Below are 230,686 nucleotides of genomic sequence, written 5' to 3' on the forward strand. Positions count from 1 at the left end.
GGCGCTATCGCGAGGGCATGATCTATCTGTCGCCGGCGCCGCTGTATCACTCCGCGCCGCAGGCCGCCGTGAACCTCACGATCCGCAACGGCGGCACCGCCGTGATCATGGAGACGTTCGAACCCGAACGCTATCTCCAGCTCGTCGAGCAGTGGGGCATCACGCATACGCAGCTGGTGCCGACGATGTTCTCGCGCATGCTGAAGCTGCCCGAGGATGTGCGCAGCCGCTACGACCTGTCCTCGCTGGAGATCGCAATCCACGCTGCTGCGCCCTGCCCCGCCCCGCCCAGGTCAAGGAGGACATGATCAGATGGTGGGGCCCGATCATCCACGAATATTACGGCGCCACCGAGGGCCTCGGCTTCACGGCCTGCGACAGCGAACAATGGCTGGCGCATCGCGGCAGCGTCGGCAAGGTGCTGTTCGGCGACCTGCATATTCTCGACGAGACCATGCAGCCCTGCCCGACCGGCACCGCCGGCACGGTGTGGTTCAAGACGGGATCGCCGTTCGAGTACTTCAACGACCCCGAGCGCACCAGGGAGGCGCGCTCGGCCGACGGCACGATGAGCACGGTCGGCGACGTCGGCTATGTCGATGCCGACGGCTATCTGTATCTCACCGATCGCGCCACCTTCATGATCATCTCCGGCGGCGTGAACATCTATCCGCAGGAATGCGAGAACCTCCTCATCACGCACCCGAAGGTCGCCGATGCCGCCGTGTTCGGCGTGCCCAATCCCGATCTCGGCGAGGAGGTGAAGGCGGTGATCCAGCCGATGTCCGGCGTCATGCCGGGGCCCGAGCTGGAGGAAGAGCTGATCGCATTCTGCCGTCAGTCGCTGTCGCGGCAGAAGGTGCCGCGCTCGATCGATTTCGAGAAGGAGCTGCCGCGGCTGCCAACAGGCAAGCTCTACAAACGCCTTCTGCGCGACCGCTATTGGGGCAACAAGACATCGCGGATCGTGTAGGGCGGCGCGGCTGGCGTTGATCCTGGTCAAGCGCGCACAGCGTGGCGTCGCTATGCTCCATCGATTGCGACCGCAGCGATTTCGCGAGACACGATATGCGCGCTCATCAAATCATGACCCGATCCGTGATCACGGTGACGCCCGGAACTCCGGTGGCCGAGGCAGCCCGGATCATGCTGCGCAACCATATCGGCGGGCTGCCCGTGGTCGACGCCTCCGGCCGGCTCGTCGGCATGGTGACCGACGGCGATTTCCTGCGGCGGGCCGAGCTCGGCACCGAGCGCAAGCAGGGGCGCTGGCTCGACCTGCTGGTCGGGCGCGGCCGCATCGCCGCCGACTTCGTTCATTCCCATGGCCGCACCGTCGGCGACATCATGAGCCGGCCTGCGGTGACCGTCAGCACGGATGCCAGCCTGGCAGAACTCGCCGAGATCATGGAAAAGCGCAGCATCAAGCGGCTTCCGGTCGTGAATGGTGACCAACTGGCCGGCATGGTGACGCACACTGATTTCGTCCAGACCCTGGCCGATCTCGCCAACACCGTGCCGGCGCCCAGCCGCGACGACGACGAGATCCGCAGCGCCATCCTCGATGCGCTCGACCACGCCGCCTGCAAGCACTGCCGCTTCAACGTCGTCGTCCGCAACGGCGTCGCGCATCTCACCGGCGCGGTGCATGATGACAAGGAACGCGCCACGGCGATCGTGGCGGCCAAGAGCGTGCAGGGCGTCCGGGACGTCCGCGACCACATGTGGGTCTACCCGCCCCCCGAAGAGGAACTGGGCGGCGGCGACATCGTTTCGCTGCAGGAGCAGCCCTCGACAGACGACGACCAGCCGCTGTGAGGAGTGCTCGCCGTGCGCCCGTTTCTGGCACCATCGCTGTTGCTGCTGCTCCTGACACCCGCGGCAGCTGAGAATCTCGACCATGGACACCGGCTTGCGGAACGCTGGTGCGCCGAATGCCATGTGGTCGGCACTGAGACGCCCCGGTTCCGTCGCGCACGGCCCTTCATTGCCATCGCCGCCAAGGAGGGCCTGACCAGGGACATGCTGGTGAAGTTCCTGCTGCTTCCGCACGCCACCATGGCCAACAGCCCGCTGAGCGCCGCCGACGCCAACGATCTGGCCGGCTACATCCTCAGCCTGGGGAGGTAATCAGTCACGTCAGGCGGGTGCTGATCGACGGGACTGTGCGCCGCACCCCGGTACGGGATGCGCCGCGGAGGGCCTTCGCTGTTTTCCGCCAGATCCTTTGGAACAAAACTGTCAAGTCGACGTTTCGTGTACTCGCCGCCGTGAGCTGGAGCACGTCGCACGACCCCTCGCGGTCTGCCGACGGCGGTGCTCCTTGTCCTCGTTGCCGGAAAAAAGCCAACAACAAGCAGCGAACGAGATAGAACTTGCATTCGTACACAAACGAGTTGGTAATCGGGTGCGCGGCATCTTCTCTGCCGAACTGCTAGCAAGGAGCGTGCGACGTGCACGGAATGCCCGGCGCCCCCCGCGTGACCGATGACGATGCGGCCTACCTCGCCGCGATCGTGAACGCGTCTGCCGACGCGATCTTCGGCACGACCACGGACGGAATCGTTCGCAGCTGGAATGCGGCGTGCGAACGGATGTTGGGCTATAGCGCCGCCGAGATGATCGGACAGTCGATTCTGGACATCGTGCCTCCTGAGCTGAAGCGTGAGGCACTGGCGATCCGCGATCGCGTCAGCAGCGGAGATCCGATCGAGAGTTTCGAAACCGTGCGGCTGGCGAAGGACGGCCGTCCGATCGAAGTCGCCATCACCTACTCGCCGATCCATGACGGACAAGGTCAGGTCATTGGCGTTTCCGGGATCCTGCGCGACGTCACCACGATCAAGACGGCGCAGCGCAGCGCGGCGATGCTTGCCGCGATCGTCGCCTCGTCCTCGGACGGCGTCGTCAGCAAGACGCTGGACGGCACCGTCACCAGCTGGAACAAGAGCGCCGAGCGCATCTTCGGCTTCTCGGAAGGCGAGATGATCAACCGATCGATCCGCACGATCATTCCCGGCGAGCGCCAGGCCGAGGAGGACCGCATCCTCGCTACCGTCGTGTCGGGCCAGATCATCGACAATTTCGAGACGGTCCGCCTGCGCAAGGACGGCGCGCTGATCGATGTATCGGTGACGGTCTCGCCGGTGCGTGATTCCACCGGCCGCATCATCGGCGCCTCCAAGATCGTGCGCGACATCACCGACAAGCGTCAGACGAGGGAGCAACTGCGCACGCTGCTCGCCGAGGTGAACCATCGCAGCAAGAACATGCTGTCGCTGGTGCAGGCGATCGCGCGGCAGATGACGCGGCATGGAAGGCAGCTCGATCTGAACCGCTTTCTCGAGCGGCTGCAGGCGATCGCAGGCAACCAGGATCTGCTGATCCAGAACGACTGGCGCTTCATTCCAATCGCCGACCTCGTGCGCTCGCAGCTCGGCGCCTTCCGCGACCTGATCGGCAACCGCATCACCATCGCCGGACCGCAGATCGAGCTGACGCCGGAGGCCGCTCAGGCGATCGGCATGGCTGTGCATGAGCTCGCCACCAACGCCGCAAAATACGGCGCGCTGTCGGGCGACGAAGGGCGGATCGCCCTCAACTGGTCTTGCGACGGCGACGATTTCGACATGAGCTGGCACGAGAGTGACGGACCACCGGTCACTGTCCCCGAGCAGAGGGGCTTTGGCAGCCGCGTGATCTCGGACATGGTGCGCGCCGGGCTCGACGCAGCGGTGGAGGTCGACTTCGCACCAACTGGACTACGCTGGCACTTGAGGTGCCCCCTGCAACGCCTCAGCCGCAGCAACAACCATGCCCGTCGCTGACAAGATCAACGTCCTGATCGTCGAGGACGATCCGATGATCGGCTTCGATCTGTCGATCGAGCTGGAGGAAGCAGGCTTTGCCATCGTCGGTGTGGCGCCCACGGTGAGCAAGGCCCTGCACTTGTTGCAACGGCACCGCTGCGATCTCGCCGTCCTCGACGTCAATCTCGGCCATGAGACCTCGGCCCCGATCGCCCGCGCGCTCATGGCTGAAGGCGTCCCGTTCGTCGCCGTCACCGGCTATTCCGTCGACCAGTGCCCGGAAGAATTCGCCACCGCCCCACTGCTGTCGAAGCCGTTTCAGACATCGCGGCTGGTCGCGACGTTAAGGCGGCAGCTGCCGCGCTGAGACGCAGCTATCCTACTGAGACTTGACGACAGCTGCGTGCGGCGCATACGTGTGGCGCCGACATGCGACTCCGATAGACCTCCCGCAGACTACGTCAGTGCCATGCCCCTCACCCGGATTGCTGCGCAATCCGACCTCTCCCCGCAAAGAGCGAGGAGAGGTTGAACCGCCGATGCCGAGAGCGATTGCCTCAATGATTTAGGTTCGGATCGTCAACGTGGCACGAGCCATTCGCCACAAGGTCGGTGCGCTCCCTCGCCCCGTTCTTACGGGGGGAGGGTTGGGGTGAGGGGCAGCGGCACGGGAGGTCTACATCCAAGGACCTGATGACCACGCGCGCCCCGGCCAGCTACTCACCTGCGATCTCCACCACGATTCGTCCCGTCGTCACCTGATCGCCTTCGGCAACCTCGATCGCGCTCACAGTGCCGGCGAGACCGGCCGTGTGGACGTGCTCCATCTTCATCGCTTCCAGCGTCACGACCGGTTGGCCCAGTGCGACGCGATCCCCGGGCTTGACCAGCACTGCGACCACGCGCCCATTCAACGCCGCGCGAACCTTGCCGTCGCCGCCAGCCGCCGCAGTGGACTGCGGCGCCGCCAGCGTCAGATCGCGCAGCGTCAGCGTCTGACCGCGATGTTGCACGAACAGCCGATCGCCGTCGCGCACGAAGCGCGCGCCTTCGGTGACGTCGGCGTGACGGACACGGATCATGTCGCCGGTGAGCGAGACGATCTCACAGCGATGCTCGGAGCCGTCAGACGCCACGCAATAGCTGCCGTCGCGCTCGCGCAACAGCTCGCATTCCATGACCTCGCCACCAATCTCGAACCGTAACGGCGTCGCAAAGCTCGCAGCCAAGGAGCGTCCCCCCCGGATGGGATGCGTCAGCGGATGACTGACCGAGAGCAGCAAGGCCGCAAGCGCCGTGTCGGCCGAGCCGGCAGCCGGCGCATGCAGCTCGTCACGATGGGCGGGAATGAATGCCGTGGTTGCCTTGCCCGCGCCAAACGCCGGATGCCGCAGGCACGACAACAAGAACGATTGGTTCGTCGTCACGCCGAGCGCGACAGCCTGCTCCAATCCGGTGATGAGCCGTGCGCGCGCTTCCTCGCGGGTCGCGCCATGGCTGATCAGCTTTGCGATCATCGAGTCGTAATAAGGCGGGATCTCCGCGCCGGATTCGAGCGCATGCTCGACGCGGATCTGTTCCGGCATCTGCCACAAGGCCATGCGCCCGGATTGCGGCATGAAGTCGTGAGCGGCATCCTCCGAGCACAGCCGGACCTCGATGGCATGGCCTTCGAATCTGATCTGCTCCTGGCGCAACGGCAGCGGTTCGCCCGCGGCGACGCGGAGCTGCCACTCGACGAGATCCAGCCCGGTCAGCGCCTCCGTCACGGGATGCTCGACCTGGAGCCGCGTGTTCATCTCCATGAAGTAGAACTGGCCGTCAGCATCGAGCAAGAATTCCAAGGTGCCGGCGCCCTCGTAGCCTAGCGCCTTCACGGCCTGCACAGCCACCGCTCCCATGCGCGCGCGCAGTTCCGCATTGACGGCCGGCGACGGCGCCTCCTCGATCAGCTTCTGGTGCCGCCGCTGCACCGAGCAGTCGCGCTCGCCGAGATGCACGGCATTGCCTTGGCTGTCGCCGAACACCTGGATCTCGATGTGCCGCGGATTCTGAATCGCCTTTTCCAGGATGACGGTGCCGTCACCGAACGCCGCCGCGGCCTCCGAGCGCGCGCTGCGCAGCAGATCCGGGAACGCTTCTGCATCACTAACGAGACGCATGCCGCGTCCACCGCCGCCGGCGACCGCCTTGATCATCACGGGGAAGCCGATGCGCCGCGCCTCGCGCAGCATCGCCTCGTCGCCTTGGTCCTCGCCCTGATAGCCTGGCACGCAGGGCACACCGGCGCGCTGCATGATGTCCTTGGCGCCCGCCTTGTTGCCCATCGCCTGAATCGCCTCCGGCGATGGTCCGATGAAGACGAGGCCTGCGTCCCTGCACGCTTGTGCGAAATCCTCGTTCTCGGCGAGGAAGCCGTAGCCGGGATGCACGGCATCTGCCCCGGTCGCCTTGGCAGCGGCGATGATCGCCGGGATGTTCAGATAGGACTGCGCCGGCGGCGGCGCGCCGATGCGGACGGCCTGATCGGCGAGCCGCACATGCGGCGAGTCAGCGTCGGCGTCGGAATAGACCGCGACCACTCCATGACCAAGCAGGCGCGCCGTGCGCATGACGCGCAGCGCGATCTCGCCGCGGTTGGCGATCAGCACCTTGTGGAACGGCCGGCGCGACATCGTCTGCTCTCCGCTCATGGCCGCGCCACCGAAAACTGCATGCGCTGCGGTTCGCGCGCCTCGGCCTCGCGGCAGATCGACAGCACCTCCGACAGCACCGCGCGGGTGTCGCGCGGATCGATCACGCCGTCGTCGAGCACGCGCGCCGATGTCGCGAACACATCCATCTGGCTGTCGAACACGCCGATGATCTGGGCCTTCATGGCATCCAGCTTCTCGCGCTCCACCGGCTTGCCGCGGCGCGCCGCTGCGGCCTCGGTGACGATCGCCATCGTCTCGGCGGCCTGCTCGCCGCCCATCACGGCGGTCTTGGCGTTCGGCCAGGAGAAGCAGAAGCGCGGATGGAAGCCGCGGCCGCACATGCCGTAATTGCCGGCGCCGAACGAGGCGCCGCAATAGATCGTGATCTGCGGCACCGTGGCCGAGGTCACCGCCTGGATCATCTTGGAGCCGTGCTTGATCATGCCGGCCTCCTCATAGGCCCGGCCGACCATGTAGCCGGTGGTGTTGTTGAGATAGAGAATCGGCGTGCGGCTCTGGCAGCAGGCCTGGATGAAGTGCGTCGCTTTGTTGGCGCCGGCCGGATCGAGCGGGCCGTTGTTGGTGACGATGCCGATCGCCTGGCCCTCGATGCGGGCGTGGCCGCAGACCGTGGCCGGGCCGTAGTTCGGCGACATCTCGACGAAGTCGCTGTCGTCGACGATCCGCGCGATCACCTGGCGCATGTCGACGGGACGCTTGTGGTCGAGCGGCATGATGCCGAGCAGCTCCTCCTGATCGTAGCGCGGCGGCTTCGCCGCCGGCGCATCGTGCGACGGCCGGTCCCAGTTCAGCTTGCCCATGATCTCCCTGGCGATGCGCAGGCCATCGCGATCGTCCTCGGCCAGATAGTCACCGAGGCCGGAAATCGACGTGTGCATCTCGGCGCCGCCGAGCTCCTCCTCGCTCGCTATCTCGCCGGTCGCCGCCTTCAACAGCGGCGGACCGGCCAGGAACGCGCGGGTCCGGCCGCGCACCATGACGATGTAGTCCGACAGGCCGGTCTGATAGGCGCCGCCCGCCGTCGAGGAGCCGTGCGTCACGGTGACCACCGGCAGGCCCGCCGCCGACAGCCGCGCCAGATTGCGAAAGATGTTGCCGCCACGAACGAAGTCCTCGACGCGGTAGCGCAGGAGGTTAGCGCCGGCGCTCTCGACCAGTTGCACGTAAGGCAGCTTGTTCTCCAGCGCGAGCTCCTGCACGCGCAGGGTCTTGTCGAGGCCGTAAGGCTGCAGCGCGCCGGCATCGATGGCCGCATCGTTTGCCGAGACCATGCAGCGCACGCCCGCGACGAAGCCGATGCCGGCGATGACGCCGCCGCCCGGGACGCTCTTGGCAGGATCGGGCGTATCGAACATGTAGCCGGCGAGCGTCGACAGCTCCAGAAACGGCGCGCCGGGATCGAGCACCAGTGCCACGCGCTCGCGCGGCAGAAGCTGGCCGCGCTGATGGAAGCGGTCCTTGGCCGCCGCCGAGGCATTGCGCGTCCGCGCTTCGAGATCGCGCATTTTTGCGATGAGGCCCAACATGCCGTCGCGGTTCGCCTGGAAGGCGGCGCCGGTGGGAGAGATGGTGTTGTCGATGATGGCCATAAGCAACGGTCTCGCTATTGACCGTCATCCCGGGGCGCGCGGAAGCGCGAGCCCGGAATCCATAACCTCGATCGGGAGTATGGATTCCGGGCCTGGCCCTGCGGGCCATTCCGGAATGACGATGGAGTTTGTGGCACGCCTCACGCGCTCTTCGCCGCAAAATGCTCGCCATAAGCCTGGCGCAGCTCGACCTTGCGCAGCTTGCCGGTGGCGGTCATCGGCATCTCCTCGAGCACACGCACCAGCTTCGGCACCTGGAAGCCGCCGAGCGACTTGCGGCAGTGCTCGAGCAGCTCGGTTTCGCTCGCGACGGCTCCGGGCTTGAGCTTGACGAAGGCCGAGACCGCCTCGCCCCATTGCGGATGCGGCAGGCCGACGACGGCGGCATTCTGCACCGCCGGATGCGCCAGCAATGTTTCTTCGATCTTGACCGAGGCGACGTTCTCGCCGCCGGACTTGATCATGTCCTTCTTGCGGTCGAGGCACAGCACCTCGCCCTGGTCAATCACGGCGAGATCGCCGGTGTGGTGCCAGCCGAACCTGCGGGCCTCCTCGGTCGATGTCGGGTCCTTGTAGTATCCCATCATCACGTTGGGGCCGCGATGCACGAGCTCGCCGATCTCGCCCGGCGGCAGCAGATTTCCGGCATCGTCCATGATCGCTGTCTCGTTCACGAACAGCGACTCGCCCCAGTAATTACCGAACCGATTGAGCTGCACCTCCGGCCGCGACATCGTCGTCGCCGGATACATTTCGGTCTGGCCGCTGGTCAGCACGAAGTTCGGGCACAGCTCCTGGATGGCGCGCTCCAGCAGCGGCCGGCTCATCGGCGCCATCGTGTAGAGGCAGGTGCGCAGGTGCGAGAGATCGAACTCCCTGCGGCGGGGATGATCGAGGATCGCCTGGTACATCAGCGGCAGGCCGACGAACACGGTGAGACGATCGCGCACGATCGCCTCCATGCAGGCGACCGGATCGAAGCCGCGCATCAGCGCCATGCGGCCGCCGACCGAGAGATAGCTCAACAGCAGCACGTGACCGGCGCAATGGAACAGCGGGAACTGCCCGGTGATCCCGTCGTCGCGCGACAGCTGCATCTCGATGCAGTTGCTCATCACGGCCATGACCACGGCGAGATGACAATGCATCGCGCCCTTCGGCCGCGACGTCGTGCCGGAGGTGTAGATGATCATCGCGAGATCGCGATCGTTGATCTCGATTTCAGGCTCGACGTCGGACTGGCCCTGGATCAGATCGTTGAAGCTGGCCAGCCCGGCCGCTTTCGCCGTTCCGGCGAGGTCGACGGCGACCAGCTCGACGCCGCGCTTCTCCAACACCGCGCGGCGCTCGGGCTGCGCATGGAGATTGTCATCGATCACAGCGAAGCGCACCTCGGCATGGCCGAGGATGTAGTCCATGTCGGCCGGCCCGAGCATGGTGTTGATCGGCACCCAGACGAGACCGGCGCGATGGATGCCGAACAGCGCTTTGACGAGGTCGATCGAGTTGTTGCAAACCGTGGAGATTGTCTCGCCCGGCTTCAGCCCCTTGGCGACGAGATGGTTCGCGAACCGGTTGGAATCGCGCTCCAGCTCGGTGAAGGTCGCTTGGCGGCCGCCGTCCGTGATGGCGACGCGATCCGGAAAGCGACGCGCCGCGCGCTTCAGCAGATCGCCGATCGCGACCCGGCCGATACGGCCAGGACCGGGCACACCACCTGTGACGTCGAGGTTGGTCATGGTTTTGGTCCCTCTCCATCCGCGTCATTGCGAGGAGCCGAAGGCGACGAAGCAATCCAGGGGCGTCATGCGTAGCTCTGGATTACGTCGCTGCGCTCGCAATGACGGAGGCATGTTGCGTCAGTTCACCGTTCCGAACATCTGCCGCGCCTCGGCTGGGCTCGCGATCTCGCGGCCCGCGCGGCGCGCACAACCGGCGATCGCCTCGATCAGCTGCCCATTTGACGTCACCTTGGTTCCGTCAGCGAGATAGAACGTGTCCTCCAGCCCGGTCCGCAGATGACCGCCAAGCTCCGCGCAGCGCTGGTGCAGCGGCCAGATCTCGGCACGGCCGATCGCAGTGACCTGCCAATGCGCCTCCGGCAGTTTCAGCTTGAGCAGGATCGGCAGCAACTCCGGATCCGCGGGCATGCCCGAGGCGACACCCATGACGAAATTGTACTCGAGCGGCCCGCTATACATTCCCGTCTGCCGGTACATGCCGACGCAGCGCACGATACCGACGTCGAAGCACTCGAACTCCGGGATCGTGTTCACGTCCTTCATGACGGCGAGATAGTCGCCGATCTTCTCGACCGAGTTGTCGAACATCATCGGCGGCCAGGCCCAGCTGTTGTCCGCCTTGACCTTCAGATAGTTCAGCGAGCCGGCATTGCAGGCGGCGATCTCCGGCCGGGTCTCACGGATGCAGTCGAGCGCGCCATGATAGTTCGGGCCCGAAACGCCGGAGGTGTGGTTGATGATCACGCCGGGGCAGGCCTCGCGGATCGCCTGCTGGATCTCGCGCGAGACGTTCACCTCCCACGACGGCAGATGGCCCTTTCCCGGCGCCTGCTGGCGCAGATGGATATGCATGATCGCAGCGCCCGCGTCATAGGCGCGGCGCGCCTCGCGCGCCATCTCCTCCGGCGTGACCGGGACGTGATGCTGCCGGGGATCGGTGAGCACGCCGTTCAGCGCGCAGGTGATGACGGCTTTGTTGCTCATGGCAGTGCTGGCACTCATTCGATGAAAGCTTGCGCGCAAGCAGCGCTGTGCAGATGTTGGCCCATATGATGACGTCGCGGCGCGATCTGCTTGCGTTGACTCGCTGGTTGAAACGGCGCTTTCTCGTTATTGCTTTGCATCAAGCCTGCGACCTGCCATCGACGCTAAGCGGTTCCTGTTCGTCCTCCCCACCGAGCGTGCAATGTCAAGCGACACACAACCGGCGCCGACCTTTCCGAATGGGCTGAGCGCCGCCGAGGCGGCGCGCCGGCTGCAGGAAGAGGGCTTCAACGAGCTGCCGCAGGCGGGCGCGCGGTCGATCATCCGGCTGATCGCGGACGTGCTGAAGGAACCGATGCTGCTCCTGCTGCTTGCGGGCGCCGGCATCTACCTCGCATTGGGCGATATGGCCGAAGCCGTGCTGCTCGGCGTATTCGCCTCGGCATCGGTGTTCATCACCATCGTGCAGGAGGCGCGCACCGAGCGCGTGTTGGAATCGCTGCGCGACCTCTCCAGCCCGCGCGCGCTGGTGATCCGCGACGGTGAGCGCATCCGCATTGCCGGCCGCGAGGTGGCGCGCGGCGATCTCATCGTGCTGGCGGAAGGCGATCGTGTCGCTGCGGATGCGGTGCTGCGCGAATGCGACGATCTGCTCATCGATGAATCGCTGCTCTCAGGCGAATCCGTGCCCGTGCGCAAGCGGCCGGCGGCGGATGCGGACGGCGCCTCGCCCGCCGCCGCCGGCGGCGACGATCAGCCCTTCGTGTTCTCCGGCAGCCTCGTCGTGCGCGGCGGCGGCATCGCCGAGGTGATGGCGACCGGGCCGCGGACCGCGATCGGCAGGATCGGACAGTCGGTCAGCACGCTGGAGACCGAGACGCCGCGGCTGCGTCAGCAGACACGGCGTCTGGTGATGGCGTTCGCGATCGGTGGCGGCATCGTGGTGGCGATCACGGTCGTGCTCTACGCACTGTATCGCGGCGGCTGGCTGGAAGGATTGCTGGCCGGCATCGCGCTGGGCATGTCGATGCTGCCCGAGGAATTTCCGGTGGTGCTCACCGTGTTTCTCGCCATGGGCGCCTGGCGCATCTCGCAGGCCCGCGTGCTGACGCGGCGCGCTGCCGCGATCGAGTCGCTCGGCGCGGCCACCGTGCTGTGCACTGACAAGACCGGCACCCTAACGCAGAACCGCATGATGGTGGCGCGGCTGGTGCAAGCGGATGGCACCGTACTGCAATTGGTGACGGCATCGCCCGATGCCGTCACGGCCGAGTTCCGCGACCTCGTCGCGACCGCCGTGCGCGCCTGCGACCCACAGTCGCACGACCCGATGGAGAAAGCGCTGCAGGCGATCGGCACAGAGGCGAGCGCCGAGGCCAGCTTGCAGCGGCGCTATGGCCTCCGGCCGGATCTGCTCGCCATGACCAACGTGTGGTCGCGACAGGGCGGCAGTGTCGTCGCGGCGAAGGGCGCGCCGGAGGCGATTGCAAAGCTGTGCGGTCTCACCGGTGCTGAGTTCGCCACGCTCCAGGCGCGCATCGAGACACTCGCCGCCGAAGGCCTGCGCGTGCTCGGCGTCGCCGAGGCGCGATGGAGCGGCGGCCCGCTCCCGGAGACGCAGCAGGGCTTCGCGTTCAGCTTCTGCGGCCTCGTCGGCTTCGCCGATCCGCTGCGCGCGGAGGTGCCCCAAGCCGTCGCCGAGTGCCGCTCCGCCGGCATCCGTATCCTCATGATCACCGGCGACTATCCGGCCACGGCGGCGGCGATCGCGCGGCAGGCCGGGCTCGATCCCGAACGCGTCATCACCGGCACGGAACTTTCAACGCTCGACGACGACGTCCTGGCGCAAGCGGCACGCACGCCGACTGCGTTCGCCCGCATCATGCCGGAGCAGAAGCTGCGCATCGTCTCGGCGCTGAAGGCCGATGGCGAGATCGTCGCCATGACCGGCGACGGCGTCAACGACGCGCCATCGCTGAAGGCGGCGCATATCGGCATCGCGATGGGCGGCCGCGGCACCGACGTCGCGCGCGAGGCTGCGGCGATCGTGCTGCTCGACGATGATTTCGGCTCGATCGTCAAAGCGATCCGGCTGGGCCGGCGGATCTACGACAATCTACGCAAGGCGATGAGCTTCATTCTCGCGGTGCATTTCCCGATCGCGGGGCTGGCGCTGCTGCCGCTTTTGACGGGGCTTCCCTTGCTGCTCGGCCCAATTCACATCGCCTTCCTGGAGATGATCATCGATCCCGTCTGCTCGCTGGTGTTCGAGGCCGAGACCGAGGAGGACGACATCATGCGGCGGCGGCCGCGCGATCCCTTGGAAGCGCTACTGCCGCGCCCGCTGGTGCTATGGGGCGCGCTGCAGGGCGTTCTCGCGATCATCACCACCGGCGGCGTGCTGCTGCTCGCGCACCGCAACGGCATGCCCGATGACGAGCTCCGCGCGCTGGTGTTCTTCACCCTGGTGCCGGTGATCGTCAGCCTGATCTTCGTCAACCGCTCGTTCTCGAGCTCGCTGCGCGAGGCGCTGCTCCGGCCGAACCGCGTGCTGCTATCGGTGATCGCGATCGTCATCGCGGTGCTCGCGACCAGTCTGACCGTCCCGCCGGTCGCCGCGCTGTTCAGGTTCGGGCCGCTGCACGCCGACGATCTCGCGCTGACCGCGGCGGCCGCGATCAGCACGCTGATCGTGCTTGAGCTGTCGAAATTCCGCTGCGCGCCGCGCTGACGAGGCGCGCCAGGGCCGATCAGGTCAACGCGGCCTCGCCGGCGCGATAGATCGCAAGATCGCGCGAGCCGGAGAAGATCGCGCGCGGTTTCAGGCCGTAGAAGCGGCGGATCGAGTGGCTGAAATGCGTCGAGTCGGGATAGCCGATGTCCTGCGCGAGATGCGCCAGGTTGAGATCCTGGTTGGCGTAGTTCAGGAGATGCCGCGCGCGCTTCCAGGCGCGGAACGAGCGGAAGGAGATGTCCGTCTCCTCCTTGAACAGATGCAGGAAGCGGGAGGTCGACAGGCCCACCGCGGCGGCGCAGCTCTCGGCGGTCGCCGGCTCGCCGGAGAAGCGGCTGATCAGGCCGATCGCTTTGACGACGCGCGGATCGAGCGTCCGCTGCGGCAGCACCTCGCCGAAGCAGAGCCGGTCGAACACCGCGCTGGTGACGTCGCCGGAGAGCGGCCGCTGCACCAGCTCCTCATAGGCCGCACGGATACGGCAGGCGAAGGCGTCGGCCTCGCGCGTGACCTTGGCTGCGAAGCGATCCAGCGTGCCGATCGGCACACTCTCCGGCTCCATCGTCACGACGATGACGGTGCGGTAGTCGCTCTCGATCGTGTGCTGCTTGTTCGGCGGCACCACCAGCAGCTCGCCGCACCGCGGCTCGCCGCCTTCGGGCAGCAGGCGCAGGCTGCCGGTGAGCGCGACATAGATATGCAGCGCGCCCGAGCAGCGCTGGCGCGGTCGACCGAGCAGCCCGGCGTAGAAGACGCGCTCGGGCGTGATCAGCATGAGATGGCCGGAGTCCCGGCGGGCAACATCCATGGTCTTCCTCCTGAGACGCGGCTCTGCCGGCCGCTTCTTTGGAGGAGAACCATAGCGCAATTCGCGCCGCTGTCATCGGCGACGACTGCCGATTTTTGTCGCGGTTAACTCCACGCTCCGCGATGCATCGCCCGGGAATCTTCAGCGAAATGACGTGCGCAACTCACGGCCTGACGCGCGGCTTGATGCCCTGCTCCACACCGGCGCGCTGTTCGGCCGCGTGCGCCCGCTGATAGCCATCGCGCAGCTGCAGGCGCGCCCAATAGGCCGCCACATTCGGCCCGAATTCCTTGGAAAGCTTGAGCGTGTCGGCGAGCCGCAGCGCATAGCCGATCACGATATCCGCCGCCGTAAAGCGGCCGCACAGAAACTCGGCATTTCCAGTCGCTGCCTCCACCGCGCGCAACCGGCCCAGAAACCATTTGGCATAGTCGGTCGCGACCTGCGGCGAGCGGCGCTCCTCAGGCTCGAGCTGCGTGTATCGCAATACCAGCGTCTGCGGGAACGTCAGCGTGGCATCGGAGAAGTACATCCAGTTCAGGAACGCGCCATAGCCCGCCTCCTCAGGCCCGACCATCAGCGGCGTCGGCCCGTGCTTGACGCCGAGATAGTGGCAGATGCCGGAGGACTCCGTCATCTTCGTCTCGCCATCGATCAGATAAGGGATCGTCCCGAGCGGGTTGATCGCGAGATACTCCTTCGCCAGCACCCGCGGCGGGAACGGCAGCATCTTCAATTCGTAGTCGAGCCCTAGCTCCTCCAGCATCCACAGCGGGCGGAACGAGCGGGCGCCGTCGCAATGATACAGCGTGATCATCAGGCGTTCCCTGCTTTGCCCATGCCCGGCAAGGTGCCCATCATCTTGCACAGGATCGTGAGCATCACCTCATCCGCGCCGCCGCCGATCGAGCTCAGCCGCGAATCGCGATAGGCGCGGCTGACCGGCGTCTCGTTCATGAAGCCCATGCCGCCCCAATATTGCAGGCAGGCATCGGTGAGTTCGCGCCCGAGCCGTCCGGTCTTCAATTTCACCATGGTCGCGAGCCGCGTCACGTCCTCGCCGGCCACCAGCGCTTCCGCCGCCTGATAGGTCAGCGCGCGCAGCAGCTCGACCTCGGTCTGCAGCTCGGCGAGGCGGAAATGGACGACCTGGTTGTCGAGGATCGAGCGGCCGAACGCCTTGCGGTTGCGCGTGTACTCGATGGTCGCATTGATGATCGCCTCATGCGCCTTGAGGCAGGCGGCGCCGGCCCACAGCCGCTCCTCCTGGAACTGCATCATCTGGTAGGTGAAGCCCATGCCCTCCTCGCCGACCCGGTTGCGCTTGGGCACCCGGACATTGTCGAAGAAGATCTGCGCCGTATCGGACGAGCGCATGCCCATCTTGTCGAGCTTGCGCGCGACCTGCACGCCCTTGCTCTTCATCGGCACGCAGATCAGCGACTTGTTGCGATGGACCGGGCCGTCACTGGTGTTGGCGAGCAGGCAGATGAAATCCGCCTGGGTGCCGTTGGTGATCCACATCTTGCCGCCATTGATGACGTAGTCGTCACCGTCGGCGCGCGCCTGGGTCTTGATCGATGCGACGTCGGAGCCGGCGCCCGGCTCGGACACGCCGATGCAGGCGACGTAGTCGCCGGAGATCGCCGGCGCCAGGAATTCCTTGCGCACCTCGTCGGAGCCGAACCGTGCCAGAGCCGGCGTCGCCATGTCGGTCTGCACACCGATCGCCATCGGAATGGCGCCGCAATTGATGGCGCCGAGTTCTTCCGCCATCATCAGCGCATAGGAATAGTCCAGCCCCTGGCCGCCGAACTCGACCGGCTTGTTGAGGCCGAGGAAGCCGAGATCGCCGAGCTTCTTGAACAGCTCATGCGCCGGGAAGATGCCGGCCTCCTCCCATTCGTCGACATGGGGATTGATCTCGGCAGCAATGAACTTCTGCAGGATGCGGCGCGGTTCGTCGTGATCGGCGGTGAAGAGCATTCCATTTCCTCTCGTCAATTCGGGCGAGGTCAGTACACCCGGAAGCCATCCGGGCCTCATGGTTCGAGACGCGCCAAGGGGCGCTCCTCACCATGAGGGTCTGCTGCTCGCCAAGTAAAAGCCCTCGTCCTGAGGAGCCCGCCTCTTGGCGGGCGTCTCGAAGGACCGCCGCATCGGGATCGTCTGCCCGAGCAACTCCATGGATCGTGGCGCGTGACCTGTCACAATCCCATCTGCCGGCTGGCCAGGTCCTTCATGATCTCCTCGGTGCCACCGCCGATCGCATTCACCTTGACCTCGCGATAGATCCTCTCGACGCGAATACCCCGCATGAACCCCGCGCCGCCAAAGATCTGCACTGCCTCGGAGGCGCAAAAGGCCATCGTCTGCGTCGCCTGGTTCTTCATCATGCAGATCTCGGCGACCGGATTATCGCCCTGTTCGAGCCGCCACGCCAGCATCTCCAGCATCGCCTGCGAGGCCGCGACGCGCTGCGCCATGTCGACCAGCTTGTGCCGGATCACCTGATGCTGCGCCAAGGGTTTGCCGAAGGTCTGGCGCTCCCGGGCATAGGCGATCGCGTCGTCGAGGCAGACCCGCGCGAACGCCGTGCAGCTCGCGGCCATGCCCATCCGCTCGCTGTTGAAATTATGCATGATCAGCTTGAAGCCCTGCCCCTCCTCGCCGATCAGGTTCTCGACCGGCACGCGGCAATTGTCGAAGTGCAAGGTCGCGGTATCCGACGCCCACCAGCCCATCTTGTTGAGCCTGGTGCGGGTCAGCCCCGGCGTGTCGCCGGCGACGAGCAGCAGGCTGACACCTGCCGGTCCAGGTCCACCGGTGCGCACCGCGACGGTGATGTAGTCGGCGCGCATGCCCGAGGTGATGAAGGTCTTCTCGCCGCTGACCACGTAGTGATCGCCGTCGCGCACCGCCTTGGTGCGCAGATTGGCGACATCCGACCCGCCGCTCGGCTCAGTGATCGCGAGCGCCGAGATCTTTCGCCCCGACAGGATCTCCGGCAGCACCTTCGCCCGGACCTCGGGCCGTGCCGCGCGCGCGATCGGCGGCGCGCCGATCGAGTGGCTCATCAGGCTGGCGCTGACGCCGCCGATGCCCGCCCGCGCCAGCTCCTGCGACGACACGATCCGCATGAACTGATCCGCCGCCACGCCGCCGAACTCTTCCGGAAAGCCCAGGCCCAGCAGGCCGATCTCGGCCGCCTTGGCATAGAGCCCGCGTGGGAATTCGCCGGCCTCGTCCCAGGCGTTGGCGAACGGCGCGATCTCCTTGTCGACGAAACGCCTGACGACGTCGCGGAAGGCCTCGTGCTCGGCCGTGTAGAACGGGCTTTTCGTCATGGCGTGCCGCGAGGTCCTGCTTCTTGCGCCGACGAAGATGCGCCCGAAGCGATGGTATCAACTTGCGTCGAGTGGCTGACCGGCAAAATCACGTGCGGGCTCGGCAGGTGGCGCCCGTTGCTTCCCGGGCCAGCGCCTGGACGCAAGACAGTGCATTGCACACATCTGCCCACTCGCTCCTCATGCGCGGCAACCAACGCCGCCGCTGTCAGAGGCCGAGCAAACGGCCGAGAACAGTCGAAGAAGAAACGGCAATCACAAGAATCAAACAAGAGGAAGCCCAGGGAATGTTGCCGATGACGACCAGGACTCTGCTGTCTTTTGCGGCCGCCGCCGCGTTCTCCGTCTTGGCGAGCCACAGCGCACTCGCCCAGAAGAAATACGACACCGGCGTCACCGACACCGAGATCAAGATCGGCAATGTCGAGGCCTATAGCGGCCCGGCCTCGGCCTACGGCATCATCGGCAAGACCGAGGAAGCCTATTTCAAGATGATCAACGACCAGGGCGGCGTGAACGGCCGCAAGATCAACTTCATCTCCTATGACGACGCCTACAGCCCGCCGAAGACGGTCGAGCAGGTCCGCAAGCTGATCGAAAGCGACGAGGTGTTTCTGGTGTTCAACGCGCTGGGCACGCCGACCCAGACCGCCGTGCAGAAATATCATAACGCCAAGAAGGTACCGCAGCTGTTCCTCGCCACCGGTGCCAGCAAGTGGAACGAGCCGAAGGAATTTCCGTGGACCATGGGCTTCCAGCCCAGCTACCGCGTCGAGGCGCGGATCTTCGCCAAGTACATTCTCAAGGAGAAGCCGAACGCGAAGATCGCGATCTTCTATGCCAACGACGATTTCGGCAAGGACTACCTGCTCGGCATCAAGGAGGTGCTCGGCGACAAGGCCAAGACGATGATCGTCGCCGAGGAGAGCTACGAGACCTCGGAGCCGTCGATCGACGCTCACATCGTCAAGGTCAAGGGTACCGGTGCCGACGTGTTCGTCAACATCGCCACGCCGAAATTTGCAGCGCAAGCGATCAAGAAGATCGCCGAACTCGACTGGAAGCCGATGCATGTCATGACCGACGTGTCGATCTCGATCGGCGCCGTGATGAAGCCGGCCGGCCTCGAGGCCTCCGAAGGCGTGCTGTCCGCCGGCTACCTCAAGGACCCCTCCGATCCGCAGTGGAAGGACGACGAGGGCATGAAGAAGTTCATGGCCTTCATCGACAAATACATGCCCGGCGCCAACATCTCCGACGCCAACCTCGCCTACGGCTACGCCGCGGCCCAGACCATGGTGCAGACCCTGAAACAGTGCGGCGACAATCTCACCCGCGAGAACGTCATGAAGCAGGCCGCCAGCCTGAAGGATTTTGCCCCGGACACCCTGATCCCCGGCATCAAGGTCAACACCGGCCCGAACGACTTCGCCCCGATCGAGCAGCTCAAGATGATGCAGTTCAAGGGCGGCAAATGGGACCTGTTCGGGGATATCATCAGCGCGGATGTCGGGGGGTAGGTCGAGCGGCGGCGTGGCGCGCCAGGCAGGGCAGCGATGCGGGCGCGCCGCATCGCAACACTCAACCGCCGATGATTGGCCCATCGCTGACGCTCATGACTTGAGCCACGCTCTCACGCCAACGGCGGTTGGCTCCCCTCCCCCTTGCGGGGAGGGGTTGGGGGGTGGGGGTCTCCGCACTCCGAACGTCGTGAAGGGCACGGCGCATTTCGCCACCACAGGTGCGCCAGAAGCATTCCGCCCAATCACTTCTGACGGAATGCGTGGACCCCCACCCCCGACCCCTCCCCGCAAGGGGGAGGGGAGCTCACCGCCGTCGCGGCACGACTTCCGAATATAAAAACCAGATTGACATTTTTCCGAATTCATGATCAACTCCCTCATCCCGCCTCACCGCAGAGGGGCGTTGCGCGCGATCGTCACGACACGCGAGGTGGGAGGCGATGGCCGTGGGGGTGCCGCAGCGTGTCTTCGGATGCGCCGACGAACGGCAGCTCACGGACGTGAAGTCGCAGCGTCCTGACACCCCGAAGCTGGTGTCACCCGCGCAATGCGCGAGCGTTGTCGCGGCATGGTGGCCAACAAGCCCGGCGCACCAGGGAGACTGCGTATAAGCGTTCCACCCATCGCGCAGGGAATGCCGGAATGTCGGCTGCACCTGTGGTACCTGCCGCCTGCATTTTTTTAAGCAGGCGGGCCATGGGTGAGGCTGTCACCCGGCATTCCCTGCGCCCTCTGCATGTTTGCGAGGGACGGACTAATGGCAGACCTCGGGCATGATGTGCCGCGGGAATGCGATGACATGTCGGTCGTCCACCGTCTGCGGTTCAACTCGCTCGGTTGCTTATGACGTTCTGCTGATCAGACGCTCTGCTGCTTGAGCGTTTCGCTGTTTGAGCCCGTGAATCCGTCCCACACATCGCCGTCGTCCCGGACAAGCCGTGACGCGCAACGCGCGGCACGGCGCCGATCCGGGACCCATACTCCGCGGCGGTGATGTGGCGCGAAAAGCCAATCACCAGCGTGCCTCAAACTGCTCCCTGGGGGTATGGGTCCCGGCGTTCGCCGGGACGACAGCGGGGCTGTTGAAGGAGCCTGCCCATCACAAGCTCCGTCATTGCGAGCGCAGCGAAGCAATCCAGGGCCGCGCGGGGACTCTGGATTGCTTCGCTACGCTCGCAATGACGGCGGTTGATAGTGTGCCCATCAATTCGAACTGCCGTAGGGTGGGCAAAGCAGACGCCCGCAGGGCGGTTGCGTGCCCACCATCTGTCGGCGCATTCGGAGTGAATGGTGGGCACGGCGCGCGATGCAGCGGAGCTCGTCACACGAGCAGTGCGGGCGCGCCTTTGCCCACCCTACAGTCCGTTAGTTGACGATAGAACTGATCACCTCACGGCACGCCCTGTACGAACAGCGCGAACGGTTCCTCGACCGTCTTGCGCAGGTGCTCGCGATAGAGCTGATAGTTCGGATCATCCGTCCCAAGCCGGCCGAAGCTCGGCTCCACCACGTTGCGCAGCGGCAGCAGCGCGATCGGCGCGGCGATCGGGGTCAGCAGCGAACCGCGCCCCGCCAGCAGGGTCGTGATGATGCCGTACATCTCGCCGGTGATGGTCGGCCTCGACACCGTGATCAGGCGGTGCTGGCCGTGGCGGTTGGTGACGAGATAGACGAAGCCGGACTGGTTGGGCACGGCGACCTCGCCGAACTGCGAGAAGGCCGCGTCGAGCCGCGCGCCCTCGCGGAACACCAGCGACGAGGCGGCATCATCCCAGACGATGTCGGTGCGGTAGGCATAGATCGCGTCCTTGTCGCCGAACGACGGTCGTAGGGTCACATAGGTGCCCTCGATCCATTCCACCGCGCGACGCGAATAGGAGCCGAGACTGTCCGGCGCGATGCCGCCACTCGGTGATGCGGGAGCCGTGGCAGGCGCACTCGGCGCCTTGCGCAGGGAGATGCCGAGCGCCTGCTCAAGCCGGACGATGGTCGCGAGCGTGAACGGGCGCCGGCCGCCGAGCGCCTTCTCCAGGGTCGACAGGCTCAGCTTGGCCTGCTCGGCCAGCGTCTGCCGCGACATCCGCCGCCGCGCGATCTCCTCGCGGACCGCCTCGGCAACCTGCCGGCTCTGCTCGTCCGAGAGTTCGTTGTCCGGTATCGACATCCTGTCCCCTGCCGCGTGGCGCAGACCTCTTCTAGCAGACGGACAAAACAGCACAAACCCGGACAGATCAGCCGCCTCCTCGCGCACCACCGGACAGAGCGGGGCGTGCGGCGGCCGAACAAGACCGACCATTCCGCTCGCGACGACAGCGCACCGCGCTCAGTCTCAGCCTGCCCCATTCTGTTCGTTGCGGAGACTCTGATGAGCGACACCATCGACTGCGATATCCGCAGCAGCCGTCATCCGGTCCGGTCCTGGATCGTGACCATGCTGCTGTTCCTGCTGCTGCAAGCCGCCGCCGTGGCGCTGGTCGGCTTCACGGCGCTGTTTCTCAGCATCACACCTGGCTGGTCGGCCGAGGGCCCGCTGGCGCCGCTGACCAAGCCGGCCGACGCGCGCTCCGGCGCGCTGCTGTTCAAGAGCGATGCGGGCTACACCGAGGCGCCGCGGCTCGGCATCGATGTCGACATCGTGGTCTCCGGCCCGACGGCGCGGGCGCGCGTGACGCAACTGTTTCGGAACACCAGTTCGCAATGGCTGGAGGCCGTCTACGTCTATCCGCTGCCACCGGACAGCGCGGTCGACAGCTTGAAGATGATCGTCGGCGACCGCGTGGTGGTCGGCGACATCAAGCCGCGGCAGGAGGCGAAGGTGATCTACGAGCAGGCCAAGCGCGACGGCAAGACCGCGGCGCTGACCGAGCAGGAGCGGCCGAACATCTTCACCAACTCGCTCGCCAATATCGGCCCTGGCGAAACCGTGCTGGTGCAGATCGAGTATCAGCAGCCGGTGGCGCAGGTCGCCGGCGAATTCTCGCTGCGGGTGCCGCTGGTGGTCGCGCCGCGCTACAATCCCAGGCCGATCGTGCAGAGCGTCGATCTCCGCCCGGACAGCAATGGCTGGGGTGCCGCGAGCAACGACACGGTACCGGACCGCGACCGCATCTCGCCGGAGGTGCTCGACCCCGCGAAGAACGATCCGGTCAATCCGACCCGCATTACCGTGCGGCTGCAGGCGGGCTTCGCGCTCGGCGAGGTCAAGAGCCACCATCACCAGGTGACGGTCGACAGCCCCGATGCGAAGACCCGGGTCGTGACGTTAGCCGAAGGCGTGGTGCCCGCCGATCGCGATTTCGAGCTGACCTGGAAGCCGGCCTCGGACAAGCTGCCGTCGGTCGGCCTGTTTCACGAGCAGGTTGGCGATGCCGACTACCTGCTCGCCTTCGTCACGCCGCCCGCGGTGGCCGCGACCACGCAGCGCCCGCAGCCGCGCGACGTCATCTTCGTGATCGACAATTCCGGCTCGATGGGCGGCACCTCGATCCGCCAGGCCAAGGCCAGCCTGCTCTATGCACTGGGACGGCTGCAGCCCGGCGACCGCTTCAACGTGATCCGCTTCGACGACACCATGACGGTGCTGTTTCCGTCGTCGGTGCCGGCCGATGCCGAGCATGTCGGCAACGCCACCAGGTTCGTCGGTGCGCTCGAGGCACGCGGCGGCACCGAGATGGTGCCGGCGATGCGCGCGGCGCTGACCGACGACGGCAGCGACAGCGATCGTGTCCGCCAGGTGGTGTTCCTGACCGACGGCGCCATCGGCAACGAGCAGCAGCTGTTCGAGACCATCACCGCGATGCGCGGCCGCTCGCGCATCTTCATGGTCGGCATCGGCTCGGCGCCGAACACCTATCTGATGAGCCGCGCCGCCGAGCTCGGCCGCGGCGCCTTCACCCATATCGGCTCGGTCGAGCAGGTCGAGGAGCGCATGCGGGATCTCTTCGCCAAGCTGGAGAACCCGGTCGTGACGGGGCTCAGCGCCAGCTTCTCGGAGGCCTCAGCCGACCTCACGCCGGCCGTGCTGCCCGACGTCTATCGCAACGAGCCGCTGGTGCTGGCCGCCAAGATCGACCGCCTTGCCGGATCGCTGCAGCTCAAGGGCCGCATCGGCGATCAGCCGTGGACCATCACGCTGCCGCTGTCCGGCGCGGCTGAAGGCAAGGGCCTCTCCAAGCTGTGGGCGCGGCGCAAGATCGGCGACGCCGAGGTGGCGAAGACGATGCGGCAGATGACGCCGGAAGAAGCCGACGGCGCGATCCTGAAGCTGGCGCTGGAGCACCAGCTGGTGACCCGCCTGACCAGCCTCGTCGCCGTCGACAAGACGCCTCGCCGTCCCGACGGCGAGCCGCTGCGGCTGGCCGAGCTGCCGATCAACCTGCCGGCGGGCTGGGACTTCGAGAAGGTGTTCGGTGAGCGCGGCCGGATGCCGGCAATGCAGAAGGACCGCCGCGCCGACGGAGATGGCGACGTGCAGCTCGCCGCGCTGAAGCGGCCGGTGGTGCCGACTGGGCCGGCGACAGTCACGCTGCCGAAGACGGCGACCGATGCAGAGCTCAGCATGCTGCTCGGACTGGGTGTGCTGATGCTGGAATTCATCTGGCTCGTCGCGATCAGGCGGCGAGCTGCCAACTAATGAAAGTCGTCATGCGAATACGAGAAGTCGACGAACCGTTGTTTGCTAGTCCTTCCGAGCTTGCTCGGTGCTCACCTCTCCCCGCGTGCGGGGAGAGGTCGGATTGCATCGAAGATGCAATCCGGGTGAGGGGGGCTTTCCGCACGGTCGGTGGGTGTGGCTGCCCCTCACCCCAACCCTCTCCCCGTGAAGAACGGGGAGAGGGAGCGCACCGCCATCTCGGCAAGGACTTCGTTTCTTAAAAGCACGGGAGGAGAGAGAATGCCTCGCTTCGTCATCCCGCTCGCGGTCGCACTTGTCGGCGTTGCCCTGTTCGGCCACGGCGCCCTCATCCATGCCAAGGCGGTCGTCGCGCAGGTGCTGCTCGACCGCGCCTTCAACCAGACCATCGCGACCGGGCAACCCGTCAAGCCCTGGTCGTGGGCCGACACCGTCCCGGTGGCGCGCATCGAAGTGAAGCGGCTCGGCGTCTCGACCATCGCGCTGGCCGGCTCGAGCGGCCAGGCGCTGGCCTTCGGCGCCGGCCATGTCGAGGGCACCGCGGAGCCGGGCGAGCCGGGCGTCGCCGTGTATTCCGCGCATCGCGACACGCATTTCCGCTTCCTGAAGGACGTCAGGATCGGCGACGAGATCGACGTCGTCAGGGGCGACGGCAAGAGCTTCCGCTACCGGGCCGACGCAACGCGCGTGGTCCGCTTCGACAATTCCGGCATCGATCCGGTGACCGACGCGGCCGAGCTGGTGCTCTCGACATGCTGGCCGTTCGACGCGCTGACGCAGGGGCCCGAGCGCTACCTGCTGCACGCCACGTTGATCGCCGATCGATGAGTGGAACGAGCATGGCCGACCTTGGGAACCAAGCCCCGAATGCCCATTTGTCACAGGGCCGTCCTGATGGAATGATCCCGCCTGGACGACACGGCTCAACTTCGCAGCGCTTCCGACATGCATTCCCAAGTACATTATCTACCGATCACGCCCGCTTTCTTCGCCATCCTGGTGCTGGCGTTCGGCGTCGTACTCATCCTGGTTCAGCTCGGCATCCTTCGCTATGCCTACATGAAGCTCGGCGTCAGCTCGGGCACGGCGATGCTGCTGCTGTTCGGCTCGCTGGTCGGCAGCTATTTCAACATCCCGATCACGATGCTGCCCGGACAAGTCGCGCGTTCCGGCGAGATCATCGACTTCTTCGGCATGCAATATGTCGTGCCGCTTGTGCATCAGTGGCCGGGGACGCTGCTGGCGGTGAATGTCGGGGGCGCCGTGATCCCGACCTTGATGTCGACCTATCTCGTGCTGCGCTACCAGCTGTGGCTGCGCGCCACGATCGCGGTGCTGGTGATCGCGGTGATCATCCACGCCATGGCGACGCCGGTGCAGGGCGTCGGGATCGCCGTGCCGGTGTTCGCGCCGGTCGTCGTCACCGCGATCCTCGCCTTCCTGCTGTCGCGCGAATACGCCGCGCCGCTGGCCTATATCGGCGGCTCGATGGGCACGCTGGTCGGCGCCGATTTGATGAACCTCGGCAAGATCGGCAGCCTCGGCGCGCCGGTGGCCTCGATCGGCGGCGCCGGCACGTTCGACGGCGTCTTCCTGACGGGCATCCTCGCGGTCCTGCTGGCCGGCCTCGCCGCGCCGTCCCGTCCTGGCCTCGCGCGCTGAGCTTCCCACTCGGCGGGTTCGCGGCTAAAATCAGCCGCAGCCAACAGTGGACCCGGAATGCGCGCGATCAATCTCATTGTCGGAACCCTGACGATCGCGGCCGTGGCGGCCGGGATCAGCGGCGTCCTGATCAAGCAGAAGCGCCGCATCGCCGAGCAGCGCAGCACCATGCGCGTGGTGTTCGACGGCGGCTCGGCGGCGGGCCTGCGCAAGGGCGGCCCGGTGAATTTCGACGGCGTGCAGGCCGGGCAGATCCTGTCGATCAACCTGGAGAGCCCGCGCAAGATCGTCGCCATGATCACGCTCGACAACTCCGCGCCGATCCGCAAGGACACCACGGCCGGCATCGAGTTCCAGGGCCTGACCGGGATCGCCGCGATTTCGCTGGTCGGCGGTGCGCCGACGGCCCCGCCGGTGCCGCTGGATCACGACGGCGTGCCGGTATTGACGGCCGATCTCAAGGACCAGGAGACGATGGTCGAGACGGTGCACAACATCGACAAATACGTGGTCAGCAATGCGCCCGCGATCAAGGAGGCGCTGCAGAGCTTCGAGACCGAGACCGCCTCACTGCAGGCCAAGACCGCGGCCTTCGACTCCGCGATCGACAAGGCCGAGGACATCTTCAAGGGCTTCGATACGCTGGTCACCAAGATCGACGGCGCCATCCCCGGCTTCGCCGACGGCAATCCCGGCCAGCTGTTCGATCAGATCAAATCGATGCGCGAACTCGTCGACAGCTTCAGGCGCAAATCTGCCAAGGTGATCGACGAAAGCCGCAAGACGCTGGTCGACATCAGCGACGGCGCCAACGCGATGAGCGCGAAGTTCGGCGGCCAGCCGGTTGCGCCGGGACCGCGACGGGTGCCGGCGTCACGCTGAAGGGCGGACGCGCCGCCCCTCGCGCGTCAGTGGCTGATCATCCAGGGCCGCGCCGTCGGAAAGCCCTTGGCGCCGCTCTTGGACTTGGTCATCAGCCGCGGCGACTTCTTCGGCGAACAGCAGCCGCAGCCCGGCCCATGCTTCGCCTTGTATTCCGCGAGCGTCTGCGGCGCGTGGCGGCTGCGCTCGTTGGTGGCATGCGCCGTGCGCCGCTCCGCTGGCATGCAGGCAAAGGCGGGCGCGGTGAGGATCACGCGCGGCGCCATGTCCCGGCATTGCGGGCAGACCTGCGGCTCATCACATTCCGCCATCGGGCGCATGTCCGTGAACGGGCCGCATTCATCACAGAGATATTCATAGACCGGCATTGTCTCGTCTCCTGCGCAACATCGTCTCTCCCCTCCGCGCGGCGGATGCGGGGCGGCCAGATACGCAGCCGTCCCGCATCCCGTCGCACAGGGAGACCGTTATTTGTCCGGCGAGATCGGCATCTGGATGTCGCCCGTGATGTGCTTGATCGGCCCCGCCGCCGACGGCATCACGTCGAAGTCGAAGATCTCGGTCGGCAGCCACAGAGTGGCGCAGGCATTGGGTACGTCGACGACGCCGGAGATATGGCCCTGCACCGGCGCGGTGCCGAGGATCGAATAGGCCTGGGCGCCGGAGTAGCCGAACTTCTTCAGGTACTCGATCGCGTTGAGGCAGGCCTGGCGATAGGCGATGTGGACGTCGAGATAGTGCTGCTTGCCGGCCTCGTCGACCGAGATGCCCTCGAAGATCAGGTAGTCGCGGTAGTTCGGCGTGATCGGCGACGGCTTGAAGATCGGGTTCTTGATGCCGTACTTCGCCACGCCGTCCTTGATGACGTCGACCTTGATGTGCAGCCAGCCGGCCATCTCGATCGCGCCGCAGAAGGTGATCTCGCCGTCGCCCTGGCTGAAATGCAGGTCGCCCATCGAGAGGCCGCCGCCGGGCACGTAGACCGGGAAGTAGATCTTCGAGCCGCGCGACAGATCCTTGATGTCGCAATTGCCGCCATGCTCGCGCGGCGGCACGGTGCGGGCGCCCTCGGCGCCGATCTTGGCCTTGACGTCACCCTTGGCCTGGCCGGCATGGGCAGTCGGCGCGAACGGCGGATTGGCGAGGCCGGGCACGCGGGTCGGGTTGGTCGCGATCAGCGCCGTCTCACGCTCGTTCCAGGTCGCGAGCAACTTCGGGTCGGGCAGACAGCCGATCAGACCGGGATGGATCAGGCCGGCGAAGTTCACGCCGGGGACATGGCGCGACGAGGTGTAGAGGCCCTTGATGTCCCAGATCGACTTCTGCGCCAGCGGGAAGTGGTCGGTCAAGAAGCCGCCGCCATTCTGCTTGGAAAAGAAGCCGTTGAAGCCCCACAGGCTCTCCTTCAGCGGACCGACGTCGAGCAGGTCGACGACCAGCAGGTCGCCGGGCTCGGCGCCCTTGACGCCGATCGGGCCCGACAGGAAGTGCACGATCGAGAGGTCGATGTCGCGCACGTCGTCGGCCGAGTCGTTGTTCTTGATGAAGCCGCCGGTCCAGTCATAGGTCTCGATGATGAAGTCGTCACCGGGATTGACCCACTCCACCATCGGAATGTCCGGGTGCCAGCGATTGTGCACCTTGTCGTTCTCGTAGGCCGACTTGGTCAGATCGACCTTGATCAGTGTGTCAGGCATCAAGAGCTCCCCTTTACCTTTGCTTGCACGGAGTGGTTAGACGGACAGATATTTCGACACCTGCGCGGCATCGACGGACTCGCGCGGATCGTCGCGGACGATCTCGCCGTTCTCGATCACCAGCACGCGGTCGGCGATATCGAGCGCGAAGCTCAGCACCTGCTCGGAGACGACGATCGACAATCCCTTCTCGTCGCGAATACGCTTCAGGGTGCGCGCCATTTCCTTGATGATCGACGGCTGGATGCCCTCGGTCGGCTCGTCGAGCAGCAGCACCTTCGGCTTGGTGGCGAGTGCACGCGCGATCGCGAGCTGCTGCTGCTGGCCGCCGGAGAGATTGCCGCCGCGCCGGCCCTTCATCTCCAAGAGCACCGGGAACAGCTCGTAGATGTCGCCGGGCACCTCGGACTCGCCGGAGACGACGAGGCCGGTCTCGATGTTCTCCTTGACCGTCATGGTCGAGAAGATCATGCGGCCCTGCGGCACATAGGCGAGGCCCTTTGCGACGCGCTCGTAGCTCTTCATGCCGGAGAGCTCGGAGCCGTCCATCGCGATCGAGCCGCTCTTGGCAGGCAGGATGCCCATCAGCGACTTCATCAGCGTGGTCTTACCCATGCCGTTGCGCCCCATGATCGCAACGATCTCGTTGGGCGCGACCTTGACGTTCAGGCCATGCAGCACCTCGCTCTGGCCATAGGCGACATGGAGATCGGAGATTGCGAGCATCGGATGTCTTCCTATGCAAGAGGGAGTGAGACGGCCGATCGAGCGGCATTGGCACTGGGCTCCCCTCCCCCTTGCGGGGAGGGGTTGGGGGTGGGGGTCTCAGCAAAGACTGCCCGTGTGGACCCCCACCCCCGACCCCTCCCCGCAAGGGGGAGGGGGGCGCAGCGAGATCGCGGATGGAGTGACGTTCTCAGCATCGGATCAGTGCCCAAGATAGACTTCGACGACCTTGGGGTCGTTCTTGACCCGCTCCATCGTGCCTTCGGACAGGATCTGTCCCTGGTGCAGCACGGTGACCTTGTGGGCGATGTCCTCGACGAACTTCATGTCGTGCTCGATGACCAGCACCGAGCGGTCCTTGATGATGCGGTTGAGCAGCTCCGCCGTCTTGGCGCGCTCGCTGACGCTCATGCCGGCAACGGGCTCGTCGAGCATCAGAAGGTCCGGGTTCTGGATCAGCAGCATGCCGATCTCGAGCCATTGCTTCTGGCCATGGCTGAGCTCGGCCGCCGAGGTCTTGAGGCGATCCTTGAGGAAGATCATCTCGGCGACCTCCTCGACGCGATCCTTCACCACGGCGTCGCGCTTGAACGCGAGCGAGCCGAACACGGTGCGGCCGCGCGGAAACGAGATCTCGAGATTCTCGAACACGCTGAGATCCTCGAACACCGACGGCGTCTGGAATTTGCGGCCGACACCGGCCTTCACGATCTCGTTCTCGCGCAGCTTGGTCAGCTCCTTGCCGCGGAACTGGATCGAGCCGGAGGTCGCTTTGGTCTTGCCGCAGATCAGGTCGAGCACCGTGGTCTTGCCGGCGCCGTTCGGACCGATGATGACGCGGATCTCGTTCTCCTCGACATAGAAGGAGAGGTCGTTGACCGCCTTGAAGCCGTCGAACGAGACGGTGAGCGCTTCGACCGCGAGCAGGAATTCCTTGGGCTGATGACCGATGAGCATCGCTGTCTCCTCACTCTGCGGGGGCGCCGTCGGCGACCAGGCCGCCGTTGGTTTTCTTGCTGCGCGAGGCCAGCAGCCGGTCGATGCGCGGCTGCACGTAGTCGCCCCAGATGCCGGCCAATCCGTTCGGGAAGGCGAGCACGACGGCGATGAACAGCGCGCCCAGGCCGAACAGCCAGAGCTGCGGGAACGTCTCCGACAGGCTGGTCTTGGCGAAGTTGACGAGGAGCGAGCCATAGACCGCGCCGAAGATCGACAACCGGCCGCCGACCGCGGTGTAGATCACCATCTCGATCGACGGCACGATGCCGACGAAGGACGGCGACATGAACCCGACCTCGAGCGTGAACAGCGCGCCGCCGACCGCCGCGAACACCGCCGCCGCGCAGAAGGCGAAGATCTTGAAGTTGGCGACGCTGTAGCCGGAAAAGCGAACCCGATCCTCCTGCTCACGCATCGCCACCAGGATGCGGCCGAGCTTGGTCAGGCGGATGAACTGCGCCACCAGAATCGCGGCGAACAGGAAGAACACTTCGACGAAGTAGAGGATGTACTTGGCGTGGTCAGTGCGGATGTCCCAGCCGTGCAGGGTGCGCAGGTCGGTGATGCCGTTGATGCCACCGGTGTAGCCCTGCTGTCCAACGATCAGGATGGTCATGATCGCGGCGATCGCCTGGGTGATGATCGCGAAGTAGACGCCGCCGACCCGGCGCTTGAACATGGCGGCGCCGATGATGAAGGCGAAGATCGCGGGCACCAGGATGATCGCGGCGAGCGCGAATGGGAAGCTCTGAAACGGCTTCCAGAAGAACGGCAGCGCGGTCAGCTGATTCCAGTCCATGAAGTCTGGAATGCCCGGGGTCGACTGGATCTTGGTGTTGGCGACGCTGGAGGCTTCCAACTTCAGGAACATCGCCATGCAGTAGCCGCCGAGGCCGAAGAACACGCCCTGCCCCAGGCTGAGAATGCCGCCATACCCCCAGCACAGCACCAGGCCGATGGCGACGAAGGCGTACGTCAGATATTTTGCGACCAGGTTCAGGCGGAAGATGTCCAGCGCCAGCGGCAGGATGATGACCAGCAGCAGCAGCAGAGAGACGAAGCCGATGAGCTCCGAGCGATTGAAAAAGCGCGAGTTGATCATGGCCGTGCTTTCTTGTTGGACTGACGAAGCTGGCTCATTTGCGGACCTTGAGGGCGAACAGGCCCTGCGGCCGCAGCATCAGGATGGCGACGATCGCGAGCAAGGTGAGCACCTTGGCCATCGAGCCGGACATGAAGAATTCCATGGTCGACTGCGCCTGGGAGATGGTGAAGGCCGACGCGATGGTGCCGATCAGGCTGGCGGCGCCGCCGAACACGACAACCAGGAAGGTGTCGACGATGTAGAGCTGGCCGGCGGTCGGACCGGTCGAGCCGATCATGGTGAAGGCAGAGCCGGCGACGCCCGCAATGCCGCAACCGAGGCCGAACGTGTAGCGGTCGACCTTCTCGGTGTTGATGCCGACGGCGCCGGCCATCACACGGTTCTGCACGACGGCGCGGACCTGCTTGCCCCAGCGCGACAGGAACAGCACGTAGGCGACGACGATGGTGATTAGGATGGTCAGGCACATCACGAACATGCCGTTGATCGGAATCTGGATGGCGTCGGTCGCCTGCCAGGAGCCCATCATCCATTCGGGAAGCTCGACGCCGACCTCGCGTGCGCCGAATATCGAACGATAGGCCTGCTGCAGGATCAGGCTGAGGCCCCAGGTGGCGAGCAGCGTATCGAGCGGACGCTTGTAGAGCCGGCTGATCATGGCCCATTCGACCAGCATGCCTAGCGAGCCGGACGCGACGAAAGCGAGCGCCATGGCGACGAAGAAGTAGCCGGGAAAGAGTGCCGGCAGGAAACTCTGAAAGGCGTTCGACGTCATCCAGGTGACGTAGGCGCCGAGGATCATGAACTCGCCATGCGCCATGTTGATGACGCCCATCTGGCCGAAGATGATGGCAAGCCCCAGTGCCATCAGCACGTAGACCGAAAACAGGATCAGGCCCGCAAAGCCTTGCATCGCGAAGATCGCGCCGAGGTCGCCGATGGAATAGTCGCCGAACATGATCCGTCCTCTTGTGATGCCCTGCTGGAAAATGGATCGTCTCGCGGGCAACGGGCGCCCGCGGCCAAGATCGTCCGCCCAGTTCGGCGGTAGCGGTCGTGAGGACTCAACCCTGCTGGAGTATGCGGACCCCCACCCCCAACCCCTCCCCGCAAGGGGGAGGGGAGTCGCACCGTAATCTCGGCGACAGCGTCGCTCTGACGATGCCGCCAGACTGCTTACTGGTAGCCCTTCGGGAACGGATCGGGCTCGACGAGGTCGGCGGTCTCGTAGATCAGCTCGTACTGGCCGTCCGCCTTGGCGCGGCCGACGCGGGTCTTGGACCAGAGATGGTGGTTCTCGTGGATCCGGACGTAGCCTTCCGGCGCGCCCTTGAACTCGATGCCGGGCGAGGCTGCCGCGACCTTGTCGATGTCGAAGCTGCCGGCCTTCTCCACCGTCAACTTCCACAACCACGGGCCGAGATAGGCAGCCTGGGTGACGTCGCCGATCACGGTCTTCTCGCCCCACATCTTCTTGAAGGCGGAGACGAAGGCCTTGTTGTTCGGGTTGTCGAGCGATTGGAAGTACTTCATGCAGGCATAGGCGCCCGCGATGTTCTCGCCGCCGATGCCGTCGATCTCGTCCTCGGTCACGGAGATGGTCAGCAGCGTCTGCTTCGACATGTCGATGCCGGCCGCCTTGAGCTGCTTGTAGAAGGCGACGTTGGAGCCGCCGACGATGATCGCGTAGATCACGTCCGGCTTGGTCAGCTTGATCTTGTTGATGACCGAGTTGAACTGGGTGTGGCCGAGCGGGAAGTATTCTTCGCCGACGACCTTGGCGCCCTGCAGATGGCCCTCGATGTGCTTGCGGGCGATCTTGTTCGAGGTGCGCGGCCAGATGTAGTCGGAGCCGAGCAAATAGAAGGTCTTCGCGCCCTTGGTCTTGTTGACCCAGTCGAGGCCGGCGATGATCTGTTGCGTGGCTTCCTGACCGGTGTAGATGACGTTCTTGGACTGCTCCAGGCCTTCATAGAAGGTCGGGTAATAGAGCATGCCGTTGTACTGCTCGAACACCGGCAGCACCGCCTTGCGCGAGGCCGACGTCCAGCAGCCCATGACGGCCGCGCACTTGTCGTTGACCAGCAGCTTCTTGGCCTTCTCGGCGAAGGTCGGCCAGTCCGAGGCGCCGTCCTCCTGGATGAACTTGATCTTGCGGCCGAGCACGCCGCCCGAGGCGTTGATCTGCTCGATCGCGAGCTTCTCGGCCTGCACCGAGCCGGTCTCCGAGATCGCCATGGTGCCGGTGACCGAATGCAGGATGCCGACGGTGACTTCGCTATCGGTGACTGCAAGGCCGGTGGTGTTGACAGCAGAGGTTGCGGGACCAGCGCCGAACGAGGGGCGCGGCAGCATGGCGAGCGCCGGGATGGCGGCCATTCCCATCATCAATTGGCGCCGAAGTGGCGACTTCAGGCCTTTTTTGGTTTCGTCTGACATGAGCACCCCATTCATTGGTTCGAGGACACGCGTTAGGTCGAACCAAGGATGGCGCGCTTCGTGCACTGCACGGATACGCAAGATTGCGTATACTGCACCGCAAAAGCGCGACGTAGGCTCTACGCAGATCTCGCGAGGGGCAGGACGAAGCGCGCAGGCGCTTCGCGTGGGGAGTTTTGAGAGTGGCAGGGCGGCAGCGGATCGACCGCGTCAGGCGCCAATACAATCAGTGGGTCGCCAACCAGACGTTGGAGGACTACGCACTCCGTTTCACCGCCAAAAGCGCCCGGCGCTGGTCAGCCGCCCGCGTTGCCAACACCGCACTCGGCGCGATTTCGTTCCTGGCCCTGGAGGCGATCGGCGGCACCATCACGCTGAACTATGGCGTCACCAACGCCACCGCGGCGATCCTGGTCGCCAGCGTCATCATCTTCTGCTGTGGCCTGCCGATCGCCTATTATGCGGCCAAATGCGGCATCGACATCGATCTGCTGACCCGAGGCGCCGGCTTCGGCTATATCGGCTCGACCATTACCTCGCTGATCTACGCCTCTTTCACCTTCATCTTCTTCGCCATCGAAGCCGTCATCCTGGCCTCCGCACTGGAGATGTGCTTCGGCATCCCCCGCCCGATCGGCTATCTGATCAGCGCCGTCGTCATCATCCCGCTGGTGACCTACGGCATCACCCTGATCAGCCGCTTCCAGCTCTGGACGCAGCCGCTCTGGGTCGTGCTGCACATCCTGCCCTTCGCCGCGATCGCCTATGCCAGCCCGCATTCCTTCGCCGACTGGCAGCAATTTCCCGGCGAGCATGGCGATCCCATGGGTCACCTCGACCTAGCACTGTTCGGCACGGCCGCGGCCGTCGTCTTTTCGCTCGTCGCTCAGATCGGCGAGCAGGTCGACTTCCTGCGCTTTCTGCCGCGCGACCGCCGGACATCGAAGGTCTCCTGGTGGATCGCGCTGTTGTCCGCAGGGCCAGGCTGGATCGTGCTCGGCGCGCTCAAGCTCTTGGCGGGATCGTTCCTCGCCTTCTTCGCCCTTAGCCACGGCGTCTCGGCCGATCATGCCGCCGAGCCGGCCCACATGTATCTCGAGGCGTTCCGCTACGTGCTGGCCCGGCCGGATCTGGCGCTGGCCCTGACCGGCACCTTCGTGATCCTGTCCCAGATCAAGATCAACGTCACCAATGCCTATGCCGGCTCGATCGCGTGGTCGAACTTCTTCTCGCGGCTGACGCACAGCCATCCCGGCCGCGTCGTCTGGCTGGTGTTCAACGTCGTGGTCGCGTTGCTGTTGATGGAGATCGGCGTCTACAAGGCGCTGGAGCAGACGCTGGCGCTGTACTCCAACATCGCGATCTCCTGGGTCGGCGCGCTGGTCGCCGACCTCGTCATCAACAAGCCGCTCGGCCTGCGCCCGCCGCAGATGGAGTTCAAGCGCGCGCATCTCTACGACATCAATCCGGTCGGCGTCGGCGCCATGACCATCGCCACGATCGTCTCGATCAGCGCCTTCTACGGCCTGTTCGGACCGACCGGAAAGGCGCTATCGACCTTCGTCGCGCTTGGCGTCGCCCTCGTCACGGCACCGGCGATCGCCTACCTAACCGATGGCAAATACTACCTCGCCCGCAAGCCGAAGCGGAGCTGGCAGAACATCGAGCAGATCAAATGCTGCATCTGTGAACATCATTTCGAGCCGGAGGACACCGCCTCCTGCCCTGCTTATGCCGGCCCGATCTGCTCGCTATGCTGCTCGCTCGATGCGCGCTGCCACGACCTCTGCAAGCCGCACGCCCGGGCGCAGGCCCAGGTGTCTGCCGCGCTCAGTGGCATGTTGCCCGAAGCAGTACTGGCCAAGATCGACTCGCAGTTCGGGCACTATGTCGGCGTGTTTCTCACCTCGGCCGGGCTCGTCGGGCTCACGCTCGGCATGATCTATCTCGAAACATCGGCGGCGCTGCCGGGCTATCGGGGCATCATCTCCGATGTGCTGTGGAAGGTGTTCTTCGCGCTCTCCATCATCATCGGCGTCGTGACTTGGTTGTTCGTGCTGGCGCAGCAGAGCCGCCGCGCCGCAGAGGCCGAGACGCGGCGGCAGACCCACCTGCTGATCCAGGAAATCGAGGCGCACAAGCGTACGGACGCCGAGTTACAGCGCGCCAAGGAGGTCGCGGAGTCTGCCAACCTTGCCAAGAGCCGCTACGTCGTCGGCCTGAGCCACGAGCTGCGCTCGCCGTTGAATGCGATCTCCGGCTATGCGCAGTTGCTCGAGCAGGATGCTAGTCTCGCGCCGAAGCCGAAGGATCAAGTGCGGGTGGTTCGCCGAAGCGCCGACCATTTGTCAGGGCTGATCGACGGCATCCTTGATATCTCCAAGATAGAAGCGGGACGGCTGTATCTGTCGCGCGACGAAGTCCGCTTGAGCGAATTCCTCGACCAGCTCGTGGGCATGTTCCGGCTGCAGGCAGCCGCAAAGGGCGTCGACTTCGTGTTCAAGCGTCCGGCCGTGCTGCCGCTGGTCGTCTACGCCGACGAGAAGCGGCTGCGGCAGATCCTGATCAACCTGCTCTCGAACGCGATCAAGTTCACCCAGGAGGGCAGCGTCCAGTTCGTCGTGCATTATCGCAGCCCCGTCGCCGAATTCGAGGTGATCGATACCGGCCCCGGCATCCAGCCCGACGATCTCGAACGCATCTTCGCTCCGTTCGAGCGTGGCGCGCTCGGTGCAGCGCAGCCGCAGACCGGCACAGGGCTCGGGCTTACGATTAGCCGACTGCTTGCGGGTGTGATGGGCGGCGACATCAAGGTCGAGAGCAAGGTCGGCAATGGCAGCACCTTCAAGGTGAAGATCCTGCTGTCGGAGGTGACCAACCCGACGCGGCATGCGCCGGTGAAGGCGCCGGTGGCCGGCTATCTCGGCCCGCGCAAGACCATCCTCGTCACCGATGATGATCCCGTGCATCGCGATCTCCTGCGGGAGGTGCTGACGCCGCTCGGCTTCATCCTGCTCAGCGCGCCGGATGGCGCCGCGTGTCTCGCGCTGGCGCAGCATTGTCAGCCGGATCTGTTCATCCTCGACATCTCGATGCCCGGCATGGACGGCTGGACCGTGGCAGAAACCTTGCGCAGCAGCGGCCATCACCATGCGCGCATTCTGATGACCTCGGCGAGCGCGCTTGAAGCGCATGGGCGCCCGCTGGCGCAGCCGTTTCATGACAGCTATCTGATGAAGCCGATCGACATTCCCAGGCTGCTGGAAGCCATCCGCCAATTGCTCAAGCTCGAATGGAGCTATCAGACCAACCAACCGGTGACCCAGCCGCACTGGCGGCCCGACACCGGCTCGCGCCCGCCGCTGAAATATGTGGAGGAGCTGATGGGGCTCGGGCAAATTGGCTATATCCGTGCCATTCAGCTCAAGCTCGACGAGATCGGCGGCGCGCATCCCGAGCATGCCGCATTCGTGGACCAGATGCGTATGTTGATCGATCGCTTCGATCTCGATCAGTACATGGCCACTCTGAAGACCTTGCACGCCTATGAGCACTGACAGCAAAAAGCGCGATGTGGCGCTGGTCGTCGACGACTCGCCGGAGACGCTCCGGCTGCTGACCGACGCGCTCGATGGCGCCGGCATGACCGTGATGGTCGCGCTCGACGGCGCCGCCGCAATGCGCATCGTCGACCAGATCACGCCCGATATCATCCTGCTCGATGCCGTCATGCCCGGCATGGACGGCTTCGAGACCTGCCGCAAGCTCAAGCGCGAGGCCGGCCTGTCCAACGTGCCCGTCATCTTCATGACCGGCCTCGCCGACACCGAGCACATCGTGCAGGGGTTGGAGGCCGGCGGCGTCGACTACGTCACCAAGCCGATCGCGGTCTCGGAGATGCTGGCGCGCATCCGCGTGCACCTCGCCAATGCGCGGATGACGCAGAGCGCGCGCGCCGCGCTCGACGTCTCCGGCCGCTTCCTGCTCGCGGTCAACCGCGAGGGACGGCTGATGTGGGCGACGCCGCAGGCGCAGAAGCTGCTGTCCGACAGTTTTGGCGCGACCGAGGAGCTGGTGCTGCCGGACGTCCTGCGGCAATGGCTGGACCAGGCACAGAACGGCAAGGCTGGTACGAAGGCCGCGGCGTCGATTCCCGATCATCCCGAGTTGCGCCTATACTACATGGGCGGCGCCGGTCCGAACGAGTTCCTGCTGCGGCTCGCCAAGGAGGCGACGGGCGAACTGCCCAAGCAGTTTTCCAGCGAGTTCGGCCTCACCACCCGCGAAGGCGAGGTGCTGTCCTGGCTGTCCAAAGGCAAGACCAACCGCGACATCGCGCAGATCCTCGGGCTGAGCCCGCGCACGGTCGACAAGCACCTGGAACAGATCTACGCCAAGCTCGGCGTCGAGAACCGTACGGCTGCAGCCGCGATTGCGACCGGGGTGACACGACGGGAAAGCTGAGGCGGGCGGCGCACTCGGGAGTGCAGAGTGAAACTCGCTGTCGTCCCGGGCAAGCCCGTCGACGCGTAGCGTTGGCGGGCGCCGACCCGGGACCCATACCGCGTGATCTGTCTTGGGGCAGGATGTGAGCTGGCGTCGTGCCCAACACACCCGCCTGTGGTTATGGATCCCCGCTTTCGCGGGGATGACACCGTTGTTGGGGTTGGCCAGCGCCGCCCGCAACGATTGAAATCTAGCCATACACGAACGCGGGATCATCCAGGTCGATCGCCGGGATCTGGTCCTTCTCGCTCCAGTAATCCTGGCTGTGCTGCCATTCCGGCTTGTCGCCACGTTTGGGCAGCAGATGCATGTTGCGCATCATGTAGCCGGGATTGAAGTTCTCCGGATCGATCCAGGGCAAGAGCGGCATGTTGTGGTCCTCCGGACGCAGCGCCGGCGTCACCTTCTGCACGCCCTTCGCCTTCATATGCGCGAGCAGCCGGCACACGAACTCCGCGACCAGATCCGTGCGCAGCGTCCAGCTGGCGCGGAAATATCCGAACACCCAGGCGAGATTGGGCACGCCCGTGAACATCATGCCGCGATAGGTCACGGTATCGCCGAAATCGAGCGGCTTGCCGTCGACGGTGAACGCGATGTCGCCGAGCACGCAGAGATCGAAGCCGGTCGCAGTGATGATGACATCCGCCTTGAGCTCATCGCCGGATTTCAGCTTGATGCCGCTCTCGGTGAAGCGCTCGATCTCGTCGGTGACGACCGACGCCTTGCCGCTCTTGATGCCCTCGAACAGATCGGCGTCGGGCACGAAGGCGATACGCTGACGCCACGGCCGATAGCTCGGCGTGAAGTGCTTGGCGGCGTAGTCAGGTCCGATGATGGCGCTGATCTGCCCGATCAGCTCCTTCTTCACCTGCTCGGGCTCGCTCAGGCAGCGCTTGGTGAACCAATCCTGCTCGAACAGGATCTTGCGCCGGACGATCTCGTGGATCCATTCCTCCTTGACCTGCAGCCGGCGCAGCTCCTCGGCCAGCTCGATCGCGTTGCGGCCGATGCGGAAATAGGTCGGCGAGCGCTGCAGCATCGTGACATGCGCGCATTTGCCGGCGATCGATGGCAGGATCGTTGCAGCCGTCGCGCCGGAGCCGATCACGACGACCTGTTTCCCCGTGAGATCGAGATCGTCCGGCCACACCTGCGGATGCACGATGCGGCCCTTGAACGTCGACATCTCGGGCCACTCGGGCGTGTAGCCCTTCGAGTGTCGATAATAGCCCTGGCACATCCACAGGAAGTTCGCCGTGATGGTGACGGGCTCCTGATGCTCGCCTTTCACAGCGTGGACGGTCCAGAGGTTGGTCGCGCTCGACCAGCTTGCGGAGACGATACGATGTCCGTAGCGGATGTGGCGGCCGAGATCGTTTTCGTCGATCACGTCCCCCATGTATTTGAGGATCTCATCCGCGGTCGCGATCGGCGGCCCGACCCACGGCTTGAAGCTGTAGCCGAAGGTATGCAGGTCGCTGTCGGATCGGATGCCGGGATAACGGTGCGTCCGCCAGGTGCCGCCAAAGCTGTCCTGGCTCTCCAGGATCACGAAGCGCGTGTCGGGCATCTGCTTGGCCAGCTGATAGGCGCTGCCGATGCCTGAGATGCCGGCGCCGACGATGAGCACGTCGAAATGTTCGGTCGCGTGAGAGGACGCGGCCTCCCGGATGGGCGCGATGACGTTCATAGGAGTCCTTGGGCGTTGGTCTTGTTGTTTCCTCGCCTGACAGGCTGAACCTGATCACGACGATGGTCAACCCGCGAGCGCGAGCCGCGACCGAGCCCTGAACGATCTTAATTTCCGCCGAGCGGCATGCCCCATTGTCGCGCCGTCTGCACGACCCAGTCGCGATACAGGGTGAGCGGCGTAACGCCGGTCATGCCGCCGCAGCCGTCACCAAGATTGGGCCCCGTCGACCATGAGATGACGCCAATCAGCACCTCGCCTTGCGCCTGCCTCTCGAACGCAGGGCCACCGGAATCACCGGTGCAGCCGCCGAGCCCGGCCCGCGCGCCCTGCGTCGCGGGATCGACGAGTCGGATCTGCAACGTTCCGGGCTTGCCGGTGGCGACCAGCGACGCTGCGCGCACCACACCACCGCTCTTGCCATCGCCGGGGACCGCGACGCCGATGCCTGCGACCGTGAAGGGATTGCCGGCCGCCAGCGGCGACTGTGGCACGCCGAGCGTGGCGGGCGCACGTTCCTTCGCCGGCACCTCCAACTCCAAGAGCGCAACATCGGCAGTGGCGCGATGAACCAGAATGGACTGCAAGCTGAAGCTCGGATGGACCGCCACACGCCGGACCGTCTTGAGCTGCGGCCTGCGGTCGCGATCGTATTCCACGATGCGGTAATCGACGCCCGGCTGCACGCAGTGACCGGCGGTCAGGACCAGCTTTGGAGCGATCAAGGCACCGCTGCAGAAATTGCCGCGCGAGCCGACGATCGTGACCACGGATCGCCCGATCCCGTCGTCCAACGCGGGCGCGTTGCCGACGATGGCGAGCGCCGGCGAAGCAGCGAGCAGAGTGGCGGATGTGATCGAGAGAAGCAGCTTCATCGTGGCAGCAATAGCGGCTGCCGCGGATATCGCCAAGTGAATCGCTAAGCGAAGCGCCAAGTGAATCGCCAAGCACGGTGTCCCGTGTTAGCTGTCACTGAGGGGAAGCGAACGAAGGACAGAATAAGTGATGGTCGAGGCGGTGATCTTTGATTTCGGCGGCGTGATGACGACCTCGCCCTTCGAAGCCTTCGCGCGGTTCGAGAAGGAGCGCGGCTACCCCATCGACATCATCCGCAACACCAACGCCGCGAACCATCTCGAAAACGCCTGGGCGAAGTTCGAACGCGCCGAGATCGACCTCGACACGTTCGACCGGCTGTTCGCCGAGGAATCCCTGGCGCTTGGCGGCGCCGCGATCCATGGCCGCGAGGTCCTGCCGCTGCTGGCGGGCGACCTCCGCCCCGACATGGTCGAGGCGCTCCGCCGCATCAAGTCGGAGTGCAAGACCGGCTGCATCACCAACAACCTGCCGGCCAATGCGATCGGCAGCCAGGGCGGCCGCTCGTTCTACGTCGCCGAGGTGATGGCATTGTTCGATCATGTGATCGAGTCGGCCAAGATCGGCCGGCGCAAGCCGGACCCGCGGATCTATCAGATGATGACCGAGGCTCTCGGCGTCAGCCCGTCGGATTGCGTCTATCTCGACGATCTCGGCGTCAACCTGAAGCCCGCGCGCGAGATGGGCATGACGACGATCAAGGTGGTGAGCGCTGAGCAGGCAATCACCGAGTTGGAGGCCGCAACGGGGCTCTCGTTGCGCTGATCGTCGCTGCGACGAGCTTCGCGACAGCGCTTCTAGCTAATAGTTCGTCGGCTTCGCCCGCTCTGGAAACGCCGCGGCCAGCGCTGCGCCATCGGCCTGCAGCACGCCACGCTCAGTGATCAGCCCGCTCACGAGCCGCGCCGGGGTCACGTCGAACCCGTAATTCGCCACCGGTGATCCCGGCGGCACGATGCGCACCGTTTCGATCCGGCCATCGGCGGTGCGGCCCGTCATCTCCGTCACCTCGTGCGCACTGCGCTGCTCGATCGGAATCTGCCGTCCCTCGGCGACGGCGAAGTCGATCGTCGGCGACGGCAAGGCAACATAGAACGGCACGCCGTTGTCGTGAGCCGCGAGCGCCTTCAGATAGGTGCCGATCTTGTTGCAGACGTCGCCATTGGCGGCCACGCGATCGGTGCCGACAATGGCAAGATCGACCATGCCATGCTGCATCAGGTGACCGCCGGTGTTGTCGGGAATCACCGTGTGTGCGACGCCATGATGGCCGAGCTCCCAGGCCGTGAGCGAGGCACCCTGGTTGCGCGGCCGGGTCTCGTCGACCCAGACGTGGATCGGAATGCCGCGATCATGCGCAAGATAGATCGGCGCCGTCGCCGTGCCCCAATCGACCGTCGCCAGCCAGCCCGCGTTACAATGGGTCAGCACGTTGACGACGTCACCAGCCTTCTTGCGCGCGGCTGCGGCCTCGATCAGCGCGAGGCCATGCGCCGCAATGCCCTGGTTCATCGTGACGTCCTCGCCGGCGATGTCGACCGCCCGCGCATAGGCCGCATCACGTCGCTCCGACGGCGCCAGCCGGCGCAGCATCGTGCTCATCGTGTCGAGCGCCCATTTCAGGTTGATAGCGGTCGGCCGCGTCGCGATCAGCATGTCATAGGCGCGGTCGATGCCGGGATCGGAACGGTCGTCGCGCATCGCCAGCGCCATGCCGAAGGCGGCCGTGGCACCGATCAGCGGCGCGCCGCGCACCAGCATGTGGCGGATCGCGTCCGCCGCCTCCTCGCAGGTGGTGATCTTCGCCACCACGAACTCGTGCGGCAGCCGCCGCTGATCGATCGCGCAGACCGACCAGCCGTCCGCATCGAGCCAGATGCTGCGATAATGCTTGCCGTCGACCTTCATCGCCCGCCCTCGACTCAGTTGCGCAGAATGCGGCCGGCGACCGCATCCAGTTTCTTCAGCAGTTCGGGATCGCGCGCCTCCGGCGCAGTGATCAGAGCGGTGTCGAGCGCCCGGTCGGAGCCGATCGGGCACGGCTCATGTTCGTGCGGAAGCTCACGCGCCAGCCGCGCGACCAGCGACTTGGCTTTGTCGGCATTGGTGGTCAGCACGCGGATGATATCCTGCACCGTGACCGCGTCATGGTCCGGATGCCAGCAATCGAAGTCGGTCACCATGGCGACCGTCGCGTAGCAGATCTCGGCCTCGCGGGCGAGCTTGGCCTCGGGCATATTGGTCATGCCGATCACGGAGTATCCCGCCGCCTTGTAGGTCATGCTCTCCGCATAGGTGGAGAATTGCGGCCCCTCCATGCAGACATAGGTGCCGCCGCGCGCGATCGTGATGCCCTCGGCTTCCGCTGCAGCAGCCAAGTGAATGCGCAGCCGTGGCGATACCGGATGCGCCATCGACACATGCGCGACGCAGCCCTTGCCGAAGAACGAGCTCTCGCGCTTGTAGGTCCGATCGACGAACTGATCGACCAGTACGAATGTGCCCGGCGGCAGCTCTTCTTTGAAGGACCCGCAGGCCGAGAGCGACACCAGGTCGGTCACGCCGGCGCGCTTCAGCACGTCGATATTGGCGCGATAGTTGATGTCGGACGGCGACAGCCGGTGTCCCTTGTCGTGACGCGGCAGGAACACGATTGGCAGGCCCGCAATGGTTCCGCGGCGCAACGGCGCGGACGGCTCGCCCCAGGGGCTCGCGATCACCTCCTCGCGCGCATCTTCCAAGCCCGGCAGATCATAGATGCCCGATCCGCCGATAATGCCAAGCACAGCCTTCGTCATGACGTCCCCATCTCCAGCCGAGATGAGAATGCCAGTTTTGGACCGGGTTGGAAACCGTGACGCCGACTGAATCCGCGACCGGATCAGGCCGCCTTTGCTGCCGCCAATTGACCTGCGACGAGACGCTCAAGCGTCGCCACCGACTGGAAGTTCTCCGGCGTGATGAGCTCCTGCGGAATCGTGAAATCGAACTCCGCCTCGATCGCCAGCATCAAGTTGACCATGTCCATCGAGGTCAGGCCGACATCGACGAGCTTCGCGTCGCTCGCCACGTCGGCGGGAATCGAATTCTGCACGAGAATGTCACGGACCAGCGCGACAACCCGCTTGCTGATATCGGCTTCGAAACTCGACATACGAAACTCTCTTGCTCACAGCGAAAGATGATCCACCGACGCATCGGTCGATCGACCGGCGACACCTAACGCATTCCGCTGCCGAAAAGGTTACGCGACGCGCTCGTTCCATTGGTGAATTCGCTTTAACGCTAACGCGATCGAGAGAATCGTTCGGATCAAAACAACTCGGAATTAACCCCCGCCCCGGGATTCCACGGCGTTTACCCTGAATTTCGTCGACGCATTTGAATCAAATCCATACCCTGCGTTGTAGTGCAGGGCATCGATGCACGTGCTGACAGGCACGTCCCGATCTCTCAACAAGGCAAAATCCGGAGCACAGATCGGTCATGACACTCCAGGGAACCGCACTTCGTAATCCCGTCTCCGAGGATGGTGAGAGCCTGCTGCTCGATCGCAGCTCCCTGTTTGTCCAGCGTAGCAATGCCGTTGCCGCTCAGGCCGCCGCAGAGGCCGAAGAGGTCGATCGTGACGGGCGTTTTCCCAAGGCCGCGATTGACGCCGCCCGCGAGCACAGGCTGCTCGGCATGCAGATTCCGGTCGAATTCGGCGGCTTCGGCGCATCGGTCCACGACGTGGCCGACGTCTGCTACGCGCTGGGACGCGCCTGCGCCTCCAGCGCCATGATCTTTGCCATGCATCAGACCAAGATCGCCTGCCTCGTGCGTCACGGCCGCGGCAACGCCTACATGGAATCGCTGATGCGCCGCATCGCATCCGAGCAGCTGTTGATGGCCTCGTCCACCACCGAAGGACAGAATGGCGGCAACATCCGCGCCAGCGCCGCCGCCGTCGGACATGACGGCGACCGCATCACCCTGCTGCGCGACGCCACCGTGATTTCCTACGGCGCCGAGGCCGACGGCCTCGTTACGATCGCGCGCCGCGCCGACGGCGCTGCCGCGTCCGATCAGGTGCTGCTGGCGCTCACGAAGGACGACTACACGATCGCGCGGACGCAGGGCTGGGAGACGCTCGGCATGCGCGGCACCTGTTCGACCGGCTTCGAGCTCAAGGTGGACTGTCCGTCCGACCGGGTATTTCCCGAGGCCTATGACCGCATTCACGCCCAGACCATGACCCCGTTCGCGCATCTCTGCTGGTCGTCCGCCTGGGCGGGTATCGCCGCCGCAGCCGTGCAGCGGTCGCAGAAGTTTCTCCGCAAGGCCGCACGCGGCGCCGGCGGACAGATGCCGCCGGCTGCCGCGCATTACACGGCGGCGAAGATGGCACTGGCGCGGCTTCGCGCGATGATCGTCACCACCATGGATGCGTTCGCGGCCCACGAATATGACGAGCGGGCGCTCAGTTCGCTCGATTTCCAGTCGACCATCACTCTTCTCAAGGTTCAGGCGTCCGAGCTTGCGGTCGAGACCGTGATGCATGCGATGCGCGCCTGCGGGCTATCCGGCTATCGTAACGATGGCGAGTTCTCGATCGGCCGACATCTGCGCGACGTGCTGTCCGCGCCGATCATGATCAACAATGACCGCATCCTCACCAACATCGCGACCGCCAACCTGATGAGCGCCGTGCCGAACTCGCTCTACGAATGATCTCATCGCTCGCTCGCCTGTTTTCCATTTAGGGATTTGAGACATGACCATTCCCGTTCTGCCGCAGTCGCCCGAGATTGCCCCTCAGCCGGTCGACGCGCTGGACCATCTCACCGACGCTCTGTTCCACCGCATGGGCGCGGACGGCGTCTATGCCCGCACCGCTCTGTATGAAGGCGTGGTCGAGCAGCTCGCCGCGCTGATCACGCGCCATCGCGAACCCGGCACCGAGGTGATGCGCTTCCCGCCGGTGATGAGCCGGGCGCAGCTGGAGAAATCCGGCTACCTGAAGAGCTTCCCCAATCTGCTCGGCTGCGTCTGCGGCCTGCACGGCACCGAGCGCGACATTCACGAGGCGGTGGCACGTTTCGACAAGGGCGGCGACTGGACGACGTCGCTGTCGCCGGCGGATCTCGTGCTGTCGCCAGCCGCCTGCTATCCGGTCTATCCGATCGCGGCCAGCCGCGGCGCGCTGCCGGTCGGCGGCCTGCGCTTCGACGTTGCCGCGGACTGCTTCCGCCGCGAGCCGTCGCGGCATCTCGATCGGCTGCAATCGTTCCGCATGCGCGAATATGTCTGCATCGGCACGCCGGACGACGTCTCCGCCTTCCGCGACCGCTGGATGACGAAGGCGCAGGCGATCGCAAGGGATCTCGGCCTGTCGTTCCGCGTCGATCACGCCAGCGACCCGTTCTTCGGCCGCGTCGGCCAGATGAAGGCGGTCAGCCAGAAGCAGCAGTCGCTGAAGTTCGAGTTGCTGGTGCCGTTGCGCTCCGAGGAGCAGCCGACGGCGTGCATGAGCTTCAACTATCACCGCGAGCATTTCGGCACGACCTGGGGCATCGCCGACGCCGATGGTGCACCCGCCCACACCGGCTGCGTCGCCTTCGGCATGGATCGCCTCGCCGTCGCGCTATTCCACACCCACGGCATCGATCTCGCAAGCTGGCCGTCGCGCGTGCGCGAGGCGCTGCGATTGGAGCGCCAGCCGGACGTCGTCGGCTGACCGACCGGGAGCTCCGCAGGACAGCTCATGACCGCGCTCAAGCCGCTGATCCGGTGCCGCGAGATCGGAGACTCCGATCTGGACGCGGTCGCCGATCTGCTGGCGCGCGGCTTTCCCCAGCGAACGCGGCGTTACTGGTCCGATGGCCTGCGCCGGCAGGCGACACGCGCGGCGCCCGACGGCTATCCTCGCTACGGCTATCTGCTCGAGCATGACGGCCGTGCCGTCGGCGTGCTGCTGCTGATCTATCGCGATCGCGGCACCGCGTCGAAGCCGCAGATCTGGTGCAATCTTTCGAGCTGGTATGTCGAGCCGGGGTTCCGCAACTACGCGACCATGCTCACCCGAATCGCGCAGCGTCTGCCCGAGGTGACCTACGTCAACATCAGCGCCGCGCGCCAGACCTGGCCGATCATCGAAGCGCAGGGCTTTCGCGCCTATTGCAAGGGCCTGTTCTTCTCCATGCCGGCGTTTTCGTTCGCGGGCATAGGCGCTCGCATCGAGCCGATGACAGAGGGTGCACCGCCTCCGTATGGAATTCCGTCCGACGAGGCCGACCTCCTGATCCGCCACGCGCAGTACGGCTGCCTGAGCGTCGTGGTCAGGTCCAAATCCGCTGCAATTCCGCTCGTCTTCCAGCAGGTCCGCATCCGGCAGGGGCGTTTTGCATTGCCTGCGATGCAGCTGGTCTATTGTCGCAACATATCGGATTACATCGCCTACGCCGGCGCGGTCGGCCGCTATCTGCTGCCTCGCGGCTATGTATCGGTCATGATCGATGCCAACGGACCGGTGGCCGGTCTCATCGGCGTCTATACCGAGCGCCGCGGACGCAAGTACATCAAGGGGCCGCAACCGCCGCGGCTCGGCGATCTCAGTGACACCGAGCTTCCGCTCTATGGCGCCTGACCTAGGCGGCGGCTCTGACGGAATGCGCATGGTCCCAATACAATCTCCGCGCCCGGTTGAACACCGGGCCGATCGGCAGCGTCCTGTCGTCGATGCGGATGACAGGGGCGACCTTGGCGAAATTGCCGGATGAGAAGATCTCGTCGGCCTTCAGAAAGTCCTCGTAGCGCAGCGTCGTCTCGACCACGCTGACACCGTCACCGCGCAGCAGCTCGATCACACGCTGGCGGGTGATGCCGTTGAGGAAGGTGCCGTTCGGCACCGACGTGAAGACGACGCCGTCCTTGACCATGAACACGTTAGCGTTGCCAAACTCCGCGACATTGCCGAGCATGTCGAGCATCAGGCAGTTGTTGAAGCCGCGCGAGGCTGCCTCGATCAGCGCCCGCGAATTGTTCGGATAGAGGCAGGCGGCCTTGGCGTCGACCGGCGCGCATTCGGCGGTCGGCCGCCGGAACGGGGACAGCGTGATCGCATTGCCGGTCGGCTGCGGCATCGGTGCTTCGTAGATGCACAGGCACCAGTTGGTGGTCTCGGGGTCGAACAGCACGCCACCGCCGGCGCCATGCTGCGCCCAATACATCGGGCGGATGTAGAGCTCCGCATTGGCACCGAAGCGCGCGATGCCTTCGCGCGCCAGTCCCATCCAGGTCTCCACATCGACGACCGGCTTGAGCCGGAAATTGACGGCCGACTGATTGACCCGCGCGCAGTGGCGATCGAGGTCCGGCGTGACGCCCTCGAAGGCCCGCGCGCCATCGAACACGGTCGATGCCAGCCAGGTCGCATGGGTTCGCACGCCCATGATCGGCGCATTGCCCTCGCGCCAGTCGCCATCGAAGAACGTCCAGGTCTGCGAGTAGCTGACAGGCTTGACGATATGGGTCATGACGGCGCTCCCGTTCAACAGAGATCGATCCTGCCGTTCTGGCGTGGAGATTTTAAGGATCTGCTTGCCGCCCCGCCGCTCATGATCGATTCACGCTTCGCTGGCATACTGCCCGCCACCTTGGTTAACCTGGAACCCGCATGCCGCTCGACCCTCGCGCCCAGCGCCTGCTTTCGATGCTGGCCGCTGCTGCGCCGGCAGAGCGCGAGCGTCCGAGTCCCGAACAGCGCCGGCAGTCGCTCGCGAAACTCATGCAGTTCTCGCGCAACGATGTCGGTCCGGTTACGACGACAGATGGGCGCTGCTATGGTCCGGCAGGGGCCCTGCACTACCGGATGTATACGCCTGCGCCGGCCGGCGAACTCGCCCAGTACGATGACGGTGCACTGCTTCCAGGCTTCGTGTATTTTCATGGCGGTGGACTCGTAGCGGGCAGTATCGAGACTCATGACAAAGTCGCCGCGGCCCTTGCTGTGGCCTCGGGATGCCGACTGCTCTCCTTCGACTATCGTCTCGCGCCGGAGCATAAGTTCCCCGCAGCGGTCGATGATGCGCTTGCCGCGGTGGAGTTCGTCGTCCGTCACGGCGCTCTGCTCGGCGTCGACAGCAACAGAGTCGTGATCGGAGGCGATTCCGCAGGCGCCACGCTCGCGGCCTTTCTCTGCCAGTACGCGGCCAGCGTCGGCGGCCCCAGGATTGCCGCGCAATGCCTGATCTGCCCGGTGCTGGATTCCTCGGAACCTTGGCCATCGCGCGGATTGTTCGGGACCGGCTACCTGCTCGACAAGGCCACATGGGAGGCTGACCTCGCCGACTACCTGGCGCCGGATATCCCTCTCGATGAGCCGGTCGTTTCGCCGTTGAGTAATCCCGTCCTCATCGGATTGCCCCCCGCCGTCATCCATACCGCCGAATTCGATCCGATGCGCGACGAGGGCAACGCCTACGCCGTGAGGCTCGCGGACGCCGGCGTCAGCGTCGCGCATGTCTGCCACGAGGGCATGATTCACAATTTCCACGCGCTCGGCGCGCTGCTGCCGCAGGCGAGGCCGGCGCTCGAGCTGATCGGGCATCAACTCCGGTCTTTGCTGCACGCTCCGGCTCCCAGTTAACTCGAAGTTTCTCGATGAGACATCGTTAGGGTTATTTCGTCGTTCTTGTCGCGAATTATGGACCGCTTTACGCCTGCGCTCCTACAACGTCGGTACTCGCGGATGACGTGCAGCTCGCTTCGTTGATCGAAGCGGCATGGAGATCGCCGATGCGCAACGAGACGATTGCAACCCACGCCGGCTACGAGCCCGAGGGCACGACCAAAGCGGTTGCGGTTCCGATCTATCAGACAGCCGCCTACGCCTTCGACAGCGCCGATCACGGCGCCGCCCTGTTCAACCTTGAAGTCGAGGGCTACCGCTACAGCCGAATCTCCAACCCGACGACAGCCGTGCTGGAGAAGCGCGTCGCCGAGCTCGAAGGCGGCGTCGGCGCGCTCGCGGTCGGCACCGGCCAGGCCGCGCTGCATTTCGCCTTCGTCAATCTCGCCGATGGCGGCGGCAACATCGTCTCGGTGCCGCAGCTCTACGGCACGACGCACACGCTGCTCGGCCACATCCTGCCGCGGCAGGGCATCACCGGACGCTTTGCCGAAAGCGATCAGCCCGACGCGATCGAGCGTCTCATCGACGAGAACACCAAGGCGGTGTTCGCCGAGACGATCGGCAACCCCGCCGGCAATGTCTGCGACATCGAGGCGCTGGCCAAGGTCGCGCACCGCAACGGCGTGCCGCTGATCGTCGACAACACGGTCGCGACGCCCATCCTGCTGCGGCCGTTCGACTACGGCGCCGACATCGCGGTGCATTCGCTGACCAAATTCCTCGGCGGCCACGGCACGACGCTGGGCGGCATGCTGGTCGATAGCGGCAACTTCCCCTGGAAGGACCACGCCGACCGCTTCCCGGCCTTCAGCCAGCCGGACACGTCCTATCACGGCATGGTCTACACCGACCATTTCGGCCGCAGCGCCTACATCCAGCGCGCGCGCAGCGTCTATCAACGCACGATGGGCGCGGTGCTGTCGCCGTTCAACGCCTTCCTGCTGTTGCAGGGTATCGAGACCGTGGCGCTGCGCATGGAGCGTCACGTCGAGAATGCGCGCAAGGTCGCGGACTTCCTGCGCAACGATCCGCGCGTCGCCTGGGTCAACTACGCCGGCTTCCCGGAAAGCCCGTACTACCCGCTGGTGCAGAAATATCTCGACGGCCGCGCCTCCTCGCTGTTCACCTTCGGCATCAAGGGCGGCATGGAGGCCGGCAAGGCGTTCTACGACGCGCTCAAGCTGATCACGCGGCTGGTCAATATCGGCGATGCGAAGTCTCTGGCCTGCCATCCGGCTTCGACCACGCACCGGCAGATGCCGCCCGATGATCAGCGCAAGGCCGGCGTGCTGCCCGAGGCGATCCGGCTGTCGATCGGCATCGAGCACATCGCCGACATCATCGAGGATCTCGACCAGGCGCTGGCGCAGGCCTGTCCGCGTCAGCTGGATGCCGCGGAATAGAGCGCCCAGCCGATGACCCTGCTGTTCGACAGAGATCGCAGGATCACGAGCCCTGCCCTCGCGCCCACCGGCGGCGAGCGTCGCGTGCGTGATCCGATCGAGCTCACGATCGGCCTCGTCAATAACATGCCGGACAGCGCCCTGAAGGCAACCGACGTCCAGATCGCGCGGCTGCTGCAGCAATCGGCGCCGTGGCACGTCCGCATCCGCCTGCACTGCTTCTCGCTGCCGTCGATCGCACGCTCGCCTGTGGCCAGCAGCCACGTCGCCCAGACCTACACCGACATCGACCGGCTCGATGGCCTCGATATCGACGGACTGATCGTCACTGGAGCCGAGCCGATCGCAGCGCGGCTGCGCGACGAGCCTTACTGGCCGGACCTCACCGCCATCATCGACTGGGCCAAGACGAACACGAAGACGACGATCTGGTCCTGTCTCGCCGCGCATGCCGCGGTGCTGCATCTCGACAACGTCGAGCGGCAGCGGCTGGCTCACAAATGCTCCGGCGTTTTCGACTGTGTGAAGGTGCGGGACGACTGGCTGACCCGCGGCATCGACACCCCGCTGCAGGTGCCGCACTCGCGCCTCAACGCCGTCAACGAGCCGCTGCTGGCGGAGCGCGGCTACGACATCCTGACCCGGTCGGCCGAGATCGGCGTCGACATCTTTGCGCGGGAGATGCCGAGCCGCTTCGTGTTCTTCCAGGGCCATCCCGAATATGACGCGCTGTCGCTGCAGCGTGAATACATGCGCGACATCGCGCGGTATCTCGCCGGGCAGCGCGACGACTATCCGCGGCTGCCGAAATCCTATTTCAGCGCCGAGACCGAGGCGGTGCTGAACGCGTTCGAGCTGCGCGCCAAGGCGCGGCGCGATCCGACCTTGGCGGCCGAGCTGCCCGGCCTCACGCTGCGCCAGGATCTCGCGGCCGGCCACGCGGCCAAGCTCCTGTTCAGGAACTGGATCGGCTATCTCGCCGACGGCTAATGCCATAGCGGATCATCCTTTCTCGCCCAGCGAGGCCAGCGCGGCATTGCCGCCCGCAGCTGCGGTGTTGATCGTCAGCGTCTGCTCGGTCGCGAAGCGTGCGAGATAATGCGGCCCGCCGGCCTTTGGCCCCGTGCCTGACAGCCCGCAGCCGCCGAACGGCTGCACGCCGACGACGGCGCCGATCATGTTGCGGTTGACGTAGATGTTGCCGATCGGCAGCTGACCAACGCGATCGGCGAGCTGGCTGATGCGCGAATGCAGGCCGAAGGTCAGGCCATACCCGGAGGCGGCGATCGCCCGCAGCGTGCGCTCGAGATCCTCGCCGCGATAGCGCACCACATGCAGGACGGGGCCAAACACCTCCTGCTCCAACTCCTCAGGCCGCAGCAGCTCGAACACATGCGGCGCCACGAAGCAGCCGGTGTCCGGCGAAGATCCTGCGTAGTGCACGCGAGCGCTCATCTTCATGCGCGCGATGTGCTGATCGAGCCGCGCCTTGGCCTCCGCGTCGATCACCGGGCCGATATGGGTCGACACATCGCGGGGATCGCCGATCCGCAGCTCACGCGCCGCGCCCGCAATCATCGCAATGATGTCGTCGGCGACATCATCCTGCACGCACAACAGACGCAGCGCCGAGCAGCGCTGGCCGGCCGAGCGGAACGCCGAGGTCACGACGTCGTCGGTGACCTGCTCAGCCAGCGCCGTCGAATCGACCAGCATCGCATTGATGCCGCCGGTCTCGGCGATCAGCGGCAGGATCGGCCCCTTCCGGTTCGCGAGCGCGATGTTGATCGCACGCGCGGTGTCATAGGAGCCGGTGAAGACGACACCAGCGATCGCCGGGTGATCGACTAAGCGAGCGCCGATGGCGCCATCGCCTGGAACGAGCTGCAGCGCCGAGGCTGCGATGCCTGCCTCATGCAGCAGCCGCACCGTTTCGGCTGCAATTAGCGGCGTCTGCTCAGCAGGCTTGGCGACGACGGCATTGCCGGCCATCAACGCCGCCGCGATCTGCCCGATGAAGATGGCAAACGGGAAATTCCAAGGTGAGATCGCGACGAAGACGCCTCGCGGCCGCAGCCGCAAGGCATTCGACTCGCCAGTCGGCCCGGGCAGGCCGAGCTCGACACCGAACAGGGCTTCGCCTTCGGCGGCGTAGTAGCGGCAGAAGTCCACGGCCTCGCGGATCTCGGCGATGGCATCGTCGAGGGTCTTGCCGGCCTCGATGGCCAGAAGATGAATGAGACGCGCTCGGCGCTGCTCGATCATGTCAGCCGCGCGCCGCAACGCCTTGGCGCGTTGTGCGGCGGTGGTCATGCCCCAGGACGTCAAGCCTCCGACCGCCGCCGCAACCGCGCGTTCGACCACCGCCGCATCGGCTTCGATCACTGTGCCGGCGATCACGCCCGGATTGAACGGGCTCGTGAGCTGGCGCGACGTGCCGTCTCGGGCGACGCCGTCAATGATGGGCGAGGCCGCGGCCGGAGCGGCGCCAGCTCCCGCGATCTCGGCGCGCAAGGCATTCAGCGAGGCGTGATGCCCGAGCTCGATGCCCTGCGAGTTGCGACGCGTCGGGCCGTAGAGATCGCGCGGCCGCACGATGTGCGGATGACGCGCGGCTTCCGGCTTGCCGACGATCTCGGCCTCGCTCGTCACCAATTGCTCGACCGGGATATTGGGATCAGCCGCGACCGACACGAACGACGAGTTCGCGCCGTTCTCGAGCAGGCGGCGGACGAGATAGGCCAGGAGATCACGATGCTGCCCGACCGGCGCATAGGTCCGGCAGGCGATGTCGGGATGCAGCTCGCGCAAGCTCGCATACAGCGGGTCGCCCATGCCGTGCAGACGCTGGAACTCGTAGCCGCCGCTGCCGCGGGCCTCATGCACGATGTGGGCGACCGTCAGCGCGTTGTGGGTCGCGAATTGCGGGAAGATGCGGCTGCGCTGCGCCAGTAGCTGGCGCGCGCAGGCGAGGTAGTTCAGGTCGGTCATCGCCTTGCGCGTGAACACCGGATAGTCGTCGAGCCCGCGCTCCTGCGCGCGCTTGATCTCGGTGTCCCAATAGGCGCCCTTGACCAGCCGGACCATGAAGCGGCGATCATGCTTTGCTGCAAGATCCGCGATGAAGGCGATGACCTTCTCCGCGCGCTTCTGATAGGCCTGGATCGCAAGACCGAAGCCCTCCCAACCTGCGAGAGCAGGATCAGCCACGACGCGCGCGATCACGGCCATTGATAGATCGAGCCGATCGGCCTCCTCGGCATCGACGGTGAAGTTCAGGTCGTACGACTTGGCCTGCCTCGCGAGATCGATGACCACCGGCACCAGCTCGCGCAGCACGCGGTCGCGGCTGATCTCCTCGTAGCGCGGATGCAACGCCGACAGCTTGACCGAGATGCCCGGACGCTCCAGCAACGCCGCGTTGCCGGCGGCACGCCCGATCGCAGCGATCGCCGCCGCATAGGACTGCCGGTAGCGCGCGGCATCATTGGCGGTGCGGGCGCCTTCGCCCAGCATGTCGAAGGAGTAGCGGAACAGCCGGCCGGTGCCGGAATTGGCGCGGTCGAGCGCCTGGGCGATGGTCTCGCCGAGCACGAAATGGCTGCCGAGCAGCTTCATCGCCTGCCGCGCGGCGGTGCGCACCGTCGGCAATCCCAGGCGGCGCGCGAGGCCGGCGACCACGCTCTCCGGCGTCTCGCCCGGTGCGATCACGCGCGCGGCGAGGCCGAGCGCCCAGGCGGAGGCGGTGACCAGAGGCGTGTGCGACTTGACCTCGTGATGCAGGAAGTCGCTGCGGCCGAGCTTGTCCTCGATCAGCCGATCGGCGGTGTCGTCGCCGGGCACCCGCAGCAGCGCCTCGGCGAGGACCATCAGGGCGAGGCCCTCATTGGTGGACAGCGAATATTCCTGCAGGAAGTCGTCGATGCCGCCGAAGCGCGAGGCCTTGGCGCGGAGGCCCTCGATCAGCCGCCGCGCGGTGGCCTTGACGGCAGGTAGGTCGGCGCCGTCCTGGGCGCGCAGCAGGCGGTCGGCGATTGCGACATCGTCCTCGGCATAAGCAGGTGAGAAGACCGTTTCGGCAGGCTGCGCGTTGGTCATCCGGTGTCGTGCTCCGCGGCAATGCGCCTGCGGTCAAACTTTGTGATCCACCGCTGCACGCCGTCTGATACATTGGCGCGGCAGTTCCCCAGCGCAAGGATTCCATGGCCCGTCGCACCGGCAGCGCCGATCTCCCGCTCCATTCCGGGCGCGTACCGGCCTGGCTGGGCCTGCGCATGTCCGCGCTCGGCGCGATCATCACGCAGGCGATCGTGCATCATTACGGCCGCGACGAATTCCTGGCGCGGCTGTCGCATCCGTTCTGGTTCCAGTCGTTCGGCGCCGTGATGGGGATGGACTGGCATTCCTCGGGCATCACCACCAGCGTGATCGGCGCCCTGAAGCGCGGACTGAAGCCGCTCTCGGCTGAGCTCGGCATCTATGTCTGTGGCGGCCGCGGCGAGCATTCGCGCAAGACGCCCGACGAGCTGCGTCTGCTCAGCGACCGGCTCGGTCTCGACGGCGAGGGATTGGTGCGCACCAGCAAGCTGGTCGCCAAGGTCGACAGCGCCGCCGTGCAGGACGGCTTCGACCTCTATCTGCATGGCTTCTTCGTCACCGCCGACGGCAAATGGACCGTCGTGCAGCAGGGCATGAATGGCGAGGCGCGCCAGGCCCGCCGCTACCACTGGCACTCGCCCGACATTGCCGACTTCGTCGACGCGCCGCATAGCGCGATCGATGGCCCGGCGCAGGGCGAGATCGTCAATCTCACCGACAAGCGCGCGGCGCCGTCGCGCAACGCGCAGCTCGAGCTCCTCACCGAACTCGGCCCCGACCGTGTCGTCACCGAGTTCGAGCGGCTGAGCACGCCTGCGCCGATGCACGCGCAAGCGATGCTGCCGCATCTCGTCATGCCGGACCATCACGACGTCAGGCCGAAGGACGTGTTCGCCCGGCGGCTGCACGGCACGCTGGCGGCCGCCGCCGAGCGCGGGCCGGTCGATTTCCCCGAATTGCTGCTCACGCCGGGCGTCGGCGCCCGCACGGTGCGCTCGCTCGCGATGGTCGCCGAGGTCGTGCATGGCGCGCCGTATCGCTTCACCGATCCCGCGCGGTTCTCGCTGGCGCATGGCGGCAAGGATCGGCATCCCTATCCCGTGCCGATCAAGGTCTATGACGACACCATCCGCGTGCTGAAGTCGGCGGTCGGCAACGCCAAGCTCGGCCGCGACGAGGCGATGGCGGCGCTGAAGCGGCTCGACGATCAGGCGCGGCGGTTGGAGCGCTCCGCCACCGGTCCCTCGCTCGATGCCTTCATCGCCACCGAGCGCGCCGCCTCGCCCGAGCTCGACGGCCGCTCGGTGTTCGGCTGGGAGCGCGACCTCATCCAGCGCACCGGCGAGGCGTGAGAGCATGCCAGCGCGCAGCGCGGGCGTGCTCGCCTTCCGCCGTCGTGGCGGCACGCTCGAGGTGCTGCTGGTGCATCCGGGCGGACCATTCTGGCGCAACAAGGATGCCGGCGCGTGGTCGATCCCGAAGGGCGAGTTCGGCACTGGTGAGAGCGCCGAGGCGGTCGCGCGGCGCGAATTCGCCGAGGAGCTCGGGACCGTACTGATCGCGCCGCTGATCCCGCTCGGCGAGATCAAGCAGCGCGGCGGCAAGGTGGTCGAGGCCTTTGCCGCCGAGACCGATCTCGATGCCGACGCCATCGTCAGCAACACCTTCGAGCTCGAATGGCCGCCGCGCAGCGGCCGCATCCAGCGCTTTCCCGAGGTCGACCGCGCTGCGTGGTTCGATCTGACCGAGGCGCGTGCCCGCATCAATTCGGCGCAGGCGGCGCTACTCGATCGGCTCGTGGAGATGAGCGGAGGGTGAGCCTTCACCATCCGCTGTCTCATCAGGCCGCGCGGACGTTGCCGAGGAAGCGTCCGGTCTGGCTCTTCAGCTGATCCGACTGGCTGCCGAGCTGGGCCGCCGCACTCAAGACCTGCGCCGCCGCCGCGCCGACCTGCCCCGAGGCCTCGCGCACGCCGACGATGTGCTGCATGACGCCCTGCGTGCCCTGCGCCGCCTGCTGCACGCTGCGGGCGATCTCCTTGGTGGCCACGCCCTGCTCCTCGACCGCCGCGGCGATGGTCTCGGTGATCTCGTTCATCTGGCCGATCGTGGTGCCGATCTCGCGGATCGCGGTGACGGTCGAGGTGGTCGCGTCGCGGATCGCCTCGATCTGGCTGGTGATCTCCTCGGTCGCCTTGGCGGTCTGCGCCGACAGCGCCTTGACCTCATTGGCGACGACCGCGAAGCCCTTGCCCGCTTCGCCCGCTCGCGCCGATTCGATGGTGGCGTTCAGCGCCAGCAGATTGGTCTGGCCGGCGATGGTCTGGATCAGCGCCATCACCTCGCCGATCTTCTGCGAGGCGTGCACCAGCCGCGTGACCATGGATTCGGTCCGGGTCGCCTGCTCCACCGCGTTCTGCGCGATCGACGACGACTGCGTGACCTGCTTGGCGATCTCCTGGATCGACGACGACAGTTGCTCGGCCGAGGCCGACACGGTCTGCACGTTCTTGGCGGTCTGCTCGGCGGCCGCGGCGACCTTCGCGCTCTGGTCTGACGTGCCGGAGACGATGCTCGACATCGATTGCGCCGAGGTCTGCAGCTCGCCGGCGGCGCTCGCCGTGGTCTGGATCACGCCGCCGATCGAGCGTTCGAACTCGTCGGCGATCCGCACCAGCACCGCCCGCCGCTCCTCGGCGGACTGCTGCTTGGCCTGCTCCTGCTCGGCCCTGATGCGCTCGCTCTCGGCGAGATGGTCCTTGAGGATCTGCAGGCTGCGCGCCATGCGGCCGATCTCGTTGCGCCGATCGGTGAACGGCACCTCGAAGCCGAGATGGCCCTTGGTCAGCTCGTCCATCACGGCGCAGGTCTGATCGAGCGGAACGACGACGCTGCGTCCGAGCCAGAAGGCCGTGATCGCGGCGATCAGCAGCCCGGCAAGGGCGCCGAGGCCGGCCCACAGCGCGCGTTGATAGACGACTGCATCGATGTCGTCGACATAGGCGCCGGCCTGGATCGCCAGCATCTTGTCGCCGCTGCCATAGGCGCCGACATAGGACATCTTGGGCAGCTCTTCCTTTCCGCCGGCCCGCGGCACCTGATACTCGACGAAGCCGCCGCCGGCACGCGCCGCGCGCACGATGTCCTGGATCAGATATTTCTTGGTCGAATCCTGGTAGTCCCAGCGATTGACGTTGATGTATTTCGGGTTGGCATGGACATAGGTGACGCCCGCGTCGGACGAACCGGTGCCATAGATGCCGAGATAGTCGTTATAGGCCCCCCAGCGCATCGCGCCGATCGCGGCGAAGGCCTGCTGACGCGCCTGATCCGCCGGGACTTTTCCAGCGGCGGCCGCGGCGTCATAATAGCTCAGAATCTTGACGGCGGAGTCCACGAGGTTGCGGACCATGGTCTGCCGCTCCTCGATGACGGTTCCACGCAGCATCAGGATCTGCATGGCGGAGACGGCGAACAGAGCGATCGACATCACGGCAATGATCGCCGCGAGACGCTGATAGACGGTCAGGTGTCGCATTTTCCGGTTCTCGTTGCATGGGCTGTATGCACGATACCAAGCTCACATTAATGGTTTGCTATCCGTGCGCCTGCGCGCCGATGAACTAATTAGTCTTTAGCAGCAGAGACTAATCCCATTGCGCGAACCGAATCACGAACGCAACCACCTGATGCTCTCTCGTTCGTCTCGGAAGCTAACCTGCAAGACCCTCGCGGCGGCAGGCCCCGTCCGACGCTTGTCCCACGGATCCAGGATCTTGCGACGCGCAGAGCGCCCAAGCTTTGTGCAACGAAGCCCTCATCTCATCGAGGGCGCAGGGAAGACCAGGCCTCGGCTGATTCCTGCGGCCCCCGTGCGAAAAGGAATGCACGGGGCAGGAACCACAGGTTCAGCCAGCGCGACCCGGCCTTCCCTGCGCGATGGTGTTACGGCTGCTTCGCACTCTCCCCGGGGACCGGCGTTCTTGCCCCCGTTTGCAGCACCGCGCGGAACGCACGTTGCGCAGACATCAGCTTCGGGATGCCAGGACCATGCGACTTGACCGTCCGTGCCGGCGCCGCTCGTCAGTCGGCGCCTGCCCGTCCATCGCATCCTGCCTCAACGCTCCTGACGATGCGCAGCGCCCCTCGTCGATGAAGCCGGACCGGGACAATCAACCACAAATTCCGATAAAACGAAAGCGGAAAGTTTGCGCTGCCCCGTGCGGATGTGCCGATGCCCTTGACGCCGCTTGCAAACTTCGTTGTCCGGCGCAGGGCGACGGCGCGCATCAGCGCTCGCCGGTCGTATGCGCGCCCTGCGCGGCGGGCGACTCAGCGGCGTTAAGATGACGCCGTCACCTGCGCAGGCCGGCGCTGCCGCAACAGCAGCAGCATCGCCACCGCGGCGCAGGAGCACACCAGGCTCAGCGCCAGCGGCGCATTGCTGCCGTAGCGGGTCAGGAGCTCGACCAGGATCGGCGCCGACACCGCCGACAGCACGTTCATCGGCAGGCCGATCTGCGCCGAGGCCTTGGCGAACGCCGCCTTGTCATAGAACACCAGCGGCATGGTCGCGCGCGCCACCGCGAGCGCGCCGGTACCGAGGCCGTAGACCAGCATGAACATCGCGATGGCGACATGCGAGCCGTGGCTCAGCATCAACAGCAGCATAGCGGCCGGCAGCGCCAGCCCGGCGACAATCGCGGTGGTGATGCCGTCCCAACGGCCGCCGCCGAGGAAGTCGATCGCGCGGGCGCTGATCTGGATCACGCCCAGCATCGAGCCGAAGGCGATCGCCTCCGCCGGCGAAAGGCCCTCGGCCTTCAGGAGCTCGATCAGCACGGCGCCCATGCCGAAGGCGACGAAGGCGTTGAGGCCGGAGGCGCCGACCAGCAGATAGAAGGTGCTGCGCGCCGGCGTGACGGCAGGCGCGCGCGCGGCCGCGCCCGAGTCAGCCGGCAGATGATCGTGGACCCGGCGCGGCAGCAGGAACACGAACAGCGGCAGCGACACCAGGATCAAGAGGCCGGCATAGACGAGGCAGGTGCTGCGCCAGCCGATATGCGCCGACAGCGCCGACGTCACCGGCCAGAAGATGCTGCTCGACAATCCCGTCACCAGCATCAGCGCGCCGATCGCCCGGCCCGCGCGCCGCCCGGCGATCTCGTTGAGCACGATGTAGGAGGCGGTCGAGAGCGTGGCGCTGCCGGCGATGCCGAGCAGCAGCCAGGCCGCGTAATAGGTCAGCGGCCCCTGCGCGACCGACAGCAGCACGTAGCCGGGCGCCGCCAGCACCGTCCCCGCGATCATGACGCGGCGGCCGCCCTGCTTGATGAACGGCCGCGCCAAGAGCGGCGAGCACAGCCCCATCGACATGTACAGCACGGTCGTGCTGGCGAAGATCGCCGTGAGGTCCATCTCCAGGTCCGCCGCCATCGCCCGGCCGATCACCGCCGGCAGGCTGAGCGTGCCCCAGGCGATCAGCTGGGTGACGGCCAGCACGATCAGAACGCGCAGGATGGAGGGATCGGCGATGACGGGGGGCATGCGGCGGATATGGGTATTGCAGGGAGGGAGCGCCGGGCACGAGGCAGAGCGCGACGATGCTTTTAATGCATTCGCGCCGCCCCAGCCCCGCTGTTTCGGAATTGCCCCCTGCCGGGGATGGGGTGCTGGAGCCTATGCGGCCGCCATCGCATGCACCGGCCGCCGCCGGCGCAAGAGCAGCAGCATGAGGAACGCCGCCGACGAGAACACTAGGATGAGGGCCAGCAGGGCGTTGCTGCCGTAGCTGGTGAGAAGCGCGGCCAAAATCGGCGCCGACACGGCGGACAACAGGTTGAGCGGCAGCGCGATCTGCGCCGAGGCCTTGGCGAAAGCCGCCCTGTCGTAGAAAACCAGCGGCATGGTCGCGCGGGCCACCGCCAACGCGCCGCTGCCCAATCCGTAGACCAGGATGAAGACCGCCACCACGGCATGGGAGCCGCCGGCCAGCATCAGAAGCAGCATCGACAGCGGCAGCGCGAGACCCGCCGTGAGGGCGGTGGTGAGGCCGTCCCAGCGGCCCCCGCCGAGAAAATCGAGCGCGCGGGCGCTGATCTGGACCACGCCGAGCATCGAGCCGAAGCCGATCGCCTCCGTAGGCGAAAGGCCCTCGGCCTTCAGCAACTCGATCAGCACGGCGCTCAGCCCCATCGAGACGAAGGCATTGAGGCCGATCGCCGCCACCAGCAGATAGAACGTGCTGCGTGCCGGCGCCGGATGAGCGATCGCGGCGGTGTCGGATGCGGACGTTTGCCGATCGGCCGGGCGCGCCGGCAGGGCGAGGACGAGAAGCGGCAGCGAGACCAGCAGCAGCAGACCGGCATAGGCGAGACAGGTGCCGCGCCAGCCGACATAGGCAGCGATGGCCGAGCTGACCGGCCAAAAGATGCTGCTCGACAGGCCGGTCACCAGCATCAGGCCGCCGATCGCCTGGCGGGCACGCGGGCCGGCGATTTCGTTCAGCACCACATAAGCGGCGGTCGAGAGCGTTGCGCTGCCGGCGACACCGAGGAGAAGCCATGCGGCGTAATAGGAGACCGGCCCCTGCGCGGCCGACAGCAGCACCAAGCCGGGCGCACTCAGCAGCGTGCCGGCGACCATCACCCGTCGGCCGCCATAGCGGACGAACGGCTGCGCCAGCAGCGGCGAGCATACGCCCATCGCGACATAGAGCACGGAAGAGCCGGCGAAGATCGCCGCCAGCGTCATGTCCAAATCCGCAGCCATGGCACGGCTGAGTACGGCCGGCAGGCCCAGCATGCCCCAGCCGATTAGCTGGGTGATCGCCAGCACCATGAGAGCCGTCCGGACATTCCGCTCCGCGATCACCTGAGCCAACTCCGCTCCAAATCAGGACCGCATTCTAGACAGGCTGCGTGACATCGGAGCTGGCCTGGTGCCAGCTTCTTCTTAGAAGACCTCAAGTGTGACACCAGCCGCTCCGAGCCGCCCGTCGTGCTCAGCTCGAGGTCTTTCCAACCTTTAATTGCCGTTGCCGCTAATTAAAGGCCCGGGCCGTTTGCTTTAATTACTCGACTCTCGGGGGAACTCTGGCGCGCAGCAGGAACAGCTTTTGTCGCCCCATGTTGGTGGCTACCGTCCCCTGGGAGCCACGCCATGCCTGCCTACAACATCTTTCGCCGCGGCCTCCTGAAGGGCACCGCCGCCGCCACGGCCTTCGCAATGCTCAACCAAGCCTCGGCGCAAAGCGGCCCTGGGGGACATCAAGGCGGCCGCTCCGACACCGGGTCGCGCGAGTTGCACGGCCAGCCGGTGCCGGAGCCGCCGCCGGAGAAGAGCGCAGGACCGATCCGTCCCGGACGCGGCTCGTCCCTCGCCGGCAAGGTCGCAATCGTCACCGGCGCAGCGCGTGGCATCGGGCGGTCGATCGCGGTGGAGATGGCGGCCAACGGCGCCGACGTCGTCGCGCTGGATATCGCGGGACCGGTCTCGACCGCATCGAACGCGGCCCCCGCGACGCCTGAGGATCTCGCCGAGACGGTGCGCCAGATCATGTCCTATGGCCGGCGTGGCGAGAGCATCCGCGCCGATATCCGCGATATCGCCGCGCTGCGCGCCGCCGCCGAGCATGTCGAACAGACCTATGGCAAGATCGACATCGTCGTCGCCGATGCCGCGATCCAGCGCTGGAAGCCGCTGCTCGAGATGGACGACGCCGACTGGCGCGACGTGATCGACAACAATCTCAACGGCACCGCCAACACCATCCGCGCCTTCGCGCCGAAGATGGTGGCGCGCAAGAGCGGCCGCATCATCGTGCTGTCCTCGATGCAGGGCAAGCACGGCACCAGGGACGCAGCGAGCTACTCGGCATCGAAGTGGGGCATTCTCGGACTGATGAAGTCGGCCGCGCTCGAGCTCGGACAGCACAACATCACGGTCAATGCGCTGATCCCCGGCCTCGTCGACACGGCGCTGACCCGCTACGATACCAGGCTGAGCGAGGCGATCCGCGAGACCGGCCGCGAGGCGCCGGCGACCCCGACGCCGCAGCAGGCCTGGGACGCCCGCGCACCGACCGTCGCGCTCAAGGTCGGCTGGCTGCAGCCCGACGATATCTCGCCGGCCGCAGTATTCCTCGCCTCCGACGCGGCGGCGATGGTGACGGGTGCGGAGTATGAGGTGACGGCGGGCGACAGCGCGAAGGATGTCTGAGGAGATCAGCCGACCGCCAGATCGCGCGCGGGCTCGGCGAGCCAGGCCACCTCGGGCAGCGCCATGAGCGCGGGCTTGGCGAAGTAATAGCCCTGGAACAGGTTGATGCCGGCCGAGCGCAGCACCGCGAACTCGGCCGCGCTCTCGACGCCCTCGGCCAGCACGGCGATATCGAGCTGGCGCGCCATCGCCGTGACGCCGGACACGATCACCTGCCTGGCGTGATCGCGATCAATGTCGCGCAACAGCTCCATGTCGATCTTGATCAGGTTCGGCTGCAGCCGCGCCAGCAGATTGAGGCCGGCATAGCCGGCGCCGAAATCGTCGAGCGCGGTCCAGAAGCCGAGCTCCTTGTAGCTCTTGACGATGCGCTCGACATGATCGGGGCTCGTCATGCGCTCGTTCTCGGTGAACTCGAACATCAGGTTCTCAGACGGGAAGCTGGCGCGCTTCGCCGCCGCCAGCGATTTCTGGATGCAGGCGCGCGGCTCATAGACCGCGTTGGGCATGAAGTTGATCGACAGCCGTGCGGCGTGGTCGGTGAACAGGCGGCCTGCGGTCTCGATCGCCAGCACGCGCGCCGACTGGTCGAAACGATAAAGCTGCCCCTCGGTCAGCTGCGACAGCACGCTGTGCGCCCCCTCGCCATTCGGCCCGCGCACCAGCGCCTCATAGCCCCAGATCCGCTGCGCGTTGACATCGACGATCGGCTGAAACGCCATCTTGAACGCAAACGGCAGCTCGATTCCGTCAGCGCATCCCGCGCATGTCCCAGCCATGACCATCTCCCCGGTTGTCTCCGGAAAGGTACGGATGCGGCCTTAACAAATACGGAAGGATTGTGACGTGCCGGCCAGGACAGGTATGTGTGTGGGGGGGTGGGAGCGGCCTGGCGGAGAGAGTGTCCGCGCCTGTAAAGCCAATTCTCATTGTTTTTCAATGGTTTCCGTGCACGTGCGTGGCAGCTACCCATTGTGCCACCCGCAGCAAGCCGCCGGATTGTAGCGGAAAACGGCGAACTATTGCGGCCAAAAGTGGAAGGCCTGATCAGTGAGGCGAGTGTCGCCGGAGCATCGACATGCCCTCGCACCGATCACAGAAACAATCGCTGGCCGCATTACCTTGCGGGCAGCTTATCCCGGCTCAGATCGTGTCCCATAGAGTGGTGTAGCTGGCATGGTGGATCACCGGGCGATTCCGGTGCGGGCCGAGCTCGTCAGCCTGCCACGGCGGGCAGGCCGGCAATGGGATCATCGCTCAAAGGCGCGATGGTTTCCAGCGTCATGTAGCGGGCGCGCTGGACGGCCCACTCGTCGTTCTGCTCGAGCAGGATCGCACCGACGAGACGGACGATTGCTTCCTCGTTTGGGAAGATGCCGACGACCTCGGTGCGGCGCTTGATCTCGCCATTGACCCTCTCGATTGGATTGGTCGAGTGCAGCTTGGCGCGGTGCTGTGCCGGGAAGCTCATATAGGCGAGCACGTCAGGCTCGGCCTCATCCATGAGGGCGGCGAGCTTGGGCACGTTGGGACGGATCTGGTCGGCGACCTTGCGCCATTGCGCCTTGGCTGCCTCGGCGTCGTCCTGGGCAAAGGCCGTGGCGATGAAGGCGGAGACCACGCGGCGCCCGCTCTTACCGGCATGAGCGAGAGCGTTGCGCATGAAGTGAACGCGACAACGCTGCCAGGTGGCATTGAGCACCTTGGCGACGGTGGCCTTGATGCCCTCGTGAGCATCCGAGATCACGAGCTTCACGCCACGCAGTCCACGGCGTGTGAGCTTGCGCAGGAACGCGGTCCAGAACGTCTCGGCCTCGGACGGGCCGACGTCCATGCCCAGCACCTCGCGCCTTCCGTCGCTGTTGACGCCGATCGCGACGATCACCGCGACCGAGACGATGCGCCCATTCTGGCGCACCTTCACGTAGGTGGCGTCGATCCACAGATACGGCCAGTCGCCTTCGATCGGACGGGCGAGAAAGGCCTTTACCTTGTCGTCGATCTCGCCACAGAGCCGGCTCACCTGGCTCTTGGAGATGCCGCTCATCCCCATCGCCTGCACGAGGTCGTCGACCGAACGGGTCGAGACGCCCTGCACGTAGGCTTCCTGGATCACGGCGGTCAGCGCCTTCTCGGCCATCCGGCGCGGCTCCAGGAAGCCCGGGAAGTAGCTTCCCTTGCGCAGCTTGGGAATGCGCAACTCGACCGCGCCGGCACGCGTTTCCCAGATCCGGTCACGGTAGCCGTTGCGCTGCGCCAGACGCTCGGAGCTCTTCTCGCCATAGGCCGCTCCGGTCAGCCCGGCGACTTCCATCTCCATCAACCGCTGGGCTGCAAAGCCGATCATCTCGCGCAGAAGATCCGCGTCCGGGGCCTTCTCCACGAGCGCGCGAAGGTTCATCATCTCGTCGGTCATCGGTGGTTCCTCGAATCAGGTTGGTGTCAGCAACCCGACCCTACCGGGCAATCGCCGGTGACCACCGCAAAGCCGTCCACCCACTACAGCGCTATGGGGGAGCGCGCGGGCGGACGGCTTTGCTCTACCGAGCTACACCACGCCCGGGGACACGACCCCGGCTCAAGCTTGAATTCATCAGAAGTCCCTGGGAGCCAGATGGCACGCGGCCAATCGAGACCACTGCCGATCGCGTCATAGTAGCATACCCATATTCGAGCCGGATGGCGGCCTACGACGGTTCCCACACCTGGTTCAGGATTCGAGCCGCGAGGGCAGCTTTATCCTGCGGTAAGAAGCGACCATAGTGGTGCGCCACCATTTCGGGTGTGTCCTGAATAGCGTAGCTCGCCTGTTCGTATGAGCCTGTCTGTTTCAGAATATGCGTTGCTAGTACATCGCGAACGTTATGCGGCCCATGGGGTAGAAGACCAGCAATTGCACCGCGACCCGTGTAGGGATTGTAAATTCCGTATCGCTGGATTGTTAGGCGCCAAACCTCATAGAACGTGTTCTGATCGTACGACGCGTCTCTGCTAGTTGTTTTCACCGTCTTGACAAAGAACGTACCGGGATCTTCTGCTCCTCGGAGCAATACCCCTCGATGCCGATCGATATACCCCTCGATATGTTCGTAGAGGCAGCCGAGATTAGGCAGGACCAACCGAAAGGGCTTGTTCCCGAAGAACGATGAGTTGGCGTTCTTGAATGCGACGGCTGGAATTAACACCTCCCAGCCGTTATCGCGCTCACTCCAACGCAGCTCTCCTCGCCTCATATCCGCAAGTTGGCGTTCAGATCGAGGCGACTGACCCCGCCTGCAAACCATAAGTTGACGAAGATTCTTCTGGCGCAAGCCAAGATGAAGTCCGAAACGCAAAAGCAAGAATGACCTTACGGCTTCCGCCTTTGCTCGGCGATAGAGACGCTCATCGGGCATCAACCGGAGAATTTCTTCGGTGATCTTACGATACTGCCCGACAGGGCTGTCCGCTTCAAGCACTGGCATGATCGGCTCGAAGGGATCGCGATGGATTCGCGCAACACGTTGAATTTCTTTCGCGCGAGATGAGGCGTGCTTGAAATAGACATCGCAAGCGTCGTTCCAATCGCCTTGAGCGCGCTCGATATCGTTCTTCGTAACAAGCCCTTCGATTGGATGCACACGAGACGCAAGATGAGGATTTTGTCGTAGCCAACCTGTTTCATTGCGCGTCAGAGCGAGCGATATGCGCAGCATATCCACTTCCCACGCGGTGTAAAAACCCCGTCGACGCTCTCGCCATTGAACATACCAGTCCCAAATCGACGGGAAGACGAGCAGACCAAACGTCAAATGTCGAGATGGTACACCGCGACCACGCACTGGCCCTTGAGGATGCGCCGCCAGGGCCCCGAACATTAACCCGAGATGCTCCAGCTTTTGCGACGCTGTCTCTTCACCCCAAACGCCGTTGCGTTGTAGGCCGAAAGCGGTAAGCGTCGACGTCTTGAAGCGAATGAGTTCGGCCATTTCCACCGCAAGGACGGGCGGAGCATCAGTGACGCCGGACATGAGATCTGGGTCGACGAACGCTGCACTATCGTCATCGGATTGTTCTAGCCGCGTCCTAACCCTCTCGTTGCCAGCATCGGGCTGTCCGTAGGCAATTGCAGGAAAGCGGATTGCGTAGCGTTGTTTCATAGCTGCCGCTTGGAAACGCCTGTAGTCTGTTGAGCCGGTGATGATCACGCGCCGCACCCATTCCAGAATCTCTTCCTGAGCTTCGCGTGAGCGCGTGTTGAAGTCGTCCGGCAGATGCCATGCGAGCCGACGTCGCTCCGCCGCACCGACACTGTCAAGGATGTGCCCGGTGGTGGAGCGCGTCTGATGCGGTAACTTGGCTTTGAGATAGCCTGCTGGCAAACGATAGCGGCGCTCGATACGAGCCAGCACCTCCATACTCGCAGCGCTACGTGGCGCCTTCGATCCACGCATCCAATGACGAATTGTCGAGGAGTCTAGATTTTCATCGTCCCGGATCACCGCACGATGAAGATGCCAATAACTATCACCATGGCGACGCATGTGAAGTTCCAATGCGTCCGAAAACGAAGACGGTTCGACCCATTGCTGAAATAGAGGTTTGGGGAGCTCGTCGACAATGCGGGGCTCTGCGCCACGCTTCTTCTGGTCCATCTCCGCTTCATGTTTTGACGGAGGCCGTATGCGGCTGCCCTGCACGGTCTCCCTTTCTGACCGCTTCTCCGGGTAACGACGAGTCTGCGAAGGCGCCGCCTCCTTGCGTGACGAAACATCATTTCCGGACCGCACAGCGAGCGCGTTGACATGGCGGCTAATCGCATCGAGTGCCGGCTCGATCGCCGTTCTCGCATTGAACACCGCATCTTCATTGAGACCGCATCGAATCGCGATCTTGTCCCAGTCGTAACTTCGCATTTTGCGCGGCGGTGTCACCGATCTCGCGATCAGATCGAGAAGAAACGCCTTGATTGCGGCGCTCTCCAGCGGCGGAAACATCTTGTCGATGCGAACACGGCAGAAACTCGAGATTTTCCGAGCGAAGCGTTTGGTGTGCGAGGCGTCAATCATGTGTCGAGGAGTCGAAGGCAGCTTGCGGTATTGGCGTAGTGCTCCATAGCCGATTCCGGCTGCCACGCCAGTAGTTTTTCAGGCACTTGATTACGGACATGCTCATCTCGAACCGATCGAAGATGCACTCCCGGCAGTCTCCATTCCGGTCCGGCGCCAAGTTGGGGACTCTGGCCAAAGGTGCCGCGCGGCGAAAGGTCTGAATGCCCCACTTCGAGTGCTGTGCCCTCCTTCGGCGCTCGCAGCAGCAGCATCACGACCGGGATGATCGCAATCAGACAGATTCCGAACAGCCAGAAGCAATCATCTCAGGTCATCACCTACGCTTGCTTCTCCGGCCGCAACGTTCTCATTACGGTCTCGGAGGAAGAAAGCCGGATGACGGCGATGGCCATCAACGGCCAATTGCTCACATTCCATTTCTCACGCGACCACCTCGACTTCGACCTGGGCTAGGAGATCACGAGTGACCGGACCGCTATGCTCAAACGAATCGCCGACAGACCGGTATTCAACTCATTCGCGGCCTTCACCAGGCGAAGGGATTCGGACAGTCGCGTGCCGGTTTGGCAGCGAACACATGCGGACGCAGGGACGACGGCGAGAGTGTTCGCGAATCGGCCCAAGATATCCTTCTATCCTCAGGCGGTTGGGCGATTTGCGGGTCAGAGGTTCCACAGAGTCAATCCCCTGCCACTTGACGGATTGGAACGAAAAACACGGACAAGCGCGGCCAAGTCTCACGAACCGCGAAGTCTTACCAGATCTTTTTCATACCTCCAGGCTCCGAGGGGCTCACATCGAGCAGTGCTTGGAGCGAGCTCACGAGCACTAACCGCCGACGTCCTACCGTTGTCGTAATGAGATGCCCTGTCCCAATTAACTCGTAAAGCTTCGTGCGTCCCAAACCGGTGACCTCGCTTGCTTCGTTAATCGTGCAGGTAAGTCGTTGAACGAACGGAATCGACTTTGGTTCTTCAGATGACGGATCGGACGGGGCAATCGGAAACCCTTCGCTTCGCCCTCTTCGACCGTATCGCATGGCCCCTCCTACTTCACAGAGCTCTGTGGAACGAGAGTTTGCTCTGCGGCGATCAACGTCAATGCGGACGCCCGAGGGCTCCCGCGTACACTGGAGCACAGCGGCGGCTGTTCGAGCGCATTTGGATATAGACTGCGGCATCGATTTTTTTCGCGATTGAGGATGACTGGCGGGCGCTGCAGCGACATATTTTTCAGAGGCCTCCGTCAGCTTCAGCTTGGACGGTTTCAGCGGTTGAATACTGTCAACGCGCATTAGGACGGAGGTGTTGCTGCCTGCATCAATGCGCTAAATCGCTTCACACCTGTTAGTTGTGGCTCTAGCCTCGGCTTTTTTTGATTGAGGGGCAAATGTCAAAGCCAAGGTGGGCGCCACCCATGCGAAGTGGGGGCCTGTTAAACCAAGCTTCTGGCCAATCTGGCACGCGAACAAGGATTCACTGAGGGACAAGGGATACTCCGTCCGCAAGAACGAAGACGGTCAATGGCAGGTTCGTTTCGTTCCGGGCACTCAGCTGGCGCGTGAAATGAATCACGCGAAAATCCCCTTCGACACAGCGTGATGTAAGTGCTGAAGCTGCCGGCTGGCCAATCTTGCGTTAAAGCGGCATGGCCCTTCGCCCACCAAAATGCGTGCGGGACCACACCATCATCACGGGTTGTATCGCCGATCTGAGGGACAATAGGTCCCGCAAACCGCACGCTCATGGTCGAGGCTTACCTAAGCTGTAAGAACTGCCGGACATCCTGGAAAACGGAGGTCGCGACCATGAACAAGAAATATCTTGTTGGTGACCGGCGGGGCCTCTGGCGCGTTTGGTTAGGCGTCTGCGGGGATCATGAGTTCGATGTCCTCCTGAACGAATGACACGCCGAAAGCGCTATGCTCAACATCATTGATGTATCGACGCGCTTTCGCCCGAATAAGCTTGGCGTACGCATGCTCACAGATCCTCATCTGAGCGGCATAAGCCGAGTTGTCCAGGTACGGCTTCAACCGAGCGACCGCTGAAGCAGCACTGATCCATTCAACGTTGCCAGCCGATCTAATGGAATCCTGCGCCTCCTTGAGCGCCCGCCCTCGCAATGTCAACGTGCCGATTGCCGACAGCCATGATTCATGGATGCTCCTGGTTTCATACTTGCAAGGCCCATTAGGCAGGCCGATCAGTTTTGTCTGCGTCGATAAGTACAAGGGAGTAGCTGGTGCTGCGACCGCCCGCCGCGTCCTTCTGCAGGATGCCGCGCTTGATCAGGTCATTGATGTCACGCGTTGCGGTCGGCTGCGAGACCTTGGCGATTTTTTCCCATTTCGACGAAGTGAGCTTTCCCTCGAAGCCCTCAAGCAAGCGATTCAGCATCATCTTCTGGCGCTCGTTGAGACCGCTCGCGCCGTACTTTTCCCAGAATGCCGCCTTCAGCAGGACATTACCGATGATCGCGTCAGCTCCGTCGAAGGCGCGGCCGAGACAGCCGAGAAACCAGTCGAGCCAATTGGTGATGTCGAGCGTGCCGCGCTGGGTTCGCTCAAGGATGTCGTAATAGGCTTTCCGCTCCTTCCGGATTTGCGCGGACATGCTGTAGAAGCGCTGCGTGCTGTGTGCGGACCGTGCGAGCGCCAGGTCGGCGATTGCCCGTGCGATACGACCGTTGCCGTCCTCGAAAGGATGGATGGTCACAAACCACAGGTGCGCGAGCGCGGCTTTGATGACAGGGTCCTGCTCCTGCTCGGCGTTGAACCAGTCCAAAAACGTTTTCATCTCGACCGGGAGCCGCTTGGCGGCCGGCGCCTCAAAGTGAACGCGTTCGCGGCCGAGGGGCCCCGACACCACCTGCATGGGGCCTGCCTGTTCGGTGCGCCATCCGCCGACCGTGATCTTCAGCATGCCGCTTCGTCCGGTTGGGAACAGAGAGGCATGCCAGCCGAATAACCGCTCGGCGGTCAGGGCGTGATCGTACTTCTGTGTGGCATCGAGCATCAGCTCGACCACGCCCTCGACATGCCTTTCCGCAGGAGTGAGAGCACCGATATCCATCCCGAGCCGTCGGGCGATCGACGAGCGGACCTGGTCGCGATCGAGGATCTCGCCCTCGATTTCGCTCGACTTGACCACCTCCTCGGTTAGCGTCTGTAGAGAGGCCTCTGCCTTCAGTTGGAACCCAAGCCGTTCCATCCGGCCCAAGAGCCGACCTTGCTGGTGGCGGACCCGGGCGAGGCTTTCGGACAGCTTCTCAGCGCTCCACTCGAAGTCGGGCCACTCCGGTCTTTCATGAATATAAACCATAGTCTCTGCACCCCTTGACCGGAGTATGGGGCTAATCTCTTCATCTTCAAAGCATTCCGATCATTTCATGATTGGAATGAGGGCGCTTATCTCTTCATGGTCAACGGCTTGCGCATTGGAATAGGATGTCATATAAATAATATGACATGAAGAAGCCGAGTTCCACCCCGCCGCGCGACCTCACCCCGGCCCAAGCCCGTGCCGCCCGGGCGCTTCTGGCGTGGTCCCAGCAGGATCTCGCCACCAAGGCCAACATTGCCACGTCGACCGTCGCCGATTTTGAGCGGGGACGGCGAACACCGGTGCCCCAGAACGCGGAGGCCATGCGGGGCGCGTTCGAGCGCGCCGGAATTTCGTTCCCGGAGGGTGGCGTCGTCAGAGGGCCGGCGCTGCCGAAGCTCGCCGACCTCACAAAGACGGGCGCGCCGATCCGATATGTGAACGGCACCGACTTGGCTCAATGGGCGGAGCGCCGGGATGGTCAGGCTTCCATGCCGACCCTCATCGCCAAATTGGTCCGGGCCAGCAGTGACGCTTCCCTGCACTTCCCTTCAGATGAAGCCATCCAGTTCGCAGGCTGGGACGGCACGACGCAGGCAACGACCGGGTCCGAATACGTTCCGGCCGGATCAACGGGCTGGGAGATCGGGACTCAGCGCGAAAAAATCGCCGGCAAGGCAGACGGTGATTACACGAAGCGGAGCAAAGATTCGCTGGGCCTTCCTCAGAGCGAGACCAGCTTCGTGTTCGTCACGCCACGCCCTTGGCCCCAAAAGGACGAGTGGGCTCAGCAAAAGCGCGCTGAAGGCGTCTGGAAGGACGTCAAGGCCTACGACGGTACCGACCTAGTCCACTGGATCGAGCAATATCCAGCAGTGGGCCAATGGTTGGCGACGGCGCTAGGAAAGCGCCCGCCTGGTGTACGTCGGCTCGATGAGTTGTGGGATGAATGGTCGCGCGCCACGCAGTGGCCGCTTCCTCCTGATCTGGTCCTCAGTGATCGCAGTGAAGACAGTGCAGCTTTGCTCCGCTGGCTGCGGGGCGAGAACTCGGCGATTGCGTTCCAGGGCGAAAGTTCAGAGGAAGTTGCCGCGTTCGCCTACGCAACCATCAATCAACTCCCCGCCGACATCGCGGAGCACTATTTTGCACGCTGCGTCGTCGCCTCGAATTCCGATGCCGCCCGACAGCTTGCCAGCAGCCGCACACGGCTGATTATTGTGATCCTTGAACCCGAGACAGGTGTTGCGGAGGCGATCGCGGCCAAAGGTCATCACGTCCTGGCGGCGTTTGGGGAGAACCCGGGGGCGCAAGGTAGCATCAGGAAGCTGTCGCGGCCTTCACGTGATGGTATCGAAGCGGCTCTGATCGACAGCGGCGTTCCGGAAGACAAAGCGAAGACCTTTGCACGCGATTCCGCACGAAGCTTGGCGATCCTGCGCCGCTTGATGCCGGGCGTCGCGAGCCGGCTGCCGCAGTGGGCTCAGGGCGCGATCTCGCGGTCGTTACTTGCCGCGTTGCTGGCTGGCATGTGGGACGAAGGCCGGGAAGCCGACAAGGCCATCATGTCGCGTCTGTCGGAAATGTCCTATGAGGCCTTCATTACCAGCATCGCGCCGTACGCCGGTGAGTTTGACAGCCCACTCCGCAAGGTCGGCCCAGTCTGGAAGGTCGCATCGCCCCGTGATGCTTGGCTGCTATTGGCTGCCCATTTCACGGCCGCCGATATCGATCGGTACCGCGCCGCCATCATCGAAGTCTTGAGCGCGGCCGATCCGCGATACACTTTGAGCCCGGAAGACCGGTGGTATGCATCGATGCGGGGCATCGAGCCGGAATATTCCGCCTATCTGCGACATGGCTTAGGCGAAACGCTGATTCTGCTGGCGCTGTTCGGCGATCGAGCGGCGATGGTGCCGCACGCCTCGCAATATCCTGACATGGTGGTCCGAAAGGTGCTCCGCGGTGCGGACGGACAACGGTGGTGGTCTCTGTCCCGGGATTTTCAGCTGCTTGCCGAGGCTTCGCCTGAGGAATTCCTCTCGGCCGTGGACGACAGCCTCGACAACGACAAACCGCCAATCGCGGCGCTCTTCGGTTCTGATGAGAGCCCGATCTTCGGCAGCGCCGAGCATGTTTCCGACCTGCTGTGGGCGCTGGAGTCGCTCGCGTGGGCTCCGCAACTCCTGCTCCACGTTTCACTGGTGTTGGCGCGGCTCGATCAACTCGACCCTGGCGGTCGGTATCTTAACCGGCCGGCGGCGAGCCTTCGCACGGCGTTCCTGCTTTGGAGCCCGCAGACAAATGCAACCTTCAGCCAACGATTAAAGGTGCTGGACCGGATCAGAAAACGTTACCCAAATCCGTCATGGAAGCTGATGCTGGGCATTCTGCCAAGCGGCCACGATTCCTTCTCGCCAACAGCAACCACGCGATGGCGCGATTTCTCTACCGATAAGAAAGAAGTCGTCACCTATCAGCTGATCGGAAAAGGCGCCGAAGCTGTCCTGGACCGCCTCCTCGAAGACGTCGGCTCGAATGGGGCCCGCTGGGCCACGTTACTTGGACGGTGGAGCGATCTTGGCGACAGACGGCAAAAGGCGGCCGAGCAGCTGAAGCGGGTCGCCCAGGGCAATCTCACCAAAGAGGATCGGGAGCTGCTGCGCGCCAAGCTTCGAGGCGTATTGCACCATCAGCGCAGTTTCAAGGACGCTGACTGGGCATTGCCGGAAGAGGACGTCGCCGAACTCCAGGGGATCTATGATGCCCTCGCGCCGCTCGATCCTATCGAGGGCATTGCTTGGCTGTTCGAGACCTCGGTGTCATTGCCCAATCCGACCGGCGACTGGCAGAAGGACCAGCAATTACTTCAGTCCGAGCGGGCTGCTGCCGCAGAAACCTTCCTGCGCGACAACGGGACCGAGCGACTGTTGGACCTGATCGATGCCGTTCGTGAACCCGGCTACCTTGGGCAGTCGATTGCGGAAACCAGCGTTCCTGAGAACACTCGCAGGGAACTCCTCGTGCGCGCGCTCCGCAGCGAGCGGGAGAAGGATCAAGCCTTCGCGCGGGGCCTTGTCTGGAGCTGGTATTTCGCTGCCGGCCGCGGATGGGCCGAAAGCTTGTTTGATGAGGCACTGCAGGGTGCCTGGGGCGACAAGGGACTCCTGACGATCCTTCTGGCTTTGCCGTCAACGGGCTGGGTTTGGAGCCTCGCGAAGCGAGCGGGCGAGGCCATCGAGACATCGTATTGGAAACGGCTCAATATCCTGTGGAGCAAGGAAGATGATGCCGACCCCGCCTATGCGGTTGAGAAGCTGATCGAAGCCGGCCGGGCACGCGCCAGCATCCACTTCATTGGCTACCACCTGCATGACGGTAAGAAGTTCCCCTCTGATTTGCTACTGAGGGCGTTGCTTGAAGCCGTGCGGCAGCCGGTCGAGAGTGAGCTGGATATGAACGACCGAACGATGTTCCAGCACTACGCCCAGGAGATCTTCAACCAGCTTGACCAGGCCGACGACGTGTCCACCGACACTCTCGCGAAACTCGAGTGGCAATACTTGCCGATGTTCGAGCATTCAGAGCGCAAGGCCAAGGCCATCATGGCTGAGCTCGCCTCAAAGCCCGATCTCTTCGTTGAGATGCTTGCCGCGGTCTATAAGCCGACTGAGGATAGCGGCGTAGTCGATCCGCCGGTCGAGAATGAAGAGCACGCCCGCAAAATCGCAAACCAGGCTTACAGGTTGTTGCGGATTTGGGACGTCATACCGGGCACCGAAGCCGACGGATCGATCGATGGTGCAAAGCTTGAGGCCTGGATTAAGGAGGCACGCAAGCTCGCCCATGCCAAGGGTCGGGGTCCGGTTGCAGACGAGAAGATCGGAGAGCTGCTTTCGGCCTCCAAGGTCGACGCAGATGGCATCTGGCCCGTCGTTCCGATCCGCGAAGTTATCGAGGCGATCCGTAGCCGGGATCTGGAAACCGGGATGATGATCGGAAAGTCCAATCGCCGAGGCGTGACAACGCGGGCAATGGGCGAAGGCGGCGATCAGGAAAGGAGGTTGGCGAAGCAATATCGAGATTGGTCCGAGGCCACCGCCTTTGACTGGCCGCGCACGTCGGGAATCCTCGAAAATCTTGCCAAAAGCTATGATCGTGAGGCAAAGGCTCACGATGAGGATGCCGAACGCCTGGATTGGCGATGAACGCATTTGCCGGCGTGACCGACAGGATGAGGGCAGAGTGCAAAGCGATCTAAGCGAATCTGATAAAGAGAGTGAATACTATTCACTCCCAGAAGAGGCGATTCAATATCTTCCTGAAGAGTGGCGGAACCACTTCCAAGCGATGACGGACAATGGGCGCGCCATCCTGGAATCCGTCGACACGGAGCTGTCGCAGCTTATCAGGATATCGAAGTCCTTCACCTCGCTGGTGGCCCTGAAGCATGTCGCAAAACGGCTGGAAAATTACAAATTCGCCGCCGAGATGGACGCCATACTCGAACTTGACATGCTCACGACGGCATTTGTCGTGACGTACGTACGCCTGCATCACGGTGGAAGCGGCAGCGGCTTCTCACGTGACAGCCTTCCCGAGAAGCTCCGCGGAATCCATGACCAGATCCTCGAAATGAGGAACAAGAGATTTGCCCACATTGACGATCATCACTCGGTCTCGAACGCAATGGAGATCGGGTTTGAGGGCAACCATTTTCTCGTCAATTTCAATCTTACGCTGGAATATCAAATTGGCGGCGCCCCACAGTGGCAGGAATTGGTCAAATTCCTCGACACGATGACCGTCGAAAAGATGGAGAAGCTGTTGGCTAGGCTCAAGGCAAAAACCGGTCACGATTGGACCTGGCCGAAAGGTCCCGCGCCGGACTAGCCGGCTGCCGCAGCGTGGCCGTGCCACCGAGGGAATCGTGTAATCGCAAATGCGATTGCACGACAACTATAGCGCTAACCCATTGACAGCCCATTGCGGCGCAGGAACTCTGCCAGACGTGCACCGACTTCGGGAAACAAGAACGATAGCGCGGGCATCCATTCCTGCGGCGGCGCGTATTTTGGATCCCCCTTGCGCAATTCGGTACGCATCATCTCGCTCCGTGAAGCCCATTTCCCCGTTGAGTCCTGGCTCTTCAGCAACTCCTTGTGACCCGCCACTTCGACGGCAAAGCCAAACGCAAGCAGGCTTTCCGGATGCTTTTGGGCCGTCTGGTGCGCGCACTGTATCAACGTGTCAAACTGGCATCCCACACCGTAGCCCTTGAGGGCACTCAACACGGCATTCATCATCCCTCTAAAGCTGTTTTCCCATGCTGGCCGGTCTGGTACGGCAACGTTGCGCTTTGCAAGTTTCTCCTTGATCGCGAGCCAGCGATCCTGGTGTTCCGGCCTCCCCTCCATCTGCCGGGTCATGTTTATCGTCCAGTAGGCAATAACTTCATCACGCAATTGCTGGTCAGAGCACTTCGCCACTTCAGTCTCATAATCGAAATAGTAGGCCCGATCGAAATAGTAGGCCCGTTGCTGCTCGATCTCCTTCTTAACCGCACTAAAGGGAACGATAGTTTCCTGCCATTTGTCGCTGATCTCCCCAGCATTGTAGAACGGAACGCGATAGTGGCACCGCAGGTGAAACTATTTGGATACTTCCGATAGGCGAGCCGTTTCCTCGTCGACGACAAACACGTTCGAATTGTTGGAGAACAACAGGTCGTCCGTGGTCATGCGCCTATAGTCTTCCGAGAAAGTTGCCAAAACCCAGATCACGTGGGCTCCAACATCGCGATAAAACATCCTACGGCTCACCACGACATCCAGAAAGGTCGTCCATAGCTGCGCCTCAAAGGCAAACCACCCTTCCGACGAACTCGCCTGCACGTCGGGTTTGCGCCACATTTGAGGATCGTCTGTCGCGTTCCAACGCTTCTCTTGAAGGATTGTCTCTGTGTCGAATGCCGGGTCCGCCCGCAAGCTGCGTTCGATAAGCTGCTTGATCCGCTTGTGGGCTTCGCTCTCGCGCAAACCGTGATATTTTCGCGCACGGATCTCCTCTTCGCTTAACGCGCTCCGCGTTACCGCGGGGCATGAGCCATCTTCCGTCTTGTGGCGAAAGAAGAAACGTTTGCGCATGTTGGCGACCAGGTGAACCGGCGTGCCGCAAATCGCGCATATGTGCCGTGGCTGCCCCTTCTTTATCGCCTCCCGCATCGCGACGCGCGCCTCAACCAATTCCCCATACTGGTGCGACGCTATGAGTGTCGTAGCCCGCTGTACCTCGCCGGAAATGAGGTCGATAACCTCCTCGATTTCGGGGTCATTCACTGGCGTCGCGAAGGCACGCGCCTCGATGGTAACATTGCGGCTGGTAACGGTCATTGGAGAGAATGCCCAAGCGTGGAGCCGAACGGGCGACCATTTTGGCCGATTCGCCTGCAAAATGGTTCAGATAATGTCGTTCTTGGCGTTGCCGTCACCTTGGCCACGGCAATGCCTTCACGCTTGCGTTCAAGGATGAGCGCTCGCTCGAATTCCGCGAAAGAGCCCATGACGTTCAGCAAGAGCTGGGACATGGGCGACGCCTCGGCCGTGAACGCAAGGCTTTCATTGACGAACTGCGCGCGGCCCCTTTCCGGTCAGCGTTCTCACCAAAGCCTGAAGGTCTTCGATACTACGCGCTAGGCGATCCATGGAATGGACCCCCGTATCGCCCTCGCGCATGTAAGAGATCAGCTGCGCGAGTTGGGGCGATCGGTATCTTTACCGGAGGCGCGGTCGGTGAAGGTGCGATGTACGTCAACGCCAAGAAGCTGCCGGTCGGTCTTCTGTCGACTGTGCTCACCCGTACATAACCGACGACCTGTCCCGTCACCTTCCCACGCCTTCATTTTGTGGCACAAATTCTGAGAGGTGATGACTCACGTGTCAACAAGAGCCGTCATTGATTTATCTGACACACTTCTTTGGGCGGGACCCACTGTGACAAATGAGTGCACCCCAAAGACACATAGTTTGGACTACACCAGGACATGCGAGAGGCCCCGACGTCCAACGAGGCCCTTCGCCGATCGAGCATTCCCGTACCGAAGCCAAACGCGAGCCGTTCAACGCTTAAAAGGTAAAACTTGTCTCTGCTAAGGACCTATGAGACCACCGGCATCACGGAAAAAGCTCGTGAAGTGCTCACGCCGGCCGGCACCCGATGTTAGCATAATGCCGGGTTGTGACAGCATGTATGGAGGCCGGGCACAACCCGGTACGCGACCCTATGCCGCGAGTGCGCGCCGATGCCGCGTTCGCTGCAGGATCACAAATCCAGCTCGCGCACGCCGATCTCGGCCAAGCTAGAATTGGTGAGGCCTCCAATGACATCGCGCGACCGGGTACCGCTTAGGGCATGCGATAGCCGTGCATCAACGATGAACTGCTGGAAGAACTCGATCTGTCCCCTTGTCTGTCGCTGGATTCCGCCTCAAACGCTTGCTCTCCTTTTGCCGCCCAAAGCGCCCGCGCTTGTTCCCCCCGATCGCTTTGGAGCCGATCGGCTATCCAGAGCAGCGCGCCGTAAATCACGGTACGGTCGTCACCTGTCAGCTCCACCACGCGAGCTTTGACAATGAGGCCGCCAAGCTCGATGAGGTGCCGCGTGCGCTTGCGGCGCTCGACCTGCCACGTGCGCATGTCATGTCGCGCCCTTGCGGCTTGATGCCGGTTGCGCGCTGCTCGGTTGCGTAGGAGCGCCATCTGTGTTGCGGTCAGGTGCTGCCGAAATTCGGCGTGCTCTGCTTTGAAAGAACGCGGCCCCGCGCTTGGCCCATGCCTCCTTCTTTCCCGCCTCTTTCGTCTCGGCCAGCACAATGAGCGCGCCGACCAGTTCGTCAGCGCTGAGCGCATCAGCTCCCGTAGCGATGACGAGCTCGCCCAGCTGTCGCACCTTGCGGGCTTTCAGCTCGCGTGCCTTATCGTCAAGCGCTTTCAGGTCCGCATCAAAGTCGCGTGGTTTGCGCATCGTCGTCTCCATCATGTCGATGGAAAATTGATAGCCGAGTGCCGATCGCAATGCTGTAAGGTCGTCAGGACGAGCTGAGACGGGGTAGTCCCTCCCGAGATTTTTTCGAGGGAGGGCGCGCTTATACGTCGTGCCGACGTACGCTTCGCTGTGTAGATGCTCTGGTCGCGATGGCGATCTATCATCTTCACGTCAAGGTTATCGGCCGGAAGGCCGGGAGCAGCGCGGTGGCATCGGCGGCCTACCGCTCGGGCTCGCGGCTGCGCGACGAGCGGCTCGGCCGGGAGCAGGATTATGCCGCCAAGCGCGGCGTCGTCCATTCCGAGGTGATGCTGCCGGAGAACGCGCCGGAAGCCTGGCGCGACCGCGAGCGGCTGTGGAATGCTGTCGAGTCATTCGAAGTCCGGAAGGATGCCCAGCTGGCCCGTGAGGTCGAGTTCGCGCTTCCGCGAGAACTGACCGAGGCGCAGGGGATCGAGCTGGCCCGCGACTTCGTTCGCGGCGAGTTCGTGGGTCTCGGCATGATCGCCGACCTCAACGTGCATTGGGACAGGGGTGATGACGGCATGCCCAAGCCCCATGCCCATGTTATGCTGACAATGCGCGCGGTCGACGAGAACGGCTTCGGCCAGAAGGTGCGAGGCTGGAACCGCACCGAGCTGGTTGAGCGCTGGCGTGAACGCTGGGCCGCGCTCGCCAATGAGCGGCTGGCCGAGCTCGATATCGACGCGCGGATCGACCATCGCAGTCTGGAAGCCCAGGGGATTGCGCTCGAGCCGCAAAGCCAGATCGGCGCGCCAGCCAAACGGATCGAGGTTCAGGGCATCGCAGGCGAAGGGTTTGAGGCCGACCGCGCCGAGATGCACCGCGAGATCGCGCACAACAATGGCGCGCGGATCATCGCCGATCCCACCATTGGGCTGGACGCCATCACCCAGCAGCAATCGACATTCACACCCCGCGACCTGGCAAAGTTCGCGCACCGGCACAGTGACGGGCTCGACCAGTTCAATGAGGTGATGGGCGCAATGCAGAGAGCGCCCGATCTGATCGAACTCGGCAAGGACGCCCGCGGCGAGGACCGTTTCACCAGCCGCGGAATGATCGCAGCAGAACAGCGGCTGCACCGTGCCGCCGAACTGATGGCGGAACGGGAGCGCCATGAGGTGCGCGATGCGGAGTGCAGGGCCGCTTTGGCGGGTGCGGAAGCGCGCGGCTTGGTGCTTTCGCCCGAGCAGGCTGAAGCATTGGCGCATGTCACGAATAGACGCGATCTCAGCGTCGTGGTTGGCCACGCCGGGACGGGAAAGAGCGCGATGCTGGGGGTCGCGCGGGAGGCGTGGGATGCGGCGGGCTTCAAGGTCCGGGGCGTGGCGCTGTCCGGCATTGCAGCCGAAAACCTCGAAAGCGGATCGGGCATTGTGGCACGCACGATCGCCAGCCTGGAGCACGGCTGGGGACAGGGCCGTGATCTGCTCAAATCGAGCGATGTGCTTGTCATCGACGAGGCGGGGATGGTCGGCACGCGGCAGCTCGAGCGCGTGTTGTCCCACGCCGCCGAGGCTGGAGCCAAGGTGGTGCTGGTCGGTGATCCGCAACAGTTGCAGGCTATCGAAGCCGGCGCGGCGTTCCGGTCGATTCATGAGCGTCACGGCGGCGCCGAGATCGGTGAAGTGCGCCGTCAGCGGGAGGACTGGCAGCGCGACGCCACGCGCTATTTGGCGACCGGCAAGGTGGCCCGTGCGCTTGGAGCGTATCACTCTCACGGCATGGTGCATGAGGCCGAGACCCGCGAGCAGGCGCGCGGCGATCTAATCGAGCGCTGGGATCGGAAACGGAAGGCGTTGCCCGATCGGAACCGGATCATCCTGACCCACACGAACGACGAGGTCCGCATCCTGAACGAGGCAGCGCGCGAGCGGATGCGGGCAGCGGGCGATCTCGGCGACGAGGTGGGGGTGACGGTCGAGCGCGGCGCGAGAAACTTTGCCAGCGGGGATCGGGTGATGTTCCTGCAGAACGAGCGCGGCCTTGGCGTCAAGAACGGCACGCTCGGGACCATCGAGCAGGTCAGCGCGCATTCCATAGCCGTGCAGACCGACGATGGCCGATCTGTGCGCTTCGACCTCAAGGACTACAATCAGCTCGACCATGGCTATGCGGCGACGATCCATAAGGCGCAGGGCATGACGGTCGACCGCGTCCATGTGCTGGCGACGCCCGGCATGGATGCCCACAGCAGCTATGTCGCGCTGTCGCGGCATCGCGACGAGGTGGAGCTGCATTATGGTCGCGATGATTTTGCCAATGCGGACCGGCTCACCCGCGCCCTATCGCGCGGCCGCGCCAAAGACATGGCCTCGGATTACGATTTGGTCGATCCGGTGCAGAGCTATGCCGAGCGGCGTGGCATCAGCTTCCGCGAGCGCGTAGGCGAGATTGTGCGCAAGATCGTGCCGGAAAAGCTGCGCGACATGTTTGACGGCCTGCGCTCGCCTGCAGATGCCCAAGGGCCGGATCGCGAACGCAAGGCGGAGCAGGCATCGCCGGAGAAAGAGACAAGCGGGGCGGCAGCCGACTCGCGCGCAGCCGAAATGCCGGCAGGGAGCGTGGCGCAAGATCCCGACGCGGAAGCGCGTCGCGTCCGGACTCGGGCTCTGGTGCGCCATGCCCGCGCCGTGGATGCGATCTTCGCTGCGCAAGAGACGAGCGACAACGCCAACCCTACGCAAGTCAAAGAGCTGCAGAAGGCCCGCCAGGCCTTCGAAGAGGTGAGGCCCTTTGGTCCGCACGATGCCGAAGCTGCCTACAGGAAGAACCCGGAACTGGCACGCGAAGCGGCTGGCGGCCAAGTCAGCCGCGCAGTCCGCGCGCTCCAGCTCGAGACTGAACTGCGCACCGATCCGAGCCGCCGCGCCGATCGTTTTGTGGAGCGCTGGCAGAAACTCGCGCATACCAGCCAGCGCCAGTATCAGGCCGGTGACATGTCCGGCCACAAGGCCACGCGGTCAGCGATGGGCGACATGGCCCAGAGCCTCGAACGCGATCCGCAACTGGAATCCATCCTCGTCCGCCGCAAGAACGACCTCGGCATCGCGTTCGAATCAGGCCGACGGCTCGGGCAGGAACTGGCCTTCGCCCACGGCCTCGATCTCGGCAGAGGCCGGAGCATCGGAATTTGACCCATCCTTTTTACCGCCGACCCTACGCCACACCCGACACGTACGAAATCCACTTGTCCACGAAACTGTTGGCCTGTCTGTCTCAGGAGCCGTCAGAAACAGCGAGTGAGAGGCAGCTCGGCCATGCGCGAACCAGACCGTATCATCCGTTTGAAGACCGTCCTCGCCAGGACCGGACTGTCCCGGTCCACCATCTACCGCAAGATCGCCGAGGGCACGTTCCCGGCTCAGTTCAAGATCAGCACCAATGGGAGCGGCTGGCACGAATCCGACGTCAACCGGTGGATGGCAGATCCGGTCGGATGGCGTCCGAAGGGCAAGCTCGGGCAAGTCTCGTGACGAGGGCAAAAGCTCGCGGTTACGGAGACGAAACAGCTCAGCGCCAAATGTCCGCCATGACCCAGTGGTCGTTACGCTAGCGACGTGAGCCGCGTCGTTAGTTGAATAGCCGATCAGCGTTCGAAGCAAGCTTGGCCAATCGGATCCATCACCGGATCTGAACGACCGGCTTAACGTAGCCAAACATGCACGCCGGCCTTAGTCCGCCGCTCGGGCCGCCCTAAATAACAGCACAAGTATCTCAGGAAAAACCTGCAATCCAGGCAGGCAGCGGAAGCAGATTAATGGCAACGCGGTTTGCTGATCAGACTGCGGTTCTCACGAACGCCTCCGAGATCGTTCCCGACGCTCCAGATCGGCACGAATAGCGACAAGTTCGCGCTCGGCCTGCCGCAATTTCTCCACCCCTAAAAAGTGACCGATGACCCATTGGTCGATGTAAAGGCGTAAATCCGGGGTTGCCCGGCGCTTTGCGATCGCAAGCACCGCAGCCCAATCGGCCTGCCGGAAGCGCGTTAGTTGCTCCAGCACAATGCCGGTGGCCCCCATCGCCTTCAGGTCCGGCGCGCGAGCCGTAAGCCATATCCGCTCAAGGAATAAAAGGGTGACGGAGAGATGCGACATCAGATCGGCATTCTGCGTGCCGATAAAGGTGCTAGTTACGCGGAAATCGTCGAGCCCCCCGCTGGCGTCGCTCTGAAGGACGTTCCAAAGGGCATCGGCATCGAGAGCTACGTGGGCGTGGCGCCGCCGCGCGAGCTTAACCGCAACCTCGGCACTACGTTGCGGGTCAATCAGACCTGTCTCATAGGCAAAGGCAACAACAGGCTGGAGCCACACGCTTTTGACCTCGCCCGCGACGACTTCGGCAGCCACTTGGCGGGCATAAAGATCCTCCGACAGCAGGACAAAGCCATCGGCTGCGACATTGGCGGTATCCAGCGCGTCGGCACCAAAAGCCTCCGTCAGCGTGACGGCGAGATCTGAAGGCTCATCCGGGGCCGCGACCGCCACAACCTCGCAATTCGCTTCAATTTTCGTGATCTGCCCGGCGACGTAATTTCGTCTCGCTTCGATGTCTTCGCGGGTATGATCCTGGCGGATATACTGGCCGTCATGCCAGCCGACGGTCATTGACCGCCCTAGGCTCGCGAGTTCGTCTTGGTCGCGGAGCCGGTGGAGCTCGTCGATGCAGGATCGCGGGATAACCAGCTTTCCGAATACCGCCTTGACGACATCGAACACGTCCATGGTGGCGATGGTCCAGGCGGAATAGGTATCGAGAACCGCTCCGGCGGCGGACCGCTGCAGAAGGGCTTTACGGGCGGCGTCACGCTCCTGCGCCGTGCCCACGCAGGTGTCGATGTCATGCTCAAGCGAGCGGATATAGTCCGAAAAACCAATCGCATCGCCTCCAAGCCGGCTTGCGACCATGGCCATGGGCAGGTGCTGCAGAAGGTAGAGATCGGCAAGCCTGCGGTTGCTCTCTGAAACTTTCCTGATCTGGTCGAGCGCAGGCTGTACGTCGTCTCCCTCCATCTTCAGCGTGTAGAAGCCCTTGGCGTCAGGGAACCGCGTCTGAAAATTCCCCATGACGTCGTGCAGCGCATGCACGTATTTGTGCTTTATCTCCGCCACGCGCCACGTGATGTCGTCACCGAACGCGGCCTTGACGGTGAAGCTTTCGCCGATCTTGAGGCCAATCGCAGCCGCCGCAAGGGGATGGTTCGGACTGACCAGTCCGTCGGCCGGTCGATCCGGCCCCTCGGCGATCACGAAGGCAGCCGCTTCACCGCGCTCGCTTTCCAGCCGCGTCCACGTATCGAGGCCAACGTTCCGCGCATGTGGCGTGTGACGGCTTTTAGGATCTAGCATCATGAGCCCGAAGTAGCGCAATGCTGCCTCCGGATCGTTTCGCGCCGACTGAAGCGTGTCGTAAGCAAAGGCGAGTGCCGACTTCTGTAGGCCTTCCACGAACATGACCTGGGCGAGGTACATCTTTTGTCCAGGCGTTCCCCTGAGAGCCGCAGGCTCCAGCCCGTCAAGGATAGGCTTGATCTCGGCGTGGCGATCCATGCGGCGCAGCGTGGAGACGAGGATCAGATAACTCGTTAGGTCGTGGCTGAGCGCGATCGCCCTGCGGAGGCAGCCCTCGGCGTCCTTGAGCGCGCCGCGGTTGTAGTGCAGGAGCCCCTCGGCATGAAGATAGAATTCGAGATTCCTAATTTCGGGCCTGAGCCGCTGAAAGAAGCGGATCGCCCGCTGGCGGATCGGGCTGTCGTTCACGAAAGCGCGGGCGAGCGAGCGGAGCTCGTCACTGTCGTGATCTTCCGCGACAAAGCCGTCGAGCAGATCGGCAACTTTATCTGCGTCGCCGCGCCGGTCGGCGTGCATGGCGACCATCAGCCTCGCTGAGATGTGGCTGTCGGCGGCGAGCACTTTCAGCGCAGACCGGTACGCAATTTCGGCAATCGCGTCCAGGCCTTCCATCTTAGCGAAGTCGGCGACCACGATGCTGGTGCGTGCGTCCTCGGCAACCTCGTGCGCGATCGTCTTGATCTGCGCCCCCAGATCGGGCGGCCGCTCCATCTTCAATGCGGCCAATCGGCCCGCCGTAACCACGAGGGTGCGCTCGACGTCGGGAATGAGTTCGCTTGGGCTGCGACTGATCTCTGCCACGCGGCTCCACTCACCCTGGGCCGCGTGATAGCGGAAGGCGAGAATCGTGGAGTCGGGACCGACGGGAAGACGCTGCAGAAGATCGCGCGCAAGTTCATCATCTTTGCCCTCGATGGCCGCCAGCGCCGCCCGTTTGGCAATCTCGATGTCCCCTGGCGCGATCGCAATGCCCTGTCGAGCGACCTCCAACGCGGCGGGCAGATCGTCAAGCAGTTGATAGGCGACTATGAGATTGCTGACGAGCGCGGCATCTTCCGGCCGTACCACGCCTTCGGACGCCCGCGCCGCGTCCCACAGACCGCGCAAGACGGCAACCGCAGATAGGATCCTCGCGCGTTCATCCGGCGTAAGCAGATGGGTGCGCTGAACGCGACCATTGCGCAGGATTTCGTCGAGGTCCGCATCGGCCGCAAACTGGAGGGCATGGCGATCAGTTGGATAAGCACCGAGCGCTGCCCGCGCTGCATCCCACCATGCCGGCATCATCTCGCGGTGGCGGAGCGCATCGACCCGAGCAACAGAAACGCCCAATGACGCCTTCAGTCCGGACGGGACTAGGTCGAGCGGGTCTGCGACGGATGGATCGAACCGCGCGGCTTGAACAAGATATCCTGCCACGCCCTCGTTGTCCGGATCGGCAGCCAAGGCTGCCTTGCTAAAGGACAGTACCTCTTGCCACCGCCCTTGCAGAAGAAGTGAGAACGCCTTGTTCGCAATCGCCTTGGGCTCGGTCGGGGCGTGGTCGTAGGCGTCCGACAGAAGGCGGGCCGCCTCCGCGTCATCACCCAGAGCGAGGCGGCACGAGCCGATATTGGCCTTGATCCGGAACAGGATCCGGCCCGACGCCGCCGACTCCACCCGCGCGAGCAGACGTTCCAGCAAAGGCAACGCCGTGCGCGGTTTGCCGCTGTTGGCAAGCTCGCGATATTCGTCGATCTCGGCATCGAGGTGCGCCTCCAGCGCGCTGGCGCTGATCGTTGCATCGCCCGGCGCAAAACGAACGGTTTCGAAGCGCGCGAACCGGGCCTCGAGCTGGGAGAGACCCGTTTCAACCGTCGCCTTCACCTCCTGTTGGAGAACGGCCACGCTCTCGACGCGCTCGAGGATTTGGTCGCTGAAGGCGCCATAGTCCGGGTCAAACTGTTTGCGGGCGGCGGCATCCTCGCTGATCCGTTCCTCAAGAGTGTTCCAGCCCCAGACATAGATCAGGATCTGGCGACCCTGGTTCTTTTGCTCCAGGGAAAGTTCGCGGCCCAGCTCTTGAAGCGCCACGTCATCAGGCGCGGTCGTGATGATGAAATACTCGCGCAGCGCGGGCCGGAACGTGAGCGCCTTGCAGACCTCGTCACGCACCTCATCTTCCGTTAGGACTTGTCCGTCACCTTTCAGCTTGCACTGGATTCCGACGGGATAGGCCGGATCGCCATTGCGCACACCAGAGAGGTCGACGCCGTTCTGCCGCTGTCCGCGGCGACCGTTCCGCTGAACATTTGGATCTTTGAGCAATCCGCGCCACAGCACGACCGAGGCCCGTTCGAAGGCCTGTTCATCCGCCGGCTTAGGGATCTGTGTAGCAGCGAGCAAGGACATGACTGAGTCGCAGCATACCGTCATTGTCACCGTCGCGCGGCGATTTTTAACCAGTTACACTGCCAGAATTGACGCCGCGGGCGCAGAACAAACGGAACACGCGTGCCGCGGCGGCAATGACGAGGACCGCTAGATGGCGCTGATGCGGTGGGGCATGCCGCCTCCGCCGCGCACCGGCGGGCCGCCAGTCACCAACATCCGCAACACGGCCTCGTCACACTGGCGCGGCTGGCTCAAGCCAGAGAGCCGGTGCCCGGTCCCGTTCAACAGCTTCGCCGAGTACGCGCCGGAGCCGAACCCGGAAACCAAGAAAAAGGACGTCGTTTTGCTCGCGCTCTCAGAAAAACGGTCATGACGTGCCTTGCGGGCGTCTCGACAGAGTTCAAGGGCGACCGCGGCATCAAGTCCAAGCCGATCCCCAGCCCGCGTCTGGTCTACGGCTTCTTGGCGACGGAGCCCAACGAGGTCGTCGCGCAGATCCCCCCGAAGGCAATGCCGGTCATCCTACAACGGCCGAAGAGCGCGAGGTCTGGGTGCGCGCGCCGTGCGACGAGGAAGGCACTGCAGCGGCTGTTGTCGGACGACGCCATAGAAATCGTTATGCGCGGTCCATTGAAGGAGGACCACTCTGGTCCAAATGCACGATAGCGGATGACTAGCTCTATCATTTTCCTGTTGCTGTCGGGCTGCTAATGCGCGAGGTTGCGCAGGGGCCAGATAATGGCGGGGATAACCGATATAATCCTGAAACTCAGCCTTGCCGCATCGTTTTCGGGAGCAGCGGGAAGCGTCGGATACTATTACTCCGTCTATCTTCCTGCGCGAGACGCTCAGATTGACGCCGAGCGTCGACTTGATCGAGTGCGAGCTGAGATGGGGCAAAAGGCGGCAGCCGATCGAGCGGAGGCTGAGCGTCTGGCGTCCGAGCAACGGCAGGCCGAGGAGAAGGTTGCCGCCCAGGCGAATTACGAAGCTTGCGTCAACCGCGCCTATGGCGATTACAATTTCAATTGGGCATCAAACTGCAAGCGGATAGCTGAGACGAACCGAAAGAAACGCGCAAGCTGTACTTATCCGCCTTCAACGTGCGACTCTTTATACGCAGATCGAGACGCTGGCCCGAACTGCGCATTACCTCGCGAGATCGCCGCTTCGCTGAACAGTGATGTCGAACGCTCTAAAGATCGGTGCGTCACCCTAAACAAGGCCGGACTACAATAGTTGTTCTGATGGCGCGCTCCAACTAGGCTGCTCACCAGGTTGACAGGCATCCAGTCAGCGCCGCTTCTTTTTATGCTTTCTATGCGAATGCGACGGAGCCCTGAGTCGAGGCTCGGGAGGAGCAATCCAGAGGCCGTGAAAATCGAAGCGAGGCGCGCCGAACTCGTCGCCAAGCTTGGGAAAGGACTCGACCGGCCGAGCGCGCATACTATCGTGTCTAGAGCGATGCGTCCGTGTCGGCCTTATCGGCGCAGACGTCTCTGCGAACTGCGGTTCAAATGGTCTGAACAGCGGCGTCGTTGTGAAGGGTCTCGCGACCGTTTCAACCGGAGGGCTCTCAACGTATTGCCGATATCCAGCTTCCCAGTCCGATGTGATCGCTGACTGCGCTTCCTGGAGCGAAATTTGACCTGCACACATCATCCGATAGAGGCGATACTCTAGCTTATCCTTCGTTTCGGACCCCCACGGAGCGACATGGGGAAATGCGCTCTGATGTGGCTGAGGCCACAGATTGCATGTCACATCTTCCGTACCGTCGTCCTGGCGGCAGGTATTCACACCGCCCAGCGAAAGCGGAATGAAGTGATCCACCTCGTAGTCAGCACGATCTTCGTAGGGCACACCATAAGCTTGGAAGATGAGCTTCTTCTGAGCCGTGGTGACGCTCCGTCTCTCGGAGGTCGAATGGCTGCATATATACCGGACTGTTAGATCCGGATCGATTGCACCGCGCGTGAGTAGCGGGTTCGGGTAGGCGCCAGTTCCTTGTGCGCGGGCGACTTCGACTGATATCAACAAAAATACAACTATCGTCAGTATGCGCATGACATGCCCCATTGATTGTGGGCCACAATCGAAAGCCGAAGCCTATCTCTTTTTGGTTGCAATTAAAATGTGCCACTATCTTACCGCCGATGCCACGGCACGTCCAGCTTCAACATGGTGAACGGGCGAACGATGATCGTGTGGGAGGGGTAGAAGGTGGTCACCGACGTCAGAGGATTTGCTGAATGAATTTTGAACGCTACTGCGGCATGGCATCCGCTGCAGCATTGCTCCTTATACTTTCTATTGCGTCCGCCACGGGCATTTGGGGACCTCTTTGGCAAAGGATGAGTACCTCGGACGGAGTAACAGTTGCGGTTGGAGTCATTGGTTGGATCATCGCCATTGGCGCTGGCACCATAGCTTTCGTCTTATCTCAACAGCAAATCAGACTTGCTCGCACTCAACTTGACTTGCAGCAGCACCAGATCCACGAAACTCAGGCGGACATCGCTCAAGCCACGTTCCTCCGGGTCAACGGTGACGTTGATAAGCTCGGAGACGATGTGGAAAGACTCAAGACTGCGCGGGCCGATCTGAACAAGCTAATCGAACGGTTCCCAGACCCCGGTAAGCTCGACGGATGGACCAATTCGCTGCTAACCGCACGCAGCGAGGGCGAAGATGTCTTGAGCCCGAGCGCATCCGCAGCACCATTCGGCTATGGTGATCGGATTTTGGCGACTGTGACTCGATTGCAAAGAATGGGCGATGTGATTTCCGAGCGCGAGCTGACGATGCCTTCACAATTAGCTGTCGCCTTTCGCTTTGACGCGTCGGTTAAGAGGGCAATCATGGAACTCCGAACGCTCTCCTCTCAGATCAAAGACGAGATCCCAAAGCGCGAGCACGAGATTGCGCGCCTGGGAGATCGGAGAAATGCACTCGCTGATCAGGCTAGAGCCGCGGATAGACGCGCAGGCAGATCAAAGGTTCTTTGAACTTTGAAATGCCTGGCTGCTCGCGGCCGCTAGAATCCCCACGCGAACCAGGCCGAAGGCGCAAAGGCTCACGGCCCAAGCGTTATTTGCTGCAGTTGCGCAAAAGGTGGTCACGAACTACTCCACGGGCAATCATTATGGCACCCATCGGCAGAGAAACCTGAGGTTCTGAGCGGCTTAAAAGCTCTCGACGATCTCGCCGATAGTCAGCCGCTCGACTCCCTTGACTATTGCTCAGCTACCTTCGATTTAGAGCACCGGCGAGCCGAATTTGGCAGTCAGCTCGGCAATCTCATTTTTATCTTTTGCCTTGATTGCCCTGCGAAGCTCTCTGAGGTCGTTTTGATCGGATCGTCGTCCACGACGGCTGGACTTCGGCTCGTGAACAGCTTGTCGGTCAGAACCTGGTGGATTTCGCTCGACGCTATTGCCTCAACGCTGGTCATGGGCACGGCGTGCCGCATCACCGCCGTCACCAGCCGGTCGGACCTTGTGATCGCGCCACGCATGGTGCAGGGCTGCTCCTGCGCCAAGCTGCTTGTCGCAGGTCAAGCGATCATTTTTCAAGTCTATCCCCGTGTTCACCAGCCAATCCTTCAAGCCGTGTTTGCGATGAGATCGGTCGTCGCACCCGCGACAGCGGCTTCGGCACTGCAGGACTGGTTGATCGACAGTCGGTCCTGGACGTGGACTTTCTTCAGCGCAGCTCCGGTGGCGCTGCGTCGTCATTCCTACGCGTGTCTCCCGACTGGCCACAGTGTTGCTTGGACAGAGTATCGCTAGGCAAAGAACCCGCTCGGTCGTTCCCGCTTGAGGCCTCGGCCGATCAGGAACGGGAATGACATCCCGTGAAGGCGTCTCAAGCAAAGCCAAAATATTCCGTAAGTTACTGGCCTCGGATTGTGTCCGGCCGCAATGCTACTTGCGGCTCAGTTTCCTAACCACTTCGACCGGGTCGAACCCGAGGATCTTCCCCAGCTCGATCAGCTCGACGACGTCGATCCGCCGTTGACCAGATTCCATGTGCGTCACCCAGGACTGGTAGACGCCCATCTTTTCAGCCAGGTCGACCTGTCTCAAACCTGCAGCCTTCCTGTGCTCGACCAGCATGGCGGCAAGCTTTTTCTGCAGTGGTGATGTCACCGATTTCGGCATCCCGGCCTCACGAGGGGCCAGAGACATAAAACGACTTTTCAGATACCGATAAATTCGGTATTCTACGGGATCGACCCTATGTCCTTCCCAGCGTTCTCAGTGGGAGTGCCGATCTTTCCCACCATCGTGGCTGCGGCGCCTCCTCTGGCCCACACCATGACGGGAAAGTGCAAACTTCCTCGAATCAGTATCGGGTGGCGAATGAGCAACGGCCCGTCGGTGCAGGCGATGAATTCAACGAGATCTCTGAGAGCAGAGGAATTGAATCTTGGGAATGAACTTTCAGCTGACCAAACGGCTCCAGCAGAACAGCTTGAGCCTGATTTCGCCCTTGTCCAGTTAGATACGACTTTTGCCACGCTGCTGTCAGAGATGTCCGCGTTAGAGTTCCAGCACGATGATTGTAGGGAGCCTCGAGACGAGGAGAACGTCCGTTCGGACGAGGCCAGCCGAGTGAAGAAGATGGAAGCGATCCTGGCTCGCTTGGCCCCTATTGAGCGAGCAATTATGGCTACTCCAGCGCAGACGATCGTAGGTCTTGGCATCAAGGCCCGCCACGCGGCCTACGTGGTGTCAGAGCATTGGGATGTGCCCATCGAACAAATCGAATGGGATGCCCGAGCGGTTCGGCTCCTGATTGAAGCGATTTGCAAGGTTGCTGGCGTGCGGTTACCAGTTTCTAATGACGGGACTGCTAAGACCCAAGATCTGCCCTGCTAGTCCAGACTATCTGAAGGCCACCGAGGAAAAAGTTGCACAGCTAGACAAGCGATCGGGCAGTTCATGCGCGGATCGAGATGATCTTTTGATCTGCACCACCACTTAACGCGCAGAATGTTGCCCAATCGGACATCAACGATTTCCGCTTCTCGAACAGATCACCGCGGCGATAAGCGGCCTCGACCTTGCTGTTGATCGTGTGGGCGAGTGCCATCTCGACCACCTCATTCGGATAGTTCGTGCGCTCGGCGGCCCAGTCCCGAAAGGTCGAGCGGAAGCCATGGGCGGTCAGGTCGGATCGTCCCATCCGGTCCAGCAGCGCCAGCATGGCCATGTTGCTGAGCGGATTATCGCGCTTTCCACCCGGAAACAGATACGCGCCACCCTGCTCCTTGCGTAGCTTCTCGACGATGGCGAGCGCCGCGGCCGACAACGGAACGCGGTGCTCCTTGGAGGCCTTCATGCGTCCGGCCGGCACCGTCCAGAAGTTGTCTTTGATTTCTTCGGGTCGTGCGCCGATCACCTCGCCGGTGCGCGCGGCCGTAAGGATCAAAAACTCGAGCGCGCGTGCCGCGACGCCGTCTTGCGCACGCAAGGCTGTCATGAATGCGGGCAGCTCATCATAGGGCAAGGCGGCGTGGTGTTTGACCTTACGTACCTTGGCACGCGCCGGCAGCAGCTTGTCTAGATGGCCGCGCCACCGCGCCGGATTTTCACCCTGGCGGAAGCCGCGCACAGTTGCCCAATCGAGGACGGCTTCAATCCGGCCGCGCAGCCGCGATGCCGTTTCCGGCTTCTTCGACCACAACGGCTCGATGATTTTCATCACCAGCGCGGTGTCGATGCTGTGGACCGAGAGCGAACCGACCACCGGCTCGGCATACGTCTCAAGCGTCGAGCTCCATTGCGCGGCGTGCTTGGCGTTGCGCCAGCCGGCGCTGTGAGCTGCGAGATACTGCTTGGTACACTCCTTGAAAGTCAGCGCCGCGGCGGCTTCCAGTTCAGCCTGGGCGCGCTGCGCTCGGCGGGCCTCGATCGGATCAATCCCTTCGTAGACCTGCCGTCGATACTCGGCCGCCTTCGCCCGCGCTTCGCCCAGCCCAAAGATCGAGAACGAACCAAGGCCCATTTCGCGGGAGCGGCCGCGAAGGGTGAAGCGGAAGATCCAGGATTTCGCAGGCGTGTTTTCGCCGTCGCCTGTGACCTGCAAATAGAGGCCAGCGCCGTCGGCATACATGCCGGGCTTCTTGACCTTCGTCACCTTCAGTGCCGTCAGGCGGCCTACCAGATGCGCCATCTTCGCCTCGCAGCCTTACCCACGATGCTACCCACGTCGTGCACGCGTTTACCCACGTTGTGGGGCGAATGCGCGCGGACACTTGAGGTCATCAAACGCTAAAATTGCGGCGATTTCTCAGGGGGTTGGCGGACGTCCGCGAACAGATGCGAACGCTGGGATGGCGGAGAGAGTGGGATTCGAACCCACGGTACGGTTTCCCGCACACACGCTTTCCAAGCGTGCGCCTTAAGCCACTCGGCCATCTCTCCGGCGGCCCTCTCTTGGCGGGGTCGGGGGCGTTTTGCAAGCGGGGCGGAGCCTTCCAGGCTAAATTTCCCCCAAATCGCTGATAAAAAACACCAATTGGGCGACGATGGAGGCGCGTCGGGGATGGTCGATCGGCCGGATCCGGCCGCGGCTGAACCGGCCTTCGCCCTCCCCCGACCACTGATTTGCGGCCGACCGATCCGGCGGCCCTAAAAACGGACCCTGCCATGCCACTCGCCCGCTGCCGTCCCGCCATGCTGCTGACCGTCGTCCTTAGCCTTGCCACGGCCGGCGCCGCCCGCGCCGATCAATGCACCAAGCAGGGTGTCGACGTGACCTGCGACGACGGCCGCAAGGGGATCTGGCAGGGCGACGCCATCCTGTGGCCTGATGGCACCAAGTCCAGCCTGAAGCCGCATCCGTCGGTGATCATCGGCAACAAGGCGTCGGTCGTGGTCGGCCCGGGCGTGTTCGTCGGCCAGGGCAACGGCATGGTCCCGATGGACAATCCCAGCTCGCCGAACAAGCTGCGCTGTGCCGTGCTCGAGGGCGTCTCGTACTGTCATTAAGCCGATCGCGACTGCCGGCCGGCCGTCGCGATCCGTGTCGCTCAGTGATAGCGGGCGGTCGACGACATCAAACGGCTGCCGAGGAAGCCCGCAGGCGCGGCAGGCAGAGGCTCGATCTCGGCGCCGTCCTGAGTGTCGCCGTCCTGCAGCGCTTCGAGGAAATCCGCGAACCACTGCTGGATCGAATGCCGGCGCAGCTTGGTCATCATGATCTCATAGCGCATGCGCCGCTCATTGAGCGGCATCGACAGCGCCATCGCGATGGTGCGCGCCATGCCGTCGATGTCGTGCGGATTGACCAGCAGTGCTGCATCGAGCTCGTTGGCGGCGCCGGCAAACTTCGACAGCACCAGTACGCCGGGATCGGCCGGGCTTTGGGCCGCGACATATTCCTTGGCGACGAGGTTCATGCCGTCATGCAGCGGCGTGACGACGCCGACCTGCGCGCTGCGATACAGACCCGCCAGCACGGCTTGGCCATAACCCTTGTTGAGATAGCGAATCGGCGTCCAATCGACCTCGCCATGGCGGCCATTGACCTCGCTGACGAGGCGCGCGACCTCGCTCTGCAGATTGCCATAGGCTTCGATCGATTCGCGCGACGGCGTCGCGATCTGCAGCAGCGATGCGGCGCGCAGCAGCGTCGGATGGACAGTCCACATCCGGTCGAACGCGTTGATGCGGTTGACGAGGCCCTTGGAATAGTCGAGCCGGTCGACGCCGATCGCGAGCTTCTCGCCGTGCAGGCTGCGGCGCAGCCGCGAGACGTCGGGATGCGAGGCGGCCTTCGCGGCCTGTTGTGCGAACTTATCGGCGTCGATGCCGATCGGAAACACCGCAAGCCGCGTGCGGCCATGCAGTGACCTGACGACACCCTCGCGGACCTGCAGCCCGAGATCGGTGCGCAGGCATGCGATGAAGTTGTCGCGGTCATCCTCGGTCTGGAAGCCGATGAGATCGTAGGCGAGCATCGCGGTCACGAGATCGCGGTGATTCGGCACGCTGTCGATGACGCTGCGCGCCGGCCACGGCGTGTGCAGGAAGAAGCCGATCGGGCTCTTCACTCCGAGCGTGCGCAGCTCCGCGCCGAGCGACAGGAAGTGATAGTCCTGAATCCAGAACAGCGTGTCCGGCTTCTGGAACCTCAGCAGCGCGCGCGCCACGAAGGCGTTGACTTCGCGATAGGAGCGGTAGTCGTCATGCGAGACGCTGATCAGGTCGCTGCGCGAATGCAGCGCGGGCCACAGCGCCGAATTGGCGAAGCCTTCGTAGTAGCCGGCGTAATGCGCGGCCGGCAGATCCAACAGCGCCAGCGCACCTGCGCCCAGCTGTTCGATCTGCGCAATTGGTTCCATCTGTGCGCCATCGCGCACCCGGCCGGAGGAACCTACCCAGACTGCCCCTGAATTCTCCACAACGGGCAGCAGAGCTGCCGCAAGTCCGCCGGTCATTGGCTCATTGGCTTTGCCACGGGCCACCCGATTCGAAACCACGACGAGGTTCACAGCTCCCCTCCTGTTGGTCATGTCGGTTAACAACCGTTCATCAATATGGTTCCGGGCCACCCTTTCAACCAATTGAAACCAAATTCAGGCAGCCGCGCGGTGTAATCACAGCGCGCAGCAAGTCAGAGCATTTCTAATCAAAAGCAGCGGAGGATGTTTGCGAACGTCGCGCAGATGGAACTAACAACGGAACTACCAACCTGCCCGCTTGACGTCGGGCACATCCTGTTAGTTCAGCGTCCGGCGAGCCGCGCGAGGAAGGCACGCACGTCGTCCGGGGCATCGAAATGTCCGTCGACGCCGAGCGCCCGCCGTCCCACCGAGAACGACAGGCCGGCAAAATCGGGCATGATCGCAAACACCGATTCGTCGGTGACGTCGTCGCCGATGAAGAACGGCTTGCGCCCCTTGAACGGCGCGTGACGCATCAGCTCGCGCACGCCGCTCGCCTTGGTGAAGCCGGCCGGCTTGATCTCGCACACGCATTTGCCGGGCAGCACCTCGATCGGCGCCTCAGGCAGCTCGGCGCGGATGCGCGACACCTCGTCGTAGATCGCCTGCTCGGCCTGCGGCGCGAGGCGATAATGCAAGGCCAGCGAATAGCCCTTGTCCTCGAGCAGAATGCCCTGGCTGAGCTTGGCGATCGCCGCCAGCCTGCGCTTCAGCTCCTTGTCGAGCGGCGGCGCCTTGACGGCGTCGGCCTCGCTGCCGCCGGCGAGCCGCATCTCCGCACCATGACCACCGACGGCAGGGTAGACGTCCGGCGCGAAGATGAGGTCGATATCGTTGAGCGAGCGGCCGGACACCAAGGCGAGCGCGCCTGACGTTCGCTGCATCAAGGTCTTCAGCGTCTCGGCCAAGCCCGGCGGCACCCACACCTCGCGCGGCGTCGGCGCGAGATCGAGCAAGGTGCCGTCGATGTCGAGCAGGATCGCAACCTCGCGCAGATGCGGCACCAGGCTCGCCGGCGCCGGCACGATTTCCGCGGGCTGGGCGACGCCGGGGGCGATCAGATCGGAATTCTCTGACATCATCACCTACTCCATCACGGCGAGCGGGCGCGCGACCTGCTCGAGCGATTTGCGCTCGGCCGCGATCGCATAGCGCCAGGCGACCAAGGCAGCGACCAGCATCAGGCCTGCGCCGAACAGATATCCCGCAAACACCGCGCCGCGTGCGCCGCTGTCGAGCAGCGCGCCAAACAGCGCAGGTCCTGCGACGCCGCCGATCCCGGTGCCGATGGCATAGAACAATGCGATGGCGAGCGCACGCACTTCGAGCGGAAAATTCTCCGACACGGTGAGATAGGCCGCACTGGCGGCGGGCGAGGCGAAGAAGAAGATCACCATCCAGGCGGCCGTCTGCGTCTGCGCGCTCAAGACGCCGATCGAGAACAGATAGCCGGTCAATGCCAGCAGCACACCGGAGACACCGTAAGTGAAGGTGATCATCGCCCGGCGGCCGAGCGTATCGAACAGACGGCCGAGCAGCAGCGGTCCGAGCACGTTGCCGGCAGCGAACGGCAGGATGTACCAGCCGACATGGTCGGACTTGATGCCGTAGAAGTCGGTGAGCACCAGTGCGAAGGTGAAGAAGATCGCGTTGTAGAAGAACGCCTGTGCGATCATCAAGGTCAGCCCGACGAGCGAGCGCTGGCGATAGACCGAGAACAAGGTGCGCGCGACCTCGCCGAGCGGCGTGTGGTCACGCATGCGCAGGCGGATCTTCGGCAGCGATTTCGCGCGCTCCTCATGATCGTGCCCGGTGACGTCGCGCTCGATGGCGACGACGATGTCATGCGCCTGCTCGGGATGGCCGTGAATCATCAGCCAGCGCGGGCTTTCGGGAATCCACATCCGCATGATCAGCACGACGAGGCCGAGGCAGGCGCCGATGCCATAAGCGAGCCGCCAGCCGACATCCGGGCCTGCGAAGGCGGGATCGAGCAGCACGATGGCGCCGACCGCCCCGAGCGCGGCGCCGAGCCAGAAGCTGCCGTTGATCATCAGGTCCGTCCAGCCGCGATAGCGCGCCGGCACCAGTTCCTGGATCGTCGAGTTGATCGCGGTGTACTCGCCGCCGATGCCGGCGCCGGTCAGGAAACGAAACAGCGCGTAGGTCGCGACATTCCAGGACAGCGCGGTGGCGGCGGTCGCGGAGAGATAGAGTGCAAGCGTGATGAAGAACAATTTTCTGCGGCCGATGCGGTCGGTGAGCCAGCCGAAGCCGAGCGCGCCGATCACGGCGCCGGCGAGATAGGCGCTGTTGGCAAGCCCGATGTCGAGATTGGAGAAGTGCAGGGTCGGGCTCTGCTTCAGCGCGCCCGAGAGCGCACCCGCGAGCGTGACCTCGAGACCATCGAGCACCCAGGTGATCCCCAGCGCGAGCACCACGCGGGTATGGAACGTGCTCCAGCGGAGGTCGTCGAGCCGCGCGGGGATGTTGGTCTCGATGACGCGATCGTCGGCCGCCGATGGCGCGTGCGCGGCTTCGCCGGCGGGCTCGGAGGTGATGACGCGCAGATGCGGGAACGATGCCTGCCGGGGTGCCATGGAATCCCATTGCGACGGCGCGAGACGGCACCGACAGCTTGACCGGAGAGGGTGGAGCAAATGCGGCAGCGTATGTTTGCCGCTGCGACCCAACGTCCCGGGGAGCGGGGGGTTCCCGGCAGCAGATGAGGGAACTCAGAAGCGTCAGTGGCGCCGTCGGCCTCCGCTCATCAGCACCTCTGATCAAGTCGATCGCGGGCCGGGATGGCGCCTTTCACTCAGCTGTCGTCCCGGGCAAGCGAGCGAAGCGAGCGCGACCCGGGATCCATACCGCATGATGCCGAATTGGGGCACGCGATCGGTACCGTTCGCCTCACATCTGCCGCGGCGTATGGATCCCGGCGTTCGCCGGGATGACAGCGGAGAGTTTGGCGGCGAGGCGCGGCGTATCTGCAGCCACCAAGGAGCCGAGCGCAGCGCGCTTCACGCCGCGCGGATATTCGCCATGAAGCGGTTGAGCTCCTCGCGCAGCCTTGCGCTCTCCGACGACAGCGACTGGGCCGAGCGCAGCACCTCCTCCGAGGCCTCGCCGGTCTGCGTGGCGCCACGATTGACCTGGGTGATGTCGCTGGCGGCCGCCTGCGTGCCGGCGGAGACGCTCTGCACGTTCCTGGCGATCTCCTGCGTCGCCCCGCCCTGCTGCTCGACCGCAGTCGCGATCGACGAGGCGATGGTGGAGATCTGACGGATCGTGCCGCCGATCTGTTTGATGGCCGCGACCGACTCCTGGGTTGCCGCCTGCATGCCGGAGATGTGGTTGGAGATGTCGTCAGTCGCCTTGGCGGTTTGCTCGGCCAGCGACTTGACCTCGGAGGCAACCACGGCGAAGCCGCGGCCGGCGTCGCCGGCGCGTGCCGCCTCGATGGTGGCGTTGAGCGCCAACAGGTTGGTCTGCTCGGCGATCGCGGTGATCAGCTTGACGACGTCGCCGATCTCCTGCGCCGCGCGCGACAGCTTGCCGATACGGCCATCGGTTTCCTCGGCCTGCATCACGGCTGATTCGGCAATGCGGCTGGACTCCCGCACCTGGCGGCCGATCTCGTTGACCGAGGCCGACAGCTCGTCGGTCGCGCTCGCCACCGACTGGATGCGGCCGGTCGCCTGGTCGGACGTGCCGCTGACGCGGCTCGCCAGCGATTGCGTGGTCTCGGCCGTCCGCGTCAGGGTCGAGGCGGCATGCTCGAGCTGCTGCGCCGAGCTCGACACATTGGACACGATCGAGCCGACAGCGGATTCGAACTCGTCGGCGAAGCGGATCAGCTCCGCCCGGCGCGCCGCACCGGCCGCCTTGTTCTGGGCGTCCTGCGTTGCAGCATCGCGCTCCGCCTTGGCCACCGCCTGGACCTTGAACTCCTCGACCGCCGCGGCCATCTCGCCGATCTCGTCGCTGCGGCCAAGCCCCGGCAGGCGGACGTCGAAATGACCCGAGGCGAGCTCGCGCATCGCCTTGCACATCGAGATCATCGGCTTGGAGATGCCGTTGCCGAGCATCAGCGCCAGCGCCGCGCCGAGCGCGAGGCCGCCGACGGCGAGGATCGCGATCAGCCGCTCGATCTCGCCGATGGTGGCATTGGTGGACGCCTCGATACGCTGCTGGTCGGCAGCCAGATCGGACCTCAGCCCGTTCGAGAGCGCGAGGATCTCGGTGGCCGCGCTGCCCATGTCCTGCACCAGCTTGGCGAGCGCCTTGGAATTATCAGAGAATTTGATGAAAGCGGCACGGTACTGCTTGATGAGATCGCCGAGCTCGGTGACGCGCTGCGTGATCTTCTCGTCATTGGCGTAGATCGTGACCAGCGACGTCTCCAGGAAGCGCGTCCGGGCAATGGCGCCGTCGGCCGTCTTCGGATCGGGCTTGGCGAGGTAGGTGCCGACCAGCGCCGAGGCGGTCAGATACTGGCCGGTCAGGTCCTTGGCCGTGGTTTGTACCGACGGAAGACCGGCCAGCGCCGCGGTGTCCGCCAGGTCGTCGAATTTGAAGCGGATCTTGTTGCCGATGATTCCGATCTGGTCGGTCGCCAGCTTGGCGTTGTCACGGGTCAAGGTGACAATGTCGGAGAAGATCTTGGCGAAGGTCTGAAACTGCGCCTGCAACTTGCCGAGCTGCGCGCGTCGATCGGCCGCGCTGGCCGCCGCCATCGACTTGTCAATGGCGGCCTGCAGCGACTGCTGAGCTGCGGTGGCGGCGGCTTCGTCCTCGGGCTTGCCGGTCAGCGCGAAATAGCGGGCGAGCGACTGGTAGGACATCAGCTCGCGATCGATGTTGCGGGCGGCATCGGCTTCCGCAACGCTGCTGCGATACGTCGCCACCGCGCCGGCGACCCGCTCGAAGCCGAGATAGGAAAAGCCGATGCTGGCAGCCGAGATCGCCAGTACCACGGCGAAGCCGAGCACGATCTTGCCACGAAAGCGCAGGGTCAGAAAATTGGCACGCCGCGACTGCGGCGCAAATTGCGCAGACATTCCCACCCCCGACAGCTCATTCTTTATCTTGGCCCAGAACAGCCCGCCCGGCGGCACGCACCGAAGCGTGATCAAAACTACGTCACAATGGCTAAGGCGCGGTAAATAACGGGGTTGGCATACAGCCTGCAGTCGAGACCTCACTCGCTGCGTCCTGCTGCCGCCTCCGGAGGCTCCGCAGATGCGACCGAATCGCCGGTGCCCGCGCAAGACGTCGCAATGACATCTCAGACGAAAATTCGAGTTGCAAAGTCCTGAGGGCGCTGTTTCTAATCAGAATAAGAATAATTCATCGGGAGGTTACTCGTGTCGACAGTCAAACTGACAGTGAACGGCAAGGCGGTCTCGGCGGAGGTCGAGGATCGCACCCTGCTCGTGAACCTGTTGCGGGATCATCTCAATCTCACCGGCACCCATGTCGGCTGTGACACCAGCCAGTGCGGCGCCTGCGTCGTCCATATCGATGGCCGGGCCGTGAAGTCGTGCACCGTGCTGGCCGGCCAGGCCGCCGGGTCCAACGTCACCACCATCGAAGGCATTGCCAAGGGCGACGAGCTGCACCCGATGCAGGCCGCCTTCCGCGACAATCACGGCCTCCAATGCGGCTATTGCACGCCCGGCATGATCATGTCGGCGATCGATATTGTGCACCGCCACGGAGGCCACCTCGACGAGGCCACGGTACGTGAGGAGCTGGAAGGCAACATCTGCCGCTGCACCGGCTATCACAACATCGTCAAGGCCGTGCTCGACGCCGCGGGCCGCATGAAGGTCGCTCAGGCTGCCGAATAAAGGCTGCCGTCGGCTTTCGACGTCTTTCAAACAATACCGAGACCACGACCGCTGCGCGCGCTGGCCGCGGCGGGACAACAAACTCCGGTAGGGGAGAGATTCGCATGGGTATGGAAGGCATTGGCGCAAGCGTCGTCCGCAAGGAGGACAAGCGTTTCATCACCGGCAAGGGCCGGTATGTCGACGACATCAAGCTGGTGGGCATGACCTATGCCCATTTCATCCGCAGCCCGCACGCCCACGTCAAGGTCAAGAGCATCGACTCCTCGGCCGCCGAGGCGATGCCCGGCGTGGTCGCGGTGCTGACGGGCAAGCAGATCGTCGACGACAAGGTCGGCAATCTGATCTGCGGCTGGGCCATCACCTCCAAGGACGGCTCGCCGATGAAGATGGGCGCATGGCCGGCGATGGCGCCGGAGACGGTGCGCTTCGTCGGCCAGGCCGTCGCGGTCGTGATCGCCGACAGCAAGAACCTGGCGCGTGACGCGGCCGAGGCCGTGGTCGTCGAGTACGAGGAGCTGCCGGCGGTGGCCGACATGCCCTCCGCGCTGAAGCCCGGCGCGCCGCAGCTTCACCCCGAGGCCCCCGGCAACGTCGTCTATGACTGGCATATCGGCGACGAGGCTGCCGTCGGCGCTGCCTTCTCCAAGGCCGCGCACGTCGTCAGCCTCGAGCTGACCAACAACCGGCTGGCTCCCAACGCGATGGAGCCGCGTGCGGCGCTCGCCGACTACGACGCTGCCGAAGAGCATTTCACGCTCTACACGACCTCGCAGAACCCGCACGTCGCCCGCCTCGTGCTGTCGGCGTTCTACAACATCGCGCCCGAGCACAAGCTGCGCGTCATCGCGCCCGACGTCGGCGGCGGCTTCGGCTCCAAGATCTTCATCTATCCGGAAGAGATGGTGGCGCTGTGGGCCTCCAAGAAGGTCGGCCGTCCGGTGAAGTGGACCGGCGACCGCACCGAGGCGTTCCTGACCGACGCCCACGGCCGCGACCATATCTCCAAGGCCGAGATGGCGTTCGATGCCGACCACAAGATGCTCGGCTTGCGGGTCAAGACCCACGCCAATTTCGGCGCCTACATGTCGCTGTTCTCGTCGTCGGTGCCGACCTATCTGTACGCGACCCTGCTGTCGGGCCAGTACAACATCCCGGCGATCTATGCCGAGGTGATGGGCGTCTACACCAACACCACGCCGGTCGATGCTTACAGAGGCGCCGGGCGTCCCGAGGCGAGCTATCTGCTGGAGCGGCTGGTCGAGACTGCTGCGAGGCAGTTCAAAATGGATCCGGCCGAGCTGCGGCGGAAGAACTTCATCACCCAGTTCCCGCACCAGACGCCGGTGATCATGGCTTACGACACCGGTGACTTCAACGCCTCGCTCGACGCGGCGATGAAGGCGATCGACTATGCCGGCTTCGCAGGCCGCAAGGAAGCCGCCAAGGCGCAGGGCAAGCTACGCGGCATCGGCCTGTCCTGCTACATCGAGGCCTGCGGCATCGCGCCGTCGAAGGCGGTCGGCAGCCTGGGCGCCGGCGTCGGCCTGTGGGAATCGGCCGAGATCCGGGTCAATCCGGTGGGCACCATCGAGGTGCTCACGGGATCGCACAGCCACGGCCAGGGTCACGAGACCACCTTCTGCCAGCTGATCGCCGACCGACTCGGCGTGCCGATCAGCCAGGTCTCGATCGTCCATGGCGACACCGACAAGGTGCAGTTCGGCATGGGCACCTACGGCTCGCGCTCGGCGGCCGTCGGTCTCACCGCCATCTTGAAGGCGATGGAGAAGGTCGAGGCCAAAGCCAAGAAGATCGCGGCTCACGCGCTAGAGGCATCAGAGGGCGACATCGTCATCGAGAACGGCGAGTTCAAGGTGACCGGCACCGACAAGTCGATCGCGCTGCCGATGGTCGCGCTCGCGGCCTACACCGCGCACAACCTGCCTGACGGGATGGAGCCCGGATTGAAGGAGAGCGCCTTCTACGATCCGACCAACTTCACCTTCCCGGCCGGCACCTACATCTGCGAGCTCGAGGTCGACCAGGCCACCGGCAAGACGTCGTTCGTCAACTTCGTGGCGGCGGACGATTTCGGCCGGCTGATCAACCCGATGATCGTCGAGGGTCAGGTCCATGGCGGTCTCGTTCAGGGCATCGGCCAGGCGCTGCTGGAGCACGCCGTCTATGACGGCAACGGCCAGCCGGTCACCGCGTCCTTCATGGACTACGCGATGCCGCGCGCCGACGACGTGCCGTCGTTCAAGCTCAGCCACACCACGACCCTCTGCCCTGGCAACCCGCTCGGCGTGAAGGGCTGCGGCGAGGCCGGCGCGATCGGCGCCTCTGCGGCCGTGATCAACGCGATCACGGATGCGATCGGCAACAACAAGCTGGAAATGCCGGCGACCCCGGACCGCGTCTGGCACGCGATCCACGGCAACGCCTGATCGAACGGGAGGAGCAACCATGTACGAGACGACCTATCATCGCGCCTCCTCGGTCGACGAGGCCGCGGCACTGTTCTCCAAGGGCAGCGAGGCCAAATTCCTTGCCGGCGGTCATACCCTGATCCCGGTGATGAAGCAGCGCCTCGCCTCGCCGTCCGATGTCATCGACATCGGCAAGATCAAGGACCTGATCGGCGTACAGCTCTCGGGCGACACGCTCACAATCAAGGCGGCGACGACCTATTACGACATCATGACCAACGCCGATGTGAAGAAGGCGATCCCGGCGATCGCCCATCTCACCTCCGTGCTGGGCGATCCCGCCGTGCGCGCGCGCGGCACGATCGGCGGCTCGATCGCCAACAACGATCCGGCGGCGGATTTCCCCGCAGCATTGGTCTCGCTCGGCGCCACCGTGAAGACCAACAAGCGGTCGATCTCCGCGGATGATTTCTTCAAGGGCCTGTTCACGACGGCGCTGGAAGACGGCGAGATCATCACCGAGGTGTCGTTCCCGGTGCCGGAGAAGGCTGGCTACGCCAAGATGCGGCATCCAGCGTCGCGCTTCGCGCTGACCGGCGTGTTCGTCACGAAGACCAAGGGCGGCGATGTTCGCGTCGCGGCCACCGGCGCGTCGCAGAGCGGCGTGATGCGCGTGCCGGCGATCGAGGCGGCGCTGAAGGCGAACTGGTCGGCGTCGGCGCTCGATGGCGTGACGGTGTCCGCCTCCGGCTTGCTCAGCGACATCCACGGCTCGGCCGATTACCGCGCCAATCTGGTGAAGGTGATGGCGCAGCGCGCGGTGCAAGCCGCGGGCTGAGTGTCCGGCGCGGATCATTCCGCGCAGCGGCACGACAAATTCCACGGCGCGCAGCAATGCGCGCCGTTTTGCTTTGCGGCATACGGCGCGCTTGCGTTGGTTGGATGCACGCGGGACAATCAACGGATCAGGAAACGCCAGCGACAAGACGCGCAAGGACACAACGACGTGCTCGACAAGACCGCTCCCCACAACCAGACCCGCGCCACCGGCCCGCTGGCAGGATTCCGCATCGTCGAGTTCGCCGGCATCGGACCGGGACCGTTCGCCTGCATGCTGCTGGCTGACATGGGCGCGGAGGTCGTGACGCTGGATCGCGTCGGTGCGCGGAAGAACATGAAGTCGGTCGCGGGGCGCGGCCGCAAGGTGATCGAGCTCGATCTCAAGGACAAGGCGGTCATCGCCGAGGTGCTCGAGTTGCTCACCGGCGCCGATGCGCTCATCGAAGGATTCCGTCCCGGCGTGATGGAGCGGCTCGGGCTCGGCCCTGACGTCGTGCTCGCGCGCAATCCCAAGCTGGTCTATGGCCGCATGACCGGCTGGGGCCAGGAAGGACCGCTGGCGCACGCGGCCGGCCACGACATCAACTACATCTCCATCACCGGCGCGCTCGCCGCGATCGGCCCGAAGGAGCGCCCGGTGCCGCCGCTCAACCTCGTGGGCGATTTCGGCGGTGGCGCGCTCTATCTCGTCGTCGGCGTGCTCGCGGCACTGCTCGAAGCCTCGAAGTCCGGCAAGGGCCAGGTGGTGGACACCGCGATGTGCGACGGCGCCGCCTCGCTGCTCGCGATGTTCTTCGACCTCACCGCGATGGGCCGCTGGACCGAGGGACGCGAGCGCAACTTCCTCGACGGCGGCGCGCATTTCTACGGCGTGTACGAATGCGCCTGCGGCAACTTCATCTCGATCGGCTCGATCGAACCGCAGTTCTACGCATTGCTGCGCCAGCACGCCGACCTCAGTGATCCCGCGTTCGACGCGCAGATGGACCCGCGCGCCTGGCCGGCGCTGAAGGAGAAGCTGGTCGGCGTATTCAAGAGCAAGACGCGCGAGGAGTGGTGCGCGATCATGGAAGGCACCGACATCTGCTTCGCGCCGGTGCTGACCATGTCGGAGGCGCCGCAGCACGCCCACATGGCTGCGCGCGGCGTGTTCGTCGAGCGCCACGGCGTGACGCAACCGGCGCCCGCGCCGCGATTCTCGCGCACGCCGTCGACCATCCGCGAGCCGGAGGCCGCGGAGATCGGCGCGCTCGTGAGCGCGTGGAAGGCGGGGCGGTAAGTTCTCGATCGGACCGCCCCTCTTCCTACTCCGCCGCTTCGACCTTCAGCACGCCGCGGCGGATCTGGTCTTCCTCAATCGACTCGAAGAGCGCCTTGAAGTTGCCTTCGCCGAAACCGTCGTCGCCCTTGCGTTGGATGAACTCGAAGAAGATCGGGCCAATCGCATTGGCCGAGAAGATCTGCAGCAGCACCTTGGTCTGGCCGCCATCGACGACGCCCTCGCCGTCGATCAGGATGCCGTTGCGCTTCAGCCGCGCGACGTCCTCGCCGTGCTTCGGCAGCCTGTGATCGATGCGCTCGAAATAGGTGTCGGGTGGCGACGGCATGAACGGCAGGCCTGAGGTGCGCAGGCCTTCGACAGTCGCGTAGATATCGCGCGCGCCGCAGGCGATGTGCTGGATGCCCTCGCCGCGATACGTCTTCAGATATTCCTCGATCTGCCCGGAATCACCGGCGTCCTCGTTGATGGGAATCCGGATCTTGCCGTCGGGGCTGGTCAGCGCGCGGGAGAACAGGCCGGAGGCACGGCCCTCGATGTCGAAGAAGCGGATCTGGCGGAAGTTGAACAGCTTTTCGTAGAACCCCGCCCACACATTCATGCGGCCGCGATGCACGTTGTGGGTCAAGTGATCGATGTAGTAGAGGCCGGAGCCCGCCGGACGCCGATCGCGCGCGCCGGTCCACTCGAACTCCAGATCATAGGCCGAGCCTTTGGCGCCGTAACGATCGACCAGATACAGCAAGCTGCCGCCGATGCCTTTGAGCGCGGGCACGTCGAGCGTCTTCTGCGCCGACGGCAGATCGGCGGGCTCGGCGCCGAGCGCAATTGCCCGCGCATAGGCCTTCTTCGCGTCGACGACGCGGAACGCCATCGACGGCGCGCACGGGCCGTGCGCGGCGACGAAGTCGTGGCCGTGGCTGCCAGGCTCCTCGTTCACGAGATAATTGATGTCGCCCTGGCGATACAGCGTGATCGCCTTGGTGTTGTGGCGCGCGACGGCGGCAAAGCCCATCAGCTTGAAAAGGGCATGCAGTTCGCCCGCGTCGGGATGGGCATATTCGACGAACTCGAAGCCATCCGTTCCCATCGGGTTGTCGGCGGTGACGGTGGCAGGCGGCGCATCGTGCGGAAACGGACCCATGGGCGGCAGCTCCTTCAGCTTGACCCAGGGATCATCGCCTGAATTCCGCGCATGGAGCGTGCAAACCATTGTCATTTCCGCCTGGATGTGCACGATCTGTGCATGACCAGAGGATCCGGCGCATGATTTCGGTCGACAGCTTCGACATCAAGATCCTGGCTGCCCTCCAGGACGATGGCCGGCTGACCAACCAGGAGCTCGCCGATCTCGCTGGGCTCTCCGCCTCGCAATGCTCGCGACGGCGGATGCGGCTGGAGGAGGACGGCGTCATCGCCGGCTATCGTGCTCAGTTGGCAAGCCAAGCGCTTGGCTTCGAGCTGATCGCCTTCATCCAGATCACCCTGGCGACGCATTCGCCGGACAACGCGCAAAAATTTCGCGCGCTGGTCAACCGGGTCGACGATATCCAGGAGGCCTATGCGCTCACCGGCGACTCCGATTATCTGCTCAAGGTCGTGCTGCGCGACCTCAAGAGTCTCTCCGACATCGTCAACAATGTGCTGATGCCGCATCAGAGCGTGGCGCATGTGCGCTCCTCGATCGTGCTCGACCGGCTGAAGGAGAGCGCCAAGCTGCCGCTGGCATCGCTCCCCTCAAGCTGACCCCCATGGCGCGAATCGAGGGAACTTCGGCATTCACCCTCTCACCGGCATTTGCGACAGTCGTCTCACTCAAGGTTTGCGAGGCGACCATGGCGTTGCAGCTTCGGCCCAATTGCGAGTCCTGCGACAAGGACCTGCCACCCTCCGCGATCGACGCGCGGATCTGCTCGTATGAATGCACCTTCTGCGCGGAGTGCGTGGAGACGAAGCTGTTCAACGTCTGCCCGAACTGCGGGGGCGGCTTTGCAGCCAGACCAATCCGCCCTGCGCGGGAGTGGCGAGCGGGCGTCTGCACGGCCAAGCAGGTGCCGTCCGACAAGCGCGTGCATCTGAAGTACGCGGTAGAAGACGTCGCCGCGTTTGTGGCTGGCGTGAAAGATGTCGCGCCGGAAAATCGCTGACCTCTCTCTTCGTCATTGCGAGCGCAGCGAAGCAATCCAGAGCTGCGCGCGCGACTCTGGATTGCTTCGCTACGTTCGCAATGACGCCTACCCTGCCGCAACTATCGTGCCCTCCACCTCGCCGAAGCCGACGCGATAGCCCTGACCTTGGCACCAGCCGCGCATCACGAGCGAGTCGCCGTCCTCCAGGAACGTGCGCTTTGCGCCGCCTGCGAGCTCGACCGGTTCGGTGCCGTTCCAGCTGATCTCGAGCAGGCTGCCGCGCTGGTGCTTCTCGGGGCCGGAGATGGTGCCGCTGCCGAGGAGATCGCCAACGCTCATGGCGCAGCCTGATGAGGCGTGGTGCATCAGCTGCTGAACGCTCGACCAGTACATGTATTTGAAGTTGGTCTGTGAGATGTTCTGAGCGGCATTGCCGCCTGACGCTCGCAGGGCGACCTCGAGCGCAAGATCGTAGTTCTGCGCTTTCTTCTGCTGCAGATAGGGCAACGGCGTCGGATCCTGCTCCGGCCCGGAGACGCGGAACGGCTCCAGCGCTTCTCGCGTCACCACCCACGGGCTGATCGAGGTCACGAACGCCTTGGACTGGAACGGGCCGAGCGGGACGTATTCCCATTGCTGGATGTCGCGCGCGCTCCAGTCGTTGAGCAGCACGAAGCCGAAGATCATCGCCTCCGCCTGCGCCTCGCTCAGCATCTCGCCGAGCGGCGAGGACTGGCCGATGACCACGCCCATCTCCAGCTCGAAATCGAGCCGCTTGCACGGGCCGAAGCTCGGCACGTCGGCGGTCGGAAGCTTGAGCTGGCCCCGCGGCCGGCGCACCTTCGTGCCCGACACCACGACGGTCGACGCACGGCCGTTGTAGCCGATCGGCATGTGCAGCCAGTTCGGCTGCAGCGCGTTGTCCTTGCCGCGGAACATCACGCCGACATTCGTGGCGTGCTCCTTCGACGAATAGAAGTCGGTGTAGCCGGCGACGTGGAACGGCAGGTGCAGCGTCACGTCCTGGCGCGGCAGCAGCGCGCGGCTGCGCAGCGGCTTGTCGTCGCGCAGCCGCGGATTGTCATCGCGGAGCAGCGCGCTGATCGCCGCACGCGTCTTCGACCACACGGCGGGGCCGAGCGCCATGAAGGCGTTGAGCGAGGGTTGCGCGAAGACCTCATAGGCGGGTGCGAGATCGAGCAGGCCTTCGCCTTCGAGCACCGCGAGATCGAGCACGAACTCGCCGATGGCGACGCCGACGCGCGGCTTCGGCGAGTCCGCGGCGGAGAACACGCCGTAGGGCAGGTTCTGGATCGGGAAGTCGGACGACGGATCGACCGGGATGAAGGAGCGGAGCGAGGAATCGTTGGGGTGGGGCAATATGCTTCTCCAAACCAGGTCGTCATGCCCGGGCTTGACCCGGGCATCCACGTCTCACCGGGCGGAACAAGATCGTGGATGGCCGGGTCAAGCCCGGCCATGACGGTGTTGACATCATTGGCTCTAAGGCCGGTTCGGATCGAAGCGCCTTTCCAGTCCGTTCCAACAATCCGCGTAGTCCGGCTGCAATGTCCCGGACTCCGCGGCGTGCTTCGTGATCCGCTGCGGGAACCGGGTCTCGAACATGAAGGCCATGGTCCCCGTGAGCTTCACCGGCTTCAATTCGCCATTGCTGGCGTGATCGAACGCCTCGCGATCCGGGCCGTGCGGCAGCATGCAATTGTGCAGGCTCATGCCGCCGGGCACGAAGCCTTGCGGCTTGGCGTCGTAGACGCCGTAGATCAAGCCCATGAACTCCGACATGATATTCATGTGATACCACGGCGGGCGGAAGGTGTTGTCGGCCACCATCCAGCGCTCGGGGAAGATCACGAAGTCGATGTTGGCGGTGCCGGCGGTCTCCGACGGCGAGGTCAGCACGGTGAAGATCGACGGATCGGGATGATCGAAGCCGATGGCGCCGACCGGGGAGAAGGTGCGCAGATCGTATTTGTAGGGCGCGAAATTGCCGTGCCAGGCGACGACGTCGATCGGCGAATGTCCGAGTTCGGTCTTGAACAGCGCGCCGCCCCACTTCACGTAGAGCTCGGAAGGCCCGTCCTTGTCCTCGTAGGAGGCGACCGGCGTCAGGAAGTCGCGGGCGTTGGCGAGGCAATTGGCGCCGATCGGGCCGCGCTCGGGCAGGGTAAAGGCGCCACCGTAGTTTTCGCAGAGATAACCACGCGCCGGTCCCGCCGGAATCTCGACCCGGAATTTCACGCCGCGCGGGATCACGACGATCTCGCCCGGCTCGGCATCGATGCGGCCGAACTCGGTGACGAACAGCAGGCGCCCCTGTTGCAGCACGAACATCAGCTCGCCGTCGGCATTGTAGAAATGCTGGTCGACCATCGACTTGGTGATGACATAGACATGCGTCGCCATGCCGGCCTGCGTCGCGGCATCACCGGCCGTGGTCATCGTCTGCACGCCCTGCAGGAACGTTACCTCGCCGGACGGCAGCGGCGTCGGGTCCCAGCGCAACTGCTGCACCGTGATCTCCTGCTCGTGGCAGGGCGCGGTGCGCCACAGCCCGGCGTCGACTTTCGTGAAGCGACCGGAGTGCTTCACGGAGGGACGGATGCGATAGAGCCAGGAGCGCTCGTTCGAGCCGCGCGGCGCGGTGAACGGCGAGCCGGAGAGCTGCTCGGCATAGAGCCCATAGGCGCAGCGCTGCGGCGAGTTGCGGCCGATCGGCAGCGCGCCGGGCAGCGCCTCGGTCTCGAACGAATTGCCGAAGCCGGACATGTAGCCCGGCGTGACCTGCCCGGTCGCGCGGCTGAGCTGGTCAGGCGATGTGTTGATGTTCATCATCCTTCTCCTTGCAGGCGGGCCCACATCTCGCGATCGCGCTCGGCGGTCCAGATCACGGGATCGTCGATGCCGCTGGCTTCGTCATAGGCGCGCGATACGTTGAACGGCAGGCAGTGCTCGTAGATGGCGAAGCTCGAGAACTTCGGGTCCATGACCTCGCGCGTCGCCGCCATCGATTCCTTGAGGCTGCGCCCCTTGGCCACCGACGTCTCAGCAGCGCCGTACAGTGAGGTCACGAAATCGCGGGTCATCGCGATGGCCTCTCGCACCGTCGACTCGCCCTTCAGCGCGTCGCCGCGGCCGGGCGCGATCGCCTTGGGATTGAAGTCGCGGATCTCGTTCAAGGTCGACGGCCATTCGCGCAAATAGGCGTCACCGCAATAGCAGGCCGAGTGGTACTCGATGAGATCGCCAGAGAACATCACCTCGGCGTCCGGCACCCAGGCGACGATGTCGCCGGAGGTGTGGCCGGCGCCGAGCTGGATCAGTTGCACCTCGCGCTTGCCGAGATGGATGGTCATCTCGCCCTCAAACGTGAGCGTCGGCCAGGTCAGGCCGGGAATGCTCTCGGCATCCTGGAACAGCCGAGGGAAGCGGCCGTATTCGGAATCCCAATCCTGCTGGCCGCGCTCGACGATCAGCCGATGCGTCTCCTGCGAGGCGACGATGCCCTGCGCATGATACGCCGAGGCGCCGAGCACGCGCACGGCGTGGTAATGCGAGAGCACGACATATTTGATCGGCCTGTCGGTCACCGCCTTGACGCGCTCGATCACCTTGTTGGCCATCGCCGGCGTCGCCTGCGCGTCGAACACGATGCAGCCGTCGTCGCCGACGATGACCGCCGAGTTCGGATCGCCCTCCGCCGTGAAGGCATAGAGATCCGGGCCGATCTCGGAGAAGGTGACCTTCTTCTCGGCCATATCAGTGGTGGATGCGAAACCTTTCGCCATCAGTTCATTCCCTCGTCGGCAGCTATTGCTGCTGTTGTTGCTGTTGCTGGCTCGCGTCGATCATGCGCCGCTTGGCGAGCGTGATCGCCTCGCGCAACACGGTGATGTCGCCGATGTGATTGGCGAGGATCAGGACCAGCGCCGCATCGAGATCGGCGCTGTCCTGTTCCGAGAGGCCGCGATGCGCCTCGACGATGGCGCGGAAGGCGTCATCGGGCTTGGCGAAGTTGGAGGCGGTGGAGAGGGCCATCGTCGCTTCCTCAGTTCAGACCGGAGGCGCGCGCCACGGCGGCCGCGATGTCGGCGCGCGTTGCATGCCGGAAGCGCGCCGCGACGTAGCCGTCCGGGCGCAGTAGATAGGAGGTGCCCGGTTCGGCGCCGTAGCGCTTGCCGGCATATCCTTCCGCATCGGCGAAGCCGTCGCCGCCGATCCTGATGACGCCGACGTCAGCGGGCGCGTCGATCGCCTCGCCATTGGCGAACGACAGCAATGTAAAGTGTCGACCCTCCGCATTGAACGCGTCGGTGAGGTGAAGGTGCCTGCCATCGGCCACCTTCAGCGGCGCATCCAGCATCGACGTGCCCGGACAAGGTCCGCCAGCCCACGCCTCGGCATCAGTCGTCGACAGCGGCGTCTCATACACCGACGGCACCGACAGACGGCCGCCATTGACCATGCGCTTGCCGAACTCGGTCTCCTTGGCAAGCGACAGCACCGCCTTGCGCAGCCGCGCCTCCTGGGCGGTGACCGGAGCCATGAAGTCGGTCGACCGCGTCGATTCTCGGATGTTCTCGTCCGCGGCGGCACTGCGCTCGATGTGATAGGTTTCGAGCAATTGCGAGGGCGAGGCGCCGCGCAGCACGCGGTCGAGCTTCCATGCGAGGTTCTCCGCGTCCTCGAGGCCGGAGTTGGCGCCGCGCGCGCCGAACGGCGACACCTGATGCGCGGAATCGCCGGCGAAGATCACGCGGCCATGGAGGAAGCGCTCCATGCGGCGGCACTGGAACTTGTACAGCGAGATCCATTCGAACTCGAACTTGTCGTGGCCGAGCATGCGCGCGATGCGCGGACGCACGTTCTCCGGCTGCTTCTCGACCTGAGGGTCACAATCCGGCGTGAGCTGCAGATCGATGCGCCAGACATCGTCGGGCTGGCGATGGAGCAGCGCCGAGCGGCCGGCGTGGAACGGCGGATCGAACCAGAACCAGCGCTCGGTCGGAAACGCCGCCGTCATCTTGACGTCGGCGATCAGGAACTGATCCTCGAACACCTTTCCGGAGAAGCCGGCCCCGACCATCTGGCGCAGCGACGAGCGGGCACCGTCGCAGGCGATCACATATTGTGCCGACAACCGATAGGCTCCATCCGGCGTCTCGATCGTCAGCACCGCGCGATCGTTGCGCTGCTCCAGCGCCGTCACCTTGTTGCGCCAGCGCAGCGAAATCCCCGGCAATTCGTTGACGCGGTCGACCAGATAGCTCTCTGCATAGAACTGCTGCAGGTTGATGAAGGCTGGACGCTTGTGCCCTGGCTCCGGCAGCAGGTTGAACTGATAGAGCTCCGACGGGCCGTGGAAGATGCGGCCGACATTCCAGACCACGCCCTTGTCGACCATGCGGTCGCCGACGCCGAGCCGGTCCCAATAGTCCAGCGAGCGCTTGGAGAAGCAGATCGCGCGCGAGCCCTCGCCGATGCGGTCGGCGTCATCGAGCACCACGACGGCATGACCGCGCTGCGCGAGATCGATCGCGAATGACAGACCGACGGGACCAGCGCCCACCACGACGACCGGATGCTCGGCCGGCGCCGCCTCATCCTGATCGCGGTGGCGATGATAGCCGAACTGAACTTTTGCCTGGCTCGTGCTTGGCCCGGGACTGGCTTGCACCATGGCGCGTTTCTGCCCTGCTCGTTGTGTCGCTTGGGTTGATCGTTCGATCTTTTGACATTTCCTCTGATGAGACCGACGGGCCATCTTGCCAGATAGTCTCATCTGCAACTATTCTACACCGGACGGCCTCGGCGGCGTCAACTCAAAAATCGGAGCGCGCGCGTGGCGAACCCATCACCTGCGGAGTCCCGGCGTCCGGCGAAGGGCGCCAATGGCGGTCAGAATGCCGCAGCGCCGCAGGAGGCGGAGCGGCTCGACCTGTTCAAGTTCGCGCCGTTTCGGCTCAACCGTCTGGCGGCGGAGGTGAGCGCGGCGCTCGCCAGCGAGTATCGCGAGCGCTACGGCCTCGACATCCCCGAATGGCGCGTGCTGGCGACGCTCGGCTTCCGCCGCGAGGCCTGCAGCGCGCAATATGTCGCGGCCTGTACGCGGACGCATAAATCGACCATCAGCCGCGCGGTGACGTCGCTGCTGGAACGGCGGCTGATCGAGCGCGTCGAGAATGCCGACGACCGCCGCGAATTCCGGCTGCGGCTGACGCGCAAGGGCAAGACGCTGTATGAGGAGCTGATCCCCCGGCTGCAGCAGCGCGAGCGCGAGATCATGGCGTGCCTGTCGGTGGACGAGCGCAAGGTGTTCGACCGGCTGATCGGCAAGATCGAGGCGAGTTTGGATTTGATCCAGACGAGCGAGGAAGCGGACGCCAAGCAGGCGTATTAGTTGGGGCTTCGTAGGGTGGGCAAAGCGCCGCCAGAGGCGGCGTGTGCCCACCATTCTTCGCCGAACGACCGCGGTGGGCACGGCGCGCGACAGTACGACTCACAACGGGCACCTCCCAGGCGCCTTTGCCCACCCTACGGCGGATGAATGCGCCGACAAATCTCGCCACTGTCATTGCGAGAAGCGAAGCGACGAAGCAATCCAGAGCCGCATCCTGAGCCCCTGGATTGCTTCGCTGCGCTCGCAATGACGGCTGTTGAGAGACGGTGCTGTCACAACAAACACCGTCGTCATCCCGGCGAACGCCGGGATCCATAGCCACAGGGAGGAGTTCGAGGCAGGCGCGCCGTTGATATTTCGCGTCTCATATCGGCTGCGGCGTATGGGTCCCGGATCGGCGCCGCGATGCGCTGCGCGCGTCGCGGCTTGTCCGGGAGAGTGGGGCGGATTCACGGTTCAAACAACGAGGAGCGGTGAGAGAACAGATCGCTATAAATAAGAGACATACGTGCGCAGTCTCGCGGCCGACACAGCCCGAGTCATGCGCTCCGTTCGTCCCTCGCAAACATGCAGAGGGCGCAGGGAATGCCGGGTGAGGGCCTCACCCATGGCCCGCCTGCGGAAAAGAATGCAGGCGGCAGGTACCACAGGCAAAGCCGGACACGCCGGCATTCCCTGCGCGACGGGCTTCCGGCTGCTTCGCGATCTCCCCGGTGCGCCGGCTTGTTGGCCACCGTTTCGCGACAATGCGCTTGCGCGCATTGCGCGGACCTCAGCTTCGGGAGGCCAGGACCACGCGACTTGACCGTCCGCAAACGCTCGTTCGTCGGCACATCCGAACAGGACATGCTGCGAGCTCTCGCGGCCATCGCATCCCCGCCTCGCGTGTCGTGACGATCGCGCGCAACGCCCCTCTGCGGTGAGGCGGGATGGGCCGAGATAATCATGAATTCCGAAAAATAGCAAGATGATTATTTTTTGCGGAAGCTTCCGCGAGCGGGCTCTTCCTCCTCACCCTGAGGAGCCCGCCCGCAGGCGGGCGTCTCGAAGGGCGAGGCCCGGACCTTGGCCTCATGATTCGAGACGCGTCGCAAGAGCGACGCTCCTCACCATGAGGATCTGGCACCCAAGGCGGTCCTGCACACCGACCATGAACACGCCGCGAGGCGTGTTCATGGAGAGGATTGAGAGCAGAAGGCAGCGCCGCAACGTCCCGGACGAGTTGCTCGTGAAGTGAGCAAGATGTTGCCGGGCACACGGCGCTCATCTGCTTCGATCAGCTCACGTCGCCGCCGACCGCCGGCGCTCCTCCGCGACGTCCACCGCCTCAACGGCCTCACCGCGCCAGTCCAATATCTCCATCGCCAGGACGGGATGGTTGAAGCCCTTCAGATGCAGATCATCGATCGGGCGGGCGTCGACGGAGGTCTCGACCACGCCATACACCCGCCGCGATGCGATCACCTGGCCGGCCTTGGCGGCGTCGCAGAGGCGCGAGGCGAGGTTGGTGACGCTGCCGATGGCGGCGTATTCGAGCCGGTTCTCGAAGCCGACTTGGCCGAGCGTGGCGTAGCCGACCGCGATGCCGACGCCAAACCCTAAGCTGTGGCCGCGATTTTTCCAGCGCTCTGTCAGCCCGCCGATCTCCTCGCGCATCTCCAGCGCCATTTTCACCGCGCGCGTGGTGTGGTCCTCGAACGGGATCGGCGCGTTGAACAGGATCATCACGCCGTCGCCGGCATAGCGGTCGAGCGTGCCTTCATATTTGAAGATCAGCTTGCCGAGCGCGGCGTGGTATTCGCGCAGCACGTTCATCGCCTCTTCGGGCTCGGTCGTCTCGGTGAACGCCGTGAAGCCGCGCAGATCGCAGAACACGACGGTGACCTCGCGGCGATGGCTTTCCAGCAGCGCGTCGTGGCCATCGGACGAGGCGATGATCTGCGCCACCTGCGGCGCCAGGAAGCGCTCCAGCCTACGAATGCGCTCGATCTCGGCGAGCTGCGTCTCGACGCGATCCTCCAGCGACTTGTTCCACTCCCTTAGCTGCTCGGTCTGCTCGGTGAGCTTCTCCGCCTGCTGCTGGACGGTGGCGTGGGTCAGCGCCAGCTCGCGGCCCTTCTGGTCGACCTCGGTGAACAGCCGCGCATTGCGCATCGCCAGCACGGCCTGGTTGGCGAAGGTGCGCATCAGGCCGATGAGGTTCGGCCGGAAGGCGCCGGCTGAGCGCCGCAACACGACCAGCGCGCCGAGCACGCCCTGCTGATCGACCAGCGGCGTGAACAGCACGGCATGGAAGCCGGCGGCGACCGCCACGTCGCGCAGCGGATGCTCCGGCGCGCTATCGAGCTCGGCGATCGCGATCGGCTCGCCGCTGCGCACGGACTCCGACAGCAGGCTGGTCTGTTCGTCGAGCACAGCATGCGCGCCGGCCTGATCGACGCCCTTGGCCTCGACCAGCCGGAAGCGGCGCTCGCCGGCATCGTAGGAATAGATCAGAACGGCGTCGGCCGCGGTGATCTCCAGCGCGCGCGCCGCCACCGTCGGCAGCACGGCGTTGAGGTCGAGCGAGGACGCGACCGCGCGGCCGACCTCCTCCAGCACCTTGAGCTCGTTGATCGACTGCGCGAGATCGCGGGTGCGCTCCTCGACCTTGGCTTCCAGCACGGCATAGGACTGCGCGAGCTGGCCGGCCATGCTGTTGAACTGGTCGGCGAGCTCCTCCAGCTCGTCATGCGTCTTCACCTCGATGCGCTGCTCGAAATCGCCGGCGCCGAGCCGGCGCGCGCCGGCGCGCAGCGCCGTGATCGGCACGAGCATGCGGCGGGCGAGCAGCGAGCCGGCAAAGATCGCCACCGCCAGGCCGAGCGCGATCAAGAGCGCGCCGCGCAGCAGCTGATCGCGGATCGGCGCCAGCGCATGCGCGGTGGATTGCTCGAAGAACACGACCCAGCCGAGCTTCGGCAAGGTCGCAGCCGCCGTCAGCACGGAACGCCCGTCGCTGTCGGTGCCGGACGCCAACGGCTCGCCGTCCGGCGTCAGCACGGCGGCGACCTGCGGCAGCTTGGCGAGATCCTGGCCGACCGCCGGCCCCTTCGCCGAGCTCGCCAGCACCAGGCCCTTGGGATCGACGACATAGGCGATGCCGACCTTGCCGACCTGCGCCTCGCTCATGAAGTCTTCGAGGAAGTCGAGATCGATGTCGGCCACCGTCACGCCGGCATTGAAGCCGGAATGCGCGACCGAGATCGACATCATCGGCTGCGCACCCTTGAAGGTCACGGCCGAGAAATTGCTGCCATGGGTGACCGTGTCGGTGAAGCGCAGATCGCGGGAGAGATCATTGCCCGACGAGAACGCGATCGCCGTGCGGGAGACGCGGAGCTGCTCGCGGCCCTGGCCGTCGAGCTGATAGAGCTGCCGCACCGCCGGGGCCTGACTCAACAGCTGCACGTAATCGGCGCGGCGCAGCTCCAGCGTGTTGGCGCTGGCGCGGGTCACCCAGCTGATCTGGCGTTGCAGGTCGGAGACCGCCTGGTCGATGCGCCGAGCGCTCGCATCGGCCTTCTCGGCCATCGCGGCGGTGAGGCTCGCCTTGGTGGACTGATAGCTGATCCAGGTTTCGGTCGCGCCGTTCACCGCCAGGACGAACACCACGAGTCCGACCAGCGACGTCACATATTTGGCGAACAGGCCCTGCCGCAGCGACCAGCCTCTGTTCTCGACCCCGTTCATCCAGACCTCTCGCGCGGCATCGCCGAGGTGCGACCTCGGATGGGCGCGTCCGCCGCCGTCCTTACGGCTGCGATACAGCAGAGGCGGGCCTCTCATGCGCCGAGACGCTCCGCCATCGACATCCGTTTAGCACAGAATGCGGTGCAGTACGGCGGCGATGCGGGAGCCACCCACATCCGGCGATGATGGCTCAAATGGCGGCCGGCATCCTCCTCCAAATGGAGGAGGCGAGCCAGATAATCGGCCTCATGTTACCGATTGAAGATGCGCTTCAGCACGTCATTCATCGGCTGGCTGTCCGTCGGGCCGTCCTGCGGGGCTGCTGGCGGAGTCCCGCCCGCCGAGGCGCCCTGGCCGGCATCCGCCGGAGGTGGCGCCGGCGCGGCCTGGGGAGCCTGGAGCAGCGGAGCCGCGCCTTCGCCCGGGTTGAGCGTCCGGCCACGGCTTCGCGCCGGCGGCTGCGTCCCCTGCTGCAAGCCTTGCTGAATGAGACTGCCGATGGCCGCGCCGAGGTCGCCGCCAAGCAGGTCGGATGACCCGGCAGCCGGAGCCTGCCCGTTCGGTGTCGACGGCGCCGCGTTGGGCACCGCGCCGCCGCTACCGGACGTCGCGCTTCCGATCAGGCCACCGATGCCGTTGATCAGATTGTTGAGCCCGGCGCCGTCCTTGCCGAACAGGCCCTGCCCCATCTGCTTGAGCTTGGCATAGGCCGCATCGGGATTGTCGAGGATGCCGGCCATGTCGGGATAGAATCGCGGCTGGCTCCAGGGGCCGTCGATCACGACGGGGATGCCGAGGCCGATGGGATCGGCGATCCGGCCCTGCCCTTCGGTGGTCAGCACGAGCTTCGGCTCGACGCGCATCGCGAGCGCGCGGTTGCCGAGATCGATCGTGCCGGCGCCGGTCACCTTCACCAGCGGCCCGATCAAATTGAGGTCGCTGGTCACCGCCTGGCCGCGCTCGACCTGGAACGAGGCCGAGAGCTGGGTGAGATCGGTGGTCAGCTCCTTGGAGTCCTGCCAGCCGGACAGCGGATTGGTCGTCAGCGAGCGGATCATCTGGGCGACGTTGATGCCGCGGATCGCGCCATCCTGGAACAGCAGGAAGGCCGAGCCGCTGAGATTGCTCATGATCGCCTGCTGGCTGGCGCCGCTGGAGCGCAGCGCGAGCTTGCCCTGCAGCCGCGCATCGAGCTTGTCGAAATCAGCGAGGCTCGACAGCAGCGGCAGCGCCTGGAGCCCGACGAGATCGCCGTGCATCGCATAGGCCGGATTGCCGGTGGAGGCATCGACCACGAGCTCGCCGCTGACCTGCCCGCCATAGGCGCCGAGATTGGTGACGGTCGCCTTCAGCAGGCCGCCCGCCAGCGAGGCCTCGAGATCCAGCGGCCCGAGGCGCGCCCCGGCGAGACCGACATCGGTCGCCGACAGCTTCACGCGCGCATCCACATAGTTCAGGCCGCGCAGATCGATCGCGGCCGTGCTCCATCCGGAGGTCCGCGACGAGGTCTGCGCCGCAGCGCCCGGAAGGTCCAGCCGGCGGACGTCGAGGTCGACCTTCACCAGCGGCTTGCTGGCGAGATCGACCGAGGCCCAGCCGTTGAAGTCGCCGCCGCCGAGCGTGCCGCTGAGGCCGTTGATCATCACCAGCGGTCCGTTCAACCTGATGTCGGCGCGGCCGGCCAGCACGCCGGAGAATGCGCTGGCCATGCCGATCTTGAAATCGACCGGCACGGTCTGGCGATCGACCGGCAGCGCCGGCGCCGCCGCGGTGATGTCGAAGGTGAGCGGACGGTCGCCGGCCCGCGCCGTGCCGTCGATCCTGATCTTGCCGTCATCGTTCAGCGACGCCGTCGCGGCGATCGCTTCGAGGCGGTTTTCGACGCGGTCGCGCGGGTTGGAGAGAATGACGGCGCCGTCCTTGACCGTGACGCTGGTGATCCGGACCGGCGCGGCCTCCGGCTTCGCCGCGGCGCGGTTGCGCGGCGGATTGTCGCGCAGCCGTTCACGCAGCAGCGGCAGATAGAGCGTCGGCTTGTCGATGACGATCTCTTCGATCTCGGGCCGGCCGGACCACAGGCTCGACAGCGTCATGCCGGCCTGCAGCTTGGCGATCGTCAGCCGGTTGTTGCCGTCCTTGTCCTTCGGATCCTGCAAGGTGACGTCGCTCAGCGTCGCCTGCAGCGACGGCCACAGGCTGACGCTCGCCGAGCCCGCAATGGTCAATTTATAGCCGGTGTCGCGCTCGACGCGGTCCTGGATCGCCACCGTCAGGAAGCTCGCCGGAAGTCCAAAGGCGAGCGCGAGTGCGAGCACGACGAGGACGGCGCCAAGCAAACCGCCTGCGATCTTCACTGCTTTCATATCGATGTCCCAAGCGCGACGGCGAGCGGTCTCCACGGGTTAGCATGCGGCAACGCCGACCCGGTTCAATCTGAATTTTTCCCGGAACGAAGATCGCCCTGGGAGCGACCAACCTAGTCGTAAGCCCATGCGCCGTTATGTGACTTGGGACACACTTCCGCCAGCGCGGAGTCTGTAACTGGGGCCCTGAAACCACCGCCGAAGGTATAGTGATGAGCAAGCAGGCCGAATTTGCGGTCATTCTGAAGATGAACCCGATGTTCGCGGATCTCGGATCCGACGAGCTGCAGCGCATCTCGGCCCTGTGCCACACCCAGCATCTCTCGGCGGGCGAGGTGTTGTTCCAGAAGGGCGATCCCGGCAATGCGCTGTTCGGCGTCCGCCGCGGCCAGATCCGCATCGAGACCGGCGCCACCGACGGCTCCCGGCTCACGCTCAACTTCATGGGATCAGGCGATCTGTTCGGCGAAGTCGCCGTGCTCGACGGCCAGGAGCGCACCGCCGACGCCACCGCGGGCGAGGCAACCGAGCTGTTCGTGCTGCGACGTGAGGATTTCCTCAGCTTCCTCGAGCGCGAGCCCAAGGTCGCGATCAAGATCATCCAGCTGTTGTGCCAGCGCATCCGCTGGCAGAGCGAGCGGATGGAGGAATCGGTGCTGCAGCCGCTGCCGATCCGGCTGGCGCGGCGACTCTGCGCGCTGGCGGAGGATTTCGGCTCCGAGGTGCACATCTCGCAGGAGCAGCTCGGCGTGTTCGTCGGCGCCGCGCGCGAGAGCGTCAACCGCCAGCTCCAGACCTGGCGCAAGGACAAGATCCTCGACCTGCAGCGCGGCCGCATCCTGCTGCATGACCTGACCAAGCTGAACACGATCGCGCGGAACGATTAGACGGGCCGCATCAGGAAGCCCCACGTCCCCTCGCCCTGATTAAGGCCAAACCGGGCCCATCGCGTGGTGCGACCGGCCGGTCGTGCATCGTTTCGTATCGGCGCCGGCCAAACATGATCGCAATTGGGCCACCGCACCTCACAATTTGCGACATGAACTCTTTTTAACAATTCTAACCGAATGAGTTCGGCATCGAAAGCGCCGTCCGCCTGCGCGTGTGATGGGGCGCGTCGTGCCGGAGCAACCTGGTTGGAAGCGAATTCATGAGTCTTGCGTTGCCGGCGATCGGGATCGAGACGAGCGGCTCGATGGCCCGCTGGCGTCGAGGTCTTTCGATCTGGATCGATGCCGTCGAGGACGGCTGGGCGGTGCCGCTGCTGATCGCAGGCTTCGTCGCGATCTGGATGGTGTATTTCTCCATCGCCTATGTCGGCGGCGATCTGCACCAGGACGTGATCGAGACCTGGTCGCTCGGCCGCAGCTTCGACTGGGGCTCGACCAAGCATCCGCCCTTGATGGGCTGGGCCGCGCGGGCCTGGACAACAGTCTTTCCGCTCACGAACTGGTCGTTCAACCTGCTGGCGCTGACCAATGCGGCGGTCGGATTGTGGGCCGTCGACCGCATCACGCAACGCTTCGCGCGCGGCGACAAGCGCATCATCGTGCTGCTGTTGCTGATGGTGCTGCCGGTCTATCAGCTGCACGCGCAGCGCTTCAACGCCAACGCGGTGCTGCTGTCGAGCTGGCCGCTCGCGACCTGGTGCTTCCTGCGCTCGTTCGAGACCCGCCGCGCTGGCTGGGCCGTCGCCGCCGGCCTGACCGCGGCGCTCGCCATGCTCGGCAAGTATTACTCGATCTTCCTGATCGCGAGCTTCGCCATCGCCGCGCTGTGTCACCCCGAGCGGAAGCGCTATTTCAGCTCGCAGGCGCCGTGGATCGCGGCGCTGACGGGGCTCGTCGCGCTGGCCCCTCATTTGGTCTGGCTGGCCATGACCGGCGCGCAGCCGTTCTCGCACGCGATCGCGCATCACACCGGCAAGACCAGTGCTGCCGCGCTGATCGAAGGCGGCGGCTTCCTGCTCGCAATGTCCGGGATCGCCGGCATCCCCGGCCTGATCTGGCTGGCCATGGCGCGGCCGCGTCCGGCCCGCGTGCTCAACGACGCGCTCAGCCTCGCGCCGGGACTGCGTCTGCTGGCAGTGATCAGCATCGGCACTGTGATCCTCCCCGCGCTGGTCTCGGCGATCTTCGGCACCGACATGCCGCCGCTATGGGGCTTGCAGGGTGTGTTCCTGTTCGTCGTGGTCATCGTCTGCGGCGCGAGCTACCAGGCTCCGCGGGAGCTGACGGTCAACCTCGCCGCGATCGCAATCGCCATCGCGATCTTTGCCGCCGTCGTCGTGGCGCCGTTGCATGCGCTGTACCGGAACTATGTGCCGCTCAACGAGGGCCGCAACTTCTATCAGCCGGCCGTGACCGAGCTCGACCGGCTCTGGCGGAACGCAACCGATAGCCCGCTCCGGGCGGTGGGCGGCGACGATGGCCTCGCTTTCGCGGCCGCGTTCTACGGCGCCGATCATCCGCAATATGACATGGGCCTCGTGCATCCGCGTGAGCTGATGCCCGCCGGCGACGTGCGGCGCCCGGAGGGCTGGGCGGCGCTGTGCTACGACGGCGACATCTCGTGCGTTGCCGGCATGGAGGCTGCGGCTGCGCGGACCGGACATTCGGTCCGCGTCGACTTCACGCTGCGGACCAATTTGTTCGGCTGGCAGGGCGCGAGCCAAGGCTTCGTCGCGCTGATCGTGCCGCCCGAGGCCAGCCCGCCGGCACAGACCGCGCCGGGCATTGCCGACGAGCTCAGTTCGCGGCGGCGGCTGCCATCAGCCGCAAACTAATTCCCCGCACGATTATTCTGCGCAGCGCAAGGGCCGAGCCCTAGGGCTTCGGCTCTTGCGCCGCCGGCACGTGGTCGGCATGCGGCACGGCCTCGGCGTCGGAGGAGACGATCAGCCTGCGGCCGAGCCGCGCGAACAGCGAGCCGACGTCGTCCATCACCAGGAACATCGCTGGCACGAACAGCAGCGACAGCACGGTCGAGAACACTAGGCCGCCGATCACCGCCAGCGCCATCGGCGAGCGGAATTCGCCGCCGGCGCCGACCGCGAGCGCGCTCGGCATCATGCCGGCGACCATCGCGATCGTGGTCATCACGATCGGCCGCGCCCGCTTCATGCCGGCGTCGATGATCGCCTCATCGCGTTTGGTGCCGGCATGGATCGCCTCGACCGCGAACTCCACCAGCATGATCGCGTTCTTGGTCACGATGCCCATCAGCATCATCATGCCGATATAGACCGGGATCGTCAGCTGCTTGCCGGTCAGGATCAACGCGCCGATGGCGCCGCCGATCGACAGCGGCAGCGAGAACAGGATCGTGATCGGCTGCAGGAAGGTGCCGAACAGCAGCACCAGCACCGCATAGACGATCATCAGGCCGGCGGTGATCGCGGTAATGAACCCGGAGGCGAGCTCGTTGATGCTCTCGGCATCGTCGGACGGGATCAGCTTGACGCTCGCCGGCATGCTCTTGCGGACCGGCAGATCGTCGATCTGCTTGGTCGCATCGCCGAGGGCGCCAAGGCCGACGAGATCCGCCGACACCGTGGCCTGCCGGCCGCGATCGTAGCGGCTGATGCTGGTCGGCCCCTGGTCGAGCTTGATGTCGGCGACGACCGCCAGCGGCACGCCGCCCTTCTCGCCGTACTGGCCGAGCGGCACGCGCAACTGTTCGAGCGTCTTCACGTCGCTGCGCGCGGCGTCCTCGAGCTGCACCCGGATCGGGACCAGGCGGCCGCCGACATCGTATTTGGCAAGCGCCGGCCCGACGTCGCCGATGGTGGCGACGCGAATGGTCTGTGACAGGCTTTCCGTCGAGACGCCAAGGCGTGCAGCCAGATCCGCGCGCGGCTGCACCCGCAGTTCCGGCCGGTCCAGCGAGGTGTCCGACACCACGTTGGAGATGATCGGAATCCGCTTCATCTGCGACGCCAGCTCGCTGGCGACATTGTCGACCAGCTTGGGGTCGGGCCCCGTCAGCACCAGCTTGATCGCGCGCAGGCCGTTCTCGTCCGTGAACCAGAAGCGGATGTCGGGAATCGTCTCGAGATCCCTGGTGATCGCGAGCTCGAGATCCTTCTGGGTGATCTTGCGCTCGGTCTTGGGCGTGTAGTTCACGATCATCCCGGCGCGGCGGACCTCCATCGCCCCCTGCAGCCGGCCGCCGTCGACGAACACGCTGCGCACCTCCGGCCGCTTGCGCAGCCGCGCCACGATGTCCTCGGTGACCTTCTCGGTGTAGGCGAGCTGCGCGCCGGGCGGCAACTCGATCGCGAGCAGCGAGCGGGCGGCGTCCTGGGCGGGCAGGAAGCCCTTCGACAGCAGGGTCCAGCTCCAGATCGAGCCCGCGAAGATGCCGATGCCGACCAGGATCGTGACGTAGTAGTGCCTCACCGACCAGGTCACGATGCGATGATACGCCCGCAGGATGAAGCCGGGTGGCGGATCCTCGTGATCGTGATGCTTCATGAAATAGGCCGCCAGCATCGGCGTGACGAAGCGCGCCGCCAGCAGCGAGAAGAACACCTGCACCGAGACGGTGATGCCGAACTGCTTGAAGAACTGGCCGGCGATGCCCGACATAAAGCTTGCGGGTGCGAAGATCGCGATGATGGTGAGGCTGATCGCGATCACGGCGAGGCCGATCTCGTCGGCGGCGTCGAGCGCGGCGCGATAAGGCGACTTGCCCATGCGCATGTGGCGCACGATGTTCTCGATCTCGACGATGGCGTCGTCGACGAGAATGCCGGTCGACAGCGTGATCGCCAGGAACGAGACCATGTTCAGCGAGAAGCCGAGGATGTCCATCGCCCAGAACGCCGGGAAGATCGACAGCGGCAGCGAGATCGCGGCGATGATCGTCGCGCGGAGGTCGCGCAGGAACAACAGCACGATGACGACGGCGAGGATCGCACCTTCGAAGAGGGTCGAGATCGCCGCGTCATAGTTGCCCTTGGTGAACTCGACCGACGTGTCGATGAGCTTCAGTTCGACATCGGGATGGGCGGCCTTGACCTGGTCGATGCGCTTCTGCACGGCGGCCGCGACGACCACGTCGCTGGCGCCCTTGGCGCGCTTGATGCCGAGCGCGACCACCGGCTCGCCGTTGAAGCGCGCGAAGGTGCGGCGGTCGGCGATGGTGTCGGTGACCGTACCGAGATCGGCGAGCCGGACCTCACCGCCGCCGAACAGCGGGATCATGGTGTTGGACAGCTCGTTGAGCGTCTTGGCGCCGGCGAGCGTGCGGATCGCCTGGTCGTTCTTGCCGATCTCGGCGCGGCCGCCGGCCACGTCGACATTGGTGCCGCGCAGGCTCTGGCTGACATTGACGGCGGTCAGGCCCATCGCCTGCAGCCGGTCGGGATCGAGCGACACCAGGATCTCGCGCTCGACACCGCCGATGCGCTCGACCTGGCTGACGCCGCGGACGCCCTGCAGCTCGCGCTTGACCACGTCGTCGACGAAGAACGACAGCTGCTCCGGCGTCTTGCCCGGCGAGATCGCCGCATAAGTCACGATCGGCAGGCCGATCTTGTCGACGCGCGAGATCAGGGGCTCGGTGACGTTCTGCGGCAGGTCGGAGCGCACCCGCGTCACGGCGTCCTTGACGTCGTTGATGGCGCGGTCGGTGTTGGTCTCGAGCGCGAAGGTGATGGTGGTGACCGACAGGCCGTCGGTGATCAGCGACTGGATGTGACGGGCGCCTTCGACGCCGGAGACGCCGTCCTCGATGATCTTGGTAACCTGCGATTCGAGCTCGGACGGCGCCGCGCCGAATTGCGCCACCGCCACCGAGATCACCGGGATGTCGGCGTTAGGCAGCCGCGTCACCGCGAGCTTGGTGAAGCTCATCCATCCCAGCACCAGCAGGATGATCGAAAAGAGGATCGAGGGCAGCGGGTTCCGGATCGACCATGCCGAGATATTCAGTGCCATCAGCGTACCCGCGTGCGATCGATGTCTTCGGCGAACATGGTCTTGATCTGGTCGCCGTCATGCAGCGAGCTGCCGGCGTCGGCCACGACGACCTCGCCCTCGGCAAGGCCTTCGAGAATTTCGGTCGACGTATCCGACACCAGCCCGACCCGGACACGGCGGGTCTCGACCACATCGCCCTTCACGACCTGGACGGTGAGATGATCGATCGCCGTGTTGGGAATGGCGACACCGCAGCTGCGCCGGGCGTCGATATTGGCGCGCGCGAACATGCCGGGCTTGAGCGTCGGCGTGCTGGACAGCGCGATGCGGACATGGCCGAGCTGCGTGGTGCGGTCGACCTGGGGCGACACGACGCGCACCCTGCCGTTAAGATCAGGCGTGTTGTCGCGGCTGATCCGCGCAGGCACGCCCGGCGCAAGCTTCAGCAGATGGATGCTCGGCACCTCGGCATCGAGCTCGAGCTCGTTGTTGACGGCGATGCGGAACATCGGGCCGGCCTGCGGCGAGGCCGGCGCGCCGACGATGGTGCGGACCTCGGTGACCAGACCGGAGGCGGGCGCACGCAGCGACACCGGCCGGCCGGCCGCAGCCGCCGGCGCGCCCGGTTGCGGCGGCGGCGGTGTCAGCCGCGCGAGCTCCTGGTTCTCGGTGACGGTGTCACCTTCCTTCACCAGAACGTCGGTGACGCGCGATCCCTCCTGATCGGCGCCGATCACAGCCTCGCGGCGCGGCACGACGAAGCCGGTGACCCGGACGAGATCCGAGAAGCACGCCTTGCCGGCCTTGGTGACGAGCACCTGGGCCTGCATGCGCGGCTCCTCGGCCGCCTCATGCGGGCGGTGCTCGTACCAGTAATAGCCCGCGAACAAAGCGACGAAGACAATCGCCGTGGCTGCGGTTTTGAGGGATTTCGGCAGCTTCATCGGCGGACAGATCCGGTCGGCGCGAGGTGCGGTGTAACGAGGGGGCGGAGGCTCCGACGGAGATGGCGCTGATCGGCCCGACAAGACGATGCGCCCCGCAGGCCTGCGAGACGCATCCGGTCAGTTCGATCTGCTGCCACGCGGCCCCCGACGGCGGTTGTGCAGAGGCGGAGCTACTTGGCCGCCGCCGTCTTGCTCTGCATGTTGACGACCTGCACGCGGCGGTTCACCTCGGCCAGCGGCTGGGCCGGATCCTTCAGCTTGCTCTTGCCATAGCCCACGGTGACGAGGTCCGCGCCTGCGATGCCGAACTTGTCGACCAGGTAGCGCTTGATCGAATCGGCGCGGCGCTCCGACAGGTCCTGATTATAGGCGTCGGCGCCGGCGGCATCGGTGTGGCCGGCGACCACGAAGGTCGAACCCTTCAGCTCGGGGCTGGTCAGCGCACGGCCGAGCGCCTGCACCGAGGCCATCGACTTCTGGCTGATATTGGCGGAGTTGTAGTCGAAGGTGATCTCGAGATCGATGTTCGGCTTGGTCTGGGCGACCGCCGCGATCTCCTCGCGCTCCGCCGTCGACAGCGATCGCGTCGCGCGGCCGCGGATGCTCTGCAGGAACTTGTCCTGCGCCGGAGTGACCGCAGGCGCAGCCTCTGTTTGCGGCGACATAGACAGTCCACGGGTCAGCGGCTTCTTCGGACCGGCCAGCGCGCGGACGATCTGATCCTCGGTCACGTCCTCGGCCGCGAACGCCGTGGTGGCGCTCAGCGTGGCCGCTGCAGTCAGCATCGTGGCGACCAGGAGGCCGGTCAGCCCGCCGGCCTTGCTCGGATTCGTCTTCGGTGCGGTCATTGCCAATCCCTCCTCGCGCGCAAAACTCACGCGAACTCATGTCCCGCCTCATCGCGAACGCCCGCGCGATGTCGGCTGTTCGCGGTTATGTCGGTCCGGCGCGCCTGATGGTTCGAGGCGGCCGGCTCGCGCCGCCAAAAATCAGCGGACGCCGTAGCTTTCGAACTCGCGGACGACGTTCGGATCGATCGCCTTGGCATTGGCGATGTCGAGCGCGCCCTCCTGCGCCGCGCCATTGCGCTGCTTGGCGAGGCCGCGGCCATACAGCGACGACGTCAGCCGCGGATTGACCTTCAGCGCGGCATCGAAATCGGCGATCGCATTCTTGACCGCGCCGCTCTTGAGATTGACGAGACCGCGGCTGTCGAGCGCGTCGACGAAATTCGGCCGCAGCCGCAGCGCCTCGTTGCAATCCCGCAACGCCGGCTGCAGCTCGCCAACCACGGTACGGGCCCAGCAGCGATTGTTCAGCGCCTCGACGTCCTTCGGATTGATCCGGATGGTCTCGTCGAAGTCGCGGATCGCCTGCGCATAGGCGCCCTTGCTGGCATAGACCTGGCCGCGCTTGTACAGCGCTGCCGCGTCGTCCGGATTGGCCGCGATCTTGGCGGTCAGGCTCTTGATGGTCGGATCGTCGGCCAGCGGATCCACCGGCACATTGGCGGTGGGCGAATTGGTCGGCGTGGGCGTGGGCGTCGGGATAGGCGGAACCGGCGGCAGCGGCGGCGCCAGCTCCGTCTTAGGCGGCGGCGGCGGAGGTGGAGGTGGCGGCGGTGGCGGCGCTGGTGTCGGCGTCGACGTCGGTGTGGGGGTCGGCTGCGGCGTGTTGTCGGCCGTGACGGTCGGGCGCGGGCCGCCGGTGCCGGGCACGAAGGAGAAGTCTTCCGCGAGCGACGACGAGATCCACGGCACCTGCTCGCTGCGCGAGGCGCGCGTCACGCCGACGCGCGTCCTGTTCAGCGTCTCCTCCGCGGTGAGGTCGGGAACACGGATCTCCTTCAACAGCTCCTGCACGAACAGGCTGCGGTCGCGGCCGGTGTCCGACACGACAGTAGACAGCGCCGCGGAGTACATGACCAGAGTACCACTCGGCGCGATCACCGGCGCGAGCCCGGACGAGGCGGTGCGGAAGCGACGCTCATAGGGATTGCGGCGGGACGCATCGAGCAGCGCGATCTTCACCCCGGCGCCGCGGCTGTTGATCTCCTGCAGCACCTGCTCGAGGCTGATGCCGTCGCGGCGCACATCGGCCTCCTGCCAGATCTGCGCATCGACCGGAATCATGTAGCTGGTGCGGTTCGACTGGATGCCATAGCCGGAGAAGAACAACAGCGCGACCGAGCCGGGCTTGATCTTGCCATAAAGCCGATCGAGGCCGCGGCGCATCGCGTCGCCGGTGGCATTCTCCAGCGTATCGACGGTGAAGCCGTCGCGCTTCAGCTCGTCGGTGAGGTCGCGCGCGTCGTTGACGGGTTCCTTCAACGGCGCTTCGGCATCGGGATACTTCGCATTGCCGATGACCAGGGCGAAGCGGTCGCCGGCCGCGCGCGCGGGGCCAGACCACGCGACTGAGAACATCAAACCGAGCAGCAACAGCAGGCGAAGCGTCATCACGATGGCGGTCCAGCGGTCCAGCAAACAGGCGCCGTCCAGCTTGCGCCGCGGCGACCATATCCCACGCGTCAGGCATTATCAAATCGCCGTGACGACACGTCAACCGCTTGCCGCAGTTGAAGAATCGCCAGAGCGGGCGGATGTCGCGGCCGTCCTTCGATCGCTACGCCCGCCATGGTGCAACGGAGCGACGGAGCCGACGGTGAGCGGCCTCACACTGTGTCGGCGGGGCCCGCGATCCGGTTCGCTTCAGGCCGCGATTGACCGCGGCGCCCGGCGGTGGCTCGATATGGGCGTCACGCGAACGACGAGACCAGCCTCATGGGGAATGCCGAGATCTACGCGCTGCGCTATGCGACGATGTCGCAGCGCACGCTGCACATGAACTTCCTGCAGCCCGATCCGCACGACAGCGCGGCGCAGGACCTCGATTATTTCGTCTGGCTGATCCGCAGTGACGGCCGCGACATCCTGGTCGACACCGGCTTCAATGCCGCGGAGGCGGCTGCGCGCAGCCGCAAGCTCCGCTGCAACCCGGTCGATGCGCTGGACGCTTTCGGCGTCAGCGCCGCCGACATCCGCGACGTCATCGTCACGCATCTGCATTACGACCACGCCGGCAATCTCGACCGCTTCCCCAACGCGCGCTTCCATGTGCAGGAGCGCGAGATGGCCTATGCGACGGGACGCTGCATGTGCAACGGCCTGCTGCGCCACCCGTTCTCGGTCGAGCACGTCACCACCATGGTGCGCCACATCTATGGCGAGCGCGTCACCTTCCACGATGGCGACGGCGAGATCGCGCCTGGAATCACCGTGCACCGCGTCGGCGGCCATTCCGACGGCCTGCAAGTGGTGCGCGTCGCCACCGCCCGCGGCCCGGTCGTGCTCGCCTCCGACGCCACCCATTACTACGCCAACCTGCAGCGCAAGAGCCCGTTTCCGATCGTCTACAACATCGGCGACATGGCGAAGGGCTGGGACACCATCGAGCGCCTCGCGGGCCATCCCGACCGATACATTCCGGGGCACGATCCGCTGGTGACCGAGCTCTATCCGCGCGTGAGCGAGACGGCCGATGCGTATGCGCTGCACGTGGCGCCGAAGCGGTCGTTTGCGAAGTCATGATGCTTGCCAGACCGATGCATCCATGAGCCCGCAGCCGCGCGTCACGTCCTCGACTACGTAGGGTGGGCAAAGGCGCGCCGCACGCTATCGCAGCGGGCACATTCTTGAGCGCGCCGTGCCCACCATCGGCATCACGGATGCGAATGGTGGGCACGGCGCGCGATATGTTTGCCGCTCAACTAACAACATCGGGCGCGCCTTTGCCCACCCTACGGACCGAATGCGAGCAGCAAGCGCGCTGCCAAATACAGCGCCCTCTTCCCCAAGGCGAAGCAAAGCTTCGCCAGGGTGGGAGAGGGCATGTTCGGCTTATCCGCGCACGCGGTTGGGTGAGGGGTCTCTCTCCGCGAATAGCGCTTGTGGAGAGATACCCCTCACCCGAGCGAGTTTGTTGCTCGAGTGTGCATGCCCTCTCCCCCTGGCGAAGCTTTGCTTCGCCTTGGGGAAGAGGGCGCAGTCATTGGCACCGCGCTGTATGCGGCACTGTTAGTTATTGACCCCACAGCCGTCGTCCAGGGTAAGCGACGAGGCGCGACAGTGCGGCGTGGCGCCGACCTGGGACCCATACTCCGCGGCGGTTGTGGTTAGGGGACTCTAACGGCGCGCCTGCCCCAAACTGCTTCCTGGGGTTATGGGTCCCGGCTCAGGGCCGGGACGACGGCGAAGGTTGGCGAGGCGGCTGGGCTCCATCGAAGCGGGTTGGCTTCATTGGAGGGCGGTGAACTTCGCAGCAACAACGCGCCGCTCAGCGCAGCTCCACCACCGCCTTCTTCGACAGATGCTGGCCGAGGAAGGTCGCGTCCCAGTTGGTGAGGCGGACGCAGCCGTGGGATTCGGTCTTGCCGACCTTGGAGGGCTCGGCGGTGCCGTGGATGCCGTAGCCGTTGCCGATGGAGAGGCCGATCCAATAGGAGCCGACGGGGTTGTTGGGGCCGGGCTTGATGGTGAAGGGCTTGCGCGCCTTCACGCCCTTGAACTTGTAGTCGGGGTTGTAGCGGTAGTTCGGATTGGCATCGATCGAATCGACCTTGAAGCTGCCGACCGGCGTCGGCTTGTCGTCGCTGCCGACGGTGGCGGGAAACACCGCCACCGGCTTGCCGTCCTTGTCGAAGGCCTGCACCGTCTCGGTCGCCTTGTCGATGTCGAGCCTGGTGATCTCCGGCACCGTCTCGTCCGGCTTGAGCACGTTGGCGACGGCGATCTCCTCGCCTTCCTTGTCGAACTTGCTGTTGGGATTGAGCGCCGTCAGCAGCGACTCGCTCATGTGAAACTTTTCCGCCAGCGCCTCGCGCGGCGAGGTGTAGCCGAGCCGCGGCAGGTCCTTCATGTCCTCCATGCGCTTCGGCAGCTTCTTCAGGAACGGTTCCTTCACGTCGTTGCGGGTGATCTTATAGGTGACGATCGCCGGTGCCTGGTCCTGGCGCAGCGCGTCCCACAGCTCCGGCGTCAGCTTCGATCCGCTCGGCTGGCCCTTGGCGCGGGCGAAGGCGTCGAGCGCCTTGCGGGCGTTGTCGCCGAAGCGGCCGTCGATCTCACCCGGCGAGACATGGGCGCGGTCGAGCAGCACCTGGGCGCGGATCGCCACCGGATCGATCTTCTCCTCGACAGGCCCGCGCTTGCGCAGCTCGGCGCTGTTGACAGCGTCGGCGGTCAGCTCCGCGGCGCGGGCGGGCATCGCGAGCGCAGCAAGGAGCAGGAGCGGTATCCAGGGCCGAAGCATGATTCGTGATCCTATCAGGCGGGAAACGGCATCAACGTGGCGGCGGGGGATAAGTTCGGACTGATGGCTGTGGGCGCTGAACGTCACCAGGGGCTGCCGCGACTATGCAAGAAGACGGGTCTGCTGGCCCGGCGGCCGCGCGTCTGCTATCTGCCGCGCAAGGCCAGCTCGATGAATGGGTCTCAAGGATCGGTTCGCATGGGAAAGTCCGGACTTGCCATTATGGCCATCGCCGTCATGGCGCTGACGCAGGCGGCGGCCGCGGCTGACAACGCCGACGCGCCGAAAGGCGCCGCGGTCAGCGTGCTCAAGGCCAGCAAGGCGTGCTTCGACAATACGGTCGAGGTGTCCGGCCTGGTGCTCGCCCGCGACGAGACGGCGGTGCGGCCGGACCGTCCGGGGCTCAAGGTGGCCGAGGTGTTGGTCGATGCCGGCGACACCGTCACGGCGGGACAAAATCTGGCGCGGCTGACGCCGCCCGAGGGCGGCACGATCATGATCCAGGCGCCGGTCGCCGGCACCATCCTGACCTCGACCGCGACGATCGGCGCGTTCGCCTCGGGACGCGGCGAGGCGCTGTTCTCGATCATCGCCCGCAACGAATACGACCTGGTCGGGCTGGTGCCGTCGGCGCAGATCGGCAAGCTCGCGGTCAACCAGACGGCGCGGATCCGCATCGTCGGCGCCGGCGAGCTCGACGGCAAGATCCGCCGCGTCGCGCCGACCGTCGAGCCGAACAGCCAGCTCGGCCAGGCCTTCATCGCCATCACCGGCACGGCGAAGCTGCTGGCCAATTCGTTCGGCCGCGCGATCATCAAGATCGGCCAGAGCTGCGGCGTCGCGGTGCCGCTGACCGCCATTCTCTACGACGCCGACGGCACCGTCGTGCAGGTGGTGCGCGCCCAGCGCATCGAGACCAAGCGCGTCGAGATCGGCCTGATGGCCGGCGGCCAGGTCGAGATCAAGGACGGCCTCGCCGAAGGCGACGTCGTCGTCTCCCGCGCCGGCGCGCTGCTGCGCGAAGGCGACCCGGTGCGTCCGGCGATGGCGAGCAATTGAGGGGCGAGACGTTGCCGGGCTGACGGGTACGGCGCCACCCTCCTTTGGAGAAGGAGGTCGACGCGCGGTTGGTGTGGAGCGTCACGCGGGAGGTGGTTGTGTCTCGCTTCACCACCAAACCAGCTATCTGATAACTGCTATCCTTACGGCGACTAACCTGCTGCCGGCGAGGCTGATTGACACCGTAGCCAACGAAGATTGGCAAGCGATGAGGGCGGATGCCTGCCGCCCCTTAGGCCGAAGCTGCTTATGCCTCCTCCTGGACCCGAGTGCTACAAGCACGGCGCCCCGCCGATCCAGCAGGTAAATCACATAAGCGATTAGCTAGTGCCAGTTGCGGCTGGTCGGTGCAGGAACCTCACCGGTTGCTTGCTTGGCGGCGCTCACGAGCTGCTGGGCAAGCATCGCTTCCAGCATCGTTTCCAATGCGCTAACATCGGGTGCGCCGGCGTTCAATTGCGCATCGGCCGCCTCGAGCGCGTCATAGTACGGCCTCTTATTGCCAGCGATCTGCTCGGGGATAGTCGGCGCACCCGGCAACAAGCTGTCCAGCTTGATGCTCATCACCACATAGGACACTGCACGGGCTGTTCGGCCATTGCCGTCGGCAAAAGGATGAATCCAGTTAAGTTTCCAGAGCACATACGCCGCGAGATGCAGTGCTGAAGCCGTGGCCCAGTTGTCATTGACGTAATCGCAGAGATGTTCGATTTCCTCAGATACGAACGCAGCTTCAGGGGGTTGGTGCCTGCTGCCCTGGATTGTAACGGGAGTGTTTCGCCACGTCCCCGCAAGCGGATGGATGCCAGCAAGCGCGGCCGTGTGCAGTTGAAGGATCTGACTCGAACGCAGGCGGTAAACCCTCTCCTTGTCCTTCACAAACGAACGAATCATTTCCAATGCGAGATCGAACTGGCGAAGGCCGTTCTCGGCCTCGCGCCTTGCGATTTCATCAGGATCATTGAGGAGCGGTGCGGCCTCGGCTACGCTGTGCCTGTCCTCAACCACGACCGTTTACTCGCGGCCATACAGCTTCTTATCGAGGTCGGCAACCATTTGGCGCGTGATCCGCTCATTCTCGATGTTGGTATTGCCATAGGCAAAGCTACGGCGCTGTTCGCCGAGTTGGTCGGGGGTCATCTCAATCTGGCGAGCGCGCTCAACAAGTTCTTTCAGATCATTCGTCATTGAGCATTCTCCTGCCGTCAACCGATCATAGCGAACGCTGTACGTTCTTGTAAAGTTCCCAATTTCCCGTAAAGGAACCGTACGCGTGCATGAAACATCTATGTGACTCGGCCGCCGAAGTCATCGGCTTACGACGAAAGATTTGGGTTTGTGGCAGACCCTACTCCGAGCGCGGCGCGTTCAGCGCCGCCAATCCTAGTCAAGAGTAAACTAGCGCCCACGCACGTAAGAGCTGGTGATCTTCCCATCACACGCTTCCATCAGGAGCCGACGTTGCTCGCGATCTGCTCCTGCGGTCCACATACTGGCAGCGTCTTTCAGGGGTGATCCCGTCGGTGAAATCGAGGATCGAAGCAGCAACGTGCTTCGTGATCTGCCCTTACGGAGTCATGATACTTTCTACGATGACCGTGTGGGTACCCTCAGGCAGCGGGCACGTAACTGAGGTGCGCCGGAAGGCGTAGAAGCCGTAAATTTCTGAATCCGGGATACAATGGGGACGGAGGAGAACCTCAGCTGCCCGCGTTCGCCACGTCGGCGCTGAGGCGGACGTCCTCGACCAGCGAGGACGACACCATCGGCACCTGCTCGCCATCCGTGCTGCGCGCGATGGCGTTGCGGGTCTTGGTGAAGACGGCCTCCGCGCTTGGGCTACGGCCGAGCTGGTTGAGCAGCTCGGAGACCAGCATGCTGTTGCTGCGATCACGGGGGTCGTCGAGCACCTTGCCGGGCGTGGCCGACGACAGGATCAGCGCGTTGGCGGGGGCATTGATCGGCGCCAGCCCGTGCGAATAGGAGCGGAAGCGGCGCTCATAGGGATTGCGGCGGGAGGCATCGACCACGACCAGCTTGGCGCGGGCGCCCTGCTCGCGCACGGCGTCGAGCAGACCCTCGATGCTGGTGCCCTCGCGGCGCACGTCGGATTCGCGCCAGATCTTGGCGTCGACCGGGATCATGTAGCTCTCGCGGCCGGCCTGGATCGCGTAGCCGCCGAAGAACAGCATCACCACCGAGTCCGGCCTGATGCGCGAGGTCAGCCGCGCGACCGCACGCGCCATGTCCTCCTTGGTCGCGTCCTCGACGACGTCGACGTCGAAGCCATCGCGGCGCAGCGCGCCGGTGAGCGCGCGCGCATCGTTGATCGGCTGCGCCAGCGGCGCATTGGCATCGGGATAATGCGCATTGCCGACGACGAGCGCGAGGCGCGCGGCGTTGCCGGACGTGGCGGTGCTCTGCTCGGTCGCGGCCGTCTTGCCGCCGTCGGGCACGCGCTTGTTCAGGGCAGCATGCGCGCCGAGCGCGAGCGACACCGTGCACAGAAGCGCGGCGGCGATCACGGCCGAACGGCGAGAGAGAGAAGTCTGCCCTGCGGTCATCACGTCAATCCTGGTCCGAGCCGATCCAGTCGGTCCAAAGGGTCGCACCCTTTGGTCGCGCCGGCGCCTCTGAGGTTTGAGGGGTTGCGAGACGATGTGTCGTCGAATTGCGCGCAATTTGCGGCGCCGCAACGAAGAAAGGCTTAACCCGATCACGCCACGAGGGCAACATCGGAACACCATTGACTTATCAAGCACTTGGAATTTAAGGCAAATTTAACCATGGCACCGATCTCCAAAGGACCCCGGCGGGACCGCTCGGCGGCCACATTGCCGCCAAATCCACAGCCCGCGCAGTGATGCCGGTCACGTTGTCTTTGGCCGCGCCGCATGTCAGTTTGAACGTCAATTTCATCGGTGCATGCGCGTGACGAGCCGTTTGCCGGCGTTTCGAGCAGCACATGCCGTCCGTCCCGCCCCGAACCCGCGAGTCCCGACGTTGAGTTTGCAATATTTCGCCGGAGCGGCCTGTCGCGCGCTCATGGCCCGGAAGGATGGCCCCTCGCTGTACGAGGTCTGCGATCCCATCCTGCGCCAGCCCGGCCACGGTGACCCGCATCTGTCGAAATTCTATCAGACCGCGCTCGGCAACCCCGCGCTGCGCACCCTGCTGCGCCGCGCCGGCCTGCCCGAGCTGAACGATCCCGTTCGCCTCAATGCGCTGCGCCAGGCACTGGTTCTGGCCCGCGACAATCCGACGCCGGACTGGGAGGCGGTCGGCCGGCCGGTTGCCGAACTGGTCGACAGCGTGGCCTTGAGCCACCCGGCCCCGCCGCGCCGGACCGGCACCGTGGCGATGCCGCCGGCCGGCGAGATCGACCGGGTGATCCGCGGCTGCGGCGCCGACCTGCTCGGCTCGTTCGGCCGCAACGGCTTCATCCCGACCTACGCCGCGTTCAACCTGATCGGCGATCCCGATATGAAGGGGCGCGAGGTCACGATGGCGCTGCAGGGGCTGGACGCGCGCGGCTACAAGAACTCGACCTTGCTGTTCAACCTCGCCCGCGTCTTCATTGCCCGCTCGCCAGCCGCCGCGGTGATCAATCCGCCCTGGCGCGGCATCGCCGAGCCGATGTGGGAGCCGGTGCAGATCCGGCACCGCTCGGCCTATTACGACGCGTTCTTCACCGAGGCGCTGCTGAGCTATCTGGAGACGGGCCTCGCCTCGTCAGAACAGACCGGCGCAGCGCGCGGCGCGATTTCGGCGATGGTCGAATTCTGCCTCAAGACCAGCCGTGAGGAGGTCCGCGGCGCCGACGGCAACAGCTACAACGTCGTCACTGCACTGGCGCCGCACCCGCATCCGCGGTTCTCGCGCTTCTTCACCCAGATCAAGCAGGACCTCGGCTTCGGCGTCTACGTGCCGGATTGCGACACAACGGCGTGCTCCTTCTCCGCCGCGACGCAGGCCGGCTCCGATGATCCGATCCTCGACCAGCCGCTGGTGGATTTCTATGCCGGCTATCAGGTGCGCGCGGGCAGCAACGAGCCGCGCGTGACCGTGCCGATCAACGACAATATCGACTATGAGGGCGGCGTCGCGACCTGGATCGACAGCATGGCCGGCGAGCGGCCCTACGGCAACGACCTCGATCCGACCTTGAATCTCGACGTGCTCGAGGTGTCGTTCCGCAACCTCACGCGCTGGCAGATCCTGGAAACGCAGGCGCGGCTGGACTTCGTCCGGTGCATCATCGGTTTCCAGCTGCGGCTGGTGACGAGCGGCGCCTTCGCCGATCCGCGCGCGCACATCTATTATCTACCGGAGCTGTACTGCGCCTATTTCGGCCGCTGCTATCACGCCTTCATGGCGCTGCCACCGGCCGCACGGCAGGCGATCGACCCGGATGGCGCGTTCGAGCTGATCCGCGTGCGCGTGCTGGCCTATGTCGAGGACGAACTGGTCGGCCGCGAGATGAACCCGTTCGACGCCGCGCTGGCGCTGATCGCCCTCGGCCATCTCGGCGGCAATGCCGCGAGCTTCGCGCCGGCGGTGCATTGCATCGTCGCAAGCTTTGGCGAAGGCGGCCGGCGGCATCCGTATCGCGCCTATGAATGGAACAAGATGAAGACCCCCACGCGCATTCTGGTGGGTGGCCCGGAGGTCACCTCGGCCTTCGTGCTGATGGGCTTGGCGCTGGCGCGGCGGGTGTCCGTGCGCTGAGTCGAGCCTTCAGCCGCAACGACGGTCAGCTCCCCTCCCCCTTGCGGGGAGGGGAGCGCACCGCCGCCGTGGTTAACAGGCCCGCTTTCTCAATTTATCAGCCCCACCATCGCGCGAAGTTGAGCAATTCAGGTAATCACGGCGCTGGAACCGCGGGACAATCCGCCGCACAATCACGGGAATTGTCCATCCCAAGGATGACCCGCGCCCGTTCATGTCGATGAAACCCGCTCTGCTCGCGCTACTCCTGCTGCTCCCATCCGTCGCGTCCGCCGCCGACATCACCGGCATCGCCAAGGTCCGCGAAGCCGATAATGTCGTGATCGGCACGACGCGTGTCCGGCTCGGCGGGATCGATGCGCCCTCGGTCGATCAGCTCTGTCTCAACCCGCATGGCGAGCGCTGGACCTGTGGCGTCGCTGCGCGGGACGAGCTGATCAAGCATGCCGACGGCAAGAGCTGGGTGTGCCATCCGCGCTCGATCGACCGCAGGGGACGCCAGGTGGCGCGCTGCGATGTCGATGGCGAGGACATCCAGAAATGGCTGGTGCGCAACGGCTGGGCGCTGGCCTACCGCACGATCTCGCACGACTACGAGCCTGACGAAGCCGAAGCGCGCGCCGCCAAGGCCGGGATGTGGCAGGGCGCGTTCATCGCGCCGTGGGACTGGCGCGTGCGCAACAAGAAGACCACCATCCTCGGCGCGACCAAGCCGCCGGAGGGCGCGCGCAACATCCTGCTCGCCTCGGCATCGGGCCCCGTCGCGCCCTCGCCGGACTGCACCATCAAGGGCAACGTCAACGGCGCCGGCGAGTGCATCTATCATACGCCCACCAGCCGCTGGTACGCGCAGATCAAGATGCATGTCGCCAAGGGCACGCGCTGGTTCTGCTCGGTCGAGGAGGCCGAGGCCGCCGGCTGCCGCGAGACCCGGCGCTAGACCCGGCACGCAGGCCGGCGGGCATGCCAGCCCCCCGGCTTCTCCGGCTTTCCTTATGCCGCCGCGCCACGTAAAACTGCCGTGAAGCTACCTTGGGTCCGCCGCGTGCCAGGACCCGTCTCCATCCCAATCGCAAGACCACATCGCCTGAGGACATTGACAATGACCGTTCGCGCGGGCCGGGAGTTTCTGGCCATTCCGGGACCCACCACGATGCCCGACGAGGTGCTGCAGGCGATGCACCGCCCGGCGCTCGATATCTACTCCAAGCAGATGGTCGAGCTGACCGACGGCATCATGTCCGACCTCGGCAGGCTGTTCGCGACCAAGGGCAAGACCTACATCTACATCGCCAACGGCCACGGCGCCTGGGAGGCCGTGCTCTCCAACGTACTGTCGCGCGGCGACAAGGTGCTGGTGCTCGAGAGCGGCCGCTTCGCGATCGGCTGGGGCAATGCGGCCAAGGCGATGGGCGCCGAGGTCGAGGTTCTCCGTGGTGATTGGCGCCGCGCCGTGCGCCCGGCCGAGGTCGAGGCGCGGCTGCGCGCCGACAAGGAGCACACCATCAAGGCGATCGTGGTGGCGCAGATCGACACGGCCTCGGGCGTCGTCAACGACGTCGAGGCGATCGGCCGTGCGGTCAAGGCATCAGGTCATCCCGCGCTCTACATGGTCGACACCGTGGCCTCGCTCGGCTGCATGCCGTTCGAGATGGACGCGTGGCACATCGACGTTGCGATGTCCGGCTCGCAGAAGGGCCTGATGACCCCGCCCGGCCTCGGCTTCGTCGCGGCGAATGCGCGTGCGCTCGAGGCGCACAAGCGCGCCAATCTGCGCACGCCGTATTGGGACTGGAGCGAGCGCGAGGGCGCCGAGCATTATCGCAAATATGGCGGCACGGCCCCCGTGCACCTGCTGTTCGCGCTGCGCCAGGCCATGGACATGCTGTTCGGCGAAGGACTGCCGCACGCCTTCCGTCGGCATCAGTTGCTCGCCGAGGCCGTGCGCCGCGCGGTGGCGAAGTGGAGCGAGGGCCAGGTGATCGGCTTCAACATCGAAGACGCCGCGGAACGCTCCAACACCGTGACCACCGTGCTGGTCGGCGAGGGCTATGATCCCGCCGTGCTGCAGACCTATTGCAAGGAGCAGTGCGGCGTCGTGCTCGGCACCGGGATCGGCGATCTCAGCGGCAAGGCCTTCCGCATCGCCCATATGGGCCATGTCAACGCGCCGATGGTGCTGGGCACGCTCGGCGTGATCGAAATGGCGCTGGTGGCGCTGAAGATCCCGCATGGCCGCGGCGGCCTCGATGCCGCGATCCAGTGGCTCGGCGAGAGCGTGACCCCGTAAAGGACCACATGACCGACAGCAGCACCCAGGCGCCGGTGGCGCCACGCCGTCCGTATTCATTCACCCGCCACGGCATCACCGTGAGTGACGAGTATGCCTGGCTGAAGGATGCGCGCTGGCAGGAGGTGCTGCACGATCCCACGCTGCTCGATGCGGACATCCGCGCCTATCTGGAGGCCGAGAACGGCTATGCCGAGGCCGTGCTCGGCCACACGGCGCCGCTGCAGAAGACGATCGTCGCGGAGATGCGCGGCCGCATCAAGGAGGATGACTCCTCGGTGCCGTCGCCGGACGGTCCCTACGCCTATTTCCGCAAGTACCGCGAGGGCGGCCAGCACGAGCTGTTCTGCCGCACGCCGCGCCATGGCGGCGCGGAGACGATCGGGCTCGACGGCGACGCTCTCGCGCGGGGCCATGAGTATTTCAAGTTCGGCGGCAGCCGGCATTCGCATGACCACAAGCTCGTGGCGTGGAGCGCGGACACCAAGGGCTCGGAATATTTCACCATCCGCGTGCGCGACTGGGACGGCGGCGATGATCTCGCCGACATCGTCGAGGAGACCGACGGCGGCGTCGTGTGGTCGCGCGACTGCAAGAGCTTCTTCTACGTCAAGCTCGACGACAACCACCGCCCGATGCAGGTGTGGCGGCACAAGCTCGGCACCAAGCAGGCCGACGACGTGCTGGTGTATGAGGAAAAGGACACCGGCTGGTTCACGCATGTGCACGAGTCGACCTCGGGCCGGTTCTGCGTCATCGCCGGCGGCGACCATGAAACGTCAGAGCAGCGGCTGATCGACCTCGACGCGCCCGAAGCGCCGCCTCGCCTGGTCGCGGCGCGCGAGAACGGCGTGCAATATTCGATCGCCGATCGCGGCGACGAGCTGTTCATTCTCACCAATGCGGACGGCGCGATCGACTTCAAGATCGTCACCGCGCCGCTCGCATCGCCCGAGCGCGCCAATTGGCGTGATCTCATTCCGCATCGCGCCGGCATCTACGTGCTCGACCACGATCTCTATGCAGGCCATCTGGTGCGGCTGGAGCGCGCCAATGCGCTGCCGTCGATCGTGATCCGCGATCTCAAATCCGGCGAGGAGCACGCGATCGCTTTCGCCGAGGGCGCCTATTCGCTGGATGCGATGGGCTCCTACGAGTTCGACACGACGAACCTGCGCTTCGCCTATTCGTCGATGACGACGCCGTCGGAGGTCTGGGATTACGACATGGTGACGCGCGCAAAGACCTTGCGCAAGCGGCAGGAGATTCCGTCCGGGCACAATCCGGCCGACTACGTCACCACGCGCATCATGGCCAAGGCGGAGGATGGAGCCGAGGTGCCGGTGTCGCTGCTGCATCGGCGCGACTTCAAGGTCGACGGCTCGGCGCCGCTGCTGCTGTACGGCTACGGCTCCTACGGCCACGCGATGCCGGCCTCGTTCTCGGCCAACCGGCTGTCGCTGGTCGACCGCGGCTTCGTCTATGCCATCGCGCACATCCGCGGCGGCACCGACAAGGGCTGGGGCTGGTACCTCGACGGCAAGCGCGAGAAGAAGACCAACAGTTTTGACGATTTCGCAGCCTGTGCGCGCGCCCTGATCGCCGCGAACTACACCAGCGCGAAGCGCATCGTCGGCCATGGCGGCAGCGCCGGCGGCATGCTGATGGGCGCGGTCGCCAACCGTTCCGGCGAATTGTTCGCCGGCATCGTCGCCGAGGTGCCGTTCGTCGACGTGCTCAACACGATGCTCGACGACACCCTGCCGCTGACGCCGCCGGAATGGCCCGAATGGGGCAACCCGATCGAGAGCGAGAAGGATTTCCGCACCATCCTGTCCTACTCGCCCTACGACAACGTCGCCGCCAAGGACTATCCCGCCATCCTCGCGATGGCCGGGTTGACCGACCCGCGCGTCACCTATTGGGAGCCGGCAAAATGGATCGCGCGTCTCCGCGCGACGATGACCGGGGGCGGCCCGGTGGTGCTGCGCACCAACATGGGTGCCGGCCACGGCGGCGCCTCCGGCCGCTTCAACCGGTTGGATGAGATCGCCATCGTCTATGCGTTCGCGCTGTGGGCGGTGGGGCTGGCGGATCGGACGGCGTGAGCGGCGGCCGCAGTGAGATGTGTGCCGGGATCGCGCCTCGCCACCGGTGTCGTCCCGGCCTTGAGCCGGGACCCATAATCACCGCCGGTGATTGTTGAGCACGCTGGAGCTACGTCCTTCGTCATCACGCCGCCCTGTGGTTATGGGTCCCGGCTCAAGGCCGGGACGACAGCGGAGGGTGTCGCCGCTCTCGCCTTACCAACGGGCGGGACGACAACGGAGTGCGTGACCGCTACCTGTTGTTCTTCGCCCGCCATGCCGCGAAATCGGCCGGTGTTTGCGGGTCGGTCGCGGGATAGAGGCCGAGGATGGAGCGGCCTTGCGCGACCTGCTCGGCGACGAAATCCTCGAACGCGGTCATCTCGAACGTCTCGTCCGCGATCTCGTCGGCGATGCCGGCGGGGATGACGATGACGCCGTCGGAATCGCCGAGGATGACGTCGCCGGGAAACACCGGGGCATCGCCGCAGGCGATCGGGCCGTTGATCTCGATGGCATGATGCAAGGTGAGATTGGTCGGCGCGCTCGGGCGCTGGTGGAAGGCGGGGATGCCGAGCTTGGCGATATCGGCCGCGTCGCGAAAGCCGCCGTCGGTGACGACGCCGGCCACGCCGCGCTGCTGCAGGCGGCTGACCAGGATCGCGCCCGCGGACGCGGCGCGGGCATCCTTGCGACTGTCCATCACCAGCACCGCGCCGGGCGGGCAGTCTTCCACGGCCTTGCGCTGCGGATGGCCGCGGTCGCGGAAGACCTCGATGGTGTTGAGATCCTCGCGCGCCGGAATGTAGCGCAGAGTGAAGGCCTCTCCGACCATCGTCGGCTGCTCTGGACTGAGCGGATGGACGTTCTGGATGCACTGGATGCGCAGGCCGCGCTTGAACAGCGCGGTGGCGACGGTGGCGGTTGAGACGGTCTTGAGCTTGTTGCGGGTGGCAGTGCTGAGTTTGGTCATGTCTAGGGCTTGCTCGCTGCGCTCCCCTCCCCCTTGTGGGGAGGGCAACCGGCCGCGTACGCGGCCGGCTCTGTTAAGAGACGCCGAAGCAAAGCTTCGGCTATGGGGTGGGGGATCCACATCGGCAGTGTCGCTTGGGGTACCCCTCTCCCCAGCCCTCCCCCACAAGGGGGGAGGGAGCGCACCACGGTTGAGGTGAGAGTTCTGCCTCTCGCGGCCATGAACTAATAGATTGCCGGCTCCTTCACGGGCGCGCCGAAGCTCGTCTCAAGGAAGTCGAAGTCGCAGCCGTCATTGGCCTGCTTGATGTGGCGGGCGAACATCCAGCCGTAGCCGCGCTCGAAGCGCGGCGGCGGCGGCGTCCAGGCGGCGCGACGGCGGGCCAGCTCGTCCGTGGGCACGTCGAGATTGATGGTGCGCGCGGCAACGTCGAGCGTGATCAGGTCGCCATTGCGCACCAGCGCCAGCGGACCGCCGATATAGGACTCGGGCGAGACGTGCAGGATGCAGGCGCCGTAGCTGGTGCCGCTCATACGCGCGTCGGACAACCGAACCATGTCGCGGACGCCCTGTTTCACCAGCTTGGTGGGGATCGGCAGCATGCCCCATTCCGGCATGCCCGGGCCGCCCTGCGGCCCGGCATTGCGCAGGATCAGCACGTGGTCGGCCGTGACGTCGAGATCGGGATCGTCGACCGCCTTCTTCATCGAGGGATAGTCGTCGAACACCAGCGCCGGTCCGGTGTGCTTCAGGAAGCGCGGTTCGCAGGCCGAGGGCTTGATGACGCAGCCGTCGGGAGCGAGATTGCCCTTGAGCACGGCGAGCGCGCCTTCGCGATAGATCGGGTTCGACTGCGGGCGGATAACGTCGTCATTGTAGACGCCAGCGCCCTTGATGTTGTCGCCGAGCGTCCGGCCGTTGACGGTGACGCAGTCGAGATGGAGATGCTCCGTCATCCGGCTCATCAGGCCCGGAAGCCCGCCGGCGTAATAGAAGTCCTCCATCAGATAGGTGTCGCCGCTCGGCCGGACATTGGCGAGCACCGGCACCTTGCGGCTGGCCGTTTCGAAATCGTCGAGGCCGATATCGGCGCCGGCACGGCGCGCCTGCGCAATCACATGGATGATGGCATTGGTCGAACAGCCCATCGCCATCGCGACCGCGATCGCGTTCTCGAAGGCTTGGCGCGTCTGGATCTTCGACGGCGTCAGATCCTCCCACACCATGTCGACGATGCGGCGGCCGCATTCCGAGCTCATGCGGATGTGCTCGGCATCAGCCGCGGGAATCGACGACGCGCCAGGCAGGGTCATGCCGATCGCTTCAGCGATCGCGGTCATGGTCGACGCCGTGCCCATGGTCATGCAGGTGCCGTGGCTGCGGGCGATGCCGGCCTCCATCGCATTCCAATCGCTGTCCGACAATTTGCCGGCGCGGCGCTCGTCCCAGTACTTCCAGGCGTCGGAGCCGGAGCCGAGCGTCTTGCCCTTCCAATTGCCGCGCAGCATCGGCCCGGCCGGCAGATAGATCGCCGGCAGGTTCATGCTGGTGGCGCCGAGCAGCAGCGCTGGCGTGGTCTTGTCACAGCCACCCATCAGCACGACGCCGTCCACGGGATGGCTGCGCAGCAGTTCCTCGACGTCCATCGCCAGCATGTTGCGATAGAGCATCGTGGTCGGCTTCAGCAGCGACTCCGACAGCGACAGCGCCGGCAGCTCGATCGGGAAGCCGCCGGCCATCAGCACGCCGCGCTTCACGTCATCGACGCGCTGCTTGAAATGCATGTGGCAGGGCTGCGCATCGGACCAAGTGTTGACGATGGCAATGACCGGGCGGCCCTTCCACTCCTCCTGGGCATAGCCCATCTGCATCACGCGCGAGCGATGGCCGAACGAGCGGAGATCGTCGGGCGCGAACCAGCGCGCGCTGCGGAGCTGATCGGGGGTCTTCTTGTGGCTCATGATTGCGTTCCCCAGGTCAGCACGGTCCGGCGCTCGATGGTGCGGAAGATCAGGTTCTCGACCACGAGGCCGATCAGGATGACGGTCAGAAGGCCGGCGAACACAGCGGGAATTTCGAGCAGGTTACGGTTCTCGAAGATGAACCAGCCGAGACCGCCCTGCCCAGAGGACACGCCGAACACCAGCTCGGCCGCGATCAGCGTGCGCCAGGCGAAGGCCCAGCCGATCTTGAGGCCGGTGAGGATGGCGCCGAACGCTGCGGGAATCAGGATGCGGATCACGTAGGAGAAGCCGGTGAGCCCGTAGTTGCGGCCGACCATGCGCAGCGTGTTCGACACGCTCTTGAAGCCCGAGTGGGTGTTGAGCGCGACCGGCCACAACACCGAGTGGATCAGCACGAAGACGAGACTGCCGCTGCCGAGCCCGAACCAGATCAGCGCCAGCGGCAGCAGCGCGATCGCCGGCAGCGGGTTGAACATCGCGGTGACGGTCTCGAGGAAATCGGTGCCGATGCGGGTGGAGATCGCGAGCACGGTCAGGATGGCGGCGAGGGTGATGCCCGCGGCATAGCCCATGAACAGCACCTTCAGCGAGGTCCAGGCGCGCATCGGAATGGTGCCGTCGCGCACCTTCTCCCAGAGCGCTGCGATGGTGTCGGAGAAGGTCGGGAAGAGCAGGGGATTGTCGAGATAGCTGCCATAGGCCTGCCAGATCGCCGCGAGCACGACGATGATCAGGCTCTTGCGAACGAAGCCATCGTTCCACAGCAGCTCGAGCACACTCAGTTTGCGCTCGACATCGGCAGGCCCCGCGCTTGCCGCCGACGTATCGCGCAGGATGATCTTGGCGTCAGCCATGTCCGGGCCTCCTCAATGCGCCGTTGCAGGTTCGGAGAACAAGAGATCATGGATCTGCTTCTCCAGCCGCGCCGCGCTGCCGTCCTCGGCCGAGACCTTGTCGACGTCGATCACCTCGGCCTTGACGCGACCGGGATGCGGCGACAGCAAGAGGATGCGGTTGCCGATCTTGATGGCCTCCGCGATCGAGTGCGTCACGAACAGCACCGTGAACTTGGTCTCATTCCAGAGCTGCAGCAGCTCGTCCTGGCAGGTCCGCCGCGTCAGCGCGTCGAGTGCGGCGAACGGCTCGTCCATCAGCAGGATGTCGGGCTCCATCGCCATGCCCCGGGCGATCGCGACGCGCTGCTTCATGCCGCCCGACAATGTGTGCGGATAGGCATCGACGACGCGCGTCAGCCCGACCTTCTCGATATAGGCGCGCGCCCTGCTCTCCGCCTCCTTGCGCGGCATGCGCCGTGCCGTCAGCAGCGGGAACATGACGTTGGCGAGCACGGTCTTCCATGGCAGCAGCTGGTCGAACTCCTGGAAGATCATCATGCGATCGGCGCCGGGCCCGATGATTTCGCGGCCGTTGATGCGCATCCGGCCTTCGCTCGGCTTGATGTAGCCGCCGACGGCCTTGAGCAGGGTCGACTTGCCGCAGCCCGACGGGCCGAGCAGCACGAAGCGGTCGGAGCGGTCGACGGAGAAGCCGACCCGCTCGGTCGCGGTGATGACCGCGCTGGGGGTCTTGTAGCGCAGCGTCACGCCATCGACATCGAGAAGCGCGGACATCAGTTGCCCTTCAGATCATGCGCGACCGGAAGATAATAGTCGGTCCACGCCTTCGGCTGGGTCTTGATGGTGCCGATCTTGGCGAGATGCGCGGCGAACTTCATCGTGCCCTGCGGCTCGAGATTCCACTCCATCATGCCGGGCTCCTTGAGCCAGGCCAGCAGATCCTCGACCGAGGTCTTGTCGCCGGTGATCTCCTTGTAGATCTCGACCGCCGTCTTGGTGTCGCTGCGGATCAGGTCCTGCGCCTCCTTGGTAGCGTCGCGCACGGCCTGGATGATCTTCGGATTGGCGTCGGCGAACTTCGTCGTGGTGAAGAACTGCGCCTGGCTGAGCGGCCCGCCCATCACGTCCGGCGAGTTCAGCACGACATGCGCGCCCGGCACGTTCTTCATTTCCAGGAACGTGTAAGGCGGGATCGAGAAGTGGTTGTGGACCTCGTGCTGCGGATTGGTCAGCGCGGTGTAGGCGTCGGGATGGCCGAGTTGCACCGTGTTGGCGTCGAGCTTGTTCCACTGGTCGGCGCCGAACGCCTCGGCGGCGGCGATCTGCAGCACGATGGCCTGGGTCGAGACCTTGACCGTCGGCACCGCGATTTTGTCGGTCGGACCGAAATCCTTGATCGACTTGATGTTGGGATCGCGGCTGATCAAGGTCATCGGCTGCGCCGAGGTGGCGACGATGCCCTTCACGCCCCCGCGGGTGCGGTCCCACAGCAGCAGCAGATTGCCGGTGCCGGTGTTGAGGATATCGACGCTGCCCGACAGCAGCGCATCGGTCTGCGCGCCTCCTCCGGAAAAGGTCAGCCATTTGGTGGTGACGCCGGGCAGCCCAAGTGCGGCGGCATGCTTCTCGATCAGCTTGTTCTTCTCGATGATGTGGCTCGGCATGTAGAAGATGCCGGGCTGGCGTGACAGCGACACCTCGGTCTTCTGCTGCGCATCTGCCCGACCATTCCAGATGGCCGCAACGAGCAGCGTCGCCAGCAGACCGGCGGCCCGTGGGACCGAGCGCCCGAGTTTCTCCAACATGCGACATCCCTCCTTCGCGCGCCGGCTCCTTCTTGACGGCCGGTCTACAGATGCACTAATGCATTAGTGCATCTCTGACAAGCGCTGTTCGTCGCCTGCGACATTCCAGCCGGACGTCCGCCCTCATGGCCCTGCCCGCGACGCCACCTGCCTCCTTCCCGCCCGAACGGCTCGACCCGAGCCGGCGCGCGGCTCCGCAGGTGTTCGAGCGGCTGCGCGACCAGATCATCGGGCTGGCGCTGCCGCCGGGGGCGCCGCTGTCGCGTACCGCGCTGCAGTCCGAGTTCGGCCTGAGCTCGACGCCGATCCGCGACGCGCTGATGCGGCTGGCCGAGGAAGGGCTGGTCGACGTTTTCCCGCAGCACGCGACGCTGGTCAGCCGCATCGATGTCGGCCGGGCGCAGCAGGCGCAGTTCCTGCGGCAGGCGCTGGAGCTCGAGATCGTCCGCCTGCTGGCGCTGGCGCCGGCCGCCGCTCCGACCGATGACCTCTATGCGCTGATCGCCCAGCAGCGGCGCTTCGCGAAGGACGGTGACTTCGCGTCCTTCACGGTGGTCGACAACGCCTTCCACGAACGGCTCTACACCGCCGCCGACAAGCACGAGCTATGGACGCTGGTGCGCAGCCGCAGCGGCCATATCGACCGTCTCAGGCGGCTGCATCTGCCCTCGCCCGGCAAGGGGCAGACCATCCTGCGCCACCACAAGCAGATCGTCGACGCCATCGCGGCCGGCCGGCCGGACGAGGCGCAGGCGCACCTGCGCGAGCACCTGACGGGCACGCTGAGCGATCTCGCCACCATCCGCAGCCTCTGGCCTGACTATCTCAGCGGCTAGCGCCGGCAGATCGACGCCGCCGCAACCTCAGGCCACCCCCCGGCGCGCCTGCCCGGCGCTGGTGCGACGTTCAGGGCCGCGGTAGTTCGGATCGTCCGCGACGCGCCGGTCGAGCGCGCCACTGCGCAGCCTGACGAAGAACTCCTGGACCTCGGCCGCGAGATTCTCGGCCACGCGGGAGACGTTGTTGGACGCACTCCGGACATTGTCCGCCGACTGGCTGGTCTCCTCGATGGCGGCGCTGACGGTGGAGATGTTGGAGGCCAGCGTCTTGCTGCCTGACGCCGCCATCTGGACGTTGTGCGAGATCTCCCGCGTCGCCGCGCCCTGCTCCTCCACGGCGCTGGCAATGGCGGTGGTCACGTCGGCCATCTGCCGCATCGCGGTCGAAACCTCCTTCACCGAAGAGACCGCGTTGCTGGTCGAGCTCTGGATGCCCTGCACGTGCTGGCTGATCTCCTGGGTCGCCTTGGCCGTCTGCTCGGCCAGCGACTTCACCTCCTGCGCCACGACCGCGAAGCCGCGGCCCGCCTCGCCGGCGCGCGCCGCCTCGATGGTTGCATTCAGCGCCAGCAGATTGGTCTGCGCCGCGATGGCCTGGATCAGGTCGACCACGGTCGAGATGCTCTGCGCCGCCTGCGCGAGCCCCTCGATCTCGGCCTCCGACCGGGCGGTCGTGGCATTGGCGTTGCGCACCGTGGCGTTGGACAGCTCGATCTGCCGGCCGATCTCGACGATGGAGCTCGTCAGTTGCTCGGCGGCGGCAGCGACCGTCTGCACGTTGACGGCGGTCTTTTCCGACGCGCCTGCCGCCGACGCGGCCTGATCGGTGGCGTGACCCGCGATCCCCGTCAGCGACTCCGCCGTGTTCCTCATCACGCCGACATTGTCGTCGACCTCGGACAACAGCTCCGTCGACTTGATCCGGAACGCCTCGACCGCCGCTTCCATGTTGCGGTTCATCGCCTCGCGCGCTTCGGACTCGCGCATATAGTTGGCCGAGGCCTGCTGCTGGGCAATGACATTGTCGCGGAATTTCGCGACCGCCTTCGAGACGTCGCCGATCTCGTCGCCGCGGCCGGCGGTGTTGAACTGGACCGTCGTGTCGCCATCGGACAGCCGGGCGGAATCCGTCACGAGCTCCCGGATCGGCCGCGTGATCGAGCGCGCAACGGCGATCGCAATGCCCACCCCCAGCGCGAGACCAACGGCGAGCAGCGTCCATTCCGCGAACAGCAAGCCCTCGATCGTGGCGGCGACGTCAGCCGAATCCTTGACCAGCACGTCCTGCTGGTTGGTCTTCAGCCCGCCGCCCAACGTGCCATCGGCGCGGCTCTTGCCGTCCAGCAGTTCGAGAAGCTTGTTGGCGCGTGGCGCCGCCTCGGTCGCCAGCAGGAACACGGCGACGTTCCACTGCGGCGACTGCCGGATCGCAAAGATCCTGTCCGGCAGCGACGCCAGTGCCTCGCTCGCCTTGGCGACCTTGTCGTAGGCGGCCTTTTGCGACGGCGTCAGCAGGCCGGATTGAGCTGCAATGATCGCGACCGCGTTCCTGTAGTTGGTGTAGGGACCGGCGAACTTGTCGCGATCGGCGGCATCGCCCGAGGCGACGTAGAGGCGGAGCTGCGAGCCCGCCGCGGCGAGATTGCCGCGCAGGTCGGCCATCGTCTTCAACAGACGCTTGCGCTCGGGCGTCGCCTCGAGTCCGTTCTCCTCGTCGATCATCTTGGTGACCTCGGCGAACATCGTCGCGATCAGCGGCGAGGCTTCGGCCGCGAGCAGCTTCGTCGCCGGATACGCCTCAGCCGTGAAGGCCACCGCTTCGGCCTTGTCCTGGGCGGCCCTGAACTCAGCCAACATCGGCTTGGCCTGGTCCCACAATGCGCGGTTCTCCGCGAGCCGGAAGCCTGTGGCCAGACGGTCGAATTGCTGGATCGTGTTGTCGAACTCCGCCCACAGCGCAGCGCGGCGCTGCTTCATGGCCGGATCTCCGGTGAGCAGATAGCCGCGGAGCGCCGCGAGCGTCGCGTGCAGATCGGCCACCAGCTGGGTACTGCTGATCGCCACGGGCGATCTGAGATCGACGATCTTGCGAAATTTCTCCGAGACATCGGAGACCGCCCAGGCCGAGTAGCCGACGGCGCAGCCGAGCAACATGCAGATCAAACCAAAGCCAGCGAGCAGCCGGCTTTGAATCTTCACGTTGGAAACCAAGCCAAACATTATATCCCCCAAACATTCCAGACCGCCCGGCGCAGGGCCGGAGCGGCCAACTCACGCAATCGTCCTCGCTCGCCCGCGATCCCATCCCAAATCGCAGGTCTTCGACAATGTGCGGCAGGGCCGTGCATTCGGCCTTGACTGCCGAGCACAAGCACGGCGGGAACTTCCTTGACTTTTCTATCGACCGCATTAAGCGACTGTGAAGGGCCCCGGCCGTACAACTACGGCGCGAGTGCCTCAAATGCAGGCAGGACCTGGTTCCGAGCAAGCTCGCCCCGTCGCGTCTCACGCCCGGTCCCGAATGTGCGGCTTTCGCCCATCTTTCCCCGCCTCCTGCCCGAGCCGTCCGATCCAGCATGTGACTTGAGTCGTGAAGCGCTTGCGGCCGGCCCCGAATTAGGCAAAACCTTTACAACTGACCGTTGGTCTTGCTGCCAGCCATTCGGGGAGCGCGGAGCGTGGCGAAGATACTGGTCGTGGATGACGACCCTGTCATGCAGCTGACGATTCAGCGCGTGCTCGAGCAGCACGGCCATGTCGTGACGGTTGCGGGCGACGGCCAAAAGGCGCTCGCCCGCTTCAACGGCGAAAGCTTCGATCTGGTGGTGCTCGACATCTTCATGCCGGGCATGGATGGGCTGGAGGCGATGCGGCTGATCCTCAAGCGGGCGCCGAACGTTCCGATCATCATGACCTCAGGACGGCCGCAGACTCCGAGCTCGGTCGCGGAGCCCGATTATCTTACCATGGCCACCAAGCTGGGAGCCGTGTCCGCATTGCCGAAACCGTTCAAGCCGGCGACCCTGCTGACGATGGCTGCCGATTGCCTGGCCTCGGCAGGCAAGCAGGCTGCTTCACCCCGGCCAGACCAAGATGCTCTTCCGAACTCCTGACAGCCGAACCGGCGCACCCTTGATGAGCGACGCCCGGGGCGGGAGCGAGGCTGTCGGCCTTGGCCGCCGCATGACGCTGACGACGCGTCTGGCGATTGCGATGATCCTGTTGGTCGCGATCGCCGTGTTCGCGGTCGGCTGGCTCGGCTACCGCAGCCTCGAGCGGGCGCTGCTGCCGCGCGCCTTGGACCGCATCGAATCGCATTCGCGGCTGATGGCGACCGAGCTCGAGAACTATGTCGGCAGCGCGCGCAACGATCTCACCGCCTATCGCTCGACCCCGAACCTTGCAACGCTGATCCGAACACTCAAGAGCGGCATCCCGGATCCGCTCGAAGGACTTCCCGCGCAGTCGTGGCGCGAGCGCGTCGCGATGCGCTATTTCGCCGAGCTGCAGGCCAAGCCGACCTACGCGATGATCCGCCTGGTCGGGATCGAGAACAATTATCGAGAGCTGATCCGCGTCGACCGGCTCGGGCCGGACAACGCCGTCCGGATCGTTCCCGAGAACCAGCTGATCGCGCGCGGCGAGCGCAACTACATCAAGGAGACGTTGAGCCTCACGCCCGGCGGCATCCGCATCTCGCCGATCGTCCTCGACGGCAACACGACCGATCCGAAGACCGGCGTACCGATGCTGTGCGTCGGCACGCCGCTGTTCGGGCCCGACGGCAAGCCGTTCGCGATCCTGCTGCTCGATCTCGACATGCGTCCGATCTTCGCGCATCTGCGCAACGCCGCGCGTCCGGGCGGCCAGATCTACGTCGTGAATGCCCGCGGCGATTATCTGTTTCATCCCGAATCCGACCGGGAGTTCGCCTCGAAGCGCGGCCAGTCAACACGCTGGCAGGACGACTTTCCGGCGCTTGCCAGCGCGACTGGCGCTGCGGACGGCTTTGCGCGGATCGTGCACGATGATGCCGACCGGCCCGGCGGCGTTGCCTTCGCCCCGGCACTGCTGGCCGGGCAGGAATGGATCGCGGTCATCGAGACGATCCCGAACACCGCGTTCATGGCGCCGGCGCTGGCCATCCGCAAGACCGCGATCGAGGTCGGCCTGATCGCGATGCTGTGCGCGGCCGCGCTCGCCTTCGTGGTCGCACGCTCGCTGACGCGGCCGATCAATCAGCTGACCCAGGCGGTGGAAGGCGTCGGCCGGGGTGAAGCCGTGAAGATTCCGCTGGAGGCGGTGGGCGAGACCGGCGTACTGGCGCGCGCCTTTGCCCGCGTGCTGGACGAGGTCCGTGCCAAGACGGCCGAATTGGAACGCGAGGTCCAGGAGCACTATCTCACCGAAGCAGCGCGTGACCATTTCGCCGCGCGCGAACGCCTCTACAGTGCCGCGGTGGAATCGTCGAACGACGCGATCGTGACGATGGCGCTCGACGGCAGCATCACCGCATGGAACCCGGCCGCCGAGACCATGCTGGGCTACTCCGCCGAGGAGGCCGTCGGGCGGCAGGCCGACTTCGTGGTGCCGCCGGACCGCATGGCCGAGGCGCAGGACCTCCTGGTGCGCGTGGCTCGCGGCGAGCGGATCCAGCATTTCGAGACCGTGCGCATCCGCAAGGATGGCGAGCCGATCCTGGTCTCGCTGAGCGTCTCACCGATCAAATCGCCGAGCGGCCAGATCATCGGCGCCTCCAAGATCGCGCGTGACATGACCGAAAGCCGCAGGACCGAGCAGGCACTGCGACAGCAGACCGAAGAACGCCGGCGCATCTTCGAGACCTCGCAGGATCTCATCCTGATCACCGACCGGAGCGGCGTGCTGGTGCAGGTCTCGCCGAGCGTGGAGGCGATCCTCGGCTACAAGCCGGCCGAAATGATCGGCCGCAGCGGCGCCGATTTCATCCACCCCGACGATCTCGCCAAGGCCCGTGAAGAGCTGCGCGCCTCACGTCTGGGCTTGCGCGCACGCACGTCAGACGGACGCTACGTCCACAAGGATGGCCGTGTCGTCACGCTGTCCTGGACCTCGAACTGGTCGGAGCCGGTGCAGCGCCATTTCTTCATCGGGCGCGACATGACGGAAAGCCGGCTGGCGCAGGAAACCTTGCGCGAGAGCGAGCAGCTCGCCCGCAACATCGTCGAAACGGCGCTCGATGCCTTCGTGCAGATCGACGACAAGGGCGCGATCCTGAACTGGAACTCACAAGCCGAGAAGATCTTCGGCTGGTCGCGCGCCGAGATCATCGGCAAGGACGTGTTCGACGTGATCACGGTCCACGGCGAGGGCGAGGAATTGCGCGCCGCGCTCGGCCGCATCGTGATGACCGGCCAGGCCTCCGCGCTCGGCGTCGGCCGGCGGCGCGAGGTGATGGTCAAGCGGCGCGACGGCCGCGAGTTCAAGGCCGAGGCGAGCGTCACGGCACTGAAGACCCGCAATGGCTTCGTGCTCAACAGCTTCTTCCGCGACCTGACCGACAAGATCGCGACAGAGGAGCGGATTCGCCAGTCGGAGAAGATGGAGGCCATCGGCCAGCTCACCGGCGGCATCGCGCACGACTTCAACAACATCCTCACCGTGATCACCGGCACGATCGAGATCCTCGCGGCGGCCGTCGCCAAGGAACCGCAGCTGGCCGCGATCACCCGGATGATCGACGAGGCGGCCGCGCGCGGCGCCGATCTCACCCAGCACCTGCTGGCCTTCGCGCGCCGGCAGCCGCTGCAGCCGCGCGAGGTCGACGTCAATACGCTGATCATCGACACCGCCAAGCTGCTGCGGCCGACACTCGGCGAGCAGGTCGAAATCGAGTCCGTGTTCCAGGACGAAGCCTGCGTCGCGCATGTCGACCCGAACCAGCTCGCCACGGCGATCATCAATCTGGCGCTCAATGCCCGCGACGCCATGCCGAATGGCGGCAAGCTGATCCTGGAGACGGGATGGGCCGATCTCGACGAGAACTATGCGAGCCTCTACGACGACGTCAGGCCGGGCCGCTACGCGATGATCGCGGTGAGCGACAGCGGCAGTGGCATTCCGGCCGGGATCATCGACAAGGTCTTCAATCCGTTCTTCACCTCCAAGGGTCCGGGCAAGGGCACCGGCCTCGGCTTGTCGATGGTGTACGGCTTCGTGAAACAGTCAGCCGGTCACATCCGGATCTATAGCGAGGAAGGCCACGGCACCACCATCCGCATGTACCTGCCGCCCGGCAGCGACGGCGCCGTCGTGTCGTCAGCGGGAACCGCGCCGGCCATTGAAGGCGGCCATGAGACGATCCTGGTGGTCGAGGACGATCGGCTGGTGCGCGGCTATGTTCTCGCCCAGCTCCATGCGCTGGGCTATGCCACGCTCGAGGCCGGCAATGCTGCCGAGGCGCTCGCGATCACCAATGCCGGCGAGCGCTTCGATCTGCTGTTCACCGACATCATCATGCCGGGGACGATGAACGGGCGCCAGCTTGCCTCCGAGATCCAGCGGATCCGCCCCCGCCAGCCGGTGCTGTTCACGTCGGGCTATACCGAGAATGCCGTCGTGCATCACGGCCGTCTCGACGAAGGGATCCTGCTGCTGCCTAAGCCCTATCGCAAATCCGAGCTGGCCAAGATGGTCCGCAAGGCGCTCGCGACGAACCAGGCGTGACGCGGCAGAGTCGGCACGCCTGCAGCAACAAGCAGGCAGCTCGCCGGCCGCCCTGCTGCTTGTCTCAATTGGCGCGCGAGGCGGTCATCACGATGCGGATCAGGTCAGCCGCATTGCGCGCGCCAAGCTTCTTCATGATGTTGGCGCGGTGATCCTCGATCGTGCGCGGGCTGATGCCGAGCGTGCGCCCCGCCTCCTTGTTGGAGGCTCCCGCGGTGAACTGCTCCAGGACCTCGCGCTCACGCCGCGTCAACGGCTCGCGGCCGGGGAAATGCAGCGATCCGATCTTCGGCGAGGCATTCTCCTTCTGCCGCCGCGCAAAGGCACCGATCGCCTCGTTCAGGCGGGCCACGATCTCGCTGCCGCGAAACGGCTTCTCGATGAAGTCGAGCGCGCCGTTCTTGATCGCATTCACCGCCATCGGAATATCGCCCTGGCCCGAGATCATGAAGATCGGAGCCGGGTAGTCCTCGCCGTGCAGTTCCCTGAGGATGTCGAGCCCGGATTTTCCGGGGATATGCACGTCGAGCAGAATGCAGGACGGCGTCCGGCTTCGCGCCACCGCCAACAACGCGGCCCCATCCGCAAAGCAGATCACCTCATATCCACCCGCCGACAGAACCATCGACAGGGTGTCGCGCACGGCTGGGTCGTCATCGACGACAAAAATCTCACCGCGGGAAGTTGTTTGTTCGGCCATGGGCGAGTGCTCTTGCAAAGGGAGAAGAAACAATGAAAGCGCGTTTTATGATACCATACTCGTGCGGTGTTTTGGGCACCCGTATTTGTACGGCTTATGACCCGAACCCACAAGTAGTAGCTGTGGATCGCAACCGCCATCACGAGAACACGATCTGAACACGATCACAAGGCAGTCCTTGTGGATCGCATGCTGCCCTGCAAAACACATCGGCGCCGACGCGATCATGATCGAGGTCAAACCGAAGCAGCGAGCATCGTGCGCGTGCGGCGGTGGCTGCCGCGTTCCCGTCGATGACCGATGCTGTGGCTGATTGGATTTCTGCACGACATTCGACACAGGGGGCAGGAACAGCAGCCTGCTTTGCCCTTGTTTTGATCACGCCGCGATGAGGTCGCAGCGTTGCCTATCTTTGCGACTCGTGAGCCACGAGGCGGCCCGTGTGGTCTGCTTCAAGACCGATGCTTTGCGGCAACACCTTCTGCGGCGACGCCACCCCAGGTGTGAACCACCGGCAGGCCGAGCGCCGTCTTGCCGAGATTGGCGAGGTAGATGCGCAAGGCGGCCAGATCGACCGGCTTCGGCAGGCTCTGCAGATCGATCCCGAGCGAGCGGGCATAGAGCCGGGCTGCGATGCGTCGCGCCGCGTCCATGCCGCTGATGACGATCACGGAGCCAGCGAAGCGGCTGTCGGCGATCGCCTTGAGGACCTCGGTGCCGTCTCCATCCTCGAGCATGAGATCGAGCGTCACGCAATCGAAGCGCTTGTCGCGCACCTCGCGGATGGCATCATTGCAGGTGGAAACGACGGTGACCGCATGGCCGGCCTGCTTGGCCGCCAGCGAGATCAACGTCCGCTGTGCCGCGTCGTCATCGACGACCAGAAGCTGCAGGGCACGCCGATCGCCCTCCTCGACAGCCTCTGGCCGGTTGGTCGCAGGTTCCGAACTCATGACCGACATTGGTCGTTCCTGGCAATATTGACTGACTTCATCGTCATACACGTCCGATCCTGCGGCCAGGTAAAAGCTGTGCCCGAAAAACAGCCCGCTCGCTTAGGACTTGCGCAGGAGGTTCGGCAACTCATCGCTTCGCCGGATCGTCACGCGCAGGCTGCCGACGATCCGGCAGAACTCGGGCATTGGAATTAGTTGACGGTCGCTTCCTGGCCGGCGGATGCGCCGCCGCGCTTCTTCTTGTTCTTCCCCTTGATGAACTGAATGTCCATCTCGGCGCCGTTGACCCGGACCAGTTCGCAACGCCTGTAGGCGAGGCCGGTCGAGGACAGCAGCAGAAAGAACTCCTTCAGGTTCAATCCCTGAATCGAGCCCTCGACGGTCAGCACCGCGTCGTTGTCCGAGATCGCGTTGAGCTGACAATCGCGCCGCCAGGTGCCGTCGATGCCCATGATACAGACATCGTAGCCCCGGCTGAACGTGACGCGCTCCGTACCTTTGTTCTCTTCAGACATCTTTGTGTCCTGCTCTGGTGCCGTGACGGCGAGATCTAGTTGCCGACTGCGACCCTGGCGCCGGGAAGCGGCGCCTTCGCTGTTGAAGCCACGCCGCTCGGACGATACAGGCCTCGACGGTCTGCGAGCGGCTTGAACACGTCGGTGAGACCGACCACCGTTTCCGCGGCACCGAGCACCAGGAAGCCGTCCGGCTCCATCAGCTTGGCTAGCCGGCCGAAGATGTTGATCTTCGTGTCCTGATCAAAATAGATCAGCACGTTGCGGCAGAACACCACGTCGAAGGTGCCGAGCTGCGAGAAGTCGTGCAGCAAATTGAGCTGACGATGCTGCACCATGCCGCGCACGTCGGAATTGATCTGCCAGAGCTCGCCCGCCTGCTTGAAGTACTTGACCAGAAGCTGGATCGGCAGCCCGCGCTGCACCTCGAACTGGCTGTAGAGACCCGCCTTCGACTTCTCCAGCACTTCCTGGGACAGGTCGGTAGCGATGATCTCGACGCGCCATCCGCTGAGCGTAGCGCCCATTTCCTTGAGCGACATTGCCAGCGAGTACGGCTCCTGGCCGGTCGAGCAGGCCGCGCACCAGATCCGGATCGACTTGCGGTTGGCACGCGCCTTCAACAGCTCCGGCATGATCACGTCGCGGAAGTGATCGAACGGAACCTTGTCGCGGAAGAAGAACGTCTCGTTGGTCGTCATCGCTTCGACGACCTGGCTGATGAGCGTGCTCGATCCGTCCTTCAGCTTCTGGACGAGGTCGCTGATGCTGGCGAGCCCGGCCTTGCGCGCGAGCGGCAGCAGGCGGCTCTCGATCAAATATTGCTTGTCGGCTGACAGGTCGAGACCTGACTTGTCTCGAAGCAGCTTGCGCAGGAATTCATAATCTGGCTGGTTCACGGACGGCCTCTTCTGGGCAGACGAAGGGGATCAGGCGGATTCGGCTGAGAGCGCCTGGATGAGACCGACTTCCTGGAATTTCGCGGCGACAATTTCCTTGTCGAATGGCTTCATGATGTATTCGTTGGCGCCGGCATTCAGCGCGCGCGAGATGTGGTCGATGTCGTTCTCGGTGGTGCAGAACACCACCTTCGGCGTCTCGCCACTCGGCATCCGACGCAGGCGTCCGAGAAAATCGTAGCCGTCCATCACCGGCATGTTCCAGTCCAGCAGGATCGCGTCCGGGAGGGCCTTTGTGCAGAGCTCCAAGGCCTGCTCGCCATCCTCCGCCTCGACGACCGAGAAACCCAGTTCCTCCAGGATGCGGCGCGCGATCTTGCGTACGACGCTGGAGTCATCCACGACCAGACAGGTCTTCATTGTTGTCTCTCCTTTGAGACGGTTGACGGGCTAAGCGGCAACTGCCGCCTTGGGCATGAGTTCGAGCACGCGATCGACATCGAGAACGACCATCAGCTGGCCGTCGAGGCGGTGGACGCCGCCCGCAAACTTCGCCATTCGCGGATCGAGATTGACCGGGTTCTCCTCCCGGCCCGCCTCAGGCAGCCGCAGCACCTCACCGATCTGGTCGATCAGCAGGCCATAGGACTCGCCGCGCAGATCGACGCCGACGGCCATCGGCGGCTTGCCGTCATCGGCGCGGGCGAGGCCGAGCCGCGCCCGCATGTCGACGACGGTGACGATGCGGCCGCGCAGGTTCAAGACGCCCGCGATTTCGGCCGATGACAGCGGCACGCGCGTCACGCGCTCCGGCATGAACACGTCCTGCACCCGCGAGATCGGCAGGCCGAACAGCTGGCCGCCGATCACGGCGGTCACGAACTCGGACGCCGCGCCGTCGGAAATTTCGGTCTTGCTGCTGCTCATCGCACAGTTCTCCTGCTGGTCGTCATATCAAGCCGCGCGCTTGGCCGCTTCGGCGCGTTCCCGCTCGTCGAACTGATCCTTCAATGAGGCGATCAGGCCCGGACGGTCGAACTTGGCGATGTAGTCGTAGAGGCCGGCCTGACGGCCACGCTCGACCGCAGCCGGCGAAATCAGCGACGACACCGCGATGACCGGCAGATGATGCAGGTTCTGGTCGGCGCGGATGGTCTCGGCGAACTCGAAGCCGTTCATCTCCGGCATCTCGATGTCGGTGACGACGATGTCGAAGGTGTGCCCGGAGCGCAGCGTCGCCAGGCCCTCGATCGCGGATGAGGCCGTGCGCACCTTGTAGCCGGCCGACTTCAGCACCGGCGCGAGCATGTTGCGGAAGAACGGCGAGTCGTCGACCAGCAGCACGGATCGGGTCAGCGCCTCGGTGCTCATCTCCTTGCGGATGAACCAGTCGGCGAAGGCCATCGGCAGGAAGTGGCCGACGTCGATGACTTCGGTCGCCTGGCCCTTGATCACGGCGGAGCCGAGGATGCCATCCCGCGCGCCGGAGACCTGGATGTTGAGCCGCTCCTCGACGATGTCGATGATCTCGTCGACGACGAGGCCCATCGCACGGGTCTCGTCGGCGAACACCAGGATCGGCTGCGATCCCGACGTCTGCACCGAGACGCCTTCCATCTGCACCAGCGGCATCAGCTGATCGCGGTACTGCACCATGTAGCGGTCGTTGCTGATCTCGATCTTGTCGGCCGCGATCTCCTCGAGGCGCGTGACCAGCGCCAGCGGCACCGCCTTGGGCTGCGCCGTGCCGGCGCGGAACACCAGCAGCGAGGTGAGCTGCTCGCCGCCGATGGCATGATGCGCGGCATGTTCATCGGCCACCGCTTGCGAAGCGGTGCCGGCGGCGCCGAGCGCCTTGGCGATGCCGTTCGGGTCGATGATCATGATGACCGCACCGTCGCCGAGGATGGTGTTGCCCGAGAACATCTCGATGTGACGCAGCTTGGTCGACATCGGCTTGACGACGATTTCCTCGGTGTGGAACACGCAGTCCACCACGATGCCGAAGGTCTGGTTGCCGACCTGCGTCACCACGATGAAGCCGTTCTCCGGGTCTGACGACGAGCCGTCGTCGATCTTGAGCAGCTTCTTCAGATGCATCAGCGGCAGCAGCTTGTTGCGCAGGCGCAGGACAGCCGTGTCCTTGATGCGCTCGATCCGATGCTCGGAGTTGGCGCGCGCGCGCACCAGCTCGACCACGGCCAATTGCGGGATCGCAAAGCGGTCACCGCCGGCCTCGACGATCAGCGCCGAGACGATGGCCAGCGTCAGCGGGATCTTGATGGTGACGGACGAGCCTTCGCCGGCGACCGACTTGATGTCGATGGTGCCGCCGATCTGGTCGATGTTGGTGCGCACCACGTCCATGCCGACGCCGCGGCCGGAGACCGAGGTGACGGCGGCGGCCGTCGAGAAGCCCGGCTCGAAGATGAACTTGTGGATCTGCGCTTCCGTCATCTTCTCGAGCTCGGCCTCGGTGACGAGACCGTTCGCCAAGGCCTTGGCCTTGATGCGCTCGGTGTTGAGGCCGCGGCCGTTGTCGGCGATGCAGATGATGATGTGGCCGCCTTCATGATAGGCGGAGAGACGGATCGTGCCCTGGTCCGGCTTGTTGGCCGCCGCGCGCTCAGCGGGCGTTTCGAGACCATGGTCCGCCGAGTTGCGCACCATGTGGGTGAGCGGATCCTTGATCAGGTCGAGCACCTGGCGGTCGAGCTCGGTGTCGGCACCGTGCATCTCGAGCTCGATCTGCTTGCCGAGTTCGGTTGCGAGGTCGCGGACGATACGCGGCAGCTTCTGCCAGGCATTGCCGATCGGCTGCATGCGCGTCTTCATGACGCCTTCCTGCAGCTCGGCGGTGACGTTGGAGAGCCGCTGCAGCGGTACCTTGAACTCGGTGTCCTCGTTGCGGCGGGCGATCTCGAGCAGCTGGTTGCGCGTCAGCACCAGCTCGGAGACCATCGTCATCAGATGTTCGAGCGTGTCGACATTGACGCGGATCGACTGGTTGGCGACCTTGTCGCTCTCATGCACCTCGCCATCGGCATTGGCCTTGGCCCGCGCCGCCTTCTTTGGCGCTTCGGCTTTGGCTTCCGCCTTGGCAGGTTCAGCCTTGGCAGGTTCAGCCTTGGCCGCAAGAGCCTTCGCCTCAGCAGGCTTGGGCTCGGCCGCCTTCTCATGCGCCGGCGGCGTCTCGATTGCGGTCTCGCGGAAGGCGCGCTCCAGCTCGTCGAGCGAGACTTCGCCCGGACGCAGCGGACGCTCCAGCGTCTGATCGATCAGACTGCCCTGCGTCGCCGCGGGGGCGGGCGGCGGTGCGGCTGCCGCCGGAGCCGCAGGCGCCAGCGGGGGCGCGGCTTCGCCAGCGGCCATCGCGGCCATGCCGCGCTCGACCATCGCTTCGAGCTCGCTGATCAGGTCGCGATCCTCGCCCTCGGGCTCGGACTCATTGGCTTCGAGCTGCGCGAGCAGATCTTTAATGCGGTCGATGGTGGTGAGGATCAGCGTCACGGCTTCGCCGGTCACCGGCATGCCGTCGCGGAATTTGCCCATCAGGGTTTCGGCGGCGTGCGCCAGCGCTTCCAGCCGCGGCAGGCCGAGGAAGCCGCAGGTCCCCTTGATCGTGTGCACCAGCCGGAAGATGTTATCCAGGATCTTGGCGTTGTTCGGCTCCTGCTCGAACCGCACCAACTGATTGTCGACGGTATCCAGGCTCTCGCTGGTCTCCGTCAGGAACTCACGCAACAGATCATCCATGAAACTGGCCTTCCAAGAAGTGACGCTGCGGCCCACAACGCGACCGCTGATCCTGTCAGAGCGATGGTCGGTCCAGTGCTTTCGCCAAGGCGAGCGGATCAAACCGCCCGTCGCTCGGCTCAACGGACTTTCCTGGTTCCATCGTTAGGCCGGGCTTTTCTCCGTCCCGTTAATTTTAACGTCCGTGCAAATACGGACCACAACCAATCATCGGGCGCTCCATGCTTCATGCAGGCGCCGCCTGACGTCACGGCACCGCTTCGGCCTGCACGACGGCGCTGTCCTCGCGCTCGATCAACGCCCGGATTTCCTTCAACGCCTTGTAGAGCGCTCCCTCGGTCACGTGACGATCCACCAGCTCAGCCTGGCCAGTGGCGTCCGGAATCGCCCTGCGCAATTCGTTCATGCAGGCGAGATAGGACGCGCGATAGCGGATCGCGTCGTTCTTCAGATACATCGTCTGAACGCAGAGGTAGAGGCGCTTGGCCGGCGTATCGGCCGTCTCAGCGGTGACAGTGTCACGTTCGCGCAGGATCGGCGCATCACCTTCGACGATGAAGCGCGCGCGCGTGTTCGAATTCACGATCACGCTGTCGCCGATGACGATTCGCTCGAAGGGCTTCAGCTCGACCCGCAAGGGCATGGCCCAGTCTCCTCTCGGATATCTCCTCTCGGGAGTCTCCTTTCGGGAGCGGCATCGCCGGCGTGCGGCGTTCTCTTCGACGCGCGCGTGCTCATGCACCCGCTCGCCGCGCCTGTGCGCAGCATCCGTCGATCTCGAACCAGACCGGCGTGAATCCCGGATCGTCTAGCCGAAAGCGGCGGGGACATGCCCCGCCGCCTCCGATTGTTGATGGATGCCGCCCGCGCCTTAGCGCAGGAGCTGCAGCACGCTCGCCTGCGACTGGTTGGCGAGCGACAGCGCGGACACCGCGATCGACTGGCGGGTCGACAGCGCCTGGCTGTTGGCCGCTTCCTCGTTGGTGTCGGCCAGCGTCAGGTTCGACGAACCGGTCTGCAGCACGTTGATCAGGTTCTTGTTGAAGTCCTGACGGACCTGCACAACCGACAGGTTCGAACCCAGCGTCGAGGCCTCGGACCGCAGCGAGGAGCTGGCGGAGTTGAGGACACTGATCACCTTGTTCGCCGAGTTGTTGTCGAGGAAGTCGGTGCCGGAGGTCAGGCTCGAGAGGCCAAGGCCCGCCGAGTTGAAGGTGACACCGGTGATCGACAGCGTCGACTTGCCGGTCTCGTTGAAGGTCAGCTTCAGCGTGTCGCCGTTCAGCAGGTTGATGCCGTTGAACGAGGAGTCGGCCGCGGTCGTGTTGATCTGCGCCAGCACGTTGTTGTACTGGGAGACCAGGTTCGCACGCTGCGTCTGCGCCGTGGCATCAGCCACCGGAGCCCCCGCAGTCAGACCGTTGAACGACTGGCTGGAGCCGGCAGCCGTACCACCGATCGCACCGATCGTGGCCGAAGCCGCGTCGTTGGTGGTGGTGATCGAGATCTTGCCGGTCGACGAGTCGACGGAGGCCTGCAGATTGTTGGCTGCGAGCTTCGCGTTGAGGTCGTTCAACGAGTTCACCTGACCTGTTCCTAGGCCGAAGGTGATACTGGTGGCCGTGCCACCTCCTGTGGCACCGATCGTCAAGGTCTGACCTGCCAAGCCGTCACCGACCGTGCTGAGGCCGAGCTTGGCCAAAGTGCCGGAGCTGCCCGAGAGCGTCAATCCGGCCGCCGGAGGCGTCAAGGTGATCGCGCCCGCGGTGATCGACGAGGTCACGCCGGTCGCCGTCTGGATCGCCGACAGCAGGTTGCCCACGGTGTCGCCGATGCCGATGCTGGTGCCGGTCGAGGACGTGCCGGTGACGAAGCTGAAGGTCGTGCCGTTGACGACCAGCGTTTCACCCGAGGTGATGCCGGTGGCCAGGTCGTTCGACGAGGTGCCCGCGGTGCCCGACAGCTTGGTGCTGCTGGTGATCGCCACGGCAGTCGTGTTGTCGTTCAGCACGGCCGAGCCGGTCACAGCCGTCGTGCTGGCGCCCAGCAGGCTGGTGGCGGTTGCGCCGGTGAGAGCAGCCGAGGTCACGCTCGACTTGGTGGAATAGCCCACCGCGCTCTGCAGGACCTGGTTGGCGATCGACTTGGCGCTGTCGACGAGCTTCTGCAGCGAGGTGATACCGGTGTTGGCAGCCTGCAGGACCTGCACGCCGTTGCCGATGCCATCGAGCAGATTGGAGATGTCGGAAGCGCGGTTGTCGAGCCCCTGCGCGGTGAAGAAGTTGGTCGGATTGTCGAGAGCCGAGTTGACCTTCTTGCCCGTGGAGAGGTTGTTCTGGGTGGTGGCGAGGAGCTGAGCCGTCGACTGCAGCGAGAGCAGATTCTGGCGGACCGACGCCGAGAGTACGATACCTGACATTGTCATTCCCTTCTGGATGAACATGAGATCGCCGAACCGTTCTGTCGGCGATGCGGCAGACTGTTCCCAGGAATCCTACTCGTTCCTTAAATTGACTTCGGAACGGCCGCGCATCGGCTCCGCTGCCGCCGTTAATCCTAATCGGCTGCTAATCAACTTGATTAAATGCGAGAAAACCGGCGGCATTTCGCCAATTTGGATCGGTCGACGGCGCGCAAAGCCGCCGCCGGCGCGCCTTCCGGCGGCGACGGCGGCTCCGTCGTTAGGACGTTGCTAACTATGTCGGCCGGCAGCGGGCTAGGTGAGATCAGGCTGCGCCCGGGGCAGGATGATCTCGACACTCGCCGCCGCCGCCGCGGGCGCGCCGAGCTCAAGGTGCCCGTTCGAGCGACGGACGAAGTCCTCGACCATGCGAATGTCGTTGAACATCGGAGCGGCCAACGCCGCGCCTGGATCATGCGTCGCGGCGCGCAAGACGATCCGAACCTCGCCGCCTGATGCAGGCGCATCGACGCAGACCGCCTCGATGTCGATCTTGCCGCCCGCAGCCATGCCGTTACGCGCGGAGATCGCTAGGCAGAGCAAGGCGGCCATCAGCTGCCCCGGATCGACGAACACGGTCGGCACGTCAGCTGCGGCCGACGTCGTGACCTCGACCTCGGTGCCGAGCGTCGGCCTCAGCAGTCGTCCGACATCCGTCAGGAGCTCGGCCAGCTCGACCTTGCATGGGCGCGGCGGGCGTCCTCGCGCGAACGACAGCAGCTGCGAGGTCAATCGTGCTCCGCGCGTTGCGGCCTCGTCGATCAGGCGCGCTACGGCTGCAAGCTCCGGTCTGTCCTCGACGGCTTCGGCGAGAATGTCGATGGTCCCGGTGATCACCGTGAGGATGTTGTTGAAGTCGTGCAGCAGGCCACCGGCGACCTGCCCCACGATCGCAAGTCCAGGATTGACGTCGGGCATGGCCGGATCTGCGCTCTCGTTCGCTGCGCGGGCGGCGGCATGATCACCCGATGAAGATGGGTCGGTCCGTTGAGAGTTGGAAAGCGCCATGAGTCCTGAGCTACCAGTTGAGAGAGACGGCAGGGTTGCCGGGAGAACGCGCACGGGCCGGCGCCGCAATGATTTGCTTCGCCACCGCATTCAGCATCATCGCTGACCCTAGATCGCGCATCGATCGCTCTCCCGCTGAATGCATCATCAGCCTGAGGACCTCGCTTTCAGCGATGACGACGGGATCGTCACCGCTGGAGCGGAGGAGACTGACGTCGCCATCCGAGACCAGAGTTGCATTCCGACGGACAAAGATCCGTCAACGAATCAGCGCGCTTATTAGCGATTTTGGCCTCAGGATGTCCGCTGTCAATCACCGCAGCAGACGAGCACGCCGTGGTGGCTTGCACGTGAGGCCATGAGTTGAGAGCGATGTCCTGAGAAGGATACGAGAATTCCGATCGTCGGATAGCAAGGCGAAGCTGGCGCAGGTCGCGATTGCCGACCTCCAGGGGGCAGCTGAACCCTGTATACAGATTGCGTTCAAGCCACCTTAGCTATCGCGAGGAACGACCGGCCAGCACAACAGTTCATCTGGCCTACAATACGTCTGCACATCAACGAGCACAGCAGAAAGGCAAGTAAGGCAACTGGGAATCTTACCCTGTTATTTTCCTTGTCAGCGGGCGGGACGCAGTTCTATGGAACCATGAGTGCATTGAGATCCGAGAGGCACCGTTACTGCAATGCAGGAGATGGCTTTGGACCCCAGCTTGCGTTCTCCGAACGGCTTCCTGTCGTCGTTGTCCGACGATGATTTCGAGCTGATCCGCCCCTATCTGCGGACCCTCGATCTGGTGCAGGACTCCGTGCTCGCCGAGGTCGGCGAGAAGCTTCCGCGCATCTACTTCCCTCATCGCGGCGTCATCTCGCTGGTCGTGAACCTGGCGCGGGGCGAACGCGTGCAGGTCGCCATGATCGGGCGGGACAGCTTCTTCGGCAGCATGTCCCTGCTCACGGGCGGCGATCCGGTCGTGCTCAACAGCGCCGCCGTCCTCGTGCCCGGCACCGCATCCGTCGTCGACATCGACCGTGTCAGGATCGCTGCCGAGCAAAGCCCGACCTTCCGCGCACTGATGCTGAGGCATGCGCTCGCGATCTACCTCCAGAGCCAACAGACTGCGGGCTGCAACGCCGCCCATACGGTCGAATCCCGCCTCGCCCGCTGCCTGCTGCAGACGCATGACCTGTCAGGCGGCAACAAGCTCTACATCACGCAGGAGTCCTTGGCGCAGATGATCGGCGCGCGGCGCAACAGCGTTTCGCTGGTCGCGAGCACGCTGCAGCAGGCGGACTTCATCCACTATAGCCGCGGCCACATCGAGATCATCGATCTGGACGGGCTGAAGAAGACCGCCTGCGAATGCTACGGAACGGTGAAGGCGCACTATGAAAAACTGGTGCGCCCGCGCTGCCTGCCCTGAGCGCGGAGCCTGCCCGCGCAGCGCTGATCGAGCGTCCCTGATCTGAGCCGCCCGCTCGCGGTTGCGAGGCGGGCCTCAGACCCGATTCCGTACAACTACGGTCCATCGTACGATCAGTACCGCCAACCCCCACGGAATTAACGCGCTGTTCAACGGGCGCTGATAATTGTCGAGGTGCTGACGAGCGCGAGTTCCAAGAAGCGTCGAATAATGTTCGTGCTGATCTATCTCGCCCGTGTTCGGCTTTTGACCAAACGCGCGGAGTAATGACATGGCCTTTGATCTGTCGATGCCGATCCTGGTGGTCGATGACTACGCCACTATGATTCGGATCATCCGCAACCTGCTGAAGCAGCTCGGATTCGAGAACGTCGACGACGCCAGCGACGGATCGGCCGCGCTCGCCAAGATGCAGGCGAAGAAGTATGGCCTGGTGATCTCCGACTGGAACATGGAGCCGATGACCGGCTACGACCTGCTGCGCGAGGTTCGTGCAAGCCCGGAACTGTCGAAGACTCCGTTCATCATGATCACCGCCGAGTCCAAGACCGAGAACGTCATCGCCGCCAAGAAGGCCGGCGTGAGCAACTACATCGTCAAGCCGTTCAACGCGGCGACCCTCAAGACCAAGATGGAAGCGGTGTTCGGGCCCGCCGAATAGACCGCGCTGGCCTCAATGCTCCAGGTTGCGGCCGGACCGTTGTCCGGCCGTTTTGCTGTTCGGATAACGAACCAGCAGCGCGTCGCAGGACGAGATCTCGCTCGCTTGGACGCTTGCGCTCCGTAGTTGTACGGAAACCAAAATTTACGAGGGGGTCAGAGCCGACCGATAGACAGGAGCGTGCTTGCCGACAACCGTGCCAGGCCGGCGACGGGACAGAGAATTCATGCGCAACGAACTCCTCGTGATCGAAGATGCCGACGTGCATCTCTCCATCTTACGGAAGATCGCGGCCCAGGCCGGCTTCAACACGACCGGCGTCACCTCGGTCGAGGCCGCCTCTGATGTCCTGCGGAGCAGACACTTCGACTGCGTGACGCTCGATCTCGCGCTCGGCGAGCGATCGGGAACGGAGGTTCTCGACCGGCTTGCGGAGCTGAAGTTCCGGGGGCCGGTGCTGATCATCAGCGCGTCCCAGGAAGACACGCTTTACGAGTCGCTGCGCCTCGGAAGTTTTCTCGAGCTGAACGTCTACCCGCCCCTTCCCAAGCCGATCAATCTGACACTGCTTAGACAGACGTTGAAGCAGATCGCACACAAGACCGACCACGACAGGCTGGTCAGAGCGGCGAGCCGGTAGCGGACAATGAGCAACAAGAAGCGTTTCCTGGGAGCGCCGGCGGCCATCGCGCTCATCCTCATCTGCGTCATCGCCGGCAGCAACCTGTTCTTCCTGAGCAATCTGCGCGAGAACGCGCTTCAGCATGCCGAGGAAGACCTCAGCCGCCACAGCCTCACTTTGGCAGAGAACGCAGACCGCTCGGTGAAATCCGTCGACCTCGTGCTCACGAGCGTACGCGACTATCTGGAGCGCGGCGGCGCCATCGATGAGGACGCCTATCGCAAGATCGCTTCCGACCACCAGACTCATCTGCTCCTGAAGGAAAAGATCGCCGGCCTGCCGCAGATCGATGCGGTGACCCTGATCGACAGCCAGGGCAAGTTGCTCAACTTCTCGCGCTACTGGCCGATCCCCAGCGTCAACATCGCCGACCGCGACTACTTCAAGGCCCTCAAGGGAGATTCGGCGCTCAAGACCTATGTCTCGAGGCCGGTTCAGAACCGCGGCGACGGCACTTGGAACATCTATTTCGCCAGGCGGCTGGACGATTCGAAGGGCGAGTTCATGGGCCTGATGCTCGGCGCCATGTCCGTGCCCTATCTGGAGAACTTCTTCGGCTCGACCTCGCTGGGACTCGAGGCCGCCGTGTCGCTGATCCGCGAGGACGGCACGCTGCTCGCGCATTTCCCGCCGACCAGCGAGATCGGCCAGCCGACCTCCGGCTTTGGACAGCGGACGCTGTCGTCCGGCGGCGTGCTGCGCGAGCCCTCGGTACGGACCGGCGAGATGCGGTTGCGCGCGGCGAAGATGCTGCCGAACTATCCGGCGATGCTCGTCGTGTCGGTGCCGGAGCAGCACGTGCTGAAGGCCTGGCGCGCCATGGCGACGCTGCTCGTCATCACCTCTCTGATGAGCGCGATGGCGGTTCTGGCCGCGGCAGTCCTGATCTCGCGCTGGTGGGAACGCCATGAGCACCTGATCGAAGCAGCCGAGGCGGCCAATGCCGCGAAATCCACCTTTGTCGCCATGATGAGCCATGAGATCCGCACGCCGATGAATGCGGTGCTCGGGCTTGCCACCACGCTGCTGGAGACCGATCTCGATCCGGAGCAGCGCCGCTCGGTGGTCGCGATCCACAACGCCGGCGACAATCTGCTCGAGATCCTCAACGACATCCTCGACTTCTCCAAGCTCGAATCCGGCCAGCTCTCGCTGGAAGACATCGCATTCTCCGCCGAGGCCCTGGTTCACAACACGCTCAGCATCATCGGTCCGCGGGCCTCCGCCAAGGATCTGAAGCTGCGCAACGTCAGCGATCCCGCGGTACCGCCGGCGCTGGTCGGCGACGCCGGTCGCATCCGCCAGATCCTGCTCAATCTCGTCTCCAACGCGGTCAAGTTCACCTCGTCGGGCGAGGTCGTCGTGACCACGCGTTGCATCGAGAAGGATGACGAGAAGGCGACGGTCGAATGGACGGTGACCGACACCGGCATCGGCATCGCCGAGGACAAGATCGGCTCGTTGTTCGCGAACTTCGTGCAGGCCGATAATTCGATCAGCCGGCGCTTCGGCGGCTCCGGCCTCGGGCTCGCGATCTGCAAGCGGCTCACCGAACAAATGGGCGGCGACATCAAGGTCACCTCGACGCTCGGTCGCGGCTCCACCTTCTCGTTCCGCCTGACATTGCCAGTCGCAGAGACCGTGGCGGTGCCCGAGCAGAACGACGACAGCATCTACGCGTCGCTGCAGAACCGGATCGCGACCTATGGCCGTCCGCTGCGGGTGCTCGTGGTCGACGACAATCCGACCAACCGCCTGGTCGCGACGAAGATGCTCAAGGATTTCGACATCCAGACCGACACCGCCTGCGACGGTGCCGAGGCCGTCACCGCGGCCAGCCGCTTCAATTACGATCTGATCCTGATGGACGTACGCATGCCGGAGATGGACGGATTCCAGGCAACGCGAACCATTCGCGCGCGTGGTGAACGCCGGTCCAACGTGCCGATCATCGCCTTCACCGCGAACGCCTTCATGGAAGACATCCGCGCCTGCCGCGAGGCCGGCATGAACGACTTCGTCGTCAAGCCGGCCCGCAAGAAGGCGCTGGTGGAAGCCATCCTGCGCGTACTGCCTGGACCGACGCCGGTCATGGAGATGGTGGCGTCCGATGTCGCCCCGTTGGTGCCCGCAGGGCAGGACATCAGGCTGGCGGAGATGACTGCCGAGGCGGAGATTGCGCCCGAGCCCGCGCTCGATCGCGAAGCCTATGCGGATCTGGTCGGTGAGATCGGCGACGGCGCCGCACAGGAGATCCGCGATGTATTTTTCAGCGAAACGGACGCGCGGCTGAAGCTGTTCCGCAAGCTGTCGCTCGATGGTGAGCGGATCAAGATCGGCCGCGAGGCACACTCGCTGAAGAGCGCGGCCGGAACCTTCGGATACCGGCGGCTCGCGACCTACGCGCTGGCGCTGGAGAAGAGCGCACCACGCTTGTCGGCCACGGAGTATTCCGAGCTGCTGGACAACATCGACGCAGCCTACGCCGCCGCGCGGGCTCAGGAGCTGCAATACTGAAGCTCGCGCGCAGCGCCTGCCGACCGGCGGCCCCACAAGCCGCCATTCCATGGCGGCATACTGCTCGATCATGCTGCTATCAGCCCGGCGTCAGCGGCGGGAGACGACCAACAAATCGTTCACGGCGGGGATTCGCAGAACGCGATCTTCATATTCCCTACCAATGGGTTGACGCCGTACTTCTACGGCTCACGATTTTCACAATCAACTAATCATGAGCTGCGACACTCGGGGTCACATAGGAGATGTGTCCCATGTTTACTTTTGAAACCGCCGACCAGAAGGAAGTCAGGCGTTTCCGAATTGCGCAGTTCAACGGCCGGACCGCGACCGTGAAATCCGGCGGATCGACGATCACCGGCCACGTCCGTTCAGTCATGGAAAAGGAAGCGAGCGTGCCGCCGCGCTGGACGATTACGATCGTGCCGACGCCGCCCAAGGCCCAGGCCCCGCTGCGGCCGACCTCGCGGGTTCGTCCTTTCGCCGAGGACTACTTCTAGCCGCCACGCGGCGCGCCCGCTCCGTTCGTCGAACGGAGCGGCCGTGATGAAATCGCCCCTTCCCCTCAGACTCGAACGCGCTGGCCGCCCCCGGCTGAGATCATCCGATCTGGTTGAGAAGTGCTGCGCGCACGAGTTCTGCGGTGTTGCGTGCGCCGAGCTTGCGCATGGCCTCGGCGCGATGGCTCTCGAAGGTGCGAGGACTGATGCGCATGCGCAAGGCGCCCTCCTTGTTCGAATGGCCTTCACTGATCAGTTTGAGAACCTCGCGCTCACGCGGCGTGAGCGATCTGCTCGCGCGGCCGGAGCGCCCCGCGACTCCAATGGGTGCCGGTTCAAGAGCGGCCGGCCGCGGCAGCGCAGCAGATTGCCCCTGCGCACCGGACATCCTGCTCACGAGCGCGCAGACGCGCTCGGTCTGCTGTAGCGCATTGTCGACCACCAGCTGGACGTGACGGCGCTCGCCGGGACTCCTGGCAATCTCATCGCTGCGCTGCTTGATCTCGCCCATATAGAGCATCAGCGCGGTGAGCGATCCGTTGAGCTGCTGCGCGAGCGCAAGCGTCTCCGGATCCTCGGCCGTGAGCGAGCTCTCACGGTGTCCCGAAAGACCGTGGTCGTTAACTTTCGGATCGGCCGGACGGGATGCTGCGCGATCGTCAGAAAGGCTGTTGCCGAGCTGTGCCATGGCTCATCATGTCGCACCCCCGACTTTAACATGGTTAATATCCGCACCCGTAACAATACGGGCAGACACGCTAACTCGCGCAATCGTCGACAAATTCCCCCACAGGTTGTTGCCCGCGAGGGTTAACCCGTCCGGAGGGTCGCCGCTTGACTGTCTTGGACGAGCCGCCCCAGGCGGAAGTGCCAAGCTGGTCCTGCATGCGTAGGTTTGTTTAATGATATTAATTCCGCACCAACTGTTTCGTGGTTCGATGCGCCGTTCTCGTCCCCCGAGACGAGCGGTTGAGACCTCGAGCTGACAGCCAGATACGACAATGGGCCCCGTCGACCGGATCTGGGAATTCCTGCAGCGGTTGTCGCCGTTGACGCGGAGCTGTTTGCTCAGCGAGCTGGAGCGGCTCGAGCTGAGCGGGGTCGAGATGCCGGGGTCGGCCGACCTCCAGGCGCGTCTGCGCGCGGAGATCCGCAACAATGGCGTTGGCGGCCATCGCACCATCAATCCGTCGCGCTACTTCTTCATGCCGGTCGAGCAGCTCCTCATCGACGGCTCGCCAGAGCATGCCAATGAAGGCCGCATCGCGAGGGGATCGCTGACGCCGATCTGGGAGTGGATCTCGCGCGACCTGCTGCCGACGATGGCGCGCGACTACAACGCTCAGATGAAGGACCTGATCGCAGCGGACAAGCAGCGCGAGATCCGGCAGGCCGCCAGCGCATTCCAGACCAAGGTCACGAAGTCGCTGGAAGGCACGCTGGCTCGCGCCGACGGTATCGAGCAGGTTCGCACCAAGCTCAAGGCCTATACGGCCTCTCCATCCGTGTTCGACGACGTTGTCAAGCTGATGAAGGCGTTGCGCGCCCGCGAGGAGCTGACGAAGTTCGCCGACTCGCTGCCGGATCGAATCGCCGAGTTCGACGACCCCCAGGTCAAGAAGATGGCGTTGCTGCTCGATGGTCTGCGCAAGAAGGAGCCGGAAGCCGTTCCCTTTGCCTTGACGCTGGTCGCCAAGCGCCTGAAGGAGCCCTGGCAGGTGATGCGGCTGGCGACCAAGGCCGCACGCAGCAAGAACGTCGCGGACGTGATCTCGGCGCCCTACGCCGCGACCGTGCCAATGGTGCTCGACCAGCTCGAGGACAAACGGCTCGCGCTGCGGATCGCCCTGAAGAACAATCGTGTGGTGACGGCCAAGGAAATCCTGACCAGCATCTACGACATCGAATATGCCATCCAGGTCCGCATCGACCGGATCGAGGAGTCGGAGTGGGGCAATCGTCTCAACGCCATCATGACCAACACCGACAGGATGGTGCAGGCAGAGATCAAGCGCTTCCCCGACGAGGTGGGACACGTGCTCGGTTCCAACCGGCTGCGCAGCCATCGCTCCCTGGGCGACCGCCTCACCTACTTCGCCTGGAAAGGCCGCGACGCGATCAAGACCGCCCTGCGCTCGGCGACCGGCTGACGCTCGTCTTCGTTCGCGCTCTGCCGTGACGGCCAGCGGACACCCGACCTTTCGAATTCCACTGTCCCTCTCCCCCGCGGCACGTCTCCGACGTTAGGAACAGGGCGGCGCCGCCGTCGTCTTCTGTCCAAAGCGCGTCTACGCGGCATGTCATACCCCGACGATCGGGGGATTATCTTGAACCTTGGAACGATGGAGACCGATGTGAAGGCGAGCAGGATGTTACTCGTTGCGCTGGCCATGGCATGCGCGGCGTCGACGATCTCGGGCGTCGGCGCACAGAGCGCGCCGGATGCACCGGCCGCAGCGCCGACGGCAGACAACGCCGTGCTGCTGACCGTCTTCCTCAAGCACGATCAGTCGCGGCCGCTGAGCGAGCTCAACGCACAGCTCGAGCGCCAGGGATTCTACAAGGCGTTCCCGCCGGCCGGCATCGAGGTCGTGAGCTGGAACGTCGTGATGGGAATCGGCCAGGTGGTGACGCTCCGCCTGCCGGCCTCGCGCCTGCGCGAGGTCAACCGCATCTTCGAAACCACGGCGTGGGGAGCCTATCGCACGGAGTTCTATCCGACCTACGACTACAAGGCGATCGGGCTCGCCAATCACGACAAGGCCTTGCAGTAGCCCAGCGCTGAAATCGCATCGATTTCGGCGCTGGCTTCAGCCCTTCGCCATGCGCTCGCGGGCGGATTTCAAGCCGGCCACGAAGCGCGCCAGTGTGTCCGACGTCTTGCCACGCGGCAGCATTACTTCGACCAGCGAGAACCGGCCGCGACGCTGGAATGCGCGCTCGAGCGCGGCCACGAGCTCGCCACGGGTGGTGACCCGCTCACCCGCCCCGCCGATGGAATTGGCGATATCGGCATAGTGCCAGTCGTCGAGATCGTTGAAGCGCGACTCCGGCTGGAACACGCGCAGCATTTCCCAGCTGCAATTGTTGAACAGCACGACGATCGGATCGAGGCCGTAGCGGCGGCAATTGCCGAGCTCCCAGCCGGTCATCTGGAAGGCGCCGTCGCCGACCAGGATCAAAGGCCGCAGGCCCGTTGCGGCGACGCCGATGCCGGCGGGGACGCCGAACCCCATCCCGGCATAATATCCGGGCGCGGCGAGCGCCGTGTTGTCGATCTCCATTGCCGTGAACAGGCAATCGCCGATGTCCGACGTCATCGGCATCCGGCCGTGGCGATCGAACATGTCGTTGATCCCGGTCGCGATGTCCGACGGCGCGATGGGCTGGTCATCAGCGGCGAGGCCGCGCGGATAGGCCGAGCGCTGCCGCATCAGCCCGCTCGCTGCCGTCCGCGGCGTGGCGCGCTGCTCCAGCGCATCGATCAGGTCACCGAGCGGCATGTCGCGATAGGCATGGTGCCCGATCTGCACCTCGCGGCTGGAGGCCAGGATCATGCGCCGTGGATCCGGCGCGCGGTTGGACAGCGCGAAATTGGTATCCGACAGGATGACGCCGAGCATCAGCACCAAATCGGCATCCTCCACGAGATGCGTGATCGCCGGGTTGCCGGCTGCACCGAGATAAGTGCCGGCGACGACATCATCGGCTTTGTCGAGCAGGCCGCGTCCCATGAATGTCGTGACCAGCGGCAGGCCGAGCTTGCGCACCAGCGCCGCAATCCGATCCTCGACGCCGTAGCGGCGGATCTCCACATCGACCACGATCACCGGACGCTCCGCTCGCGCGATGCGCGCCAGGATCTCGTCGACGCATTCGTCGAGCGCCTCCTTGTCGGCCTTTCGCGGCGGTAGCGGCACAACCGGCTCGACCTCGGCATCGACCATGTCGCGCGGAAATTCGAGGTAGACCGGCAGCGACATTTCCTTGGCACTGCGCAGCACGCGCGCGATCAGCGCAGGCGCCGTGGCGGGATCCGAGAGCACGGCTTGGTCGCAGGTGATTTCCTTGAACACCGCGAGCTGCGTGTCCACCGTGCGCGCCTGATGATGCAGCAGGAAGCCGGAGACGCGCTCGCGGGCGCCCGGCGCGCCGGCGATGACCACGACCGGCGAGCGCTCGGCATAGGCCCCGGCCACCGCATTGACGACATTGAAGGCGCCGGCGCCGTAGGTCACGACGGCGACCCCAAGCCCGCCATGATAGCGGGCAGCAGCATCGGCCGCGAAGCCGACCGCCGGCTCATGGCTGAGCGTCACCCTCGGCAGAATGTTGCTTTCCTCGATGACCTTGAACAGCGGCAGCACGAAATCGCCGGGAATGCCGAAGATCTCGCGGGCGCCGTGGTCCTTCAAGGCGGCGAGCAGCGCATGGGCAAGAGCAGGCATCCGGACCCTCTGAGTGTGCATGGCGCCCGACCGGTGCTACACGATCAGGACCGCCCTGCCAATCACGCGAGCCCCGTGTGGCGCTCGCGGGTCGCGATCCCATCCGCACTTACTTGCCCGTCAGCAGAAAGGCCTGGGCGGAGGGATCGGCCGGCACTGCGCCATGCGGCGCCGCCAGAGTCACACCGAACAGCAACACGACCGCCATCATCATGCCCAGTTTCATGATGACGGTCCGCCGGTCCGTGATCGGCAGAAACAAGAAGAACAGCAGCGCCGCTGCCAGCACCAGATCGAGAATGTAGAACATGGATCACCTCCTCCGTTGCCGGGGATCATGACCCATGAGGGAGATCTCGGACTGTGCCCGTCGTCACGGAGCGAAGACATCTGTCGCGAAAGTCAGGCCCTGGGCGCAACACGGGCTGGCCGGAGGCACAACGGACCATGCTGCTGCGGTTCATTCGGGGGCACTGATCTCTTATGGCCAAGAAGCGGGCCCTCATCACCGGCGTCACGGGGCAGGACGGCGCCTATCTCGCCGAATTGCTGCTCAACAAGGGCTACGAAGTCCACGGCATCAAGCGCCGTTCATCCCTGTTCAACACCGATCGCATCGATCACCTCTACCTCGATCCTCATGAGCCGGATCCGCCGTTCCGCCTGCATTATGGCGACCTGACGGATTCCTCCAGCCTGATCCGCATCGTCGGCGAGGTGCGTCCGCACGAGATCTACAACCTCGCGGCGCAGAGCCATGTGGCCGTGTCGTTCGAGGAGCCTGAATATACGGCCAATGCCGACGGATTGGGGACATTGCGGCTGCTGGAAGCCATTCGCATCGTCGGGCTCGAAAAGGACACGCGGTTCTACCAGGCCTCCACCTCCGAGCTCTATGGCCTGGTGCAGGAGGTCCCGCAGCGCGAGACCACGCCGTTCTATCCGCGCTCACCCTATGCCGTAGCCAAGCTCTACGCCTATTGGATCACGGTGAATTATCGCGAAGCCTATGGCCTCTACGCCTGCAACGGCATCCTGTTCAATCACGAGTCGCCGGTGCGGGGCGAGACGTTCGTCACCCGCAAGATCACCCGCGCGCTCGCCCAGATTCGCCTGGGTCTGCAGACCCATCTCTATCTCGGCAATCTCGACGCGATGCGCGACTGGGGTCACGCCCGCGACTATGTCGAGATGCAATGGATGATGCTGCAGCAGGACGAGGCCGAGGACTACGTCATCGCCACCGGCGTGCAGCACTCGGTCCGCGATTTCGTCAATCTGGCAGCGGCCGAGATCGGTCTTACGCTGGAATGGAAGGGCAGCGGCGTCGACGAGAAGGGCTACGATGCAGCGACGGGCAAGTGCCTCGTCTCCGTCGATCCGCGCTACTTCCGGCCGACCGAGGTGGCCACCCTGCTCGGCGACCCATCCAAGGCGAAGCAGAAGCTGGGCTGGGTACCGCAAACGACATTCGAGGAGCTGGTGCGCGAGATGATGCACGAGGATCTCGAGTCGGCGAAGCGCGACGAACTCATCAAGCAGCACGGCTTCCGCTATTGCGCCCGTCACGAGTGAACGGAACGTGGAGCTGATCGGAGCACCGCGATCGCGCTGAACCTGTATGGCTCACCGGTCGAACAGCGCGGCCTCGGTAAAGGCGAGATCGCCGAGGCGCGGCGGGTGCGGGCCCTTGGCATATTTTCGGCCGCGCTTTTCCGAGTACCAGCCGACGAGTTCCGGCATGGCTGCGTTAGCGTCGAGCCGGACCAGGAGGCCGCCCCGCCCAAGCAGGAAACGTCCGAGGTTGCCGGCAAGCCGGGCGAGGTCGGCGGTGTCGCGGCAATAGAGCAGCCGGTAGATCGGCAGAACGTTCTTCACGTGGTGCTTCTGAAACACGAACGGGCGGACGACCCCGGCCTCGCGCGCGACGACGCTCAGGCAGCCCCAATCCGCATGCTGCCGCAGCAGATCGATCTCATAGGCAGAGAGACCATTACCGGCACCGTCGGCGAATTCATCGATCACCACTCCGGCCACCGGCCGGGACAAGGCCGGCGCGGCGTAGATCTGCCCTTTGCAATAGACCGAGAAGCCCTGGGCCTCGACCTGTGACCAGGTGTGCGGGGCCGGCGTGATGTTGAAATAGGTGACAGTCTTGTCACGCGTCGCGGCACGGACCAGCATCGAGCTGAAGGCCCTGAACGCGGGCTCGACATACCAGCTCGAAACATTGGCCCTGACGATGACCGCACCGTCCTCGGACTGCACGTTCGAGAACAGCAGCAGGATGACGCCGACCGGCACGCCGCCATGATCAAGGCAATACCCAAACGCCGGAAAGCCCACCGGCCGCGGGCGCGCCGCATGGCGCTCGAGCCCGCGCAGCCAATAGGCTTCGCTGCGGAAAGCAAATCCGCGTGTCAGCAGCGCTGCGACCGCGGCGAGGTCCGCGGTCTTGATTTCGCGAATGCGCACGCCGGCGATGGGCTGTGCCTGCGCCGCCGTGTCACTCACCGTCTCAGCCTTCCTGATCGGCTGCATTCCAGCATCCCCCCAGAGCTGTCCCGCACGCGGCGCGTGCAGGATGGATCCGTCACGGATGCAATTATCGTAAAAAGCCGGGGGCGCAGTGAACCACGTCGTGCCGGCCTTACCATCGGGTTAACGGCGTCAGCGAAATCCGGGCGTGATGATGGCTGGATGAGTGTCCGGCGCGCCGATCACGGCCGCGGCACGCGAAACATGTAGGTCTCATCGGCATTGAGGCCGTCGACGAAAAAGCGGCCGGGCGTCACGTCGATGCGGCGCTGCAGCCCGTCCCATCCCCAGACCTCGAGGCTGCGCGCCCAGGCCGGCAGCTCGAGTTCGACGGCACGGCCCGGCCGGTCGGTCCAGCCGGCGATGTTCTGCCAGACGATCAGCTCGGCATCCGCGCCGCTCAGCCTGTACAGCGCAAGGCGGCGGTCGATCGACACGATCTTCATGCGACCGGCGAGCTGCAGCACCGTCTTAAGTACTTGGCTGCGTGCCTCCGGGACCCATGGCTCCTTGCCGCTGGCCATGGCATAGGCGAGACCATCGACATCCGGCGTGTCGCCGAGATTCCAGGGAAAAGCGATGGTCGAGACCGGCGAACGGCCATCCTTGCCGACGACGGCGAGCTGATCCCAGATTGCACTCAGAAACAATCTGGCTGCGACCGGCTCGCTCTCCCAGGCGCCGGCCCGGGCAACGTTGAACTCGGTGCTGTAGAAATTGACGTCGCGGGTCAGACCCATCGCCTGCTTGATACGATCGAAGCAGGTCTGCACCGAGAAGGCACGTCCCCTGGTCACCGGATACCAGCGGTCGTTGTAGTAAGTGTGCAGGTCGATGCCGTCGAGCCGGCCATCCGCGAGCAGGTCGGCGATCGCCGGGCCGTAGCCGCGCAACGTCGCATCGCCATGCGAATTGCAGGTCGCGAAGCCGCCGGGAACCACGCGCAACTTGGGATCGACGCTGTGGACGCCGTCAGCCAGTCCCGCCAGCGCATCATGATAGTCCCTGCGCGGGATCGTCGCCTGCACGTCGGGCTCGTTGATCGCGGTGAAGATCGTCGCGCCCCAGTCCGGAATACCGTTCTCCCGGCCCCAGTCACCGCCGGGGCGAAAACGCTTCGCCATCGCCTCTCCAGCAGCGAACCAATCCTGATAGGAACCGATCGGCTGCGGCGGGTTCAGCGTCTGATAGCTGCCCTCATATTCGAGCAGGATCAGCGGCGTGATGCCGTTCTTGTGCGCCTCCAGCATGGCGGCATCGAAATCATGCGGCGTCGGCACCCGCGCGAGCGTACGCCAGCCGTAGGAATCCATCCGGCCCATCCTCGCGCCGACGCCGTGCAGTGCCTGATAGAGCTGGCTGCTCTTGCCGGCGAGATGCGTCACGAGATTACCGCCGCCCATGCGATCGCGAACTGCGGCGCCGTTCACATCGTCGGCAAGGCCTGGAATTGCCGAGCCAAACGTTAATAGCGTTATGCTAACCACCAGCAGATTGGAACGAAGCCGCAATGTCTAGTCCCGTAAATGTCCGTGATGACTTTTGAGATCGTCCAGGTCGTTCAAGAGATAAGCAATGCTGGCGGCGTGGAAACCGTCGCCATCGAGCTGGCGCGCGTTTTCGGCCGGAATGGTTTATCGAATGTCGTGCTGGCGAGCGCGGTGGCTGAGAATCTCGAACAGTCGATCAAGGTCGAGCGTGTCGCGCCGTGGCTGGCGCGGATTCCGACGCGCGGATTGTTCCGTCACATCGGCCGCGCCATCGTCGTTCCCCTGTTCACGCTGGCGGCGACGCGGGCGCTGGCGCGTCATCCCCACGCCGTGGTCATCAGCCACGGTGACAGCCTCAAGGGCGACGTACTGATCGTCCATGCCGTCAATGCGCAGAGCCTTGTGGAGAAGCGCGCCGCCGGCCGCTGGCGCTGGCTGCTCAATCCGATGCATCTCTGGGTCGCTCTCCGCGACCGATTCATGATCGGAGGCCTGCGCTATCGCGCCTTCGTCGCAGTCTCCGAAAGAGTGACTGAAGAGCTGCAGCGCATCTATCAGGTGCCGCCCTCACGCATCCAGGTCATCTCCAACGGCATCGATCTCGACCGGTTCAGACGCGATGAGCGGGCCGGCCAGGAGATCCGCCGGGAGTTCGACATTCCCTCTGATGCCCGCGTGCTGCTGTTCGTCGGCCATGAGTTCAGCCGCAAGGGGCTGGCCCATGCCGTCGGCGCGCTGGAGAAGCTCGGCGATGACGTCCGGCTACTGGTCGTGGGCTCGGACAATCCCGCGCCCTACAGGAAGCTCGCGCACAAGGCGTCAGACCGGTTGATCTTCGCCGGCGCGCGCGCCGACATGCCGGCGCTCTACTCGGCCGCCGATGCCTTCGTGCTGCCGACGAGTTATGAGACGTTCTCGCTGGTCTGCATGGAGGCGATGGCCTGCGGCGTGCCGGTGTTCGCAACCCCGGTCGGCGGCATCGAGGACTATCTGCACGACGGCATCAACGGCTTCCGCATCGAGATGGACGCCGACGACGTCGCGGCGAAGATCGCCGCTGCGTTGGCTGACCCTGCCCTGCTGGAGCGTCTGCGCCAGGGAGCACAGGGCACCGCGCAGGCCTATGGCTGGGATCAGGTCGGCCTGACATATATCGAGCTGCTACGACGGATCGATGCGGCCAAGCGTGAGCCGAGCCAATCCGCGAGGGCGCTGACCGCGAAAGCCTGAATAGCGCTAGCTTGCCCGCAGCGGCCGTGGCGCGGCCAGGCGCGATGCATTTCTCGACTGATCCGCCGCTCGGCAGGCGGCTTCGATCGCGGTTGCGACTGCATCGTAGGTGAAACGCTTGAGCACATTGGCGCGCGCGGCCTGCGATCGCGCCGCGAACTGGGTCCGGTCGGCGCTGAGTTGGTCGAGCAGTCGAGACAGGCGTTCCGGATCCTGCTCCGGCACGATCCAGCCGCCGTCGCCGATGACATCGGGAATGGCGCCACAAGTCGATCCGATCACCGGAATGCCGCAGGCCTGCGCCTCGATGATCACCCGGCCGAACTGCTCGCGCACTGTGTTCGTCGTCCGCGTCAGCAGCAGCAGCGCATCAAGGCTGCGCAGGAACGCGGCCACCTCGGCAGGTGCGGCCCAGCCCTGGAATTCGACGCGCCCGCGCAGGCCGAGCTCTTCCACGCGCTGACGCAGATGCGTTTCATGCGGCCCCTCACCCATGATGCTCAGCGTCGCCGCCGAAGGGCTGCGCGCCAGCGCCTCCAGGGCATCATCGAGTCCCTTCTCGACCACCAGACGTCCGACATAGCCGAAGCGCAGCGGCGCATCCGCACGATGCGGAGCAGGCGCCTCTGCCGGTGTGAAGGTCGCGAGATCCACGCCATAACCGATCGGCGTCACCGGCCCGGCGTAGCCACGCGCCCGCACGACCTCGGTCGCATCGGGGCTGCGCGACAGGATGTGATCGGTGCGGCCGAGGACGAACTTTCGGATCGCCTCGAACGGCGGCGGCAGCCGCTTGAGGATATTCTGATCGACCTCGAGCACCAGCGCCGCGCGGCCGCGCAGCAACTGCGCCTGCAGCGCCACGATGCTCCACGGCTCCTCCCAGAGATGGATGACGTCGGGATCGAGCTCGCGCAGCAGCCGGCGCAGCGCCGGATAGAAATGCAGATACCATTTCATCGGCCCTGCCTCGGGCAGTCGGATCGGCAGCCGATGGACGGGGAAGCCGTCGTCCGAGGGCGGCGCCTGGATCGTGCGGCCGAACTCCTTCCAGACCTCGGGCATCACGAGATGCAGGTCGACGTCGGGACGTGATGCGAGAAAGCGATAGCGCAGCCGGCCGGCTTCGCTGCTGGTGGCCGGATGCGCGATCGAGACGATTCGCAGACGCCGGCTAGACACGGCCCATCACTCGCGCTGCGGTGCCGCTGAGCCCGGTGAGATGCAGCTCCATCGCGGCCAGGCTGCGATGCGCGCCATTCATGGTGTTGCGGGGAATCGAGAAGGCATCCTGTCCCGCGTGAACCAATCCCTTGCGCGTCGTCGCGGCACTGGCAAATCCCGCCTCACGTGCCAGTGCGAAATCGCGCGGACCGCAATCGGCCGCGCGGCCGTAAGGGAAGGCGAAGTGCTTGACATCGATGCCGAGCCGCGCGTTCAGGCGCAGCCGCGCGCCGGCCAGCTCCTTCAGCGCGTCCTCGGGCGACAGTGACGAAATCCGCGCATGTGACACGGTGTGGGCGCCGATCTCGACAAGCGGATCCCGCGCGAGAGCCTCGAGCATGTCCCAGGAGATCGCGTGCTTCCAATGCATCGCCTCGATCTCCATGCCATTGGCGGCGCAGAAGGCGGCGTAGCAGCCTGCGGCCTGCGGACCATCCCAGCGCGCCGCGACCTCGGCAAACAGCGCGCGGCGCTGCTCGTTGCTCGATAGCGCCATCTGCTGACCGTCGATCCAGAGGCGGTCTCTGTTCAGCAGCGCATCTTCGAGGCCCGCGGCCCACAGCGGCAAGGTGCCATCGGGAATGCCTGTTGTCACGAACAGCGTCACGGGAACGTTGTGCCGGCGGAACACCGGGGCCAATAGCTCGAAGGTGTCGCGATAACAATCGTCGATCGAGATATTCACATAGCGGCCGGCCGGCGCATGGGCCGCGGCGCGTCGCAGCGCCTCGTCCATCGTCACGACATCCCAACCCTGCTCCAGAACGTAACTCAGGAACCGATCGAGAAAATCCGCATCGACATAGAAGTCGCGGTTGGGCAGACGCTCCCACTGTTCGGACGGCGCCGTGCGATGGAAGGTCAGGCAGCAGCCGCGCGGGCCGAGCACGCGATCGGCGGCCTTGGCGAGCGGAAGGACGAACGCGCTGGAGGCCATCATGGCCTTGGCTGCGGCGAGGGCCAACAGGGTCAACTCAGCTCTCCCTTCATCTTCAGCGTGCGACGCACATGCCGGAACGCCGAGCCCACCATGTTCGGCAGCAGAATGCCGATCGCGAAGGCGAGGCAGACCAGATAGGCGACGCCGCCGGCGAACAGACGCGGCAACAGGCCAGGCACGGCGTTCTGGATCATCATGCCGAGCACGGCCATCAGCGCAGTCGGCAGCAGCGCCAGGCCGATGACGAGCAGCAGCTTGCGCGCATCGCCGAGCACGAACACCACGCCGAACAGCAGCACCAGGCTGCGGATCGCCTCGCCAATGCCGAGCAGTTGCATGCCGGCCGCCGGCGACGGATCGAACAGCGGCATCAGCAGGTTGAAGCTCATATTGGCGAGATAGGCGCAGACGATGATCAGCGCGGCGACGCCGTTGCGGCCGGCGCCGTTGAGCAGACGGATCAGGATCCAGCCGAGCGTCGCAGCCCAGACGCCGCAGGCGATGCCCTTCAACGCATGCGAGGTCAGCAGCAGCGCCTCGTCGCCGAAGGCGCCGCGGAAATAGATCAGGCGCACGATGTCGGTCGAGAACACCAGCAGGAATGCCGACGCCGGCAAGGTCAGCGCCAGCAGCGGCCGCAGCAGCGCCTCGGTCTGCGCGCGCGGATCGCGCGGCGCGTGCTGCGACAGCACGGCCATGCCGAGCGGCTGGCTGATCAGCAGCAGCGCGCTTTCCGTCAACGAGCGCGCGTAGTCCAGCGAGGCGACGGCGCCGGTCGTCAGCCGCGAGGCGGTGAAGCGCTCGATCCAGACATTGCCCTGCTCGGCCAGCGGCAGCGCAAGCAGCACGCGCAGCCGGCGGAAGAACTCGATGCCCTTGTCGACGACCATGCGCATCGTGAGACCGGAGACGCTCAGCTCACCCTCGCGCCACAGCGAGAACAGGCCCCAGGCCGCAAGACCATTGAAGGCGACGGTGAAGGCGCAGGCGAGCATGTAGGCGTCGCCGGTGAGCATGAGCAGGCCGATGCCGCCGATGACGGCGACGTTGAGCAGGCTGGCACGGAGATTGGTCAGCCGCGTGCGGCCGAGCGCGATCTCGCCCGCCGCCAACACGTTGAGCACCGCCGAGGCCGGCATCGCGAGCGACATCATGCGCACGAAATGCAGCGTCAGCACGCGGCCCTCATCCGAGAAGCCGCCGACGACGGCATTCACCCAGATCTCGCCGAGCAGCAGGATGACGGCCATGACCAATGTAGAGACCGCCGCGATCACGATCGTCAGCGCGCCCAGGCTGCGCGCCGGATCCGGGCGTAGCAGTGCCTCGCGATGCATCGGGATCATGATCGCCGGCACGCTCTCGTTCTGCAGGAAAGCGAGCGGAATCAGCACGGCGGCCATGGCGGCACGAAAACCGTCGGCGATGAGGGTCGCACCGAGCACATGCGCCATCAGCACCTCGCGGGCAAAGCCCAGCAACTTGCTGGCGAGCGCGCCGCTGATCAGGAGCGCACTGAAGCGCCGCAGCGAAGGACTGGAGGCGCTCATGCTGCCTCCTCGGTCGGAAGAGCCGGAACCAGCAACGCCGCAAAGGTCCAGAACAGGAAGCCGTTCTCGCCCGAGGTGATGTTGGCGAGCGGCAGCTGCACGAGGGCACCGAGCGCCAGCGCGCCGACGATGACAGCGTCCGGCGATCGGTCGGACCACGCCGCGGCCAGCGCGTTACCGATCGCCCAGAACAGCGCCGTGAGGCAGAAGCCGCCGATGACGATGCCCATCGTCAGCCAGCAGGCGATGATCATGCCGTCGACCGGCATGGCGCCGGCGGCGCCGACATCGGTGATGGTGAAGCCGGTGCCGAACAGCGAGCTGTCCGGCAGATTCCACAATGTCACGAACTCCTGCAGTCGCTCCTGCGCGCTGCCGTCCTTGGTGCCTTCGCCGAGTGAGGACAGTCGATCCGCCACGACGTCGCCGAACGGCGTCAAGGTCGCGGCCAATATCACGGCGACGGCGAGGCTGACGAGGATCAGGCCGGCGCGGCGCCGCGTCTCCGCGAACAGCAGGCAGAACAGCAACCCGACGGCGAGCGAGATCCAGGCGGTGCGATACATCGACAACAGGAAGCCAAGCCCGGCCGGCAACGCCAGCAGCAGCGCCGGCCACGAGCGCCGGCCGAAAGCGACCAGCAGCAGTCCGGCCGCCGTGAAGGTGGCATAGGCCGCAGGCGCATTCATCGTGCTGAACGAACGGACGCCGTAGGGAACGGGCTGACCGATCGAGATGATCGGAGCGAACTCCATCCAGTAGCGGTCCCAGTCCGGCGGATCGACATATTGGTAGAGCGCGTAGAAACCGGTGACCGGAAGAATGATCACAAAGGCCGATGTTGCCGCCTCGATCATCTCGCGACGATCCGCGCTCAGCATGAGCACCGCGGCATAGAGCAGCGGCGCCAGCCATTTCAGCGGGCCGGAAGCCGCATTGTTCCAGTCCGCCTGGGCAAGCGAGAGCAGACCCGCATAGACGACGCACATTGCGACGATGCCGAGCGGCCAGATCCACCGCGCAGGAACCTGCCGCTCTCCGAGCAGCCGCGGCAATGACAGCACCGGCGCAAGGATCGCGAACAACGGTCCGATCAGCATCAGGCCGAGCTGATCATAGCCGGCCGAGAGATCGACGAGCCGGCGGACGAAGGGCGCGAAGCTGAACAGGATCAGCGCGGCCTGCAGATGCACTGCTGGCCCCTGCCGCCACGCATACCAACCGACGCCGCCACAGCCGAGCACGAACAGCGCCCGCGACGCACCGCCGAGCACCCCGGCCGCAAGCGCCGTGACCAGGAGCACGGCGATCGCCGCCGCCCAGCCAGGCAAGCGCCAGTCGCGTTCGGCCGGAGCGGATGTGAGGATCGTGCTCACACCGCCGCTCCCGCGCGGACATTGCGGATCAGGAGCCCGATCGAGTCGAGCATGCGCGTCAGGCTGTATTGCGTGCGCGCACGGCGCGCAGCGTAGACGAGCTGGGACGCCAGAACGGAGGGCTCCGACAAAACGCTGTCTAAAGCTTCGGCCAAAGCGCGCGCATCGCCAGGCGGCACGAGCATGCCGGCGCGGCCATGCTCCAGAATATCCGGCGCGGCGCCCGCATCGGTGGCGATGACGGGGACGCCGGCCAGCATCGCTTCGACTAGGGTGCGGCCGAACGGCTCCGGATCGATCGACGGATGAACCATCGCGTCGACCGCCTGCATCAACAGCGGCACGTCACCGCGATGACCGAGGAAGTGAATGCGATCGGCGAGGCCGAGCTCGGTGACCTGCCGCTTGAGCTGCGCCGCGTAATCCTGCTCACCGAACAGCGCATCGCCGACGATGATGCCATGAACTCCAGGCAGCTTGGCCAGTGCCTCGACCAGCACGTGCTGTCCCTTCCACTGCGCGAGCCGGCTGAACACGCCGACCAGCGGCGCCGGCGGCAGGCCGAGCCGCTGCCGCAACTCCTGGCGCGACACAGGAACGGGCTCCACGGACAGACCATTGGGCACGACTTCGATGAGGCAGCGCCGCCCACCGGCCTCGATGAAGGCGGCGGCCGCCGCTTCGGACGGGACGACGACCTTCGCCGCGAAGCGATTGGCGAGCAAGATCTGCGTCCGGCGCTGCATTGCGCCGAAATGGGCTGGGCTGATGATGTCGTGCAGATGCCAGATCAGCGGCTTGCGCGCGACGACGTTGGCGACCGCAGCCAGCACGAACGCCTTCTGCGAGTTGGCGTAGACGACGTCATGCCGGCGCGCGAGGCGGGCCAGCTCGGCGGTGATCGCAGCCAAGCCTCCGGCCAGCGGCAATGCCTTGAGCCAAGAGCTGTCACGCCGGAACCGCGACAGGCCGATGCCCCAGCGCGACGTGACCACCGAGAGGCCGCGGTCGGACAGCGCCTTTGCCAGGGGGCCCTGCTCGAACAGGAAGGCGGACGACTCGTGGCGCCCCTGCACGACGTCGAGCAGGATCAGCTCGGCTCCGCCGATCTGCCCGGTGTGATCAACGAACAGGACGCGTTCGCCCGACATCATCCGGCCTCGGCATAGGCTGCGGCGGATGCCGCCTGCCCCGTCGCCGTGGCGCGCGGCTCGGCTTCGGCCATGGTGACGACGATGCCGACATCGGTCGCGCCGAGCGCCCTGCTCGTGGTCACGGTGGCAACCGCCGGTTCGATCAAGGAGCGATCGCTGCGCACGCAGACGATCACCCAATCCGTGCCGGCCAGGAAGTCGTCTCGCTGCGACGACAGCGGCGTATCAACGATGACAGCGTCATAGCCATCGAGACCGGTGAGCAGGCTGTCGAGACTGATCACTTCGAGAATGTCGCCAACCGGACCGGTGGCGGCGCCGGCGGGCAATACATCGAGGGACGGATGCGCCGTGCGCAACACCATTTCGCGCAGCGGCCGGCCATGCTCCAGCGCGCCCAGCCAGCCCGGGCTCGGGGAAAGCGCCATGACCTGCGCGAAGCTCGCATGCTCGATATCGCACTCGACCAGCAACACGCGCCGGCCGGCCGCGGCGAGATGCTCCGCGAGCACGCAAGCCATGGTCGTCTTGCCGTCGCCGGCATCAGGCGAGGTGACGACGAGCCGCTGCGGTCGCGCAGACGAGTCGAGTCCCAGCTCGCGAACGAGGTCGTGCAGCATCACTTGGAATTCCACGTCCTCGGAGGCGAGGCGCAGAACGTGCGGGATCGCGAGCGGCTGATGACCCTGCAGGATGGCGCCAAGCGCGGACATCTGGCGCAGGCTCTTCAGACGGGGCAGGCAAGCGAGGATCGAGACGTCGGCGACGCTGGGAAGATGAGATTTACGCTCGGACGACGGCGGCTCGTTGGAGGCGGTCGGCAGTTCGGCCTGCTCCGGCAGATCGGGAACACTGGCCGGCGCATCCGCGATGGGAGTCACAACTTCGCTGCCGGCCGGATCCGGCACGGGCGCCGCGGATGTCTGGGCGGGACGCAGGCGCGCAAGCTGGTCGGCGAGCAACGCGGCGGCGACGCCGAAGATGATGGCGAGCGTCAGGCCGGCGGCCAGGAACGGCACCTTCTTCGGGAAGAACGGCTTGCTCGGCAATTCGGCGAGGCTCACGAGACGCGTGCTGCCGCGCAGGACGCGGCGCTCGGTCTCGAGTTCGCTCGCCTTCTTGTAGAGCTCGGCATATTGCTGGCGCTTGATCTCGGTATCGCGCACCATGCTCTCAATAGACGCCTCGTCCAGCGTCGCCGAACCGGCTTCGGCCTTCGCCGTGTCCATCTGCTTCTTGAGAGAGGTCACCAGCGCATTGTTGGCATCGAACGTCTTCTGCGCGCTGGCTGCGATGGTCTGCATCTCGTCGACCAGCCGCTGCTGGATCGAGGCCTGCTCGCGCGTCAGCGCCAGGATCGAGGGATGCTTGGGGCCGAGCACGCCGGCGGCGCTGGCGAGCTGCGCGCTCACGGTGGTGAGCTGCTGCTTCAGATCCGCGATGGTCCGGCTCTGCAGCACCGACGGCGCATCGGTTGGGCCACGCTCCTGCTCGGACTTGATCTCCTGCAGCCGAGCGGCAGCCTCGGCGCGCGCGGCTTCCGCCTGCGACAGCTGCTGGCCGATGCTGGTGAGACGCTCCGAGGAGATCGGCGCATTGGCGCCGCGCATCAGGCCCTTGGTGCGGCGGAACTTCTGGATCTTGTCGTCGGCGTCGCGAAGCTGCTGGTCGAGCTGCTTCAGCTCCTGCCAAAGCCAGGAGCTCGCGACCTCGCGGCTGTTGGCGCCTTCGGTGCGCTGATCTTCCAGGAAAGTCTGCGTCAGCGCGTTGGCGAGCAGCTTCGCCACCTCGGGGCTGCCCGACTGATAAGAGATGTTGATGACGCGCGAGCGGCCGGCGGAGGCGATGCTGAAGCGGCTGTCGACGTGATCGATGAAGGCGCTCGGATCGGTCTTGAGGCGCTGGCACGCATCCGCCGAGCCCCACATGCGCCCGCGCTCGCATTCGCCGACCACGGCGTCGACGACACCGGGCGACGACATGATCTGGCGCAGCAGGCGCGGCGAGCGGATCACCAGCAGCTGGCTCTCCATGTCGGCGGGATCACCGATCTTCTGCGCCCACGCCGCGGAGGTGTTGGCGCCCGGCTCCTGCTCGGCGATGATCACCGACGCGGTCGCGAGATAGCGCACCGGAAGCAGAACGAGGGCAGCGACCGCGATCGCCAGCACCGTGCCGGCCACGAGCGCGAACACGCCGCGGCGGCGCCAGATCCGGGCGACGGCATCAAAGCCGGACAAGGCCTCGTTGAGAGCCGCCTGCCTCATGATCTGCACTCGCACCACATACTACGCAATCAGACGTGTCGCGCGGCCCTGATGACCGTCACGGAAATGATCGAGCTCCTCGTTGACCGCCGCGACGAACTGGCTGCGGAAGCGCTCGGCCGAGAAGAAGCCGGCGCGCTGGCGGCAATCGAGCCGCGAGATCGTCTTCTCCCTGGTCACGAAGGCGCGCACGCAGGCGGCGATCGCCTCTGGCTCGGGCGAATCGAAGAACATGCCGGTCGGACGTGGTCCGGTGGTGAGGATCGACTCGCGCGCGCCGCCGCGGCCGAGCGCGAGCACCGGCGCGCCTTCCGACTGCGCCTCGACCGGGATGATGCCGAAATCCTCCTCCGCCGCGAACACGAAGGCCCGCGCGGTGGTCATGAGGTCGCGCAATTGCTTGTCGGGCACAAAGCCCGCGAATGTCACGTTCGGTCCCGCAATCGCCTTCAGGCGCGCCGCTTCCGGGCCGTCGCCGGCGACGACCAGCTCGAGGTCCGGCATCGCATTGAAGGCGCGGACGATCGGCTCGATGCGCTTGTAGGGCACAAGCCGGCTCGCGGCGAGGAAGTGGTTGCCGACGGGCAGGATCGCATCGCGCTGCCCGATGGTCACCGGCGGATAGATCACCTTGGTGTCGCGGCCGTAGATCTTCTTGATCCGGCGGGCGACGAACTGCGAATTGGTGAAGATGGCGTCGGGGCCGTGTGCGGTGCGCGCATCCCAGATCCGCATCTTGTGCAGCAGCGCGCGGGCGATCCAGCCCTTCACGCCGGTCGCGTAGCCGCTCTCCTCCAGATATTGGTGCTGCAGATCCCAGGCATAGCGCATGGGCGAATGCACATAGGCGATGTGCAGCTGCTCCGGTCCGGTGAGCACGCCCTTGGCCACCGCGCAGCTCGAGGAAATCACGAGATCGTAGCTCGACAGATCGAGCTGCTCGATCGCGAGCGGCATCAGCGGCAAATAGGAGCGGTGATACTTCCGCAAGCCCGGCATGTTCTGCAGGAAGCTGGTGTGCGACTTCTCGAACCCGAGCTTGGCGCGGTCCTCGGGACGCAGCAGGTCGAACAGCGTGAAGACGTCGGCGCCGGGATAGCAGCGCAGGATCTCCTGCAGCACCTTCTCGGCACCACCGAGAACGTAAAGCCAATCGTGGACGATCGCGACGCGCATCGTGCTCTCCCAATTCCCGGGGTATTTAAACAAACCCTTAAGGGAGCCGTTCACGCGCACAAAACCAATCCTAAACTTCTAGTTAATCGCCCTTCTCCTCCGACCCGTCGAATCCATTGCTATCAAGTAAGGATCTGTTAGGGATCGGCAAGCCGCATCGCGTCTCAGATGATGCCAGACGTGTGCCGGACCAGAACGCGAAACAAGACTTTGGCCCGCTTTGGCACACTCGGGCACCATAAGCGGTCTTGCTTAACAGGCCCTTGCGATCGCCAACGTCTGCGCCGAGCATCATCACCCGCGACGACCGCAACCACGCGCCGCGGCGTTGTGGTTAACGCCGGGGCGCCGCACACGAACGTGATGGCGGCGCGCGGTCAGCCGGCAATGATGAGCTGGGCGATCGTGTAGCCGTGGCGGATGGTGCGGTTCAGCACGGGATCGACCAGCTCGAACTCGAAGCGGTCGGCCGGGCGGATACCGCCCTTCGCTGCAAATGTTCCGCCGAACATCGCGGTGCCCTCGGGCAGGCCGGCCTCGCCATAGCGGCGCGCGATCAGATCGGACGGCGCCAGCATGCCGCTCAGCGCGCCCTCCTGATACAGCACGCGCTCGCCATTGATGGTGGCATAGGCGCGCAGCATCAGCTGGTCCCAATGCGCGGCGACGTCATCGACCAGCCACAGCTCTGATGCGACCGGCTTGTCGCACATCTGCTTGGAGACGGTGATGTTGTAAGTCTCGACCTTGCGGTCGGTGTGATCGGAGCCGACGCCGACGAGCAGCCGGCCGCCGGATTTCACCAGCACGAACTCGACCTCCCCCGAGGAGTCGCCGCCGGAGACCTCGATGGTCTCGGCCACCGTCAGCCGGCTGGCCGCGACCTCGTAATAGATCGGCGTCGTCGCCGGGCGGGGAATGCCGAGCTCTTCCAGCTCGGCGATGTGCTTGTCGCGCGCGACCGGATCGCGCCCGGTCCAGCCGGCGATGACGAGACGGTTGAGCGTGATGGATTGCCGTACTGCCGTTCCATCCGCGTGAACCTGGAAATCGATCGTCGTGCCGCTCATCGTGTCATTGCCTCTTCGTGACCAGCTTGCCGCTTAGCCGTACTGCCCGGCGCTGGCAAGCAGCAGCCGGGGCCTCATGGTTCGAGACGCGCCGCAAGCGGCGCGCCTCACCATGAGGGGAGACAGGTGGCCGCGCATTCAGTCCTTGCCCGCCTTCTCCGCCTCATGATCTTCCTTCAGGTGCCGCTTGCGGATCTGGTGCGTGGTGAACCAGATCAGCGCGATCGCAATGGGCACGAAGGCGGCGGTGGCGAAGGTCGGATCGACGTGCAGGCCGGCATCGTGCGCGCCTTTGGCGAGGTAGCCGAACAGGCTGACGACGTAATAGCCGATCGCGGCCACCGACAGGCCTTCGACCGTGCTCTGCAGGCGAAGCTGCAGCTTGGTGCGCTCGTTCATCGAGCGCAGCAGATCGCGGTTCTGCCCCTCGAGCTCGACGTCGACACGGGTGCGCAAGAGGTCGGCGGCGCGTGCCAGCTTGCGCGACAGATTGTCCTGCCGTCGCTCCAGCGTGTTGAGCGTGCGCATCGCCGGCGCGATGCGTCGCGACAGGAACGACGACCAGCTCGAATAGGGCGTGATCGGCTCGCCCTCGATCACGGTGAGCCGCGCCTGCACCAGGTCCCAATAGGCGCGGCTGGCGCCGAAGCGGAACAGCGAACCGGTGGCGCCGCGCTCCAGCGACGCCGCGAGTTCGGTGAGTTCGTCGAGCAGGTGGTTGTTGATCTTCAGCGTCTCGGCGCCCTGCATCTCCGCCAGCACCTCGCCGAGCCGCCGCTCGATGCGATCGACCTGCGGCGCCAGCTCCAGCGCGGCGGGCAGGCCGAGCAGCGCCAAGGTGCGATAGGTCTCGAGCTCGAGCACCCGCTGCACCAGCGCGCCGAGCCGCTCCGGCGTCGGCCCCTCGATGCAAACGAGAATGCGGGTGAAGCCGTCGGCGTCGAGCCGGAAATCCGAAGCGAGCGCCCCGATCGAACCCTTGACGGCCACCAATGCGAGACTGCTCTTGTCAAACAGCGCCTCCGCACGCTTGACCGGATCGGTGACGCTCTCCACGCCGAGCTTGACCGCGACCAGCAGCTCGCCCGACAGCTTCAGCGACGCGATCAGCGCCTGCAGCTCCGGCGCGATCTCGCCAAAGGCGAGCTTCGGCGCATTGGCCGGCGGGCTCCAGATCCAGGTGAAGGTCGCGAACTCCGAATGCTGCTCCCAGCGCAGCCGCGCGGCGCCGATCACCACCTGGTGGTGCTTCATGCCGGGCTCCGGCGCCGGCGCGCCGTGCTTTGCGCAGAACGACGCGAGGCTGTCGCGGTCGGCGTTCACGCTGTCGCCTTTCGCCATGACGGCGAAGCGGATGACGGAGACCGGCGGCGTCAGCGGCGTGAACGGCCGCGCATGCACCTCGTTGAGCACGGCGTCGCGCAGGGGATGCGGGGTGAAGGCGGCCATGTCGAGCGCGGTCATCGGCGGGTTCCGCAGACGAAGGCTCGAAGGATCGAGGCAGCCGGCGTCAACGACGCGCCCGCAGCCGCAACGCGCCTCGCAAGCGAGGCCACGCCTGGAACGATCACCCCCATCATGCAGCTCCCACCTCCCCCTCGCACGCGCACGCTTCGCGTCCGCCCGGCACTTTAGCGCAAATCAGTGACCGCGCCATGGTGACCGCAGATCGATTGAGGGCTTGCGCCGCCTGCGACTCCGCAGCCCCCATCCGCAGCGCATGCAGTTGTCACCTTGGGCGTGGTAGACCATAACGACAGGATATTTTCCGCCATCGCCGGATGGCTTCCCACCACATCCGTCTGACTTAGCCCGACAGGACTCCCATGACCACGCTCTCCTCGATCGTCGCGCGCGGTGTCGCGCTGGTTGGCAATGCGGCGCTGCAGTGGCGCAAGCTGCAAGGCGACACGCCGCAGCCGGCGTGGGGGACGGCGCCGCAGATTCCGCAGGCCAAGCCGCAGGGGATGCTGCCGACCCTGAAGATGCCGACGGCGCGCGGCTGGAAGGATGGCGAAAAGCCGGTGGCGGCGCCGGGGCTGAAGGTGAATGCGTTCGCGACCGGGCTCGATCATCCGCGCTGGATCTATACGATGCCGGACAAATCGGTGCTGATCGCGGAGGCGACGCAGGTGCCGAGCCCGGTGCGCAACATGTTCGGCTATGCGATGCAGGCGACGATGCGCCGCGCCGCCGCGCTCGGCGTCAGTGCCAACCGCATCACCCGGCTGGTCGATGCCGACGGTGACGGCACCGCCGAGCGGCGCAACGCGTTCATGGAAAATCTCAGCCAACCGTTCGGCATGGCGCTGGTCGGCGACACCTTCTATGTCGGCAACACCGACGGCATCGTCGCTTTCCCTTACTCTGCCGGTGCCGAGCGTATCACCGCGCAGGGCAAGCGGCTGACGACGTTCAAGCCGGGCGGGCACTGGACGCGCAGCCTGCTGGTCAGCCCTGATGGCACCAAGATCTATGCCGGCGTCGGCTCGCTCAGCAACATCGCCGAGCAGGGTTTTGAGGTCGAGGAAGGCCGCGCCTGCATCTATGAGCTGGACATCGCCAGCGGTGCGTCGCGCATCTTCGCGGCCGGCTTGCGCAATGCGGTGGGGCTGGCGTTCGAGCCGAACACGAAGGTGCTGTGGACCGTGGTCAACGAGCGCGACGGGCTCGGCGACGAGACGCCGCCGGACTATCTCACATCCGTGCGCGAGGGCGGCTTCTATGGCTGGCCCTATTGCTATTGGGGCAAGACGGTCGACGACCGCGTGCCGCAGAATCCGGCGCTGGTCGCCACCGCGCTGACGCCGGACTACGCGCTCGGCGGCCACACCGCCTCGCTCGGCCTGTGCTGGCTGCCTAAGGGCACCCTGCCGGGCTTTCCGGACGGCATGGTGATCGGCCAGCACGGCTCGTGGAATCGCAGCCAGCTGTCGGGCTACAAGGTCGTGTTCATTCCGTTCGAGAACGGCAAGCCGTCCGGCCCGGCGCGCGACATCCTGTCCGGCTTCCTGGCGCCCGACGAGACCTTCTCCTACGGCCGGCCGGTCGGCGTCACGCTCGGACCGGACGGCTCGCTGCTGGTGGCCGACGACGTCGGCAATTGCATCTGGCGCGTGACGGGGGCCTGAGCGGACGCCCTCGCTGGTATCAGTCGAACGACCTGGTCACGGCGCGCCCGGCTCACCTCTCCCATGGGCGAGGTGGCCATCGGCAGCGCCGTCGCAAGCCGAAGTGCCCGGTTAGTCGTGGCCGTAATATTGGCGATTGCAGTAGCGGCGGCCGGCTTCGCGGCGCTGCGCCTGCACGGCCGGCGAGGCGTTGGCGGGCGTGAAGAAGCCGCCGTTCACGAGCTGCAGGCAGCGGATGTAGTCCTTGTTCTGCAGCCACTCCCAGCCGGCATTGGCCGGCGATGCCGGGGCTGACGCGAGCAGGCCGGCGGTCGCGACGATGGCGGCGGCGGCGAGAAGGCGAAGGCTGGAGATCATGACCGTGTCCCTTGTTGCTTGCGGCTGCACTGTGCAGCCGATGCGGGGATCATGACGCCGGCGGCACACAGCTTCCGTGACGGTCCGCACACAGCGGCGACTCACCTGGCGCTTCGGCATGCGGTGACGTGAGCGCCTGCGGCGAGCAGCCGCGGAACCCGGCTCTGACCGGGCCGTTGTCGCCGGGACAGCAATCGTCCCGAGGAGAGAACCATGGCCGACAACGTCAATCCGAACCAGAAGCAGCCCGGCGAGAAGCAGGAAGGGCAGTATCACTACAATCCCGGCAATCAGTCGGGAAAGACGATCGACGTCGGCAAGCCGGAAGGCGAGCAGGTCAACAACAAGGATCGCATCGAGCAGCGTGAGGAGCCGCGGTCGCGGTGAGGGATTTCCGCTCATGTGAGCTGATCTCTCGCCGCAGCGACGGTGCGCTCCCTCTCCCCGTCCTTTACGGGGAGAGGGTTGGGGTGAGGGGCAGCCACGACCACCGACCGTGCGGAGAGTCCCCCTCACCCGGATTGCATCTGACGATGCAATCCGACCTCTCCCCGCCCTAGCGAAGCTTTGCTTCGCCCTGGCGGGGCGAGGTAAGACCGAGCAAGCCGGAAGATCTCGCGTCTTATGCGGGATGGGGCTTGCTTACTACCTACCCCTCCAACAAAAACGCCAGCGCCTCGTCGCATGGCGCCTCAACCTTCAGCCACAGCAGATCATCCGCGCGGGTGCGGCCGAGATTGACGGCGGCGATGGGGATGTTGCGGTCGGCGGCGGCGCGGACGAAGCGGAAGCCGGAATAGACCATCAGCGAGGTGCCGACGACGAGCATCGCATCGGCCTGGTCGACATGATCGCGCGCGGTCGCGACCACCTCACGCGGCACGGTCTCACCGAAGAACACGACATCGGGCTTGAGAATGCCGCCGCAGGCGCGGCAGGCCGGCACGGTGAACTCGGCGAAATCGACGCCGTCCAGATCGGCATCGCCGTCCGGCGCATCCGCGGCATCATGCGCAAGCCAATGCGGGTTGGCGTGGGCCAGCTCGTCCTGGAATTTCGCGCGCGACAAGGTCGCGCCGCAGCCCATGCAGCGCACGCGATCGAGCCGGCCGTGCAGGTCGATGACGTTGCTGGCGCCTGCGGCCTGGTGCAGCCGGTCGACATTCTGCGTCACCAGCAACGAGCTCTTGCCCTGCGCCTCCAGCCGCGCCAGGGCGCGATGCGCGCCGTTCGGCTGCGCGCGCCCGAAGCGGCGCCAGCCGACCATGCTACGAGCCCAATAGCGCCGGCGCGTATCTTCGCCGCCCATGAAGGCCTGATAGGTCACCGGCGGCGTGCGCTTCCACTGCCCATCGGTGTCGCGATAATCGGGAATGCCGGAATTGGTGCTGCAGCCGGCGCCGGTGAGGACGACGATGCGGCTGTGGCTGTCGAGGAAGGATTTCAACGCTGTGGGATCGACCATGGCCTCGCACATGTAGGCGCCGGAACCCGGCTGCGCCAGACCGCCGCAGCGCGGGGATGCCGACATGAACCAATGCGCGCCGCAGGTCTTATCCCGCCGGGAGGACCTGCCATGACGCCACGCAACGGACACGACCGCGGCCTTTGGCCGCTCGACGAGCCCGACGACGGGTTGCCGGCGGAGGACGACCGCGATCTCGCCACCGGCGAAGGCGGCGACATCGAGCTGCCGCTCACGCCGGACGATCTCGCCGAGGACGACTGACCCTCAGCGCGCGGGCGGCACTGTCGCGAGCCAGTGCCGGGCGATGTCGGCGCGCGGCGCGACCCAGGCGGCCCCGCTGCCGGTGATGTGCGCGAGGATGCGGTCGAGCGCGCCGATGCGGCCAGGGCGGCCGATCATCCGCAGATGCAGCCCGATCGACAGCATCTTCGGTGCGCTCGCGCCCTCGCGCACAAGCCAGTCGAAGGCGTCGATGACATAGTCGGCGAAATCGGCGCCGCGGAAGCGCGAGCCGTTGAAGAACTGCATGTCGTTGCTGTCGAAGGCATAGGGCAGCACGAGATGCGGCCGGCCGGCGACATCGATGTAGTAAGGCACATCGTCGTTGTAGGCATCGCTGTCGTAGAGGAAGCCGCCCTGCTCGACCAGCAGCCGACGGGTGTTAGGTGAGCTTGCCGAGCGGGTGTGCCAGCCGAGCGGAGGTTGGCCGGTGACGCGCCTGATGGTCTCGACCGTGCGCGCGATCACCCGGCGCTCCTCGGCCTCGTTCATGCCGGCATGGCTCTCCCAGCGCCAGCCATGCGCCGAGATTTCATGACCGCGCGCCACCGCATCGCGCGCGAGTTCGGGCGAACGCTCCACGGCGCGGCCGCAGGCGCTGACGGTGACCTTGACGCCATGGGCATCGAACAGGTCCATGATGCGCCACCACGCGGCGCGCGTGCCGTATTCGAAATGGCTGTCGATGCAGGGATCGGGACCGTCGAGCCGGTGCACGACCTCGTAGATCGCCTCGTTGCGGGCGTCTCCGTCAGAGATCGAGAACTCCGAGCCCTCCTCGAAATTCAGCACCAGCGACACCGCGACGCGCGCGCCATCAGGCCAATGCGGGTGCGGCGGCTTGCCGGCGTAGCCAACGAGATCACGGCGAAAGGCAGGTTGTGAGCTCATCAGACTAGTCCGCGGTTCCGGCCATGCGGTGCAGCCCGACCAGGCGATCGCTGATCAGCAGCAGCACCAGCGTGCCGGCGAGAATGAGGGTGGAGAGCGCGGCGAGCGTCGGATCTGGCGCCTCCTCGATATATTGCAGCATGCGGATGGGCAGTGTCTTGGAGCGGACATCGGTGAGGAAGATCGAGACCGGATAGTTGTCGAACGACGCCAGCAGGCTGAACAGGCCGGAGATCAGGAACGACGGCGCCAGCGCCGGCACCATCACGCGCAGCACGCTGCCGGCATAGGTGCAGCCGAGCGTGCGCGCGGCCTCGATCAGGGTGAAGTCGAAGCGGGAGAGGCCGGCGATCATGGTGCGCGCGACATAGGGCAAGGTGACCACGAGATGCGCCACCAGCAGTGCGCTCCAGGTCGCGGTGAAGCCGATCATGCGGAAATACTGCAGCAGCGCGATGCCGAGCACGAGGCCGGGCATCATCAAGGGCGACACCAGCAGCGTACCGAGCGCGGTGGCGCCGGGCAGCTTGCCGCGGGCGATCGCGATCGCGGCGAGCGTGCCGGCGACCAGCGACAGCGCCGTCGACAGCAACGCGATCTGCAGCGACACCGAGAGCGACGGCCAGAAGCCGTCGAGCCGGCCGATGCGGCCATACCAGCGCAGCGACGCGCCCGACAGCGGCAGGTCGAACACCGGCGTCGGCGAGAACGACGCCGCGGCGATCACCGCGAGCGGCAGCACCAGGAACAACGCGAGACCGATCGCGAGCACCCAGCAGATGATGATGGCCGCGCGCGACATCACTTGGGCTCCCGCGATAAGAGCGTGCTCAGCGCCACGACGATGACGGCGATCGCCAGCAGCACCACGCCGGCGGCGGCACCGAAGCCGGGCTCGCGCGCCAGCAGATAGGCTTTCGCAATGGTGGTGGCGAGCGTCGGCTGCCCACCCATCCGCAATCGCAGAATGGGTTCTTTGAACCCAATTGCGGATGGGTGGGCGCCCCGCCTCCGCGGCGAAGGCGAAGGTCTCCGCCACCGGCCAGGCGAAGCGGACCTCGTCATGCACGCGCGGCACCTCCGCCTCGCGCCCGGATAGTTCGGCCAGCAGGCTTGCGCCCGCACCCGCGTCGACATCGACGAGCGTCCGCGAGCCCTGGAACACGATCGAGCGCACCCGGCCGGCCGCAGAGTTCGCGCCGTCCTGAGCGCCGAGACGCAGTTGCTCCGGTCGCGTCGCCACGATCACCGACGCGCCAAGCTGGAATGCGCCGCGCGCCGACAAGCGGCCGACCGGCGTCACCACCTCGACCGTTCCGTCGCTGCCGCCAACCACTTGGCCTGCGATGCGCGTCGACAGGCCGACGAAGTTCAGCGCGAACAGGCTGGCCGGACGCGCGTAGAGCTCGCGCGGCGCGGCGAGCTGCTCGATGCGGCCCTTGTTCATGACCGCCACGCGATCCGACATCGTCAGCGCCTCGTCCTGGTCATGGGTGACGAAGATCGCGGTTGCCTTCACCTCCTGCAGCAGGCGGCGCAGCTCGACCTGCATCTCCTCGCGCAGCTTGCGATCGAGCGCCGACAAGGCCTCGTCGAACAGCAGCACGTCCGGCTCGACTGCGATGGCGCGCGCCAGGGCGACGCGCTGCTGCTGGCCGCCCGACAGGGCCGAGATGCGGCGGCTGCCGAGATGGCCGAGCTTGACCAGCGCCAGCGCCCGCTCGACCGCGCGATCGATCTCCGCCTTCGGTGTGCCGCGCACCTTCAGCCCGAACGCGACGTTGCCGGCCACGGTGAGATGCGGAAACAGCGCGTAGCTCTGGAACACGACGCCGACATTGCGCCGGTGCGGCGGCACATGGGTGACGTCGCGCCCAGCAAGAGCGATCGTGCCGGTGTCCGGCGGCGCAAGGCCGGCAATCGCACGCAGCAGCGTGGTCTTGCCGCAGCCAGACGGGCCGAGCAAGGTGACCAACTCGCCGCGCCGGATGGTGAGGTCGACGCGCTCGAGCACGGTCGCCACGCCGAAGCGTTTGGAGACTCCGCTGATGACGAGATGCGGCGCGGCCTCGCTCATGTCATCTCCTTGCTCCAGCGGTCGACCCAACCGGCGCGGTTCTTGGCGATGAACGCCCAGTCGGGCGCGAACAGCGAGGCCGGATCCGGATAGCCGGCGGGAAGCGGCGTCGCCTGGTTGGTCGGCGCGATGAAGGCGGTCTTGGCCAGGATGCTCTGGGCTTCCGGGCTGAGATAGAAGTCGATGACGGCATCAGCGAGATCGCCGGCCGGAGCGCCTGTCACTTTGGCAATGCCCGACGGCATCGAGAAGCCGCCGTCCTTCGGGATCGCGAGATCGACCGGCGAGCCGTCCGCTTTCCGGATCAAAGTGTAGGCCGAGAACTGGCCGCCGATCATCCAGGCCTCCCCCTGCTCCAGCAGATTGATGGCCTGCGGCGCGTTGGTATAGACGTTCAGCAGATTGGCCTTCAGGCTCTTGATCTTCTTGAAGCCGGCGTCGATGTCGTATTGCGCCTCCTTGTAGGGCTTGCCGGTCTCGAGATGCGCGGCGGCGAGCAAGGTCCAGAAGCCCTCGGTGTTTGACAACGACGGCACGACGATCTTGGAGTCGTATTTCGCGTCCCACAGCTCGGCCCAGCTCACCGGCGGCGTCTTCACGCGCTTGGTGGAGTAGGCGATGCCGGCCCACGGCTTCTGGTAGTTGGCCCACATGCCGTCCTGGTGCACGGCGTCGCCCACCAGCTTGCCGAGATTGGGAATGCTGGAGGACGACATCTTGGTGATCAGTCCTTCGGCGGCCGCGGGCAGCATCACCGGGTCGTCCATGATCACGACCGAGATCTTCGGGCTCGCTTTGTCGGCCTGCATCTTCTGCAGGTTGGTCAGCGAGTTCGTGCCCTCATAGAGCACCTTGCAGTCGAGCTTCTTCTCCAGCACCGGAAACAGATCGGCATTGAAGTATTTGGCGGCGCCGGCGGGGCCGCCGATCACGATCTCTTTCGGGGCGGCGCGCACCAGCGCGGGCGCGGCGAAGGTGGCGGCGAAGGCCGCACCGGTCTTGAGGAGGCGGCGGCGGGAGAAGGCATGCATGAGAGGATCCCGTGTGAGCTGTCGCGAGGCTTGTACGGAGGGATCAGCAAGCGTCATGCCAAATGTGCACATTTTTATATTATTCCGTAGTGCCAGTGGTTTGACGCTTTTGCGCGTCGCGGAGACCGCCCGGCCGCGGGCAGAATGTGCACATTTTTTGGAGGTGACCTGCCGCGCCTTTGGGCCTAGCAGTTGGGCATGACGATGCGAGCGCAGCGAATCGGGAAGGCCAATCCCGCCGAGGACGAGGCGGTGTACCAGGCCGTTTTGCGCGCGCTGCTGGAGGGCCAGCTGAAGGCCGGCACCAAGCTCGCCGAGACGCCGCTGGCGTCGATCTTCGGCGTGTCGCGCGAGCGCATCCGGAAAGTCCTGCATCGGTTGGGCGCCGAGCGGCGGCTGGAGATGATCCCCAATCGCGGCGCGCGGGTGCCGCGTCCGACGCTCGAGGATGTCCGGCGAGTCTATGAGGCGCATCGCGTGCTCGAGGCCGGTGTGCTCAGCCAGTTGGTCCTGCGGGTCGATGATCTCCTGCTCGCCCGCCTCGACGCGCATCTGGCTGAGGAGCGCGCCGCCGCCCAGCGCGGCGACCGTGCCGCCTCCGTCAGGCTGTCCGGCGCCTTTCACGTTCATCTCGTCGACTCCATCGGTAATCCGGAATTGTCGCGCATGCTGGGTGACCTGCTCAGCCGATCCTCGGTGATGGTCTCCGTGTATGAGCCCGCGGCGCAGTCGATCTGCGCGGTCGACGAGCACGGCGCCATCGTCGCGGCGCTGCGCGACCGCGACCTCCTGCGAGCCATCGCGGTGTCGCGCGAGCACTTCCTGCATGTCGAGGGCCGGCTGCGGCTCGACGCCACCGAGAGCTCGGAGAGCGAGGATCTCGCGGCGATCTTCGCTCCCGTGAAACCGCTGCGGCGCAAGACGCGGTCGGCGCAATCGGGATGACTGCGCCGGCGCATGGTCAACTCCGCGGCGGGCTTGCGGGTGGGCACCAGGGCAGCTCCAGCCGCGGCATGTAGTAGTCGTGCCATTCGCACACAGTCTCGGGCCCCTGGCGCTTCAGCGCCATCTTGACCGGCTCGGCCTGGCTGATGCCGACATGCAGCACCAGCAGCGTGGCGCCGATCGGATAGGCGAAGCGGGAAAAGCTGACATCGGCGAGACGCTCGAGCAGGATCACGCCGGCGATGATGATCAGGGGATCGGTGAGGACGAAGTACTCGACCTTCAGGCCGCGGCGGACGCCGAGCGTGTCGATGCCGATGACCGCCAGCATCAGCAGCGCCGCCTGCAGCGCAACCTGCCGCTCGCCGCGCCTGAGGGCGACGACGATGCCGGGGATGATCAGCCAAATCAGGAACACCGTCGGCCGCGCCGAGGGCTGCAGCACGAAAGTGTAGCGCCTGATAACGCCGAGCAGGCCGGACAGCAACAGGCCGATCGCGCCACTGAGACTGCCGGCGGCTTCGGGAGCATCGACATAGGTGATCATCTTCTCCAGGGGATTGAGCACGACGACGACATCGTTGATGTCGTCGCTGAGATCCAGAGACAGCAGGCCCAGGCTTGCACCCGCCACAGCCATGAGCAGGGCGACGAGCGTCTCGGCTGCGCTCACGCGCCAGAGCCGGGCGTACAGGACCATGCAGGCTGCGATGACACCGAGCAGCGCAAGCTGATAGATGCCGAAGCGCCCGAGCAGCAGCGGCTTGAGGCCGGCGGCCGTGGCGTTCGCCGGATCGAAACCGGCTGCGAGCAACGGCCACGCGGCGCTCGCGGCAATGATGGCGGCCAGCGCTGCGACCAGGACGGCCGCCCAGGCACGCGACGTTCGCCAGAACGCCGCACTGGCGCCCCTCTCGCTGCCGAACGGCAGCACCAGAACGGGAATCGCCGCGACCAGCAGGATCGCATGCACCTTGTTGGTAAGCCCGAGCATGCAGAGCATCGCGGCGAGACCAATGACGAGCGGGCGGGCGTTGCTGGCGTGCCGCGCGACGACGATCAGCAGCATCAAGCTGAGAATACAGAACGAGGCGGCGATCATCTCGCTACGCAGGATGCGCAGATGCATCTGCACGCCGCCGGAGAACGTGAACGCGGTCATCGCGAACATGGCGATCCGCCAGTCCGAGACGAGACACCGCGCCAGAACGGCAAAAGCGATGAGGATACCGGCTGCGGTGAGCAGCGCAGCGACACGCCCGGCGTGAACCGCAGATGTCATTGCCGCATCGAACGCTGCACGATCCGACGCAGGCGGGATAGCCGACAAGGTCCAGGCGTCAAGCAGGCCGAGGCGATGCAGCCCGGCGAACCAAGCCTTGACCGAAAGGATGGTGAGATAGGCCGGGTGATCGAAGAACACCTGCGCGCCGCCATCGTTCATGGCGAGCGCGTTGTAGATCACCATGAAGTCCATGTCGGCGTTGCGCCAATAGACGGTGAAGTAGCCGACGAGGAGGAATGAGACGAGCGACAGCAGCAGCGCCATGGCCACGCCGCCGCGCCAGCCGAACGGCGTGAGGCGATCGAATGGGTCGACGCCCCTGGTCATGCGGGCATCGCAAACGTGGCGCAGTCGCCACCTCGCCCCGCTTGCGGGGAGAGGTCGGATTGCATCGAAGATGCAATCCGGGTGAGGGGGGCTCTCCGCGCACCGAACTCGCGGAGAGTCCCCCTCACCCCGACCCTCTCCGCACCAGCGGCAGGGCTATCGCATATGGCGATCGCAGTTTTGCGCTCGTCTCTCTCCACGTCGTCATGGCCGGGCTTGTCCCGGCCATCCACGTCGTACGGCATGCTGAGATCCACGTGGATGCCCGGGACAAGCCCGGGCATGACGGAGTAACTAACCGGCAGAATTGTCCGCCGCGACAGCCTAGAATTTCCATCTGCGATAGCCATGGCGCAAACGGGGTGAGGGAGCGGACCGCGCACGACGCACGAGGGACCATTAAACGCCCAAGGCGCCATCCGCTCCACGCAGGCCATCCTCAGATCGCCTTGATCTTGAAGAAGGCGAACACGACCATCTTCAGCAGCATCCAGCCGTGGCGGAAACGGGAGATCTGGGTTTCGCCGTAGCTGCGCGCGGCGTAGCGGATCGGCAGGTCGATGGTCTTCAGGTTCAGCTTGGAGGCGCCGAAGATCAGGTCGAAATCGCCGAACGGATCGAAATCGCCGAAATAGGCCTTGCCGGCCTTGAGCCTGAGATAGTCGCTGCGACGGAGCACCTTGGTGCCGCACAGCGTATCGGTGTAGCGCTGATTCAGTAGCCAGGAGAACAGATAGGAGAAGGTCTTGTTGGCGATGAGATTGAGGAAGCGCATCGCGCCCTCGTCCATCGCGTACACCAAACGTGAGCCGTTGATGAACTCGCCCTTGCCGGAGCGTAGCGCCTCGAAGAACTTCGGCAGTTGCTCTGGCGGCACGGTGAGGTCGGCGTCGAGGATCATCAGCACGTCGCCGCGCGCGGCGTCGAACGCGGTGAACACCGCATCCGCCTTGCCCTTGCCGGGCTGGCGCATCAGCTTCATGTCGTGATCCGGAAAAGCGGCTCGCACCCGCTCCATCTCCTCATAGGTGCCGTCCTTGCTCTGGCCCTCGATGAAGATGATCTCGATGTCCTGGCAGAACGCGGCGATGCGCTGCACGGCGGGCGCGATGTTGCCGCGCTCGTTGCGCGCGGGGATCACGACCGTGGCCGAGCGGACATCATCGGACACACAGCGCATCGACCGCGCGACCATATAGTGCCGCAGCGACAGTGCGCGCAGACCGGGCAGCACGCTGAGGAAGCGGTTGGCGAAGCGGCCGACGCCGGCGAGATGCAGCGGCGACAGCAGGCGCTGCTCGGACTTCACGGCATCAAAATCGGCGAGACATGCGAGATTGCGCAGGTCCGCGGGCGACAGCACGTTCTGATCGGGCTGCGGCATGCGCAGGCCCATCGACTCCGCGACCTTCAGAAGCGGATACCAGAGGTGCGAGAAGTGGCCGATGACGAGCCGGGTCTCGCGCGTGCACAGCGGATGCAGGTGCTCGATGAAGCGCTGGCAGTCGTCGAGCGAGCCGATGGTGTCGAGCACCAGGATCACATCGAACGGACCTGACACGGCCATGAACGTTGCGGGATTCTCGGCGTCACCGGCGATGAAGGTGAGATCGGGATGCCGGTCGCGCGCAATCGCGATCTGCCTGCTGCTGATGTCGATGCCGACGCCATAGGACGGCCCCAGCGCCGCCAGCGTGTCACCAATGCCGCAGCCGATTTCCAGCACGCGGCTGCCCGGCGGAATCAGGAAGCGCAGATAGCGCTCATCCTCCGCATGGAAGTAAGCGGACTTGTCGCGCCAGCCGGCGCGGGTCTCGGCGAACCGGTCGGCATGATCGAGGATGGCCGCCTTGCGCGGCGACGGGGCCATCGGTGTGGAGCTCTCGACGGCTGCGGCCCGCGGCTGCTCCCGTTGGTCCTGCCGGACATGCTCTCTCACTTCCGTCACCTGGCACCATCCTTGTTGGACTGCATCCCTCTACGCCAGCCGCGTTGGGCGGAGTGATGGCGGAATCTGGGTGACGAGGCCCGGCGTCGACGAAACGCGTATCCAAACATGACGACAGTCAGCCATAAACTATGCCGCGGCGCATTCCGCGCCCGGGGTTTGCAAGTCGTTCGCACTCTCGCAAGCGAGAGGGCGCAGGGAATGCCGGGTGCTGGCCGCAACCCATGGCCCGCCTGCAAGAAGAAAAGCAGGCGGCAGTCACCACAGGTCCAGCCGGTCAACCGGCATTCCCTGCGCGATGGGCTTAACGTCTGCTCCGCGCTCTCCCCGGGGACCGGCTTGTTTGCCCCCGTCACCCGATCACATGTCATGTCATCAGGCTTGGCGCCAGCCTGCATGAGGACGGGATGCGCGGAGTAGAGCATGATTTCTGAAAAATAGCAAGCGCTAATTCCGTAAATCCGAAACGGCCGAGCGGATCACTCAACGGCCGCAGCAGAACTTGAACTTCTTGCCGCTGCCGCACGGGCATGGATCGTTGCGTCCGACCTTTGCGGTCGCGGCTGCCCGCTTCGGCTCGCCGACGACCGCCCGCGTCTCGCCCTCGACGAAGCGCCAGGCGCCGTCACCATCGCGGCGGAACTGCGAGACCTCGTGATGCTCGACGGTCTTGCCGCCCTCGCGATAGGTGGCGACGAAATTGACGACGCCGTCGGCGTCGCCCGCCTGCCCGCGCGCGGTCGAGACGATGCGCAGGCCGAGCCAGGTTGCGCGCGTGGCCCAGCCCTTCGCCGCGGCCGCATCAAAGGCGCCGCGCCGGTCGCTCGCGAGCGTCGCTTCGATGTAGCCGATGTCAGCGCGGGCATAGGCCGTGTAGCGCGAGCGCATCAGCGCCTCGGCCGTTGGCGGCAGCGCATCGCCGCTCAGATACACACCGCAGCAGCGATCGTAAGGACGGCCTGAGCCGCAGGGGCATTGCATCGTTTGCGCGCACTCCGATTCCGAAGCGGCATTCTAGCGCAGCCAGTGGGCGGAGGCACTGACGTTCGATGAATGAACAACAGCGCTTCACGCGCCGGTTGTGACTCCAAAGCCGCAACGTGCCATTGTTCGCCGCAGCTTGGGGCACCACACGCTTCGCGCGGTTTCGAAACCGGCGAATCCGTGTTAACCATTGGTTAAGAACAAGGGTGTTGGGCGCACGGCTGACCTGCCCGGCCCCGCGCGACCAAGACTTTCCGGGCGCCGCCTCATTACGTGGCGCCTGTGACCGCAGCCCACCGCATCATCGGCGGCGCGGGCGCGTGAGACGCCAACGATTTCTTCGCGCGACGCCAGCCAGGCCGCAAGAAACTAGGCCCGCCTTCGATACGGGCCGCTGCTCATCTCCCGATCCTTGAGTGACCCCGATGCCGGCGCGAGGAGCGTTGCGTGCAAACGCAGACTCGCGCCCATCGTTAACCGTTGGAGCAGCCCCGATGGCTGAAGAGTCCGTTGTTGCGTCGATCATTCCCTGGCGAGAGCCGAAGACGGCCAAGCCGCGTCCGAAACGTCCCAAGGTCGTGAAGCCGCGGCCGCGTGCCAAGGGGGACAAGGCGGACAAATCCGAGAAGATCAAAGCCGCGCTCGACGACGAGATGCTGGCGTCCGAGACGCTGATCATGCCGGACTTCCTGGAGCTCGTGAACGAGCCGGCGAAAGCGCCGATGAAGACGCCCGCTGCCGCGGAGACGTCACGGACGGAAGCTGCCGCGAGCGCAGCGTCCGCGGCGATCACGTCCCCAGTGCCGCCGGCGACCGTGGTGCCGGCCACGGTGACGCGCGAAGCCGCGCAGCCGCTCGACGGCGAGATCGTTGCCCCCAGCGCGCCCGTAGCTCCCGCGAAGGTCGAAGGTCCGCGCCTCACCGTCTCCTCGGTGCTGCTGCAGCTCGCCGCGCTGGCGCTGGCGGCGGTCGGCATGGCCATGAATGGCTGGTTCGCGCATTCGCTCGGCTCGAACAGCACCGCCGGCTGGATGTTCCTGGCGATCGGCGTCACCGCCGACCTGGTCGCGCTGGTGATGCCGACCTGCGCCGCAAGGCTGTGGCATGCGCGGCATCGCGCCTCGGCACTGGCCGGCTGGATTGTGTGGGTGATGACATTCGTGTTCGCGCTGACTGCCGGCATCGGATTCGCGTCGACCAATATCAGCGACGTGACGCTGGCCCGCGCCTCGCGCGTGACGCCCGCGGTGCAGGCGGCGCAGACCGCGCTCGGCGATGCGATGGCGGCGCGGGACCGCGAATGCAAGGGCGGCGTCGGCAAGTTCTGTCGGGAGCGCGAGGCTGCCGTGGCCGAGCGCCGCCAGGCCCTGGACACTGCGATGGCCGCGGTGAGCAAGACCGCCGATCCGCAAACCGAGGCCGCCATCAAGCTGGTCGCGTGGATCACGCAGGGACGGCTGGCGCCGTCCGCCGACGACTTCGCGATGCTGCGCCTGATCCTGCTGGCACTGCTGCCGCAGCTCGGCGGCATCCTGCTGATGGTCGGACGCAGAGTGTGAGCGCGGCGGCGGTGGACTTCAGCCACCGTCTCGCGCATGCCCATCGAACAGCCGCAGGGCCAGCAGCGCATGCGCCAGCGTGCCGCCGGCGCGGACGGCGGCCGCGATCATCGCGGTCTCCGCCAGCTCCTCGCGCGTGGCGCCGGCCTTCGTCGCTGCCGCGCTGTGGACGTCGAGGCAATAGGCGCATTGCGTGGTCAGCGCCACGGCGAGCGCGATCAGCTCGCGATATCGCGGCGGGATGATGCTGTCCGCACGTTCGCAGGCGTGATTGAACGCGAGGAACGCCTTGGCCTCGGTCGGCGCCAGCGCAACCAGCTGCGGCACGGCTTGGATGTCCTTGGGATCTTGATATCCGGTCATGATCAGCCCCTGAGATATTCGCGCAGCAAGTGGCGGGCGCGGTGCAGCCGCGCCTTGGTGGCCTGTCGCGACAGGCCGAGCCGCTCCGATACGAACGAGACCGATCGTCTCCGCGCATAAGAGGCCGCGAGTGGCGCAAAGGATTCGCCGGAGAGGCTAATTTTTTCGCCCGTCATCGCTTCCGGGCCGATCGCGGCTTCGGAAGCGGATGAGCGGCCCGCCAGGCGCTTTCGAGCGCGGTCCGCAGCAGGCGGACGTCGGCCTCCGCCAGCGTCACGGTGGTCCAGCCCTGGTCACCCCATTTGTTCGGCACGCGGCAAAATACGCCGGGCTGCAGGCCGGCATAGTGGCCCTGCTCCTCCGGCGTGAGCAGCAGGTTGGCGGATCGGCCATCCGCCGCCAAGGTCGCAAAGATCCGCTTGGCCTTGAACGCCGTGCGATCGAAATGCGCCGCTACCGTAGTGCCCGCGAACGACACAGCGAGGGTTTGAAATTCGCGACCGGTCATCTCGACCATCTTCGCATGCTCATGCTCGGGCGACATGATTAGCATTCATGACGGCGCGCCGCCACGGGAACGTGAAACCGGGGCCTTTCGCGGGTTGATGCACGTCAAAACTACACGGTGTTGTTTTCGTAAGCTCACCGCCGTCAGATCAAAGGAGATCAATGATGTCAGCGCAGAGCAGCATGAGCGTCTACCTGAACTGGGCCAAGGAACGCCTCCACGAGATGGATGCCGCATTGGATGCGCTCGATATTAAGGCGGCCGAGGCGGAAGCCGCATCCAAGGTCAAGACCGCCGAGATCATGGCCGACCTGAAGAAGCGCCGCAGCGACCTCGAGACCCTGCTCAAGACCCAGGCGGCGGCCGGCGATGCGGCACTGGCCCAGGCGAAGACCGAACTGGACCAGCACTGGGCCGGCTTCGAAGCGCAGATGAAGACCTATTTCGATACGGCCGGCCAGCAGGCGGTGCAGCAGCAGGCCATCTTCAAGGACATCGCGGCTGCGCAGGCGAAAGCCTGGCACGAGGCCGCCGACCGGTTTCGCGAGGCGGCCAGCGCCGGAGGCGCCAATGTCGAGACTGTTCTCGATCAGCTCAAATCGGACGCGACCCAGGCCGGAGCCCACCTCGACAAGCTGAAGCAGGCCGGCAGCGAGTCCTGGTCGGTGCTGAGCGCCGCCCTGAGCGAGTCCCGCAAGGCGTTCGACCAGGCTAATCAGGCGGCGTGGAATGCGCTGAAGGGATCGGGTCCGAAGAGTTGACGGCGCACCATCCGTCACACTCGATGAGATCTCTTTGTTCTTGACGAGCCGATCCGGCCGGCGCTCGCGAGGTGTCGTGAACGCTGAAAGATGAGGGATCGCCACGGCCTGCGCCATGCTCAGCCCGCGGCTCCCCGGCGCCAACCATGACTGCAGCAAGATCATGATGGGGAGGACCAGCCGAACGATACGGAGCAATGTCGCGCCCAAGATTCGAAGGGTTCAGTTGATTTATTAGTACCCCAGCAAACATCGGCCCATGGCGCTCTTAGCCCAGTGCAGCTTCGTTGAAGATGGGCTCGCCGCAGCTGCCCCCCGCCGCTTCAATCGCGTCACTCGTCCCTCCGCTTCATCCCACCGTCGAGACCGGGATTGATCGCCAGCGTCGCTCCGGCCACGCCGCCGGCTTCGTAGGCGGTCATCGAGACCATGCGGCTCGCGCTGCGCGGAGCGCGCAGCCGCATGTCGAGCTTGCCGAACTCGGCATCGACCACCGAGGTCTTGAGCACCACCAGGCCGCGGCCGGTCGAGGCGTTGACCTGATCGCGGCTCTTCTTCAGCGCGACTAGCCGCTCGGCGATCGAGGCGACCATGCCGAGCGCGAAGGAGGCGTTGGCGAGGTGGCGGTGCTGGTGACGGAAGCGGGCGTAATCGATCGAGGTCTTGTAGCGGCCGAGCTCGGCGCGCACGGAATTGTCGATCAGCTCGGTCAGGTAATGCGCGACCTCGACATCCGCCGGCAGCCCGAAGAACACGTAGATGTTGTCGCCGGCCGCGTTCTTCTCCCGCCATACGCGGCAATCGCAGAACAGCGCGATGGCGCCGATGCAGTCATCGATCGGGATGCGCTTCTTGCGATGGGTCTCGTAGACCTTGCGCTCGCAGGACGAGGCCTTCAGCTCGAGGTCCGACAGCGACAGATCGTGACGGTCGAGCAGCTCGGCCACCTTGGCCGCCGCCGCCAGCGCCTCGTCCTCGGTGCAGCCATTGGCGATGGTCTTGGCACGCAAGGCCTGGATGCGCGCCTTGAGCTTGTCGAGCGCGACAGTGTCGGCGGCGGCATTGGAGGTCGGGCTCACCGGTCAGTCTCCATCAGACGAGGACTCGAAGCGCGCGTATCGCGCCGTGCCGGCAGCGAGCTCACGAGCCCCCACGATCGCAATCGGCTTCGCTCCTTATATCCTGGCTGATCCAATCCTGGCGCGTCGGATGGCTCGATCAGCGGCTTTTCCACGTCGTCCTCTTCGCCCCCGCCTGCCCGACCGACCGTGCAGCAAATTGAGACTGGTCGTGAAATGCGTGCCGGTTCCGAGATGGCGGGCACGCCGATGCGATGGCAAGATCGCGCTCCGCCGGCACGCGCCAATCCACGCAAGAAGGGAGCATGCGATGAAGCAGATCAAGGGTCCCGCCATCTTTCTCGCGCAGTTCGCAGGCGATGCGGCGCCGTTCAATTCCTGGGAGTCGATCTGCGGCTGGGCCGCCTCGCTCGGCTATGAGGGGGTCCAGATCCCGACCTGGGACGGCCGGCTGTTCGATCTGCACAAGGCGTCCGAGTCGCAGGATTATGCCGATGAGGTGAACGGCATCGCGGCGCGCCATGGGCTGGCGATCACCGAGCTGTCGACGCATCTTCAAGGCCAGCTCGTGGCCGTTCACCCCGCCTATGATGCGGCGTTCGACGGGTTCGCGGCGCCGGAGGTGCGCGGCAATCCGGCGGCGCGCACGGCGTGGGCGGTCGACCAGGTCAAACGGGCCATCCTGGCGTCGCGACGGCTCGGGCTTAGCGCACATGCGACGTTTTCCGGCGCCTTGGCGTGGCCCTATATCTACCCGTGGCCGCAGCGTCCGGCGGGTCTCGTCGAGGCGGCATTCGATGAGCTGGCGCGGCGCTGGCGGCCGATCCTCGATCACGCCGAGGAGCATGGCGTCGATCTCGCCTACGAGATTCATCCCGGCGAGGACCTGCATGACGGCGTGTCCTACGAGATGTTCCTGCAGCGGGTGGGCAACCACAGGCGCGCCAATCTGCTCTACGACCCCTCGCACTTCGTTCTGCAGCAGCTCGATTATCTCGACTACATCGACATCTATCATCAGCGCATCAAGGCGTTTCACGTCAAGGACGCCGAGTTCAATCCGACCGGACGCCAGGGCGTTTATGGCGGCTTCCAGGGCTGGGCCGATCGCGCCGGCCGCTTCCGCTCGCTCGGCGATGGCCAAGTCGATTTCGGCGCGATCTTCTCCAAGCTGACGCAATACGACTATGGCAGCTGGGCCGTGCTGGAATGGGAGTGCGCCATCAAGCATCCCGAGCAGGGCGCGCGCGAGGGCGCCGGCTTCATCAGGAGCCATATCATCGAGGTCACCGAAAAGGCATTCGACGATTTCGCGGGCTCCGGCGCCGACGACATCGCGAACCGCAAGATGCTGGGCCTGGCTTGAAGGGAGGAGCAGATGGCCATCACGGCAAGCCATGAAGCTGGTCGACAGGCACGCATCCGCCTCGGCATGGTCGGCGGCGGACAGGGCGCCTTCATCGGCGCAGTGCATCGAATCGCCGCACGCATCGACGATCAGTTCGAGCTGGTCGCCGGCGCGCTCGCCTCCGACCCGGCCCGCGCCAAGGCCTCGGCGAGGGAGATCGGCATCGCCGACGATCGCGCCTATGGCTCGTTTGAAGACATGGCCAAGGCGGAAGCCGCGCGTCCCGACGGCATCGAGGCGGTCTCGATCGTCACGCCCAACCACATGCATGCCCCCATCGCGAAGGCCTTCCTGCGGGCCGGCATCCACGTCATCTGCGACAAGCCGCTGACGACCACCGTCGCGGAAGCCGAGGAGCTGGTGGCGCTGGTCCGGTCGACGGGCAAGGTGTTCGTCGTGACGCACAACTACACCGGCTATCCGATGGTGCGGCAGGCGCGGGCGATGGTGGCAAGCGGTGAGCTCGGCGATATCAGGCTGGTGCAGGCCGAATATCTCCAGGACTGGCTGACCGAGCGGCTCGAGCAGAGCGATCAGAAGCAGGCGGCGTGGCGCACCGATCCCGCCCGCTCCGGCCCGGGCGGCTGCATCGGCGACATCGGCACCCACGCCTACAATCTCGCCTGCTTCGTCAGCGGTCTCGCGCTCGATGAGCTGCTCGCGCAACTGACGACGTTCGTTCCGGGGCGGCGCCTCGACGATGACGTCCAGATCCTGCTGCGCTGGAAAGGCGGCGCCAAGGGCATGCTGTGGGCGAGCCAGGTCGCGGTCGGCCACGAGAACGGCCTGACCTTGCGCATCTCCGGCAGCAAAGGCGGCCTCGAATGGGCGCAGGAAAATCCGAACCAGCTCTGGTTCGCGCCCTATGGGCGGCCCAAGCAGCTCCTGATCCGCGGCGGCGCCGGCGCACTCGGCGCAGCCACGCGCGTCACCCGAATCCCCTCCGGCCACCCCGAGGGCTACCTGGAGGGCTTTGCCACCATCTACGCCGAAGCGGCGCACGCCATCCGGGCCGCGAGGGCCGGAGACAAGCCGGATCGGGAGGTGCTGTTCCCCACCGTCGATGACGGCCTGGCCGGAGTGAAGTTCATCGACGCGGCGGTGAAGTCGTCGGCCGGTGGGGGTGCGTGGGTGCGGATGGGCTGAGGCAGAACGCCTTTCGAGAGGTTCTTTTCGCGGCAGCAGGGCTTGCAGTTGCGCCAGCCTCGACGCGTGCATGGCGATGAGCGTCTCTGCACTCATGCGCGATAAGGCGCGACGCAGGCCGCGCAGTCCACTTTCGCGCGCAGCTGCGTCGCCAGCAGGTACAGCCCGCCGATCTTGCGATGGAGAAACAGCGTCGACGCCGGCGGCACATGCGTGAGGTCACGGTCGAGGCCGAGCGCAAGGCCGCGGTCGCGCAGCTCCGCGAGCAGGTCGTGGTGCGCGAAGTCGCAAGGTCCGCGCTGGCGCAGCGGAGCCATCGCGCGCAGGAACATGTCGACGATGGCGTCCTGGTGGCGTGGCGCTGTGGCCGCGTCGAAATAGCCGATGGTCTGCATCGCGGCGCGGCTCGCCTGATGGTCGGCATCGAGCCCGGCCGCCAGCAATGCGCGGAACGAGGCCTGCAGCTCCGGCGCGATGGGCCTGACAGCGCCGAAATCCAACAGCACGATTCGTCCGCCGTCCGGCGTAACGCGGAAATTGCCGGGATTGGGATCGGTCTGCATCGTGCCGAACACGAACAGCTCGCGCAGGGTGAGGTCGATCAGCGCGGTCATGGCGGCATCGCGCGGCGAGGGCTCCGCCGTCGCCAGCGATGCGATCGGCCGGCTATCGACGAACTCCATCGCCAGCACCTCGGGCGTCGACAGCGCCGTCACCGGCGCAGGCACGATGAAGCGCGGATCGTCGCGAAGAAAATCGCTGAAGGCGCGTAGCTGCGCCGCCTCGGCGGCATAGTCGGCCTCCGCATGCAGCTGCGCCTTGGCGGCGGACAGCAGCGGCGAGATGTCCATCTCACGCGGCAGCAGGCCGGGCAGGCGCAGCAAGGTGGCGATGTTGTCGACGTCGCTGTCGATGCTCGCGCGCACGCCAGGATATTGCACCTTGATGGCGAGGCGCTGGCCGTCCAGCGTCTCGGCGTGATGCACCTGGCCGATCGAGGCCGCCGCGAACGGCCGCATCTCGAAGCTTTTGAACCGCGCCCGCCAGCCGGTGCCCCAGACCCGCGCCAGCACGCGCTCGAGCTGCGGCGGCGGCATCGGCGGCGCCGCCTCCTGCAACTGAGCCAGCAGCGCCGCGGCCTCCTTCGGCAGCACCAGCCCCGGATCCAGCGACAGCATCTGTCCGAGCTTCATCGCCGCGCCGCGCAGTCCGGCGAGACCGCTGGCGAGCCGCATCGCCTGCGCCGGCGCCAACAACAGCTCCGGCAACCCCGGCCGCCGCCCCTGCGCGAGCTGCCGCAAGCCGTCTGTCACCGCCCCGCCCGCGATCCCCGCCGCAATCCCGCCCAGCCGCAACAGCCGCCCCGGCCGCGACGACGGCACGGCGGAGAAGCGTGGCAGCGGCCGGTCGAGGGTCGAATTCATCAGGTGAAACTCCAGGGCGGACGGCAGTGCATGGGAAGCAGACGGCAGCCCATGAAGAATACGAGCGAAACCTGCGTCCAGTTCTCCAATCCGGCGTGATGCCTGGCAGCGCACCCCACAGAGCCGCGGTCCCGCGGCGCCATGGCGCCCGAGTTGTGCCGGTCGTTCCGCCCTCGGAAGATGAGAGGGCGCGGGGAATGCCGGGCGCTGGCCGCAACCCATGGCCCGCCTGCAGAAAGAAAAGCAGGCGGCAGTCACCACAGGTTCAGCCGAGGACACCCGGCATTCCCCGCGCGATGGTTTTCACGCTTATGTCCGCGATCTCCCCGGTGTCCGGCTTGTTAGCCACCGTCGCTCTCCGGATCATCATGACCAGATGAGCTTAGCGCCAGCCTCGGGGCGCCAGGACCACGCGTCTTCACGTCCGCAAGCCTGCCGTTCGTCGGCGAGCATCACACCCGCTGCAGCAAACTCGCAGCCACCGCATCTCCGGCCCCACGTCTCGTGACGATCGCGAAGCGCCCCTCTCGCGGGCCGGGATGCGAAGAGAGAACCATGAATTCCGAAAAATGGCAAGATAATTATTTTTTACAGAAACAACACGACCGGCGCGGCAAGCAAGATAACGGAGATTGCCACCCTTTCCTAAAGACCGCGCTTGCTCACGTCATCGACGATACAGGCAGAGCGAGCTTCCCGGCGCAGCGACGCCTTGCCGAGAGTAGCCTATGTGAGAATCAGAACTCAGCCAGCCCGAGACGGCTTTTGCTAGGTCCCGGGCCAGTCTCGCAGAAACGCCCCCGGTCCGAGTCCGAAAGGATGGTTCTGGAGCACACCTTGATGAATGGGTGAAACGCCTATAGTTGTACACTAGACCTATAGGAATGTCGGAGGGAAGCCATGGTTGCCGTAAGCCTGTCGGCCAGCTTGGACGAACGCGACGCTCAGAAAATACGCGCGCTGGCCGCTCGGGAGCGCCGGTCCGTCTCCGGATTCATTTCGAATGCGGTGCTGGTGTTCGCAGACCTGCCCAAGGATCTCCGCGATACCTTGATCGAGCTCCGCGGCGAAGAGAGCCGCCACTTCGAAGACGCCGCGCGGGAGATGCTTGCCGCTGTGGCTCGCAGAAAATTCGATGTCGCCGCCCAGAGGCTGGCTGCCGAGGGAAAATTTCCTGCTCTGCGCGAAGATGCGACCGAGCAAGACATGCTCGACGAAGCCTCCGCTCTCATCCGAGGCCCTTAGGACAGGACTACCTCAGCAATGCGGGTAAGCCTGGACGTCAATATCTTCGTCGCCCAGTTGCGTGCTCTGCAGGTGGGACGAGGGGCAGGAGCTACTTCGGATCTAGTTGGCATGGTACGAGACATGCGCTGCGAAGCGGGCCCAATCCAGCTGGTATTGTCTTGGGAGATGATCGCGACCCTTCAGAATGTCCTGGAAAGGCTAAGTTTCCCACCGGACACCATCTCGGACTTCATCTCCAGCCTCATCCTTCTGATGCGGACCGGACCCGAGTCGTTCGACCCTCACCTTCTGCCCGAGGGCGGCAGACATCTGGCGATGCAAGACCAAGAGGATGCGGGCGTGCTCGCATCCTCTATCGCCGCGCGCGTCGACCTTTTGGTGACCAACAATCTGGATGATTTTCAGATCAAAGATGCCGAAAAATTCGAGACGAGGGTCATCAAGCGCCGGGACGAGTCAGAACGTCAATTGCATGCTTTGGCCTATGAGCGGGCCGACGGCGTTTCGCTCGTCGTAGCGCATCCCATTGATGCGCGCGACTGGCTTGCTCAAGGACTGCTTCCTACTCCCGATCTGCTGCGCAGCTTGGCCTCAGCTACACCGAGTGGGCCACCGAGGTCGTGAGTGACCCAGGCCGCCCTCGTCTACTTGGACGTACCAGGACTTCGGCAGCCCGTCGGTGCCGTCGGACACCGGTACCCGTGCTTCTTCACGGCGTCGTTGAGCTCGAAGGCGGCTGCTCCGCCCATACGCGGTCCTCGTCGAGATCGGTCGTCTCGAGGCTGAATTTGATCTCGGCCGGCATGCCGACGGCGACGAACCGTTTCGGCACACGTCGCCTGACCCGCAGGATCTGGACCGCGGATTTTCCAAGGCTCAATCATGCGCAGACGGCGCACGTTGACCACACGTGTGTACCACCCGCCTGTTACGAAAGGTCTTGTTTTATAGCTTAAGCTGGAGTTCTCGCGGCTTTCAGCGCTTGGTGGCGGAGAGGGAGGGATTCGAACCCCCGATAGGCTTGCACCTATGCCGCATTTCGAGTGCGGTGCATTCAACCACTCTGCCACCTCTCCAGGCGCAAATCAGGGCCGAAGCCCTGTGGTCGGGCGCCCTTCTAGGGCACGGCGGCGGGGGTGACAAGGCGGGGGAGAGGATATTTCCAACCGAAAACCGGCGGCGCGGCGGAGAGCCGCCGAGAAAGTGCCCGAGGCCGTCGTGGAGCGGCCCAAGACGGGTGGGACCGCCGTACGCTGACACATACCGGCGGTCCCGTGTCGCTACATCTTGGGGAAACCGACGGAAGAGACGGGGGTCAATCCGGCCGGCCTGAGCGACGCGGCGGACCCTGGGGCATCGGAGCGTGCACTGCAACGCAAACCGTTCCTTAACCTAACCGGTCAAGGTTACCGGAGCTGCCCGGCTATCCGATTGGTAACACGGTGCTTTTTGCAGGGGTGAATCCCCGCAGCGCCGGCCGCGGGAGCATGCTGCGCAACATGTTGCACCCGATGCGGCCGGGCCGCTGGCAGATACCCCGTTCAATCCTTCTTCGCCGCCTTCTTGTCGTCCGCCTTCTTGTCCTCGGACTTGTCGTCCTTGTCCTTGTCCTTGTCCTTCTCCTTGCGCCCGTTCTCCTTGCGGCGGTTGGTGAAGCGGGCGTTGCCGAGGCCGGTGCCGATGGTCAGCACGCCCCAGCGCTCGAATTCCTGCATGAACGGCACCTCGGAGAGGCCCTGGACGACGCCGTCATTGTGCATCAGCACTGCGGTGTCGTGATCGCCGATCATCGGGATCGCCTCGACCAGGCTGGAGGGCAGATTGAACTTGCTGCTCTCCCAATTGCCCGGCAGGTTCTGCGCGCCCTTCTCGATCGAGCCGTCCTCGTTGATGACGCCCGGGCAGGCGATGCCGATGAACGGGGCGAGCCTGAGGCCCTCGGTGTCGGCCTCCTCGATCAGCCCCTTCAGCATCTTGGCGAGCCGCTTCACCGCGCCCTCGCGTGTCGGCTCGTCGTCGGCGTGGCGCCACAGATCGGACTTCCAGACCGAGGCCTTCGACAGGTCCGGTGTCTTCTTCCAGGACGTTTCCACCACGCCGCAGCGGATGTTAGTGCCGCCGATGTCGACCGCGAGGATGCTGTCATGGGCCTCGAAGATCCAGGACGGCGCCAGATGCAGCGCGCCGATCAGCCCGGCATCGTCGGGGTGGTAGCGGATCGGCTCCAGCTCCACCTCAAAGCCCTCGTCCTTCAGGATGATCTCGGTGCGCGCGATCGCGAGCTCGCCGAGCCGCGAGTCGCGGAAGCCGCCGCCGACCACGATGCATTCGGTCTTGGCCCAGGCCTTGGTGCGCAGGAAGCGGCGGGTGACGTGGGCGAGCTCCTGGGCGAACTCCTCGATCGCGGAATGCACCACGGCGGAGGCCTCGGTGTCGTCGCCGACCAGGATCGCGTCCAGCGCCTTCTTGCTGATGGTCTCGCTGTCCTCGTCGCCGAACGGGTCCTTGCCCGATTTGCGCAGCGGCTTGCGCCAGCGCTCCAGGATCTTGCGGAACGCGCCCTTGGAGGCGCGGTCGCCGAGGAAGCCGTCCTCGTCCTTGAGCTCGATGTTGAAGCTGTCGATCTCGACCGACGGCAGCCGCGCGGCGCCGTGACGGGCAATGCCCGTGGTGGTCATGACGTCGTCGGCCATACTGTCCCTGCCCTTCTGCTCCGTGTGCGGGACAACGGCGGACGAAACCGTTGGTTTCGGGGGCGATCCTTTACCTTGACTCGGCGCCTCGGGCCGCTATAAGCCCCCGATCGACCGGCGCGAGCTTCTCGCGCCGATTGTCGTTGCGCGTATCGGACAGGCCGCGATGCCTGGGACACGCCGACGCCGGTCCCGATCGGGCCGGACCGGACTCTCTAAGAAATATGAACCATAACGACTGAACAAGAAGCCGACCCGGGGCGTCAGCGCTCTGAGGCCGGGATCGAACACGAAGGATGAGAACGATGTTCGCAGTCATCAAGACCGGCGGCAAGCAATACCGCGTCGCCCCGGATGATGTGCTCGAGATTGGCAAGATCGACGGTGAACCCGGCACGATCGTGCAGCTGAACGAAGTGCTGGTGGTCGGTGGCGACACCCCGGTGCTGGGCATTCCGGCGGTGGCCGGCGCGTCCGTGGCCGTCGAGGTGCTGGACCACAAGCGTGGCCCCAAGGTCATCGCGTTCAAGAAGCGCCGCCGCAAGAATTCGCGCCGCAAGCGCGGCTACCGGGACGAGCTGACGTTGATCCGCGTCTCGGAGATCCTGACCGACAACGCCAAGCCGACCAAGGGCCCGCGCCCGAAGAAGGCCAAGGCGGAAGCCCCGGCGGCCGACGCCGCGGAGTAAGCGTGCCGGCGCGATCAGCGCGCCGCACCGGCTTTGAAGCTCATCCGCGCGGATTTTTTATCCGCGCTTTGCAATTGTGAATGATCCCTTAGCGGAATCGCGCTAATGGTGATCGCGACATCGGAGACGAGCGATGGCTCATAAAAAGGCAGGCGGTTCATCCCGCAACGGACGCGACTCCAAGGGCAAGCGCCTCGGCATCAAGGCGTTCGGCGGCGAGCGCGTGATTCCCGGCAACATCATTGCGCGTCAGCGCGGCACGACCTGGCATCCCGGCCTCAACGTCGGCATGGGCACCGACCACACGATCTTCGCGAAAGTCGAGGGCGTCGTCGAGTTCCATGACCGTGCCAACCGCACGTTCATCTCGGTACGTCCGGTACTCGCCGAAGCTGCTGAGTAGAATACGGTGGAACGATACGCGTCCGCCGGGTCCTGACAAACCGGCGGAGCGCCAGATGGCTCCAGGGGAGGCGGGACAACCGGCCTCCCCTTTTCATTTTCGCTGATCGATTGATCCCGAAGCGTCGATGGAGCCCGACATGCTGCAGGACATCACCACTCCCACCTTGCGCAAGGCGAGACCTTGCGTCCTCGAGACACCCCGGCTGACGCTGCGTCCGCCCGTGCTCGCGGACGTGACAGCCATTGCCAAGCTCGCCGATGACCGGCGCATTGCCGAGAACACCCGCCGCCTGCCGCATCCCTATTCGGAGGTCGACGCCGCGCGCTTCGTGCGGACGCTGGAGCACAGCGGCGAGACGGCGTTCGTGATCGAGCATCTCGATGCGCCGATCGGCATGGTCGGCATCAACCGGCCGGCCTCGGGGCGCGCCGAGCTCGGCTACTGGCTGGGTGTCGATTATTGGGGCCGCGGCTTCGGTACCGAAGCCGCGCGCGCGGCGATCGATGATTTCTTCGAGGGCGGTGAGGACAATGTGCTGATCGGGCACGCCCGCGTCAGCAATCCAGGTTCGCGCAACATCCTCGAAAAGTGCGGCTTCCAATGGACCGGCGTCGAACTGCACCGCTTCGAGGTGATCGGCTCCTCGGCGCCCGTCGATGCGTTCCGGCTGACCCGCGGCGTGTGGGCGTCGCTGAAGGCGTGGGCGAATACGGGGCGGCGGTAGGTCCCGCGCGCCTTCCAAAATCGGTGTCGTCCCTGCGAACGCAGGGACCCATAACCACCGGCCGTGTTGAGGCAGGCCACTGCCAGCCACGTCCCTCGATAGCTTCCGCGGTATGGGTCCCTGCGTTCGCAGGGACGACAGCGTTGGCGGGGTGAGAGATCGGCCAAACACTCCCTGTCGTCCCGGCCTTGAGCCGGGACCCCAGCCACCGACATCGGTGGTGGATCACGCTGGATCCACAGCCTTCTCCGACGCAGGCTGCACGGAGTCTGGGTCCCGGCTCAAGGCCGGGACGACGGCGGTGGGTGCCGCTACACCGGCGGATTCACCGCGCCCGCGCCCTGCCCCAAACCTCGTTCGCGCAGGTAGATGTAGAGGCCGGCGCCGATGATGATGATGGCGCCGATGATCGTCGCCGGATGCGGCACGTCGCCGAACACGACGAAGCCGAACAGGACGGCCCAGACGATCATCGTGTACTGATAGGGCACGACCACCGAGGCCGGCGCCAGCTTCAGCGAGCGGTTGACGCAGAACAGCGCGGTCACCGAAATGAGGCCGGCGGCGGCGAACAGCACCAGGCTGCCGGGCGTCGGCGTCACCCAGCCGAATGCGGACATGGCAGCACCGAGCAGGAAGGTGCCGACGAATTGCGACGACGCCATCACGATGTCGGGCGTTGAGCGCAGGCTGCGCGTGATCAGCATCAGCACGGCGAACGAGAGGCTGCCGCCGAGCGCGATCAGCGCCGGCAGGCTGAAGGTCTGTGCCGACGGACGCAGCGCAATCAACACGCCGCAAAAGCCGATCAGGATCGCGGTCCAGCGCCGCCAGCCGACATGCTCGCGCAGCACCAGCGCCGACAACGCCGTGACGAAGATCGGCCCGGCGAGATAGTAGGTGATCACGTCGGCGAGCGGCAGATAGACGGTGGCGAGGAAGAACGCCGCGACCTCGAGCGTCGACAGGATCACGCGCACCAGTTGCAGCCAGGGGCGTTCGAGCTGCAGGAATGCACTGCGGTTGCGCCAGATGAACGGCGCGAGCAGCAGCAGCGCCGCGCAGGCGCGCAGCCACAGCAGCTGGCCGACGGCATAGGTCGAGACCAGGAACTTGCCCAGCGCGTCGCCGAACGAGAACATCGCGATCGACAGCAGCATCAGGCCGATGCCGGCCAGCCGCGCGGAACGCTCGTCATTGGCGGTGGAGATTCGGGAGAGCATGCTCATGATCGGGCTGCCTTATCAGGCCCACTGGACCTGCTCCAGCCCTTCCGCGGAAAGCGTGGCGCAGCCCTGCCGCAACCCGGGCGCAAGGCTCGCCCACCCCTTGCGCAGCGCGCGTTTACCGCTCGAAATTAAGGCTTCCGGCCGAATTAAACCCATTCCGCGGTTGCCGTGGCGGCCCACCTCGCCTACGTAGGGCGCATCATGAAATTCCTCGATGAAGCCAAGGTCTATGTGCGCTCCGGCGACGGCGGCAACGGTTGCGTTGCGTTCCGGCGCGAGAAGTTCATCGAGTTCGGCGGACCGAACGGCGGCAATGGCGGCCGCGGCGGCGATGTCATCATCGAGGCCGTCGACGGCCTCAACACCCTGATCGATTACCGCTACCAGCAGCATTTCAAGGCTCAGCGAGGCGGCAACGGCTCCGGCAAGGACTGTCATGGCGCCGGCGGCAAGTCGGTGGTGCTCAAGGTTCCGGTCGGCACCCAGGTGTTCGACGAGGACCGGGAGACGCTGATCCACGACTTCACCGCGGTCGGCGAGCGCTTCGTGCTGTCCGAGGGCGGCAATGGCGGCTTCGGCAACGCCCATTTCAAGACGCCGACCAACCGCGCGCCGCGCCACGCCAATCCCGGCCAGCCCGGCGAGGAGCGCTGGATCTGGCTGCGCATGAAGCTGATCGCCGACGCCGGCCTGGTCGGCCTGCCGAATGCCGGCAAGTCGACCTTCCTGTCTAAGGTCTCGGCCGCCAAGCCGAAGATCGCGGACTATCCGTTCACCACCCTGCATCCGCAGCTCGGCGTCGTGAATGCCGATGGCCGCGAGTTCGTGCTGGCCGACATCCCCGGCCTGATCGAGGGCGCGCATGAGGGCGCCGGCCTCGGCGACCGCTTCCTCGGTCATATCGAGCGCTGCCGCGTGCTGCTGCACCTGGTCGACGCCACCTGCGAGCATGCCGGCAAGGCCTATAAGACCGTGCGGCACGAGCTGGAGGCCTATGCCGGCGAGCTGACCGACAAGGTCGAGATCGTCGCGTTGAACAAGATCGACGCGGTCGATCCGGACGAACTGAAGAAGCAGAAGGACCGCCTGAGGCGCGCGGCGAAGAAGACGCCGCTCTTGATCTCCGGCGCGACCGGCGACGGCGTCAAGGAAGCCTTGCGCAAGCTCGCCGACATCATCGGCGAACAGCCGGTCTCCAACAAGGCCAAGAGCACGGCCGAGACCGCCGCGACCGAGGAGCCGTGGGCGGCCCCGACGCCACCGCAGGGCTGAGCTGAAGCTCAACCTTGCCTCGCGAGCCCCGGCTTGCGACACTCCGCCGCGATCTCTCACTGCATAGCCCCGTCCAGCGCGGACCGCGTCTCAATCACGCAACCGTTCGCCTCGCGACGCGGGCTCGAACCGATCCCGTATCTGCCATGGCCCCCCGTCTCGAAAATTTCCGCCGTATCGTCGTCAAGGTCGGCTCGTCGCTCTTGGTCGATTCCGAGGCCGGCGAGGTCCGCGCCTCCTGGCTCACGGCGCTGGCCGCCGACATCGCCCGGTTGCATGGCCGCGGCTGCGAGGTGCTGGTGGTGTCTTCCGGCTCGATCGCGCTCGGCCGCAGCCGCTTGAGGCTGCCGCGCGGACCGCTGAAACTGGAGGAGAGCCAGGCGGCGGCGGCCGTCGGCCAGATCGCGCTGGCGCGGATCTGGTCGGAGGTGCTCGGCGCCCACGGCATCGGCGCCGGCCAGATCCTGGTGACCTTGCAGGACACCGAGGAGCGCCGGCGGTATCTCAACGCGCGCTCGACGATCGGAAAACTGCTGGAATGGCGCGCGGTGCCGGTGATCAACGAGAACGACACGGTGGCGACCGCCGAGATCCGCTACGGCGACAACGACCGCCTTGCCGCGCGCGTTGCGACCATGGCGAGCGCCGATCTGCTGGTGCTGCTGTCGGACATCGACGGCCTCTACACCGCCCCGCCCGCGCAGGATCCGAACGCGAAGCTGATCCCGGTGGTCGAGAGCATCACCGCCGACATCGAGGCGATGGCCGGCAGCGCCGCGTCCGAGCTCTCGCGCGGCGGCATGAAGACCAAGATCGAGGCCGCCAAGATCGCGACCACCGGCGGCACCCATATGCTGATCGCCTCCGGCAAGATCGAGCATCCGCTGGCCGCGATCGCCAATGGCGGCCGCTGCACCTGGTTCCTGACCCCGGCCAATCCCGTCACCTCGCGCAAACGCTGGATCGCCGGCTCGCTGGAGCCGAAGGGCACGCTGACGATCGACGCCGGCGCCGTCGCCGCGCTGCGCGCTGGGAAGAGCCTGCTGCCGGCCGGCGTGATCAAGGTCGACGGCCAGTTCGCCCGCGGCGATGCCGTGCTGGTGCGCGGGCCGGACACCCACGAGATCGGCCGAGGCCTCGTCGCCTACGACGCCGACGACGCCGAGCGCATCAAGGGCCGCTCCTCGCCGGATGTCGCCGTGATCCTTGGCATGTCCGGCCGCGCCGAGATGATCCACCGCGACGATCTGGTGATCGGGCCGGCGGGGGCGGCAGGCTAGGCTAGGACTTACCCTTCAGCTCCCGTTCGAAATCGCGCCCGCCATAGGCGACCGTCACGATCTCCACGCGCGTCTTGAGGATACGGAAGGCAATTGTGACACGGCGCTCGAAGCCGATGGTCCGCAGTCCTTTGAGGATGTCGTCTCGCCTGGTGCCCCGCTCGGGAAACTGCTCCAGCGCCAAGCAGGTGTCGCGTATCCGCCGCACATAAGCGATCGCAATGGCCGGGCTGCTGTGATCCGCGATGTAGTCGTAAAGGGCCGTCAACTCGGCGTTGGCTTCGTCCCGGAAGACGACCTTACGCCCCACGCTTATTGGCTTTCACACGACGGGCGTGCCGCGCCTCCAGACGCTCGAACACGGTCTCCGCCGGGATACTGGGCTTCTTGTTGGCGAGGGAGGCCTTCACCTTGCTGCGAAGAAAGTCGTCGTAGACGGCCCCGCGCTCGTCCAAGGCACGCAGCGCGTCAGCGAAAACATCGTTAACGTTCTCGTAATGACCGTTTTCCAGCTGGCGCTTCAGCATATCCTGCTGTTTGGCACTCAGCTCGACCTGAAATGCTTTGCTTGGCATGGCGTCCCGCCCTTGATCTCATGGCACCATAGCATAGCCAACGCTTGGGTTTGAGCCTCTCTCCGACCGCTTCGAACAGCGTCACCTGCACTTCGCATCCGGCCGTTTTCCGTGCTACACCATGACCTTAATTCAAGGTTGAACCGCCCATGACCGCGCCTCTCAAAGCCATCGACGGCAGCGCCGATCTGCCCCAGCTGATGAACGACCTCGCCCAGCGCGCCCGTGCGGCGGCGCGGGTGCTGGCGCTGGCGCCGGCCGAGCAGAAGAACCGGGCGCTGGAGGCGATGGAGCGGCTGATCCGTGCCCGCGCGGATGCGATCATTGCCGCCAATGCCGAGGATGTCGCCGAGGCCAAGGCCGGCGGCATGGCGGCGTCGTTCGTCGACCGTCTCACTCTGACGCCGGCGCGCGTCGCCGGCATGGCCGACGGCATCGCCGTCGTGCGCGGCGTCGCCGATCCCGTGGGCGTGGTCACCGAGAGCTGGCAGCGGCCGAACGGGATGACGATCGAGCGTGTCCGGGTGCCGCTCGGCGTGATCGGCGTGATCTTCGAGAGCCGCCCCAACGTCGCAGCCGATGCCGGCGTGCTGTGCCTGAAGTCCGGCAATGCCGTGATCCTGCGCGGCGGCTCGGACTCTTTCCGCTCCTGCCGCGCGATCCATGAGTGCCTGGTCGACGGCCTGCGCGAAGCCGGGCTGCCCGACGCGGCGATCACGCTGGTGCCGACGCGCGACCGCGCCGCGGTGGGCCTGCTGCTGTCCGGCCTGAACGGCGGAGTCGATGTGATCGTGCCGCGCGGGGGAAAAAGCCTCGTCGCGCGCGTCGAGGCCGAGGCGCGCGTGCCGGTGTTCGCGCATCTCGAAGGCGTCAACCACGTCTATGTCGATGGCGCCGCCGACCTCGACATGGCGAAGTCGATCGTGCTGAACGCGAAGATGCGCCGCACCGGCGTCTGCGGCGCCGCCGAGACCCTGCTGATCGATCGGGCGTCGCAGGACAAGATCAAGCCGCTGGTCGAAATGCTGATCGGCGCGGGCTGCGAGGTGCGCGGCGACGATGCCGTGCGCGCAGCCGATGCACGCGTAAAGCCGGCCAGCAACGAGGATTGGGACACCGAATATCTCGACGCGATCATCGCCGCGAAGGTGGTCGATGGCGTCGACGGGGCGATCGCGCATATCCACGCGCACGGCTCGCACCACACCGATGCGATCGTCACCGCGGACGATGCTGTCGCCGACAAGTTCCTCAATGAAGTGGACTCCGCGATCGTGCTGCACAACGCCTCGACGCAGTTCGCCGATGGCGGCGAGTTCGGCTTCGGCGCAGAAATTGGCATCGCCACGGGCAAGTTCCATGCACGCGGGCCCGTCGGGGTCGAGCAGCTGACTAGCTTCAAATACCGCATTCACGGCACCGGTCAGACACGGCCATGACCGCCGCACCCTGTGGTTGAGTTGCGGGAGCAGCAGGCGGTGACAGACGTGACCGACGCCGCCGCCATGCGCCTCGCGGTCCGCCAGACGCTGCCGCCCTACAGCGACGGCATGCGCATCGGCCTGCTCGGCGGCTCGTTCAATCCGCCGCACCAAGCGCACCGTGCGATCAGCCTGTTTGCGCTGAAGCGGCTGCAGCTCGACCGCGTATGGTGGCTGGTGACGCCGGGCAATCCGCTCAAGGACAATGGTGGGCTGCATGCCCTGGCCGAACGCGCCGCCGCGGCGCGCAAGGTTGCCGCCGATCCGCGCATCGAGGTCAGCTGTCTCGAATCCGTCATTGGCACCCGCTACACTGCCGATACCATCGACTATCTGCGCCGGCGTGCGTCACGCCTGCGCTTCGTGTGGATCATGGGCGCCGACAATCTCGCGCAGTTCCATCGCTGGCAGAAGTGGCGGCACATCGCGGCCCAGGTGCCGATTGCCGTGGTCGATCGCCCGCCCCGCAGCTTCCGTGCCCTGAACGCGCCTGCGGCCCGCGCGCTCGCGCGGTATCGCGTTGCCGAGGCCGATGCCAGCCGGCTGGCGGACCGCACCGCGCCGGCCTGGGTTTACCTCACGGGCTTGAAAATGAGCCTGTCGTCGACCGGGCTGAGGAACCCGGACGGCAGCTGGAAGTCTTTCTGAGATCCGCCCGGACTGGTCGGGCGGCACTGGATGTGCATGGAATGACCAATCCCGTCTTGGTCCGAGGCGGGTTTCAGGCGAATACCGGACCGGACAGCCGGGGGACTGGATTGTTGAAACCCAGAACCCCACATGCCTAGTATGGTCTGCAGGCCGGTACGGATTCGGCCTGCGATACAGTGAAAGGAATGGTCCCTGACCACATCTGTATTGTCCCAGTCGGCCTTACCCAAGACCAAGGCAACGACGACCAAGTCGGCGGCTACGAAATCAGCTACCGCCAAGTCAGCGCGTAAGACTCCGACCCAAGATGCGGCCTTACCCGACGCCGGCAAGCCTGACGCGGATAAGACTCTGCGCACGATCCTCTCCCGCCTCGAGGACATGAAGGCGGAGGAGACGGTCACGATCGATCTTCACGGCAAATCGGCTTACTCCGACTACATGGTCATCACCACGGGCCGCTCGAACCGGCACGTCGGATCGATCGCGGAGAACGTCGCCAAAGGCCTGAAGGAAGCCGGAACGAAGAAGCTCCACGTCGAGGGGCTGCCCAATTGCGATTGGGTGCTGATCGATTCCGGCGACGTGATCGTGCACGTGTTCAGGCCCGAGGTCCGTGAGTTCTACAACCTCGAGCGGTTGTGGACGCAGGGTCCGAACCCGGCCAAGACGGTCTAGGCCGCCGAAGGCAGCGCCGGTGCGAATCGCGACGCGCACGTGCTAGGGCGTGCGCATGCGCCTGATCGTGGTCGCCATCGGCCGATTGAAGCAGGGTCCCGAGCGGGAGCTCGCGGAGCGTTACCGCGAGCGCTTCGACGACATCGGCCGCAAGCTCGGCTTTCGCGGCCTCGACATCCATGAGATCCCGGAAAGTCGCGCGCGCGACGCAGCGACCCGCATGGCCGAGGAGGCCGCGGCCATCGCCGCAGCCATCCCCGACAAAGCCGCCGTCGTCTGCCTCGACGAGCGGGGCCAGAACATCGACAGCACAACCTTTGCGGGCCATCTCGGCCGCTGGCGCGACCAGGGCATCCCGGCGACCGTCTTCGTGATCGGCGGCGCCGACGGACTTTCGCCGGAATTCCGGCGCAGAGCCAAGCTCGGGGTTGCTTTCGGCGCCGCGACCTGGCCGCACCAGATCGTCCGCGTCCTGCTGCTCGAGCAAATTTACCGTAGTGCTACGATCCTGGCGGGCCACCCCTATCACCGCGCTTGAATCAGGGACGATGGGAGCACAATAAGGACCTCGATGTTCGCCGCGCGGCCTCCCATTCGCACCTTGATGTCCGTCCGCCGCGGCCGGGCGTGCCACGCGTCGCTAATCGCGCTGATGATCGCCCTGCCGGTCATCCCGGCAGTCGCGCAGAACGGACTTCGCCCGTCGATCTCAGGCGCGACACCGCAAAACCCGCCGACGCCGGAGCAGCTCAAGCAGCGCGAACAGGAGCTCGAGGCTGCGCGCGCCGCGCAAAAGGCCGCAGCCGAGGCGCAGGAGCGGCTCAAATCCGACATCGCGTCGCTCGGCGAGGATCGCGGCAAGCTCAATCAGCAGCTGATCGACGTCGCCGCGCAGGTGCGCACCGTGGAGACCCGCGTCGGCGAGGCCGAAATCCGGCTGCGCGGGCTCGATGGCCGCGAGCAGGACCTGCGCACCTCGCTGGAGGCGCGGCGCACGGAGATCATCGAGGTGCTGGCCGCGCTGCAACGCGCCGGCCGCCGCACACCGCCGGCCTTGCTGGTCCGGCCCGAGGACGCGCTGCAATCGCTGCGTACCGCCATGCTGCTGGGCTCGGTGATTCCCGAGATGCGCGGCCGTGCCGAAAAGCTCTCGACCGATCTCGGCGAACTCGTCGCGATCCGCAAGACCATTGCCTCCGAGCGCGACAAGCTCGCCGGCGATCGCGACAGGCTGAGGACCGACCAGACCCGCCTTGCCGCCCTGGTGGAGGAGCGCCAGCGCAAGCAGGCCTCCGCCGAAAAGGACATGGAAGCGGAGAGCGCCCGCGCCGCCGTGCTCGCCCAGCAGATCGACTCGCTGCAGAGCCTGATCACGACCATGGAGCTCGACCTCAAGAGCGCCGCCAAGGCCGCGTCGACGGCGAGCCTGCAGGGCGTCCCGGTCAACGCCAAGCCGGACGCAAATGCGCTGCGCAACCCCGCGCGCAAGGCGCCGGCAATTGCGTTCGCCTCGACCAAGGGGATGCTGACCTATCCGGTCAACGGCAACAAGATTCGCGAATTCGGCGCGTCAGACGGCGCCGGCGGTTCCGATAAAGGCATTTCTTTGGCAGCCCGGCCCGGCGCCCAGGTCACAACCCCGTGTGATGGCTGGGTTGTTTATGCCGGCCCCTTCCGCAGCTACGGACAACTCTTGATCCTCAACGCCGGTGGCGGGTATCATGTCCTGATCGCCGGGATGGAGCGCATTTCCGTCAACATCGGGCAGTTTGTTCAGACGGGAGAGCCGGTCGCGACCATGGGTACAACGTCCCAAGTCGCCTCCATTCTCGCAACGAATGCGAGTCAACCAGTGCTCTATGTCGAGTTCCGCAAGGACGGCACTCCAATCGATCCAGGCCCATGGTGGGCCGCAAATGAAGGCGAAAAGGTACGCGGATGATGCGTAAGACTTCGGTAATTCTCCTGAGCGCGGCCACCGGTGCGGCACTGACCCTGTTCGTGTCGCAACCGCGCGCGGTGTTGATGGGATCGACCGCGCGCGCCGCGACCTCCGATACCTATCGCCAGCTCAACCTGTTCGGCGACGTGTTCGAGCGGGTGCGCAGCGACTATGTCGAGAAGCCCGACGATTCGAAGCTCGTCGAATCCGCGATCAGCGGCATGCTTTCCGGCCTCGATCCGCATTCGAGCTACATGGATGCGAAGAGCTTCCGTGACAT

At 65.2% G+C, this 230,686-nt stretch carries 185 protein-coding genes, 2 tRNA genes and 4 pseudogenes (2 of these 191 only partly in view); 81 read left to right on the forward strand and 110 right to left on the reverse strand.

Going from position 1 to position 230,686, the window contains the following annotated elements:
• The 6 genes and pseudogenes from BRAD285_RS31510 to BRAD285_RS31530 all read left to right on the forward strand — a co-directional run.
• Positions 1-442 (forward strand): annotated as a pseudogene (locus tag BRAD285_RS31510) (AMP-binding protein) (its annotated part extends 532 nt beyond the left edge of the window); the annotation flags it as partial.
• A gap of 198 nt (positions 443-640) precedes the next feature.
• Positions 641-973, forward strand: a complete 333-nt coding sequence (locus BRAD285_RS36455; protein ID WP_244563600.1) for a hypothetical protein — start codon at positions 641-643, stop codon at positions 971-973.
• Positions 974-1,068: 95 nt separating this feature from the next.
• A complete protein-coding gene (locus BRAD285_RS31515; protein ID WP_006615410.1) occupies positions 1,069-1,818 on the forward strand; it encodes a CBS domain-containing protein in 750 nt (249 codons plus the stop codon).
• 3 nt (positions 1,819-1,821) lie between these two features.
• The gene (locus BRAD285_RS31520) at positions 1,822-2,130 is read left to right on the forward strand and encodes a hypothetical protein (RefSeq protein WP_006615409.1); all 309 of its coding nucleotides are present in this window, start codon (positions 1,822-1,824) and stop codon (positions 2,128-2,130) included.
• A 323-nt stretch (positions 2,131-2,453) separates the two neighbouring features.
• Complete coding sequence (locus BRAD285_RS31525) at positions 2,454-3,827, forward strand: sensor histidine kinase (protein WP_006615408.1); 1,374 nt, start codon at positions 2,454-2,456, stop codon at positions 3,825-3,827.
• A 34-nt stretch (positions 3,828-3,861) separates the two neighbouring features.
• A complete protein-coding gene (locus BRAD285_RS31530) occupies positions 3,862-4,176 on the forward strand; it encodes a response regulator (protein ID WP_006615407.1) in 315 nt (104 codons plus the stop codon).
• Positions 4,177-4,525: 349 nt separating this feature from the next.
• On the opposite strand, the gene BRAD285_RS31535 is transcribed toward BRAD285_RS31530, so the two are convergent.
• The 4 genes from BRAD285_RS31535 to BRAD285_RS31550 form a co-directional block, all read right to left on the reverse strand.
• Positions 4,526-6,484, reverse strand: coding sequence for an acetyl-CoA carboxylase biotin carboxylase subunit (locus tag BRAD285_RS31535; RefSeq protein WP_006615406.1), 1,959 nt, complete (start codon positions 6,482-6,484; stop codon positions 4,526-4,528).
• Between the two features lie 14 nt (positions 6,485-6,498).
• Positions 6,499-8,115 (reverse strand): acyl-CoA carboxylase subunit beta, encoded by a 1,617-nt coding sequence (locus BRAD285_RS31540; protein ID WP_006615405.1) that lies wholly within the window; start codon positions 8,113-8,115, stop codon positions 6,499-6,501.
• Between the two features lie 140 nt (positions 8,116-8,255).
• Entirely contained in the window at positions 8,256-9,854 is a 1,599-nt protein-coding gene (locus BRAD285_RS31545) for an AMP-binding protein (RefSeq protein WP_006615404.1), read from the reverse strand.
• Positions 9,855-9,974: 120 nt separating this feature from the next.
• Positions 9,975-10,841: a 3-keto-5-aminohexanoate cleavage protein gene (locus BRAD285_RS31550; RefSeq protein ID WP_006615403.1), complete on the reverse strand. Its 867-nt coding sequence runs from the start codon at positions 10,839-10,841 to the stop codon at positions 9,975-9,977.
• Between the two features lie 202 nt (positions 10,842-11,043).
• Here BRAD285_RS31550 and BRAD285_RS31555 point away from each other — a divergent pair, with 202 nt between their 5' ends.
• A complete protein-coding gene (locus BRAD285_RS31555; RefSeq protein ID WP_006615402.1) occupies positions 11,044-13,572 on the forward strand; it encodes a cation-translocating P-type ATPase in 2,529 nt (842 codons plus the stop codon).
• Positions 13,573-13,591: 19 nt separating this feature from the next.
• On the opposite strand, the gene BRAD285_RS31560 is transcribed toward BRAD285_RS31555, so the two are convergent.
• From BRAD285_RS31560 to BRAD285_RS31575, 4 genes are all read right to left on the reverse strand, one after another.
• On the reverse strand, positions 13,592-14,383 hold the full coding sequence (locus BRAD285_RS31560) for an AraC family transcriptional regulator (protein WP_035648872.1): 792 nt from the start codon (positions 14,381-14,383) through the stop codon (positions 13,592-13,594).
• Positions 14,384-14,546: 163 nt separating this feature from the next.
• Entirely contained in the window at positions 14,547-15,200 is a 654-nt protein-coding gene (locus BRAD285_RS31565; protein WP_006615400.1) for a glutathione S-transferase family protein, read from the reverse strand.
• Positions 15,200-16,369, reverse strand: a complete 1,170-nt coding sequence (locus tag BRAD285_RS31570) for an acyl-CoA dehydrogenase family protein (RefSeq protein WP_006615399.1) — start codon at positions 16,367-16,369, stop codon at positions 15,200-15,202. Before BRAD285_RS31570 ends, BRAD285_RS31565 begins: the two co-directional genes overlap by 1 nt.
• A gap of 221 nt (positions 16,370-16,590) precedes the next feature.
• Entirely contained in the window at positions 16,591-17,730 is a 1,140-nt protein-coding gene (locus BRAD285_RS31575) for an acyl-CoA dehydrogenase family protein (protein WP_006615398.1), read from the reverse strand.
• A 287-nt stretch (positions 17,731-18,017) separates the two neighbouring features.
• On the opposite strand from BRAD285_RS31575, the gene BRAD285_RS31580 reads away from it, so the two are divergent.
• Positions 18,018-19,250, forward strand: a complete 1,233-nt coding sequence (locus tag BRAD285_RS31580) for an ABC transporter substrate-binding protein (RefSeq protein WP_006615397.1) — start codon at positions 18,018-18,020, stop codon at positions 19,248-19,250.
• A 1,393-nt stretch (positions 19,251-20,643) separates the two neighbouring features.
• Here BRAD285_RS31580 and BRAD285_RS31585 read toward each other — a convergent pair.
• Positions 20,644-21,417 carry a helix-turn-helix transcriptional regulator gene (locus BRAD285_RS31585; protein ID WP_006612187.1) on the reverse strand — a complete coding sequence of 258 codons (774 nt, stop codon included), beginning with the start codon at positions 21,415-21,417 and terminating at the stop codon, positions 20,644-20,646.
• Positions 21,418-21,618: 201 nt separating this feature from the next.
• Between BRAD285_RS31585 and BRAD285_RS31590 the strand changes: the two genes are divergently transcribed.
• The 4 genes from BRAD285_RS31590 (at position 21,619) to BRAD285_RS31605 (ending at position 26,430) form a co-directional block, all read left to right on the forward strand.
• Positions 21,619-23,886, forward strand: a complete 2,268-nt coding sequence (locus BRAD285_RS31590; protein WP_006612186.1) for a marine proteobacterial sortase target protein — start codon at positions 21,619-21,621, stop codon at positions 23,884-23,886.
• Positions 23,887-24,147: 261 nt separating this feature from the next.
• Positions 24,148-24,714 carry a class GN sortase gene (locus BRAD285_RS31595; RefSeq protein WP_006614899.1) on the forward strand — a complete coding sequence of 189 codons (567 nt, stop codon included), beginning with the start codon at positions 24,148-24,150 and terminating at the stop codon, positions 24,712-24,714.
• Positions 24,715-24,831: 117 nt separating this feature from the next.
• Positions 24,832-25,548, forward strand: a complete 717-nt coding sequence (locus BRAD285_RS31600) for a DUF1614 domain-containing protein (protein ID WP_006614900.1) — start codon at positions 24,832-24,834, stop codon at positions 25,546-25,548.
• Between the two features lie 57 nt (positions 25,549-25,605).
• Positions 25,606-26,430 (forward strand): MlaD family protein, encoded by an 825-nt coding sequence (locus tag BRAD285_RS31605; RefSeq protein ID WP_006614901.1) that lies wholly within the window; start codon positions 25,606-25,608, stop codon positions 26,428-26,430.
• Between the two features lie 26 nt (positions 26,431-26,456).
• On the opposite strand, the gene BRAD285_RS31610 is transcribed toward BRAD285_RS31605, so the two are convergent.
• From BRAD285_RS31610 to urtA, 7 genes are all read right to left on the reverse strand, one after another.
• On the reverse strand, positions 26,457-26,798 hold the full coding sequence (locus tag BRAD285_RS31610) for a zinc ribbon domain-containing protein (protein ID WP_006614902.1): 342 nt from the start codon (positions 26,796-26,798) through the stop codon (positions 26,457-26,459).
• A 99-nt stretch (positions 26,799-26,897) separates the two neighbouring features.
• Positions 26,898-28,127, reverse strand: coding sequence for a formamidase (fmdA, locus tag BRAD285_RS31615; protein ID WP_035648524.1), 1,230 nt, complete (start codon positions 28,125-28,127; stop codon positions 26,898-26,900).
• 36 nt (positions 28,128-28,163) lie between these two features.
• Positions 28,164-28,853, reverse strand: coding sequence for an urea ABC transporter ATP-binding subunit UrtE (gene urtE, locus BRAD285_RS31620; protein WP_006614904.1), 690 nt, complete (start codon positions 28,851-28,853; stop codon positions 28,164-28,166).
• 201 nt (positions 28,854-29,054) lie between these two features.
• Positions 29,055-29,810, reverse strand: a complete 756-nt coding sequence (gene urtD / locus BRAD285_RS31630) for an urea ABC transporter ATP-binding protein UrtD (RefSeq protein ID WP_006615092.1) — start codon at positions 29,808-29,810, stop codon at positions 29,055-29,057.
• Positions 29,811-29,820: 10 nt separating this feature from the next.
• Entirely contained in the window at positions 29,821-30,954 is a 1,134-nt protein-coding gene (urtC, locus tag BRAD285_RS31635; RefSeq protein ID WP_006615091.1) for an urea ABC transporter permease subunit UrtC, read from the reverse strand.
• 34 nt (positions 30,955-30,988) lie between these two features.
• On the reverse strand, positions 30,989-31,915 hold the full coding sequence (gene urtB / locus BRAD285_RS31640) for an urea ABC transporter permease subunit UrtB (protein WP_006615090.1): 927 nt from the start codon (positions 31,913-31,915) through the stop codon (positions 30,989-30,991).
• A 218-nt stretch (positions 31,916-32,133) separates the two neighbouring features.
• Positions 32,134-33,396, reverse strand: coding sequence for an urea ABC transporter substrate-binding protein (urtA, locus tag BRAD285_RS31645; RefSeq protein WP_035648634.1), 1,263 nt, complete (start codon positions 33,394-33,396; stop codon positions 32,134-32,136).
• 182 nt (positions 33,397-33,578) lie between these two features.
• Between urtA and BRAD285_RS31650 the strand changes: the two genes are divergently transcribed.
• On the forward strand, positions 33,579-36,953 hold the full coding sequence (locus BRAD285_RS31650; protein ID WP_006615088.1) for an ATP-binding protein: 3,375 nt from the start codon (positions 33,579-33,581) through the stop codon (positions 36,951-36,953).
• Positions 36,943-37,860, forward strand: a complete 918-nt coding sequence (locus BRAD285_RS31655) for a response regulator transcription factor (protein WP_006615087.1) — start codon at positions 36,943-36,945, stop codon at positions 37,858-37,860. Before BRAD285_RS31650 ends, BRAD285_RS31655 begins: the two co-directional genes overlap by 11 nt.
• 232 nt (positions 37,861-38,092) lie before the next feature.
• On the opposite strand, the gene BRAD285_RS31660 is transcribed toward BRAD285_RS31655, so the two are convergent.
• Both BRAD285_RS31660 and BRAD285_RS31665 read right to left on the reverse strand, forming a co-directional pair.
• A complete protein-coding gene (locus BRAD285_RS31660) occupies positions 38,093-39,595 on the reverse strand; it encodes an NAD(P)/FAD-dependent oxidoreductase (protein ID WP_006615086.1) in 1,503 nt (500 codons plus the stop codon).
• 107 nt (positions 39,596-39,702) lie between these two features.
• Positions 39,703-40,470, reverse strand: a complete 768-nt coding sequence (locus BRAD285_RS31665) for a trypsin-like serine protease (protein WP_035648627.1) — start codon at positions 40,468-40,470, stop codon at positions 39,703-39,705.
• Positions 40,471-40,600: 130 nt separating this feature from the next.
• Here BRAD285_RS31665 and BRAD285_RS31670 point away from each other — a divergent pair, with 130 nt between their 5' ends.
• Entirely contained in the window at positions 40,601-41,236 is a 636-nt protein-coding gene (locus BRAD285_RS31670) for an HAD-IA family hydrolase (protein ID WP_172889898.1), read from the forward strand.
• Between the two features lie 36 nt (positions 41,237-41,272).
• Here BRAD285_RS31670 and mtnA read toward each other — a convergent pair whose 3' ends face one another.
• From mtnA to BRAD285_RS31685, 3 genes are all read right to left on the reverse strand, one after another.
• Entirely contained in the window at positions 41,273-42,379 is a 1,107-nt protein-coding gene (gene mtnA / locus BRAD285_RS31675) for an S-methyl-5-thioribose-1-phosphate isomerase (RefSeq protein ID WP_006615083.1), read from the reverse strand.
• A gap of 14 nt (positions 42,380-42,393) precedes the next feature.
• Entirely contained in the window at positions 42,394-43,269 is an 876-nt protein-coding gene (locus tag BRAD285_RS31680) for an S-methyl-5'-thioadenosine phosphorylase (RefSeq protein WP_006615082.1), read from the reverse strand.
• Between the two features lie 83 nt (positions 43,270-43,352).
• Positions 43,353-43,625 (reverse strand): phosphopantetheine-binding protein, encoded by a 273-nt coding sequence (locus BRAD285_RS31685; RefSeq protein ID WP_006615081.1) that lies wholly within the window; start codon positions 43,623-43,625, stop codon positions 43,353-43,355.
• Positions 43,626-43,957: 332 nt separating this feature from the next.
• On the opposite strand from BRAD285_RS31685, the gene BRAD285_RS31690 reads away from it, so the two are divergent.
• Genes BRAD285_RS31690 through BRAD285_RS31700 form a run of 3 tightly spaced genes read left to right on the forward strand, consistent with a single transcriptional unit; the run spans position 43,958 to position 47,099 of the window.
• Positions 43,958-45,184, forward strand: a complete 1,227-nt coding sequence (locus BRAD285_RS31690) for an acyl-CoA dehydrogenase family protein (protein ID WP_006615080.1) — start codon at positions 43,958-43,960, stop codon at positions 45,182-45,184.
• Positions 45,185-45,227: 43 nt separating this feature from the next.
• Complete coding sequence (locus BRAD285_RS31695) at positions 45,228-46,190, forward strand: amino acid--[acyl-carrier-protein] ligase (RefSeq protein ID WP_006615079.1); 963 nt, start codon at positions 45,228-45,230, stop codon at positions 46,188-46,190.
• Between the two features lie 27 nt (positions 46,191-46,217).
• On the forward strand, positions 46,218-47,099 hold the full coding sequence (locus BRAD285_RS31700) for a hypothetical protein (protein WP_006615078.1): 882 nt from the start codon (positions 46,218-46,220) through the stop codon (positions 47,097-47,099).
• A gap of 1 nt (position 47,100) precedes the next feature.
• Here the strand turns inward: BRAD285_RS31700 and BRAD285_RS31705 are convergent, their stop codons facing one another.
• Positions 47,101-47,988 carry a branched-chain amino acid aminotransferase gene (locus tag BRAD285_RS31705; protein WP_006615077.1) on the reverse strand — a complete coding sequence of 296 codons (888 nt, stop codon included), beginning with the start codon at positions 47,986-47,988 and terminating at the stop codon, positions 47,101-47,103.
• Between the two features lie 140 nt (positions 47,989-48,128).
• On the opposite strand from BRAD285_RS31705, the gene BRAD285_RS31710 reads away from it, so the two are divergent.
• From BRAD285_RS31710 to BRAD285_RS31720, 3 genes are all read left to right on the forward strand, one after another.
• Entirely contained in the window at positions 48,129-49,100 is a 972-nt protein-coding gene (locus BRAD285_RS31710) for an alpha/beta hydrolase (RefSeq protein ID WP_006615076.1), read from the forward strand.
• Positions 49,101-49,249: 149 nt separating this feature from the next.
• Entirely contained in the window at positions 49,250-50,548 is a 1,299-nt protein-coding gene (locus BRAD285_RS31715) for an O-acetylhomoserine aminocarboxypropyltransferase/cysteine synthase family protein (RefSeq protein WP_006615075.1), read from the forward strand.
• A gap of 12 nt (positions 50,549-50,560) precedes the next feature.
• Positions 50,561-51,538: a homoserine O-succinyltransferase gene (locus BRAD285_RS31720; RefSeq protein ID WP_006615074.1), complete on the forward strand. Its 978-nt coding sequence runs from the start codon at positions 50,561-50,563 to the stop codon at positions 51,536-51,538.
• 12 nt (positions 51,539-51,550) lie between these two features.
• Here the strand turns inward: BRAD285_RS31720 and putA are convergent, their stop codons facing one another.
• Positions 51,551-54,646: a bifunctional proline dehydrogenase/L-glutamate gamma-semialdehyde dehydrogenase PutA gene (putA, locus tag BRAD285_RS31725; RefSeq protein ID WP_006615073.1), complete on the reverse strand. Its 3,096-nt coding sequence runs from the start codon at positions 54,644-54,646 to the stop codon at positions 51,551-51,553.
• 104 nt (positions 54,647-54,750) lie between these two features.
• Between putA and BRAD285_RS31730 the strand changes: the two genes are divergently transcribed.
• Both BRAD285_RS31730 and BRAD285_RS31735 read left to right on the forward strand, forming a co-directional pair.
• The gene (locus BRAD285_RS31730; protein ID WP_006615072.1) at positions 54,751-55,998 is read left to right on the forward strand and encodes a DUF763 domain-containing protein; all 1,248 of its coding nucleotides are present in this window, start codon (positions 54,751-54,753) and stop codon (positions 55,996-55,998) included.
• Between the two features lie 4 nt (positions 55,999-56,002).
• Positions 56,003-56,464 carry an NUDIX domain-containing protein gene (locus BRAD285_RS31735; protein WP_006615071.1) on the forward strand — a complete coding sequence of 154 codons (462 nt, stop codon included), beginning with the start codon at positions 56,003-56,005 and terminating at the stop codon, positions 56,462-56,464.
• Between the two features lie 22 nt (positions 56,465-56,486).
• Here the strand turns inward: BRAD285_RS31735 and BRAD285_RS31740 are convergent, their stop codons facing one another.
• The 3 genes from BRAD285_RS31740 to BRAD285_RS31755 all read right to left on the reverse strand — a co-directional run bounded on the left by BRAD285_RS31740 (position 56,487) and on the right by BRAD285_RS31755 (position 61,528).
• Positions 56,487-58,184: a methyl-accepting chemotaxis protein gene (locus BRAD285_RS31740; RefSeq protein ID WP_006615070.1), complete on the reverse strand. Its 1,698-nt coding sequence runs from the start codon at positions 58,182-58,184 to the stop codon at positions 56,487-56,489.
• 803 nt (positions 58,185-58,987) lie between these two features.
• Entirely contained in the window at positions 58,988-60,193 is a 1,206-nt protein-coding gene (locus BRAD285_RS31750) for an MFS transporter (protein ID WP_006615068.1), read from the reverse strand.
• A 132-nt stretch (positions 60,194-60,325) separates the two neighbouring features.
• Complete coding sequence (locus BRAD285_RS31755) at positions 60,326-61,528, reverse strand: MFS transporter (protein WP_006615067.1); 1,203 nt, start codon at positions 61,526-61,528, stop codon at positions 60,326-60,328.
• Between the two features lie 279 nt (positions 61,529-61,807).
• On the opposite strand from BRAD285_RS31755, the gene BRAD285_RS31760 reads away from it, so the two are divergent.
• Positions 61,808-62,866 (forward strand): SDR family NAD(P)-dependent oxidoreductase, encoded by a 1,059-nt coding sequence (locus BRAD285_RS31760; RefSeq protein ID WP_006615066.1) that lies wholly within the window; start codon positions 61,808-61,810, stop codon positions 62,864-62,866.
• 5 nt (positions 62,867-62,871) lie between these two features.
• On the opposite strand, the gene BRAD285_RS31765 is transcribed toward BRAD285_RS31760, so the two are convergent.
• The 3 genes from BRAD285_RS31765 to BRAD285_RS31775 form a co-directional block, all read right to left on the reverse strand.
• Positions 62,872-63,645 carry an EAL domain-containing protein gene (locus BRAD285_RS31765; protein ID WP_035648629.1) on the reverse strand — a complete coding sequence of 258 codons (774 nt, stop codon included), beginning with the start codon at positions 63,643-63,645 and terminating at the stop codon, positions 62,872-62,874.
• 437 nt (positions 63,646-64,082) lie between these two features.
• Positions 64,083-65,282 (reverse strand): IS256 family transposase, encoded by a 1,200-nt coding sequence (locus BRAD285_RS31770; protein WP_087877580.1) that lies wholly within the window; start codon positions 65,280-65,282, stop codon positions 64,083-64,085.
• 271 nt (positions 65,283-65,553) lie between these two features.
• Positions 65,554-67,914 carry a hypothetical protein gene (locus BRAD285_RS31775; RefSeq protein ID WP_006612023.1) on the reverse strand — a complete coding sequence of 787 codons (2,361 nt, stop codon included), beginning with the start codon at positions 67,912-67,914 and terminating at the stop codon, positions 65,554-65,556.
• 222 nt (positions 67,915-68,136) lie between these two features.
• On the opposite strand from BRAD285_RS31775, the gene BRAD285_RS31780 reads away from it, so the two are divergent.
• On the forward strand, positions 68,137-68,370 hold the full coding sequence (locus BRAD285_RS31780; protein WP_035646433.1) for a hypothetical protein: 234 nt from the start codon (positions 68,137-68,139) through the stop codon (positions 68,368-68,370).
• A gap of 301 nt (positions 68,371-68,671) precedes the next feature.
• Here the strand turns inward: BRAD285_RS31780 and BRAD285_RS36740 are convergent, their stop codons facing one another.
• Together BRAD285_RS36740 and BRAD285_RS31785 are read right to left on the reverse strand one after the other, a co-directional pair.
• The gene (locus BRAD285_RS36740) at positions 68,672-69,211 is read right to left on the reverse strand and encodes a helix-turn-helix domain-containing protein (RefSeq protein ID WP_006612026.1); all 540 of its coding nucleotides are present in this window, start codon (positions 69,209-69,211) and stop codon (positions 68,672-68,674) included.
• Between the two features lie 898 nt (positions 69,212-70,109).
• On the reverse strand, positions 70,110-71,240 hold the full coding sequence (locus tag BRAD285_RS31785; protein WP_006612029.1) for a Fic family protein: 1,131 nt from the start codon (positions 71,238-71,240) through the stop codon (positions 70,110-70,112).
• 146 nt (positions 71,241-71,386) lie between these two features.
• On the opposite strand from BRAD285_RS31785, the gene BRAD285_RS31790 reads away from it, so the two are divergent.
• Together BRAD285_RS31790 and BRAD285_RS31795 are read left to right on the forward strand one after the other, a co-directional pair.
• Complete coding sequence (locus BRAD285_RS31790) at positions 71,387-75,448, forward strand: helix-turn-helix transcriptional regulator (RefSeq protein WP_006612030.1); 4,062 nt, start codon at positions 71,387-71,389, stop codon at positions 75,446-75,448.
• Positions 75,423-76,133: a hypothetical protein gene (locus BRAD285_RS31795; RefSeq protein ID WP_197696968.1), complete on the forward strand. Its 711-nt coding sequence runs from the start codon at positions 75,423-75,425 to the stop codon at positions 76,131-76,133. The genes BRAD285_RS31790 and BRAD285_RS31795 overlap by 26 nt, the downstream gene beginning before the upstream one ends.
• 74 nt (positions 76,134-76,207) lie before the next feature.
• Here the strand turns inward: BRAD285_RS31795 and BRAD285_RS31800 are convergent, their stop codons facing one another.
• From BRAD285_RS31800 to BRAD285_RS31820, 5 genes and pseudogenes are all read right to left on the reverse strand, one after another.
• Complete coding sequence (locus tag BRAD285_RS31800; RefSeq protein WP_006612032.1) at positions 76,208-76,729, reverse strand: hypothetical protein; 522 nt, start codon at positions 76,727-76,729, stop codon at positions 76,208-76,210.
• A 162-nt stretch (positions 76,730-76,891) separates the two neighbouring features.
• Positions 76,892-77,632, reverse strand: a complete 741-nt coding sequence (locus BRAD285_RS31805; protein ID WP_035646442.1) for a DUF6035 family protein — start codon at positions 77,630-77,632, stop codon at positions 76,892-76,894.
• Positions 77,633-77,730: 98 nt separating this feature from the next.
• Positions 77,731-78,125, reverse strand: a pseudogene (locus BRAD285_RS31810) (recombinase family protein); the annotation flags it as partial.
• Between the two features lie 518 nt (positions 78,126-78,643).
• The gene (locus BRAD285_RS31815) at positions 78,644-78,934 is read right to left on the reverse strand and encodes a conjugal transfer protein TraD (protein WP_050886848.1); all 291 of its coding nucleotides are present in this window, start codon (positions 78,932-78,934) and stop codon (positions 78,644-78,646) included.
• A gap of 1 nt (position 78,935) precedes the next feature.
• A complete protein-coding gene (locus BRAD285_RS31820; RefSeq protein WP_006612036.1) occupies positions 78,936-79,262 on the reverse strand; it encodes a conjugal transfer protein TraD in 327 nt (108 codons plus the stop codon).
• A gap of 170 nt (positions 79,263-79,432) precedes the next feature.
• On the opposite strand from BRAD285_RS31820, the gene traA reads away from it, so the two are divergent.
• Together traA and BRAD285_RS31830 are read left to right on the forward strand one after the other, a co-directional pair.
• Entirely contained in the window at positions 79,433-82,444 is a 3,012-nt protein-coding gene (traA, locus tag BRAD285_RS31825) for a Ti-type conjugative transfer relaxase TraA (RefSeq protein WP_006612037.1), read from the forward strand.
• A 123-nt stretch (positions 82,445-82,567) separates the two neighbouring features.
• Positions 82,568-82,783 carry an AlpA family transcriptional regulator gene (locus tag BRAD285_RS31830; protein ID WP_006612038.1) on the forward strand — a complete coding sequence of 72 codons (216 nt, stop codon included), beginning with the start codon at positions 82,568-82,570 and terminating at the stop codon, positions 82,781-82,783.
• A gap of 318 nt (positions 82,784-83,101) precedes the next feature.
• On the opposite strand, the gene BRAD285_RS31835 is transcribed toward BRAD285_RS31830, so the two are convergent.
• A complete protein-coding gene (locus BRAD285_RS31835; protein WP_035646445.1) occupies positions 83,102-87,052 on the reverse strand; it encodes a hypothetical protein in 3,951 nt (1,316 codons plus the stop codon).
• Positions 87,053-87,185: 133 nt separating this feature from the next.
• Between BRAD285_RS31835 and BRAD285_RS35945 the strand changes: the two are divergent.
• A pseudogene (locus BRAD285_RS35945) lies at positions 87,186-87,700 on the forward strand (SOS response-associated peptidase); the annotation flags it as partial.
• 1,586 nt (positions 87,701-89,286) lie between these two features.
• Entirely contained in the window at positions 89,287-90,042 is a 756-nt protein-coding gene (locus BRAD285_RS31855; RefSeq protein WP_006612044.1) for a hypothetical protein, read from the forward strand.
• Between the two features lie 278 nt (positions 90,043-90,320).
• Here BRAD285_RS31855 and BRAD285_RS31860 read toward each other — a convergent pair whose 3' ends face one another.
• Entirely contained in the window at positions 90,321-90,551 is a 231-nt protein-coding gene (locus tag BRAD285_RS31860; RefSeq protein WP_139020627.1) for a hypothetical protein, read from the reverse strand.
• Positions 90,552-90,960: 409 nt separating this feature from the next.
• Complete coding sequence (locus BRAD285_RS31865) at positions 90,961-91,197, reverse strand: helix-turn-helix domain-containing protein (protein ID WP_006612045.1); 237 nt, start codon at positions 91,195-91,197, stop codon at positions 90,961-90,963.
• A gap of 201 nt (positions 91,198-91,398) precedes the next feature.
• Here BRAD285_RS31865 and BRAD285_RS31870 point away from each other — a divergent pair, with 201 nt between their 5' ends.
• Positions 91,399-91,917, forward strand: coding sequence for a hypothetical protein (locus BRAD285_RS31870; protein WP_035646453.1), 519 nt, complete (start codon positions 91,399-91,401; stop codon positions 91,915-91,917).
• A gap of 61 nt (positions 91,918-91,978) precedes the next feature.
• Here the strand turns inward: BRAD285_RS31870 and BRAD285_RS31875 are convergent, their stop codons facing one another.
• Together BRAD285_RS31875 and BRAD285_RS31880 are read right to left on the reverse strand one after the other, a co-directional pair.
• Positions 91,979-93,214 (reverse strand): site-specific integrase, encoded by a 1,236-nt coding sequence (locus BRAD285_RS31875; protein ID WP_006612047.1) that lies wholly within the window; start codon positions 93,212-93,214, stop codon positions 91,979-91,981.
• A 161-nt stretch (positions 93,215-93,375) separates the two neighbouring features.
• Positions 93,376-93,465, reverse strand: a tRNA-Ser gene (locus BRAD285_RS31880).
• Between the two features lie 225 nt (positions 93,466-93,690).
• On the opposite strand from BRAD285_RS31880, the gene BRAD285_RS31885 reads away from it, so the two are divergent.
• On the forward strand, positions 93,691-94,032 hold the full coding sequence (locus tag BRAD285_RS31885; RefSeq protein WP_006612048.1) for a hypothetical protein: 342 nt from the start codon (positions 93,691-93,693) through the stop codon (positions 94,030-94,032).
• Between the two features lie 41 nt (positions 94,033-94,073).
• Here the strand turns inward: BRAD285_RS31885 and BRAD285_RS31890 are convergent, their stop codons facing one another.
• The 4 genes from BRAD285_RS31890 to BRAD285_RS31905 all read right to left on the reverse strand — a co-directional run bounded on the left by BRAD285_RS31890 (position 94,074) and on the right by BRAD285_RS31905 (position 100,552).
• Positions 94,074-95,537 carry a trehalose-6-phosphate synthase gene (locus BRAD285_RS31890; RefSeq protein WP_035646456.1) on the reverse strand — a complete coding sequence of 488 codons (1,464 nt, stop codon included), beginning with the start codon at positions 95,535-95,537 and terminating at the stop codon, positions 94,074-94,076.
• A 233-nt stretch (positions 95,538-95,770) separates the two neighbouring features.
• On the reverse strand, positions 95,771-96,571 hold the full coding sequence (otsB, locus tag BRAD285_RS31895) for a trehalose-phosphatase (protein ID WP_035646459.1): 801 nt from the start codon (positions 96,569-96,571) through the stop codon (positions 95,771-95,773).
• A gap of 3 nt (positions 96,572-96,574) precedes the next feature.
• Positions 96,575-98,089, reverse strand: coding sequence for an MFS transporter (locus BRAD285_RS31900; RefSeq protein WP_006612051.1), 1,515 nt, complete (start codon positions 98,087-98,089; stop codon positions 96,575-96,577).
• Between the two features lie 423 nt (positions 98,090-98,512).
• The gene (locus tag BRAD285_RS31905; protein WP_050886850.1) at positions 98,513-100,552 is read right to left on the reverse strand and encodes a methyl-accepting chemotaxis protein; all 2,040 of its coding nucleotides are present in this window, start codon (positions 100,550-100,552) and stop codon (positions 98,513-98,515) included.
• Positions 100,553-100,858: 306 nt separating this feature from the next.
• On the opposite strand from BRAD285_RS31905, the gene BRAD285_RS31910 reads away from it, so the two are divergent.
• From BRAD285_RS31910 to BRAD285_RS31925, 4 genes are all read left to right on the forward strand, one after another.
• Positions 100,859-101,344 (forward strand): (2Fe-2S)-binding protein, encoded by a 486-nt coding sequence (locus BRAD285_RS31910; RefSeq protein WP_006612053.1) that lies wholly within the window; start codon positions 100,859-100,861, stop codon positions 101,342-101,344.
• Positions 101,345-101,448: 104 nt separating this feature from the next.
• Positions 101,449-103,794, forward strand: coding sequence for a xanthine dehydrogenase family protein molybdopterin-binding subunit (locus BRAD285_RS31915; protein WP_006612054.1), 2,346 nt, complete (start codon positions 101,449-101,451; stop codon positions 103,792-103,794).
• Between the two features lie 19 nt (positions 103,795-103,813).
• Complete coding sequence (locus BRAD285_RS31920; RefSeq protein ID WP_006612055.1) at positions 103,814-104,614, forward strand: xanthine dehydrogenase family protein subunit M; 801 nt, start codon at positions 103,814-103,816, stop codon at positions 104,612-104,614.
• Positions 104,615-104,782: 168 nt separating this feature from the next.
• Positions 104,783-105,895, forward strand: coding sequence for a CaiB/BaiF CoA-transferase family protein (locus tag BRAD285_RS31925; protein ID WP_006612056.1), 1,113 nt, complete (start codon positions 104,783-104,785; stop codon positions 105,893-105,895).
• Between the two features lie 25 nt (positions 105,896-105,920).
• Here the strand turns inward: BRAD285_RS31925 and hppD are convergent, their stop codons facing one another.
• On the reverse strand, positions 105,921-107,039 hold the full coding sequence (gene hppD / locus BRAD285_RS31930; RefSeq protein WP_006612057.1) for a 4-hydroxyphenylpyruvate dioxygenase: 1,119 nt from the start codon (positions 107,037-107,039) through the stop codon (positions 105,921-105,923).
• A gap of 122 nt (positions 107,040-107,161) precedes the next feature.
• Between hppD and BRAD285_RS31935 the strand changes: the two genes are divergently transcribed.
• Together BRAD285_RS31935 and BRAD285_RS31940 are read left to right on the forward strand one after the other, a co-directional pair.
• A complete protein-coding gene (locus BRAD285_RS31935) occupies positions 107,162-107,641 on the forward strand; it encodes an Lrp/AsnC family transcriptional regulator (protein WP_006612058.1) in 480 nt (159 codons plus the stop codon).
• Positions 107,642-107,730: 89 nt separating this feature from the next.
• Positions 107,731-108,042: a DUF1272 domain-containing protein gene (locus BRAD285_RS31940; RefSeq protein WP_006612059.1), complete on the forward strand. Its 312-nt coding sequence runs from the start codon at positions 107,731-107,733 to the stop codon at positions 108,040-108,042.
• An 87-nt stretch (positions 108,043-108,129) separates the two neighbouring features.
• Here BRAD285_RS31940 and fahA read toward each other — a convergent pair whose 3' ends face one another.
• The 5 genes from fahA to BRAD285_RS31965 form a co-directional block, all read right to left on the reverse strand.
• Complete coding sequence (gene fahA / locus BRAD285_RS31945) at positions 108,130-109,404, reverse strand: fumarylacetoacetase (RefSeq protein ID WP_006612060.1); 1,275 nt, start codon at positions 109,402-109,404, stop codon at positions 108,130-108,132.
• A 123-nt stretch (positions 109,405-109,527) separates the two neighbouring features.
• Positions 109,528-110,874 carry a homogentisate 1,2-dioxygenase gene (gene hmgA, locus BRAD285_RS31950; RefSeq protein ID WP_035646462.1) on the reverse strand — a complete coding sequence of 449 codons (1,347 nt, stop codon included), beginning with the start codon at positions 110,872-110,874 and terminating at the stop codon, positions 109,528-109,530.
• Positions 110,874-111,830, reverse strand: coding sequence for an MBL fold metallo-hydrolase (locus BRAD285_RS31955; protein WP_006612062.1), 957 nt, complete (start codon positions 111,828-111,830; stop codon positions 110,874-110,876). The genes hmgA and BRAD285_RS31955 overlap by 1 nt, the downstream gene beginning before the upstream one ends.
• A gap of 22 nt (positions 111,831-111,852) precedes the next feature.
• Positions 111,853-112,080 carry a DUF2783 domain-containing protein gene (locus BRAD285_RS31960; protein WP_006612063.1) on the reverse strand — a complete coding sequence of 76 codons (228 nt, stop codon included), beginning with the start codon at positions 112,078-112,080 and terminating at the stop codon, positions 111,853-111,855.
• Positions 112,081-112,090: 10 nt separating this feature from the next.
• Positions 112,091-113,722, reverse strand: a complete 1,632-nt coding sequence (locus tag BRAD285_RS31965; protein ID WP_006612064.1) for an FAD-dependent oxidoreductase — start codon at positions 113,720-113,722, stop codon at positions 112,091-112,093.
• Positions 113,723-113,884: 162 nt separating this feature from the next.
• On the opposite strand from BRAD285_RS31965, the gene BRAD285_RS31970 reads away from it, so the two are divergent.
• Complete coding sequence (locus tag BRAD285_RS31970; RefSeq protein WP_006612065.1) at positions 113,885-114,442, forward strand: MarR family winged helix-turn-helix transcriptional regulator; 558 nt, start codon at positions 113,885-113,887, stop codon at positions 114,440-114,442.
• A gap of 1,281 nt (positions 114,443-115,723) precedes the next feature.
• Here the strand turns inward: BRAD285_RS31970 and BRAD285_RS31980 are convergent.
• Entirely contained in the window at positions 115,724-118,174 is a 2,451-nt protein-coding gene (locus BRAD285_RS31980; RefSeq protein ID WP_006612066.1) for an adenylate/guanylate cyclase domain-containing protein, read from the reverse strand.
• A gap of 251 nt (positions 118,175-118,425) precedes the next feature.
• Positions 118,426-120,537, reverse strand: a complete 2,112-nt coding sequence (locus BRAD285_RS31985) for an AsmA family protein (protein ID WP_006612067.1) — start codon at positions 120,535-120,537, stop codon at positions 118,426-118,428.
• A gap of 212 nt (positions 120,538-120,749) precedes the next feature.
• On the opposite strand from BRAD285_RS31985, the gene BRAD285_RS31990 reads away from it, so the two are divergent.
• Together BRAD285_RS31990 and BRAD285_RS31995 are read left to right on the forward strand one after the other, a co-directional pair.
• Positions 120,750-121,424, forward strand: coding sequence for a Crp/Fnr family transcriptional regulator (locus tag BRAD285_RS31990; RefSeq protein WP_035646464.1), 675 nt, complete (start codon positions 120,750-120,752; stop codon positions 121,422-121,424).
• Between the two features lie 263 nt (positions 121,425-121,687).
• Positions 121,688-123,322, forward strand: a complete 1,635-nt coding sequence (locus tag BRAD285_RS31995; protein WP_006612069.1) for a glycosyltransferase family 39 protein — start codon at positions 121,688-121,690, stop codon at positions 123,320-123,322.
• 40 nt (positions 123,323-123,362) lie between these two features.
• Here the strand turns inward: BRAD285_RS31995 and BRAD285_RS32000 are convergent, their stop codons facing one another.
• The 4 genes from BRAD285_RS32000 to BRAD285_RS32015 all read right to left on the reverse strand — a co-directional run bounded on the left by BRAD285_RS32000 (position 123,363) and on the right by BRAD285_RS32015 (position 129,867).
• Positions 123,363-126,479, reverse strand: coding sequence for an efflux RND transporter permease subunit (locus BRAD285_RS32000; protein WP_006612070.1), 3,117 nt, complete (start codon positions 126,477-126,479; stop codon positions 123,363-123,365).
• A complete protein-coding gene (locus tag BRAD285_RS32005; RefSeq protein ID WP_006612071.1) occupies positions 126,479-127,405 on the reverse strand; it encodes an efflux RND transporter periplasmic adaptor subunit in 927 nt (308 codons plus the stop codon). Before BRAD285_RS32005 ends, BRAD285_RS32000 begins: the two co-directional genes overlap by 1 nt.
• 173 nt (positions 127,406-127,578) lie before the next feature.
• Positions 127,579-128,256, reverse strand: a complete 678-nt coding sequence (locus tag BRAD285_RS32010) for an OmpA family protein (RefSeq protein WP_006612072.1) — start codon at positions 128,254-128,256, stop codon at positions 127,579-127,581.
• A gap of 141 nt (positions 128,257-128,397) precedes the next feature.
• Positions 128,398-129,867, reverse strand: a complete 1,470-nt coding sequence (locus tag BRAD285_RS32015; RefSeq protein ID WP_035646484.1) for a caspase family protein — start codon at positions 129,865-129,867, stop codon at positions 128,398-128,400.
• Between the two features lie 324 nt (positions 129,868-130,191).
• Here BRAD285_RS32015 and BRAD285_RS32020 point away from each other — a divergent pair, with 324 nt between their 5' ends.
• A complete protein-coding gene (locus BRAD285_RS32020; protein ID WP_035646467.1) occupies positions 130,192-130,998 on the forward strand; it encodes an N-acyl homoserine lactonase family protein in 807 nt (268 codons plus the stop codon).
• A gap of 745 nt (positions 130,999-131,743) precedes the next feature.
• Here the strand turns inward: BRAD285_RS32020 and BRAD285_RS32025 are convergent.
• Positions 131,744-132,718, reverse strand: coding sequence for a L,D-transpeptidase (locus BRAD285_RS32025; protein WP_006612075.1), 975 nt, complete (start codon positions 132,716-132,718; stop codon positions 131,744-131,746).
• 198 nt (positions 132,719-132,916) lie between these two features.
• Between BRAD285_RS32025 and BRAD285_RS32030 the strand changes: the two genes are divergently transcribed.
• On the forward strand, positions 132,917-133,777 hold the full coding sequence (locus BRAD285_RS32030) for an efflux RND transporter periplasmic adaptor subunit (RefSeq protein ID WP_006612076.1): 861 nt from the start codon (positions 132,917-132,919) through the stop codon (positions 133,775-133,777).
• A 324-nt stretch (positions 133,778-134,101) separates the two neighbouring features.
• Here the strand turns inward: BRAD285_RS32030 and BRAD285_RS32035 are convergent, their stop codons facing one another.
• The 3 genes from BRAD285_RS32035 to BRAD285_RS32040 all read right to left on the reverse strand — a co-directional run bounded on the left by BRAD285_RS32035 (position 134,102) and on the right by BRAD285_RS32040 (position 136,341).
• Positions 134,102-134,785: a Fic family protein gene (locus BRAD285_RS32035; RefSeq protein ID WP_006612077.1), complete on the reverse strand. Its 684-nt coding sequence runs from the start codon at positions 134,783-134,785 to the stop codon at positions 134,102-134,104.
• Between the two features lie 6 nt (positions 134,786-134,791).
• Positions 134,792-134,965 (reverse strand): hypothetical protein, encoded by a 174-nt coding sequence (locus BRAD285_RS35950; RefSeq protein WP_006612078.1) that lies wholly within the window; start codon positions 134,963-134,965, stop codon positions 134,792-134,794.
• Between the two features lie 512 nt (positions 134,966-135,477).
• Positions 135,478-136,341: a caspase family protein gene (locus BRAD285_RS32040; RefSeq protein ID WP_035646470.1), complete on the reverse strand. Its 864-nt coding sequence runs from the start codon at positions 136,339-136,341 to the stop codon at positions 135,478-135,480.
• 439 nt (positions 136,342-136,780) lie between these two features.
• Here BRAD285_RS32040 and BRAD285_RS32045 point away from each other — a divergent pair, with 439 nt between their 5' ends.
• The 4 genes from BRAD285_RS32045 (at position 136,781) to BRAD285_RS32060 (ending at position 142,903) form a co-directional block, all read left to right on the forward strand.
• Positions 136,781-138,505 (forward strand): hypothetical protein, encoded by a 1,725-nt coding sequence (locus tag BRAD285_RS32045; RefSeq protein WP_006612080.1) that lies wholly within the window; start codon positions 136,781-136,783, stop codon positions 138,503-138,505.
• A 214-nt stretch (positions 138,506-138,719) separates the two neighbouring features.
• A complete protein-coding gene (locus tag BRAD285_RS32050) occupies positions 138,720-139,445 on the forward strand; it encodes a thermonuclease family protein (protein ID WP_006612081.1) in 726 nt (241 codons plus the stop codon).
• Positions 139,446-139,607: 162 nt separating this feature from the next.
• Positions 139,608-140,795, forward strand: coding sequence for an alanine--glyoxylate aminotransferase family protein (locus tag BRAD285_RS32055; protein WP_006612082.1), 1,188 nt, complete (start codon positions 139,608-139,610; stop codon positions 140,793-140,795).
• A gap of 8 nt (positions 140,796-140,803) precedes the next feature.
• Positions 140,804-142,903: a S9 family peptidase gene (locus BRAD285_RS32060; RefSeq protein ID WP_006612083.1), complete on the forward strand. Its 2,100-nt coding sequence runs from the start codon at positions 140,804-140,806 to the stop codon at positions 142,901-142,903.
• 232 nt (positions 142,904-143,135) lie between these two features.
• On the opposite strand, the gene BRAD285_RS32065 is transcribed toward BRAD285_RS32060, so the two are convergent.
• From BRAD285_RS32065 to BRAD285_RS32085, 5 genes are all read right to left on the reverse strand, one after another.
• Positions 143,136-143,855, reverse strand: coding sequence for a ribonuclease activity regulator RraA (locus BRAD285_RS32065; protein ID WP_006612084.1), 720 nt, complete (start codon positions 143,853-143,855; stop codon positions 143,136-143,138).
• A gap of 224 nt (positions 143,856-144,079) precedes the next feature.
• Complete coding sequence (araD, locus tag BRAD285_RS32070; protein WP_006612085.1) at positions 144,080-145,816, reverse strand: L-arabinonate dehydratase; 1,737 nt, start codon at positions 145,814-145,816, stop codon at positions 144,080-144,082.
• On the reverse strand, positions 145,813-146,673 hold the full coding sequence (locus tag BRAD285_RS32075) for an ABC transporter permease (RefSeq protein ID WP_006612086.1): 861 nt from the start codon (positions 146,671-146,673) through the stop codon (positions 145,813-145,815). Before BRAD285_RS32075 ends, araD begins: the two co-directional genes overlap by 4 nt.
• Positions 146,674-146,685: 12 nt before the next feature.
• Complete coding sequence (locus BRAD285_RS32080) at positions 146,686-147,450, reverse strand: ABC transporter ATP-binding protein (protein ID WP_006612087.1); 765 nt, start codon at positions 147,448-147,450, stop codon at positions 146,686-146,688.
• Positions 147,450-148,481: an ABC transporter substrate-binding protein gene (locus BRAD285_RS32085; RefSeq protein WP_006612088.1), complete on the reverse strand. Its 1,032-nt coding sequence runs from the start codon at positions 148,479-148,481 to the stop codon at positions 147,450-147,452. The genes BRAD285_RS32080 and BRAD285_RS32085 overlap by 1 nt, the downstream gene beginning before the upstream one ends.
• 125 nt (positions 148,482-148,606) lie before the next feature.
• Between BRAD285_RS32085 and BRAD285_RS32090 the strand changes: the two genes are divergently transcribed.
• On the forward strand, positions 148,607-149,317 hold the full coding sequence (locus BRAD285_RS32090; RefSeq protein WP_006612089.1) for a GntR family transcriptional regulator: 711 nt from the start codon (positions 148,607-148,609) through the stop codon (positions 149,315-149,317).
• Positions 149,318-149,344: 27 nt separating this feature from the next.
• On the opposite strand, the gene BRAD285_RS32095 is transcribed toward BRAD285_RS32090, so the two are convergent.
• Positions 149,345-151,540, reverse strand: coding sequence for a methyl-accepting chemotaxis protein (locus BRAD285_RS32095; protein ID WP_006612090.1), 2,196 nt, complete (start codon positions 151,538-151,540; stop codon positions 149,345-149,347).
• 458 nt (positions 151,541-151,998) lie between these two features.
• Between BRAD285_RS32095 and BRAD285_RS32100 the strand changes: the two genes are divergently transcribed.
• Positions 151,999-152,433, forward strand: a complete 435-nt coding sequence (locus BRAD285_RS32100; RefSeq protein WP_006612091.1) for a response regulator — start codon at positions 151,999-152,001, stop codon at positions 152,431-152,433.
• On the forward strand, positions 152,414-156,025 hold the full coding sequence (locus BRAD285_RS32105; protein WP_006612092.1) for a PAS domain S-box protein: 3,612 nt from the start codon (positions 152,414-152,416) through the stop codon (positions 156,023-156,025). The genes BRAD285_RS32100 and BRAD285_RS32105 overlap by 20 nt, the downstream gene beginning before the upstream one ends.
• Before the next feature lie 64 nt (positions 156,026-156,089).
• Here the strand turns inward: BRAD285_RS32105 and BRAD285_RS32110 are convergent, their stop codons facing one another.
• From BRAD285_RS32110 to BRAD285_RS32155, 10 genes are all read right to left on the reverse strand, one after another.
• On the reverse strand, positions 156,090-156,725 hold the full coding sequence (locus BRAD285_RS32110) for a response regulator transcription factor (RefSeq protein ID WP_006612093.1): 636 nt from the start codon (positions 156,723-156,725) through the stop codon (positions 156,090-156,092).
• Between the two features lie 452 nt (positions 156,726-157,177).
• Positions 157,178-157,687 (reverse strand): response regulator, encoded by a 510-nt coding sequence (locus BRAD285_RS32115; RefSeq protein ID WP_006612094.1) that lies wholly within the window; start codon positions 157,685-157,687, stop codon positions 157,178-157,180.
• 185 nt (positions 157,688-157,872) lie between these two features.
• Positions 157,873-158,196 carry a hypothetical protein gene (locus tag BRAD285_RS32120; RefSeq protein WP_006612095.1) on the reverse strand — a complete coding sequence of 108 codons (324 nt, stop codon included), beginning with the start codon at positions 158,194-158,196 and terminating at the stop codon, positions 157,873-157,875.
• Positions 158,197-158,231: 35 nt separating this feature from the next.
• Entirely contained in the window at positions 158,232-159,095 is an 864-nt protein-coding gene (locus tag BRAD285_RS32125; RefSeq protein ID WP_006612096.1) for a protein-glutamate O-methyltransferase CheR, read from the reverse strand.
• Positions 159,096-159,125: 30 nt separating this feature from the next.
• Positions 159,126-159,515, reverse strand: coding sequence for a PleD family two-component system response regulator (locus BRAD285_RS32130; RefSeq protein ID WP_006612097.1), 390 nt, complete (start codon positions 159,513-159,515; stop codon positions 159,126-159,128).
• Positions 159,516-159,545: 30 nt separating this feature from the next.
• Positions 159,546-160,022 carry a chemotaxis protein CheW gene (locus BRAD285_RS32135; RefSeq protein WP_006612098.1) on the reverse strand — a complete coding sequence of 159 codons (477 nt, stop codon included), beginning with the start codon at positions 160,020-160,022 and terminating at the stop codon, positions 159,546-159,548.
• Positions 160,023-160,049: 27 nt separating this feature from the next.
• Entirely contained in the window at positions 160,050-162,851 is a 2,802-nt protein-coding gene (locus tag BRAD285_RS32140) for a hybrid sensor histidine kinase/response regulator (protein WP_087877699.1), read from the reverse strand.
• 247 nt (positions 162,852-163,098) lie between these two features.
• A complete protein-coding gene (flbT, locus tag BRAD285_RS32145) occupies positions 163,099-163,494 on the reverse strand; it encodes a flagellar biosynthesis repressor FlbT (protein WP_006611870.1) in 396 nt (131 codons plus the stop codon).
• Between the two features lie 228 nt (positions 163,495-163,722).
• On the reverse strand, positions 163,723-165,270 hold the full coding sequence (locus tag BRAD285_RS32150; protein WP_087877737.1) for a flagellin: 1,548 nt from the start codon (positions 165,268-165,270) through the stop codon (positions 163,723-163,725).
• A 297-nt stretch (positions 165,271-165,567) separates the two neighbouring features.
• Complete coding sequence (locus tag BRAD285_RS32155) at positions 165,568-166,320, reverse strand: histidine kinase dimerization/phospho-acceptor domain-containing protein (RefSeq protein WP_035648230.1); 753 nt, start codon at positions 166,318-166,320, stop codon at positions 165,568-165,570.
• Positions 166,321-167,021: 701 nt separating this feature from the next.
• On the opposite strand from BRAD285_RS32155, the gene BRAD285_RS32160 reads away from it, so the two are divergent.
• From BRAD285_RS32160 to BRAD285_RS32180, 5 genes are all read left to right on the forward strand, one after another.
• Positions 167,022-167,744, forward strand: coding sequence for a Crp/Fnr family transcriptional regulator (locus BRAD285_RS32160; protein WP_006614399.1), 723 nt, complete (start codon positions 167,022-167,024; stop codon positions 167,742-167,744).
• A gap of 271 nt (positions 167,745-168,015) precedes the next feature.
• Entirely contained in the window at positions 168,016-168,405 is a 390-nt protein-coding gene (locus BRAD285_RS32165) for a response regulator (RefSeq protein ID WP_006614400.1), read from the forward strand.
• A 226-nt stretch (positions 168,406-168,631) separates the two neighbouring features.
• On the forward strand, positions 168,632-169,045 hold the full coding sequence (locus BRAD285_RS32170; RefSeq protein WP_006614401.1) for a response regulator: 414 nt from the start codon (positions 168,632-168,634) through the stop codon (positions 169,043-169,045).
• 6 nt (positions 169,046-169,051) lie between these two features.
• The gene (locus tag BRAD285_RS32175; protein ID WP_006614402.1) at positions 169,052-171,604 is read left to right on the forward strand and encodes a hybrid sensor histidine kinase/response regulator; all 2,553 of its coding nucleotides are present in this window, start codon (positions 169,052-169,054) and stop codon (positions 171,602-171,604) included.
• Positions 171,605-171,858: 254 nt separating this feature from the next.
• Positions 171,859-172,104, forward strand: coding sequence for a hypothetical protein (locus tag BRAD285_RS32180; protein WP_006614403.1), 246 nt, complete (start codon positions 171,859-171,861; stop codon positions 172,102-172,104).
• A gap of 100 nt (positions 172,105-172,204) precedes the next feature.
• Here the strand turns inward: BRAD285_RS32180 and BRAD285_RS32185 are convergent, their stop codons facing one another.
• Entirely contained in the window at positions 172,205-172,792 is a 588-nt protein-coding gene (locus BRAD285_RS32185; protein WP_006614404.1) for a helix-turn-helix transcriptional regulator, read from the reverse strand.
• A 313-nt stretch (positions 172,793-173,105) separates the two neighbouring features.
• Between BRAD285_RS32185 and BRAD285_RS32190 the strand changes: the two genes are divergently transcribed.
• Positions 173,106-174,254, forward strand: a complete 1,149-nt coding sequence (locus tag BRAD285_RS32190) for a hypothetical protein (RefSeq protein ID WP_006614405.1) — start codon at positions 173,106-173,108, stop codon at positions 174,252-174,254.
• Between the two features lie 240 nt (positions 174,255-174,494).
• Positions 174,495-174,878: a hypothetical protein gene (locus BRAD285_RS32195; protein ID WP_085962864.1), complete on the forward strand. Its 384-nt coding sequence runs from the start codon at positions 174,495-174,497 to the stop codon at positions 174,876-174,878.
• A 36-nt stretch (positions 174,879-174,914) separates the two neighbouring features.
• On the opposite strand, the gene ipdC is transcribed toward BRAD285_RS32195, so the two are convergent.
• Together ipdC and BRAD285_RS32205 are read right to left on the reverse strand one after the other, a co-directional pair.
• On the reverse strand, positions 174,915-176,552 hold the full coding sequence (gene ipdC / locus BRAD285_RS32200; protein WP_006614407.1) for an indolepyruvate/phenylpyruvate decarboxylase: 1,638 nt from the start codon (positions 176,550-176,552) through the stop codon (positions 174,915-174,917).
• A 109-nt stretch (positions 176,553-176,661) separates the two neighbouring features.
• Positions 176,662-176,862, reverse strand: coding sequence for a hypothetical protein (locus BRAD285_RS32205; RefSeq protein ID WP_006614408.1), 201 nt, complete (start codon positions 176,860-176,862; stop codon positions 176,662-176,664).
• 173 nt (positions 176,863-177,035) lie between these two features.
• Here BRAD285_RS32205 and gmd point away from each other — a divergent pair, with 173 nt between their 5' ends.
• Positions 177,036-178,127 (forward strand): GDP-mannose 4,6-dehydratase, encoded by a 1,092-nt coding sequence (gene gmd, locus BRAD285_RS32210; protein WP_006614409.1) that lies wholly within the window; start codon positions 177,036-177,038, stop codon positions 178,125-178,127.
• A gap of 51 nt (positions 178,128-178,178) precedes the next feature.
• On the opposite strand, the gene BRAD285_RS32215 is transcribed toward gmd, so the two are convergent.
• Complete coding sequence (locus BRAD285_RS32215; protein WP_006614410.1) at positions 178,179-179,093, reverse strand: hypothetical protein; 915 nt, start codon at positions 179,091-179,093, stop codon at positions 178,179-178,181.
• 179 nt (positions 179,094-179,272) lie between these two features.
• Positions 179,273-180,493: a hypothetical protein gene (locus tag BRAD285_RS32220; RefSeq protein ID WP_139020698.1), complete on the reverse strand. Its 1,221-nt coding sequence runs from the start codon at positions 180,491-180,493 to the stop codon at positions 179,273-179,275.
• Between the two features lie 132 nt (positions 180,494-180,625).
• On the opposite strand from BRAD285_RS32220, the gene BRAD285_RS32225 reads away from it, so the two are divergent.
• Complete coding sequence (locus tag BRAD285_RS32225; RefSeq protein WP_006614412.1) at positions 180,626-181,810, forward strand: glycosyltransferase family 4 protein; 1,185 nt, start codon at positions 180,626-180,628, stop codon at positions 181,808-181,810.
• Between the two features lie 6 nt (positions 181,811-181,816).
• On the opposite strand, the gene BRAD285_RS32230 is transcribed toward BRAD285_RS32225, so the two are convergent.
• From BRAD285_RS32230 to BRAD285_RS32270, 9 genes are all read right to left on the reverse strand, one after another.
• Positions 181,817-182,992: a glycosyltransferase gene (locus BRAD285_RS32230; RefSeq protein ID WP_006614413.1), complete on the reverse strand. Its 1,176-nt coding sequence runs from the start codon at positions 182,990-182,992 to the stop codon at positions 181,817-181,819.
• Positions 182,985-184,007, reverse strand: a complete 1,023-nt coding sequence (locus BRAD285_RS32235) for a polysaccharide deacetylase family protein (protein ID WP_006614414.1) — start codon at positions 184,005-184,007, stop codon at positions 182,985-182,987. Before BRAD285_RS32235 ends, BRAD285_RS32230 begins: the two co-directional genes overlap by 8 nt.
• Positions 184,004-185,524: a lipid II flippase MurJ gene (locus tag BRAD285_RS32240; protein ID WP_006614415.1), complete on the reverse strand. Its 1,521-nt coding sequence runs from the start codon at positions 185,522-185,524 to the stop codon at positions 184,004-184,006. Before BRAD285_RS32240 ends, BRAD285_RS32235 begins: the two co-directional genes overlap by 4 nt.
• Complete coding sequence (locus BRAD285_RS32245; protein ID WP_006614416.1) at positions 185,521-186,900, reverse strand: O-antigen ligase family protein; 1,380 nt, start codon at positions 186,898-186,900, stop codon at positions 185,521-185,523. The genes BRAD285_RS32240 and BRAD285_RS32245 overlap by 4 nt, the downstream gene beginning before the upstream one ends.
• Entirely contained in the window at positions 186,897-188,054 is a 1,158-nt protein-coding gene (locus BRAD285_RS32250) for a glycosyltransferase family 4 protein (RefSeq protein WP_006614417.1), read from the reverse strand. The genes BRAD285_RS32245 and BRAD285_RS32250 overlap by 4 nt, the downstream gene beginning before the upstream one ends.
• Entirely contained in the window at positions 188,051-190,321 is a 2,271-nt protein-coding gene (locus tag BRAD285_RS32255; RefSeq protein WP_172889846.1) for an exopolysaccharide transport family protein, read from the reverse strand. Before BRAD285_RS32255 ends, BRAD285_RS32250 begins: the two co-directional genes overlap by 4 nt.
• 21 nt (positions 190,322-190,342) lie before the next feature.
• The gene (locus tag BRAD285_RS32260; RefSeq protein WP_006614419.1) at positions 190,343-191,497 is read right to left on the reverse strand and encodes a glycosyltransferase; all 1,155 of its coding nucleotides are present in this window, start codon (positions 191,495-191,497) and stop codon (positions 190,343-190,345) included.
• 377 nt (positions 191,498-191,874) lie between these two features.
• Positions 191,875-192,567, reverse strand: coding sequence for a DUF2848 domain-containing protein (locus tag BRAD285_RS32265; protein WP_006614420.1), 693 nt, complete (start codon positions 192,565-192,567; stop codon positions 191,875-191,877).
• A gap of 138 nt (positions 192,568-192,705) precedes the next feature.
• On the reverse strand, positions 192,706-194,031 hold the full coding sequence (locus BRAD285_RS32270) for a DUF3422 domain-containing protein (protein ID WP_006614421.1): 1,326 nt from the start codon (positions 194,029-194,031) through the stop codon (positions 192,706-192,708).
• Positions 194,032-194,393: 362 nt separating this feature from the next.
• Here BRAD285_RS32270 and BRAD285_RS32275 point away from each other — a divergent pair, with 362 nt between their 5' ends.
• Positions 194,394-195,698, forward strand: coding sequence for a sorbosone dehydrogenase family protein (locus BRAD285_RS32275; RefSeq protein WP_006614422.1), 1,305 nt, complete (start codon positions 194,394-194,396; stop codon positions 195,696-195,698).
• A 111-nt stretch (positions 195,699-195,809) separates the two neighbouring features.
• Here the strand turns inward: BRAD285_RS32275 and BRAD285_RS32280 are convergent, their stop codons facing one another.
• Complete coding sequence (locus tag BRAD285_RS32280) at positions 195,810-196,055, reverse strand: hypothetical protein (protein WP_006614423.1); 246 nt, start codon at positions 196,053-196,055, stop codon at positions 195,810-195,812.
• A gap of 213 nt (positions 196,056-196,268) precedes the next feature.
• Between BRAD285_RS32280 and BRAD285_RS35955 the strand changes: the two genes are divergently transcribed.
• Positions 196,269-196,442 carry a hypothetical protein gene (locus BRAD285_RS35955; RefSeq protein WP_006614424.1) on the forward strand — a complete coding sequence of 58 codons (174 nt, stop codon included), beginning with the start codon at positions 196,269-196,271 and terminating at the stop codon, positions 196,440-196,442.
• 262 nt (positions 196,443-196,704) lie between these two features.
• On the opposite strand, the gene BRAD285_RS32285 is transcribed toward BRAD285_RS35955, so the two are convergent.
• Positions 196,705-197,586: an NAD-dependent protein deacetylase gene (locus BRAD285_RS32285; protein ID WP_006613258.1), complete on the reverse strand. Its 882-nt coding sequence runs from the start codon at positions 197,584-197,586 to the stop codon at positions 196,705-196,707.
• Positions 197,587-197,631: 45 nt separating this feature from the next.
• Here BRAD285_RS32285 and BRAD285_RS35960 point away from each other — a divergent pair, with 45 nt between their 5' ends.
• On the forward strand, positions 197,632-197,784 hold the full coding sequence (locus BRAD285_RS35960; protein WP_172889848.1) for a hypothetical protein: 153 nt from the start codon (positions 197,632-197,634) through the stop codon (positions 197,782-197,784).
• Between the two features lie 3 nt (positions 197,785-197,787).
• On the opposite strand, the gene BRAD285_RS32290 is transcribed toward BRAD285_RS35960, so the two are convergent.
• From BRAD285_RS32290 to BRAD285_RS32310, 4 genes and pseudogenes are all read right to left on the reverse strand, one after another.
• A complete protein-coding gene (locus tag BRAD285_RS32290; RefSeq protein ID WP_006613259.1) occupies positions 197,788-198,693 on the reverse strand; it encodes a polysaccharide deacetylase family protein in 906 nt (301 codons plus the stop codon).
• Between the two features lie 4 nt (positions 198,694-198,697).
• Complete coding sequence (locus BRAD285_RS36745) at positions 198,698-199,495, reverse strand: ABC transporter permease (RefSeq protein ID WP_035647332.1); 798 nt, start codon at positions 199,493-199,495, stop codon at positions 198,698-198,700.
• 204 nt (positions 199,496-199,699) lie between these two features.
• Positions 199,700-200,770, reverse strand: a pseudogene (locus BRAD285_RS36750) (ABC transporter ATP-binding protein); the annotation flags it as partial.
• A complete protein-coding gene (locus BRAD285_RS32310) occupies positions 200,767-201,801 on the reverse strand; it encodes an extracellular solute-binding protein (RefSeq protein WP_006613261.1) in 1,035 nt (344 codons plus the stop codon). The pseudogene BRAD285_RS36750 and the gene BRAD285_RS32310, both read right to left, overlap by 4 nt.
• Positions 201,802-201,999: 198 nt before the next feature.
• Here BRAD285_RS32310 and BRAD285_RS32315 point away from each other — a divergent pair, with 198 nt between their 5' ends.
• Complete coding sequence (locus tag BRAD285_RS32315) at positions 202,000-202,746, forward strand: GntR family transcriptional regulator (protein WP_006613262.1); 747 nt, start codon at positions 202,000-202,002, stop codon at positions 202,744-202,746.
• 16 nt (positions 202,747-202,762) lie between these two features.
• On the opposite strand, the gene BRAD285_RS32320 is transcribed toward BRAD285_RS32315, so the two are convergent.
• The 3 genes from BRAD285_RS32320 to BRAD285_RS32335 form a co-directional block, all read right to left on the reverse strand.
• The gene (locus BRAD285_RS32320) at positions 202,763-204,358 is read right to left on the reverse strand and encodes a hypothetical protein (RefSeq protein ID WP_006613263.1); all 1,596 of its coding nucleotides are present in this window, start codon (positions 204,356-204,358) and stop codon (positions 202,763-202,765) included.
• Between the two features lie 439 nt (positions 204,359-204,797).
• Positions 204,798-206,306, reverse strand: coding sequence for a glycosyltransferase (locus BRAD285_RS32330; RefSeq protein WP_006611745.1), 1,509 nt, complete (start codon positions 206,304-206,306; stop codon positions 204,798-204,800).
• A gap of 483 nt (positions 206,307-206,789) precedes the next feature.
• The gene (locus BRAD285_RS32335) at positions 206,790-207,287 is read right to left on the reverse strand and encodes a YchJ family protein (RefSeq protein ID WP_006615097.1); all 498 of its coding nucleotides are present in this window, start codon (positions 207,285-207,287) and stop codon (positions 206,790-206,792) included.
• A gap of 497 nt (positions 207,288-207,784) precedes the next feature.
• Between BRAD285_RS32335 and BRAD285_RS32340 the strand changes: the two genes are divergently transcribed.
• Complete coding sequence (locus BRAD285_RS32340) at positions 207,785-208,849, forward strand: hypothetical protein (RefSeq protein WP_006615098.1); 1,065 nt, start codon at positions 207,785-207,787, stop codon at positions 208,847-208,849.
• 18 nt (positions 208,850-208,867) lie between these two features.
• On the opposite strand, the gene BRAD285_RS32345 is transcribed toward BRAD285_RS32340, so the two are convergent.
• Together BRAD285_RS32345 and BRAD285_RS32350 are read right to left on the reverse strand one after the other, a co-directional pair.
• Positions 208,868-209,212 (reverse strand): carboxymuconolactone decarboxylase family protein, encoded by a 345-nt coding sequence (locus BRAD285_RS32345; RefSeq protein ID WP_006615099.1) that lies wholly within the window; start codon positions 209,210-209,212, stop codon positions 208,868-208,870.
• 172 nt (positions 209,213-209,384) lie between these two features.
• Positions 209,385-209,720 carry an MmcQ/YjbR family DNA-binding protein gene (locus BRAD285_RS32350; protein WP_006615100.1) on the reverse strand — a complete coding sequence of 112 codons (336 nt, stop codon included), beginning with the start codon at positions 209,718-209,720 and terminating at the stop codon, positions 209,385-209,387.
• 164 nt (positions 209,721-209,884) lie between these two features.
• Between BRAD285_RS32350 and BRAD285_RS32355 the strand changes: the two genes are divergently transcribed.
• Positions 209,885-210,481 carry a hypothetical protein gene (locus tag BRAD285_RS32355; protein WP_006615101.1) on the forward strand — a complete coding sequence of 199 codons (597 nt, stop codon included), beginning with the start codon at positions 209,885-209,887 and terminating at the stop codon, positions 210,479-210,481.
• 332 nt (positions 210,482-210,813) lie between these two features.
• Here the strand turns inward: BRAD285_RS32355 and BRAD285_RS32360 are convergent, their stop codons facing one another.
• Entirely contained in the window at positions 210,814-211,560 is a 747-nt protein-coding gene (locus BRAD285_RS32360) for a DUF2786 domain-containing protein (protein ID WP_006615102.1), read from the reverse strand.
• 310 nt (positions 211,561-211,870) lie between these two features.
• On the opposite strand from BRAD285_RS32360, the gene BRAD285_RS32365 reads away from it, so the two are divergent.
• Both BRAD285_RS32365 and BRAD285_RS32370 read left to right on the forward strand, forming a co-directional pair.
• Positions 211,871-212,926: a sugar phosphate isomerase/epimerase gene (locus tag BRAD285_RS32365; protein ID WP_006615103.1), complete on the forward strand. Its 1,056-nt coding sequence runs from the start codon at positions 211,871-211,873 to the stop codon at positions 212,924-212,926.
• 12 nt (positions 212,927-212,938) lie between these two features.
• On the forward strand, positions 212,939-214,114 hold the full coding sequence (locus BRAD285_RS32370) for a Gfo/Idh/MocA family protein (protein ID WP_006615104.1): 1,176 nt from the start codon (positions 212,939-212,941) through the stop codon (positions 214,112-214,114).
• 92 nt (positions 214,115-214,206) lie between these two features.
• On the opposite strand, the gene BRAD285_RS32375 is transcribed toward BRAD285_RS32370, so the two are convergent.
• Positions 214,207-215,538, reverse strand: a complete 1,332-nt coding sequence (locus BRAD285_RS32375; protein ID WP_006615105.1) for an AarF/ABC1/UbiB kinase family protein — start codon at positions 215,536-215,538, stop codon at positions 214,207-214,209.
• 900 nt (positions 215,539-216,438) lie between these two features.
• Between BRAD285_RS32375 and BRAD285_RS32385 the strand changes: the two genes are divergently transcribed.
• Complete coding sequence (locus BRAD285_RS32385) at positions 216,439-216,783, forward strand: hypothetical protein (RefSeq protein ID WP_006615106.1); 345 nt, start codon at positions 216,439-216,441, stop codon at positions 216,781-216,783.
• Positions 216,784-216,801: 18 nt separating this feature from the next.
• Positions 216,802-217,410, forward strand: a complete 609-nt coding sequence (locus BRAD285_RS32390) for a PIN domain-containing protein (protein WP_006615107.1) — start codon at positions 216,802-216,804, stop codon at positions 217,408-217,410.
• An 85-nt stretch (positions 217,411-217,495) separates the two neighbouring features.
• On the opposite strand, the gene BRAD285_RS36555 is transcribed toward BRAD285_RS32390, so the two are convergent.
• The 3 genes from BRAD285_RS36555 to BRAD285_RS32400 all read right to left on the reverse strand — a co-directional run bounded on the left by BRAD285_RS36555 (position 217,496) and on the right by BRAD285_RS32400 (position 219,479).
• A complete protein-coding gene (locus BRAD285_RS36555) occupies positions 217,496-217,618 on the reverse strand; it encodes a hypothetical protein (protein ID WP_256387658.1) in 123 nt (40 codons plus the stop codon).
• A gap of 154 nt (positions 217,619-217,772) precedes the next feature.
• Positions 217,773-217,862: transfer RNA gene (locus tag BRAD285_RS32395), tRNA-Ser, on the reverse strand.
• A gap of 465 nt (positions 217,863-218,327) precedes the next feature.
• A complete protein-coding gene (locus BRAD285_RS32400; RefSeq protein WP_006615110.1) occupies positions 218,328-219,479 on the reverse strand; it encodes an ROK family protein in 1,152 nt (383 codons plus the stop codon).
• A gap of 305 nt (positions 219,480-219,784) precedes the next feature.
• Between BRAD285_RS32400 and rplU the strand changes: the two genes are divergently transcribed.
• The 3 genes from rplU (at position 219,785) to BRAD285_RS32415 (ending at position 221,298) form a co-directional block, all read left to right on the forward strand.
• Positions 219,785-220,168, forward strand: a complete 384-nt coding sequence (gene rplU / locus BRAD285_RS32405) for a 50S ribosomal protein L21 (protein ID WP_035648644.1) — start codon at positions 219,785-219,787, stop codon at positions 220,166-220,168.
• 133 nt (positions 220,169-220,301) lie between these two features.
• The gene (rpmA, locus tag BRAD285_RS32410; RefSeq protein ID WP_006615112.1) at positions 220,302-220,571 is read left to right on the forward strand and encodes a 50S ribosomal protein L27; all 270 of its coding nucleotides are present in this window, start codon (positions 220,302-220,304) and stop codon (positions 220,569-220,571) included.
• A gap of 139 nt (positions 220,572-220,710) precedes the next feature.
• Positions 220,711-221,298 carry a GNAT family N-acetyltransferase gene (locus BRAD285_RS32415; protein WP_006615113.1) on the forward strand — a complete coding sequence of 196 codons (588 nt, stop codon included), beginning with the start codon at positions 220,711-220,713 and terminating at the stop codon, positions 221,296-221,298.
• 311 nt (positions 221,299-221,609) lie between these two features.
• Here BRAD285_RS32415 and BRAD285_RS32420 read toward each other — a convergent pair whose 3' ends face one another.
• The gene (locus tag BRAD285_RS32420; protein WP_006615114.1) at positions 221,610-222,527 is read right to left on the reverse strand and encodes a DMT family transporter; all 918 of its coding nucleotides are present in this window, start codon (positions 222,525-222,527) and stop codon (positions 221,610-221,612) included.
• A gap of 201 nt (positions 222,528-222,728) precedes the next feature.
• Between BRAD285_RS32420 and obgE the strand changes: the two genes are divergently transcribed.
• Together obgE and proB are read left to right on the forward strand one after the other, a co-directional pair.
• Positions 222,729-223,799, forward strand: a complete 1,071-nt coding sequence (gene obgE / locus BRAD285_RS32425) for a GTPase ObgE (protein WP_006615115.1) — start codon at positions 222,729-222,731, stop codon at positions 223,797-223,799.
• Positions 223,800-223,945: 146 nt separating this feature from the next.
• Entirely contained in the window at positions 223,946-225,079 is a 1,134-nt protein-coding gene (gene proB, locus BRAD285_RS32430; RefSeq protein ID WP_006615116.1) for a glutamate 5-kinase, read from the forward strand.
• A gap of 1 nt (position 225,080) precedes the next feature.
• On the opposite strand, the gene BRAD285_RS32435 is transcribed toward proB, so the two are convergent.
• Positions 225,081-225,389, reverse strand: a complete 309-nt coding sequence (locus tag BRAD285_RS32435) for a type II toxin-antitoxin system RelE/ParE family toxin (protein WP_006615117.1) — start codon at positions 225,387-225,389, stop codon at positions 225,081-225,083.
• Positions 225,379-225,654, reverse strand: a complete 276-nt coding sequence (locus tag BRAD285_RS32440; RefSeq protein WP_006615118.1) for a hypothetical protein — start codon at positions 225,652-225,654, stop codon at positions 225,379-225,381. Before BRAD285_RS32440 ends, BRAD285_RS32435 begins: the two co-directional genes overlap by 11 nt.
• A 149-nt stretch (positions 225,655-225,803) precedes the next feature.
• On the opposite strand from BRAD285_RS32440, the gene BRAD285_RS32445 reads away from it, so the two are divergent.
• From BRAD285_RS32445 to BRAD285_RS32470, 6 genes are all read left to right on the forward strand, one after another.
• A complete protein-coding gene (locus BRAD285_RS32445; protein WP_006615119.1) occupies positions 225,804-227,093 on the forward strand; it encodes a glutamate-5-semialdehyde dehydrogenase in 1,290 nt (429 codons plus the stop codon).
• Between the two features lie 111 nt (positions 227,094-227,204).
• Complete coding sequence (locus BRAD285_RS32450) at positions 227,205-227,783, forward strand: nicotinate-nucleotide adenylyltransferase (protein ID WP_006615120.1); 579 nt, start codon at positions 227,205-227,207, stop codon at positions 227,781-227,783.
• 384 nt (positions 227,784-228,167) lie between these two features.
• Positions 228,168-228,464 (forward strand): ribosome silencing factor, encoded by a 297-nt coding sequence (rsfS, locus tag BRAD285_RS36470; RefSeq protein ID WP_006615121.1) that lies wholly within the window; start codon positions 228,168-228,170, stop codon positions 228,462-228,464.
• Positions 228,465-228,519: 55 nt separating this feature from the next.
• On the forward strand, positions 228,520-229,002 hold the full coding sequence (gene rlmH / locus BRAD285_RS32460) for a 23S rRNA (pseudouridine(1915)-N(3))-methyltransferase RlmH (RefSeq protein WP_035648647.1): 483 nt from the start codon (positions 228,520-228,522) through the stop codon (positions 229,000-229,002).
• Between the two features lie 33 nt (positions 229,003-229,035).
• Positions 229,036-230,406: a murein hydrolase activator EnvC gene (locus BRAD285_RS32465; RefSeq protein WP_006615123.1), complete on the forward strand. Its 1,371-nt coding sequence runs from the start codon at positions 229,036-229,038 to the stop codon at positions 230,404-230,406.
• Positions 230,403-230,686, forward strand: partial view of a S41 family peptidase gene (locus BRAD285_RS32470; RefSeq protein ID WP_006615124.1) — the start only. The gene runs 1,069 nt beyond the window's last position; only the first 284 of its 1,353 coding nucleotides appear in the window; it begins with the start codon at positions 230,403-230,405; its stop codon lies beyond the right edge, outside the window. The genes BRAD285_RS32465 and BRAD285_RS32470 overlap by 4 nt, the downstream gene beginning before the upstream one ends.

Source organism: Bradyrhizobium sp. ORS 285, assembly GCF_900176205.1.
Lineage (GTDB): Bacteria > Pseudomonadota > Alphaproteobacteria > Rhizobiales > Xanthobacteraceae > Bradyrhizobium.

What these genes read in the sequence shown, in the direction of transcription:
- BRAD285_RS36455 (WP_244563600.1), top strand. Translation starts at nt 641, where the DNA reads ATGATCATCTCCGGCGGCGTGAACATCTATCCGCAGGAATGCGAGAAC.
- BRAD285_RS31515 (WP_006615410.1), top strand. Translation starts at nt 1,069, where the DNA reads ATGCGCGCTCATCAAATCATGACCCGATCCGTGATCACGGTGACGCCC.
- BRAD285_RS31530 (WP_006615407.1), top strand. Translation starts at nt 3,862, where the DNA reads ATGATCGGCTTCGATCTGTCGATCGAGCTGGAGGAAGCAGGCTTTGCC.
- BRAD285_RS31535 (WP_006615406.1), bottom strand. Translation starts at nt 6,484, where the DNA reads ATGTCGCGCCGGCCGTTCCACAAGGTGCTGATCGCCAACCGCGGCGAG.
- BRAD285_RS31540 (WP_006615405.1), bottom strand. Translation starts at nt 8,115, where the DNA reads ATGGCCATCATCGACAACACCATCTCTCCCACCGGCGCCGCCTTCCAG.
- BRAD285_RS31545 (WP_006615404.1), bottom strand. Translation starts at nt 9,854, where the DNA reads ATGACCAACCTCGACGTCACAGGTGGTGTGCCCGGTCCTGGCCGTATC.
- BRAD285_RS31550 (WP_006615403.1), bottom strand. Translation starts at nt 10,841, where the DNA reads ATGAGCAACAAAGCCGTCATCACCTGCGCGCTGAACGGCGTGCTCACC.
- BRAD285_RS31555 (WP_006615402.1), top strand. Translation starts at nt 11,044, where the DNA reads ATGTCAAGCGACACACAACCGGCGCCGACCTTTCCGAATGGGCTGAGC.
- BRAD285_RS31560 (WP_035648872.1), bottom strand. Translation starts at nt 14,383, where the DNA reads ATGGATGTTGCCCGCCGGGACTCCGGCCATCTCATGCTGATCACGCCC.
- BRAD285_RS31565 (WP_006615400.1), bottom strand. Translation starts at nt 15,200, where the DNA reads ATGATCACGCTGTATCATTGCGACGGCGCCCGCTCGTTCCGCCCGCTG.
- BRAD285_RS31570 (WP_006615399.1), bottom strand. Translation starts at nt 16,369, where the DNA reads ATGCTCTTCACCGCCGATCACGACGAACCGCGCCGCATCCTGCAGAAG.
- BRAD285_RS31575 (WP_006615398.1), bottom strand. Translation starts at nt 17,730, where the DNA reads ATGACGAAAAGCCCGTTCTACACGGCCGAGCACGAGGCCTTCCGCGAC.
- BRAD285_RS31580 (WP_006615397.1), top strand. Translation starts at nt 18,018, where the DNA reads ATGTTGCCGATGACGACCAGGACTCTGCTGTCTTTTGCGGCCGCCGCC.
- BRAD285_RS31585 (WP_006612187.1), bottom strand. Translation starts at nt 21,417, where the DNA reads ATGTCGATACCGGACAACGAACTCTCGGACGAGCAGAGCCGGCAGGTT.
- BRAD285_RS31590 (WP_006612186.1), top strand. Translation starts at nt 21,619, where the DNA reads ATGAGCGACACCATCGACTGCGATATCCGCAGCAGCCGTCATCCGGTC.
- BRAD285_RS31595 (WP_006614899.1), top strand. Translation starts at nt 24,148, where the DNA reads ATGCCTCGCTTCGTCATCCCGCTCGCGGTCGCACTTGTCGGCGTTGCC.
- BRAD285_RS31600 (WP_006614900.1), top strand. Translation starts at nt 24,832, where the DNA reads ATGCATTCCCAAGTACATTATCTACCGATCACGCCCGCTTTCTTCGCC.
- BRAD285_RS31605 (WP_006614901.1), top strand. Translation starts at nt 25,606, where the DNA reads ATGCGCGCGATCAATCTCATTGTCGGAACCCTGACGATCGCGGCCGTG.
- BRAD285_RS31610 (WP_006614902.1), bottom strand. Translation starts at nt 26,798, where the DNA reads ATGCCGGTCTATGAATATCTCTGTGATGAATGCGGCCCGTTCACGGAC.
- fmdA (WP_035648524.1), bottom strand. Translation starts at nt 28,127, where the DNA reads ATGCCTGACACACTGATCAAGGTCGATCTGACCAAGTCGGCCTACGAG.
- urtE (WP_006614904.1), bottom strand. Translation starts at nt 28,853, where the DNA reads ATGCTCGCAATCTCCGATCTCCATGTCGCCTATGGCCAGAGCGAGGTG.
- urtD (WP_006615092.1), bottom strand. Translation starts at nt 29,810, where the DNA reads ATGCTCATCGGTCATCAGCCCAAGGAATTCCTGCTCGCGGTCGAAGCG.
- urtC (WP_006615091.1), bottom strand. Translation starts at nt 30,954, where the DNA reads ATGATCAACTCGCGCTTTTTCAATCGCTCGGAGCTCATCGGCTTCGTC.
- urtB (WP_006615090.1), bottom strand. Translation starts at nt 31,915, where the DNA reads ATGTTCGGCGACTATTCCATCGGCGACCTCGGCGCGATCTTCGCGATG.
- urtA (WP_035648634.1), bottom strand. Translation starts at nt 33,396, where the DNA reads ATGTCAGACGAAACCAAAAAAGGCCTGAAGTCGCCACTTCGGCGCCAA.
- BRAD285_RS31655 (WP_006615087.1), top strand. Translation starts at nt 36,943, where the DNA reads ATGAGCACTGACAGCAAAAAGCGCGATGTGGCGCTGGTCGTCGACGAC.
- BRAD285_RS31660 (WP_006615086.1), bottom strand. Translation starts at nt 39,595, where the DNA reads ATGAACGTCATCGCGCCCATCCGGGAGGCCGCGTCCTCTCACGCGACC.
- BRAD285_RS31665 (WP_035648627.1), bottom strand. Translation starts at nt 40,470, where the DNA reads ATGAAGCTGCTTCTCTCGATCACATCCGCCACTCTGCTCGCTGCTTCG.
- BRAD285_RS31670 (WP_172889898.1), top strand. Translation starts at nt 40,601, where the DNA reads ATGGTCGAGGCGGTGATCTTTGATTTCGGCGGCGTGATGACGACCTCG.
- mtnA (WP_006615083.1), bottom strand. Translation starts at nt 42,379, where the DNA reads ATGAAGGTCGACGGCAAGCATTATCGCAGCATCTGGCTCGATGCGGAC.
- BRAD285_RS31680 (WP_006615082.1), bottom strand. Translation starts at nt 43,269, where the DNA reads ATGACGAAGGCTGTGCTTGGCATTATCGGCGGATCGGGCATCTATGAT.
- BRAD285_RS31685 (WP_006615081.1), bottom strand. Translation starts at nt 43,625, where the DNA reads ATGTCGAGTTTCGAAGCCGATATCAGCAAGCGGGTTGTCGCGCTGGTC.
- BRAD285_RS31690 (WP_006615080.1), top strand. Translation starts at nt 43,958, where the DNA reads ATGACACTCCAGGGAACCGCACTTCGTAATCCCGTCTCCGAGGATGGT.
- BRAD285_RS31695 (WP_006615079.1), top strand. Translation starts at nt 45,228, where the DNA reads ATGACCATTCCCGTTCTGCCGCAGTCGCCCGAGATTGCCCCTCAGCCG.
- BRAD285_RS31700 (WP_006615078.1), top strand. Translation starts at nt 46,218, where the DNA reads ATGACCGCGCTCAAGCCGCTGATCCGGTGCCGCGAGATCGGAGACTCC.
- BRAD285_RS31705 (WP_006615077.1), bottom strand. Translation starts at nt 47,988, where the DNA reads ATGACCCATATCGTCAAGCCTGTCAGCTACTCGCAGACCTGGACGTTC.
- BRAD285_RS31710 (WP_006615076.1), top strand. Translation starts at nt 48,129, where the DNA reads ATGCCGCTCGACCCTCGCGCCCAGCGCCTGCTTTCGATGCTGGCCGCT.
- BRAD285_RS31715 (WP_006615075.1), top strand. Translation starts at nt 49,250, where the DNA reads ATGCGCAACGAGACGATTGCAACCCACGCCGGCTACGAGCCCGAGGGC.
- BRAD285_RS31720 (WP_006615074.1), top strand. Translation starts at nt 50,561, where the DNA reads ATGACCCTGCTGTTCGACAGAGATCGCAGGATCACGAGCCCTGCCCTC.
- putA (WP_006615073.1), bottom strand. Translation starts at nt 54,646, where the DNA reads ATGACCAACGCGCAGCCTGCCGAAACGGTCTTCTCACCTGCTTATGCC.
- BRAD285_RS31730 (WP_006615072.1), top strand. Translation starts at nt 54,751, where the DNA reads ATGGCCCGTCGCACCGGCAGCGCCGATCTCCCGCTCCATTCCGGGCGC.
- BRAD285_RS31735 (WP_006615071.1), top strand. Translation starts at nt 56,003, where the DNA reads ATGCCAGCGCGCAGCGCGGGCGTGCTCGCCTTCCGCCGTCGTGGCGGC.
- BRAD285_RS31740 (WP_006615070.1), bottom strand. Translation starts at nt 58,184, where the DNA reads ATGCGACACCTGACCGTCTATCAGCGTCTCGCGGCGATCATTGCCGTG.
- BRAD285_RS31750 (WP_006615068.1), bottom strand. Translation starts at nt 60,193, where the DNA reads ATGCCCCCCGTCATCGCCGATCCCTCCATCCTGCGCGTTCTGATCGTG.
- BRAD285_RS31760 (WP_006615066.1), top strand. Translation starts at nt 61,808, where the DNA reads ATGCCTGCCTACAACATCTTTCGCCGCGGCCTCCTGAAGGGCACCGCC.
- BRAD285_RS31765 (WP_035648629.1), bottom strand. Translation starts at nt 63,645, where the DNA reads ATGGCTGGGACATGCGCGGGATGCGCTGACGGAATCGAGCTGCCGTTT.
- BRAD285_RS31770 (WP_087877580.1), bottom strand. Translation starts at nt 65,282, where the DNA reads ATGACCGACGAGATGATGAACCTTCGCGCGCTCGTGGAGAAGGCCCCG.
- BRAD285_RS31775 (WP_006612023.1), bottom strand. Translation starts at nt 67,914, where the DNA reads ATGATTGACGCCTCGCACACCAAACGCTTCGCTCGGAAAATCTCGAGT.
- BRAD285_RS36740 (WP_006612026.1), bottom strand. Translation starts at nt 69,211, where the DNA reads ATGCGCGTTGACAGTATTCAACCGCTGAAACCGTCCAAGCTGAAGCTG.
- BRAD285_RS31785 (WP_006612029.1), bottom strand. Translation starts at nt 71,240, where the DNA reads ATGGTTTATATTCATGAAAGACCGGAGTGGCCCGACTTCGAGTGGAGC.
- BRAD285_RS31790 (WP_006612030.1), top strand. Translation starts at nt 71,387, where the DNA reads ATGAAGAAGCCGAGTTCCACCCCGCCGCGCGACCTCACCCCGGCCCAA.
- BRAD285_RS31795 (WP_197696968.1), top strand. Translation starts at nt 75,423, where the DNA reads ATGCCGAACGCCTGGATTGGCGATGAACGCATTTGCCGGCGTGACCGA.
- BRAD285_RS31805 (WP_035646442.1), bottom strand. Translation starts at nt 77,632, where the DNA reads ATGACCGTTACCAGCCGCAATGTTACCATCGAGGCGCGTGCCTTCGCG.
- BRAD285_RS31815 (WP_050886848.1), bottom strand. Translation starts at nt 78,934, where the DNA reads ATGCGCACGTGGCAGGTCGAGCGCCGCAAGCGCACGCGGCACCTCATC.
- BRAD285_RS31820 (WP_006612036.1), bottom strand. Translation starts at nt 79,262, where the DNA reads ATGCGCAAACCACGCGACTTTGATGCGGACCTGAAAGCGCTTGACGAT.
- traA (WP_006612037.1), top strand. Translation starts at nt 79,433, where the DNA reads ATGGCGATCTATCATCTTCACGTCAAGGTTATCGGCCGGAAGGCCGGG.
- BRAD285_RS31830 (WP_006612038.1), top strand. Translation starts at nt 82,568, where the DNA reads ATGCGCGAACCAGACCGTATCATCCGTTTGAAGACCGTCCTCGCCAGG.
- BRAD285_RS31835 (WP_035646445.1), bottom strand. Translation starts at nt 87,052, where the DNA reads ATGTCCTTGCTCGCTGCTACACAGATCCCTAAGCCGGCGGATGAACAG.
- BRAD285_RS31855 (WP_006612044.1), top strand. Translation starts at nt 89,287, where the DNA reads ATGAATTTTGAACGCTACTGCGGCATGGCATCCGCTGCAGCATTGCTC.
- BRAD285_RS31860 (WP_139020627.1), bottom strand. Translation starts at nt 90,551, where the DNA reads ATGCGTGGCGCGATCACAAGGTCCGACCGGCTGGTGACGGCGGTGATG.
- BRAD285_RS31865 (WP_006612045.1), bottom strand. Translation starts at nt 91,197, where the DNA reads ATGCCGAAATCGGTGACATCACCACTGCAGAAAAAGCTTGCCGCCATG.
- BRAD285_RS31870 (WP_035646453.1), top strand. Translation starts at nt 91,399, where the DNA reads ATGAGCAACGGCCCGTCGGTGCAGGCGATGAATTCAACGAGATCTCTG.
- BRAD285_RS31875 (WP_006612047.1), bottom strand. Translation starts at nt 93,214, where the DNA reads ATGGCGCATCTGGTAGGCCGCCTGACGGCACTGAAGGTGACGAAGGTC.
- BRAD285_RS31885 (WP_006612048.1), top strand. Translation starts at nt 93,691, where the DNA reads ATGCCACTCGCCCGCTGCCGTCCCGCCATGCTGCTGACCGTCGTCCTT.
- otsB (WP_035646459.1), bottom strand. Translation starts at nt 96,571, where the DNA reads ATGATGTCAGAGAATTCCGATCTGATCGCCCCCGGCGTCGCCCAGCCC.
- BRAD285_RS31900 (WP_006612051.1), bottom strand. Translation starts at nt 98,089, where the DNA reads ATGGCACCCCGGCAGGCATCGTTCCCGCATCTGCGCGTCATCACCTCC.
- BRAD285_RS31905 (WP_050886850.1), bottom strand. Translation starts at nt 100,552, where the DNA reads ATGTCTGCGCAATTTGCGCCGCAGTCGCGGCGTGCCAATTTTCTGACC.
- BRAD285_RS31915 (WP_006612054.1), top strand. Translation starts at nt 101,449, where the DNA reads ATGGGTATGGAAGGCATTGGCGCAAGCGTCGTCCGCAAGGAGGACAAG.
- BRAD285_RS31920 (WP_006612055.1), top strand. Translation starts at nt 103,814, where the DNA reads ATGTACGAGACGACCTATCATCGCGCCTCCTCGGTCGACGAGGCCGCG.
- hppD (WP_006612057.1), bottom strand. Translation starts at nt 107,039, where the DNA reads ATGGGTCCGTTTCCGCACGATGCGCCGCCTGCCACCGTCACCGCCGAC.
- BRAD285_RS31935 (WP_006612058.1), top strand. Translation starts at nt 107,162, where the DNA reads ATGATTTCGGTCGACAGCTTCGACATCAAGATCCTGGCTGCCCTCCAG.
- BRAD285_RS31940 (WP_006612059.1), top strand. Translation starts at nt 107,731, where the DNA reads ATGGCGTTGCAGCTTCGGCCCAATTGCGAGTCCTGCGACAAGGACCTG.
- hmgA (WP_035646462.1), bottom strand. Translation starts at nt 110,874, where the DNA reads ATGAACATCAACACATCGCCTGACCAGCTCAGCCGCGCGACCGGGCAG.
- BRAD285_RS31955 (WP_006612062.1), bottom strand. Translation starts at nt 111,830, where the DNA reads ATGGCGAAAGGTTTCGCATCCACCACTGATATGGCCGAGAAGAAGGTC.
- BRAD285_RS31960 (WP_006612063.1), bottom strand. Translation starts at nt 112,080, where the DNA reads ATGGCCCTCTCCACCGCCTCCAACTTCGCCAAGCCCGATGACGCCTTC.
- BRAD285_RS31965 (WP_006612064.1), bottom strand. Translation starts at nt 113,722, where the DNA reads ATGGTGCAAGCCAGTCCCGGGCCAAGCACGAGCCAGGCAAAAGTTCAG.
- BRAD285_RS31980 (WP_006612066.1), bottom strand. Translation starts at nt 118,174, where the DNA reads ATGAACGGGGTCGAGAACAGAGGCTGGTCGCTGCGGCAGGGCCTGTTC.
- BRAD285_RS31985 (WP_006612067.1), bottom strand. Translation starts at nt 120,537, where the DNA reads ATGAAAGCAGTGAAGATCGCAGGCGGTTTGCTTGGCGCCGTCCTCGTC.
- BRAD285_RS31990 (WP_035646464.1), top strand. Translation starts at nt 120,750, where the DNA reads ATGAGCAAGCAGGCCGAATTTGCGGTCATTCTGAAGATGAACCCGATG.
- BRAD285_RS31995 (WP_006612069.1), top strand. Translation starts at nt 121,688, where the DNA reads ATGAGTCTTGCGTTGCCGGCGATCGGGATCGAGACGAGCGGCTCGATG.
- BRAD285_RS32000 (WP_006612070.1), bottom strand. Translation starts at nt 126,479, where the DNA reads ATGGCACTGAATATCTCGGCATGGTCGATCCGGAACCCGCTGCCCTCG.
- BRAD285_RS32005 (WP_006612071.1), bottom strand. Translation starts at nt 127,405, where the DNA reads ATGAAGCTGCCGAAATCCCTCAAAACCGCAGCCACGGCGATTGTCTTC.
- BRAD285_RS32010 (WP_006612072.1), bottom strand. Translation starts at nt 128,256, where the DNA reads ATGACCGCACCGAAGACGAATCCGAGCAAGGCCGGCGGGCTGACCGGC.
- BRAD285_RS32015 (WP_035646484.1), bottom strand. Translation starts at nt 129,867, where the DNA reads ATGACGCTTCGCCTGCTGTTGCTGCTCGGTTTGATGTTCTCAGTCGCG.
- BRAD285_RS32020 (WP_035646467.1), top strand. Translation starts at nt 130,192, where the DNA reads ATGGGGAATGCCGAGATCTACGCGCTGCGCTATGCGACGATGTCGCAG.
- BRAD285_RS32025 (WP_006612075.1), bottom strand. Translation starts at nt 132,718, where the DNA reads ATGCTTCGGCCCTGGATACCGCTCCTGCTCCTTGCTGCGCTCGCGATG.
- BRAD285_RS32030 (WP_006612076.1), top strand. Translation starts at nt 132,917, where the DNA reads ATGGGAAAGTCCGGACTTGCCATTATGGCCATCGCCGTCATGGCGCTG.
- BRAD285_RS35950 (WP_006612078.1), bottom strand. Translation starts at nt 134,965, where the DNA reads ATGACGAATGATCTGAAAGAACTTGTTGAGCGCGCTCGCCAGATTGAG.
- BRAD285_RS32040 (WP_035646470.1), bottom strand. Translation starts at nt 136,341, where the DNA reads ATGACCGCAGGGCAGACTTCTCTCTCTCGCCGTTCGGCCGTGATCGCC.
- BRAD285_RS32050 (WP_006612081.1), top strand. Translation starts at nt 138,720, where the DNA reads ATGTCGATGAAACCCGCTCTGCTCGCGCTACTCCTGCTGCTCCCATCC.
- BRAD285_RS32055 (WP_006612082.1), top strand. Translation starts at nt 139,608, where the DNA reads ATGACCGTTCGCGCGGGCCGGGAGTTTCTGGCCATTCCGGGACCCACC.
- BRAD285_RS32060 (WP_006612083.1), top strand. Translation starts at nt 140,804, where the DNA reads ATGACCGACAGCAGCACCCAGGCGCCGGTGGCGCCACGCCGTCCGTAT.
- BRAD285_RS32065 (WP_006612084.1), bottom strand. Translation starts at nt 143,855, where the DNA reads ATGACCAAACTCAGCACTGCCACCCGCAACAAGCTCAAGACCGTCTCA.
- araD (WP_006612085.1), bottom strand. Translation starts at nt 145,816, where the DNA reads ATGAGCCACAAGAAGACCCCCGATCAGCTCCGCAGCGCGCGCTGGTTC.
- BRAD285_RS32075 (WP_006612086.1), bottom strand. Translation starts at nt 146,673, where the DNA reads ATGGCTGACGCCAAGATCATCCTGCGCGATACGTCGGCGGCAAGCGCG.
- BRAD285_RS32080 (WP_006612087.1), bottom strand. Translation starts at nt 147,450, where the DNA reads ATGTCCGCGCTTCTCGATGTCGATGGCGTGACGCTGCGCTACAAGACC.
- BRAD285_RS32085 (WP_006612088.1), bottom strand. Translation starts at nt 148,481, where the DNA reads ATGTTGGAGAAACTCGGGCGCTCGGTCCCACGGGCCGCCGGTCTGCTG.
- BRAD285_RS32090 (WP_006612089.1), top strand. Translation starts at nt 148,607, where the DNA reads ATGGCCCTGCCCGCGACGCCACCTGCCTCCTTCCCGCCCGAACGGCTC.
- BRAD285_RS32095 (WP_006612090.1), bottom strand. Translation starts at nt 151,540, where the DNA reads ATGTTTGGCTTGGTTTCCAACGTGAAGATTCAAAGCCGGCTGCTCGCT.
- BRAD285_RS32105 (WP_006612092.1), top strand. Translation starts at nt 152,414, where the DNA reads ATGCTCTTCCGAACTCCTGACAGCCGAACCGGCGCACCCTTGATGAGC.
- BRAD285_RS32110 (WP_006612093.1), bottom strand. Translation starts at nt 156,725, where the DNA reads ATGGCCGAACAAACAACTTCCCGCGGTGAGATTTTTGTCGTCGATGAC.
- BRAD285_RS32115 (WP_006612094.1), bottom strand. Translation starts at nt 157,687, where the DNA reads ATGTCGGTCATGAGTTCGGAACCTGCGACCAACCGGCCAGAGGCTGTC.
- BRAD285_RS32120 (WP_006612095.1), bottom strand. Translation starts at nt 158,196, where the DNA reads ATGTCTGAAGAGAACAAAGGTACGGAGCGCGTCACGTTCAGCCGGGGC.
- BRAD285_RS32130 (WP_006612097.1), bottom strand. Translation starts at nt 159,515, where the DNA reads ATGAAGACCTGTCTGGTCGTGGATGACTCCAGCGTCGTACGCAAGATC.
- BRAD285_RS32135 (WP_006612098.1), bottom strand. Translation starts at nt 160,022, where the DNA reads ATGAGCAGCAGCAAGACCGAAATTTCCGACGGCGCGGCGTCCGAGTTC.
- BRAD285_RS32140 (WP_087877699.1), bottom strand. Translation starts at nt 162,851, where the DNA reads ATGGATGATCTGTTGCGTGAGTTCCTGACGGAGACCAGCGAGAGCCTG.
- flbT (WP_006611870.1), bottom strand. Translation starts at nt 163,494, where the DNA reads ATGCCCTTGCGGGTCGAGCTGAAGCCCTTCGAGCGAATCGTCATCGGC.
- BRAD285_RS32150 (WP_087877737.1), bottom strand. Translation starts at nt 165,270, where the DNA reads ATGTCAGGTATCGTACTCTCGGCGTCGGTCCGCCAGAATCTGCTCTCG.
- BRAD285_RS32155 (WP_035648230.1), bottom strand. Translation starts at nt 166,320, where the DNA reads ATGGCGCTTTCCAACTCTCAACGGACCGACCCATCTTCATCGGGTGAT.
- BRAD285_RS32165 (WP_006614400.1), top strand. Translation starts at nt 168,016, where the DNA reads ATGGCCTTTGATCTGTCGATGCCGATCCTGGTGGTCGATGACTACGCC.
- BRAD285_RS32170 (WP_006614401.1), top strand. Translation starts at nt 168,632, where the DNA reads ATGCGCAACGAACTCCTCGTGATCGAAGATGCCGACGTGCATCTCTCC.
- BRAD285_RS32175 (WP_006614402.1), top strand. Translation starts at nt 169,052, where the DNA reads ATGAGCAACAAGAAGCGTTTCCTGGGAGCGCCGGCGGCCATCGCGCTC.
- BRAD285_RS32180 (WP_006614403.1), top strand. Translation starts at nt 171,859, where the DNA reads ATGTTTACTTTTGAAACCGCCGACCAGAAGGAAGTCAGGCGTTTCCGA.
- BRAD285_RS32185 (WP_006614404.1), bottom strand. Translation starts at nt 172,792, where the DNA reads ATGGCACAGCTCGGCAACAGCCTTTCTGACGATCGCGCAGCATCCCGT.
- BRAD285_RS32190 (WP_006614405.1), top strand. Translation starts at nt 173,106, where the DNA reads ATGGGCCCCGTCGACCGGATCTGGGAATTCCTGCAGCGGTTGTCGCCG.
- BRAD285_RS32195 (WP_085962864.1), top strand. Translation starts at nt 174,495, where the DNA reads ATGGCATGCGCGGCGTCGACGATCTCGGGCGTCGGCGCACAGAGCGCG.
- ipdC (WP_006614407.1), bottom strand. Translation starts at nt 176,552, where the DNA reads ATGCCTGCTCTTGCCCATGCGCTGCTCGCCGCCTTGAAGGACCACGGC.
- BRAD285_RS32205 (WP_006614408.1), bottom strand. Translation starts at nt 176,862, where the DNA reads ATGTTCTACATTCTCGATCTGGTGCTGGCAGCGGCGCTGCTGTTCTTC.
- gmd (WP_006614409.1), top strand. Translation starts at nt 177,036, where the DNA reads ATGGCCAAGAAGCGGGCCCTCATCACCGGCGTCACGGGGCAGGACGGC.
- BRAD285_RS32215 (WP_006614410.1), bottom strand. Translation starts at nt 179,093, where the DNA reads ATGCAGCCGATCAGGAAGGCTGAGACGGTGAGTGACACGGCGGCGCAG.
- BRAD285_RS32220 (WP_139020698.1), bottom strand. Translation starts at nt 180,493, where the DNA reads ATGGGCGGCGGTAATCTCGTGACGCATCTCGCCGGCAAGAGCAGCCAG.
- BRAD285_RS32225 (WP_006614412.1), top strand. Translation starts at nt 180,626, where the DNA reads ATGACTTTTGAGATCGTCCAGGTCGTTCAAGAGATAAGCAATGCTGGC.
- BRAD285_RS32240 (WP_006614415.1), bottom strand. Translation starts at nt 185,524, where the DNA reads ATGAGCGCCTCCAGTCCTTCGCTGCGGCGCTTCAGTGCGCTCCTGATC.
- BRAD285_RS32250 (WP_006614417.1), bottom strand. Translation starts at nt 188,054, where the DNA reads ATGATGTCGGGCGAACGCGTCCTGTTCGTTGATCACACCGGGCAGATC.
- BRAD285_RS32255 (WP_172889846.1), bottom strand. Translation starts at nt 190,321, where the DNA reads ATGAGGCAGGCGGCTCTCAACGAGGCCTTGTCCGGCTTTGATGCCGTC.
- BRAD285_RS32260 (WP_006614419.1), bottom strand. Translation starts at nt 191,497, where the DNA reads ATGCGCGTCGCGATCGTCCACGATTGGCTTTACGTTCTCGGTGGTGCC.
- BRAD285_RS32265 (WP_006614420.1), bottom strand. Translation starts at nt 192,567, where the DNA reads ATGAGCGGCACGACGATCGATTTCCAGGTTCACGCGGATGGAACGGCA.
- BRAD285_RS32270 (WP_006614421.1), bottom strand. Translation starts at nt 194,031, where the DNA reads ATGACCGCGCTCGACATGGCCGCCTTCACCCCGCATCCCCTGCGCGAC.
- BRAD285_RS32275 (WP_006614422.1), top strand. Translation starts at nt 194,394, where the DNA reads ATGACCACGCTCTCCTCGATCGTCGCGCGCGGTGTCGCGCTGGTTGGC.
- BRAD285_RS32280 (WP_006614423.1), bottom strand. Translation starts at nt 196,055, where the DNA reads ATGATCTCCAGCCTTCGCCTTCTCGCCGCCGCCGCCATCGTCGCGACC.
- BRAD285_RS35955 (WP_006614424.1), top strand. Translation starts at nt 196,269, where the DNA reads ATGGCCGACAACGTCAATCCGAACCAGAAGCAGCCCGGCGAGAAGCAG.
- BRAD285_RS32285 (WP_006613258.1), bottom strand. Translation starts at nt 197,586, where the DNA reads ATGTCGGCATCCCCGCGCTGCGGCGGTCTGGCGCAGCCGGGTTCCGGC.
- BRAD285_RS35960 (WP_172889848.1), top strand. Translation starts at nt 197,632, where the DNA reads ATGACGCCACGCAACGGACACGACCGCGGCCTTTGGCCGCTCGACGAG.
- BRAD285_RS32290 (WP_006613259.1), bottom strand. Translation starts at nt 198,693, where the DNA reads ATGAGCTCACAACCTGCCTTTCGCCGTGATCTCGTTGGCTACGCCGGC.
- BRAD285_RS36745 (WP_035647332.1), bottom strand. Translation starts at nt 199,495, where the DNA reads ATGTCGCGCGCGGCCATCATCATCTGCTGGGTGCTCGCGATCGGTCTC.
- BRAD285_RS32310 (WP_006613261.1), bottom strand. Translation starts at nt 201,801, where the DNA reads ATGCATGCCTTCTCCCGCCGCCGCCTCCTCAAGACCGGTGCGGCCTTC.
- BRAD285_RS32315 (WP_006613262.1), top strand. Translation starts at nt 202,000, where the DNA reads ATGACGATGCGAGCGCAGCGAATCGGGAAGGCCAATCCCGCCGAGGAC.
- BRAD285_RS32320 (WP_006613263.1), bottom strand. Translation starts at nt 204,358, where the DNA reads ATGACCAGGGGCGTCGACCCATTCGATCGCCTCACGCCGTTCGGCTGG.
- BRAD285_RS32335 (WP_006615097.1), bottom strand. Translation starts at nt 207,287, where the DNA reads ATGCAATGCCCCTGCGGCTCAGGCCGTCCTTACGATCGCTGCTGCGGT.
- BRAD285_RS32340 (WP_006615098.1), top strand. Translation starts at nt 207,785, where the DNA reads ATGGCTGAAGAGTCCGTTGTTGCGTCGATCATTCCCTGGCGAGAGCCG.
- BRAD285_RS32345 (WP_006615099.1), bottom strand. Translation starts at nt 209,212, where the DNA reads ATGACCGGATATCAAGATCCCAAGGACATCCAAGCCGTGCCGCAGCTG.
- BRAD285_RS32350 (WP_006615100.1), bottom strand. Translation starts at nt 209,720, where the DNA reads ATGACCGGTCGCGAATTTCAAACCCTCGCTGTGTCGTTCGCGGGCACT.
- BRAD285_RS32355 (WP_006615101.1), top strand. Translation starts at nt 209,885, where the DNA reads ATGTCAGCGCAGAGCAGCATGAGCGTCTACCTGAACTGGGCCAAGGAA.
- BRAD285_RS32365 (WP_006615103.1), top strand. Translation starts at nt 211,871, where the DNA reads ATGAAGCAGATCAAGGGTCCCGCCATCTTTCTCGCGCAGTTCGCAGGC.
- BRAD285_RS32370 (WP_006615104.1), top strand. Translation starts at nt 212,939, where the DNA reads ATGGCCATCACGGCAAGCCATGAAGCTGGTCGACAGGCACGCATCCGC.
- BRAD285_RS32375 (WP_006615105.1), bottom strand. Translation starts at nt 215,538, where the DNA reads ATGAATTCGACCCTCGACCGGCCGCTGCCACGCTTCTCCGCCGTGCCG.
- BRAD285_RS32385 (WP_006615106.1), top strand. Translation starts at nt 216,439, where the DNA reads ATGGTTGCCGTAAGCCTGTCGGCCAGCTTGGACGAACGCGACGCTCAG.
- BRAD285_RS32390 (WP_006615107.1), top strand. Translation starts at nt 216,802, where the DNA reads ATGCGGGTAAGCCTGGACGTCAATATCTTCGTCGCCCAGTTGCGTGCT.
- BRAD285_RS32400 (WP_006615110.1), bottom strand. Translation starts at nt 219,479, where the DNA reads ATGGCCGACGACGTCATGACCACCACGGGCATTGCCCGTCACGGCGCC.
- rplU (WP_035648644.1), top strand. Translation starts at nt 219,785, where the DNA reads ATGTTCGCAGTCATCAAGACCGGCGGCAAGCAATACCGCGTCGCCCCG.
- rpmA (WP_006615112.1), top strand. Translation starts at nt 220,302, where the DNA reads ATGGCTCATAAAAAGGCAGGCGGTTCATCCCGCAACGGACGCGACTCC.
- BRAD285_RS32415 (WP_006615113.1), top strand. Translation starts at nt 220,711, where the DNA reads ATGCTGCAGGACATCACCACTCCCACCTTGCGCAAGGCGAGACCTTGC.
- BRAD285_RS32420 (WP_006615114.1), bottom strand. Translation starts at nt 222,527, where the DNA reads ATGAGCATGCTCTCCCGAATCTCCACCGCCAATGACGAGCGTTCCGCG.
- obgE (WP_006615115.1), top strand. Translation starts at nt 222,729, where the DNA reads ATGAAATTCCTCGATGAAGCCAAGGTCTATGTGCGCTCCGGCGACGGC.
- proB (WP_006615116.1), top strand. Translation starts at nt 223,946, where the DNA reads ATGGCCCCCCGTCTCGAAAATTTCCGCCGTATCGTCGTCAAGGTCGGC.
- BRAD285_RS32440 (WP_006615118.1), bottom strand. Translation starts at nt 225,654, where the DNA reads ATGCCAAGCAAAGCATTTCAGGTCGAGCTGAGTGCCAAACAGCAGGAT.
- BRAD285_RS32445 (WP_006615119.1), top strand. Translation starts at nt 225,804, where the DNA reads ATGACCGCGCCTCTCAAAGCCATCGACGGCAGCGCCGATCTGCCCCAG.
- BRAD285_RS32450 (WP_006615120.1), top strand. Translation starts at nt 227,205, where the DNA reads ATGCGCATCGGCCTGCTCGGCGGCTCGTTCAATCCGCCGCACCAAGCG.
- rsfS (WP_006615121.1), top strand. Translation starts at nt 228,168, where the DNA reads ATGAAGGCGGAGGAGACGGTCACGATCGATCTTCACGGCAAATCGGCT.
- rlmH (WP_035648647.1), top strand. Translation starts at nt 228,520, where the DNA reads ATGCGCCTGATCGTGGTCGCCATCGGCCGATTGAAGCAGGGTCCCGAG.
- BRAD285_RS32465 (WP_006615123.1), top strand. Translation starts at nt 229,036, where the DNA reads ATGTTCGCCGCGCGGCCTCCCATTCGCACCTTGATGTCCGTCCGCCGC.